The organism is Kaistella gelatinilytica (genome assembly GCF_015679325.1).
GTDB lineage: Bacteria > Bacteroidota > Bacteroidia > Flavobacteriales > Weeksellaceae > Kaistella > Kaistella gelatinilytica.
The window spans coordinates 1-230,686 of the sequence record NZ_JADPVI010000001.1; the positions used below are offsets into that span (position 1 = coordinate 1).

Below are 230,686 nucleotides of genomic sequence, written 5' to 3' on the forward strand. Positions count from 1 at the left end.
AAAAATGATATTTTTAAACTTAATTAAAAATATATACTTAATTTTAGTACATCAAATTTGTCTTTTAAACCTTTAAACCTTTAAACTTTAGAAGTTTGATAATCGTAAAGTACGAACTGAAAAAAAATAAGGATCAACTTTCAAATTAAAATTAATAATTGTCAATCTTCATTCATCAAACACCCATCATCGAACATCCATCACCTAACACCCATCACCTAACAAACTCTACATATTATGGCAAAAACAAACGGAACTTCAACGCCTACTTTCAAGCCGGATAACAGTTCGAAATCAATTTCCGCCAGTCAGATTTTTGGGATCAATCGATTGGTAAAACTTTTGGTGGTGATCGAAGGGAAAGTGATTTCCCATTACAAACATTTTAGTTTGAGCCAACACGCGGGGAAACACCATCGTTTTGAGATGGTTTTGGCCTATGATTCCTTAGGAAACAGAGAGAACCATAATTTAGAATCCTCCAATGAGTTTTTAGGAAAAAGACTTACGGTCGTTCAAAAATATAAAGATATTCCAGACAGTCCGGAGAGAACCTTTGTGGGAGTGATCACCGAAGTCGGTTATTTACAGGATCAAAGTGGACTGGGAAATATAGTATTGTCAGGATACAGTCCAACGATACTGCTGGATGCTGCGCCACATACCCAAAGTTTTGGTGGAGCACAATCGGTAAATATGAGCATCATCGCGAATCAACTCATCAAAGAAGGAATAAATACCGGAAGTTATGATGTAAGAGTAGATGCGAATGATTATTCAGAAATTATCTACAGTTCCCAGTATAATGAAACGCATTACAACTATCTCGCAAGAATGGCAGAAGCTTATGGAGAACAGTTTTATTATGATGGCGAAGTCTTGCATTTTGGAAAACTTCCACCACAGAATCAGCCTTTAAAATTAGTCTATGGCAGTAATGTCAACGATATTAAAATAGAGATTAAAGCCGTTCATACAAAACCTGAGTTTTATGGATATAACAGCAGTCAGAACGCTAAACTAACTTCGGGTTCTACGCCGGCAAATCATAAGAGTGATCTCGCCAATATTGCGTATAAAAAGAATGATGCAGACAGTGGTATCTTTAAAACACCAGCTTTACAGATTGCTCCGATCAGAGCAGTAACCGACAAAGATGTGGTGAATTCACAAACGAGCGCAGCGGGAAGTAAAGCCGTGGAAGTTTTGCATGTAAGTGGAAGTACAACGATCCCATTTTTATATCCAGGTTGTGTAGCAGATCTGGAAATGCGGAAAGAAGACAGCAACCAAACTTCCTATTTTACAAGATTAATGATCATTGAAACGAGCCACGACGTCGATACACTCGGACATTACAAAGGAACTTTCAAAGCCATTGCAAGTGATACTGGCTTTTTACCAAAACCGGAGTTTACGATCCCAATCGCACAACCACAATTAGCCACCGTAATCAGTAACACCGATCCAAGCGGACAGGGAAGAGTTACTGTAAAATTCGACTGGCAGTTGCACGATACGACAGATTTCATCAGAATGATGAGTCCGGATGCAGGTGGAACGGATCAGGTTTCTCAGAATCGTGGTTATGTCGCAATCCCCGAAGTTGGTGATCAGGTAATGGTTGGTTTTGTACACAATCATCCGGATCGTCCTTTTGTGATGGGTGGAATGTTTCATGGGGGAACTGCTTTGGGTGGAGGAGCAAACAATCACATGCGATCTATTCAAACGAAGAGTGGTATTAAAGTTTTGATGAATGATAACGAGAAAAGTGTGACGATTCTGGATCCGAGTGGAAATACTTATTTTATGGATGGAGCGGGAAATATTGAAGTAACGGCTCCAAACAATATGACTTTCACTGCAGGAAAAAACATGACTATTAATGTCGGAGAAAATATGACGACTTCTGTTGGCGCCAATCAAAGTGACACAGTCGGGATGAATAAATCCATGAATGTGACGATGAATTCTACCCAAAGCATAGGTGCCATGAAGATGACTACGGTGGTTGGAGATGCGAGTATGTTTATTACCGGAAAATTAACGGAAATGATTGAGGGTGATGTTCACAGTGAGACGAAAATGGAGAGAAATGAAGTAAGTGAAAAAGATATGAATATTCAGTCTAATGAATTTATTCACAAACATGCACAAAAAGAGGTTCAGAATAATAGTGGTGAAAAATCTAAAGCACATTAAACATGAGCAGAACTAGAATTGTAAAAGGGACTTACACGAAAATTTCCGGTGGTGGACATAGTATGTACTGTAAAGAAAATATAAATAGTTCTGCAGGAAAACAAGTAACTGAAAATGGCTGTGAAAACGGAGTTTTTTATAAAAATCCAGAGACCCCGAAAAAGACAGATAAGGTATATGATGTGGTGATGTTTGTGGCGGGAACAACAGATCCTCTTAACAAATCTGGCTTAAAACACGAGGCAAACACAGGTTACTGGCGAGATAAAGATGCAAAAAATAATCAAAGTAAAGAAAGTTTTTGGGCAAAAGTAAAAGAATTGGGACCACAATTTCAAAACTTATATATCGAAGGGAATTTCTACAGTTGGTCAGGCGATAATGATACTAATGAACGAAATCTTGCTGCAGAAAGATTATTAGATTTACTTTCACGTGTTTATCATTTTAACAACAATCAAGAAGTAAGTTTACATTTAATTGGGCATTCACATGGAGGAAATGTGATTAATCAATTTACAGAACTCATTACTAATAAGGCTATGATCGCTAAATCAGAATTTTTAAAAAAACGTAATGTGACTGGATTTCCAGAACATTGGAAAATTAAAAGCATTACATATTTATCCACTCCATTTTTTCAAAAAAAACACCAGTTAAATCATGGTAAATTGCATAAGGAATGCAAAATAATAAATGTGCATAATGGGTATGATCTAACGCAACAGCTTGTAGCAGATTTTAGTTTAGTGAATCTTGAAGGATTAATAAAATCTTTCGCAGTAGATAATTTTGCTTTGGGTATTAAAATGCTGAAAGAATTTAACATAGATGTAATATTGACCTATGCTAAAAGTTTTATTTGGCAAGATTTTGATAACAGAGCAATTGCGGCAAGAAAGGAAATGGCGAAAGCTGCAAAAGGGATTAATTTAGTAACTCAGGAATTAATTAAATATATAGATTCAATCAAGATAAATAATTCTAATTTGCAAAAGGAAAAAGCTTCATTTATTGGTTTTTTAAGAAGTTTTTTGCAGTGGTCTTATGATGTCTATACAAATTATTCAAACGGAAGCAAAAATTACGGAAAAGCAAAATTTGTTGCAGATTTAAATTTAACTAAGGGAGTAAAAGTTTTAAATATTCTGTTTGCTATTAAAAGTAATCCTAAAGACAGTTATTTGTTGAGTTTATTAGGAGGTGTTTTTGGTGAAAATAAAGGTATAACTGACAGTATCGATGAGACATCATGGAATCCTAAAAAACAAACCAAGAAATTATCAATATTAGATGTTCCTATCTTTGACAAAGATCCCTACAACACCAGAAGTAAAAAAAGCCAGTTTGATAATTTTTTAAAAGGCGCACAAAATGCTGTACATACTAATAATCTTGAAGAGATGCTGATGAGATTATTTAGTCAGTTCATCAATCCTGATAGTTTTGCTAGTGTAGTAAAAATTATTGATTATCTTGTAGAACCTTTTGTTTTTGGTAAACTCGATACTGAAGTGACCATTTTAAGAAAAAATATGGCAATATATTCAGAACTAGTAACCAAATATAATGCACACTTAGTTGCAGAAAAAGATAAAAATATAAAAGCGTTGGATCAAAAGCCTGGTTCGGTGGTTTATTTAGCAACAACATCTCATAGCTTAAGCCATACCCAATTTTGGAAAGAAGTGGAAAATGGGTTGAAAGCTGCTTTTAGTTCTCCAAAAAGTTCACATTATAAAAAAACATGAATATGAAAAGTGCGCAGTCTTATTTAATTAAATTTTTAATAATTTTTATCATTTCAACATTAGTTGTCACCCTTTTTTTTATATTTATTTTTAATAGTTCGTCTGCATCAGTCAATATTTCGTCAATATTTAAAATAGTAAAACAATTCAGTTTAGTAATTAGCATTCCAACTTCAATAATTTTTTTTTTGATAGACTTTATAATACAAAAAATTAAAATAAAGTGGGTTTTATACCTTGTTAGAGGTGTTGTCCTTTTTTCTTTACTTTATTTAGTGAGTTTATTTTTCTCTTTGTATTTAATATCAAGCGCATTACTAAATAATCCAGCAACATAGTAGATTGAATGCTGTTTACTTTAATAGAACCAATTTTTACTTTTTAAAAATTAATGTTTTTAAAAGAATAATGAGCAATTTAATAACTAATCTTGACTATTTAATATATGAGAAAACTAATTCCTTTAATTTTTATAATTTTAATTGTAGGCAAATCACAGTTTTTTGCCCAAAGCACAAAAAGTAAAGATGCTTTTAATGAGATAGTTAACGATGTCGAGGGAGATTTAAATAAAGACAACCTCCCGGATAAAATTATTGCTGCAACTAACAACACAGATGAAATCAGACCCTTTAGATTCCAAATATTTATTTCTCGGCCAAATACCAAGAAACTTAAATTAGTAGTTTCCACAACCAAACTTTTTGAAAGTCAGTATCCTTACGAAAAAGGTAGGGAAGAAAGAAATTTTCGCATACCTGATTTTTTTATTGAAAATGGGAAACTAACGATACTGACAGATGTCAAAGAACTTCACAGCCGTTATATTTTCAGATTTAAGGATGGTAATTTTGAATTGACTAACATTTCGAGAGTTATTCGTGTTGGAAATGAAACTACAACTCAAACTGAAATTAATTTACTGAGCGGAAGCAAAGAAGTTTATGATGAAGATTTTAGCCCAGGAAGAAAATATAAAATCAAACAAAAAACTAAGCCTAAAACTTTGCCCAAAATACAGGATTTGACGTTTTCTGATTTGGAAAGATATTAATTAGTAGTATAAAAAAAATTGAGATTATAAAAATATTTTAATTCAAAGTTCTAAATTGAAATCAATGACAAAGGAAGAACCAAAATATATAAAATTAAGAACAGAAGGAATTTTCAATCTTCAAAACACAGCTAAAGAATTTAATCTAACTTCTGCAGAATTAGTGGCGTTTCACAATCAATATTGCGGCATTCACGAGTTACTTCCCTTGTCTCTTCCAAAATACGTAGAATATATTTATTTACCACCAAAGAATTTTCTGGAAAGAGACATCAAACTTTTAAAAAGCGCAAATCTTCAAATCCCAAAAATAAAAAGTGAAAAAACATATGGCGTAGTTCTCAATTTTCTACCAAAAGAACTCTCGATCCACTATAAAATTAAAGTTATAAGAACTGGAGAAATTATCGAAATAATAAAAGAAAAAACTTACGTAAATAACTTGGAAATTGATCAAACGATTGAGCAGTTATTTGAAAAAGCAGAACAGGTTTTATATCCTCTAAAAATTTCAACAGATATTAATGGAGGTTTAAGTAAAATTTTAAACAGCAGCGAGATCAATGATCGTTGGAAAAGAGAAGCTGAATCTCAGCTAAGAAAATATTATCAGTCAGAAACCGGGGAAGAGATCATCAATAAACTGGATCAGGCATTTTCAGATATAAATAAAAAGCGGGATATGTTTGATAGAAATCTGTTTTACAAACTTTTTTTTCTACCCATTTATCAAAGTTATCAAAATTTTAAAAAAGATGATTATTTAAGCATTTATTTTGCAGGAATTTCTCAGGAAATAAGCTACAGGATTGAATATGACTTACAAAAAGAATTTACAAGAGGTGATAAAATAGCTTTAAATGTGACCGGAAAGGAAGAAGAAAATATTTTTAATAGAAACAGAGAAAAAGGGGAAATCGATTTGCTGTATAAATTGCATAAGGAAACCCATGAGATTTTTTCTATTACCGGAAGTATTTCCGCATTTGAAGACGGTTTAGAATGTAAAATAGATTTTGAATTGTACGAATTAAAAAATTCTCAGTAAATTTAGTAAATAATTAAAGACGCAAAAATGAGTGAAAAACATTTAGTTTGCCAAGGCGCCATTTGCCTCTGCAATTTTGGAACAACTCCGGATAAACTTAAGGTGCTGACGCAGAAAAAACGCTTTATCAACGATAAAGAAGGAAGTACAAAACTCATGGCTACAAATATGGATATTGGTGCTGCAACTTTCGAAAAAAACACTTTTGGTCCCTGCAAGATGCAACCTACGCCCGGCGGATTTAAACCTTGTCAAATTATCGTTACTGCTTGGACCGGTTTTTATGAAAAAATTACTTTAGAAGATAACAGCGGAAAAGCTTTATTAGAAGACAGTAAAGCAACGTGCCCAATTGGAGGTCCAGATTGTATAAAGATTATTGATCATGGACAAACGGCTGAGGTTACTGCAAAAAATGTGGAAAACGCGGATAAGGAAGTTTTGGCGGAGTTGATACCATTTGTGAATGTAAATAAAAAGGTGAAAAAGTATATACCAATCAATAAATAACATTTTTTATGAGTAATAAAACGCCTTTAAAAATACATTTAGAACTTGGGTCAGGACAAATTCTTAATAAAGAAATTGGTTGGCTATCAATCCCTTCAGCAGGAAAAATAAAAGTTTCTATTTTAGAATATTATGAAGAAAAGAAAAAAAATAAGGATCAGATTTTAGATTTACAACAAAAGAAAATTAGTTTACATGATGATTTAATAAAAGATGAAAAAAAATGGTCAGATCTTGCTAATAAACGTTTTAATGAAGGTGGTGATTGGCAGTCTTTTGTAGATGAAAATGGAAAAAAAATTTCTAAAGCTCAAGGAAATCTAAATGCAAATATAAAGCAGGGAAGAGCAGATTATAAAAAAAATGAAGCTGCTCTACAAGCAAAAATAGATGCACTAAAATCAGATATAAAAAAAACGGCAAAAAACTATGAATCTGTCCGATGGGTTTGGCAACTTATCGGAAGCGATAGACCAAACTTAACAAAAGAGAGTTTTAATGAAGCAATTGTGAGTGGTATTCCAGAAATGGAGCTTTCCTTTGACGATTTTTTGGAAGGTGGTGGCGCAGCCTATCTCGAACCTTTTTGGGACGGTGAAATTCCGACAGGTAAATATCCAAATGGTATAATTATCAATTGTTTGGGTAAAAAACCTCAAATCTTAATGGCTGATTGGCGCGATGCCGAAGACAATGAAATTACAAAACCTGTCAAATTTGGATCGACCGTTTATCTAAATGTTTATAGTGAAGCGTTATATGGGAATAATATATATGTACAACTGTTAGATAGAGATAAAGTCGTTCGGGTTCTTAGTTTGGGTTTTACCAACGCAGATGATAAACTATTTGCTTCAGACTATCTCAATAATGAGATAAAAGTTGAAGATCGAGAAGAAAAAGATATAAAGGAAACAAAGAGCCAATTTGAACGCGCTATTACAGTTCATTCAACAAAAAAATATCCTAAAGGTGCTAAAATTGGTAAATTAGTTGAGGATGATGGAAATAATAAGGATAAGAAAATAACCTTAATACCAAATGTTCAAAAATGTAAGTTTCCTGTTTTCATTGATCCTTTCTGGAAAATTTCGGGTGGAGATGAATTGGAAATATATCCGGAGATAGAAAACGGACGAATCCCAAGTGGTAAAAAAACACTTTCAACAGCAATTTTGCAGGTAAAAGATAGCGGTATTTTGGTTGGCGAGAATATTAGTAAATCTAATCAGGTTGTAGTTTTAAGTAATGTGGAAACTGATATGAATTTTTTTCACCATTGTAAATACACTTATATCGATGCGAAATTTAGAAAAGATGACGGTCATATTTTCGACATTAATAATCCTAATAAACGCTTTTTAAAAAAAATTGATTATTATGTTGTCGCTGGTGATAAAAAAGAAGAAAATTATACCATTACTTTTGAAATACCCGACCTAAAAACTGAGGATTGTGTTTTTGAACATGATCCGAAAAAAGACCACGCGTTTAACGCCATACTTGTAGCGGATAAATCAAAATTTATTAATCTAAATGCTACCAATACCAAAATTAGTTTTGATGTAAAATATCCAAAGCCATCAAGACTAGAAGGGGAAAGCATGATTCAAGAGAAAAATGTGAAACCTTTACATTATGCGCTAAGTATGAACTCTTGCGCTGTTTCACTTCCTATTGATCTCTATGTTTATCCCGACGTTTACTATGAATTGGGTTTTAAATTTATGACAAGTAATCCATTTTATGTAGGACAGACTAAATCTTACAATGAAAGAAAATATATGGGAAATTGGGGTTTTTTCGATAAAAGAACCAATAAAAATATACGGAAAGAGCAAACAAGCCAGCGGAAGAAAAACTACAAAAATGAAAAGCAGGAAGTAGGTGAGGGAAAACTGAAATATGATAACTTTGAGGCATTTTTAGAATATGGCTACAATGATGTAAAAGAAAGCAATCTCACCATTGACGGAGAGAATCCTGTTCTTAGTATCATTGATTCTACAATGTGGATTATCAACACCTTGGGAAAGTTAAGTTTTGATAAAGAGGCAGATGAAGCTAAAGCAGAAAATGATAAAAAGAGACCGGGACAGGTAAAAGATAGAAATAAAAAGCGAAATAAATACTTAGCAAGTAAAGGCAAAACTTTAAGTAAAATCCCTTTTAAAGTAGAAATAGGACAGCCCACATTTGCCGGTTCTGTAAAATGGCATTATGACCAGAGTGAAAAAAATGCGGGAGAAATTGGTACCCTCTATGAAGTAAATTTTAAAGCTGATCCTTTAATAAGCATAAAGGGTAGTTTGGATTTGCTTTTCGTTGCTACCAAAATACCTTATGTGGGACAGGCATTAAAAGCGATAACATTTGCCGCAGATACAGTAGGATCTTCAGATGATTTTTGGAATGAAATTGTAGATTTTTTTGGCGGTGGAGATGATTATAAAATACAAATTGATATTGATTATTATCTTGATCTTTTTATTGAAGGTGAGTTTAAAATAGAAGCAACAGCATTAGGCTTTCACACCATCGACCGTTTTCGAAAAGGAAAAATAGAACCCGTTGCGGAAATAAAAGTTGGCATTGAGTGTGGTGGGAGTTTAACTGCTAAATTTGGAAATATTTATTCACTTGAGGCACAGTTCGAAGGGAAAGCAGAAGCAGTGTGGCAGATCAAAAACGATGAAGAGACAAAAAAGTTATCATGCAAATATCAAGGTATTTATGCAACAATAAAATCTAGAGTTGAAATTGATGGAAAAAGAACTGGAAACGATAGTAGAACCTCAAATAAAAATAAATCTAATCCAGAAGAAAAAAAATTTCTATTACATGATGGCTTTTCTTATGAATTTAAATTAGATTAAAATGAAATATATAATTTTTCTTTCAGCCTTTTTTTTGATATTGAATTGTAGTAAAACTAAAACGGATAAAAATATGGATACAAAAATAGCAGCAGTTCCTCAAAGCAAACAAATTACCTATGCAATTGAGGCGCACTCAAATATCCCCATTATATTATATATAAATGATATAAAGGTGTCAGAACTTAATACACCTTTAAATTCCACAATTGATATAAATCCCTACATATTACAAAATGGAACGTATAAAATAAAATTAGTGTTAAATCCTGTGTTCCGAACAGCGGATCTAACATTAAGCCCAAATGATATAAATTCTGTAAAACTTTCATTTGGAAGTTACTTTAGAAATAAAAAAACAGATGACATCTCTGATTATAAAATGGATAAAGTTCTGTCAATTAATGCCCCAGAAGGTGATGTGCCATATTTTGAGCAGGAATGGGAATTACAAGTAAATGATTTACCATACCAAGTTGAAGGCTGGAGTAAAGGACAGGATTTGTCTAAAATCGATAAAAAAGTATTAGAAAGTAAAGTAGTATCTTTTTATGAAAAATTACGAACTATTTTGAATAATGGAGATGGAAAATCTTATGACAAATTATGGACTCAGGCAGACAAAGAACTACCCCTATATAATTATAGCGGTATAGATCAGATTGCTAAATTAAAATCAGTAACGATAGATGATGTAGAAAATAATTGTAAAGATACAATGGTACCTTTAGAAGACTATGAATTAAAATTGTATGGTGGTGGAAAATTAGTTGCTCTCGAAAGAAAGAATCACACGATGTCATTTAATAATAAATCACCACTAGATATCAAAGGTTGGAGTCCGTTAATTAGTAAAGGAGAATTATCTGGTGCTGCAGATTATCCAATTCTTTTATATCTTCCACAAGCAAGTAGAGATTTTGTAATCATCCGTAAGTAAATGAAGAATTTGGTTTTACTTAATTCTCTGTTTTTACTTATTTCTTGTAGTGGTCCAGATAAAAAGGAAATTCCTCAGGAAAAACAAATTACATACTCTATTGATGCTGCCGCAACTATACCAGTAATAATTTATTTTAATGATATTAAAATATCAGACGAAAACACACCCCTTAACGAAAGTGTAGATCTAAATGCATATGCTTTAAAAAACGGTAAATATAAAGTCAAAATTCAAATTCTTCCTGTATTTAGAAGAGGTGATACTAAAGTTAGTCCGGAAGATATTAAATCTTGCAAGTTTAGTCTTGTGAGTTTTGTAAGAAATAAAGAAAATCAAGACAGATTATAATATCATCACGCAACTACCAATAAAAATCCCAGATATACCGGTTCCTTATTTTGAACAAAAATGGGAAGTTGATCTCATAAAATTACCGAATGTTTAAAAAAAATGGCTTACTTGAGATTCTTTCCGCCTTTGTATTTTTGTTATTTCTATTGTTCAGTTTAAACTATTATCGAAGTGATAATTTTAAAATCCCTACATGTGGCAAAAGCCATCGTGGAATGATCACTTCAATTGAAAGTAGCCAGGTGAATTATCAGAACGTTACTATTACGTAATTAAATCATTAGAAGGCAAATATGATTTTACCTTTTCAGTTGAATCCTTTTTATTTATGGTTGTGTTTGGATTGATCTTGATCCTATCTGGATTTTTTTTAATAAGATTTATCAAGAATTAAAAAATTATCTGCATTAGATAATTTTGAGGTGAATCCTTATTCAAATGGTAAAATGGTCTCGCTTACAAGAACAGATTCCGACAGTTAATATGAATCTGTATTGCAAGCCAAATTAAATGTTAATAGCACACAAATATAGGCTCCGGTTTTGTAAAGTAGCAAAAGGGAAAGCCTGAAGTATTTGTAAATACTAAATGGAAAAAAGAAGCTGGCATTATTCTTAAAATTTATCCAACCGTTAAGTGGAGAATAACAGCTAACTTTTTTCAAAAATTCTCCGGGAAATGATTAGATTTTACTGACGATGGTACTTTCACAATACCGCAAAAAAAGAATTTCAGGTTATATAAAAAACAATATATTTTTTTTAAATTATGATTTTTATTTTTTGAAATATGATTCTAAAAATATTAATTAAATACTGTAGTATTTTTTAGTTTTAAATTTAAGAGATATATTTAAACATTGGAATCAAAAACAAATAAAACGCAAAAAATAGTCCTGGCAATTCTGGGGCTGTTTTTTTTGTTTTTTATCTACATCATCCTGTGGTTTATTTTTAAAGATAATATGCCATTTCACACGTATTTGCAATATTTGTCTGACAATTTTGATTACTTTGCTAAAAAGATAGTTTTTGCATTACCGTTATTTATAATCTCAGTTTTATCATTCTTCTTACTTCGCTCAACACCAACAAAACGATTTCTTCGTTTACAGGCATCACTGTCGACCTCCAGGATAAAATCTGTTGCCATGGGCTTGGTAGAAGTGGAAGGAGTCACGATGATGGAAGATTTTTTTATCTCGCCGGTTGGTAAGGAAAAATGCATTGGTTATGAATATCGGGTAGAAACCGTTTACAGAGATTCTGATGGCAAAGATTCGTACAGGCTGTTTAAAAAAGAAAATTTGTGCAAAGATTTTTTTATAAAAGATGATACAGGAAGTATTTTAGTCAAACCAAATGGTTTAGAATTTATTTTTTTCGAGAGTACAAATGTGAAAAGAATAAATAACGAAAGGCATACGGAAACACTTTTAAAAGAAAATCGCGAAGTATTTTTGGTCGGTAAAGCAAATTCTGACGAAGGAAAATTTTTTATTGAGAAAGATCCATACTATAAAATATTAGGTATAACTTTTTCGGACGGAATTTCAATTTGGAATAAATATAATCCACTTTTCAAATCTTTTGTAGCAACCTGTTTTCTTATTTTGGTCGCTATTGCCATTATACTATTGTACTGATGAATAATATAACCTCCACTTTAATAATAATAATTTTATCTGCATCATTTCTTTTTTATGTAATAGGGATTTATAATAAATTGGTAATGCTAAAAAATAATGTTGAAAAAGCTTTTTCCAATATAGATGTTATTCTGAAACAGCGGGCAGACGAAATCCCTAATCTCGTAAGTGTAGTAAAAGGGTATAAAATATACGAACAAGAATTATTAACAAAATTGGTTGAGTTGCGCAGCTCCTATGCTACATCCCAAACCAGCAATGAAAAGACAATGATCTCTAATAATACTTCAAAAGCATTGTCCCAAATATTTGCTGTTTCTGAAAATTATCCTGAATTATTGGCAAATAAAAATTTCTTAGAATTACAATTTAGAATTTCTAACCTGGAAGATATTGTTGCAGACAGAAGGGAGTTTTTTAATGAAAATATTTCAATCTATAACATCGCAGTGAAGGAATTTCCCACCATTATTTTTGCGAAGCTTTTTAATTATAGAGAAAAAAATTTTTTAAAAATTTAAAGGTTAAAAATGGATGCTTATTTTAACAACATAATATATTATTTAAACCAAGGTTCGGAAATAGTCATTTTTTGGGCAATGATTGCACCGCTTGTTTTTCTTTTATTTTTAGTAATTGCAGACAAATTATTGAAAAAGTTTACTAAAAAGTCATATCTGCTTCATGCACTTGTATATACCACTTTATTCACTTTCTTTTTTGGCACTTTTGGGATCTTAATTCTCTTCTTCATCACAGATGAAAACGGTGAAAAATTGGCTTTGTGTTGGCTTGCAATTTTTATGGGGATGTTAGTCTTCTCCCTTTTAAAAACCAATTCAATAACTAAAATGTTTGTGGATTGGTCTAAAATCATTCAGAAACAGAAAAAGAAATAAAAATGAAAAAAATATTAATAGCATCGATTCTCATAATTTCAATTGGTAGTTGCTCCCAGAAAAAAAATAATAAAATTGCTGGTGAGTCATCTGACAGCAAAAAGACCCAAATCAAAGGCGAAAATCAAAAAGATGGTTTGTATAAAACTTTTGAAAATGATGATCACAAATATGGCATTATTGATGAGAAAGGAAATATAGTTATTGAACCCAACTATGATGGTCTCGAAAAAAGAAGTGATTTTTATTATTTAACACATGCTGATAATAAAAAAGATAATTTTGTTTGGCTTGATGTTCAAAATAAGAAACTGATCATCCTGCCAAAATTTGCAGAATATCATTTAAATATTAAAAATAATATTGATGTTGTGTATGATAACGATCAAAAAATGGGTGTTGTTCAAAATGGAAGTAAGATTATCATTCCTTTTATCTATCAAAGTATAGAAAAGTTTGGAAAGCATATTTTTGCAAAAAATGTAGAAACGAGTTCAGTAGATCTCTTTGATGATGCTCTAAAAAAAATTGATGATCATGTAGCCCTTAAAGATGCAATTCTATTATCTGATCAAAGCAAATTAGTTGTTGTAACGGATCTGAAGGATAAAATGGGCATTATGAATTTTGACCTTAAATTGGTTGTGCCCTTTGAATACAGCAGTATCGTTCCCTACACCTTCGACGATAAATATTTCATTATTTCTAAAAAAAATATTGAAGGTAAACCGCTCTTTGGTATAATGGATGATAAATTTAACATCATTATTCCTTTAACCTACGATTTTATTGATGAGAGCGACAGTGCAGAAAAAGAATTAGATGTGACAGAGGGAAAATCTACAATTTCTGTTTTATTTACAGATTTTATTAAGAAAAAATAAAAGTGTTTTTAATCATGGCACCAAGCTAAATAAAGCTTTTAATAAAGCCTTAAGAAATACCGTTGTTGAAATTTGCAAATTCTTTTGCAAGTGAACAACACTCTATTTCATTTCATTAACTTCCTTTGATCAAAAAAGGAAGACGATGAGTAATATCACTTTTTAGAGAGTCCAGTCTATAAATGGGTATATTTATTAGTCCGATACAAAAAAAAACTAAAAATGGATGAGAAAATTTCCGAATCTAAAAAATATCCTTCTGATCATATACAACATTGTCATCTTTTCTTGCCAACAACACAGTAGCATGAAGAGATTTAAATACAACACAGGGAGTTCATGTCCGTCATATTACGGTATTACGACTTATGAACAGATAATGTATTCAGATAGTGACGAGATGATTATGATAGATGGAGTAGGTTCTTTGCGCTCGCCGTGGGGCGATGGTGGAGTAACTTTTATAAAAAATTCGCCGTCGGAAAATCCAGTACCCAAGATACTAAAGTTAGGCTACTATTCCGATACTGAAGATCAATTTTATGAAGGTGAGTTTCAACTTCCAAGTCAGGATATAGAAAAGTTTCTGGAAGAAAAGTCTACAAATTCTGGCGGTAAATCGCAGAATATGATTGAGCATAAATATGATAGAATTGAGATTGGTGTGGCACTTGGAGGAATGATCGTGGTTTGGATGAAGGGTGAAGGTGAACAGAGAGAATTGGGAAAATATAAGGCGAAAATAGTGAAACATCATTGGCAAGATATTTTTGATAACGGAACAAGAGAAGAGGAGGTTAAGTATAATCTTGAAAAAGTTTTTACCAATAAGGTTAAAGAAGAAGTTTTAAACAAAACGTTACCAATTGATCTATGGGAGAAATACCGCGAGAAATTTTCCTGGAATTACAGGGTGAATGTTCCAGAAAATGCAATTGTGAATTCAGTATATTTTAATATGATCAATGCAGAAGCCGAAACAAATAATCAAACCACCAACGCTGATAAGCCTTCAAAAAGAGCGGTGCCTTATCAAGCGGAAATCATTTGGACTTTAAACGGGAAAAGATATGAATCAAGAATTATTTTCGCAGAAGGTGAAAATTATTATAACACCATCTACAAAGGAACGATTGCCAGTAGCGACAATCCTTATCCTGCGGACCTAACAAAAGAAGAGACTTTTCAAAACTTCAAGAAAATGAAACCAGATCACCCTGCAGAATTAATTTTTAATCTTACCTCCAATAGAGAAATTGGTGTTAATTTAAAACAAGAAAGTATTAATGTTAACATTAGAAAAATAACAGGAAAAACCTTTCAACAGTAAAATGAAGTATTTCAATTATAGTATTATCTTATTTCTAATAATTTTAAATTTCCCATTGAGTTGCCAAACAAAAATGGAAAAATATGAATGGTTGCCAACCGCTAATGCTCCAGAGCTTTACCCAACTTATATTCACGATGGCCATTTTTACTTAGAAGATGGCGGTAGTGTTTATATACCTACTGCCGGTATTAATCAGGGTGGCTGGGGTAATTCTGGCTCTACCCACACACAAGGTGAAGACTTAAAATCTCTGCCAATTAAAATGGATATTACTTGGGCCTCCTATATTGAGAAGAAATTCTATACAGGCAGTTGGGATATGCCCATTGATCTTTTAAAAAATCTTTTTGAAAAAGGCACTATCGATTGGCGAACTGGCAAGGCCTCAAATTATAACGAAATCATAGTTAACTGTGCGCCAGGAGGTATGGTGGTAGTTTGGGTTTATGGTAATGACCAACAAAAAGAAGTGGCTCGCTTTCAAGCAAAGGAAACTAAAGTAGAAATGAAAGATTTAGTTCCTGCAAATCCCAATCTTTCTTATGAACAATATTTTGATGTAGAGGATGCGGTTCCTGAGGCTTATCAGAATATTAAAAAGAAAGGCGTCCGATTCGATATTTTTGACCTTTACAGGAAAAAATACAAATGGCGCGCAATAACTGAAATTCAGGGTCATAAATTAATGAATATAGGGTTTAATTTGTTTAATGGAGAAGAAGAAACTATTTTCAACAAAAATATTGATGAGCCTATAATAGAAAATCCTATCAAAGAAAGAGCTATACCCAAAAAGCTTAATTTTATTTTTGAAGATAATAAAAAGAATCAAACAGTTTTTGAAGTAAAACGCTTTGACGAAGAAGAAATTTTTGGCTTATTCAACCAAGCAGATTCCAGCGAGCCTATAGAAATAATTTTACGAATGAACGAGGATTTTTCTAATCGAAAACTAATTTTTAAACAAGGAGCAAAAGAAATTCCTATTAAGAATATAGATTTTCAGAATATCTGGAAATATGAAAATTAGAAAAATATGCAGATAATTTGGTTAATAGTCTCAAACATTATACACTAGAAAGCATTGCGCAAAATTCTGAAACCAGAGATTTATTTAAAGAAGAAGACCGTCAGTATTTAATCAAAAAATTATATTTTTAAAATATTTAAAACAGTTGTTTAATGTTTGTTCATACACTAAAACGATTTATTTTTATAATTCTACCAATTTCGTTTTTGGGAGTCAAACAATTTGGAATTCATCAGAGTGGGGATAGTGGTATCGGCTTCGACGCACCATTTTTTATATCATTATTCTTAATTGTAATATTCTACATCTTTATGATTTATGAAACGTTAAATTTTATTATTCTTAAAAAAAATATCTTTGCAGCTACAAATGCTATCTTAATGGTAATGACTGGGGGTATACTAGTCTTTCTCGCATCTGTAAAAAAAATAGAAGAAATTATGAAGTATTTTGAAAACCTAACGAAATGAAAAAAATAGTATCAATAATTATTTTGTTATTAATAAGTTTAATACAATGCCAGAACATGAAAAAAGAAAATATAGACGTATCGGAAGCCATTATAAAAGTAGATTTATGCGGAATAACCTACAAAGGCGAAAAATTAGAAATGGGTACACCAATAGAAGATTGGATAAAAGTATTAGGAAAACCCAGCCGAGATACAGATTTGGCTTTTGTTTGGGATGATTTAGGAATCGCTATTGATGATTGGCAAAATAACGATAAAAAAGTTACCGGATTGTATATTTTCTTTCTCAATTTAGACAGTCCCGACGCTAATGAGCAAATGCTTAATCATGCTAGAGATTGGGAGTCGGGAGAACATATTATTGCTAGGATTATGAAAGAAGATAACATTCCGATGTCAAATGAATTGAAAGAAAAATTAAAAAAATTCAATCGTGAAAATGCATTAAAGAAAAAGAATTACATCTACCCCTTCAAAGTTTACCAAGGCGTAGTTGATCTTCACGGTTTTCCTGTAAAAGAAGGAATGAAGATCAAAGAAATCAATTCTTATCGTGGAAAAAATCCTTCCATAGAAAAATTTGGTTATGTGGACGATGATATCGATGGAGTGAATGATTCTGGTAACACCACCGAAACTTTTGGTGGAGATTACCGCGCCCCAGGAAATGAATGTAAAGATGGCAGACTGCAATATTACGAAGTAACCTATACCGCGACTCAAAACCTGGAATATTTAAGAATCGGATACGAATCCAAAGAAGATTATGAGGGCAGAAAACAAATGCAAGCAGATTATGAACAAAGGATAAAAGAAGAAAAGAAAGCTAAATAAATTATCAAAATTGAGAAAACCAATATTCTTATTGTTTTTATTTTTTATGTTTTGTGTTCAATGCCAAAACATGAAAAAAGAAAATATAGACGTAACGCAAGCCATTATAAAAGTAGATTTGTGTGGAATAACCTACAAAGGCGAAAAATTAGAAATGGGCGATTCTAAAGAAAAATGGATTAAGGTTTTAGGAAAACCTAGTAGAAAATTACCTGCCTTTGGAGAAAAAAATCAAGGAATATCTGTTTGGGATGATTTAGGTGTTGCAATCGACAATTTTCAAAATGAAAATGGGACGGTAGCTTTTCTTTATATTTTCTTTCTCAATTTGGACAGTCCGGATGCTAATGAACAAATGCTTAATCATGCTAGAGATTGGGAGTCGGGAGAACATATTGCTGCGAGAAATATGAAGGGAGGAAAATCATTAATTACTGAAGAACAAGTTAAAAAATTCAATCGTGAAAATGCATTAAAGAAAAAAGAATACATCTACCCCTTCAAAGTTTACCAAGGCGTAGTAGATCTTCACGGTTTTCCCGTAAAAAAAGGAATGAAGATAAAAGAAATCAACTCTTATCGTGGGAACAATCCTTCCATAGAAAAATTCGGTTATGTGGATGATGATATCGATGGAGTGAATGATTCTGGAAACACCACCAAAACTTTTGGCGGGGATTACCGCGCCCCGGGAAATGAATGTAAAGAGGGCAGACTGCAATATTACGAAGTTACCTATACCGCAACTCAAAACCTGGAATATTTAAAAATTGGCTACGAATCGAAAGAAGAATTTGAAGGCAGAAAACAAATGCAAGCAGATTATGAACAAAGAATAAAAAAAGAAAAGTCAGCAAAATGAATTATAAAAATTGACAAATTAAATACTCTTAGCATAACTATTTTTTATGTTTTGTGTTCAATACCAAAACATTAACAAAGAAAATATTGATATATCGGAAGCCATTATAATATTAGATTTATGCGGTTTAAGTTATTGAGGCCAGAAGTAAGAACTGGATGTTCCTATATCTGAATGGGAAGAAGTAATGGAAAAAGTAAATAGAATTAAAAATTTAGCTTTTGTTTGTTACTATTTGGAAATTGCAATGGATGCTGAAATATTTTGAAATTTCTTAACGGGCAAAATACTCTTTAAAATATTTAAATAGGTTATAATTCTAACGAACAACACAAAGATCGAAAAGAGAGCGATAAATTTCAAATGATGGAATATGGAATCCGCAAATACTTTACGTCTATCATATTATTAAATAAATGTCTAAGATAATTAAATAGATTTCCTAATTTACAGCATGGAAAACTTTAACAAACATACGATTCAAAAAGACGAAACTCTTCAAAGTATCGCAGCTCTGTATGATTTTTCTGAAGAAGATTTGCAAATGTTTCACAACAATAATTGCACTGCCCAAGATATTATTTTTATAAATCTTAAGCAACAAAAAGAATTATTTATTCCCAGAACCGCTGTTTTAGATAAAAGGAAATTAGTTCGTTTTGAAAGAGGCAACCGACTTTCATTTCAGCCAGCAAATTCGTCATACAACTATGGAGTCATGATCACAATAGAAAATGGAGAAAAGAAAAACGAAATTAAATATGAGGCTTCCGTAAAGTGGTTGAAAACTGAAAATGATCTTCACTATTTTGAAATAGACCGAACTTCAAAACTCTTTATTAACGAAGAAGAAATTGATGATATTGCTGATCTATTAGCTTTTAAGACATCAAAAGTTCTTTATCCACTGCAAATTAGTGTGGATCAAACAGCAAAATTTAATGCAGTTGAAAACTTATCAATATTTAAAAATAGATGGGAAAATATTAAGGAAGAAGTTTACAAAGAATTTGAAGGTGAAATTGTCGAGGATTATCTATTTAAGATCGAAGAAAAGATCTACGAGCCGGAAATTATTTCCCTTTTAATTAAAAATGATTATTTCATTCGGACTTTATTTTTTGGGGTTTATCAAAAATTTAGTAAAGAATTTAATATAAATGAATTAGAAAGTTTTCCCATATTGGATAATGCGATAGAACCACTTTACAAAATTAATTTAGAAATTGATCCCTTGAAAGATGGTTACGATCTGGTAAATATTTCAGGCACGGGTAAATTGTATGAAGAAAGATCTGTTCATGATTTTATCAACGGTGCGCCCTTCTCTTTTGTGATTGAGGAGAATCCTGTTATTAATGAGGATGGAAATTTCAGATTACAGTTTTTTATGAACGGAAAAACTAATCTGCCTGAATCGCTATATCTGGAATGCGATATTATGTTGGAAGAAAGGAAGAAAATTTCGGTAGTAATTTCAAATTTAGAAGAAAATTGAAATTTTAATATAATTTATAAAAGTAGTTAGATGGCAGAAAAACATATTGTAGTTCAGGGCGCACTTTGCAAATGCCAGTTTGGACAGGTTCCAGATAAATTAAAGGTGCTTTCCCACAAGAAGGAGTACGCCAATGATAAAGAGGCGTCTAAAAAACTAATTGCCACCACCATGGAAATTGGTCCCGCAACTTTTGAGAAAAATACTTTTGGTACCTGCTCTAAAATGGGAAGTCCACCGCCACCTTGTGTTCCTGTGGTTACAGAATGGAAGGGATTTTACAAAGATGTAACTTTGAGCAATAGCGGAAATATTTTAGTGGAAGATAGTAAAGCTGTCTGTGCCGTCGCAGGAACACCCTGTATAGAAATTCTGGATCACGGACAAAGGACGGAAGCTAGCGCGCAGAATTTTAAAAATGCTGATAAAGATGTGCAACAACAGATAAATCCTTTGGTGAATTCTGATGAAATGTATGGGGCACAACCTATTTTTAGTGGAGGACAGGATAGTCCAAGTTAAATATTAAAAAAATGGCAAAAGGAATAAAAAAAATAAAATTTGTAAAGGGTGAATATTTTCCGAAAATGACTGTTGCTAACCAACGGATCACCATACCGGCTGATAAGACGGTAAATTTTGATGTTGCAGAATGGCTTCCTGATACTACAGCTGAAGATAAAAAAAAACCAATTATATGGATGCGGCAAAGTAGTGATAGAAAAATTATTATTAAGCAAATCCCTTCTACAACAGGTTATTCTTTGGTTATTGATAAAAAATATTGCGGAAGTTATCAATTTTACATTGAAGCAAGTCTTTCAGGGAAAAGAGATTTTAAAAACAATGTCGGGCTTTATGTAAAAGGTCATTGCGACCCCAAAATTATTACCAGTAAATGGACAACTCAGAGAGGAAGTAAGAGTAGCATAAAAAATAAAAATAAGACTAAGTACATTTCTTATGGGCACATTGTATATCTGAATTTATCGACAGAAGGTTTAAATGGTAGAACGGTCATTGTAGAACTTTACAATCAACAGTATGCTAAAAAAGACAAGCCAATTCATGTTTATATGGACGTTGCCGTTATGGATGGTGAAGTTAATATGAAAATTCAAAATACTTATTCCTGGATGGCGTATGTTGATAATATTCAAAATGTTGAAGAATTTTATGTTAAAGTAAAAGATCCAGTCTCGAATAAATATCTTGTAGATAATTTAGGCGATGACCTTCATGCTATTTATTTAAATGTAAAAAATAAAGTAGTCACAACAAACACCAATGTAAGCCAAAATCAGACTCCCACCAAAGTTTACGTACCAGATGTGAATGCCGCAAGAATTGAACCTTGTAAATTTGAGGTAATTAAAATTACTGAAAGCGACATAAAAGATGGAAAAGCAATTAATACGACTGTTAAAGTATTCAATAACGGAATTGGTGTTTCTAAGTTAAAAGGAGGTCAGGAGAAAATAGAAAGGACTATTTTTTTTAAATTTGATGGAACCATAATTGACAAGGATGGTGAAGCTATATTAAATAATATTCTTAAATTTCTTTTGGAACATAAAGATTCTACGATGAATTTAAGCGGTCACGCCTGTGTTATTGGAAAACAAAATTATAACAAAGGACTATCTCAAAGAAGAGCAGATGTAATAAAGAAATTTTTTGCGGATGGTGGTTTAGAAGCTGGAAGAATAAATTCTGTAGGAAAAGGAGAGGTAGATCCCACCGATGATAAAATGGGGAAAGATAACATTCGTTTCAAAAATGAAAGAGACTACGAAAATAACAGAAGAGTAGATATTTCATTTTTATTCAATGCTCATGATGCCCAAACAATTATCTACGATGTAGTAGCACCAAGTATCTCTACAAAAAAAGATTTATTAGTTGATGTCAGCGGCTTTGATATTAAATCCTGCTTTAGGGCAAATAACAAGCATAAAAAAGAAATTTATGTAGTAGATGTAGGACAGGCAATCGATAAAGGTGATACAAAGCAATCATTTAGCACACCATCTTTTACTTATAAAGTTTATTCGGATTTATCTAAGTTTAATTTATTTCCGATACAATACATTTGGCCAATGGCAACAACGCCAAATCAGTTTCATTTCCATGCGCACACCTGCAGATATTTTAGTAATGAAAAGCGGACAACTGTACTTTTAAAAGCTTACCCTGATGTTAAGTGGGATTTTAATTTTTTTCTTAATCTGACAAATGATCTAAGTGTAAAAGGGCAAAATATTGGAGGAAGTAAATTGGTCGATTTTCATAAAAGATCGGGAAAAATAGGAGCAGAGCGACGTTGGAAACAAAAAGACGCCTCGTTCGGGATTAGTTTAAAAGGCGAGTGGGATCAGGATAAAAAAGGATTGTATAGCAGAAATAATGAATTCAAGACTGAATATGAGACAAAGTTTAAAATGCTTTACGACACCTTTTCTTCAATAGGTGCAATTGCTGATGGCATTACAAGTAAAACAAAAGGTGGAGTAAGAGGTGTTGGCTTAAAAGGATTACCTGTAACTTTTGCTGTCAAACCGCCCAATCTTAAGTTCGGAGCCGTATGGAATCTCGAGAGAGCTAAAATTAAAAACAAAGAAATTCAACAAATAGGAACCCATGTTAAAATAGACTTCGGTGCACATCCATTAATAGGCATAGAAATGACAATTGATTTGTTGGGATCTCTAGTAGTTGGAGCAGGTGCGTTTTTTAGTGGGGGTGCTGCTACACAAGCAACACAAACACTTTATGACAGTATTATGTCTGCAATTAAAAAAGGAGGTAAAGTCGGAAATGATAATATTGGAGCAAACATCGAAGGAGATGTTTACATTGATTTAGTCGTTTCTTCAACAATTGAAACAGGTATCGGTTTTGAATTTAATACTGTAAGTGATAAAAGTGACACTAAAGTAAAAGTTGAAGGTACTAATAAACTTAAGGTAGAAATAAAAGCAGGAGCATATTTAAAAGCAGAGATTGTAATCGTTGTGATAACAGCTTCAGGATACTTTGAAGCGAAGGCAAGTGGAAGTGCGTCAATTACATTTGGTCATTCGGTAAATTATGATACTGAAGGTTTGTATTATAAACCCATGTTGGGCTTCGACGGTCTAATTGTTGAATACTCAGTTTCTGGTAAAGCAGGTTTAGCTTACAAGAAAAAAGTTCCGCGAATGAACGATACAAAATCTAAAACAAAAAAGGATAATATTTCCATCGGTGATGAATCGGGCGGCACTGTTTTTTTGAATGATACAATTTTACTTGTTCCTAAATTTGATGTCATAGAGGAGATGGAAAAACTATTTAAAATAAAAGTTCAAATACCAATTATAAAAAACAACTAATTATGAAAAGACTTATTATCGCATTTATTTCAATCTTTATGCTACAAAATTGTAATTCACAGGGAAAAATAGATCTACAAAAGATCATAAACAGCACAGAATTTAACGATTTATCACAAAAAGGCGTAGAATCTATAAAAGAGAATCAGGAGATAGTTACTAAGTTACCAGCATATTCATTTTCTGATCAACAAATTGAAAATTTTAAGTTCGGAGATATTTCTTTTCAAAAAGCCGAAAACAGTTATGTAAAAATATTAGTAAATTCATTCTCAAAACCTCAGGTTTTAGGTTTCATGGTTAATGAAAAAAACAATCCTGTTTTAGCTGAAAAATTAAATGAATATCTGATTAAAAATTATGGTGCACCAAAAATCATAGAGCCAGAACCAACTCTTAAAAAAGACAATATTATTTTGGGAAATTTTACAAGTAAATGGATCGATTCAAAAAATAACACTTCAATATATTTCTACAAGAATTACTTAAAATCTGATGGGAAGCAAATAATAGGGTTTTCATTACATGTAATTTCGAACAATGCAGAATATCCAACCGATTTAAGCAATTCATTACAAACTAAAAAAGTAATCGATTGGTATAATACAAGGTTTTAGAAATAATTCTGGAAGATATTACATGTAAAACTAATGTGAGGTAAGGCGCTATTAATGAAAGAAAAAAATAATACAATTCGTATTTTTGCAAATATTATAATAGGTTTGTTTCTATTTTGTTTAATGTATTTTATGCTTTGGGTTATTTTTAAAGAAAAAATGCCGCTTTATAATCGATTAAAAATGATTAGTGATAATTATGACTTCTACGCCTCAAAAATAGTTTCTTTCCTTCCTTTAGCAATTTTGATTGTTACGGGCGTCATTTTATTATTGCCTAATTCTAGGAAAAGATTCCTACGGTTACAGGCATCATTGCCAACTTCGAAAATAAGGTCTGTATCGAAAGGAATAGTAGAAATACAGGGGAAGTTGATAATGAACGAAGCCTTATTATCACCTGTTGGACATGAAAAATGCATCGGATACCATTATCTAATTGAAAATGTCAATAAGGATAAGGATGGAAATTATTCTTACACGACTTCTCACAAAGAGACAAAATGTAATGTTTTTAATCTTCAGGACGAAACAGGCAAGATAAAGGTTGAACCTGAAGGAATTGAATTTGTTTTGTTGCAAACGACAAATGTCTCATCAAACAGCAGTAAACGCTATAGCGAGATTTTGCTCAAAGAAAATCAGGAAGTTTTACTGGTAGGTTATGCAGATACGAATAAGGGTGTTGCTTTTATCAGGAAAGATGATCATTATAAAGTATTGGGAATCACTTCTTCCGAAGGGATTTCTGTCTGGAATTAATACCAACCGCTTTTAAAAACTTTTCTCTTAACGTGTATTTTAATCGCGTCATTAATTGCTGTAATACTTTCTCAATAATGAATAATATTGTAGCAGTTGTGATAGCAATTTTTTTAGTGATTTCTATCCTGGCTTTCTTAGTCAATTTATCTAATAAAATGGTGATGCTGAAATTCAATGTAGAAAAAGCATATTCCAATATTGACGTGATTTTAAAACAAAGAGCAGACGAGTTACCGAATCTTGTTATTGTTGCAAAACAATTTATGAATTATGAGAAAGATTTATTAATTCATCTTACAGAACTAAGAACTTCGTACTTTGAGGCAGATAAAGCTGATCTTAAAACGAAGGTGGCCAATGAAACTTCAAGAACGCTTAGATCGTTTTTCGCGGTTTCGGAAAATTATCCAAATTTAATTTCCAATAATAATTTTTTAGAATTACAAAGAAGAATTTCCGAACTGGAAAATAAAATCGCAGACAGAAGAGAATTTTTTAACGACAGCGTAAATCTTTACAATATAGAAATACACGAATTTCCTAATCTTTTAGTCGCAAAAACATTGGGATACAAAGATAAAACGATGTTAGAAATAAGCAATTCAGATAAGAAGTATGAAAGCATTAAATTTTAATACATTTTTCGGCTACGAAAATCTCTTGATTGAAAAACCTGAAATCGTGATGTTTGGTGCCTTTTTGGTACCGATAATTTTACTTTTAATGATCTCAATTATAGGATTTGTTCTTAGGAAAATTGGCGCAAATATGTATTTGATCCATTCCTTTCTTTACACTCTGCTTTTCACATTTTTTTTCGGAGTATTCACCATTTTAATACTTGTTTTTATTACGGATAGAAACGGTATAAAACTCGCTTACTGTTGGTTATCCATTTTTACCGGAATGTTTTTCTTTTGCCTCTTCAATACCAATTCTATTTCTAAAATGTTTATGGACTGGTCTAAAATCTTAAAAAAATAACGATGATAAAGAAGCCTTATTACATGATCGATTTTAGTGCATCTGCGTGCTTATTTGAAATCAGAATAAATGATTATCCAGTTGCTCACATGGATATAGCAGGTCAGGTTGCAAGCACGATCCCGATTAATTTTGCTATTTTATAAAGTGGTAAACAATCTTTATCGCTTACAGTTTTACCAAATTTTGGGGAATTAAAACTCAATCCAAAAGCAGATTTAAAGTTTAATATAAAACTTTTTGATGTTTCTAATGATTTTGTTTTTGAAAAACAATTTGGAGAATATCAATCAAAACCCATTGTCGACAATAATATTCCTCTTCTCAAATACGCAGATGTTTTTGAAGCAGAAGGTCCTTACAAACTAGAAGCTTGGCAAAATGGTGAAGACTTGAAAAATATTGAGGACTGCAGAAAGAAGTTAGAAATGGCTTACAATAAAGTTGGCAAAATGATTAGCGACAATAAATTTGAAGAGTACAAAGCGGTAATTTCTAGGAGGGAAAATAATATGGCTGCATCGATGTATTTATCAAAAAGCAAATCAGAAGAAAGAGTAAATGATTTGCTTAATGACTTTAATTCTGGTTTTAAAGTTAAGCCGATTGCTGAAGATTCGATCATGTTTTTGTACGGACAAAATAAAGTCGCAATGCTCAAAAAACCAAACGGGGAATCAGCCTTATATTTAGAAAATGCAGAAACTGAGGAAGAATTGATGTTAGATATCTCGTTTTTTATTCCAGAAGGTAAGACAGAATTCGAGATTATTTAGTTTAATGTTTTATGTTCGATAGAAATATTTAGCGGGATTTTAAAATTTTTGATTTGATCGCCCAGAAGTTGAGGTTTGATATTGAAAGAAATTTTAGCGCTTTAAATTTTTTACCAAGTTATATTTTACGCATCATATTCACCCAAATATATTTACTTTAAACCTTTGTAATTTATCGCATCAAAAAATTTTTTAAATTTTCACCCATTTTCATTTAAGGCCACTTTTATAGCAGTGCGATCTGTTAAATTTTTATATTTTCAATTCGACTTTAAAAAATGGAATAGAATCAAGATCAGTCGAGTCTGATGTAATTAATTTTGAAAAAAATTGTTTAGATTTTAATAAAATTTAAACAATCAAATGAAAATGAAAAAATCATTAATTATTTTATGTGGATTGTTTGGTAAGTTGTAATTCTCAGAAGAAAGATGATTCGCGACTTATTGATAAATGGGAAGTAATACTTAAAAATTCTTAAAATCAAAAGGTATTGAAAAAGCAGTTTTAGAATTTACAAAAGATGGAAGCTTTAATATGTTAGACGCTTTCTCTCTTTCCCGTAGTTATTTTTCACAATCAAATTCCAAGATTTGGTTTAACAGAAGAATTTTTATCTTCCTCACATTTCAGTACATTTGTCAAATCAGAAGGTATCTTGAAGACACAACCTAAGGTTGCCATGGCAATTGGCAGTATTTTTTATTCCTTGTTAATTACCTCACAACTGATCAAATTTTATTTAGAAAAACTTCAAAGATGAAAATAAAGCGACAGTAGAGGGAAGGGTGAAAAATGATAATCTTGAATTGGGTGTAATTAATGCCTTTAAATTCTATGCAAACCACTGCTTCAACTGATACTTAAATTATTGAACTTACTTTCTAAATAGAGACCCTTTCTTTATCTAATACAATGACCGCTGAAAAATTATAAAGACCTAACAATGAAACAGATCGTTAAAGTAGACTTTTACTTTCAGCATTTAGACCATATCCCAATTATCGACGTTCGGTCACCGGGTGAGTTTGCGAAAGGACATTTTCCCAGTGCTCATAACATTGATTTATTTACTGATGAAGAACGCGCAATTGTCGGCACTGCCTATAAACAAGAGTCCAAAGAAAGGGCTATTGAACTTGGTTATGAATTTGTAACTCCGAAACTCAATAATTTCATCACGCAATCTCTTGCAGTTGCTCCCGAAAAGGAAGTTGTTGTGCATTGTTGGCGCGGCGGAATGAGAAGTAATGCTTTTGCTGACCACCTTCTAGAGAATGGGTTTAAAAAAGTTTATGTTATTGAAAAGGGCTACAAAGCATTTAGAAATTATGTCCTGGAATTTTTTGAACAAGATTTTGATCTCAAAGTTTTAGGCGGATATACGGGCAGCGGAAAAACTGAAATTTTGCATTTTTTAGAGAAGAAAGGACAACAGGTGATCGACTTAGAAGGATTAGCCAATCATCGAGGATCAGCTTTTGGAGGCATCGATCTTCCGCCTCAACCAACCACTGAGCAATTTGAAACGAATCTTTTTTCCCTATTACGAACTTTTAATAGCAATCAACCCATTTGGTTGGAGGATGAAAGTAAAATGATTGGTAATATATCGATTCCTAATGCATTTTATTTTGGAATGATTGAGATGCCTGTCTATTTTTTGAATATTCCTTTAGAAAAAAGAATAGAACACCTCGTGAAGACGTACGCACATCTCGATCCCGATAAATTGGCGGATGCAATCAGACGAATTATTAAAAAGCTCGGAAATGATAATGCTAAAGTTGCTCTTGAAGCGCTGGAAAATAAAAATTACAATAAAGTAGTAGAGATCGTGCTTTTCTATTATGATAAATATTATCTGAAAGGATTACAAAAACGTCAGGAATCATTAATCAAAGAACTTGAAATCACCTCCGCGAATCATGAAGAAATTGCGGATTTTCTAATAAGCTTATTAGCTCAGAACAATGAATGAACCAATAAAAATGACAAGCTACAGCCACGGTGCGGGTTGTGGCTGCAAAATATCACCAAAGGTATTAACGACCATATTAAAATCCAATTCAATTAAAATAGACGATCCTCGGCTCTTAGTCGGTAACGATACCAGAGATGATGCTGCGGTTTATGATATGGGAAATGGAACTGGAATTATAAGTACGACCGATTTTTTCTTACCCATCGTCGATGACCCTTTCACATTTGGAAGAATTGCCGCTACGAATGCTTTGAGCGACGTGTATGCCATGGGAGGAAAACCCTTGATGGCGATCGCGATCTTAGGTTGGCCCATCGATAAATTATCTCCTGAAGTTGCTGCCGAAGTAATGGAAGGTGGTAGAAAAGCCTGCGCTGACGCCGGAATAATAATCGCCGGCGGTCATAGTATTGATAATCCGGAACCTGTTTTTGGACTCGCAGTTACAGGATCAGTGGTCATTTCGAATTTGAAACGCAATGATAAAGCAGAACCCGGAAGTATTCTTTATCTGACCAAACCTTTAGGTGTTGGCATTTTAACGACTGCACAAAAGAAGGGCGTCTTAGAAGACAAACATAAAGATATCGCTGCAAATTCCATGATCATTTTGAATGATGTCGGGTTAGAACTTTCCGAAATGGAAGAGGTAACCGCTTTAACTGATGTCACCGGCTTTGGACTCATCGGACATTTACTGGAAGTGTGTGAAGGAAGCAATGTCTCTGCAAATATCAATTTTAGTAAAGTACCAATTTTTAAAGAAGTTGAAGGTTATCTTGATCAAAAATGTATCCCCGGTGGAACGCTGAGAAACTGGGACAGCTACAGCCATCAGGTTAATATCGAGGATGAAAGAAAACGCCATATTTTATGTGATCCACAAACCAGTGGCGGATTACTCATTGCTGTAAAAAAAGAAGCTGCTCACAAAGTCGAAACTATTTTAAAAAACAGAGGTCTTTTTGCTGAACCGATAGGAGAACTTACAGAAAGGACAGAATTTCCCATATATATTAATGAGTAAAAAATAGAGATAAAAACATTCTTTAATAATATTGAGATTGTTATTATTTATTCATTACGATTTTTATTTGTGCAATTCAGAAAAGTGATGCCAGACTTAGATAGAAATGATAAATTTTGATGAGAATCAAAAATTAAAAGAATTCTTCACAGTATTTGAAAAAAAGAAATCGAAAGCAGTTATTCTATTACTTCGAATAACCATTGAGGTAATCTAATTCCAAAACGTAAGAAAATAAAAAAATCAGGAATAAATTCCTGATTTTAATTTTGTAGAGAGGATGGGATTCGAACCCACGGTACAGTTGCCCGTACACTAGCTTTCCAGGCTAGCTCCTTCAACCACTCGGACACCTCTCTGAATTGAAGACTGCAAAAATAGCGTAATTTATTGAGTTCTAAAAATCGAAACCAACTATTTTTCAAAATAAAAATGTCACGTCGAAAAATTCTGATTTCCACCTTTTTTGCACTTTACTTTCAACCGCTTTTCACTTTAAAAAACTTTTGTGACTAAAATTTTCATTCAGAAACTTCACCACACAAATTCTTCACAAAATTTTCCGCAAAAGTTCCCTTATAATTCGGATTGTCTAAAAGATGCATCGCTTTCGTGATCGCGCTTTCCGCCGTAATATCATTTCCACTGATCGCGCCGATTTTCGTAAAGATATTCGAGTTTGAATATTTACCAAAACTAATTCCACCCGAAACACACTGTGAGATCACCACGATCTCAGTTCCCTGATCGCGCAGCTTTTGTAAAGTTTCCAAAGTTTTTTGCGTGTTGAAAATTGTACCCGAACCAAAAACCTGCAGCACCAAAACTTTCACTTTCGGAATATCAGAAAAATGATTCAAATGCATTCCCGGGAAAATCCGCCAGAAAAGAACATCCTGCGAAATATGATTGTCAACGCAAAAAGCATCCGAAGTTTTGTTGCGCCATAAATAATCCTTCTTCACATTCAAATGTACTCCAGACTGCCCTAAAACCGGATAATTCGGCGTTTGGTAAGCATCAAAAAATTCCGCCGAATACTTCAAAGTACGGTTTCCACGCAACAATTTATATTCAAAATACACGGCAACTTCCTGAATGACCGCTTCATCGTCTTCGTACAAACTTGCGTAATACAAACTCGTCAAAAGATTTTCTTTGGCATCCGTTCTTAGATCACCAATCGGCAATTGTGAACCGGTCAAAATCACCGGCTTTGTCAAATTGTTCAACATAAAACTCAATGCTGAAGCCGTGTAAGACATCGTGTCTGTTCCGTGCAGGATCAAGAAACCGTCGTAATTGTCGTAATTTTTACCGATGTAATTGGCGATAATTTTCCACTCTTCCGGACCCATATCCGAAGAATCAAGCGGTTTTTTAAAAGGATGAACCGACACTTCGCACTCGATCATTTTCATTTCCGGGATTTTTTTAAAAATATTCCCAAAATCGAAGGCCCGCAAACTCCCCGTTTCGTAATCTTTTTCCATGCCGATCGTTCCGCCGGTATAAATCAGGAGCACTTTTCTTTTCATAAATCCAAAAATACGTTATTTGGCAGAATGTAAGATTATTTTGGGCGCCTTTTTCCGCCTTCCACTCCCAATCTTTTTGTTCCGCTTTGCTCCACAAAAAGGATTTCCGTTCAAGTCGGGGCGCAAATTTCGCTTCGAAATAAATTATTTTTCAAAAAGTACTTTTTATTCCCAAATCTTAGCGAAGCAAAAATCTTTTGTGCACTTTTATTTCACCAACAATTTCCCGAAAAACTGATGTGACTTATGGTTAAAAAACCTACATCAACATTTTTTAAAATTTCCCTATTTTTGACCTCATGAAAGACCAGAAAACCTTCGAATATCTTCAGCAGTTCCTCACCGAAGAAAGACTCCAGAAAATAAATCATTTCGCCCCCGAAAGTTCAGATTTTGTTTTGCCCGTCATCGAAGATGTCTTTCAATTTCGAAACGCTGCTGCAATCGTTCGATCTGTAGAAGCGTGCGGTTTTCATAAGATCATCGCCATGGAAAGTGCGCACGAATTTAATCCCAATCTTCGCGTAACAAAAGGAGCCGAAACCTGGGTAGAATTGGAAAGACTTCCACACAATTTGGAATCCATTAATGAAATTAAAAATAGAGGTTATAAAATCATTGCTGTTTCTCCCGAAAAAAATGCGACACTTTTACCCGACTTTCAACTCACGGAACCTGTTGCTTTGGTTTTCGGCACAGAAGCAGCCGGAGTCACTGAAGAGATCTTAGATTTCGCTGATGAAACTTTAGCCATTCCCATGTATGGATTTACGAGAAGTTTTAATGTGTCTGTCGCCGCCGCAATTTGTGTTTACGAATTAAAACAGAAATTGTTGAAATCAACTATCGATTATAAATTGTCCGAAGAAAAATTATGGGAAATGAAAGTTCGGTGGGCAGTAAACTCTTTACAAAGTGGCGACCAGATCTTAGCGAAATATTTAAATGATAATCGGTAACGAATAATGAGAAATAACCAATATTTGAAACTAAGATAAAAAGTTTTTACGGTTGCTTTTACATTTATCATGTGGAATAATGAGTGCTTATACATCCAAAGGCTTCATAGAAGCCAACTCTTTGTAGCAAATATTTTACGATCAAATAAAAAAGCTCCGTAGGAGCGACCACTACATCAGATTTTCATAATAATTCCAGGCTGCAACAAAAATTCCCGCTGTTTCTGTGCGTAATCTCTGACTTCCAAGAGAAACCGCTTTCACTCCATTATCTGCCAAAATCTGAATTTCTCTATCAGAAAAATCACCTTCCGGACCAATCAAAAAAGTAATTTTCCCCGAATTATTCGCAGCAGTGTCATGCTGAGCTTGTCGAAGCCTCTTCAAATCAATTCTTTCCAATTTTTCATTGCAGTGCGCAACAAAAGTATTTTCGGGACTGATATTTTTAATAAAATCAGAAAATTTTGTAAGTTCATTAACGATCGGAAAATGAAAACGCAGACTTTGCTTTGAAGCAGAAACGCATTGCTTTCTCAACTTTTCAATATTCAGATTTTTACGCTCTGTTTTTTCAGTTTGTAATAAAGTAATTTCAGAAATACCCATTTCTGTGGCTTTTTCTGCAAAGAATTCAATGCGGTCAATATTTTTTGTCGGAGCAATTGCAATATGAAGTTGCACGCGAAAATTCGGAAGGTCATTTTGAATTTGTTTCACCTCAAGAGAAACTTTCTTGCCTTCAAAAACCAGATTTCCTTTCGCCAGATTTCCTTTTCCGTCGGTGATAAAAATTTCTTCGCCAGATCGCATCCGCAATACTTTTACAATATGCGTTTGTTCTTCGCTGTCGATAATTACTTGATCCCCGATGATTTCACCGTAAAATAATTTCATTTAAAGCTTCTTATATTTTAACTTGAATGCGATTCTGTATTAAGGTTTTAGATAATTATTCTCACTTAAAAATGCCACACCTGTTTTGATGGTCGTATAAATATCGGTATCACATTCTCGGTAACTGCAGGGATAAATTTCTTCGATCCATTTTTCATTAATGAAAATCAGATTTAAATATTCAGTTTTTCTCAAATTATTTTTAAGAGATAAATAATCGCCTTCTTTCGGGGTGAAAGGAAAACTAAAGACGTTTTCAGTGTTTATTTTTTCTAGAAACTCCTCTTTAATATCCTGAAGATAGCTGGTTTCAGAACTTTCATTCAAGAATTCAGCTTCTTCCGTTGATGCTGCCGTTTTTCCAGTAACCGTTTCCAGGATCCAGTAATATCTCGAGCTCTTTTTGGAGTGACTTACCAGTACTTTTTCTTCTAATAATATTTTCATCTGAGTTTTGTAATCGATTAATCTGTTATTTGAACGTCTTTCTTAAAACTCTCCTCAATATCATATCGTGAAGTAGCAGAAACAGATAAGTCTGCAAATTCGCCGCGGTCAAATTTCAACTTTGCAACCATGGCGATCATCGCTGCATTATCGGTCGTATATTCAAATTTAGGAATGTAAATATTCCAGCCGAACTTTTCTGCATTGATCAGCATTGCTTCTCTCAAACCGGAGTTTGCTGAAACGCCGCCTGCAATTGCAACTTCATTAATATTTAATTCTTTTGCCGCTTTTTCCAGTTTATTCATCAAAATTTCAACGAGTGTTTTTTGAACCGAAGCACACAGATCATTCAAGTTTTCTTTAATAAAATCTGGATTTTTCTTTACTTCTTTTTGAATGAAATAGAGCACAGAAGTCTTTATGCCGCTGAAAGAGTAGTTGTAGTTATCGATGCGTGGTTTATTGAATTGAAAAGCATCTTTATTCCCCAGTTTTGACAATCGGTCTATAATTGGACCCGCCGGATAATCTAAACCGAAGATTTTTCCAATTTTATCAAATGCTTCTCCCGCTGCGTCGTCAATCGTTTTTCCGATAATTTCCATGTCGAAATAGTCTTTCACCACAGCGATCATCGTATGTCCACCGGAAACCGTTAAACATAAAAAAGGAAAATTGGGCGGTGTCGGATTTGCATCGTCAATGAAGTGTGCTAAAATATGTGCCTGAAGGTGATTAACTTCGATCAAAGGAACATTTAAACTCATTGCAAGCGATTTTGCAAACGAAGTTCCCACCAGTAAGGAACCCAAAAGTCCCGGACCACGTGTAAAGCCGATGGCAGAAATATCTTTTTGTTGTATATTTGCTTTGCTCACGGATTTTTGCACCACTGGAATAATGTTTTGCTGATGTGCGCGAGAAGCCAGTTCGGGAACAACACCGCCATATTCGTTGTGTATTTCCTGATTGGCTGCAATGTTTGAAAGGATTTTGTTTCCTTGAATGATTGCTGCTGAAGTATCGTCGCAGGACGATTCTATCCCTAAAATTATTGAGTCGCTCATAACAATGGCAAATTTAGAGAATAATAACGATAACGAAAATAAAAAATCTGTCCCAGAAAATATTGGCGATAAGATTCAGCATACTGCGGAAAATGTGAGCGAAAAAGTGCAGGAAACTGTAAAAGAAGCTTCACAACTCGCCTCAGATACCATTCATCATCCTTTAGAAACAGCAAAAGAATTTGGTGAACAGGCAGCAAAAGATGTTACCAATTACAAGTGGTGGGCAAAATTGTTACTTGTTATTTTCTGGCTGGTTCTTTTTCTCGTCGGGTCTTTTTTTCTCCTTGTAAGTTTACCGTCTACCAAAAACTGGGCAGCTCATAAGGTGATTGAAAAACTCAATAAAGATCTAAAGTCCCAAATGTCTTTCGAAAGTGTGGAGGTGAGTTATTTTGGAGATATTCATATTCATAATGTTGCCGTAAAAGATTACAAGAATTTTCAGTTTTTAAAAGCAAAGGAATTATACGCAGATTCTAATTGGTTTTCTATCATCAGCAACTCAAGAAATTTGCAGTTCCAGTCTTTATCTTTAAAGAATCTTGACTTAAAAGTGATCACTTATAAAGGGGACAGTATTTCTAATTTTATTCGTTTCGTCGATCTTTTCAATACGCCTTCTCCAACGGTCAAAAAAGAACCTTTTCAGTTAAAATCCCGTGTTTATATTACCGATTCAAAAGTAAGCATCATCAACCAAAATACCGATGGTGAGGCTGGAAAATGGATGACCGCAACACATGTCAATTTAATTGTACCCGAATTAAAAGTCGTCGGATCTGACGTAACAGCGAAAATAAATAACATGCGCTTTATCACGGAAAGATGGGGCAAAAAGCACATTGTTGATACTTTTTCTGCAGATCTTGCACTCACTCATCAATATTTGTCTTTACAGGATTTAACGTTGAATACCGATCATTCTTTATTGCAGGGAAATATCAAATTTAATTTGAATAATGGTTCCTGGGCTAATTTTGCAGACCGTGTTCGCTGGGATATGATGATGAAGCCGGGAAGTCAGATCAGCGGGTACGACATCAGTTATTTTGCGACGAACTGGGACAATTACAAACCGATCAATATTTCGGGCACGATGACAGGTCCTTTGAACCGTTTTTATCTGGATAATTTTCTCGTGAGAAATTCAAAAGTAAATATTCGCACAGAAACGATGAAGGTTTCTAATATTTTAAAAGGCAACTTCCAGATTGAAACCAATTCTCTTTCCACGGATCTCACTTATGTAGATTTAAAGGATATGATGCCGACTTTCATTTCCTCGAAGATGAAAAATTTCGCTGATGAATTTGGAAGATTAAAATATAAGGGTGCAGTAAGAGTAACTCCGAAAGAGGTTTTCGTTCCGAAAGCAAATTTAATTACCGGGATTGGACAGGCAAAAATCACGAATTTTTATCTGACCGACTACAGTTCTCCTTTACCGAAATATCGAGGTTATGCAGAAGTTAATGATTTGAACACTTCAGTCATTACGAAAAATAAGCAGGTTGGTTTGATCTCCGGAAAATTCAATTTGCAGGGCGAAAGTTTCGATGTGAACACGATGAGGTTGAAAACACGGTCTCAAATTTCAAAAATTGAAATTCTTAATAAAGAAATTAATAATATTTATTTAGATGGATTTCTCGATCACAAAACGTACAAAGGAATTGTAAACGTAAACGATGAGCAGGCTAAAGCAAACATCAATGGATTTATCGATTTCCGTACGAAAAAACTGGCTGCAGATATTGTAGCAGATGTTCAGTATTTAAATCTCAATTATTTTACGGGTGGGAAAGGAACTCAGATTGTAAGCGGTTTGGTCAACGGAAAAATTGCGATGACGAATCTGAATGATCTAAACTTAGATGCTGATCTGCAAAATGTGACTTTTACCAATGCTGCGCAGAAATTTTTGATCCCAAATGCTAAAGTAAAAGCTTTTTTCGAAAATGGAAACCGAATAGTTTCTGTTGATGCTCCGGAAGCGGTAAATGGGCAGATTTCAGGACGTTTTAATCTGGAAGATCTAGCTGGAATGATCCAGAACGGAATTGGAAAAGTTCTTGTTGGTCCGCCTCCGAGAAAATTATACCGCGGACAGAATTTCACGATGAATTTTGACGTTAAACAAGGATTGGTAAGCTATTTTGAACCAAACCTGCAAATTCCAAAAGGTGCTTCAATTAACGGTTCCTACGACGGAAATTCGAATAATTTGATCCTGAATGTTGATGCGCAGACTTTGAAATATGTCATGACCAAAAAAGAGGAGATCACAGATGCTGATCAAGCCTTAGCAAAAGCAAATCCTGCTTATAAAATTACAGAACGCAACAAAGTTACGCGAGACAGCGCCATGATCGACAGTTTGATGGTCAGAATTAATACCGCAGATCTCGATAAACAAATTTTCGCAAAAGTCAATAGAATAGAGTACAATAAAAATATTTTAAAGGATATTACTCTAAGCGGAAGGAACGAAAATAACAAGATTCTGCATATTGCAACCGCTTTCAAATTAGGTTCTCCAGAAGATGAAATAAAACAAACGCTGAAGGATTACGCTGTAAACCTTAATCAATCGACGAATGCTGCAGGTGATTACGTTTTCCGTTTTGAGCCGACAACAGTTACTTTTAGAAATGTCGCGTGGAGTGTCGATACCAATCCGGAGTTGAACCATTCGATCACTTACAGGAAAAATACAGGCGATTTTTTGATCCAGAATCTGCGAATTTACTCCGATGAAAGTGAATTGTTTCTGAAAGAATCCATTTTTAAATCGGCAAAAGATTTCTCCGCAAAAGGCGAACTAAAAAATGTTCAAATCGCAAAAGTACTGGCTTTAACAGGAAGCGATAATGGAATGGATATCAAAGGAGTTGCGAATGGAACTTTTGACATAAAGAAGGACCAAAATAATCTGGAACCGCTCATCGATTTAGATATTACCAATATTTTGATGAATGGAAAAGACATGGGAAATGTCATGATCTCGGCGAAGAAAAGCGCTGTTCCGAACGTTTTCGATTTAGAAGCGAAAGTGGTTTCCGCCGGAATCATCGGAAACAATGACCTTGTCTTGAAGGGAACCATTAATAATAATACGGCATCACCAACATTAAATCTGGTTGCAGATATGAACGATTTCGATCTACAGTTTGCGCAGGAATTTGTGAAAGGCGTTTTCGGAAATCTTCGTGGAAAAGCTTCCGGAGCCTTAAAAATTTCAGGTAAATTAAATGATATTGATTATAGTGGTGACATCGCGATGAAAGGTTTGGGCTTAAAATTAAATTTCACAGGCGTTGATTATTCTTTTGATGACACCGTGGTTTCATTGTCGAAAGGTTTGGCTATTCTCAATGATATTGGTGTAAAAGACGGCAGATCAAATTCAAAAGGTTCAATTTCCGGAGCGATTCAGTTTGAAACTTTGTCTTCAATGGGGGTCAATTTAGTCATGCGGGCCGATAATTTAATGTTGCTGAATACCACTCAAAAAGATCTCGATCTCTTTTGGGGAAGAGTTTACGGGACAGGAACGCTTTACGTCGATGGACCTGTTTCTGCGCTGAATATTTCTACGCCCGAAATGCGGGCATTGAACAATAGTGTATTTACTTTCAACTCTAATTCAACTTCGAATGTGGAAGAATTTAAAATGCTGAGATTTTTGAAACGGGATGAAGCAGGAGTTGTGAGTGTGGAAGATAAGAAACGGTCGAACGCTAATTTAAATGTAGATTTTACGCTCTCTGTCGATAAAGGGACCACGGTAAACGTTTTGGTTGGAGATGATATCGGTGATATTTCAGTTCGTGGGAATTCTGATAAACTTCGCTTTTTAATGAGCAGATCCGGATCGATCACCATGTCGGGCGACTATTTTGTGGATAACGGAACTTTTGTATCGAAAGCGATTTTGAACAGAACTTTCCAGATCTCCAAAGGAAGCAGTATTCGTTGGGATGGAGATCCGATCTCTCCTGATCTGAATATTGATGCCACTTATTTGAGAACCGTTACGAATGCAGGTCAATATTTAAACATGGGAAGTCTGCAACCGATTAATGTATTGCTCACGACAAAAATTACGCAAACCCTCAATAATCCGAAGATTGAACTGGGCGTTTCTGCGCAAGATGTCTCTTCTAATTTAAAGGAGACGCTGGCTGAAAAAATGAGCAACGAAGACGAAAAAATCATTCAGTTTGGTTCGGTACTCGTGATGAACAGTTTCAATGTGGGCAATTCTGCTTTTGATATTAATCTTGGAAATTTTGCAGAGAGTTCCGGTTACAATATGCTTTTCAAACAGTTGGGTTCTGTATTAAATAACATCAGCAATGAATTTCAGGTCGATCTTAATTATTTGAACGGAGACACTGGTTCCAATACTGGTAACCGTGCAAATGCAAGTGTGAGTTTTCTATTGTCACCGAGAGTAAAAGTAAAAACAGGTTTAGGAATACCAATTTCCAAATCGGACAATACCAACGCGGATTATCTTTCAGGAGAAGGAATTGTAGAATACGACTGGTCCAAAAAAAATGATGGAACCCGTTTATTACGAGCATATTCCAAACCTACAAACATCGGTTTAAACGGAACTGCTGCCGGTAATGCAAGTTCTAATCAAAGTTATGGAGTTGGTGTTGTGTATAGTAAAAGTTTCAATACTATCTTTAAAAGAAAGCAAAAGGATAAAAAAAATGTTGCTGAAAAACCTTTAATTAAAAGAGATTCTGTTAAAAATGATACAATAAAATAAGGATTTTATCAGAAAAGTATTTGTTTAAGTTAAAAATTGTTAATATTAACCTAAAATTTTTAGTTTTAATATTTTTTCGTAAATTTGCAAAAATATAGACGTAGTATTATCAATTATATAAAATTTAAAATGAATTATCAATTAGACGAAATAGATAAAAAAATCCTTGATTTTTTAGTAGAAAACACAAGAATGCCTTTCACAGAAATCGCTAAACAAATGGACGTTTCTGCGGGAACTATTCACGTGAGAGTGAAAAAGATGGAAGATGCAGGAATCATTTTAGGTTCTTCTTTAACCATTGATTATGGAAAATTAGATTACCATTTCACAGCTTTCATCGGTATCCTCTTAACCAAATCGAATCGTACGCAGGAAGTTTTGAAAGAATTGACCACAATTCCAAATGTGATCGAAGCAAGTGTAATTTCTGGAAAATACAATATCTTCTGTAAGATCAGAGCGAAAAATACCGAAGACGCAAAAAGAATCATTTATCAGATCGATGATATTCAGGATGTGATGAGAACAGAAAGTATGATCTCTATGGAAGAATATATTTCTGACAAAAACAGATTGATCGACGCAGTTTCTATCTAAAAGACTGATTTATATCAACTTTATAAAAAACTTTCGGATTCTTTCGAAAGTTTTTTTAATTTTACCAATATGGACGAAAATTTTAAGAACGAAGATCCCAAAAAAGACATGGGTTTCATTTTGTCATTAGGTGCTTTACTGTTATTTTCTTTAATGGGAATGGGTATTGATACTGATGAATTTTTACAGCGCGCCGAGCTGCACATTCCAATGAACTACTTTTTCGTTATCTTCGGCGTCGATCTTTTGATGATCGTCGGGATTATCCTCATTTTCTTTTACAGAAAAGTGGGTATTTTCCTTTTTCCCGTAGCTGTTTTAGCACATTACATGTTGCATAATTACTATTTAAATACCTTTCTTTACACCGATGTTACGAATTTATTTCTTTTCATATCGGTAGGTTTATTAGCCTTTATTCCGAAATGGCAATTTTTTAAATAATTCTAAAAATGTTTTCAAAAGCCTGCGAGTACGCCATCAAAGCAACTATTTATATTGCCCAACAAAGCCATCAGCAGAAGCGTGTGAACGTGAAAGAAGTTTCTAGATCCGTAAATGCTCCCGAAGCTTTTACCGCAAAGATCTTGCAGCAATTGTGTCGGGAAAATATTTTAGATTCGATCCGTGGGAAACAGGGTGGTTTTACCTTCGATATTACAAAGCAGAAAAGCACCAAGATCTTTGATCTCGTCCATATTATAGATGGTGATGGGATTTTTACCAATTGTGGTTTAGGTTTACACAAATGTTCTGCAGATAATCCCTGTCCTGTGCATGATGATTTCAAGATCGTGAGAGAAAATTTAGTTGCAATGACGCAAAAATATTCGTTCTACGATCTGGCCATTAAGACTGAAAATGGCTTGGCCTGGCTGAAATAGTTTTCTGTTTCTACAAAGTAATTTTCCAAATAAATCTTTTTTAAAAATAAAATTCAACGATAAAATTTTTACAATTTTAAATAGGATAAATTTGTCCGAATTAAAAATATGTCTTACATTTGTAGTATAATTTAAAATCACATACGACATGTTAACGAAAGAAAGAACAATAGGTGAAATGGTTGCCGAAGATTTCAAAGCAGCTGAAGTATTTAGAAAATATAAAATAGATTTTTGCTGCAAAGGAAACAGAACCATCGAAGAAGCTTGCGAAAACAAGAAATTTAAGGTGGAAGACGTTTACAAAGATCTGGAAAATCTCTCCAATCAGAAATCAAATGAGATCGATTTCAATTCCTGGCCTTTAGATCTTTTAGCGGATTATGTAGAAAAAACGCACCATAAATATGTTGAAGAGAAAACTGCGGTTTTGCTAGTCTATCTCAATAAATTATGCAAAGTTCACGGTGACAGACATCCGGAATTGTTTGAGATCAATAACCTTTTCTCAGAAAGTGCGAAAGATTTAGGCGCTCACATGAAGAAAGAAGAATTGATCCTGTTCCCTTTCATTAAAAGAATGGTCGCTGCAAAAGCAAAAGGGGAAAATGTAGATAAACCTCATTTTGGAAGTGTCGAAAATCCAGTAGCGATGATGAAACACGAACATACCGTTGAAGGTGACCGTTTCGTAAAAATTGCAGAGTTGACCAACAACTACCAGTTCCCGGAAGACGCTTGTGGAACGTATCAGGTAACCTATAAAATGTTAGAAGATTTCGAAAACGATCTTCATAAACACATCCACTTAGAGAATAATATTCTATTTCCAAAAGCTATCGAATTAGAAAAAACTTTTTAAACTAAATTTTCTGTTTTTTTACGGAGATCCATTTCAAATTTATTTTGAAGTGGATTTCTATTTTATAATCACAAAAGTCACAAAAGGATTATGGGAAAATGGGTAGAAAAAAGTTCACAAATTCATACGACAGTTTTTGTGTACTATTATCCGGCATCAATTTAAACTTTTTGCAAAGTGAGCTTTTGTGACTTTTGTGATTTAAAAATTTTTTAGTCTAATTTTTTAGTTGGAGGTTTTTGAGTTCAGATAGAAATCGTACGTGTAAACATTGTAAGGCAAGATCAGTTTTGAGATTGCAAAGGAAATCAAACAGCAGATCAAAATTGGGATAAATAAAACGTAACCATCGGGCAGAAGATTGCAAATTAAAACTACGGAAGTAAATGGCGCATAAAGAGAGGCGGACAAGGTTGCAGCCGCGCCGATCAAAGCAAAATTGATTGGAATTAAATGCATTCCAAAATAATTATTACCGAAGAAAGCTACCATTAAACCTAAGAAAGCTCCGGCAACAATACTTGGTGCGAAAACACCACCATCGCCTCCTGCTCCTAAAGTTAAAGAAGATGCTAAAGGTTTTAAAACCGCAACTGTCAAAAGAAAAAAGATGGGAATAGTCGCTGAGGTTGAAGTTTCATGCAAAATTTCTCGTAAACCGTGGTAACTGTCGCCATATAAACTTGGGAAGAAGAAGATCATAATTCCAACTGCGATCGCGCCCAGATTTACACGGATAAAATTATTAGAAATATTGGCAAAAAGTCTTTTCATTCGTGTCACCAAAAGCGTGAAGTAAACCGATAGTACGCCGCCCAAAATACTCAAAACAATAAAGAAAGGAATTGCAGAATACGTCCATTCTGTGACAGAATGTGTTAGTATCGTTTCAGAATCGAAAAGTTCGATGAAAACCCAGCTTACCAGAGCAGAAGCCGTACAAGCGATGACCAATGATTTTCGCATTTTTCTGGCGATGACTTCTAAGGCAAATAAAAATCCTGCGAGCGGACTTGTAAATAAAATGGCAACTCCGGCAACAACTCCGGCACAAATTAATTCGCGTTTATACATTCGTGCTGAAAATTCTTTTTCATAGGCATAATTCCCTAGAGTAGCGGTTGCGACTACGGTAGAAACTTCTACGCCCGTTGATCCACCAAAAATAACGGTAAGAAAACCATTGATAAAATGCGAAGGAATTTTGAAGAAAGGTAAATGATCTTTTCGCTGATCCAGGGTTTTGTAGATCTCTGTAATTCCTTTATTTTTTCTGTTTTGAAAAAGATATTTCCTTGAAAAGTAAATAGCCGTAATTCCGATGGAAGGTAAAATAATGAAGAGCGCCGTGTAACCGGAATTAACAGCATTGAAGAAACGGTGTTCAAAATATTCGGTGAGATGTTTCAGCGTGAAAGCCAGCAACGCACTTCCCAAACCAACCATTGCAGCAGCAACGATGAGCCGAAAATAATGTTGGGTAACGATTTTTGTTCTTTCCAAGGGGTACCTTTAAGATAATGTTGAGCAGAATTTAAACCTTTAAATCTGCAGTTTTCAATATGAAGTGTAAAACTTAGCAGGTTAAAATTTCAATGTTGCAAATTTAATAAAACTTAGATTATTTGAGTTAAATCAATTTCATTAAAAAAAAGGAATCAAAAATCAGTCCTATCTTAAAATCATTAGTAAACTTCCGATACTGATGGTGATCCAGAGAACGAGAGCGAAAAATAAAGGTTTCCAGCTGATGGTTTTCAAAGTCGCGATCGAAATGGTAGAGCCGATAAAAAATAAAGTTACGTTTAATCCAGATTTTGCGACCGTTGTTGCGATGGTGCTGAAACCTTTAAAGATAGGGAAGTAGGTATGCAATAAAATCGCGATAACGAAATACAGGATAAACCAGGGGATTTTTACTTTCGCTCCTTTTGTTTTGAAGAATACCATTGTTAAGACAGATACCGGAATGATCCATAAAGCTCGGGACAATTTCACAGTCGTCGCCACTTTCAAAGCGATATCACCATATTTGTTTGCCGCACCAACGACCGAACTCGTATCATGAATTCCGATGGCACACCACAAGCCGAACTGTTCCTGCGTCATGTGGAGTAAATGTCCTATTGGCGGATAAATAAAAAGTGCGACAGAATTCAACGTGAAGACAATGGCTAAAGCCAGGGAGATCTGTTTCGTATCAGGTTTGATAATTGGCGTTACAGCCGCAATGGCACTTCCACCGCAGATTGCCGTTCCGACAGATATTAAGTAAGATAAAGGTCGTTCCAGTTTTAATAATTTTCCTAAAAAATAACCCATCGTCATAACCGTCGTAATGCTGATAACCGTTAAAGTAATCCCTTCTCTTCCTGCCTTTAAAGCTTCATCCAGCTGCAAGCCAAATCCCAGTCCGACGATTGAAATTTGTAAAAGAAGGTGAATGTATTTGTGAACTTTTTGTTCGTAAGGATTTCCAATAATGATGGTGAAACCTATTCCCAAAGCCAAAGCGACGGGTGAACTTGCGAAAGGAGAAATACAAAAAATTACTAGAAGGAAAAATAGAATTTTTTGTAAAAGGTCTTTGCCTAAAGTAGTTTGCATTGTTTTACTTGATTTTGATAGGACAAATTTCGGTCATTTGTCATCCAAATTTTCATCATATTTTGTTCTTACCTATAACTTTTAATTATAACTAATGAATTTCATGAAGAGATGAATTAATTCGGATTGTTCGCCTTTCAAAGTGATGAAATTAAAATCCCTTTCAATGCTAAAGTTTTTAATATCAATCACGCTCAACTGATTGTTTTTTAATTCCTGCAAAATGGTGTTGATCGACAAAAAAGCCAGGGCTTCAGAATGCAGTAAATAATTTTTGATGCTTTCGCTGCTTCCTAATTGCATGATAATTTTCAGCAATTTCAGGTCGACGCCATTTTTCTTTAACTGATTTTGAATAAATTCCTGTGTTCCGGAACCTTGCTCTCTTACGATCAAATCAACGTTTTCCAAATCTTTCAGTTTGAAATTTTTGTTCACCAAAGGATGAGTCGCTTTACAAACCAATACGATTTCGTCGGGTTTAAAAATTTGATAATCAAAATAAGAAGACTTCGATTCGCCCTCTACAATTCCAAGATCGATCTGTCCGTTTTTAAGTAGCGTAGAAATATCTTCTGAATTGTGAGTGACCAATTCGATGCTGATGTCTTTATAATAAGAATTAAATTTTGCCAGAATTTCCGGTAAAATATATTGGGCGATCGTGGTACTGGCGCCGATCTTCAACTTTCCCTTTTCCAGTTTGTTGAGCTGGGAAAGTCCGAATTCAAGATCTCGGTAAAGGTTTCGAATTTTCTCGGCGTAATCCAGTAATATTTTTCCGCTTTCGGTGAGTTGAATGGTCGTGCCGTTTCGGTTGAATAATTTAGTGTTCAGCTGGTTTTCAATTTCCTTGATGTGTTTGGTGACTGCGGGTTGCGAAATATTGAGTTCGTTTGCCGCTTTCGTAAAACTCAAACGGTTGGCAACGGTGGAAAAAACTTTGAGGCGGTAATCGAACATCAATTAAAATTTTAAGGTCGTTGTTAAAATAAAATTTATAAATAAAATTATTTTCTGCAGTTTTTGATCAGATAATCTTGATAAACTTCAGTATTTCGACCTAACAAACTAACAGAATCTATCTTTTTTTGCTGCAGATATTTTGTTAAAAAACAGAAGTCTTTCCAATTCTCATTATTTAAGAAATACATAAAGTGATTTATCTTTTTAGCATTTGGTATGTTAATATTTCCCTTAAGATTTGGGGTGTCCGTAAAACCCAAATAGCTGCCCACGGATTCTAGTTTCGGCAGATCAACGTAAACCAATTTCGGGGAGAATTCAAACGTGATTGTTTCAGCAACTTGTTTAAGTTCAGGTAAAAATTTGACTGAGTCAACCGAAGATTGCGTAAAATATATTTTGTTGACCGATTTTAGATTCGAGAAGATATTTATTTTTTTTGAATTCAATCCAGTTATATACAAACCTTTAAGTTTCTCTATCGAATTAAATCCACTAAAAATTTCACTATCATCAGCAAAATAAAAGTCGCCATTTACTTTTTTTAAATTTTTGAAAAATAAATTACTATCTTTAACTTTTCCAGTCAAGGCAAAATCACCATTAACTGTTTGCAATTGGTCGAAACCATTTAAAGTTTCGAGATTTGGTAAACGTCGTAATTCAAGATTTCCGTTTATTTCTCTAATATTTTTGAAGGAATTAAAATTTATAATGGAAGTGTTATATCCATCTTCAGCATTTGCAATGCGAACATTTCCATTAATAAAAGTATATTTGGAATCAAAACTATCTACATCTTGCTGTGTTAAAAAAATAAGATCTCCTTCGTAGACTACGTCATTTTTAAGGGGAGAAAGAGCAGTGATTTTTTCCTCATTATACTCTTTTTCTAATTTTTTATGCTCGCCTGCACAAGATAAAATTGTTAGAATGAAAATGATAAAAAGATATTTTATTATTGGTTTCATTGCGTTGTTTTAAATAGGCTGCAATATACATCTTCAGTTTTACTAGTATTTACTAATAATTAAATTCAGATTCACGTTGCTTTTTTTAATATTATTTTCCAAAAGGACTGGTAAGTTTGACTTTTGTAATAAACATTTTTATTGTAAAAATTTGATTAATCTTTCGGAAACATTAAAGGCTTGGAAATTCTTAATTGCTATCTCGCTAACTTTTTATCTCTTTTCTATTATTAATTTTTTTTTTGACCAGTAAATTATCAACTGATAAAGATTTTTTTAATAAGTAAAATAATAACCTTTCTTGGTTTCTGTATTCACAAATACATAATTGCTGCCCGTATCTTTCGGCTTAAATTCAATAATTTTAGGAGAATCAAATTTTTGGACAGCATATTTTGCCGGGTAAATTTCATGGATATTGAGCCTTTCTATCGTCGTTGTTGGCGAAGGCGAACCAGATAATTTATAATCTGCAGTGCATAAATAACCATTATCGGTTTGCGCTTTTAGAAGAAAGCTATAACTGTCAGGTTCGAAAATAAAGAAACGCAATATAGAATCGTTTTCAATTTTAAATTCCTTCGTATTTTCTGGATAATAAAAATCAGTAATGTTGTAGGAAAAAGTACCGCCCCACAAAATACTTCCCGTTTTCTCCTCAGATTTTAGGGTCAGTTTTGTTTGAGGTAAAGAAATATACTTTCCTGCTTTTAAAAGAAAAATTCCTTTTTTCGGAGTGTTTTCCACCATTGTAAAATTTTGCGCGGCTTTCTCGAAGACAGGTAAATCGATTGTTATATTCTGAAATCCATTTTTTTCAATCGCGATATGATTTCCCAGGACTCTGAAAGAAAAATCGCCTTCATAAATGGGGTCGTAGCTTTTTTGAACTGTATCATTGATGTTGATCTGCACATTTTTAAGAGGTTGTTGAAAGACATCTGTGACTTTTCCAAATAGCTTAAAATTTTTATTTTTTGCAGGATCTGAATTTATAACATCATTTAAAAGCGATGGTTTTGAATTTCCTTTTTTTAAAATTATTTTACCATAATCATAGGAAGCGTCGTCAGAAAAATTTTCGATTTTCGTGGTTATAGTTTGATAACCTTCTTTTTTAAATTCTATAAATAGCGTTCTTGCTCGATCAATGCTATAATTTCCGACCGAATCGGTTTGAGTACTTACTGAAGATTTGCTGTAAAAAATAGAAACATCATCGAGCGAATTTCCTTGCTCATCCTGAAAATGACCGCTAATTCCAATTTCTGTTGAAGTATTATCCGAACAGCTGTTTAAGGAAACGATGATGAATGTAAGTAGGATTATTATAATTTTTTGTTTGATCATTTACTTGCTTTTTTTCTTTAATTTTTAAATGCGGTCAATAGTACTATTGATGCGCAATTAATCGGTAGTCAGTTTTGTAACAGCTGTAATTTCTCTCGCTGCATTTAAATTGAATTCGTAATATTTGATTTTTCCAGAATTAATTTCTGCAAAAAAATGGTTTTGAGCACCTTCTTTTGTTAGTTTCATATTTTGAATATCTTCAGAAAAATAACTAAAATCTTTGCGCAGTGGAAGTTCTTGGTTCTTATTTGAAGTACATTTAATATCATACAAATTTTTGCACCGTTCATTTCCTCCGTCCAAATCGCTCACAGAAGCGATGGCTGTTTCGATTTCCGCACATTTAAAAACAATTGAATGAGCTTTGATTTCTTTCTTCAAAACGAGGTTTGTTGCATAAAATATAGAATCGGTTTTAATCGTTTTTTCGCATTCACATTCCTTAAAAAGAGCAGTAATGGGATTTTGTTTTTGTTCTCCACAAGAAAATAAAAAGAGCATCAAAATTATAATAAGGATATTTCTCATCTTTCGTCTTTAAAAATTATAGCTCCTAATTATTTAAACAATGAACGAATCGGATAAGAGCAATCACAGAAATAAAATGCACTGCATTCATTTGAAACTTTTCGAATCGTTTGCCGCTTTGGTAAAACTCAAACTGGTGGCAACGGTGGAAAAAATTTTTAGGCGGTAATCGAACATCATACAAATGTAGAATAATTTTTATTCCTTCGTTAAAGCCGAACCTTTGTGTGCCGCGATGTGATCTGTTTTACTGCTTTTAATTTCGTATTGCGGATCATCATCTTTCGCGTGATGCGTGTACCCTTTGTAATCGAAATCTTTCGTGTGAACTTTGATGATCGTCCCGGAAACTTTCCCAGCTTCTGAATTCCAGCTTACTTTATCACCGACCTTAAATTTTTTTTCCATCGCTACTTTTTTAATGTTTTTACTACAGTTTGTCAAATCGAAGATTCGGCGGAGCCAAATTAAAATCTTTGACAAAGATTAATAGAACGTTTTTTTAAGAACCTTGTCAAGGTTTCCAAACTTTGACAAGATTAAATAAGGTTTTCCTCTGAATAAAAAACCTGATCACCCACAACTCTCGCCGGAGCGGTGTAAGGATGTTCGGTAACTTTTCCCAAAGCCATGATGTGCAAAACTTCCCAACCTTTTGCTTTCAGATAATCGGAAACCATTGAACGGTGACACCGCCACCAAACTGCTTCCGAACACATCATCGCTGTATTTTTTTCTAAAGCAAATTTTTCGAGTTCTTTAACGCCATGTTCAAAGGATTCCGTTTCCATGTAATCAGCGTACCCTTGAAAAGATTTATTTCTCCACGTTGTATTTTTAGAATCTTTTTTTGCGGGCCTTCTTCCACCAAGATCTTCAATGTAAACATATTGGATTCCGTTTTCTTCTAATGATTTTCTAAGTTCATCCTGATCAAACTGCGGATATTTTCTGGAACCCGGAAGTCGGCGAATGTCTGCTAAGATTTTAATATTAAATGAAAAGAGCAACTCCAGAAATTGTTCGATCGTTCTGGTGGAATGACCGATAGTGTAAATGGTGTGTTTTTCGGAAGGTGACATTTGAAAGATTTAAAGAAAGATGGGAGTTATAAATTTAATAATTTTAAAATAAAAAGAACTTTAAATTCAGTTAATATTTCAAATCTACTTCGTCAAATATTCCATCCAAAGATTGAAGTTCTCCATGCTTTTCTGCGTTCTTTTACTTTTTTGTTTACAATCCCTGAATAAAATTTTTCTCAAAGTCGTTTTCTTTTTATAGGAATAAATGGAATCTTAAGTATCATTAATAAAGTTTAATAAAATTCAAAACTTCACTTAATGAAACAAAACTTAACTCTGAGCCAAAGTAATGGATTGTCTTTTATTGATAAGGATAATAGGAATATCTCTTATAATCTCCGTTTTCAGCATTAATTGTTATAATGTCGGTTGCTCTGTTTTTGTCTTCTCTTTCTTCCTCAAAGACGTAGTAATTTCCTGTTTTCTCGATGTGAATGCCGCAAAAAATTTGAGAAAGCAAATGCTTGTTTTTTCTGTTATTATAGAAAATTTCTTCTGCCATCTTCAGCGATATTTTTGATATTTTAGAAATGACTTCTATTTCTTTATCGGTTGCGTTAATTATTTTGATCCGCTTGTTTTTTTCAGATTCAATTAATGCAATATTTTTTGAGATCGAATTTCCATGACTACCATTGATATTGAAATCTTCATCTAAAGAGCAGTCTGAAACACCGACCGGACCGAACATTCCATAATGTAAACCGGCAGTGTGATGAAAGTTTGAGATATAAAATTTAAGATTATTGCGGGTTGTCACAATAATGGTATCTGTTTTCAAAAATTCAGGAAAAGGAATCCGAATCTTTTTGAAAGATCTGTCCTCTGAGACGTAACTGAATTTATTACGAATAACGGTGTCTGAAAAGATCTCTTTTTCTCTCTTAATTTCAAATTTTAAGCTATTAATTTCATTTTCTTTAAATCCTGAAAAAGAAATTTCGGGTTGCTCGGTTATTATTTGGATAGAATCACATTTTTTAATGGTTGCAGATAGTTCTTTCTCGATTTGTCTCTTGCTGAAATAAGAAGAAATGGTGATGAAGAGTACAATCGCCAAGATGATGAGGCAAATTGCTGCGATCCCACGGAGTAAAAGTTTATAATTTTTTTTCATATTAATACCGGATAGAAAAGCATTGCTCTGCGTTTTAGCATTTTCCTGTTATATAAAAATACGAAAGAAATCCTTCGCTAAGCAAAAATCAATTTTTTTTGCTGAATCTTTCAGTCATAATTTCGTTCAAATCTTACACCAGGAAGCTGACCAATGTTAAGTTTTCAAAGCAAACACCATCCCAAGAACAGACAAAATATAAAAACCCAGAACGATCCAGGAATCGATGCCCATTCCTTTTTTGCGACCCGGCATTTTAAGAACCATTCCGATCAAATAAATGGTTGTGATAATGATTGCGATCACGGTTAAATAGACATCTACATTTTTTGCTCTGGGCAGGATGGGTTTATTGGTGATAAGTGTTGCGGCTAAAAACAAAACGGGAAGAAACGCATTGCCACCAAATATATCACTGATTATTGGCTGATAGGTTTTCTGTTTCACAAAAGCCAGTCCACTTGAAATTTCAGGTAATGAAGTGACGAACGCCAACACTGTTGCGCCGAAGATTAAACCGTTGATCTTAAAATGTGCCGCAATCGTATTGCTTGTATCTTCCAGCAAAACTCCGAAAATCAGGATGATCACCGAAATGCCAATTAACCAGATCATGGCAGATTTAGGCGTCATTTTAGTTTTCTCGCCTTTGGTAGAATCACTGAGAGAAGGTTCTCTTTTCGTCTGGACTTTTTTCAGGATAATAATACTCGTGATCCAGGAAAAAGCGATCAGCAGTTCGGGTGGAGTAGTTCGGAACATCAAACTTGAAGGCGTGAGTTCTTTTCCCAGAATAACCATGACCAAAATCAGGATCAAAAATAAACCCTGAATTAGGCTGGCTTTATTACTCACCAGAGTGCTCAACGGTTGTTTTTCTTTCCGCGAAGCAAAATCAAACAGGACCAGAAGCATAGACTGAATCACGATGCCGCCCAGAATATTTCCGACGGCAATATCAATATTTCCTTTTATAGCGCCGCTAATGGTAATTGCAATTTCCGGAAGATTGGTGACGACCGATAAAATGATTGTGCCGCCAAAGGAACTTCCCAGCTTAAATTCATCATCAATAAAGTTGACGACTTTAGACAATTTGTTGCTGAAGAGCCAAAGCAGAACAACGGAAGCGACAAAGATCCAGATGCTGTAATTAAAAGGAATGCCAAGATCCATAAAGGTTTTTTTTAAAAGAAAAAGATCGGGTGTAATTTAGCACATTTTGATGTTGAAATTTGGGTTTTATTTTTGAAACGCTCGCCGTGATGTCCGTTTGCGATCAAATAGTTTGATCATCACCTTTTTTGTTTTCTTATTTCTTCTGAAATAAGCTCAGTTTTCTTTTTTCGGGAATAAAAATAAAACGCTAAAATTAAGATTCCAAGGATTATAAAACTACAGTCATTTTTTTTAAAATAATTTCTTAATTTCCCTTTACGATTGGGATTTCTTATTCGGTTAAATCGTACAAGTAATTAAGAAGGTATTTTATTTAAAAATCTTTAAAAAATCTTTACGATATATAAATTTCAGTAGTACGATATATTCGTATAGCTGGCTTCCTTCTTTGGTTAATTTTTTTTAAATCAGACCAATAACGTTTAGGAATGCTGCTTTCCGTTAATATTTAAATCACATCGATTACATAGAAATACCACGTTTCATTTTCGTCGTTCCAGTGAAAAGGGACTTTTTTTTTTCAGATAATTTTATCTTATCAATGGTGATTTGTGTTTTTGTGAGATATTAAAGATAAAGATTTTCGGTGGATTTTGGAAAATAGTGAGCCGATTAAGATTTTAATCGGCTCAATATATTTAATGATTTTCTGGGTTAAAAAATAAAAGTACAAGTAAGCGCCCAAAATGTTTTGAAACAAAGCCAGTGAAGCCAAAATATCCTTCGGAGTAAGTAGTAAATTACATCGAAATTGTTGGGCCTTCAAATTCTCCTGTGCTATAGATTTGTTTTGTTTTTAGATTTTCAAGTTTAGTAACTTTTGTCTGTGCTTTATTAAGGAAGATCTTATATTTTACCACATTGCCAGTTTTCTTATCAGTCGTGATGATAATATTTTTATCGAACTTAATGTCTAAAAAAATCAATTTATAGGTTTGTTTTAAAGGATCATAAGCATAATCTTTTCTAATCTGGAAATCGTTGCTCGCTTCGTATTTATTTAATCTTCCTGAGTCGGAGCCTATCTCCAAATGTTTTCTATAGATTCCACCTTTCGCTAATAAAGTATCTGCATCCAAACGCCACTCAAATGCTAAAGGTGGGTGTTCACTACTATCAAAAAGTTTTTCGTAAATCGTTTGTTTGATCTCTCTGATTGGCGGCGGAATATCTTCTACTTTAGATATTTTTGGCGGTGGAGTTTTCTGTTTTAATTTTGATTTTTGGCCAAATGCAGTTTGCTGAAGTGAAACTAACAATACAAGAACTAATAATTTTTTCATGTTTAAAAATTAGATTTTAAATAAGATCTGAAATGTAAATATACTTCATCCAATGCAATACCTTATTTTCTATTTAAATTTTCTGATTTTCTAACTTCAAATCTTATGCTTGAATGATGCGATTGTTTTTTCGTCGTCTAGTGCCAGATCAATTTCTTTATTAAAATCTTCTATACATTTTGATTTCAGATTTTCTGCGAAAAATTCAATTCTTGTTTCGTGAAGTAAATTATCTAAAGACGTGATCAACTTTTCATTATCGATTCTCAAAAACTCCTGAACCAGTGATATTTTACGTGCTTCTAAATTCATTTTGGTAGAATCTTTAATTCAAATTTCAGTAATTTTTATTTTGAATTGTTTTGAAAAGCCTTTCAAAAATTAATTGACCGCAATCGATTGAACGAATATTTCAAAGTTTTCTTCTTTTTTATTGCCGATCAGTAACTGCATTTCAACCACATTCTCTCCATTGTAGTTCGGAACGTTTACAACTTCGCCTCTGTAAGTTGCCTGCATCGATTTAAATGGAATAGTGATGGTTTCCCAAACGCCATTATTGTTGGTTGAAAATGTAGAAGCATAAGAATGTCTGCCTTTCGGAGTTCTGATTCTAAAATTGTAATCTTTGCCGTCTCCCTTTAGATTTAATATAAAAGCGTCAGATTCTTCCTTAATTATAAAAGGTTCTATCTCGGAAGTTTGATGGATCGAGCAGAAACCACCATTGTTTTCCAGGGAAACCCGACCGCTGAAAAGTGCGTAATTTTCCTCAGTCATTTTTAGTTGACTTTCAGATCTGCCACCCATGACCACATCATTTTGGATTCGCCATTTGCCTTTGCCCTGTTTTGTGAAATCATAAAGCATCTGGCTTTTTTGTTCGGCTTTTGCTGCAATTTTATCCTTCATTTCGTCAGCTGGATTTTTATTTGAATTTGACATACAGGAAATTGTTAAAAGTGATAGAATGATGAGGAGTCGCATTTTGCTTTTGTTGGATATAAAAATACGAAATATAAAAGAATTTTTTACGCTGAGTTTTTATTAGTAGTCTAAAGGTAATGGATGAAGCCAATCTGAGTTTCTTACTAAAATGATATACTGATTTCCAAAGTCACTGTTTTTAAAATCGCCCACCAATTTTCCCTGTGGAGAAGTTCCATTTAATAATCTGCCGGATTTTAGAAAAGGCGAAGCAGGACTGTTCAGTTTAAAAAGCGTTTTAGAATTCGGTCGTGTTAACTCTTTCACGTCTTCAATTCCCTCTACTTTCAGCAAAGAATCATTATCGTAGGAAAAAGGTTTTTTGTCCCAACTTTTAGTTTCGTCATTCCAGACATTGTATTTTGAGTCTATGGGCAGAGCTATGATTGAAATAATTTTTTTTGCGATCGGATGGTCAGAATCTACCAGTTTTGAGATAAAATCACCTCCAATATATTGAAAGGGCACAAGATGCGCGTGAAAAAATCCCCACATGCCGTATAATTTTTTATTTTCAAGATGCTGCATGATGTAGAGTTCTTTGAAATTCCGGTAAATTCCTTCGGGTCTGTTGACACCCACTGATTTATTGTCGTAAATCAAATTTTTTATTAAATACTTGAAAAGAGGATAATCACTTCCCAACAAATTCTGAAAAGCAGCTGCATTTTTTTCTATTTTTTGATCTAATTTTCCCGCAAACATTGATACAGAAGCCATATTCGCATCATCATAAGGTTGGTCAATTTTCATTTTTAAAGAATCCAGTAAAGTGCCGTGATTCCCCTTTATTATTTTTTGGAGGAGTTTCAAATATTCTTCGTGATCCTGAACAACGTCAATTCCTGTAAAAGTGATTTTTTTGTCTTTTGATAAAGTTTTATTCAAATTTCTGATGTTGACGATCTTCTCATAAAAATCCTGATTTCCCCATTGTGCATGGATTTTTACCAGATAGTGAAACACTGTTTTTAAAAATTTTTCGTTGCCGGTTTTCAAATAATTATTGATGTTTTCCGCTTGTGCATAATCAAGTTCTGCAATATAATTTTTTGTTCCGACTGTTTTATTCAAAAATTTCAGAAGGTTAAAATCGATGAATTGTGTGTTTTGTGCGCCATGAGATTCACCAAAAATTATTAGTTGGTTTTTTTCTGCATCTTCTTTTAAAATTTTCCAGTTAGCGTCACTTTTAAGATTTATATTTTCGGCATTTTTTGAAAGGTAATTCTTATAAATATTTTCCTGCGCGAATGCATTGAAAAAAATTAAGAAAGTAAAAAAGACAGTTGCTAATCTTTTTATTAAAATTGTTCTTTCGGCAATTCTTACAATGATTTCAGATGAGGTTTTCATAATTTTTTAGGTTTTAAATTTTTATCTGATGCAAAGAAAATAAACCTAATTATGCGACAGAAAAATAAGTGACAAAAGTGAAACTTATGCCATGAAATTGAAGATTTTGGTTTGACTTTGAATCTTAGGGACGGTTTTGAAGATACTCTTTTACCCCTAAAAAGTATTTTGGAGAGATAGGAATCTCCTCCTTTAGGTGACGGATTGCGATCGCGCCTTTTCTGGTATTGCCCGATATTTTTTCAATTTGAGAAGGATTCACAATGTACGATCGGTGTACTTGCTCCGCAGAAGGGATTTCTTTGATAATATTAGCTAATGTTGAACGGATCATTTCCTTTTGCAAAACATCATTTTTCAGATAATAAATATCTACATAATTGGATTGCGCATTTGCCATTAAAAAGTTTCTTTCACTAAATTTTACTTCTTCGTTTTGGTTATTTCCATTGATCACAATTTCAATTTTGTTTTCAACAGAAACTGGTTGAATAACAATTTTACTAAAAGCAAATCGCAGATAAGCCCAGAATGGAATAAAAATAGGTGCGAACGGCAAACCAAAAATAATGCTCCACTTCAGAATATTTTTCGGCTCAATTTCCAGATGATTGATGACTATTGTATTGTAAAAATAGGAGACGCTTGAGATGAGTAGAAGTCCGGAAAAGAGAACGATGATCTCTTGATACAAATACCATTTTTGATGATTGAGTTTAAACCAGGATTGTTCAAAAACATGAATAAACAGAAGCGGAATTATGATGCAGATCCCATAACCCAAAACCTTTATATTTTTATGCGGGATTTCAATTGCATAAGTATTAAATGGTTGCAGAAATATCAAAATAAATACCACTAAAACTGCCAGTATAGAAGTCAGCAAGAGCGTATGAAACCAATTTGAAGTATAGGCGATCGATCTTTTAAAAAGCATATTTTTTACGTGTTTTTTTCTGCAGAAAGTGCAGAACCTTATCGAATCTATTAAAACTGCTAAAATTGCATATTTAAAACTTTGTTTGCTTCTTAATGAATTTCAAAATTTCTGCTTCATCCTTGACTTCAAAATCTGCGACATATTCTTTTTTGAAAGTTTCGTATTTTATTACGGAGAGTGGCACTAAATATAAATGATCCGGTTTACTCGGCTCTCCGCCAAATCCAAGAGCAATATATACTTTCTCTTTTTTATTTTTTTGATAATCGTTATAATTTCTGATTTGTCTTTCTTTCGCCCAAAAAATGTAGTCGTTTCCGAAAGATTGTCGCCATTTACATTCCACCGCAAATGCAACATTTTTATATTTGAATTTTAGATCTGGTTCCATATTTTCTAAGGCAGAGATTCCATTTTTATGATAATCAGAAACCTTTCCAACAAACTTGATATCATTCTGTTTTCCTAAAAGTTGAATAATATATTCTTCAAAATCATTGCCTTTTTTCTTATTGATTTCGTCAATAGTAAATTCAATTTTCTCTTTTTTGGAATAAAAATAAAAGGAAACCGCTAAACTTGCGATTCCGAGAATTAAAAAAAGTAATGCCATTTTTTTCATTTAAATAATTTAGGTGCGATTATTTTGCTTCAACGATGGCGATGTCGTCTTCGGTCAAATCGTACAATCGATAAAATTTTACTTACTCAACGCTTTATTTACTCGTTCTTCGTTAATTAATATATCTCGAAATAAAACATGAGGGAAAATATTGTATTTAGATTCTTTGAAAGTTTTATGGATTACCGACAATGTTGTAGATGTAATTAGAGATAAATTCATCTCAGTATCCATTTCACAATCGTACACAAAATCATCGCTAAATTCTGGAGCAACAAGTAGAATCTTTACGATACGAAGATTATTTTTAAGGGCTAGATTTTGATATGATTTTAATTGTCTTGAAACGGAACTGAACTTATTGTACCCCTTCTCTTTTATTGTTTTACATTCTATGATTATAATTTCACTATTGCCTAAATTCAATAATACATCAATCATATCTTTTTGTGTATTCAATTCATTTTTTAATTTCTCATCTACATTGAACCCTAAACCTTTAAAAATTATTCTTGTTAATTCCTCGAACTTCAGTCCTAGCTCACTTTCTTTAATTTGAATACCATTTTCTTTTAAAAGGTTTAAATTGCGATATCCAACATTTGCATAGTTTTCCATATAAAGATTTTCAACATCTTTATAATGCTCTAAAATGTTCAAGATATCATCACCACGCTGTTTCACACCATTCTCTTTTATGAATTGAGTCAGATCTGTTTTCGAAATCAAATCTAATATATCTCTAGGCTTAATGTTGTAGTCAAGCAAAAATGCTGCATTCAAAACGTACTCATCTTGAAATTCAAATTGCTCCTTGATCTCTTTATTTAATGTTGGTAATGATTGATTTAATTCAGTTAACATTTTATCATAGCCATCGTGTGATATTCCAACCTTATCATCTTTTTCGATATTGCTAAAATATTCTATTAAACTGTCTATTTTATCTTCTAAAGTATTTCCTTTTAAATTATCTATACCAAGTCCCTTTTCAACAATTTCAGCTAAAAATTTCTTTTTTTCAGTAAGCGAAATTCCTTCTTTATAAATCTCGTTTTTTAGTATTGAACTGAGAGAAACTCCATCATTAATAATCTTTTCAATTTTTTCAGATATTGACATTTTGCGATCAATATTATGGTTTTTGGCAATTTGATTAATTGTAGGTTCTCTAAAAAGTTTAAGAGTTCGTCTATAGAATTTCTCTGCAACTTCTTTTTCTCTAATTTTTCGCAGCAATCGAACTACTTCATCTGCAACATAGATGCAATTATCTTTCTTTGAAAAAAATAAAATTCCCATATTTTTCAAATGATTCACCACTTCCTGAATTTCAATTTTCTTTATTGGTAGAACCGAGTAATTGATAAATTTAATTTCCTCTTGAGAAAGATCAAGCTGTTTTGCAAGCGTTAAAATGATGGAGAGTTCATCAGAATTAACTTTAGTTTCTCTATTATTTGAAACGTCATTATGAAAAGCCGTATGAAGACAGTTTTTGTAAATTCTGTAGTCTCTTTTTCTATGCTCGGAAATTTCCGATTTTTCACTTTCTAAGTCTGTATTGAGTTCTTTTATCTTAATTTTTAAATTCTTAATTTCATTTTCATAAAGTCGAGAAAACCAATCTTGTTTCATAATGCAATTTCCATCACGAATAATGATATCAATTAGAATGTCTAACTGAGAATTCGCTTCATTAAATTCGCAAATAATATGCTCTTTGAATTCGTCTGATATTAGATTGAAAATGTTTACAACATTGATATTATCTGCGTTCTTAAGACCTTTATCAGAATTACTTAACAGTTTTTCAATGTCTTTAGCATTTTTTGGATTTTTTGAAATTTTATTATCTATTATTTTTATAAAAGAGTTTTTCTCCAAAGATCCCAATTTATCTAAAATTTTTTCAAGCTTCATCTTATGTTTTATTTATGTTGATTATTTCTAATCTTATTGCCAAATGATTTGTAAATATTGTAAAAGCTAAAATAGGTAATATTTCTCAAAGTGCATTTATGGATTTTTTAGGTTTTTACAATTTAATTCGTGTGATAAGCCATAAAAAAACACGCCCTTCGACGTGTTCCAATAATATATCTCCAAAAAAATTATCTCTCCATAATTCTCTTCACTGCTGCTTGTACAGCGTCAGAATCAATTCCGTATTTTTTCATTAATTCTGCTGGGGTTGCAGATTCTCCGAAAGTGTCATTTACGGCTACGAATTCCTGAATGGTTGGTCTTTTTCTAGATAACATTCCGGCTACGGATTCTCCTAAACCACCGATGTAGTTGTGTTCTTCGGCTGTTACGATTCTTCCGGTTTTTTCTACAGACTTTAAGATGATCTCTTCGTCTAAAGGTTTGATCGTGTGAATGTTGATGACTTCACAGGAAATTCCTTCTTTCTCTAATGCATCCGCAGCCAATAAAGATTCCCAAACTAAATGTCCGGTTGCTACGATGGTGACGTCGGTACCTTCCTGAAGCATAATTCCTTTTCCGATTTCGAAAGGCATATCTTCCGGAATAAATACCGGCACAACCGGTCGTCCGAATCTTAAATAAACGGGTCCTTCGAAATCCGCGATGGCCAATGTTGCTGCTTTGGTTTGATTGTAATCACAAGTGTTGATCACGGTCATTCCCGGAAGCATTTTCATCATTCCGATGTCTTCTAAAACCTGGTGCGTTGCGCCATCTTCACCCAAAGTAAGTCCTGCGTGGGAAGCACAAATTTTCACATTTTTATTTGAATAAGCGATTGACTGACGAATCTGGTCATAAACTCTGGACGTAGAGAAATTGGCGAAAGTTCCGGTGAAAGGAATTTTTCCGTTGATGGTTAAACCGGCTGCGATTCCCATCATGTTGGCTTCTGCGATTCCGATCTGGAAAAAACGTTCCGGTGCTTTTTCAATGAATTTCTCCATTTTCAAAGATCCGATAAGGTCGGCGCAAAGTGCTACGACATTTGGGTTTTTATCTGCCAATTCTGCTAATCCAGCGCCGAACCCGCTTCTTGTATCTTTTTGTTCTGTGTATGTATATTTCATGTTTTTACTTTTGATTGATCAAATTACTTTGAATTTTAATAACGAGTTTTCTAATTATAAATAATCTGCAGCCCGGCTTGAACGGAGCTCTTTTTTCTTGGTGGCTGAGCTTGTCGAAGCCAGCAATAAAAAAAGCGGGAGTGGAAGGCGGAAATGTCTGCCCCGATTGCCAAGTCCCTCGCAATGACAATTTTAATAATCAGCCGGAGCTTCTAAATATAATTGTTTAAATGCCGTATCCAGTTGCTCGTTGCTTGGCGCTTTTCCGTGCCATGCGTGAGTTCCCATCATAAAATCTACACCATGTCCCATTTCGGTATGCAAAAGAATACATACTGGTTTTCCTTTACCGGTCTCGGTTTTTGCTCTTTCAAGAATTGCAATTACGGCTTCCAGATCGTTTCCGTTTTTCTCGTTCAAAACGGTCCAGCCAAATGCTTCCATTTTTGCGTGTAAATCTCCAAGATCCAAAACATCATCGGTATCGCCATCAATCTGACGTCCGTTATAATCGATGGTTGCAATAATGTTGTCTACTTTTTTAGCAGCGGCATACATGAATGCTTCCCAGTTTTGACCTTCCTGCAATTCGCCATCGCCTTGTAAAGTGTAAATTAAACTGGTATCACCGTCTAATTTTTTACCTAAAGCGGCACCGATCGCAACCGACAAACCTTGACCCAAAGAACCTGAAGCGATTCTGATCCCCGGAAGATGGTCATGCGTGGTTGGATGTCCCTGCAATCTGGTTCCCAATTTTCTGAACGTTGCCAATTCTGCAACGGGAAAAAAATCGAATCTCGCTAAAGTGGAGTAGAACACGGGCGAAATGTGTCCGTTGGAAAGGAAGAAAAGATCTTCGTTTTTTCCTTCCATGGTGAAAGGAAGTTTGTAATTCATCACTGTCCCATAAAGGGCGGTGAAGTATTCGGTACAGCCCAAACTTCCGCCGGGATGACCGGAATTCACGGCGTGAACCATTCTCAAAATGTCTCTTCTAATTTGTGTGGTCAGAGATTTCAGCTCTTCAATCGATTTACTCATTATATAGATTTATTTGGACGCGAATTTAGTGATTTTTAATGGGTTTCAAAAATGGGCGAAACGAAAAAATTTGTTCAGAAATCTCGCCTGAATTTGTAGAAAATTGATCTTAAGGATAAAAAGTATATTCTAAAATTACTTTTTTAATTCTTCTGTTGTTGAGAAAATCAATGGAAGTTAGCAGGTTTTTATCATTCAAATGGTAAGTGGCGTCCAGTTTGAGTTTTTCATTTTCTCCATTCTCGTTATTTGCAAAATATTCTTCATAAAGCTGATCGCTTTTTTTGAGGATTTTGTACTCTTTTTTCTGCAAAATTTTACCATCCTGAAAAGAAGTGTAGGTGTAAGAAAAAGGAAAAACCCGCGGATCACTGCTGCAGTTATTTGTCCAGATTTTGCCATCGATATAATATTTCACGCAATCTTTTTCTAATTTGTCCTCAGTGAAAGAATTTTCCTCGGCATTTTGATCTCCCGACATCATCATGAAAGATTTGCGCAGAAGATGATCGCCACTCAAAGTGTAAATTTCAGTTTCATCGGCATCACCCACATTTTTTTGCATGATCATTTGGTCATTGCTGTAATTGATTTTGGTCGTGTGCAACGCACCTTTGATTTCAGACAGTCTGTTGTTTTTATAAATAAATGTGGCGTTACCGGAGATTTTACCAGATTTATCATATTGAATGTTTGAAGTTGGCTGACCGGCTGGATTGAGTTCTTTTTTCTCAAAAAGCATTTTTTTTCCATTCTCCAGAATAAAGGTGGTCGTTATTGATTTTACTTTTTCCTGCGATCTGTTGAAGATCACGGATTCCTTTTCAATGAGCGCCATTTCGGGAACAGAACCAATCTGTAAAAAGGCATTCATGACCAACTTAGACTTGTCGGTGAAATTATCTTTGCTTAAAAGTTCGGCAATTTCTTTTTTGTAATTCGTAGTATTGGTCACATAAGAGGATTGTTTTTTAAGGCCCAATTGCGCCGCAACAAATTCGGTTGAATTTTTCTTACCTTCTTGTACGACTGCAGATTTCTTCAGGTCGCCGCTCCAGAAAGCGGTCGCCTGGAAAGTATTTCCTTTTCCCGACAGATCCAAATGTTCCCCGTTTTCGAAAAGCAGATACGTGTAGCGCACGATTTTTTTCAGCTGAAAATCGGTTTTTTTAAAATTTTTACGGAGTTCATTTTCTTCCTGATCTTCCTGAGACATTAAACCTTCACCTTGACTTTGATCAATGTCGATGAGGAATACGTAAGGTTTTCCACTTTTTATTTTAAGAGTATCAACGACGTAATCATTTTCAAACTCATCGCCGCCCGTCGCAACTGTAACCGCAGCTTCGATGGGTGTTTTTGGTTTTGAATTTTTCTTCTGCGGTAATTTTTTCTGCGCTTGAAGGCTTAGGGAGAAAAAAATGATAATGGAAGTGGAGATAATTTTGAGCATTGTTTTAAATTATTTTAAGAATTGGTATTGAAGGAATGCATTTTTAAATAGAAAAATTAAAGTCTACACATTTCAGATTTGTAATTTTTTAACAGCCTTCATTCAGGTAAACACTGATTTCTGTGACCACGTTATTGATCAATGTGAACGACAGGAGCGTTCCGGCGTCATTATCAGTGAGGATAAAGTTGCTTCTGGTCGTGGAAAATTTTTCGGTTTTGTCATCCCACATCTGGTTCACGGAGAAATTGGGATAATTTTTATAGGCTTCAAATAACTGGTCTTTCGTGCTTCCAACGCCCATTCCGCTTTTGGTGCGGAATTTTTTGCTTTTCGTCATCAGAGAATAAATTTGATAACCGCCATCATATTGTCCTTTGTCATCGGAAGTTTGAGAAATAATGATCTCGATGGTTTCTCTTGCATAATTGACTTTGTTGGTTTTGTAGTATTCATCTTGCCCTGTGAACGCTACCAACTTTGATCTGTACACTTTTTCTACTTCTTTCGCTTTCATATTAATGGTGAAAGGTCCGATCCGAAGTGTCGATACGTCAAAATTTTCCTGCGCAAAAGCAGTGGTATTTCCGAATGTTAGAAAAAATAGGAATAATACTTTTTTCATGGTCATTGGTTTTTTTTTGATCAGTTTTTCATTGCTAAAATAAGAAATTAATATGGGTAAGAAAAAGTCTCAAATTGTGGATTTCGCCGCAAGATGTTTTGATGAATTTTTCATTTATTTCGTTTTGCTTCTTACTCATAATAATTAATAGAACAGTATTTGAAAACCAACAATAAATCTGTTTAATCATTACTTAAAAGGTATTTACAAATTTAACAATTTACCATTTTCACGATAATGATAAAATGTTTGAAACATTAAAACCACTTCAAAGTTCAGACAAATATTATGTTAACTTCTTGAGAACCATAAAATTATATATTTAAGTTATTTTAAGTTTGTGATATGACCATAAATGCGCAGTGATGTGCTTCATAATCACTATATATCAGGAAGTTTTTCCCGATAATAATCTCTACTTTTACCATTCTTAATAGGGATTTTACAATGTTCAATTAGAAAATAGTGAGTATTTTTTATAAGAATAATTAAAATATTGTTTGAGAAGCGCGGCCTTAAATTTATATTTTCAGTCACGCATATAATTTTAAATAAATGATTGCTGCTTATTGAGCATTCAAAAAGTCTTTTATGAAAAAAATTGTTTTCCTTTTTTCTGTCCTGTTTTACACCGTTTCATTTTCACAGGATATGCAGGCTTTCAATAAAATTTACTATAAAACTTACGTAGAAACTGCTCAAACTGATTTTAAAGGTGCGGTAAAAGTAGCAGACTCTCTATTTACAATCTCCGAAACTCCTGTGCTGCAAGCTCGAAGCCTTATGTTATCTGCATCGCTGTACAAACAATCTGGCGAAGTTAAAAAATCGGTCGATTATGCGTTGCGCGCGGGCGAAATTATTCAGCAGACCGACAATTACAATTGGCAGGCAAAAGTTTATGGATTTTTAGCAACAGAGTACAGACGACTTAAATTGTATGACAACTCCAGACTTTATATGGAAAAAGCTTTTGATGTCAGCAAAAATATAGAAGATCCAAAATCTGCAAACAACGTAAAAGGCTTAATGCAGCAGGAAAAAGCCTACTATGAAATTGAGAAGAAGAATTATAAAAAGGCTGTTGTAGAAATTAATAAAGCACAGCAATTCTTTGAACTGTCGGGCGCTAATCTCGATTTTTTCACCGCTAATAATGAGCAGTTACTGGGATTGAGTTATTATCATCTGAACGAGCCTAAAAAAGCACTGCAACATTATAATTCTGCTTTGAGTTTTTCTAAAAATGATCCGGGAGGGTTTCTGGTAGGACTTAGTTACAATGGTCTTGCAAACATCTATCTCGATCAAAAGGATTTAAAAAATGGAAAGAAATATTTAGATCTGGCAGAAAAAATTTCAAAAAAATCTCCTTATTTAGAGCTTAAAAATGAGATTTACACGACTTCTCAAAAATATTACGCGGCGACGAATGACCTCAAAAATCTGGTAAGTGTTAAAAAACAGCAGGATTCTGTCGTCGAAAAACTATCAACTGAATCTACAGCCTTTATCGATCAGTCTTTTACTTCTATGCAGAAAGATAATAAAAGGGTAGAAGAGAAGAGCTCGAATAAAAATGTAATGTTGATTTTAGGAGGTTTATTTATCATTTTAGGAGGCATCTACTTTTTACTTTACAGAATAAAACATAAGCGAAATCTGGAACATTTCCGGGAGATCTTAAAAAATATCGAGGAAAAATCGGCACTTGCGAAACAACGTAATTTTGAGCTCCGTGAAACAGAAGAAATAAACGCAGAAGAGCAAAATCTGCAGTCGTATAAAGCAGAACCATCAGTAAGCATGAGTGCTGAGACGGAGCAGAAAATTTTGTTGAAGCTGAAAGAATTTGAAGAATCTGAATTGTTTACAGACAATAATGTTTCCTTATCAACGCTTGCAACCTATTGTGAGTCTAATTCGAAGTATCTTTCTCACATCATCAATTCTTACAAAAAACAAGATTTTAATAACTATATTAACGAGTTGCGCATTACTTACATTGTGAAAAAACTGCAGAATTTCCCTTTGTATAGAAAGTATAAAATCGCGGTCCTTTCTGAGGAAGCAGGATTCTCCTCCCAAAATAAGTTTGCCACCATTTTTAAGAAGGTCACTACGATTTCACCTTCCGTTTTTATTAAATATTTGCAGGAAAACGAAGAAGCTTAATTCTTAAAGCTTTAATAATCAATTTTTTATCGATCCAAGGTTTACCGTTGTAATGAAAACGGTAAGTCATAACCTTTCGTACCCGGCATTCGCCCTCTACTTTTGCAGCGTTAATTAAACACAGCGCGACTTCACCATTTTAAAAAATAGGAATTAAAAAATTGTCCTTTCGAGGCCATTTGATGAAAAAACAGATTGAGAAGGCGGAGTATTTTGTACTCCGCATCTTAACTGGAAATTCTCCTCTTTTCTAAATAATTGAATAATCCATCTGAGTCGGATCATCATTAATAAAAAGCACAAATTCAATGGCAATTAAATTAATTTTTGAGAAAGCCTTTCAATATAGGGAAAACGATAATTCATCTGCTTTTCTGGCCCGTCGGTAAACTTCATCTTTATTTTCGAAAAAAAAATTACCATCATCACTTTTAAAAAATCGAAACAAAAATCACCAAGAGACTTTTCAATTGTATTGAAGAGTATTTTGTTATTCGTTTTTTTATTGAGTTTTTCAGAATTTTCCGCAAAATTGATTGTGCAGAGAGAGAATACTTTATCCTTCGAAAGCGAGGCGATTTTCAGCGTGGGAGCTTTGATCTGCAGCAATACTGAAAAAAGTTCTCCTGTACCAAAATCGAATAGTTCTAAAATTTTTGTTTTAAAGGGAACCATTGTTTCAAATCTTGATCATCTAACCAATGCAAAAGTGGTTTATATCGATCGGTCGAAACTAAGCCAACCACTGAAAGTAAAGAATAAAAAGAAGGTTACATCAAGATCAAAAATGAAGAGTAAGGTTGAAAGGAAATTTCAGGTTGAGAAAGAAATTTTTAAAACTTTTAATGATCCATACAGCGACAGTCGATTTTCTTATGTTTCATCATCTACGGTTTTCGCAATGCTCTCAAATTTCAATTCGTCTGTTAAAAAATCAGGTATTGCAGCATTTTCCTGCCCGAAAGCCAAATTTTTTTTGTCACGTTCTATAAAATTGAATTTAGAATTTTATTTACAAAATAATTCAATTTCTAGATTTACGTGCTCTTTCAGTGTGCGACCACCACCATTTCCTGCTTTTTCGTAAAATTTTCTTCTTGAAATCATGCCCTTGAAACTTTGGAAAACAGCTATCCAATCAAATCTTTTACATCAACTAACAGTACCGGATGAAGATGTTTCAAATGTATTTTAAAATACTAATACCAAAAATAAATAATTCTTAAAATATGAATTACCTCTACAAAAATATACTTCAGAAAAGTATTTTCTTATTTGCTTTTTTAAGTATGCTCAGTGCAAATGCTCAATTTTACTCTCTGGATGCAAATGGCATCGACTTTTCTTTTACGAATGCGAACACGACGCGCCTTTCCGGAACACAAAGTGCAGCAGGTTCTGTTTACAAAATAGCTAATCTAGGTACGGTTGAAGGCCGTTTACTGTATGGTAAACTTACCATTGTTGCCTTGGTTAATGCTTCTCTCTCCACTTTTGATGACGACACTACAGTGCCAATAAGATTTCAGCCGGTTATAACAACAACCGCTTCCGGTCATGTACAGTATAAATTAGAGTTTTTCGATACGACTACTAATTTCCCCGTTTATCTCCGGAATTATTTTCTAAATGGGATCGACATCGATGGAAGTAGCGCTGCTTTAACGGAAAAATATCTTTTACCTTTAAATGAATACAGCAATTACACCGTAAGCAATTCATCGCAATTAGTCGTTACAAATATTGGAGCAGAAACACAATTTCGTGGAATTCCGGGTAGTTTAACTGGAATCGTCTTTGAAAATACTGCCAGTTTTTATGCGCGGTATCTTAGTCCTAAAACATCGATCACTTTTAAAATTGGCGCAACAGGTGCGATTGCCAACAGACAGGGAGCTTTTGCTTTGGGAACCAATGGAACTTTTACCGGCCCCACCACGCCAACAAATAATCCACCTGCAAATATTCCTACAAGCGACCTGGCTATTACGAAAACGGTAGACAAGTCGAGTGTTGCAGTAGGATCGAACGTTGTTTTTACAATTACAGCAACCAACAATGGACCTATTGCTGCAACAAATGTTAACGTTAATGATAAGTTGCCATCCGGTTTTACTTATGTAAGTAGTGCTGCAACGCCGGTTGGGACTACCTATGATTCTGCAACGGGAGTTTGGGCTATAGGAAATATGGCAGATGGTGCTTCCTTAGTTTTAAAAATTACCGCCACTGTAAATGCAACAGCAACAAATAGTGCCGGGATTACCGGCGACGAAACCGAATCTAATACTGCAAATAACAGTGCGTCAGCTTCCGTCACTGCGTTTACTGAGTCTGATCTGCAGGTCATCAAATCAGTTGATAAGTCGAGCGCACCAGTAGGAGATAATGTAGCATTTACGATCATCGCTAAAAATAATGGTCCTGCAAACAATACGGGTGTTCAGGTTAAAGATCTTTTGCCTACAGGTTTTGCGTATGATTCACACGTGGCTCCTGCAGGTACAACTTACATTCCCGGAACAGGAATTTGGACCATCGGTAATTTAAATAATGGCGCAACACGTACTTTAAAAGTGTATGCAAAATTAAATGCGACCGGAAATTATACCAATACCGCCGTAATCAGCACAACAAGTGGAATCTCAGATCCGAATATTCCGAACAATACCTCCAGTGCTTCTGTGGCAGTCATCTGTCTCGAACAAATTTTGGGTGAAACTTTTACTGCGGAAGGTGGTGCGACCAAAACATTTACACAACCGCCAACTAATTATGGTTTTGACTTCGATATTTTTAAGTTGGATAATTCGTTTAATTTAACCGTTAACGGAACTCCTTTAGCTACTGCAGAATTACAGTTTCAGTCGGCGGGAACGCCTGCGCCGGGAATTAATGTGCGTTTTGTAGACGGGACGTTATATGAAGTGGGAACGCCAAATATTTATTCATTTACCGGAACTGCAGCTGCTCCGATGATACGAGTGGTGATCAGTCCAACTGGTACTGTAAATCTCTTTGGAAGCAAAATGACCAACGGTCCGTTATTTCCCTTAGAACTGTTTAATGGAGCTAGTTTGAACACAATAATCTGGAATACGGTAACAAATAATGTTATTACGATCACTCAAAATGTAGTAGGTGTTACAAATATTACCGGTCGTGGTTACGGATTAAATATAATACCATGTGTGTGTTATGATTTACCAGCTGGAGGAACGGGTGTTGCAACCAATCACGGAATCACTTTGTTGCGAAGAGCTGGTGGTACAAATACCGACTGGCCAATGGCTCGATTATCAGCTCATACTGTTTTAGAATCCAATACCAAAGGTTTTGTCATCACGAGAATGACAACTACCGAAATTAACAATATAATTTCTCCACAGGAAGGAATGATGGTTTTTGATACCGTAGAAAAATGTTTGAAAATCAATTCCGATGGTACAACTGGTGGTTGGAGCTGTTTCAACAACCCGGCTTGTCCGTAAAAAATAAAGCAGAGAAAGCTCTCAACGGTAGATCTTGTTGCGGGCTTCTTTCTTTAAAAATAATTTAAAAAAATAAAAGACAATGAAAAGTATATTCACAATTATATTATTAAGTGCAGTTTCAGCATTCAATGCACAAGTAATCATCGGTGATGCGGTGGGAACAGCAACCACAAAAACATCTGTATTATTAGAATTTGCAAAGGGTAATAAAGGTCTCATCCTGCCTTACGTTCGAACACTTTTTTCTCCACTTCCGGCTACCGCAGGAACTATTTTATTAGATGCAAGTATACCAGCGGAGGCAAGAATCAAATTTTCTAACGGAATAAGCTGGGTTGATCTCAGTGGTCGGGATGGAAATGTTACCAGTGCTTTAACCATACAACCAATGGGCATTGTAGAAACTGACGCAAAATCAATTATTGGTGCCAGAAGTTCCGGCTCAGACGGCGTTTTAGTTTTAGAATCTACGACAAAAGCAATGGTTTTACCGACTGTTGCAGATGTTCAGGATATTCCGAGTCCTTCTCCCGGAATGATGGTTTACATCAATAAAACCGGTGCAAAAAGATTAGCGGTATTCAACGGAACAACCTGGGCTTACTGGAAACCATAGTTGAAAATATTCGAAGATCAAAAGTGAAAAAGATCTAATGGTAAATTTTTGTTATAAATGATTTCAGTTTCAGCAAACTCCATCCAAAACTAAATTTTTCACTTCCAATTGATTATTAAAGGTTTAATGAATTGATAATGAAAGGTTGTTGTATTTTTTGCAGCAACTTTTTTTGTGAAAAGATATCCTTTAAATGAGGAAATTAAGAGTACAGATTTATTTCTAAAGCTGTTATCATTTAAATAAAAAATAGATCAGTGCAAATGCGGCGGCACTCATGATAATCAAAGTAATAACACCCAAAATATTTGAAAATTTTGAGTTCGTATTTTTGCCCATGATTTTCTTGTTATTCCCAATGTGAAGGATGATCGCAATCAAAATGGGTGCAGTAAGTCCATAGGTTATGGCGGTAAAAAGTAAAGCTTTTATAGGGCTAATTCCTAAAAAATCAAGTGATAAACCTACGAGTAGCGAGATAATGATCGAAATATAAAAAGCTTTTGCCTGTGGAAATTTTTTGTCAAGCCCAGCTTCCCATCCAAAAGTCTCTGCAAGCATGTAAGATTGTGAACCTGCTAAAACGGGTATTGCTAAAAGTCCTGTACCCAAAACTCCAATTGCAAAAATTAAATAAGTGAGTTTCCCGGTGAGTGGTTCCAGGGCTTTTGCAGCTTGATCTACCGTATCAATTTGTCTGATCCCGGAGTTGTAGAGCACACTTCCTGTGGTGAGAATAATGAAAAACATGACCAGGTTTGATAATACCATTCCTGTATTTACATCGGTTCTCATATCGCCAAGAACGCGTTTGTTCACGATGATCTTTCTTTTACTTTGAGCCATGTTTTCAACTTCCATCGTTGCTTGCCAGAAGAAAAGGTACGGAGAAATCGTCGTTCCCAGGATCGCAACAACGATTGAAAAAAATTCTTTGTTGAAATGAACGGTAGGAATGAAAGTATTTTTCAAAACCAAAAGCCAGTCCTGTTTGATCATAAATGGAACGATCATGTAAAGCAATAAGGATAAACAAAGCCATTTTAATATTTTCGCAATTTTTTGGTAAGGATATTTAATAATGATAAACATTAAAACAGCCGTAAATCCGACACAAAACACTGAAACAGGAACTGCAGGAATGATCATGTGTGCAACCGCGCCCATTCCCTGAATGTCTGCACCAATGTTGAGCGTGATCGCGGGGAAACTGAAAAGCAGCATGATATAAAGCAGAGGTTTCGAGTAATGATTCTTTAAAGTAACCGTTAAACCCTGAGAAGTGACCAAACCAATTCTCGCACACATTCCCTGAATCGCCGCCATTAAAGGAAAAGTAAGCAACGCTAACCAAAGTGTTGCAAGACCAAATTGCGCGCCTGCTTGCGAGTATGTTGCAATCCCGGAAGGATCATCATCGCTTGCTCCGGTTACGAGTCCGGGACCTAATAAGCCTAAAAACTTTTTTAACTTTGAGGGGCGTTTCTTGAATTTGGTCATTTTGATTCTTAATAAAAATTAGATCTCGTTTAAAATCCTAAGTAAATATACGAACGTTATCCTTTTATTATATTTAAAATTTTACAGAGAAGTAAGTTATTTTACACTATTGGACATTAATAAAATTTCTGCTTCCGCATTCAATAATTTTCAAATCAGAAAGGCATTAGAAAGAAATAAAAAAGCTGCTTCCGAATGGGAAACAGCTTTGCTTTAATAAAGAATTCTATTTTTAAATCTCGTTATTATTTTGAAAACAGATTATAACTGAGGATGAGAGAAACGTTCTGGAATTTAGTACTCCAGTACGTATAGTTCTCCAGAATATTTCTTTCGGTAAAGTATTTAACTTCAACTCCGTATTTGTTTTTGAACTGATAACCAATTCCAAACGCAAAATTTTGATTCGATTTACCGTCGAGCGAGTTACCCAGAGTTCCCGTACTGTCTCTAAATTCAAAATTATTTTTGATCTTAAGGTCAAAAATGTACTGACCATTTATAACTAATTTCGAGTCATCATTAAGGAAAAAATAATGTCTGATCCCAAGCGGCAATTCGATAGAAGAGTAGTCAACAGATGCTTTGTACGGAAAAGATGGATCATCGTTATTGGTTTGCTGTGCTTTGTAATACTGGTAAGTCGGTTCGAAAATAACAGACCATTTGTTTCTGTTGAAAGGAAAAACATATTCCATTTCTACACCAATACCAAAACCTGTTTTAGATTCCATGTTAAATTGTTTCCCTAAAGCAAAATTAGAGAAGGTCATAGAAGCAAAGTTAACGCGCGGACGAACAGAAAGATTTAAAAATCCTTTTTTCTGCTGCACGATCTTATTTTCGTAGTTCGGATTTTGACACTGATTATTTGCCGAAACCAGCTTTACCAGATCTTTTTCTCTGTATTCTGCATTTTTCAGATCATTTGCTGGGATTTTCGGGCACGTCAATACTTTTTGCAGTTGTTTCTGGTAATCTCTGTTGTAAGCCATTTTGCTTACTTCGATGAGGTATGGTTTATAAATCAATTGTTCAGGCTGTTTATCGCCCTCTTTCAGGAAATATTTTGCAAAACCTCCGTCATCATATTTGTATAGTTTAACGTCACCTTCTACGAGTTCTTTTAAAAATACTTTCTTTTCTAAAAATTCTGGTTCGTATCTCGAACTTAGTTTATTCAAATTATCACTGGATTGATCGATATTTAAAGTAGCCCGTAAATATTTTGCTTCGTTATAGATTTCAAAAAACTTCACATTTTTGATGTCGCCAATTTTTACTGCCGAACCTTCCTCTATTTTGTATTCGAAAGAAGTAGGATTATTGCGCCAGTCCACATTTTTGATGAGACATTCCATTCTTAAGTCGTCGTTATTGATGAAATACGCTTTTTCAAAATGGATCTGCGAAAACGCAAATATTGAAAAAAGTAAAGAGAAAAATAAGGAAATTTTTTTCATAAAATTTTGTTAAATTATTATTTTTTACGGACGTTAAATCTAAGTGTTTTTTCCTTATCACGCTGTAAAAAAAAACGAAAAAAGTACCCAAATTTTCATTTAGAAATTCAGGCAATTTTCATCTCAGTTCTAAAGAGGAAAATTTGATGTCAGGCATTTTTTTTTAGCTGCGGCTTTTCCAGTATTTCTTTTCGAACATCTGAATATAATTAATCGACCGGTCGCTGAATAATGGAGGATTTTTAGAATCTTTCTTTGCGGCTTTGTTGTAAATCTGGATAAACTGAAAAGGATTTTGAATATTTTTAAGCAGTTGATTTCGGTAACCATTTCTCACGATGATATCTGCCATAAAATATCCCGGATTGTGTCCGCTCGTCCATTTCACCAAATTGCGGTAGTCTTTTTCTGTCTTAAAGGTTTTTCCTCCAGAAGCCTGCATTTCCTCAATATTTCGGTTGGCGACCTGGACAATACTGTCGGCTTGCGGCAAAAGAAAATCTCTGATTTGCAAACCATAAGGAATTTCATCGTTGTGTGCGATGTTCGTTGGTTTTTCGATCAGATCCGCAGAACCTTCGTTGAGCACAACATTTAAAAAATATAATAAACCTTCATCTTCTTTTGCCACATTTTGATAACCAAAAGATTTTCTTAAATAATGATGCATTTCATGACCCAATAATCCGCCGGGTTGAATTTTATCGGCGTTATATAGATTCCATAAAGTTAAAACCAAACCACTGTTTCCGGCGATCGCGTCGTTTTCAATACCTAACAAATAGATATTAATTTTTGGTTCCTTAATCTGAAGTCTTTTTGGAAGCCACCCAAAAGTATTTTTATAGCTTGTTGCAAGATATTGTGGAGTTCCGACGGTGGCTTGAAATTCCTTCAACTCTTTTTCGTATTTTTTGTAGACATACACTTTATAAGTCAGCCAGTATGTTGATGGATCTTTCTCAATGGCCTCGACTCTTTTCTTTAAAATTTCGGCATTTTGTGGCATGTAAACTACTTCCACACTTTTTCTTAAACGCTCCAGATAATTTTTGTCAAAGCCTTGATTTTTCACATAGATCTTATTGGCCTCAAGATCCAGAAATTTGTTCCAGGTTTCCTTAGAAAGGGAATCGCCTTTTTTCAAACGTTCGATCATTTTCCAGTACGCATCTAAAGCTTCGGTATGAAAAGTTTGCGCTCTTGCGAAGGTCGAAAAGGTGAGTAGTAACGTAGTTATAGAAAAGAAGAGAAGAAGTTTTTTCATAAAAAGAGTGGTGTTAAATCGGAGATTTTAGTATACTGTTTGTGTTTTTAAGACAACTTAAAAGGAGGAAATGTCACAGTGAAAATTAAGTCAAAGATTCACAATCAGTTCTATTGACAACTCGATCCCTGAATTTCTTTTTATCATTAAAATTTCTGGAGATATTTTGAACAATATCGGTGTAATTATCAGTTCCATCTTTTCTTTTGTGATAAAATGGTTTTACAGATGTACAATTATCGTGTTCAAAGATGGTATTAAGCATTGTTCTATCTGAAATACCGCAAGAATGTCCGAAAATAAAAACTTGGAAATCTTCACCATTGATAAATTCTAAAAGTTTCTTATAATTACTAGTTTGAAGATATGCAATTGATTTAAAAAAATCTAAATATCTATTTTCGTTTAAATTTTCAAATTTTTTATAATGTTCATCAATATCGTCTCCGAAGCCAAAAATTATTGGATTCTTTTCATTGTTTAATTCTCCATGTATATGGTTAATTGAAATGTTTGAATTACATTCATATCCTGCAGTTCTACCCACATAATTATCAGTAATATTAGTATAATTGAAATTCAATATTAAAATTGATTCGGGATTTAAATTTAAAATTTTACACAAAGATTTTTGACCTGATAATAAAAGATCTTTGATGACTTCTTTCTCTGTCTTTTTAGAAATTAAATCTCTAATTCTTAGTATCAATTCTCTTTCTTCATCGTTTTCTATATTATTTGCAGTTATGTTGTCATTTAATATCTCAACTAAATTTGTATTTATTTTTTTTAAAATTTCCTCAATTAGATTGTCATTATAAATAGCGCTTAAATCATTATACTTTATTTGAGAACAAATATGGTTCTCAATTATATTAATGTTACTGGCTTCTTTTGGAATTTTATTCAGATACTCTGTAAATAACATTTTTACCTCATTGAAGTTTTTATTTAAATTATCAATTTGTCCTTGGTCGCAATTTTTTAATATAGTATAATACTCATTTTCGATATCAACCCAATTGTCATAACTTTTTTTAGTAATTAACTTCAAGAAATCATTTTCAAAAATTATATTTATACTATTAAGTTTAGTTTCAAAAATTAAGTCAGAATAATTTTTAGAAAATTCTAGTATAAAAGAGCTGCTATAGTTTACCGTTAATTCTATATGATTGAGTTTTTGATTAGTCATGTAAACACCTAATTGTAGTTGTTTTAATTCATTCTCCCAGAAATCATCAATAAAATCCTTATAACTAGTTTTCAAACCGTGTGCTAAATCAAAACCGTTTCCTACTAAAATTAATCTATTCATTAAATTGCGTTTGTATAAAAATAGAAAAATCGATTGAGCTTTCAACCGATTTTAAATATTTAGTTTTCAACAATGCTTATTTCTTCCGAATCAACCACAACCCAAAGAAAGTGATCAATCCATTAATGATCAACAACTCCAAACCGATTTTGAAATCACCGAAAAAGTTTTCCTGGTATTTATCGATCAAAAAAGAAATAATTGGTGCGGCGATACAAACGTAAGGAACCCATTTGTCTTTCACCTGAAACTTAGTGAAGATTCCAAAAGCGAATAATCCGAGAAGCGGTCCATAAGTAAATCCGGCCATTTTCAGAATCAAACCGATCATCGAATTATCATTGATAAGTTTGAAAATAATGACCATTACTAAAAATGCAAATGCGACAACGAGGTGAACTCTTTTCCGGAATTTTTCCTGCTCTTTTTGGGAGATCGGTTTTTCTCTCAACCCAAAAATATCAATACATAAAGATGAAGTTAAAGCCGTCATTGCGCCATCTGCACTTGGGAAAAGCGCCGAGATCAAAGCCACAATAAAAATGATCGAAATGAAAGGCGGCATGTGATTCAAAGCAATATCCGGGAAGAGTTGATCTCCAGAAGTGGCAACATGTTCGGTGTTTCCGTAAAGATGTAAAAGTCCGCCCATAAAGAGAAACAAGGAAATCACACCGACTAAGATCACACCCAGAACAACCATGTTTTTCTGCGAGTCTTTCAGTTTGGTCACCGATAAAGATTTCTGCATCATTTCCTGATCAATTCCCGTCATTGTGATCGTGATAAAAGCTCCGGCCAGGATCTGTTTAAAAAAGAAAGCTTTGCTGTTCGCATCCGTATTAAAAACTTCTGTGTAACCGAGTTTATTCATTTGCGAAATACTTTCTGTAAAATTTAAACCCAGATGATTCATCATATAAACCGAACAAATGATCAGTCCCAAAAGCATACACGTCGTCTGCAAAGTATCAGTCCACACAATGGTTTTCACGCCACCTTCATAAGTGTAAAGAATGATCATGATCAAAATAATCAAAGTTGTCACGATAAACGGAACGCCTAAACTGTCCAGGATCGTCATCTGCAAAATATTCACTACCAAATACAACCTTGCAGTTGCACCAACCAAACGCGAAACGATGAAAATCCAGGCCCCGGATTTATAGGAAAGTTGCCCCATTCTCTGTTGCAGATAACCGTAGATGGAGGTCAGTTTTAGGCGGTAATAAAGGGGTAGAAGAACGTAAGCGATGACAATATATCCAATTAAATACCCAATCGTAATTTGTAAATAATGAAATTTATCCGCGCCAACTGCACCCGGAACCGACACGAAAGTCACGCCCGAAAGCGAGGTCCCGATCATTCCAAAAGCCACGAGCATCCAGTTGCTTTTTCGGTTTCCGATAAAAAAACTTTCGTTGTTACTGCCTTTTCCGGTTTTATAAGCGACCCATAGTAAAAGTGCGAAATACGCAATGATGATCAACAGCAACACAATCGGATTCATAGAATTTCGTTTTAAATTTTCACAAATATAGTTTTTTTGTTATGATTTGGGCGCCTATTTCCGCCCTCCGTTCCCGCTTTTTTAATTGCCGGCTTCAGCAAGTTCAGCCACCAATTAAAAAGAGCTTCACTCAGGTCGGGGCGCAGATTTTCGCTTCTGCGAAATAAGCGATAAAAAAAAAGCCCTTCAATAAAATTGAAAGGCCATAAATGAAGTTTGTAAATTTTACATCGAATCACCATTAAATAATGGGATCGCCTGTTTTAAGGTTCTCAGAACGTAACCTTTCCACTGGATGAGTTCATTTTTCCCGTCCGTCCAGGTATAATTTCCTTCTGTTCCTTTTCGGTCATACAAAATTCCTTTCTTTTCTCCGGGCAAGAAAACTTCTACTTTAGACTGATCATCATTGAAGATCAAATAGGCTTTTTCCGGGCTGCCTTCTTTTACAGAAGTTAAAGTCACAGCATCTTTATCCAACGAAACTTTTTTATTTTTCAGGGCAGAAAACATTTCTATTCCGGCTGCACTGTCCATTGATTTTATTTCAGGTTTTACGGTTGTCAAACTATCGGTGACCATTGCGTCAGTTTTCATGCTGTCATTATTTGAAATTGAAGTCGTTGCAACTTCTTTTTTACACGATTGCAAGGCAAAAATAGACAGAACTGCGATGATTGCGGTGTTTCTAAAATTCATGTTATTATTTTTTAAAGGTATTTGTGTAAAATTTAATTCACGAAAACATCATGGGTAGAATCGTCTTTTTCTAAAACTGATTTCGCAAAAGGACAATCGGCATTGATCTTTACATTTTTTTCCCTTGCAAAATTAACCGCCTCAGAAATCAAACTTTTGCCAATTCCTTTTCCGCCAAAATGCTCATCAACCTCGGTGTGTACAATGTCGAAGGTATTGTCATCGATCCATTCGTACTGCAAAACTCCTGCTCTTTCGCCATCATGCGTTGCAGAAAACTCCCCGAATTTTTCCCCGTTGTTCTGAATAATGTCTGTCATATATTTTAATTTTAACTGATTAATTTTTCCATGCGTTTGTCTGGGATCAACCAGATCATCGCGACTACAAAGTATAAAAATAATGAAATTAATGGATAAAAGAAGGAAAGTGCGATCGCAACAAAGTAACTTACAGTTGATATTGTTTCTTTCGTTGTGTTCTGCATTACTTTTGCCAAAGCGGAATCTGGTCCTTCACTTTTCGAAGCAACTTTCTGAACAACATTAAAAGAAATTGCGCACATCGCTAAAATAAATCCATAAACTCCGACTGTATTTTGTGCAAAATGATTCTCACCCATCCAACCTGTTGCGAACGGAAGTAAAGAAAGCCAAAAGAGCAAAATTAAATTTGCCCACAATATTTTGCCATTCACTTTTTCGATGATCTGAAAAAGGTGGTGATGGTTATTCCAGTAGATCCCAACGTACATAAAACTGATAATGTAAGAAATAATTTTTGGGATCAAAGGTTTTAAGGCTTCCAAAGTCCCGTTTTCCGGTGTTTTAAATTCCAGTACCATGATCGTGATAATGATGGCAAGAACACCGTCGCTGAATGCTTCTAATCTACCTTTCTTCATTTTGTTTTTAAAAACTAAAGGTAATTAAATTCTGTAAATTTAAAGATGAGCCTTTCTCAATTTTGTCATGCTTAAAATAAAAAACGCCAGAATTCCCATAATTAAATATCCTTCTGCAACTCCCAGCTGCATGGTGGGTCGAAGGATGGCAACAATGCTGTAACTTACTGCAGAAGTGATAATGTAGGAAACTCCACCCGTTAAACCTCCTGCGACTCCTGCAGAATTCGGAAATCTTCCGAGGCAATAGGCGAAATAATTATTGAAAATAAAACCTGCAGTCACGTGTATGACAAATGCAAAGGCGACAAGGCTGTAAATAGAATTCAGATAAAAAGAGGAAAAGAGCATGACCAGAATAAAAAATAACTGGGCATAATTCGCAAATCTATTTTTGGGAAGAAAATCTTTGTCTATTAAAAATTTACCTAAAAATCCTCCTGACATCCAGGCGAAACCAAGAATTAAAGAAACGTAACCGGCCACAACTTCTGAGTAACCCATTTTGTGTTCGATAATAAATGCGCCACAAAGATTGAAGAAAATGACCATCGCATAACTTATTCCACACATAAGCATGCCGTAGAAAAAATCTTTGCTTCGGAACATCATATCATATTCCCTGAAAACGAAATTGATGATAAAGGGCTTTTTAACTTTTAATGTTTCCCCAGAAAATAGATATTCAAAAATCAGTAAAAGAAAACTGTAAACCGCTAAAACATAAAAATTCGATTGCCAACCGAAAAGTTTCTGTAAATACCCACCAATAAAAGGGGCGATAATAGGACCGACTGACCAGACGATCGTCATGACACTCAAATAGTGTTTTCGTTTTTCACCTTCGTAAACATCCACAAAAAATGCGCGCTTCGAGACGATTGCAAAACCTGCTAAAACACCTTGTAAAATACGCATCGCATAGATGACCATAATGTCTTTGGTTAAGGCAGTGACTAAAAAACTCACCATAAATAATCCCAGAGAAACCAGCGTTACCCGATATCTTCCGTAAGAATCTACGACACTTCCTGCAAAAAACTGAGTGACACCATAACTGATCAAAAATAAAGTGAGCGTCAATTGAATTCTGGTTTCCGTTTGATGAAGTTCGAGCGCCATATTCGGCATGGAAGGCAAATAAATATCCGTCGCCAATCCCGACATTGGAATTAGTGCAAATGCGAGCAAGGTTGCAATAAATTTATTTTTCTCTTTTAGCATCTTTCCTTTAAAACTTCTTCATTAATAATTGAAGGCGCAAAAATCGGGAATTTCTGCGGAAAATAATGTGGCGAAACTTCAAATTGAAATATCGAAAAAAACAATGGTGGAAATGTTTTACAATGAGGAACAAAAAAAGGTGGAAATGTTTTTTTTAAAACTTCCCACCTTTTATCAGCCTAAAAAAATATTTTAAAGGACTAAGACTTTCTCGGCGCAAACTGGTCGTAGCGCGTCATATCAAAACTGTTCACTTCATCCATTGTCATTTCTAAAGCATTTGCAACGCCTTCTCCATATTCAGGATCGGCTTTAAAACAATTTCTGATGTGTCGAACTTGCACGAACTTTTCTGCTCCGCCAACATTTGCGGCGGTATTTTTAAACAGCACGTCGGCTTTTCCGTCAGCTTTTATAATTCGGAATAGATCTCCGGGTTGGGTGAAATAATCTTCATCGTCATCGCGGAAATTGTGTGCATAAGCATCTCCCGATAATTCTAAAGACGGCTCTTTTGCAGAAGGTTGTTCCTGCCATTCCCCATAACTGTTTGGTTCATAATGAATGGTGCCACCATAATTCCCATCAACACGCATTTGTCCGTCACGGTGATAAGCATTATACGGACATCTCGGTTTGTTTACCGGGATCTGATAATGATTCACGCCTAATCGGTAACGTTGCGCATCGCCGTAAGAAAACAATCTTCCCTGTAACATTTTGTCTGGAGAGAAACCGATTCCGGGAACAATATTTGTTGGATTAAAGGCGGCCTGTTCTACATCTGCAAAATAATTTTCTGCGTTTTTATTCAATTCAAACTGTCCAACTTCAATTAATGGAAAATCTTTTTTAGACCAAACTTTTGTCAAATCAAATGGATGGAAACGATAAGTTTTCGCTTCTTCTTCGGTCATGATCTGAATAAACATTTTCCATTTTGGAAAATTGCCTGCTTTAATATTGTCAAATAAATCGCGTTGGGAGGATTCGCGGTCCATTCCAACTAATTTTCCAGCTTCCTCATCCGTTAAATTATCGATTCCCTGTTGTGTTCTAAAATGGAATTTAACCCAATGACGAACATTATCTTTGTTGATGAAACTGTAAGTATGACTTCCAAAACCATGCATGTGTCGGTAACCGTTTGGCAGTCCGCGATCACTCATCACGATCGTTACCTGATGCAAAGCTTCGGGTAGTAAAGTCCAGAAATCCCAGTTATTTTGGGCACTTCTCATATTGGTTTTTGGATCGCGTTTTACGGCGTGATTCAAATCTGGAAATTTCATTGGATCACGGAAAAAGAAAACGGGTGTATTATTTCCGACCATATCCCAAATTCCTTCATCGGTATAAAATTTTAAGGCAAAACCGCGAATATCTCTTTCTGCATCGGCAGCGCCTCGTTCTCCTGCAACAGTAGAAAAACGTGCAAACATTTCGGTCTGCTTACCGATTTCATTAAATATATGGGCTTTCGTGTATTGTGAAATATCGTGGGTTACGGTAAATGTTCCGAAAGCGCCAGAACCTTTTGCGTGCATTCTTCTTTCGGGGATGACTTCTCTGTCGAAGTTCGCCATTTTTTCTAAGAACCAGTAATCCTGCATCAACATGGGTCCTCTTGGTCCTGCGGTTTGCGTATTTTGATTATCAGGAACGGGTGCTCCTGTTTGTCGCGTCAATTTTTTCTTATCTTCCATTTTTATATATTTTGATGTAATAAAATTAGGAATTAAAATTGAGGAGTATTATTTATTTTGTCTAAAAGCGTTATATGATTTAAATCAAGGTTCTGTTCTTTACGAATCTGATAAGGAATTGGGGAGATTTCTACAAAATAAAAAACAGCCAAAAATTGAAAATGCGTCCAAAATATTTTGGAGGAAGTTAATCCGCAGATTTCATATTATTCCCGTCTGAAATGTGAAGTCTTCTAAAGACAAATCCAGAAATTACAGTGAGTAAACCTACCGTATAAAAGGTATATCGAAAAGCGAGATGGGTATTTCCGTCTGTAATTCCCGTATTATTTTCAAATAATTTTAGGGCAATTAATCCTAAAGCAATTCCGAATCCTACCGCAAGTTGTTGATTCACGGCAAGCAAAGAATTTCCGCTGCTGGTGTGAGAATCGCGCAAATCTGCAATTGCGATCGTATTCATCGAGGTAAATTGAATGGAATTAAAAAATCCAAGAATCGCAATTATAGGAACGAACCAGTAAATGGAAGATTTTATGCCCGGAATTCCCAAACACGCAATTAAAATCCCGATGATAAAAGTATTCGTCATCAAAGTTTTTCGGTAGCCAAAAAAATCTAAAATTTTAATCACCAAAGATTTCCCAAACATTGCGGTTAAAGCCATTGGAGCGACAATCCAACCCGAAACTACGGCAGATTGTCCATACGCAATTTGAATCATCAAAGGCAATAAAAGTGGAATAGAACTGATTCCTAATCTTGTGGCTAAATTTCCTAAAATTCCCACACGAAAAGTTCTCACCTGAAATAAATTCAAAGGAAAAATGGGCTTTTTTGTTTTTTTCGCATGGATGTAATAATAGTAAATCATTAAAAATCCTAAGGTGAAAATAAATAGAACTAAAGTCGTGTGTTGCGTGTTTCCGAACATTTCCAATGCGATGGAAAGCAAGAGTGAAGCGGAGGCAAAAATTAGAAATCCCTTTAAATCAAAGGTGATTTCCTTCGATTTATAATCGGGCATAAATTTTATACTTAGAAAAATTCCAAGCAAACCGATGGGAACATTAATGAGGAAAATCCAGTGCCACGATAAATAATCCACCATGTAACCTCCGACTAAAGGTCCTAAAATTGGTCCGATCAAAGCTGGAATAATGGCGAAATTCATGGCTTTCATCAACTCGTTTTTCTCGTAGGTTTTTATTAAAGCCAATCTTCCAACAGGAGTCATTAAACTTCCGCCTAAACCTTGAATAATTCTGGAAATCACTAATTGCGTTAAATCCTGAGAAAGTGCACAGAATATAGAGCCCAAAACAAAGATGATCAAAGAGCTGATAAAGATTTTCCGCGTTCCGAATTTATCGGCTAAAAATCCGCTTACCGGCATAAACAAAGCCAATGTCAACACATAAGAAATGATCGCATTCTGCATATTCAAAGGCGATTCCTGCAAATCTTTCGCAATAGATGGAAGCGAAGTATTCAGAATCGTGGAATCCAACATCTGCATGAAAATGGACGTGGCGAGAATTAAGGGAAGGAATTTTTTAACTGAATTATCTTGGCTAAAAGGCATCTAACAAATTTAAGAATTTCTAAAGCAAAGTGATTGCCACAAATCCACAAATTTTTAGAAAATGGTGATTGATGAAATCTGTGAGTTGCGAGTTGCGAGATTCGAGAACAAAGATTAGAGATTCTTGCTTTTTTTTAAATAATATAATTACAGTCTGTGTTTAGGTAGATTTTGGCTAAAGCCGATTTCTAATGACAAAAAAAACGGGCTAAAGCCCGTTCCAATTGAATATTTAATAAAAAAAATAGTTTATGAAATTTAAATTTCTTTTTCAATTGAACCAAATTTAATAAGCGTAAACTTGGCTCTTTTTCCTTTTTACTTTGCTCTTCTAGTAAGAATCTTCATGCACCGATAAAACAGCTCTTCCGCTTGGATCGTTTGCATTTTTAAAAGCTTCGTCCCATTCCAAAGCAATCGGCGTAGAACATGCTACAGACGGAACAGAAGGCACGGTTGCTGCTGCAGTTTCACTTGGGAAATGTTCTTCGAAGATCGTCCGGTAACGGTATTCTTCTTTGTTTTGAGGCGTATTTAAGGCAAATCTGAATTTGGAAATTTTCATCATTTCATCGGTCACTTCTTTTTCTGCAACTTCTTTTAAGGAATCGATCCAGGAATAACCAACGCCGTCAGAAAACTGTTCTTTTTGTCGCCACGTAATACTTTCCGGCAATAAATCTTCGAAAGCTTTTCTCAAGAGCCATTTTTCAATTTTCGGTTCGTGTGCTGTAACCATTTTATCTTTCGGATTAAGTCTCATCGCAACATCCATAAACTCTTTATCCAGGAACGGAACGCGGCCTTCAATTCCCCAACTCATCAAAGCTTTGTTGGCTCGTAAACAATCGTAAAGATGAAGTTTGTTTAGTTTTCTTACGTTTTCTTCGTGAAATTCTTTTGCATTTGGCGCTTTGTGAAAATAGAGATAACCGCCAAAAATCTCATCTGCTCCTTCGCCGGAAAGCACCATTTTTATTCCCATTGATTTAATGACTCTCGCCAGTAAATACATCGGCGTTGAAGCACGAACGGTCGTAACATCGTAAGTTTCCAAATGGTAAATCACATCGCGAACTGCGTCTAAACCTTCCTGCACGGTGAAATGGACTTCATGATGAATAGAGCCAATATGGTCCGCCGCTTTTTGGGCAGCAATTAAATCCGGACTTCCTTCCAGACCAACTGCGAAACTGTGTAAACGCGGATACCACGCTTCCTGAGTGTCGCCACTTTCAATTCTGTTCCGGGCATATTTTGCGGTAACTGCAGAAATAATAGAAGAATCTAAGCCGCCGGAAAGTAAAACTCCATAAGGAACATCGCTCATCAATTGTCGGTGAACTGCATCTTCCAGAGCTTTTCTAAGTTCCGCAATATTGGTGGTATTTTCTTTTACATTTTCAAAATCTTCCCAGTCTCTCTTGTACCATTGCTGCATTTCGTAACCATCAGGACTGAATAAAAAATGTCCGGGTAAAAAAACTTCGATGGATTTGCAGACTCCTTCCAAAGCTTTTAATTCAGAAGCAACATAATAACTTCCGTTTTTGTCACAACCTTGATAGAGTGGGCAAATTCCCATGTGATCACGAGCAACGAAGTAGATATCATTTTCGATATCGTAAATGACAAAAGCGAAAATTCCGTTCAGTTTATCGACGAAATTTTTTCCATATTTTTGAAATAATGGAATAATGACTTCGCAATCAGATTCTGTTTGGAACTCATATTCAGGGAATTCTTTTCTTAATTCTTTATGGTTATAAATTTCCCCATTAACAGCCAAAACAATCTTTTTATCTTTTGAAAACAAAGGTTGTTTCCCCGAAGTTGGATCAACGATCGCCAATCTTTCATGAGAAAAAATCACCTTTTCATTTTGAAAAACGCCGCTCCAGTCCGGACCACGATGACGGATTTTTTTAGACATCTCTAAAACCTGAGGTCTTAAAATTTCTGTCTTTTGTTTAACGTCAAATAAGCATACAATTCCACACATTTTTTATAGTTTGATAAGTAATTATTAATAAATGATTAAAATTCTAATGCAAAAGTATTGTAAATGTTTATGAATCGGAAGTAAAAATTGACAAAAGCGAATTAAATACTATTATTACTTTAAAAAGAGGAAAAATTTAAGAAAAAAAGGAAATTTTAGGGTCTGTAGTTTAAAATATTTATTATGCGAAATCCTTCTCAATAATTTCTTCCATGCAATACTCCGCAATCGCAGTGATCGTAACAAAAGGATTCACGCCGATCGTTCCCGGAATTAAAGAACCGTCGATAACGTATAAATTTTTATGGCCATTTAATCTTCCAAAGTTGTCGGTTGCTTTACCTAAGACAATTCCACCCAAAGGATGGTAACAAACATCGGCGCCAAAACCGTTGTGAAAGAGGAGATGAGCACGTGTTCCGCCATTTGCTTTATTCATGGTTCGAAGAAAATTTTTTGCGTTGTCTTTCATGTGAGCAGTATGCGACTGATCCCAGTTCAACTGTAATTTCTGAGTTGCTAAATCGTAATTTACTTCGCCATATTTCTTTAGTTTATTGACCATTAAATATAAAGAAGTCGCTACATTCAATCCCATTGGTAAAGGCGCGATCTCCACAAAAAATGGACGGTCTTTATCTTCCCAATGATCAATTCCACCAACCGGAATCGTAGATTGCTGAAATCCTGTTCCGCCCGAAAAAGCTTTGACCCAGTTTCTCCCTGTCATGAAATTGCCGTTATTTCCCCAGTCTTTACCTATTTTATCATCCATCGGTAATTGCTTCATCGCTTTCGATTTTAAGAGTAATTCCAGAGAACCCATTGTTCCGGCGGAGAGAATTAATTTTTTCGTGTTAATGATCTTGTGTTGAATTTCTTCCCCTTTTGTATTGATAACAGAAATATCGATTGAATAAGATTTATCAGGATTTTGCGTAATGTGATTTACCTGGTGCAATTCCAGGATTTCCAGTTTCCCTGTTGCAGAAGCTTTTTTGAGATAGGTTTTGTCTAAAGAATTTTTACCATGATTATTTCCATAAATCACTTCTCCTGCCAAAGCCGAACGTGGCACTTCTTCTTTATATTCTTTTTCCATGTATTTGAAATCGTATACATTAGGAACACGAACAGTTTTGAAACCTGCTTTTTTAGCCTCTTCTTCACCAACTCTGTTGAATTTATAGAAAGAACAATCTTTTAGGAATTCCTCGGACGCGACATTCGATTTCAATTCATTATTGGCTAAAGGAAAATATTTGGAGTAAAATTGCTCCGCATCCAAATTCGGAAATATCTCTTTAAAATATTCTTTCTTTGGCGTTACAGCCATTCCGCCATTCACGAGAGAACCACCGCCAACTCCGCGACCGAGCCAGATTTTAATATGTTCAAAATCTAAACGATCAAGTGCGCCCGTATATTTTTCCAAACTAAAAAGATTGAAGAAAGGTGCGATGGTTTTTGTTTTCAACCATGCCGCAGAATGTCCGGGATTAATCATTGAAGAAAATTTCTGCCCCGATTTTTCCCAGTCTAAACCCATTTCCAAGAGCGTCACCGGAATATTTTTTTCACAAAGTCGCAAAGCTGCAACCGAACCGCCATAACCGGAACCGATGATAACAACATTTTTATCGATCATTTCAAAAGGTTTTCGTGATTCTTTTTCCAAAGGATTTGGAGACTTTCCAAAAAAACTACCCATTCCTAAAAAGAAAAAGGCAGCGGTTCCTAAACTTGTAGCTTGTATAAATTCTTTCCGATTCATTTTTCATTCTAAACAAGAACCGTACTAAAGGCATAAATCAAGTGATGATTAGATATGTGATACGTTGTAAATAGTGATTTAAACAGATTGCAAATGAACTTTAAAAAATAAACCTTCCGCGAAATATAGAATTAAAACCAAAACGTTTAAGATTAAGTTTATCTTTTCAAAAATTTCTGTAAAACAAAACTTTTTATTCCAGCCACGATCGCAACGGCATCCTTTTTTGAGGAGGAACGATGAAAAAAAGACCTGCCTGTCGGCAGACAGGTATAGTGGAGAGCGGGTAATAATCTTCGGACAAAGCAAATATCTTTTTGCTCCCAAAAAAAGCCACTTCAAATAATGAAATGGCTTTTGTAGGTATAAAATAAATCTTAAGCTTTTCTCTCGATCAAAGCCATATAGAATCCGTCGAAACCTTCGCTCGGCATTATTTTTTCTTCTTTTATCAAAGAATAATTTTCGTTATTTTTAAGGAAAATTGCGACTTGTTCGTTGTTTTCACTTGGTAGAATTGAACAGGTTGCGTAGATCATTTTCCCGCCTTTTTTCAAGATCTTAGAATAATCCTGCAGGATTTTTTCTTGCTCTTTTTTGATACGGTCGATGAATTCCTGGTCAATTTTCCATTTAGAATCTGGGTTTCTTTTCAAAACTCCCAAACCTGAACACGGGGAATCAATCAACAAACGGTCTGCAGTTTCGTGCAGTCTTTTGATGACTTTATTGTCGTCGATCATGCGCGTTTCGATGTTGTGCGCTCCGGCTCTTTTCGCGCGGCGTTTCAATTCTGCAAGTTTCCATTCGTAAATATCAAGCGCGATAATTTGCCCTTTGTTTTTCATCAAAGCGGCCAAATGCAAGGTTTTTCCACCTGCTCCGGCGCAAACATCTACGACTCTCATTCCTTCTTTCACGTCGAGAAGCTGACCGATCTTTTGGGAAGAAGCATCCTGAACTTCGAACAAGCCATCTTTGAAAGCGGTCGTTAAAAACACATTTTTCTTTACATCCAATTGTATAGCGTCCGGATAACTTTTGATCTGAAAACTGTCAACACCTTCCACTTTCAGGTCAGAGATCAACTCTTTCGCCGTTGTTTTCAAAGTATTGACACGAAGAATTGTAGGCGCCTGTTCATTCAGCGCGTACATTTCTTTTTCCCAGCTTGGTCCTAATTCTTTTTCTAAAGTTTCAGCCAACCAATCAGGGATTGAATATTCAACCGCTTTTGTAGGAACGGTATTTTTCTTAAGTTTATTAATGATATCTGCAGTTTTTACACCGTCGAATTCTTCAAATTTTTTGTAGTGCGTTTTTGTCCAGATGCAATAAGCCAAAATTAATTTATAAATATTGCTTGGTTTTACGCCTTCGCCCATGTAATATTCGAGGCGTTTTTTCCAGCGGATAATGTCGTAAAAAATTTGTGCAACAACGCGTCGGTCTTCGCTGCCCCATTGTTTGTGACCTTTCAAAAGCCTTTCTATAACCTTGTCTGCGTACTTTCTTTCTTCGAAAAATGTTTCCTGTAAAGCGTCGTGAATACCTATCAACAGGTTTCTGTGTATCAATTCCATTTAGGATGTTTTATAAAGTTCAATTTACCCTCGAATCTTCGGGATATAATTTTTGCAAAAATAAGGTTTTTATACCGAATAATTTGGTTGTCGATTTGGGCGCACATTTCCGTCTTCCGTTCCCGCTTTTTTGCTCCACTTCGTTGCACAAAAAGAGCTCCACTCAAGCCGGGGCGCAGATTCTGTATTTTTGAACAATTTCGTAAAATCAAGAGAGGTGTTGGCGTTGTTCGAAAATTTAAACTCGCTTTATTTAACTTTTTCATAACTCCACATGATGAAATCGCAACTTGTACTCTCTTTATTTTAATAATACCTTTGCAAAAATTATAATTATGAGCGATACAATAGTTTGTCCGAAATGTCAGTCAGAATTTACTTACGAACAGGACGATAAGATGGTGTGTTCCCAATGTTTTCATGAATGGACGCCGGGAGAAACATCTGATGAAGATAAAATTTTAGATGCACACGGACACGAATTGCAAAATGGTGATACCGTAGTTTTAATAAAAGATTTGCCTGTGAAAGGAGCGCCAAAGCCTTTGAAATCAGGAACGAAAGTAAAAAACATCAGATTACGTCCGGGTTCAGATCACAATATCGACTGTAAGATTGATGGATTCGGCGCGATGGCCTTGAAGTCGGAATTTGTGAAAAAGGCATAAAAAAAAGGAAAAATTTGGACAGGGTTCCGTTTCGAAGACTAGTTGTACAAGTAAATTGCACTAATTTCGTCTCAGGGGCAGAAAGAGAATTAACCAAAAATTTCCTTACGTTTTGTATCTCAAAGCTAAGAAATATTTGTGCAATAAAAAAGGAATATGAGAAAAGTCAATTGTACATTCACAACTGCTGAATTGCCTTGACTTTTTCTTTTTTAAAGACTAATTTTGACAGAACCTGTGATTTTTTCTGGTGTATAAATAATTAGATTTTTATCATTTAGAGAAACTTTATTCCAGTAATGACTTCCGGCAAATCGGCTTTCCAAAACCTGGGCGTCATTTCCCTCTTCAGAAATTTTGATTTCATGCGGATACCAAAATTTTTTGGTCACATTGAAGTTTTCTTTTTCCTCCTCAGAAAAAATATTTACTTCCCCAAAAAGCGCTGCGACATATTGATTATAAGGATTATTGTAGGTTTCTTCAGCGGTATCACTTTGAATTAAACGTCCTTCCTGCAAAACAATAATCTGATCCAACCAAGGCATCACTTCCTGAATTTCGTGCGTAGAAATGAGCAGCGAAATATTTTTTTCTTTTACGTATCTAAAAAGTCTCTCCCGAAGTTCAATTTTTCTTGAAAAATCGATATTGCTAAAGGGTTCGTCGAGCAAAAGAAGTTTTGGCATTACCGAAAGTGCTCTTGCGATTGAAACACGCTGCTGTTGACCGCCACTTAAATATTTTGGTAAAATTGAGGAGTAATCTTCCAGTCCAACTACGGTAAGAAGTTCCTGAACTTTCTCTTTTTTTTCTTCTAAATTAATGTTAGAAATAAATTTCCCTACATTCTCCGCAACGGTCGAATAGGGCATCAGATCGTAATTTTGAGCGACCAGTTTCATGTCGTCTTCGCCGGGAACAAGATTTTTTTTCGGACCTAAGATCGGTTTGTTATCAAAAATAATTTCTCCACTTTCACCGTCGAGTAAGCCGTAGATCAAATTTAATAAGGTAGATTTTCCGCATCCACTTTCTCCAGCCAACGCAATAATTTTCCCTTCCTCAACTTTCAGATTAAAATTGCGGAAAAGATTCTTTTCGGGGGAGTGAGAGAAAAATAAATTATTGATTTCTAGTAGCATCCTGCAAAAATAACATATTTGTCTTAAATAGGATTATTTTTATTATTTTAGCCAGACAATAAAAAATTAAGATTTTTGATGAAAAAAGCAGTTAAAATATCAATTTTATGTGCATTCGGTGCCGGAATTTTACTGGTTTCCTGCGGGAAAGATAAACCATTGACCGCGCAATCCAACGATTCTACCATCACTAAACAAGGAAGCGTTTACGAGTTAGACACTTTGAACAGCAGAATAGAGTGGAAAGGATTTTTGGTATTGAAAAGTGATAACTCAAGTCATTTTGGGACCATCAAATTTGAAAGTGGTGACGTCACGGTAAAAGACGGAAAACTTGAAAGTGGAAAATTCGTAGCAGATATGAATACGCTGACTTCTGTTGATTTGAAAGATGATAAAGAAAACTTGAATAAACTCAACGGACATTTGAAAAGCGGCGATTTTTTCGAAACTGAAAAATTTCCAACAGCTTCTTATGAAATAACCAAAGTAACTCCAAATGCACAAGGTGATTACAATACTTTATTAGATGGGAATCTCACGATGAAAGGAATTACGAAACCTGTTCAGTTCAATGCGAATGTTGCGGTAAGAAATGGCGAAGTAAGTATTGCAACCGAACCAAAAGACATTATGCGGGAAGATTTTAGCGTTAAATTTCAGATGCCTCTAAAAAATGGAGTGATCAAAGATGAGGTGAATCTTCAGATTTCGATTAAAGCTTTAGAGAAAAAATAAAAATTTACTTCTTATAAAGAAAATCCGTCTCATTGTTTGGGACGGATTTTTTTTTAGATAATTCTAAAATGTTTTCAATGCTCAACATCAAAAAATTTATATAAAAAAAGATTGCCTTTCGACAACCTCTAATTTTATGATTTCACTTTTGGAAGTGGATTTGCATTTTTTGCTTCTTCAAAAACCGAGAGTGGAATGTGACAATATCCACCAGGATTTTTAACTAAATAGTCCTGATGATAATCTTCAGCTTTGTAGAAATTTTTCAAAGGAATTGTTTCTACAACAACTGGTTTATCGTAATTTTTAGCCAGTTTAGCAACCTCTGTTTTTACAATAGCTTCAGCAGCCGGATCGGTCGTATAAATTCCGCTTCTGTAGTTATCTCCTCTGTCATTTCCCTGTCTGTCAATGGTTGTAGGGTCAATTGATTTGAAAAACATGTTGATCAAAAGTGGTAAATTAACTTCATCTGCATCATATTTTACTTTTACAGCTTCTGTAAAACCAGTGGTGTGACTGACAACCTGTTCGTAAGTAGGATTTTTGATTTTCCCGTTTGCATATCCCACTTCAGTTCCAACAACACCTCTTATGAGTTGAAATAAATGTTCTGTTCCCCAGAAACATCCACCTGCGAAATAAATTTCTTTAATGTTTTTACCTTCCATATTTGTTTCAATTTGTTTGTTTTCGTCAGCGACTTTTACTTTGGGTTTTGTGCAGGAAAAGCTGGTTGCAGCAAAAATCCCCACTCCAAAAATAAAGGCCATGAGTGTTAAAATATTTTTCATTTTTTTCTTCTTATTTTTATTCATTTCTTTTTGAATTAATTTTGTTGTTGATGCAAATATGAGGCTGAAATTTCAACAACCTAAAAGGAATTTTCTATCGCAATCATTTCATAAACTGGTTTCCTTGTCCAGCAATATGATATACGAGAAATAAGTACAGAAGGTTTGTTTTTCGAACATATTTAAGGACGTAATAAAGTCGTAAAAGAATATTTACGAATTGGAGAAATCAATATTTCACAATCATTTCAAAATCATTAAATTTGCCAACTTATCAATAAGCCAGGCCAATCGCTAAAAAGCCAATTCAATCATGACTTCACAACAAATAAGACAGCAGTTTTTAGATTTTTTTAAAGAAAAAGGACATCTCATCGTTCCTTCCGCACCAATTGTGTTGAAAGATGATCCGACTTTGATGTTCTCCAACTCCGGAATGACGCAGTTTAAAGACTATTTTTTAGGATATAAAGAACCAAAATCTCCTCGAATTGCAGATACGCAAAAATGTTTGAGAGTTTCCGGTAAACATAATGATCTGGATGATGTTGGTCGCGATACTTATCACCACACGATGTTTGAAATGTTGGGAAACTGGTCGTTCGGTGATTATTTTAAAAAAGAAGCCATCGATTATGCGTGGGAATTATTGACGGAAGTTTATAAAATTCCAAAAGAAAATTTGTACGTTACGATTTTTGAAGGTGACTCTTCTGAAAATTTAGATCGCGATAATGATGCGTACAATTTCTGGAAAGCTCACATTTCTGAAGACCGAATTATCAATGGAAATAAAAAAGATAATTTCTGGGAAATGGGCGAGAGCGGACCTTGTGGACCCTGCTCGGAAATTCATATTGATATTCGAACAGCGGAAGAAAAAGCAAAGGTTTCTGGTTTAGATTTGGTCAACAACGATCATCCGCAAGTTGTGGAAGTCTGGAATTTGGTTTTCATGGAATTCAATAGAAAAGCTGACGGAAGTTTAGAAAAATTGCCTTCCAAACATGTTGATACCGGAATGGGTTTCGAGCGTTTGTGTATGGCTTTACAAGGCAAAACCTCCAATTATGATACTGATGTTTTCACGCCTTTAATTGCAAAAGTAGAAGAACTTTCAGGAAAAAAATATACGGGGATTTTAGAAGATGAGAAAGATATTGCGATCCGTGTTTTAGTGGATCATATTCGTGCGGTTTCGTTTGCAATTGCCGATGGACAGTTGCCTTCGAATGGTGGAGCAGGTTATGTGATCCGTAGAATTTTGAGAAGAGCGATTTCTTACTCTTACCGTTTTTTAGGAATTAAAGAACCTTTCCTTTTTGAATTGGTAGCAGTTTTAAGAAATGAAATGGGCGACTTTTTCCCGGAGTTGGTGAAGCAGCAAAAATTGGTTACTGAAGTTATTAAAGAAGAAGAAACTTCTTTCTTGAAAACAATCGAACACGGTTTGAAAAGAATCGATCTCATCATTAACGAAACCATTTCCAAAAACGAAAAAACACTTCCCGGAGCAGCCGTTTTTGAATTGTACGATACCTATGGATTTCCTGCAGATCTTTCAAGAATCATCGCAGAAGAAAAGCAGTTGACTGTTGATGAAAAAGGCTTTGATGAAGAAATGGAAAAGCAAAAACAGCGTTCCAAAAAATCATCAGCACAAAAAGTTTACGACTGGGTTGTTTTGGAAGAAAAAGCAGAAACCTTTGTTGGTTACGACCAGATTGAAACTGAAACTTATATTACAAGATATCGAAAAGTTGAAAATAAAGACGGCGAATTTTACCAGATCGTTCTTTCAAAATCGCCTTTTTATCCGGAAGGTGGTGGACAAATCGGTGATAAAGGAATTTTAATTCCAAGTTATGCGGGAGGTTTTGATATTTCAAATCCAAGCATTTCTGCTATTAAAGATTGTACGGAAATCATCGAAGTTTTAGAAACCAGAAAAGAAAATAACCTGATCGTTTCTTTGATTAAAGAGTTGCCGAAAGATGCAGGCGCTTTATTTTACGCAAAAGTAAACGAGTCGGAAAGAAGAAATTCTCAGGCGAATCACTCCGTAACGCATTTATTGCACGAAGCTTTGCGCGAAGTTTTAGGAACTCACGTTGAGCAAAAAGGTTCTTTTGTAAGTCCGGAATATTTGCGTTTCGATTTCTCCCATTTTTCAAAAATTAATGAAGAGGATCTGAAACTGGTAGAAGATAAAGTCAATAGAAAAATTAAAGAAAATATTGCGCTTCAGGAATTTAGAGATATTCCAATGACAGAAGCGATTGAGAAAGGAGCAATGGCGCTTTTCGGGGAAAAATATGGGGATAAAGTGCGAATGATCCAGTTTGGTTCTTCGAAAGAATTATGTGGAGGAACTCACGTGAAATCTACGGGCGAGATCGGTCACTTTAAAATTCAGAATGAAAGTTCTACCGCAGCCGGAATCCGTCGTATTGAAGCCATATCCGGCGATCAATCCTCTGCATATTTCAATAATTTAGAAAGTCAGATGAAAGAAATTTCAGCTTTATTAAAATCGAAAGATCTGGTAAAATCTGTTCAAAAATTAATGGAGGAAAATACGGCTTTAAAATCTGAACTCGAATCCTTTAAAAAAGAAAAAGCAAAAGGCGAAACCGCCAACTGGAAAAATGATTTTGTTGATCAAAATGGTAAAAAATTACTGGTCAAAAAAGTTTCAATGGATGCAGGAAGTGTAAAAGATATCGTATTTCAACTGAAAAAAGAAACCCGAAATTCTGTAATCGTTATTATTTCTGATGCTGACGAAAAACCAATGATCACCGTTGGAGTTTCTGCAGATCTTGAAACTCAATATCATGCTGGAAATATCGTAAAAGATCTAGCGAAAGAAATCCAGGGCGGTGGTGGCGGAAACCCAGGTTTTGCAACTGCGGGTGGAAAAAACTTAGCAGGAATCGAGAATGCTTATCAGAAAGCACTTGAGATTTAATATAAAAAATAATTGCTTTTTACTCAAAAAAAAATACCGGAAATTATCTTTCCGGTATTTTAATATACATGAAAAAATTTTTATTTATTTCCGCCACCTCTCGCAACTAAAGCGATAATAACGATTAAAACCAAAGCTCCAATTACCCAAACTAATGGATTACTCATCCAGTCGCCACCCATTGCGCTTCCGCCTTTGTTAACGTCAACATCGACTTTTAAATCTGGTGCTTTTTCCTGAGCTTTTACGAGAACTACAGCTAAATTTGCCATTACTGCTAATGCAAAAAATTGAATTTTCGAAAGTAAATTAGTACGTGTCATAATTTTTAAATTTTTAAGTTATACGTTCAAACAACCTAAAATCATACCAAAAAAATATACTATGTATTTTACATCTTTCTATTTACAAATCAAAAGTAAATTCCATTAAATAATCATCCATCACAAATCCATTTCCAATATCGAAGACCGCCTCTTCATAGACTTGAAAACCCTGTGATTCGTAAAAACTTTTTGCGGAGTTGTCTTTGTTTACGTTCAAAATAATTCGATTGTCTTCATTTGAAGTAACTTCTCTTTTTAAAAATTTCATAGCTTCTTTACCGAGACTTTTTCCTTTGGCTTCCGGTACCAGATAGATTCTGTGCAGTTTGGTGGTTTTTTCTTCGTAATGAAATTCAAAACCTATAAAACCAACCGCTTTGCCTTCCTTAATTATTAAATAATAAAGATAATTGCTGTTTTTTATTTGTGTTAAAATTGTTTCTGAAGAATACATTTCAGACAACATGTAATCAATTTGCGCGGTCGAAAGAATGTTTTCATACGCTGCACTCCAGGAAATTGTTGCCAACTCGCGAATGAGAGGAATGTCTTTTTCTGTTGCTTTTTTAAAATTGGTCACGATCTGTAAATTGATATTTCTAACTTAATTCGATCAAGGTGATTTCCGGGTCAATTCCGACTCTTCCAGGATAAGCAATGACGCCAAAACCGCGGTTTACGTAGAGATTTTTTCCTTCACTTTCATACAAATCAGCCCATTTTTTATACCGAAACTGAACAGGTGACCAGCGAACATTTTTCAGATCCAAACCAAACTGCATTCCGTGCGTGTGACCGGAAAGCGTCAGTTGAACATTGGATGGATGTTTCTTTACGATCGCATCAAAGTGTGTTGGATCGTGACTCATTAATATTTTTGCAGCATCGGCAGGAACTCCCGCCGAAGCCTTATTTAAATCGCCATATTGTGGAAAAGGTTTTTCGCCCCAGTTTTCCACGCCGAGAATATAGAGTTTTTCCCCATTTTTTTCAATGATTCGATGCTCGTTTCGCAGCATTTCAAAACCAGCTTCTTTTTGTAGCGCTATTAAATTAGGAATATTCTGGGCTTTTTCTTCGGCAGATTTCCATTCGCCATAATCTCCATAATCATGATTACCGAGGATAGAAAGTTTCCCGTCTTTTGATTTGATGGTGGAAAATAAGGGTACGAATGGTTTAAATTCTTCCGCATAGTTATTCACCATGTCGCCTGTAAATAAGATCAGATCTGCTTTTTGCTCATTGATCAGATTAATGGCTTTCTGTAATTTTTCGGGATGAAAAAAACTTCCGCTGTGAACATCAGAAATCTGGATGATTTTATACCCTTTGAAACTTGCGGGCAATCCTGCAATTTTAAGTTTTACTCTTCTGACCGTATGCCGGTATTTTCCGAAGATGATTCCATCAATAAAAAGTCCAGCAAGGATTGCTGCACTTCCTAAACCGATAAGACTCAAAAATTTTCTTCTGTCCGGAAAGTGATTCGGTTCCGGCGTAAAAGTAGATAAACCAAAACGTAGAACTCTTATGAAATCTTCTGCCAGTAAAAAAAATAGAACGAAAAATTTCGGCAGGATAAAAATCAAAAATACTGAAGTGATAATTTGAATTCGGTGGTGGTCCCGATCTGATTTTTTAAAGGTTAAAAGCTCGTAAATGAAAAAACCATAGACCAGAATGGTAATTACCCAATATCCCAATCGTACTGCTGAATTGGAGGTGATGGTTTTGAAGGCTTGATAAATATAAAATTCCAGGAGGAAAATAAGTCCTGTAAAAATGAGAAAATTTCTTTGTAAGTTCATAGGTCGGTTTGAGAAAATAATTTTTAGTTATTTTTATGGAGGTCAAAAATAGAGTTAAATTAAAAAAGCACAAAATTATCTTTTGTGCTTTTGTCTATTTTATTGATGGGTTTTTATGGAAACCTGTAAACTATGGCGTTAACATTCATTCCGGCACCGACAGAAGTAAAGACGATATTTCCTTTTTCTTTGAAAGATTGTCCTTCCATCTTACCTTTAATGATCAAATCAAACATTGTAGGGATCGTTGCTACGGAAGAATTACCCAGTTCCTGAATCGTCATTGGTGAAATGGCATGATCGTAATCTGATTTCCCATACAACTTATGAAGTCTGGAGATCATGGCATAATCCATTTTTGCATTGGCTTGATGAATGAGGATCTTATCGATATCATCTAATGTTAATCCTGCTTTTTCAATGGTTTCTTTGATCGCATCGGGAACATTTTTCAAGGCATATTCGTATATTTTTCGTCCATGCATTCTGATGTAAAGCGGTCGTCGGTCTTCATCTAGTTTTAAGGAAGGTGCGTGCTCCAGGTAATTCAGTTCGGAATCGTTATCACAAATCGTGCAGTCCGCAATAATTCCTACGTTTTCATCGTCTGTCGCTTTCACCACCACAGCTCCGGCTCCATCTGCGAAGATCATTCTGTTTCGGTCGAACGGATCGGTAACCCGGCTCAATGTTTCGGAACCAACTACCAGTATTAATTTTGCTTTTTTTGCTTTTATTAAAGTATCTGCCAAGATCATGGCTTCAACCCAACCCGGACAACCAAAGATCATGTCGTAATTTACACATCGTCTGTTCTTAATTCCAAGTTTATTTTTCACTCTTGCAGACATCGACGGCATAAAATTCGTCATTCCATCCTTATTTACTTCGCCAAAATTACTGGCGTAAATAATATATTCTAAATCTTCCTGATCGATTTTTGCATCTTCGATCGCTTCTTTTGCGGCGCGAAAACCTAGATCTGAATTGAATTCGTCATCTTCAAGATAGCGTCTGTTCTCAATTTCTGTAATTTCTACAAATTTTTGAATGACTTCTTCATTAGGCTTATTTATTTTTTCACCTTCATCGGTGTAGAAAACAGAGTCTTTGAAATATTCTCTGCCGATGATTTTGGTCGGAAGATAACTCCCGGAACCTATAATGATTGTATTAGGCATATTTTAACTTGAAAAATTTAAGGCAAAGTTAAGAATTAATATTGTATCGTCTTAAAACAAAATTATTATTAAATTTGCAAAAGTTTTTTTAGAACAACTTTATGAAAATCAGTGCTTCCACGAAAGGTTTAATCATTTCCCTGCTTACCGTAATTTCCGCTTTCGGAATTTACTTTCTGTTTTTGGCGAAAAAGAATAGTTATTTGGTAGATAATCCTACAGAAAATACTTTTTACTTTAAAATTAATGATGGCAAAGAAGCAATTATTGCCGCTGGACAAAACGTAACCGTTGATCTTAACAAAGGCAAAAACCAGATCAAAGTCTTCGACGCAAACAAAAAATTGCTTTACGATTCTGCATTTGTCGTTAATAAAGTTCGCGGCTTACTCAATATTGCTCATCAGGATTACTATGTCAACGAACAGTTCTATGGTTATAATTTAAATAAAGATTCTCTTATTGCTGCCAGAAAAGCTACGGAGATCGATGGTAAAAATTACGTGAATACGCCGAAGCGATTTAATAAACTGTACACCGATGATTTTTATTACAATGTGGACGAAGATTACGATAAAGTGGTAAAAAACGTACAGAAAGTTGAATCCAGAAGTAAAATCTTCCGCAAACAGGATTTTTTGAACTACTACAAAGAATATTATAAATTTTAAATAAAGTATTTTGAATCAAGTTACCCCATATAATACAGAAGCAGGAAAAAAGAAAGAAGTCGAGGAAATGTTCGACAATATCGCTCCGAAATATGATCTGTTGAACCACGTTCTTTCCATGAAAATTGATGTTCTCTGGAGAAATACTTTGGTAAAATGGATGAACAAAGATGAACCGAAAGAAGTCCTTGATGTTGCTACAGGAACCGCCGATTTGGCGATTGCGGTACAGAAAGAAACCGGTGCTAAAGTCGTGGGACTTGATTTGTCGCAGTTGATGTTAAACGTTGGTATCGATAAAATTAAAAAACTTAAATTAGACGACCAGATCAGCATGGAAAAAGGCGACGCTGAAAACTTGCGCTTCGAAAGCAATAAATTCGATTCGGTTTGCGTTGCATTTGGAGTTCGTAATTTCGAGAATCTGGAGAAAGGATTAGCAGAATTAAGAAGAGTAGTAAAGGAAAATAAAAGCGTTTATATTCTTGAATTTTCAAAAGTAGAAGGATTTTTAGGTCCATTCTATCAATTTTATTTTAAAAATATTTTGCCGCAGATCGGCAAATTAGTTTCCAAAGACAACAGAGCTTATACCTATCTTCCGGATTCGGTGAACGCTTTTCCTTTTGGAGAAAAAATGAAAAATATTCTTTTGAACACAGGTTTTAAAAACGTAGAGTATAAAAAATTAAGTTTCGGCATCGCGACGATTTATAAGGCAACCAAATAATATGTGGAAAACAGTATTGAAGACAAATATCATTATAGCAATTTGTTTTGCGACAATAGCGAATGCTCAGCTTTTTCGTACCAAAGACCGAATGGATAATCTGGAAGGATTTGATAATCAGAAATTCAGCTACGGTTTTTTTCTTGCCGCGAATAATTTTGATTACAAATTGGTTCTTGATCCGAGATTTGGAATGGATGGGCAGAAAAGCTTAGTGCAAACCAAATCTTCTTACAGTTTTGGTGCAGGACTGATCGGGAAATTTCGTTTGAATGATAATTTCGATTTAAGGTTTGAACCGGGATTGCAGTTTGTAGAACGTGAAGTATTTTTCGACACCCAATCCAATGATCAGTTTCAAGCCGGAACGCCTGCAAACGCACCTTTTACACCAAGAGCATTAACCGACGCGGATAAATTAAGAACGGTAAAATCAACTTACGTAGATCTTCCTATATTGATCGAGGTTCACGGCGATCGTTGGTATAATTCCCGTCCTTACGCCGCAGCAGGAGTAAACTGGATGATGAATCTTCAGTCAAACAGTTCTTCGCCGGATGATAATGCACAGGGATTGTTCCGTACCACGACGAGTAATTTTGCGTGGTCTGCAGAAATTGGTATTCAGTTCTATTTCAGCAGATTTAAACTAACGCCAGGTTTTCGTGGAACTTTCATGATGAATGACGAAATGGTTGCCGATAATCCGGGAACGCCACCTTATTGGTCGGCTGCGATCTCGAGTGCGAAAACCAGAGCTTTGATGTTTGTTCTTAAATTTGAATAAAAAAAACCAAAATATTTACGAAAGAGGTGGCGAACATCGCTTTCTCTTTTTTTATTTCAACAAATTCGCAAATTAGTCCTGAATAATCCATCAATTCAAATTAAAATTTTATATTTTTGCTACTTAGTTAGAATTAATTAAGCCTGAAAATGCTCAAAGATTTAGATAACAATTTTTCGGTTTTAGAAAAGAGGATTTTGAATGTAACAAAGAACTATCAAAACCTTACCGAAGAGTATTTAGAATTGTCCCGAGAGCATGATGAACTGAAAAAGAAATACGAAGAGGAAAGAAAAAACAATCAGGTTTTAGCAGAAGAACAAAAGAAAATAAAGCTTTATTCAGCAATATCAGGAAATCCAGACCATAACCGATTGATGAAAAACCATATCAACAGGTTAATAAAAGAAGTGGATCATTGTATTGCAGAACTTCAAAACAGCGGATTGTAATGGAAGTAAGAAGAATTACCATCAACATTGCCGGAAGAAACTACCCGCTGAATGTTCCTGCCGCAGAAGAAGAAACTCTTCGTAAAGTGGGCAAAAGTATTGAAGCGATGATTAAAGATTTTGAACAGAATTTTGACGTGAGAGATAAACAGGATGCTTTAGCAATGTGTGCCTTAAAATTGGGAACCAACGCCGAAGTTTCACAGATCACGAACGAAAAAAATATATTAGCTTCCAACGAAAGATTAATGCAGATTAATCAAATGCTGGAGGAGCTGGAAAAGTAGATTTTTCTTTTCCGGAAAACAACTGCCTACAATAGTTCTAACACATTACAGGTAAACTCAACGCTATACAATTGCCGAACGAATGTTTATTTAATGGCGCGCCGACTTGCTCGGATTACAGAAAATAAAAAAAAGTTCAAATCGTGTTGATAAGGAGTTTACTCTATATCTTGAATTATTGTGGGCTTTTTTTGTGTAAAAAATTGAACTTAAAAGTGGAATTACTTTTAAAAAAATAAAAATAAAATGACATTTTGTAGTCAAACCTCAAAACGTCATCCGTTTAACTTTAAATATAATATTATGAACTATAAAACTAAACATATATGACACCAACAGCAATTATAATAGGCGTTGTTTGCCTCATTTTAGGAGCAGTGATCGGAATGCTATTTTCCAAAAGCTCTTTGAATGCGAAAGCAAAATTCATTGTAGAAGATGCAAAGAAAAATGCCGACAACCTTTTAGAAAAAGCAACTGTACAGGCAGAATCCATCAAGAAGGAAAAGCATTTGCAAGCCAAAGAAAAATTCATGGAACTGAAATCTCAACATGATGCAGATATTCAGACCAGAGAAAGAAAAATGCAGGATTCAGAAAAAAGAGTCAAAGACAAAGAGCAAAAACTCAATGATGATCTTAGTAAAACCGGTAAATTAGAAAAAGATCTGGACCGCCAGATCGGAGATTATGCGAAGAAACATGAGATCTTAGAGAAAAAACAACAGGAATTAGATGCAGTGACCGCGCAGAAAGTAGAAATGCTGGAAAGAATTTCTGGCTACTCTGCAGAAGATGCAAAAAGTGAATTGGTTGAAGCTTTAAAAGCCGAAGCCAAAACAAGAGCTCAGTCTCATGTACAGAATATCATGGCTGAAGCGCAGTTGAATGCGAAACAGGAAGCCAAGAAAATTGTTATTCAAACCATTCAGAGAATTGGTACGGAACAGGCGATCGAAAATTCAGTTTCGGTATTTAATATTGAATCTGACGAGGTTAAAGGTAGAATTATTGGTAGAGAAGGTAGAAATATCCGTGCTTTGGAAGCTGCAACTGGCGTAGAAATCATTGTTGATGATACCCCGGAAGCAATTTTGCTTTCATGTTTCGATCCGGTAAGAAGAGAGATCGCAAGACTTTCGCTTCACCGATTGGTTACCGATGGTAGAATTCACCCGGCAAGAATTGAAGAAGTTGTAGAGAAAACCAAAAAACAGATCGAAGAAGAAATTACCGAAGTCGGTAAGAGAACAGTGATCGATCTAGGCGTTCACGGTCTTCACCCGGAATTGGTAAAAATCGTAGGACGAATGAAATTCCGTTCTTCTTATGGACAGAATTTGTTACAACACTCCAGAGAAGTTGCAAACATCGCAGCAACAATGGCGGCAGAACTAGGTTTAAACGTAAAATTGGCTAAAAGAGCCGGTTTATTACACGATATCGGAAAAGTTCCGGAGCAGGAATCTGAACTTCCACACGCTCTTTTAGGAATGCAGTGGGCGGAAAAATATGGTGAAAGTGCGGAAGTAATAAACGCAATTGGAGCTCACCACGACGAAATAGAAATGACAGGTTTGCTTTCTCCAATTATTCAGGTTGCAGATGCTATTTCAGGAGCAAGACCGGGAGCAAGAAGACAAGTTCTGGAATCTTATATCCAACGATTAAAAGATCTTGAAGCAGCTGCTTTAAGTTTCGACGGAGTTTCCAGCGCTTACGCAATTCAGGCAGGAAGAGAGCTTCGTGTGATGGTTGAAAGCGGAAAAGTAAGTGACGACAAATCAGCGCAACTTTCTTATGATATTTCAGAAAAAATTCAAAATGAATTAACGTATCCAGGACAAGTTCGGGTTACGGTAATTCGCGAGACAAGATCTGTGAATATTGCGAGATAAACAATTGCAAATCATTAATAAAGAAAACTCCTTTCAGTCATGAAAGGAGTTTTTTTGTGCGAAAAAGAATCTGTTTGAATTCTTATTTTCCCGGATTTCGTATTTTAATTAAAGAGGTTTTTTTAGCAATTTTTGTTTTTGTGAGTTCTTTTCAGGAAATGTTATTTATTCAAATTGAGTTTCATCATAATGTCTGTTTGCTCATCATCTCCAACTTTAAAAATATGCTGGTCGAACTCAACAAAACCATTTTTAGTGTAAAACCTGATTGCTCGCGGATTTTCTTCCCAAACGCCTAACCAAATATAATCGGCCTTTTTATCTTTCGCAATTTCGATGGCTTTGTTATAAAGTAGTTGCCCGACTTTCTTTCCCAGAAACTCCTGAATCACATAAATCCTTTCTATTTCTATGGCTTTGTCGTCTTGCAATTCAGTCTGCGATGAGCCAAAATTCAATTTTAAATAGCCGATCACCATTTGATCTATGGTCGCAAAATAAAATTCGCTGTTCGTATCATGAAGTTCTGAAGTTAGTTTTTCTTGAGAAAAAGCTTCGTCCAAAAATATCTTCATATTCTCTTCTGTGTTTCCGCTTGAAAATGTTTCATAGAAAGTCTTTCTGCTGATTTTTCGCAGTTGCTCAAGATCGACAAGCGTGACTTTTTTAAGATCTACTTTTTCCATTTTCGCTTTATTTGAATTTCCTCAGTTTTATTTTTAATTTCGATTTTTGATCACTACATATCCTGATAAAATTCTGCCGTCGGAAACCACGATATGGTACCAGTAATTTCCTGTAGGTAGTTTTCTGCTGAGATATTCGCCATTCCAGGAGAAAGGTCCGTTCACACTTTTATCTAACACGATGGTTCCAAAACGGTCGATCACTCTTATTTTCGTGCCGGGATATTTTTCAATGCCTTCAATCTTCCATTCATCATTAATACCGTCACTGTTCGGTGTGAAAATATTGATGATCTTAAAAAGAATAAAATCTTTTTCTGCAATTGCGCAGGGTTGCGAACCACTTCTGACAAAAGCAGTATGGTTTCCGTTCTCTACATTGTAGAAAGTCGGTGAAGACTGCCACTGCGATCCATCAATCGAATATTCAAGTGTTCCAATTCCCGTTGCAATAATTCGCACCGTGCTGTTTTCTATTTGAATTTCGGTGATTACTGGTAGATCTACTTTCTTTACTACGACTGATTTAACGGTATTACAGCCTGAAATATTGGTAACGGTGATCTGATACGTTCCGCTTTGATTTACACTGATGATCTGCTGGTTGCTGAAAGGATTTCCGTTAAACGTCCAGGAATAAGATTTAATTCCGGCATGAGTTCCCGCATCTAACTGTACAGAATCATTAGGACAAAACTCTGCTGTTGAAGGCATACTAACAACAGGTGAAGCATTCAGTTGAAGCGTCAGTTTTACTTTTGCCTTACAACCTGACGTTGAACTTATCTCTACATAAAATGTATTTGGTCCCGTTTGTAAAGTATGATTGGTTGCATCTGAAACTAGTTGGTTATTCTGGTCAAAATAGACGTAAGAATAATTGGTGGAGTTCGCAACCAGATTAGTTTCGTACTGCGTTAAATTTAATTTTTTAGTTCCATTTTCATCTGAACATAAAGAAGGTGCGGCGAAATCATTCGCGGGAATATTTGTTGTTACTAAGATTACTGCAACGGGCAATCGCTGAACACTTTCGCAACCTTGAACAGTTTGAGTTGCATAGTAAGTGATTCCATTCTGAAGCACAGTACTGTTTGGAAGCGCAATAGAACCGGAATTACTGCTGTACCATTTAATCTGATTTCCTACAACCACAAGGTTTGAAACTGTAGCATTTTGACTGATACAGAAAGTTTGCGGAGAATTCCCGGTCGGTGGAGGAGTAGTGATGATGTTAACTGTTACCGGAGTTCGCTCACTCTCGCAACCGTTCAAAGTTTGAGTCACGAAATAAGTAGTCCCATTGACCAAAGAAGTTGTTGCCGGAATTGCAGTTCCACCAACTGCTGAAGCGTACCACAAAATATTAGTTCCTGTTGCCAAAATATTAGTAATGGTCGCATTTTGCTGTACACAGAAATCCTGAGTATTATTGACTAAAGGTTTCGGTGTTGGATTGATAAAAGTATTTACAACTACTGAAGCTGCGATTGACTCACAACCCAGTGTATTTTTAATTTTAGCAAGATAAGTTTTGGGTAATAAACCTGTGAAAGTATTTGAGTTTTGCCAGGTCAATCCATTATCAATACTGTACTGTGATGCACTTTCATTAATGGCGATTTTTGCAGACTGATGCGAACAGTCAATTTGCTGCACAGTCGCAGTAGGAATTTGAGGCGTATTTGTCGGAACATTGATCGTCACTGATACCGAACCAGATTCGCAACCCGCGCTGTTCTTTACTTTCAATTGATAAATTCCCGGAGCAAGTTGTCCGGAAGTTGAATTAAATGAATAGGTAAGTCCATTGTCAAAACTGTATTGATATTCCGTGGAAGTTATGGTAATACTTCCAAATGGATTTACACATGAGGCAGGTTGAATTACAGCAACAACAGGCAGTAGCGGCGCATTTGGCGGTACATCAACCGTTGCAATTGTTGCTGGTGATGAACAACCATTTACCGATAGTTTAATTCGGATATTATACGTTCCGGGAGATAAATTGGAAGACGCCGAAGTGATCCAGGTTGCTCCATCATCAAAACTATAAAAAGCTGCAGCGGAAATTACAGCTACATTTCCTGAAGAAGCAGTACATCCGGAAGGTTGCGTTACAGAAATCTGTGGAGCACCTGGTGTGATCGGTTGCACATCAACGGTCGCAATTCCTGCAAGTGAAGTACATCCTGCAATATCTTTGATCATTAAGTTATAGGTTCCAGGTCCCAGATTCGATTTTATGCTTGTAAGAACATAGCTAATTCCGTTATCGAAACTATATTCCGCAGCTGAAGTTGTGATCTGGATGGAACCCAACGAATTAGTACAATTCGGCTGCACAATAGAAAATGCAGGAGCAGGCAATGGAGCCGGAGTAGTTACGGTTGCAACAATTGCATCTGAAATACAACCCGCTGCATTTTTAATTTTGATTTTGTAGGTTCCGGGAATCAAGCCGCTTTTGGTGTCTGCATAAACGAAGGTTAGTCCGTCATCGAAACTGTAGGTCGCTGCATTTGTTGTTACCGTAATTGAACCTGTAGAAACACTGCAGGTTGGTTGTACGATCGAAACTGCGGGAGCTGCAATATTAATTCCTGAGTTTAAAGTGACCGCAACCGACGTAGATTCGCAACTTGCGCTACTGGTTTTAATTCTTACAATATAAGTTCCTGCTCCAATATTTTTCTTTACTGGATTAGTGGTCCAGGTCGCGCCGTCGTTAAAGGTGTAACTCGCTGCAGAAGTAGTGATGGTGATGCTTCCGTCGGTCGCATCGCAAGCAGTTGGTTGTTTTATAGTGACCACAGGTGTCGCAGGAATTGCTGGTGCTGCGTAAATAAAAACGTAAGAACTTTGCGAGATACAGCCGAAAGAATTCTTAATCAAAATGTTGTAATTGCCGGAATTCACGTTATTTTTCACTGGATTTGTGGTCCAGGTGACGCCGTTATCAAAACTGTACAGATCTGCAATCGTATTGATGAAAATACTTCCTTTCGGACTTGTACAGGTTGGTTGAATAGTAGTTACACTCGGTTGATTCAGATAAAATTTGCTGATGGAAGCCGAAGTTCCCTGCGAAATACAGCCCGCAGCATTTTTGATTAAGATCGTAAAATATCCGGGTGTCGGATTCAGCAGAACCGGATTTGTGCTCCAGGTTACGCCGTTGTCAAATGAATATTGGGCGGCTTGTGAAACAACAGTAATGCTTCCAAAATTTCCACAGGTTGGCTGAATTACTTTTATTAAAGGACGCGGTAAATAAAAGGTGTTGATATAAACACTCATATCATAAGGATTCGAAGTACATCCCTGTGCATTTTTAACGACGATCCTGAATGAACCTGATGTTAGGTTGGTCAATTCATTAACGGCACTCCATGTTTGCCCACCATCAAAACTATAAGAAGTAGCCGGTGTTGTAATTTTAATGCTTCCTTTATTAGCACAGGTCGGCTGAATGATCAGAACATCGGGTTGTGGTAGATAGAATTTAGTTAAACCCACAGAAACGCTATAGGAGTTAGATTTACATCCCTGCGCATTTTGAACCATGAGATTGTAGTATCCATCCGCAAGATTGGTAAAATTCGGGGACGAACTCCAGGTTTGTCCGCCATTTATACTATACTGAGTCGCAGATGTTGTGATTGAAATCGTTCCACCAACTCCGCAAATTGGCTGTGTAAAGGTATAAGTAGGATTTGGAAGTAAAAATGCTACAATATTTACAGAAGTTGTATTAGAAGTACAGGTACCAGATTTCACCATAACACTGTAATATCCCGGCGAAACATTATTCAAAATTGGTGAAGTTGTCCAGGTATAACCACCATCAAAACTATAGGAAGTTGCCACGCTTGTCACCGTTATGGTTCCTTTTGTACCGCAGACTGGTTGCACGATATTCACTGTGGGACTGGCGAGATTCGTCGTATTCATGTAAACAGAAATGCTGTTCGATTTACAGTTCGCATTATTTTTTACGACGAGGTAATAACTTCCCGCCGGTAGATTATCAAAGACTGGATTTGTGGACCACGTGTATCCTCCATCAATACTGTATCCGTCTGCAGCAGAAGTGAAAGTAATATTCCCAATATTCCCACAACTTGGATTGACCGCAGTGTACGTAGGATCATCAAGGTAGATCTGATTGAAATAGACGTAATTGGCTTCAGATAAGCAATTCTGACTGTTTTTGATCATCACATTGTAACTAGAACTTGCCAGATTGGTGAAAACATTTGTGGTATACCAGTTTACACCGCCATTAATACTGTAAAAACTAGCAGCTGTATTAATGGTGATCGTGCCTTTTGTACTACAGGTAGGTTGAGTGATAGTTACTGATGGAACGGGAAGTTTTGTTTCAGACAGATAAATACTTTGCGCATTCGAGGTGCAGCCTAGAGCGTTTTTGATCATGATCTGATAATTGCCGGCAGGTAAACTTTTGGTATTCGTGGTTACCCAAGTGGCGCCATTATCAAAACTGTAAAAATCTGAGACCGTGTTGATGGTGATGCTTCCATTATTTCCGCAGGTCGGCTGAACGATCGAAGTGAAAGGATAATCAAGCTTCGGTGGATATAAATAAACCGCTGCAGACAACGATTGACAACCCGCTGCATTTTTCAATTTGATACCGTAAGTCCCGGCAGGCAAATCTTTCGTATTGCTTGTTGACCAGGTAGCGCCATTATCGAAACTGTAGAAATCAGCTTCTGTTTTAATATAGATCGTACCCGTTTCGCCGCAGGTCGGCTGTATAACTTCATAATCTGGAGAAGTGTTCTGAAAAGGTTGTATATAAATACTCTGAAAGTAAGACGTACATCCTAAGTTGCTTTTAATACCGACCGAAAAATTACCGGATAAAACATTCGATAAGACATTTGTAGTCACCCACGTTTGGCCGCCATCGAAAGTGTAAAAATCTGAGGGCGTATTGATCGTAATGCTTCCCGGAACCGTACAAGCAGGACTTTTCACCGTAAAATCAGGATTCCCTAATGTTGTACTCGATATTAAAATTACTGCTGGATTTGAAATGCAGCCTGCAATATCTTTGGTTCTTATCGTATAGGTTCCTGGCTGTAAAAGATCCAAAGTAGAATTCGTGATCCAGGTTATTCCATTGTCAAAACTGTAAAAAGCCGAACTGGTGGTAATGGTAATACTTCCTGTATCTCCACAAAATTTCGGTTGTGTCGCATTATAATTGGGATAAGCAGTCAGAGCCGGAACAATGGTAACCGACTGAGCGTAAGAAGTACATCCTTTCGCAGTTTTGATCAACACCTCATAGTTTCCGGGATAAAGTCCGGTTTTTATAGGATTGGTGACCCAAGTTACGCCATTATTAAAACTATATTCAGATGCAGGAGAAATTACTTTTATGGTACCGCTGGAAACAAAACAGGAAGGCTGCGTGATTTCTAAAGTTGGCGTCACTGCAGTCTGGCTTGGTTCAATGGAGACCGTTGCGAGGCTGGAACATCCGAAACTATCGGTCACTGTAACCGTATAAATTCCAATATTTGTTACCGTGATTATTTGCGTAGTTTCTCCCGTGCTCCACAAATAAGTTGCGCCAGAAGAAGCTTTCAGATCGGTACTTCCGGAACAGACATTCAATATTCCCGAAATGTTCGCCGTCGGATTTTTTACTTCTACATTAACCGGAATGATCTTATAACAGCCTGCATCTCTCCAGACTCGGATATAAATTACGGCAGAACCGGAATTATAACTGGTGAAATTAGAGATCGGATTGGTATTATTAAAGGCGCTGTTATAATCTTTGAAATAAGTAAAAGTAAGGCCGGAAACCGAACTCACAATTTGCGCATCAAAACTGGTCAGATTAAAATCTTCGAAACCATCATGGTTCGTATCACATTTTGAAATTTTTGCAGTATTCACATTCAAAGTACAGCCTGAATAACAGTTCAGAAAACTGATATCCCAACCATCGTTCGCATCAGGATCGTTGGCTGAAGCAAATATCGAAGTATTGCCGCTGCTTCCACAACCTCCGCCGGTTCCGGCTGCGACATCAAAATCTGCGGTAACACCCACATTATAATTTCCGCTCAAAATATCCGGGAAATTCTGCGCTAAAAGGGAAAAACAAAATTTATTATTCACGGTATCCAAAGAGGAAGGAGTCGTCGTGGTATAAACAACATTTCCCGTTGCGCCGTATACTTTTAAGGTCAATTTTTTTAAAGAAGCTGTAATCCCTCCAGAATTTGGCAGGGTATAATTTCCGCAAACACTAATTGGAAGAGTAGGACAAACCGCATACAAAGGGTCCAAAGTAACTGATCCTACAAAACTCTCATTAGAGTGCAGAACACAGATGTCATCGACATAGGCGTAACCAAAATGTCCGCCCAAACCGCATCGGGACGCCATGAACTCTACCGTGAATTCTTCATTATTTGGGATAGAAGAAATATCCAAAATCCCTGATTGCCAGTTCGCGGTGTACAGAGTTACATAACCATAACCACCTTGCGGAACTTTCGTGAAAATACAGTTTTTCTCATCGCCCACTAAACAGAATTCACTTACAACCTGATTATTTTTATTAAGGATCCTTGCCTTGAAAAAGGGTTGATTATCAGTGTGACTGGAATCGTAAACCGACTGTAGTACAGCTTTGTAGTTGAATTTTAAAAAGTTTTCGTTATTGGTTTTAAATCTTTTTCCCTGCGCAATAGATCCGTACGTGCTTGAGTTTTCAAAATTTAATTTTAAAGCATATTGATCAAAGGCTTTGATGTCGCCCATGAATTTATCGATCAAATTCGCCGGAACCGAAGTCGCCATCACCGATGTATTCGTGGGACTGTATTGTGGAATTGAAGTGTCGCCCGTATTCGAAATCGATTTACACTGCGTTGGTCCAGGGGGATCACCGATATTATAAAGGAAATTTTTAATATAATTGGAGCCATTTATGCTTTCAACCTGTTCAAAACCACCATTCGTACACATTTCTACTGCGGTTTGCGTGGCTTTGTGCATGCCTTTTTTTTCAAGTTCAACCTTGCGGTTTCTTTCCTGTGTGAATTTTATTTTCTCGCTGTTGCTGGTAATTATTTTACCTGCAGCATTTTCAAACATGCCATTTCGAAGGTAGTTTGTAGTATCAGAAGGCTTGGTTTGAGAGTAAATATTTTGAAAAAAGGAGAGTACAAGTAAAAGGTAAAATTTCTGCATCAATTGTATTTTGGGTAAAAGCGGATACGTTAAAGGTATCTTAAAATTTTCTTAAAAAAAACTTAACAAATATAAATAAAAAACCGGAATTATAAGATTAAAACAAGTGCTGTCATCGCATTTTCACTATCTTTATTTCACTAAATATTAATTTATGGATTTCAATATTCCCGAACATTTAAAAGGCCTCACTGAAGCTGAACTTCAACGTTCGCGCGAAAAATTTGGTTTTAACCAGTTGAAGGAAGCGGAGAAAGGAAGTTGGCTCAAACTGTTGATTGATATTTTCAAAGAGCCGATGCTCCTTCTTTTGATTATTATCGCCATTATTTATTTGATAGTCGGCAATTACGGCGAAGCACTTTTCATGTTACTCGCCATTGTTCTGGTTTCGGGGATTTCCTTTTATCAGGATAACCGAAGTAAAAAAGCGCTGGAAGCTTTAGAAAAACTCAATGAACCTTTAAGTAAAGTGATTAGAAATAATAAGATTTTAGAAATTCCGACGCATGAAATTGCAGTTGGTGATCTATGCGTTACAGAGGAAGGTAAAATGATCAATGCCGATGGAGTGATCCTTCACAGCAATGATTTTTCAGTCAATGAATCGTCTTTGACCGGCGAAAGTTTTTCTGTTTTTAAAGATCATAAATCGGAAGATAAACAGGTTTATAGCGGAACTTCAACCGTTTCTGGTTTAGCTGTTTTTGAAGTGCAAAAAATCGGAAAGGAAACGAAACTGGGAAAAATCGGAGAATCGATTCTCAACATTAAGGAGGAGAAATCGCCGCTGCAAATTCAGATCGAACGCTTCCTAAAATATATGGCGATCATCGGGATTTCAGTTTTCCTTTTGGTTTGTGCCGTAAATTACTATCACACCAGAAATATTGTAGACTCTTTACTTAATGGATTGACCTTAGCAATGTCGATTCTACCTGAAGAAATCCCGGTTGCTTTTACGACTTTCATGGCACTTGGAGCCTGGAAACTCATGCGGGAAGGAATTATCATTAAAAAAAGCAGCATCGTAGAAACTCTTGGAAGCACGACCGTCATCTGTACCGACAAAACCGGAACGATTACAGAAAATTCAATGCATTTGAAAGCGGTTTATGATTTTAAATCTGAACGTGTTTTCAATGATAAAGAATTTAATGATCAATCGGTTTCAGAAGTCATCCAATATGCGATGTGGAGTAGTGAACCCGTTCCTTTTGATCCGATGGAAAAAACACTCCATCAAGTTTATACGGAAACTCAAAAAGAGGATTTGCGACCTCATTATAAAATGTTTCATGAATATCCATTAGACGGTAAACCACCCATGATGACGCATCTTTTTAAAAATAATGAAGGCGAAAGAATCGTCGCTGCAAAAGGTGCACCTGAAGCAATTATCACTGTTTGCAACCTTTCAGAAATTCAAAAATCTGCGATCCGACAAGAGATGGAAATTTTTGGCAAAGAAGGTTATCGACTTTTAGGCGTGGCAAAATCTAATTTTAAAGGAGATGATTTTCCTTTAAGACAACAGGAAATTTCTTTTGAATTTCTAGGATTGGTCGTGTTTTATGATCCACCGAAAAAAGATATTCAGAATGTTTTCAAACAAATAGAGTTGGCCGGAATAAAAATTAAAGTCATCACGGGTGATAATGCCCAAACGACAGAAAGTATCGCCATTCAGGCTGGAATTCCGAACGCTTCAAATCCTGTTAATGGTGATGAAATTGCAAATCTTCCGGAAGCAGAATTGATGAAAATTGCGAACGAAAAAGTTCTGTTTACGAGAATGTTTCCGGAAGCAAAATTGCGCGTCGTTGAAGCTCTGAAACAAAACGGAGAAATTGTCGCCATGATCGGAGACGGCGTAAATGATGGACCTGCATTAAAAGCAGCACACATTGGAGTCGCGATGGGAGAAAAAGGTACTGAGATCGCAAAAGCTGCAGCATCGGTTGTTTTGACGAACGACGATTTGGGTAAACTTGTCATCGCCATTGCAGCCGGACGAAGAATTTATACCAACATTAAAAAAGCCGTTCAATATATCATTTCCATTCACATTCCAATAATTCTGACGGTTTCTTTACCCTTGTTTTTAGGGTGGGCTTTTCCACAAATTTTTACGCCGGTTCACGTCATCTTTTTAGAATTGGTAATGGGTCCAACATGTTCGATCGTCTACGAAAACGAACCGATGGAAAAAAACACCATGTTACAGAAACCACGGCCGATCACAGAAACCTTTCTCACCTGGCGCGAATTGATTTTAAGTATAATTCAGGGATTGATGATTACTGCAGGTGTTTTATTTATTTACCAGCTGACTTACAGAAGTGGCGGCAATGAAGAACTAACGAGAACAATGGTTTTTACCACTTTAATTTTCGCCAATATTTTACTGAGTTTAGCCAATCGCTCTTTCTATTATTCGATGTTTGAAAGTTTCAGGAATAAAAATATTCTTCTGGTCATCATCACTTTTTTGACAATATTTATTTTGGGTGTAATGCTTTATATCGCGCCAGTTTCAAATTTTTTCAAACTGACCTCTCTAAATGTTGAACAAATCTTAACTGCCGCTTCTGCCGCGATCTTGTCTGTGCTGTGGTTCGAAATTTATAAACTGATCAAGAGATATCGTTGAATTTAAGGAACAAAATTTCATTGACAAACTTTTGTATTTTTTAAATATAAAATCCGTTTCAAAAAAGATTGAAACGGATTTTTAAAATTAAAAAGAATAAATTATTTAATAATTTTCTGAGTCTGAACTCCAGATTTCGTGTAAATTTTTACAAGATAAATACCTTTCTGAATTTTTGAAAAATTAAGCATTTTTGTATTTAATTCTGTAGAAATTAGTTTTCCATCAATGCTGTAAACTTCTGCTTTCTTAATATTTTCTGATGATTGCAGATGTAAAATATCTTTTACCGGATTAGGATAAACTTTAATTTGATTTTTAGCAACATTAGAAACACCAAGGTTGATCGCGTTAAAACGGATATTATCAATTCTCAAGGAGGAATTGTTCGCAACAGGAGCAGTCACATTTCCAAATCCAAAATAATATACACCTTCCGCAGGCGCTGTAAAAGATGAGGTATATTCGGTGTAAGTATTTCCGCTGATCGAATTGGAACTTAGTTCCTGAGTAATCGATTCTTTATTTGGTGAAGAAGCAACACTCACTTTTAAAGTTGCAGGAGAAGCAGTTGCGCTTCCCATCTCTGCAAAATACTTGACTTCTACTTTTTCACCGTTTTGCATTTTGATCGGATATGAAAAAATCCAGTCGTTTTTTGCGGAAGTTTTACTGGTATTATTAAAGACATATCCATCTCCGGTTTGTGCCGATCCGCTTCCATTGATCCAAGTTCCGGAAGTCCAACCGTCGGAATCATACTCACCATAATTTTCATCGGTATATTCAAAATCATAAGAATAGGGAAGAAGCGCTGCAGTAAAGACAGATTTCGGTCCTGCCCAACCTGAACCACAATCTGCATTTTTAAGGAAAAATTGATAACGTGTTCCTGATTGCAAATTATCGTAATTTTTGGTGGTTGCAGTTTGAATTCCTGTGGATGAAACGGGAGTTACGAAATTGGTGAGTCCGGTGTCAACAGAACTAATTCCAGAAGTTGCTCCCCAATTAGCAGTGAAACTTTTTTCGGTTAAGTTCGAGGAAGTGAAAGCTGATAAATCGGGCATCATACAGTTTTCAGAATTGCTGATATACAAATCATCTAATGCTAAAAAATAGCCATCTGTTGTATCATTTATAAAAGCCAAATGAATTGTTTTGCCTTTATAAGCAGACAAATCAAGGCTTCGTGCATTGAAATCGTATGCTTGTTCACCAGTAACATGTAGTAAAGTTGTGGTGAAACTCGCCATTTGATTGTCGGTTTCAGAAACCTTAATACTGTAAGAATCGGTAAAATCAAAATCATAAGATTTTGCTTTCCAGTAAAGCGTAGGATTACCAACCGCTGGAATAGTGATGGAAGGCGTAATCAACCAGTCATTCGAAGTTCCTGGGGGATCATAAGAAGAAGTACTAAAGGCAATTTTATTATCGAAACCGTCATAAAACTGAATCCAAGCTTCGGTATTAAATTCCTGAACCGGGGCATAAGATGCAACCATATTTCCGTCAGCATTAATTTTTGTATAGGAAGAAATTGGAGGTCCGTTATTGTTCTCGAATCCACTGTTAAAGATTTGCGCATTTATCTGACAAAGGATCGCCAAAGTGGTCACTGATAGAATTTTTCTTTTCATTGAGAGTTTATTTAGATTTAAAATTTATTATGCTATTTTTTACATGAACGGTTTCATTTCATCCTCTATTTTTTTCCGAAGATCCATGAGTTTGATCGCATAGTGTTCCATTTGTTTTTCCTGTTCTGTGACCGGATTAAATTTCGGAACTTCTACAGAATTACCTTCGTCATCAACCGCTACAAATACAATGATACAATGCGTTTTCTTTTCGAAATCTTTTCGTTTGATATTGCGTGAAAAAACATTAATGGCGATATGCATACTCGTTTTCCCCGTGTAGATGACCTCCGCTTCAACCTTTACAATGTGACCGATTTTGATGGGCGAATAAAACCGAATTCCACCTACATAAACCGTAACGCAATAGCTGGAACTCCAGGAACTTCCACACGCATAACCCGCCTGATCGATCCATTTCATTACACTTCCACCATGAACATTCCCCCCATAATTGACGTCGCTTGGTTCAGAAATGAACTGAAAAACTGTTTTGTTTTGCATTATTTAAAGTTTGAGTAGGACAAATATCTGTTTTTATTCTTTTTACTAAAAATTTCTCTCCTTTTATTTTGAACTAAACCTAATTTGAAATACCGCCATTAATAATCAGTAGATGAATTAAGGGATATAAGATTTGCGCCGGCAAAAAAATACAGACACCGCTTTTTTTGTTTTCTGAACTACTTCAGAAAATTCAACTTATGTGATTTTTGTGCTCTAATAAATGATATAATTTATCTTCAATATAAATGAAGATGATTTTATCTCTAAAATAAATTGGTAAATTTGAATTATGAAAAAAGTCTTCTATCTAAAAACCTGCGGAACCTGCACGAAAATTCTCAACCAATTTGATCTGACAGACTGGGAATTTCGGGAAATTAAAAGCAAAGCGATAACGGAAGAAGAACTGGTTGCAATGTATGCGAAGACCAATTCCTACGAAGCGCTTTTCAGCCGGAGATCAACTCAAATAAAAGCGCAAAATATCGACATGAAATCTTTGAAAGAAGATGATTTTAAAAGATTACTGCTCGAGCATTATTCTTTTCTAAAACGTCCGGTTTTCCTGACTGATAAAGAAATTTTCGTCGGAAATGAAAAGAAGAATATCGAGAATTTGCAACACTTTTTTGGAAAGGAATGATAAAATTTATTTTTATATTATTTCTTTCTCTAAACCTGTCTGCACAAACGGTTTACAGAACTTCATCCGGACAGAAATATCATCTCTCGAATTGTAGAATGGTAAAAAATGTCTCCTCAAAATCAACTGTTGAGAATGCGATGAAAGATGGACTTTCTCCCTGTAAAATTTGCAGGCCACCCTTTACATCGACTTATGGCATTGCAGCATCACCAAAAAAAACATCTGGAGAAAGCACGAAAAATCGCTGTCATGGAATAACTAAAAGTGGAACGCGTTGAAAGCACTTTACGAGCATCGGCAACAATTTCTGTTTCCAACATTTACCCTAAAAATAAATCCCGCCAATATTGACGGGATTTACTTTTTATTTTTTAGTTCGGCGTTCTAATAAATTATAAACGCTGATGCTGACAATGGCTCCGAGAAGATAATAACCTGTGGTCATCCATTTTTTCTGGTCCGTGTCGGTGGCTTTATTATTTCCTAAAATTTGATCTGCCAAACCAATTGTTCCTGCAGCGCCCAATAATCCTGTTCCTAATGTTTTCGTAATAATTTGGGTCGTATTGGTGGTTGTTGCTAAAGTTGAAAATAAAAGTGCGTTAGATATTATATTTCCGCCCATTGCTGCAGCGTAAACTTCTTCTTCATCCGACAATTTCACATCAACTTCTCCCAATGATTTTTCGAGTGCAACTTCTCCAACCTGATCAAGATTGGGCGAACCTTTCATGCATTTTTTAAATAATTGGTGAACTCCGGTCAATGCCAAAGAACCTGCTAAACCTGCGATACTTCTGTTAATAAAAGACATAATTGTAAAATTTTAAGTGTAATACAAAGACTGCGAAAATGGTGCCACACAAAAAAGCAGATGAAATCTTCATCTGCTTTCTAACCTTTTTAAGTTTTGCTTTATACAAAGGGAGTTTTCACCACTTTCGCCGGAATATTTTTATTTCTGATCTGAATAAAAATCTCAGAACCTACAGTGAAGTGTGGTCTCGCAACGTATGCCAAACCAATTCCGATTTTTCGCATCGGACTCATTGTTCCCGATGTTACTTTTCCAATTTCATTTCCTTCCGCATCAACCACCAAATAATCGTGTCTTGGAATCGCTTTTTCCTGCATTTCAAAACCCACTAATTTTCTCGTGATTCCCTCTTCTTTTTCTTTCGCGAAACGTTCTTTATCTACAAAATTTTTATCAAATTTCGTGATCCAACCCAATCCTGCTTCAAGCGGAGAAGTCGTGTCATCGATATCATTTCCGTACAAACAGAATCCTTTTTCCAAACGCAAAGTGTCTCTGGAAGCCAATCCACAAGGAATTAAGCCGAATTCTTGACCTGCTTCAGTAATCGCTTCCCAGATTTTTACAGCGTTTTCGTTCTTAAAATAAATTTCAAAACCACCACTTCCCGTATAACCTGTGTTGGAAATGATCACGTCTTCACAACCTGCAATTTTTCCTTCTGTAAAATGATAATAAGGAATCTCAGAAAGATCAATATCGGTCAGTTTTTGCAAAGTTTCCGTCGCTTTCGGACCTTGAATTGCGATGAGCGACATATCATCTGAAGCATTCGTTAATTTGGCTCGGAATTTTTCATTGTGTTTTGATATGTGATTCCAGTCTTTCTCAATGTTAGAAGCATTTACAACCACAAAATATTTTTCGTCGGTCATTTTATATACGATCAGGTCATCTACAATTCCACCATTTCCATTCGGCAAACACGTGTACTGCGCTTTTCCATTTTCCAGAGCATCTACATTATTTGTTCCGACAAATTGAAGCAAATCCTTTGCAGAAGGACCTTCTACAAAAAACTGACCCATGTGGGAAACATCAAAAATCCCTACTTTTTCCCGAACTGCGAAATGCTCTTCAGTAACGCCGGAATATTGCACAGGCATATCGAAACCTGCAAAAGGCACCATTTTAGCACCCAAAGAAACGTGTTTATCGTACAAAGCCGTCTTATTCATCTTTTATTTTTATTAATTTATTTTTTTTATTAGGAGCTATCAGATTCCGCTTTTTTCGAAGACTTCACCCGCTTTCCGCTCTATCTTTTTTTGCCTCCGCTTTTGCCCTTCCAAAAAAAAGGATGCCGCTGCAATCGGGGCTAGAATTATATTTGTTTTTCCTTCAAGAATTTTATGTGATTCAGTATTTGAGTATATGAATGTTTGAGTTTTTCAATTACTCATTATTCATTACCAATTACTCATCTACAAATGTTCCTTATATTCCTTCAAAATGATCTTAAACCATTCCGTGAAATTTTCCGGATCAGCGATCATTTCTTGCTCTAAATTTTCCATGGAGATGTAGCGAACTTCCGAAACTTCTTCTGGATTCATATGAACTTCACCATTAAAATCTCCTGTAAATACGTGATCCAACTCATGTTCCCACAAGTTTTGACCAACATCTGCTTTATAAACAAAATGAAATTTTGGACTTAGCTCTGCTTCAATGCCGAGTTCTTCTTTCATACGACGTTGTGCGCCTTCCAGATACGTTTCATTATTTCGGGGATGCGAGCAAACAGCGTTCGTCCATTGATTTGGAGAATGGTATTTATGGGCAGCTCTTTTTTGTAAAAGCATTTCGCCTTTTTCATTAAACAAAAAAACCGAGAAAGCGCGGTGCAGAATCCCATTTTCGTGAGCCTGCATCTTTTCCATCAAGCCTAGAATTTCATCATTTTCGTTCACTAAAACTACTTGTTCTTCCATATCACACAAAAATAAGTTTTATAAGTTACGCAGTAAAATTTTTAAGAGAAATTTATGCTTTTAAGATCCTTTTTACAAAAAATTTATTTGCTTGTTTTTTCAAATATTTTTTGATATCAAATTCCTGCAATAGGGATCGAAGTGGAAATCCCGGAGTCTTGTCTGAAAAGACAAGACGAGGAATTGCAGCGTAGAGCCCGACCCGAGGTGTGGGAAATCAGCGATGGAGAGGGGATTGCCCAAAAATTTCTAAAAATAAAAGATAATCAGCTGTGAATCAACGAAAAGTTGTAATTTTGCAACTTAAATTTTTAAGTGATGGAATTAGAATATAAAGACCACCTGAGTCCAATGTTGAAGGGTGATATCAAGAATTATTTGATTGACATTGATGGTACGATTACCGACGATGTTCCGAATGAGGAACCGGAAAGAATGGTGGATTGTATTCCTTATCCCGATGCTCTGGAAACTATTAACAGATGGTACGATCAAGGTCATATTATTTGCTATTTTACTTCCCGAACTGAAAACTTGAAGCAGATCACGATCGACTGGCTCGATAAACATGGTTTTAAATACCACAGTGTTCTTTGTGGAAAACCGAGAGGTGGAAATTATCACTGGATTGATAATCACCTGGTAAAAGCAACACGATACAAAGGTAAATTTACCGATATGGTAGAAAAAAAGGTAACAATTGAAGTTTTTGAAGATTAATAGATGAAGGTATTAGCAAACGACGGTTTAGATCAATCAGGAATTGATGCCTTAACTGAAAAAGGTTTTGAAGTAATTACGAAAAAAGTTCCACAGGATTTTTTGATCGATTACATCAATGAAAACAAAATTAAAACGATTCTGGTAAGAAGCGCAACTCAGGTTCGTACAGAAATGATCGATGCTTGTCCGAGTATTGAGATCATCGGCAGAGGTGGAGTAGGAATGGATAATATTGACGTGGATTATGCACGTTTGAAAAATATTCATGTAATCAACACGCCTTCAGCTTCTTCGGAATCAGTGGCAGAATTGGTTTTCGCTCACTTATTTACGGGTGCTAGATTTTTACAGGATTCTAACAGGAAAATGCCGGTAGTTGGCGATTCTGAATTTGCGAAACTGAAAAAATCGTATGAAAAAGGAATTGAACTTCGCGGTAAAACCATCGGTATTATCGGGATGGGAAGAATCGGACAGGAGGTTGCAAGAATGGCGCTTGGTTTAGGAATGCGCGTGATCGCAGCCGACAGCAATGTTGGAAGAGCAAGTATAAAAGTAAAATTTTATAATAATCAGTTCATCAATGTCGATATCGAAACTGAATCGATTGAAGGAGTTTTGAAACACGCAGATTTTATTACGCTTCACGTTCCCGCGCAGAAAGAGGGATATATGATCGGGGAAAAAGAATTCGCGATGATGAAAGATGGTGTTGCCGTAGTGAACTGTTCCAGAGGTGGAGTAATTGATGAAGAAGCTTTGGTTTCTGCTCTAAATTCTGGGAAAGTTGCTTTCGCAGGATTAGATGTATTTTTGAATGAACCAACTCCTTCGAAAGAAATATTGAATCATCCAAAAATTTCTATGACCCCGCATACAGGAGCCTCAACGATGGAAGCGCAGGACAGAATCGGACTTTCATTAGCAGATCAAATTTGTAGTATTCTGCAGGTTCACTAGAAATTGAAATTTTTGAAAAATACAAAAGACGCATTTTAAAATGCGTCTTTATTTTTTAATACTGGAAATTATTATCTACTTGTTTTTCAACAGATCTCTAATTTCAGCAAGAAGTTGTTCTTGAGTTGGTCCTGCTGCAGCTGCTACTTCAGGTGGTTTCTGCATCTTAGCTGCTGCTTTGATGATCATAAACAGTACGATCGCAATACAAAGAAAACTAATTATCGCAGAAAGGAAATTGCCATACATGACTCCATTCCAGGAAAGTTTTGCAATATTTTCTGCACCCGCCGCTTTTAGTGCCGGATTGAGTAATAGAGGTGTGATCACATCTTCGACCAGTGATGAAACGATCTTACCAAATGCAGCTCCGATTATTACTGCTACTGCCAAATCAATCACATTACCTTTGAAGGCGAATGCTTTAAAATCCTGTACAATTCCCATAGCTTTATATTTTTATTGTTAATAAACAAAAGTAAGAAAATTTTTGAAAAATATTTGGTTTCTATTATTCAGTGCTTACAAAAAAGCTTAAAAAAATATTTCACTAAATTTAAACATCAAAAAATGATAAAAATGAAAATTTTTCTTATCCAAACAACTGTAAGAAATAGATACTGCAAAATTTTTATAATGTAAATTAGAATCCTTTGCGAGTGATTTAGCTTTGATAATAATGTGATCTGTATTCATTAATTTTTCGGCTTTCTTAATGTTATTTTAACAGGTAATTTAAATTAATTACGTATTTTTATCCAAAATTCATAGTTCTTTATTATTTAATTGATTGTCAATTAAATGCTTAGTTATTGACGAAAAAGAAATAAGTTTTTTTCTCTAATTATCACATTTTAATAACACAAATAGGAATTTCAAGTGAAAATATTTTCAGCACAACAAATTAAAAATTGTGATACGTTCACAATTAAGCACGAACCTGTATATTCTTTAAATTTGATGCAGAGAGTCGCTGATTCGTGCGTAAACTGGATTTCAAATAACTTTAAGGATAAAGAAATTTTTTATATTTTTTGTGGAAATGGTAATAATGGTGGAGGTGGACTCGCTTTGGCCAGAATAATGTATCACAAAGGTTTTGATATTACGGTTTTTATCAATGAAAATGAAAATTTTTCAAAAGATGCAATGAGCAATCTCACGAAAATTAAACAAATTGCTCGGATTGATATTGTTGATTTCAATGAAACTCAGAATTTCCATTTTAAAGAAAATGCAGTTATCATTGACGCCCTTTTTGGGACAGGTCTAAATCGGAAGGCTAACAAGAAAGAAGTCGATCTGATCAATTTTCTGAATGGAGTGCAACTCACAAAAGTTGCTATAGATATGCCATCTGGATTATCGGCTGATCAGATGATAAATGACAATACAGTTATTTTTAAAGCTGATGAAACATTAAGTTTTCAGTTTTGGAAAAAAACATTTCTTCATCCTGAAACCGGAATTTATTGTGGTAAAGTTCATCTTTTAGATATTTCTTTGAGTGAAGAATTTATTGCTAAAGAACCAACTACTGAATTTGTGATTGGGGAAAAATTGATTCATAGTATTTACAAAATAAGAAATGAGTTTTCAAATAAAGGGACTTTTGGCAAGACTACTATAATTGCAGGGAGTTTCGGTGAAATGGGAGCTGCGGTTCTCGCAACCAAATCTGCACTAAAATCTGGCAGTGGTTTAACTTTTATCATTGCGCCAAAATGTGGATATGGAATTTTGCAAGCTACTTGTCCTGAGGCGAAATTTAAAGATGGTGGTGAAAATATTAATTATCATTTTGATATTGAAAATGATTCTGTAGTAGGTATCGGACCAAGTTTAGGAACAGCTCCTGAAACGGAATCCGCCTTTATGGATTTTTTGAAAAGTTATGAGATGCCACTTGTTTTAGATGCAGATGCACTAAACATTATTGCTAAAAATTCTCAATTTTTAAAAAAAATTCCAATAAATTCAATCATTACCCCACATCCAAAAGAGTTTGAAAGACTATTTGGCAAAACAGAAAATTCTTTCTTACGATTAGACCTGGCGCGGAAAAAAGCGGCAGAACTTGGAATTTACATTGTTTTAAAAGATCATCACACGCAGATCATTACGCCGGAAAATCACGTTTATTACAATATTACCGGGAATTCGGGAATGGCAAAAGGAGGAAGTGGCGATGCTCTTTTGGGAATCATCACTTCACTGTTAGCGCAGAATTATTCACCAAAAGACGCTGCGATATTCGGAGTTTGGCTTCATGGAAAAGCGGGTGATCTCGCAGCAGAAAAATTTTCTAAAGAGGCAATGCTTCCTACTGATTTGATTGATGAATTGGGAAATGTCTTCAAATCTTTAGCATAAAAAAATCCTTTCAAAATTATTGAAAGGATTAAGTGAATTTTTTATTAAGATTAATCGGGTTTTTCGTTTTCCTCTTCTGTGATCATGCGGTTTATCGACGTAAACATGATTACAAATCCAGCTAACATAAAAGGAATTGAAAGTATTTGTCCCGTATTTAGACCTGCAAAATGAATGAATTCATCACCTTGTGGTTCCTTTAAATATTCTACGAAAAATCGTACTGCCCATAAAATGATGAAAAACAGTCCAAACAGCCAACCTTGCTGGTATTTTTTCTTCGTGTACCTGTATAAAATCCATAATAAAACAAAGAGTAAAACATATCCGGCCGCCTCAAAAAGTTGAGTGGGATATCTTGGAACAATCGCACCGTATTCCGAACTTTGTTGTGGGAATAAAACTGCAAACGGAGAATTTTCTGGAGCTGCTTTCCCAATAATTTCTGAGTTAAAAAAGTTCCCAATTCTTACAAATGCGCCTCCCAAAGCAACCGGTATCCCAATTCTATCGTAAACCCAGAAAGGATTTTTACGGATTATTTTGAAGGAATAATAGAGTGTCGTGAAAATTAAAGCAATCGTCGCTCCGTGACTTGCCAATCCGGAAAATCCTGTGAATTCTAAATGTGGTTTGGTTCGGATGGGCAAAAACACCGACCAAAAATCTTCTCTGAAAAGTTCTGGCTGATAAAAAACAACATGGCCTAAACGTGCTCCCAATATAGTTCCGATCAAAGTCCAGGTGAAAAGTGGTTCTACATATTTAACGTTGACGTTATCAATTTTGTAAATTTTGGTCATGATCATATATCCTAAACCAAAGGCGAAAATAAACATCAAACTGTAATAATGTAGCGTAACAGGACCTAAATGTATTCCGGTTGAAGGATCCCAAGTTGAGTATAAAAAAGTCAGCATATAATTTAATTCAAAAATTTAATATTCAAAGTCGCACGTTCAGTATTTAAAAAATTATCCTTTAAATTAAAATTGATCATTTAAAGGTAAAATTTTTTGTTAATCTTTTTTCGGCGGAACCGGATCATAACCTTCGCCTCCCCACGGATGACATCTGGAAATCCTCTTTGATCCTAACCATAAACCTTTGAATGGCCCATGAATACGGAGTGCTTCTACCATATAACTGGAGCAGGTTGGTTCATAACGGCAATGATCTGGGAGTAATGGTGAGATAAACCACTGATAAATTTTTATCAGGACAACCAAAGGAAAAGTGATGATTTTATTGAACATGCAGTTGCAAAAATAACGAAATAGTTTAAATTTGTTCTAAGTTTCTCGTTAAACTTATTTTGACAGCATTTCTCATCATCAAACCCTCAATAATTTATCTTGAATTCTAATAGTCCCCTTGCCGAAAAAATGCGCCCCCAAACTTTAGATGAAGTTTTGGGACAGGAACATTTAACCGGGAAAACCGGCACCATTCGCAAAATGCTGGAGAATGATGTTTTGAATTCCTTAATTCTTTGGGGACCACCAGGAACGGGAAAAACAACTCTGGCCGAGATTATTTCTGAAAAATCGGGTCGGAAATTTTTCAAACTTTCTGCAGTTTCATCAGGAGTGAAAGATGTTCGCGAAGTCATCGATGAAGCCAAAAAACAAAACCTTTTTTCCGGGAAATCACCCATTTTATTTATTGATGAAATTCACCGTTTTAATAAATCACAGCAAGACTCTCTGCTTCATGCCGTAGAAAAAGGCTGGATCGTTTTAATCGGTGCAACTACAGAAAATCCCAGTTTCGAAGTTGTTTCTGCACTTTTATCGAGAAGTCAGGTTTATGTTTTGAAATCTTTGACTTTCAAAAAGTTAGAAGAATTGGCGGAAATTACCTTAAAAAAATACAACGAATTAGAAAATACTTCCTTCAAAATAAAAGACAAAGAAGCATTTATTCAGTATTCCGGTGGTGACGCGAGAAAACTGATCAATTCGGTTGAAAATGTATTAAATCAATTTAAAAATTCTGATAAAAAAGAAATCGCTAACCAAGATGTGCTCGATGTTTTGCAGGAAACGATGGCGCTTTACGATAAAAATGGCGAACAGCATTATGATATTATTTCAGCGTTCATCAAATCGATGCGTGGTTCAGATCCGAATGGCACCGTTTATTGGTTAGCTCGAATGTTGGTTGGTGGAGAAGATATTAAATTTATTGCGAGAAGAATGTTGATTTTAGCTTCCGAAGATATTGGTTTAGCGAATCCGAATGCGTTGATCATGGCGAATAATTGTTTTCAGGCTATCAATATTATCGGAAATCCTGAGGCGAGAATTATTTTAAGCGAAACTGCCGTTTATTTGGCGGTTTCCCCGAAAAGTAATTCTACGTATATGGCGATAAATGAAGCAATGTCTTTTGTGAAAAAGACGGGAAATCTGCCGGTTCCGTTACATTTACGAAACGCTCCGACTAAATTAATGAAAGATTTAGATTATGGAAAAAATTACGGTTACGCTCATTCACACGAAGGAAATTTTGTTGATTTAGAATTTCTGCCGGATGAAATTAAAGGAACTAAATTTTACGAACCTGGAAAAAACACCACTGAAAATAAAATTGCTGAAGAACTTAAAAAGAAGTGGAAAGACAAATATTAAAGTTCTGATTTTTAAAATTTAAGAAACATCTGATTGATTGTCAGGTGTTTTTTTTATCTTTAATTTAAATTTTAGATCATGAAAAAATTATATCTCCTTATATTAACTGCTCTTTTTTCGGTAACTCTTTTTTCTCAATCTTATTCTGAAAACAAAACTTTAGTTGATAATGAACTGAAGAATTACGAAAAAATGATCAATTTTAATGTGAATCCAAACACTTTAAATTATGATCTGAAATACCAAAGAATGGAGGTGAATTTAGATCCGGCAATTTTGCAGATTTCGGGTTCGGTAACTTCTCATTTTTTACCAAATTCAGCAATGTCGAGTATTTATTTTGACTTCACCGATCAAATTCCGGTATCTGAAATTCTGTATCACGGAACCAATTTAAATTTCCAGCAATTGTCCACGAAAGAATTAAAAATTGATTTCCCAACAACATTGCCCGCAAATACGTTGGATTCTTTGACTGTAAAATATTCAGGCGTACCCGATAATTCCGGCAGAACTTCTTTTTATGTGGGAAACCATTCAGGAAGTCCCGTGATGTCGACATTATCTGAACCTTACGGCGCACAAAACTGGTTCCCTACGAAACAAAGTATGAACGATAAAATTGATCGGTTCGATATGAAAATTACAACGCCAGAACTTTACAGCGTAGCCTCAAACGGAAAATTAATGTCTGAAAATTTAGTTCCAGGCAACAAAAAAGTTACATATTGGCGAACCCAATATCCGACCGCTGCTTACTTGATTGCATTCTCCATAGGAGAATTTGTGAAGACCACAGATGTTATGGGAAATACATCATTTCCGTATGTGAATTATTTATATCCTGACACGAGTACAAATCCTGCAATTCAAAATAATTTGGAATGGACGAAGCAGTGCATGACGATTTTTGAAAATTATTTCGGTCCATATCCTTTTTCAAATGAAAAATACGGTCACATGGAATTTGCTGTAAATGGAGCTTGCATGGAGCATCAAACAATGTCCTCCATGAGTTCTTTCGGGAAAACAGAGATTGCGCATGAACTTTCCCATCAATGGTTTGGTGATAAAATTACGTGTGGTTCCTGGAATGAAGCCTGGTTGAATGAAGGTTTTGCCACTTATGCAGAACATGTAATATTTGAGAAAAATATCAAGACGCACGCAGAATTTATGGCTCATTTAGCGAATCAGATTAATGTGATTACAAGCCTTCCGAACGGAAAGATTTATGTAAATGATAGTGATTTGGGAAATATTGCTACGGTTTTCAGCGGACGGTTGACCTATGTAAAAGGCGGTTTTACGTTGCGCATGATCAAATGGATTTTGGGTGATGATATCTTTTACCAAATGTTGAAAGATTATACTTCAAATCCGGCATTTATCTATAAATATGCAAAAACAGAGGATTTCAAAAATCAGATTCTGACTTCAACAGGAAAAGATTTTACAGAATTTTTTAATGACTGGATTTATGGGGAAGGTTACCCAACTTATACCATTAAATGGAATCAGCCGGTAGCAAATCAGGATCTTAAATTTTTGGTTTCTCAAACGCAAAGTGATCCTTCAGTAAGTTTTTTCAAATTGCCTTTGCCAATTACAATTACCGGAACGAATGGGGAAATTGCTGATCTGGTTTTAGATAATAATTTGAATGGTCAATCTTTTTCAAAACCCTTGAATTTTCAGGTTGCGACCGTAGAATTTAATAAGGAATATGAAATTATTGAAAAGAATTCGACTGTAGTTTTTGATGCTGCTTTAGCGACCGATTCTAAAGTAAAAGAAGAGATTGTTTTGTTTCCAAATCCTGTAAAAGATCAGTTGAACTTTAAAGGAATTTCAAAAATTACACCTTTCGAAATCTATGCGTTGGATGGAAAATTAATTAAAAAAGGAAATTATAAACCGTCCAATTCTATTAATATTTCCAGTTTGAATTCTGGCGTTTACATCATTAAAATAGAAGGAAAAAATTTAAAATTTTCGAAAAAATAAACTTTAAAATTCAGGTTATTGTAAATTAACCTTCCAGCAGATATTCCTTATAATGTCCGAGAAATTTTACATTCGCGCCAAAAGATCTTAATTCCTCCAAAGCGTTTTCTGATAAAATTGAATGCCATTCATTAGCAACATTAATAAAGAAAAAATAATTTCCTAATCCTGTTTTCAAAGTTCTGCTTTCAATTTTTGACAAGTTCATTTTTCGCCACGCAAAAACCGATAAAACCTGATGTAATCCTCCTGCGTGATCTTCGGGAAGCGTTATTATTAAAGAAGTTTTCTCTGATGTTTTAGGCAAATCTAACTGTAGATTATTTTTCTTCTTTGAGATGACGATAAATTTGGTGTGATTCTGTTCAAAATCCTGAATATTAGAATTGATGATTTTTAAACCGTACAATTTCGCCGCGTAAGAATTTGCGATCGCGGCCCATTTTTCCTGAGGATTTTCTGCGACTAATTTTGCCGAAGCTGAAGTAGAACTAAAATCCTGCGTTTCCATATTTTTAAAATGATCATTTCGGAAATGAAAAGTTTGCGCCAAAGCTTGCGGATGAGAAATGATCTTCTCAAAATCTTCATTAGTCGGATGAATCATTAAATGATGCGCGATCGGCATCACCGCTTCAGTTTCGATAAAAATATCTTCGAAATCGTAGAGATAATCCAAAGTCATAGAAACGGTTCCTTCAATAGAGTTTTCGAGCGGAACGACTGCTTTTTCGGCCTCGCCATTTTTTACCGCATTAAAGCAATCTAAAATGCTCGACTGCGGAACAAGATCGTTATCAGGAAAAATTTGAGAACACGCCAACTGCGTGAAACTTGCGTGTGGACCGAGGAAAGCAATTTTCATCCAGCAAAAATAAAAAAGCCATTCGAGATAAAGGCTTTTTATCATAGATAATTTTTTTATTTATTTTGATTGGAAAAGTTTTCAATTTTGGATGGTTATCACTAAAATTTATAAGTAAGGATTAACAGATCTACAAAAAAAAATCTGTACAAAAAGTACAGATTTTAGTATCCAGAAAATATTTTTCTTTTACGCTCTGACTTCGGTGCTGATTCCTTCACTGATTGCTCCACGGGAAATAGACATTTGAGGCATTGAATAGATTTGAGATTTTGCTCTCAATTCAACAATTTTTTTTACGTAATCTAAATTTTTTGCTTCTTCGATCGTCATGTCTTGAAATTCATAGATTTTCACAACATCATTTTTTTCGAATGATTTTTTAATAGTGTTCAATTCTTCTTCATTTCGAACTGCAACACTTGTGATCAGACTTTCAACTTCAGTTTTGGCCGGAGTTTTATCAATACCTAAAAGTTTTTTCCAGAAGTTTCTTTTATCTTCTTTGGAGCTGTTTTTATTGGTGGTATAAATAATATAGTCTTCATTTTTAATGCCTGACTGTTCGATTCCTTCTGAGATTTCTTTTGCGAATTTTTGGTTTGGAAACAAACCTACTACTGTATAATTCATCTTGATATTTTTTTGTTTTTAATTTCTATGCAAATATACTTCTGTTTTAGTTCAAAAAAGTTAATATTTAAGAAATTAATGCGTAATTGATAAAAATCATGTATTTTTTTACGAATATAATAATTGATATTGTCTATTTTAAGAAGTGATGATCTTTAATGTTGAAAAGTGAGTTGACCAGGCTTTGATGAGGAAAAATATTAAATATCTTTGTCTGATATAAAAATTCTACAAATGAATATTATTTTAGCATCAACTTCAACGCTTTTCGGCGGAAATTATTTTGAATATCTGCAACACGAAATAGCGGAACTTTTCACAGGAATTGACGAGATCATTTTTATTCCTTTCGCAAGACCGGGAGGAATTTCGCACGAAGATTATACAAACACAGCGAGAACATTTTTTGCGAAACTAAATATTAAAGTGAAAGGTCTTCATGAATTTGAGGATAAAATAGGCGCAATAAATTCAGCACAAGGTTTTTTCACCGGTGGCGGAAATACTTTTCTTTTGGTCAAAACTTTACACGAAGAAAATTTAATGACTCTTTTGAAGGAAAATGTAGAAAAAGGAAAACCTTATTTAGGTTCCAGCGCAGGATCGAATATTGGTGGTCTCAATATGAAAACGACGAATGATATGCCGATCGTTTATCCATCAAGTTTTGATACGATGGGTTTGGTACCGTTCAATATTAATCCGCATTATTTAGATGCAAATCCGGATTTGAAACATAATGGCGAAACCCGCGAAACTCGGATCAAAGAATTTTTGACGCAAAATGACACCAAGGTGATCGGACTTCGGGAAGGAAACTGGATTCGAAAAGTGGGGTCAAAAATTACGGTCGAAGGAAATCAACTCACCCGAATTTTTGAAAAAAACAAAGAACCTTATGAAATTGAAGCGGGAAATGAGTTATAATTTATTCCTGCCAGTTTTTTTCGATGAACTCCATTAAAAATGACGGGCATTTTACTACTTTATTTGTTCTGGAATCTAAAAAGAAAAGTGTTGTTTTGGCTTCCGTAATTTTCTCTTTAGAACTGTTATAAATTTCATATTCAAACTCGACCCGAACTCCCGGAATTTTTTTGATGAAGGTATGAATTTCGAGAATTTCATCATACAAAGCAGGCTTCATATACTTAATGCTGTACTCTGAAACAGGCAGCCAAATTCCCTGATTTTCAATCTCATCGTATGATATTCCTAAGGTGCGAAAAAGCTCAACTCTCGCAACTTCGAAGTATTGTGCATAGATGCCGTAGTATACATATTTCATGGGATCTGTTTCTGCGTAACGTACTCTAATTGAGTGGGTTGTGTGTATCATTGAAGTTTAAAATTGATCATACAAATATATTTTTAAATAACCAATAGCACAAAAATTTTTTTAAGAAAATTAAAAATTCGATATTTGTTGTCCTGCCAAAATTAAATAATTCAGGAAAAATTGCACAAGGAAAATGAATGAAAATTTAACTCTCATTTGGGAAAATTGTCTACAGTTCATGAGAGATAATCTCAATGCCGCTGAAGACAATACAGATCTTAAAAAACTAGAAAATTCTTTTGATTTACTGTTCGATAATGTGCAGCCAGTTTCTTTGGTAAGCAATAATCTTACGCTTCTGGTCCCAAGTGATTTTTACAAAGAATACATTGAAGATAATTATTTGTCTTTGCTTTCTGCAGCGCTGAAAAAAAATATTGGAAAGGGCGTAAAACTTTGGTATTCCGTGATGGAAAACAGACCAAGTGGTCAGGAAAAACCCATTACCGTCAACTTTAAAGGGAAAAGTATCCCTACGCCAAAAATTCAGGAAACTTTGCCACCTTCATTTTCTGCAAACCTGATCAATCCTTTTGTTGTTCCTGGAATGAAAAAAGTGAACATCGATTCTAATTTGAAAGCTGATTTTTCTTTTGATAATTATGTTGAAGGTGAAAGTAATAAATTTGCGGCGACTGTAGCGAAATCAATTGCGAAAAGACCGGGCGCCACTGCATTTAATCCACTGTTTTTACATGGTGGTTATGGAGTTGGTAAAACGCATTTGGGACACGCAGTTGGTTTAGAAGTTAAAAATTCTTATCCTGATAAAGTAGTTCTTTATCTTTCCTCCGAGAAATTTATTCAGCAATTCGTTTCTGCTGCAAAAGCTCATAAACAAACAGAATTCGCGAATTTCTATCAGATGGTTGATGTTTTGATCATCGATGATATTCAGTTTCTATCCGGAAAAAAATCGACACAGGACAGTTTCTTCCACATTTTCGATTATCTGCACCAAAACGGAAAACAGATTATTTTAACTTCTGATAAAGCACCTGTTGATATTTTAGATATTCAGGAAAGAATTGTTTCCCGATTCAAATGGGGACTTTCCGCAGAAATAAAATCTCCGGATTTTGATACGAGAAGAAGAATTATTATCGATAAACTAAGCCGCGACGGAATTGTTTTAACGGAAGATATGCTGGATTACCTTGCATCGGAAGTAAAAACTAATGTTCGTGAATTGATCGGGGTAATCAATTCAGTCATCGCTTATTCGACAATATATAAGTCAGACCTATCGTTGGAATTGTTGAAAGAAACAATAAGTAAGATCGCGGCGAACCAGAAAAAAGTAATCAATATTCCTTATATTCAGGATGTTGTTTGTGAATATTTTGGGATTGAAAGAGAGCAGCTTTTATCCAAAACACGCAAAAGAGAAATTGCTTTACCAAGACAATTAGCGATGTATTTTGCAAAAGAGTTAACCAACGCAACCTTTACGAAAATCGGTGAGGAAATGGGCGGAAAAGATCACTCAACCGTTATGTACGCTTGTGATACGATCAAAGATGTTTCGAAAATTGATAAGGAACTGAAAAAATACGTAAAAGAATTAGGCGAAAAAATTAGACAATAATTTGCTCGTGAAATATCAAAATAATAAGAAGGGATTTTTTTAAATTCCTTTTTTTTATTTTTAATTTTCGACCTTTGTAAAAATAGTTATTTATGAAAATTTTAATGGTTTGTCTCGGTAATATTTGTCGCAGTCCGCTTGCGGAAGGGATTTTGAAATCAAAGTTACCCGATGATTTTACAGTAGATTCAGCAGGCACACTTGAGAATAATGCAGGGAAAAGTCCGGATCACCGCTCCGTTTCGACTGCCCAAAAATATAATATCGATATCTCTGATCAACGATCCAGACTTTTTGTTCCACAGGATTTTCAAATCTATGATCGCATTTATGTAATGGATAAAAGCAATTTGAAAAATGTACTGGCTTTGTCTAAGGATGAAAATGGACGCCAAAAAGTTTCCTTAATTTTAGGAGATCAAGAAGTTCCGGATCCATTCTGGAGTGAAATGGAAGATTTTGATAAGGTCTATCAAATGCTCGATAAAGCTTCTGATAAGATTGCTGAAGAACTAAAAGAGTCCGTTTTAAAAGAGTCAGGTAAAAAGTAAAAAGAGCCAAGTTTTAATATTAATTTTTAAATAAGAAATTTTAATTCTAAACTCAAAAACTCAAAAACTCAAACATTCAAGTACTTCAAATCTCAAATACTAAAAAATCATGTTATTCCTTATTCCAGCTTATTTATCTGAAAACTCGCCCCTCGATTATTTTGCACCATCGATTAAAGAATATATTTTAAAGACCGATTATTTCTTTGTGGAAAATGAAAAGACGGCTCGAAAGGTCATCAAATATTTTGCGCCCGAGAAAAAACAAGCTGATCTGAAACTTTTCCTTTTAGATAAATATTCTGAAAGAAAAGATCTACAGGAAGCGCAGATGTTGATGATCAAAGGACAGGATTTCGGCTTGTTATCAGAAGCTGGACTCCCGTGTATCGCTGATCCGGGAAATGTCATGGTGAAATGGTGTCACGAAAATTCCGTAAAAGTAATTCCTGTTAATGGACCTTCTTCGATTATTTTAGCGCTCATTTCCAGTGGTTTGAATGGTCAGGAATTTACCTTTCATGGGTATTTGCCAATTGACCGTTCGGAAAGAAGATCTAAAATTACAGCACTTGAAAATCAAGTGAATGCTACAGGATATTCTCAAATTTTTATGGAAACTCCGTATCGCAATAATCCATTATTTGAAGATCTTTGTAAGTTTCTTTCGCCACATATAAAGCTTTGTATTGCGGGGAATATCAATGATCCTGAGAATGAATTCATCAAGACTTTGACCATTAAAGAATGGCAGAAAAACAAACCGGAACTGCATAAAATTCCGGCCGTATTTGTTTTGGGAAAATAAAGTTTAACAACCATTAACAGCTCTTTTGCATCATAGTTGATTATACTGCTGAAATAAATTATTATGTCAGAAAAAAAATTAGCAGGAATCTGGATGGATTCGGAAAGTGCAATCGTGGTAAAAAATCATGATATCGAAAGCTCATTCATGTTTTTCCTTTGCGATCCTGTAAAACGTGAAGTTCAACACGGAAATTCAAGCGAAAAAAACGCAAACAACGTTGAACAGACCAACACAGCAAAGTATTTTAAAGATTTGGAACACTTGATTACCAATACGGTAGAACTTTATTTAACAGGTACCGGAACGATTCAAGAACAGTTTAAAAATCATCTTGCAGAAACGCCTCAGTTTAAAAATGTAAAAGTGACACTTGGTACTGATCAGAAAATGAGTGGCGAGCAATTTTTAGAAGAAGTAAAAAATCACTTCAACGCTTAGCAAATTAGTTTTAAAAATATCAAACCGTTTCTTCATTTTTGAGGAAACGGTTTTTTTGTGATCTCTTTTAAAGTTTTTAATATTTAATTCCAGCTTTCTTGAGTAGGAAATGCAATAACCAAATCGGTCCAATCAAGAGAAACTGTAGATCTTTTAGAAAACTCGGTTTTTTGCCTTCAATATTGTGACCGTAAAATTGTCCGATCCAGGATAAAACGAAAACTGCGAGAAAGAAAATCCAGGATTGATGCTGCAGTTTGACATTAACGAAATAGACCAGATGTTCCATCAGCAGCATTATCAAAATCATGATCAAACCAATTCGCCAGGATAATCTAATGTAAAAAATAGTGACTAAAATCAAAGCAATTATGGAAACAATACTGATCGCTCCGAAATATTTAAGAAAAAAATGCGGCGCTGGAATAAGCGAAATAAATCCTAAAATAGACCAGAATATAAGAGGAACACAAATCCAGTGAATGGTTTTGTTGGTGTGGTTTTGGTGACTTTCGGCATATTCTGCGAAGAGTTGATCAATTTTTCTCATGGTTGTAATAATTGGTCTAAATTATTAAATTTTTGCCTCAATTCAATACGCTATTTTAAATTCATTTTAAATCGCTTCAATTTCTGATTTGGTGCACAATGATTTCACAACGATAACATTGTTTTGAATTTTCTTATTTTTGAAAAAATTTATTAAGAATGAAAGATTTGATGGGGAAAGCGATCTGGGACTTTTATCACGACAAAAATGCTGAAGATCTGCTGACGGAAACTTCCATCTCAGAAATTGATGAACTGCCCGTAGAATATTTTTTTCGCGGTTTTGAAGATATGAATTTAGTCGAGCAAAAAGCTTTGGAACTGTCGAAAGGAAAGGTTTTAGATATTGGTGCAGGAGCCGGTTCTCACAGTTTATATCTGCAAAAAAAGAATTTGGAAGTTCTCGCTTTAGATAATTCTCCCAAATCTATAGAAGTCTGCCAATTGAGAGGCGTTCAACATGTTTTGTGTTCAAATATCCTGGATTTTTCGGGGCAAACTTACGATACGATCTTGCTTTTGATGAACGGAACGGGGATTTTCGAAAGCTTAGATAAAATTGATATATATCTGGAGAAATTATCTTCTTTATTAAACGATGACGGACAGATCTTAATTGACGGGACCGATATTTTGTACATGTATGATCGTGATGAAGATGTTGGAGTAATGGTTCCGGCTGATCATTATTACGGAGAAGTCGATTATTTTATCCACTATAAGTTGGATACCGAAAAACCGATCAAATGGCTTTATCTGGATTTTGAAACTTTTAAACGAGCTGCGGAAAATAACGGATTTAGGATTGAGAAAATTTTGCAGGAAGAAGATTCTTATCTGGCTAGATTAACGAAAAAAGACCTGAATTAATTTTCAGGTCTTTTTTTTATGAAGGGTTTGAATTAAATATTATCCAATCTCCACACCGTTTTCTACTGTTTCGGTTGGCGTTACAAAAACTAATTTTCCTTCTGCATTGTTGGTCAAAAGCAACATTCCCTGAGATTCGATCCCTCTGATTTTTCTCGGTGCAAGATTTAATAAAATCATGACTTGTTTTCCAACGCATTCTTCCGGCGTGAAACTTTCAGCAACTCCAGAAACAACTGTTCTTACGTCAACTCCGGTATCTACTGAGAATTTTAATAGTTTGTCTGCTTTTTCTACTTTTTCTGCGGTCAAAATAGTAGCAGTTCTTAAGTCAATTTTAGTAAAATCATCAAATTGAATTTCTTCTTTCATCGGGTTGGCTTTAGGATTGGTTTTTTTATTGGATTCTTTCGTGTTCTCTAATTTTTGAATTTGAAATTCAATGGTTTCATCTTCAATTTTAGAGAATAATAATTCTGCCGGATTAATTAAATGGCCGGTTTTAATCAATATTTTTTCGTTTTTAATCTCTTCCCAAGTTAATTGAGAGACATTAAACATTTTCTGTAATTTCTCTGCACTGAAAGGAAGGAATGGTTCGCAAATCTGCGCCAATCCAACTGCAATCTGTGCAGCAACAAATAAGGATCCCGCAGCTTTTTCCGGATTGTCTTTAATGGTTTTCCAGGGTTCTTCAATTTGAAGATATTGATTTCCGAAACGTGCTAAATTCATCATTGCAGTCAAAGCATTTCTGAATTCGTAATGTTCTAAGAAATTTTCAACTTCTGTAGCCGCCTTTGTAATTTCGTTTAATTCATCGGCATTTTCATTTCCGGCTGGAACAACTCCGTCGTAATATTTGTGGATCAGAACGGCAACTCTATTGATAAAGTTCCCGAAAATTCCTACCAACTCTGAATTGTTTTTGGTCTGGAAATCTTTCCAAGTAAAGTTATTGTCTTTGGTTTCCGGCGCGGAAGAAAGAAGTGAGTAACGCAAAACATCTTGCTGTCCCGGGAATTCCTGAACATATTCGTGAGCCCAAACCGCCCAGTTCCGGGACGTTGAGATCTTGTCGTTTTCTAAATTTAAAAATTCAAAAGCCGGAACATTAGTCGGCATAATATAATCGCCGTGTGCTTTCATCATCGCCGGGAAAATAATACAGTGGAAAACGATATTGTCTTTTCCAATGAAATGCACCAAATCAGAATTTTCGTTTTGCCAGTAATCTTTCCAGTCTTTTCCGTTTTTTTCTGCCCATTCCTGGGTGAAAGAAATATAGCCAATCGGCGCATCAAACCAAACGTAAAGTACTTTTCCTTCTGCATTTGGAAGAGGAACCGGAACGCCCCAATTTAAGTCGCGAGTCATTGCTCTTGGTTTCAAACCGTCGGTCAACCACGATTTAACCTGTCCGTAAACATTCGGTTTCCAGTCGTCTTTATGACCTTCAATGATCCATTCATTCAAGAAATCTTCGTATTCATTTAAAGGAAGGTACCAGTTTTTGGTTTCCTTTAAAATGGGAACATTTCCGCTTAACATTGATTTTGGATTGATTAATTCTGAAGGAGAAAGGGTAGAACCACATTTTTCGCACTGATCTCCGTACGCGTTTTCGTTACCACAATTCGGGCAAGTTCCTACGATATAACGATCGGCAAGAAATTCATTGGCCTGTTCATCAAAGTACTGTTCTGAAACTTCTTCGATAAACTTTCCTTTATTATATAGCGTCTTGAAAAAATCCTGACTAACATCGTGATGTCTTTTTGAAGTTGTTCTGGAATATTCATCAAAAGAAATCCCTAAATCTTCGAAAGATTTTTTGATGATCCCGTGGTATTTATCAACGATATCTTGTGGAGTTACGCCTTCTTTTTTGGCACGAATCGTGATCGGAATTCCGTGTTCATCGGAGCCGCAGATAAAAGCCACGTCTTTTCCTAATCTTCTGTTGAATCTGGCGTAAACATCTGCCGGAATATAAACTCCCGCTAAATGACCAATATGAACCGGACCGTTTGCATAAGGCAAAGCTGCGGTAATTAATTTTCTGTCTGACATTTCTTCGTTCTAATTTTTGCAAAGATAAGGGTTTGAGGACTTAATTAAAAATCGTTGTTCTTTGATCTTATTTTTTTTATATCATAGTCGTGGCGAGTCTTTTTTAATGCGCTCATCTATTTATTTTGGAATTAGTGCGTTAATATTTTTATAAGGAATGGTCGTTTAGTTTATTTTTATTGTAATTTTATATTGTATTAAGGTGGAATAATCGTATAAAAGCACTTAAATATTAATAATCTTCTGAAATCCATTTTAGTAGTTTTATGTAATGTTAGCAACAACATTGATGATGAAAAAATATTTATTTCTATTCTCGCTATTTGCGCTGGGTGCAATAATGTCTGCACAAAGCTTACAGATTGACCTGCTCAAAAAAGAATTGAATGACCATGCGAAAGAGGATATCTTTCGGGTGAATAAACTTAACGAGTTGGCTTTTGATCTGTCAGTAATGCCCGAAGATCGGTCCAAATTCGCCACAGAAGCAGTAAGTATTTCGAATAAAATTAATTATCCTGAAGGAAAAGGAAAAGCTTTAGTTTCCCTGGCTTTGGTCAAAGGAAGAGAAGGGAATGCTGCAGAATTTTCAAGATTATTAAAGGAAGCGACGGTCATCTCAGAAAAAACCAGAAATACTGAACTCAAAGCCAGTATTTTTATCGTTGAAGGGATGGTCAATGATAATTTACAAAAAAAATTAATGTTCCTGCTAAAGGCTGATTCTGTTGCAGCCAGATCATCAAATCTTATTTTGCAATCCCGCGCAAAATATCTTTTGGCGAATACTTACGTAACTGCTTTCAGTGATTATGAGAAAGCGATCGATTATAATTTCAAAGCACTTCATCTTGCCGAATTGGCGAATGATCCGAAAAGTCTTATTATATGTTGGACCGGTTTAGGAAATATTTACGCGCAAATTGGTGATCAAAAAAATGCGCTTCTTTATTTAAACAAAGCAGAAAATGCAAATCAAACCTTTAAAGATTTAGGCAATGAATATCTTCTTCAAAATGCCTTAGGAGAGCGATACCGACTTTCAGGAAATTATCCTGAAGCAATTAAAGCTTATAATAAAGGATTAGAGGTCGGAAAAATTTTGGGTACCAACAGCTCTCTTAATGAAAGCAATCTCGCAGATGTTTATACCAGAATGAATAATTTACCACTTGCTTTCCAATATGCGAACAGTGCTTTAAAGGGAGCAACTCAAATAAATGATGTAGGCGGTGAAGAATGGATCTATGGAATTCTGTCCCGTGCTTATTTAAAAGATGGTGATCCGGATCGGGCTGTTTATTATGCCAATTTAGGTTTTTCTTCGGCCAAAAAATCTGGCGGCACAGAAAATCTACGGGACAATGCGCTTGCACTTTCAGAAGCCTACGCAAAGAAAAATGATTATAAAAATGCCTACGAAAATCGTTTACTGTACATCAAATATCGGGATTCTATTATGAATGACGAAGTGCGCAACCGCACAGCCGTTGAGCAGTATACTTATAATATAAATAAAAAAGAGGCACAGATCAATGTTTTGAACGAGCAAAAAAAAGGACAAAGAAATTTATTGATCGGAGCACTAAGTTTATTGCTTTTAATCTTCACTGTTGCCGATTTACTTTTTAAGAATAATCGCCAGAAGCAGAAAGCAAATAAACTGTTGGAAGTGCAAAAGCAGGAAATAGATGAAAAAGCCAAAGCACTTTCTGACCAAAAAGATAATGTGGAACTGCTTAATAATATTGGTCGCAAAATCACTTCTTCCTTATCCATCGAAAAAGTAATTGGAACGGTTTATAAAAATGTAAATAAGTTGATGGATGCGAATGTTTTTGGTATTGGTATTTACAATGATCAGTTAAAAACCCTCGAGTTTCCGTGTACGTATGAAAATGGCAAACCGCTTCCATTTTATTCGAATTCTGTAGATGATGAAAATCGTTTTGGGTCTAAATGTTTCAAGGAAGGTAAAGAAATTATCCAGCATAATCTGGCGAAAAATTATAAAAATCATTTACAGGAAATCGAAATGCCGGACAAAGGATTGCAGGCGGTTTCTGTTATTTTTCTGCCATTGATTGTGAAAGGTAAAAAGTTGGGCGTGATCACGGTTCAAAGTTTCAAAGAAAATGCCTACTCCGAATACCAGTTATTTATGCTGAGAAATATCGCCATTTATACTGCGATTGCAATCGATAATGCTGAATCGTATGAAGAACTAAATCACACTTTATCAACTTTAAAGGAAACCCAAAAACAACTAATTCAAGCAGAAAAAATGGCCAGTTTGGGTGAATTAACTGCTGGAATTGCACATGAAATTCAAAATCCTTTAAATTTTGTAAATAATTTTTCTGAAGTCAGCGCAGAGCTGGTAGACGAAATGAATGCTGAATTAGGGAAAGGTGATATTGAAGAAGCGAAAGCCATCGCCATGAATGTCAAACAAAATCTTGAAAAAATAAATCACCACGGCAAACGTGCAGATGCCATTGTAAAAGGTATGCTTCAACACTCAAGAAGTTCAAAAGGTGTGAAAGAATTTACAGATCTGAACGCACTCTGTCATGAATATTTAAGATTGTCATACCACGGGTTGCGCGCCAAAGAGAAAAGTTTCAACGCTATGATCAAAACTGATTATGATGAGACCATCGGAAGAGTAGAAATCATTCCGCAGGATTTTGGTCGGGTAATTTTAAATTTATTGACGAATGCGTTTTATGCCATCGATGAAAAAGCGAAATCAGGAATTAAAGATTACGAACCGACTGTTTCTGTTTTGACCAGGAAAGAAAATAAAAAAATTGTCATCAAGGTTTCAGACAACGGAAATGGGATCCCAAAAGAAATAGCGGAGAAAATTTTTCAGCCGTTTTTTACCACAAAACCCACAGGAAAAGGCACAGGTTTGGGTTTATCGATGAGCTATGATATTATCACCAAAGCTCACAATGGAGAATTGCTGGTAGAATGTGAAGAAAATAAAGGGACTACGTTTAGCATAATAATACCAGTGTAAGAACTGATTTTTTTCTGCTGTTTTAAAATTAAAAGTGTCTGCTTAAATCCCAGATTTGTTTGGGAATTTTAGCAGACACTTTTTTAAGGTTTATCTATTTGATTCGTTTGTCTCACTTCGAGGTGTCGACCTTTTTCACACTTTTGTCCGTCATGGTTCCATTCTGATTAATCATTGTTCCTTCCTGCATCTTTGTTTTTGAACCATCTTTATGAATTACATCACCATTCATCATCACTTTATCTCCGTTTTCCAGCGTCATATCATTGCTCATTGGCACTGATTCCCCATTTTGCACGGTCATTACTGTTCCATTTTTCATCAGAACTCCGCGATCTGCGCTCGCAGCAAAATTATCAACAACAACAGGCGTTACGACTGCTGGAGAAGGTTGCGGCGGAGGTGGCGGTGGAGTCGCGTCTACAGGCATCGGTTTGCATGACATCACTATAAAAAATGCAAAGACCAAAAAAACTGAATTTTTCATCGATTTTATTTTTTTAATTAGTTATGCTAAATTAATGAAAGTAATTAAATTAAATAAAGGTTTTGTAACATTATTTTCAGTTAAACTTTATAATAGTTCAGAATTCAAGAAAAAGATCAACTTGATTTATGAGAATCTGATTCAAAATTCGGAGTTTAGTTTAACGACTTTTGCAAAAGTTTTTAACGCTATTTTTAATAGGTAATACTTCTAAATCACGATGAACAGGTGAAATTTAAATGGGGTTCCAATTATGAAAAATCAAGATAATGACTTAAACCTTCAATTCTTCAATTCTATTGTGAACTTCTGTTCATATAGAGGAGTAAGAAAGCAATCCTAAATTTTAGATTATTGTCAAATTTTGCTTCTACTTTAATTTAATTCAAGTGTACGATTGCAAATTTGCTAAACAATCGTTTAACTAAATGTTAAATTCATAAAGTCTCAAAATGAGAAATTGAACTTTTAAAACATTGTATATCAATTAATTAAACATTTATGACCTTTTAAATATATGATTTTAATCAGAAAAAATTAACAATTTTAATATTAATTTAATAATAATTGATTTTTTGTTTAAATTGCAATGCTTTATTGATTGAAGTAATTATTAATGAATATTAATCCTTAAATTTTATTTTTGTGAGAAACTATACTACAGTTTTAAAAATTGCGCCGGCTTTCTTATTATTTGCCGGAACGATGTTACACGCACAGGCCAAAGACTCCCTGAAAACAGCGGATATCGAGCAGGTTGTTTTGATTGGTTACGGAAAACAGAAGAAATCTGATCTTACTGGATCGATCACCTCTGTTACGGAGAAAGATTTTAACCAAGGTGCAATTGTTTCTGCAGATCAATTGATTAAAGGAAAAGCACCGGGTGTAAGAATTACGAGTGATGGTGGTTCACCTGATTCCCCGATTAATATTAGAATTAGAGGTGGATCTTCTTTGAACGCTTCTAACAATCCATTAATTGTTATTGATGGTGTTGCTTTGGATTCAAATAATTCTGCCGGTTCTGGAAATTTCTTGAATTTACTAAACCCGAATGATATTGAGTCTTTTGCTATTTTAAAAGATGCAACTGCAACCGCAATTTACGGAAACAGAGCTTCGAACGGGGTTATTATTATTAAAACCAAAAGAGGTGGTGGAAAATTGAAAATTACTTTCAATACAAATGTTCAGGTTGGAACCGTTACAAAGTATATCGATGTAATGAACGCCGAACAGTTCACCAATTTTATTACTACTTATTATCCTCAGTACCGATATAGACTGGGAGTAGGTGGAAATATTTTGAAGCCAAATGTTACCGGTACGATTTACGATACGAACTGGCAAAAACAAATTTACAGAACTTCGGTATCAACCGATAATAACTTAAGCATCTCGGGTAGATTGTTTAAAACGGTACCTGTTAGACTATCAGTTGGTTACAACAGAACAGAAGGAGCCATTAAAACATCAGACTACGAAAGATATTCTGAGGCTTTAAATATATCGCCAACTTTCTTCGATAAACATTTAAAAGTAGACATTAGTTTAAAAGGAATTTATTCTAAATTTAATGCTGTTGATGAAGGTGGATCGATTGGTGGAGCTTTAAATATGGATCCTACGAAACCTGTTTACTTAAATCAAACTAATTTAACAGGAGATCCTTACAACCGTTTTGGTGGTTATTACCAGGATTTAGTTTTGAATGGCGCACAGTATAAAATTAATGGAGCCAGCAATCCTTTAGCGATTCTTCAGCAAAGAAATGCACCTAGTGAAATCTACAAATATTTGGGTAACATAGAGTTCGATTATAAATTGCATTTTTTACCTGATGTTAGAGCAGTCGTTAATTTAGGTTTAGAAGCTTCAAAATCGGATATCAAAACTGTTTATGGCAATAATGCCTTAGCAACGTATAAAAATCCGCAAAATAAGGTTGCTCCAAACGATTTTGTATTTAATCCGGGAGAAGATTATTCTGAACATCAAACCATTAATAATCAGACTTTAGATGCCTATTTAGTTTACGAGAAAAAATATACTGGATTAATATCCCATTTCTTAATTCAGGGAGGTTATTCTTATCAGAATTTTAGAAATGACGGTTACAAAAATAATTATACTTATAATGATGATGGTATCAGAACTTCGGTACCTGGAAATAAGTTAAATTTGAACAACCGATATTTCAATGAATTAAATCTACAGTCATTCATCGGAAGATCTAATGTTGATATTGCGAACAAATATTTATTCACGTTTACTTTAAGAGCTGATGCTACTTCACTTTATTTAAAGAGTAACAGATGGGGTTATTTCCCGGCAGTAGGATTTGCCTGGAAAATAAATGAAGATATTTTGAAAGAATCGGCTAAAGTAAAAGAATTAAAACTTCGTTTAGGGTGGGGTAGGACTGGTCAGGCAAATATTACAGGTATTGCAGGATTTTATCCTTCACGACCACTGTTTCAGGTTGGTAGTAGTACGTCACAATATTTTCCTGGAATCGGAACTTACAGTGCATTGCCATTTAATCCTAATTTAGTTTGGGAAACTACTGAAACGTATAATGCTGGTTTAGATTTCTCGTTCTTCCCGCAAGATCGAATTACCGGTAGTATTGATGTTTATAAAAGAAATACAACAGATTTACTGTCATTTGTACCCATTCCTCCAGGGCAGGCTTTAACAAATCAGTTCGTAGATAACGTAGGAACTTTAGAAAATAAAGGAGTTGAATTTAACCTGAACGTGATTCCTGTAAAAACAGAAGATTTTACCTGGAATATTGCTGGGAATATTGCTTATAATGAAGGAAAAATTACAGATTTGAAAAACGTTCCCAGTATCGTTGATGTTAATGGTGGTTTACCAATTGGAACAGGTGTGAAGTTAACTTATAATACGGTAGGACAGGCTCCTTATTCAGCGTGGGTTTTCCAGCAGGTTTACGATTCTACAGGAAGACTTTTACCAGATGTTTATGTAGACAGAAACGGTGATGGTAAGATTACAAATGACGACAGATACTACAGACAACTAAGACCAAACTGGAATTATGGATTCAGTACTACAGCCAATTATAAAAATTGGGATTTGAATGCGTCTTTCAGAGGACAAATTGGAGGTTTAGTTTACAACAGTAGAAATTTAGTTCAAGGCTTTATCAGTTATACTGCACCACAAAATGGTCAGAATTTGAATAATGTCTTAAACTCTACTGCAACTTCACCTTTTAATAACTATACAGATAATTCGTATTATTCAGATTATTTCTTAGAAGACGCAACTTTCTTGAAACTTGACAACGTATCCTTAGGGTATTTAGTTAAAAATTTCATAAAAAATGCGAATGTACGAATCTATGCGTCGGTAAATAACGTATATACTTGGACGAAGTATAGTGGACAAGATCCAGAAAACTATTCTGGTATCGACAACAATTTTTACCCAAGACCACGGGTTTACACTCTTGGCTTTAATTTTAACTTTTAATAATTACAAAAAAAATGAAAAATCTAACACTTAAAAGTTTAGCATTTTTATTCCTCTTTGCAATGGTGAGCAACTCTTGTATGAGAGACTTAGATACCACGCCAAAAGTGGATTTTACCTTAGAAGGTCTGTTAGCAAATGATCCAAATGCGGTTGAAGGTTTACTATCTAGATTATATGCATCTTTTGCACTATCCAGTGTTAACGGACCTGGGAAATCAGATATAGACGGTGCAGATGCAGGAGAATCTCCTTTCATCAGAGGGCTTGTAAATCTACAGGATTTCACTGCAGATGATATGAAAAACAGATGGGGAGATAATGGTCTTGACCAATTAACTACCGCTTCAAACTGGACAGACAATAATAAGTTTTTCAAATACGCATACGATAGATTGTATTACACAATCCCGCAGGCGACCAATTTGATCAGAATTATGAAACGTGATGATGTGGTATATGCAAACAAAGAAGAGGTTATCAATGAGTTAAGATTTTTGCGTGCAATGTCTTACTACTATATTATCGATCTTTTCGGAAAAGGAGTTTTGGTTACTGACGCAAATTTTAACAGCAGTGTTCCACTTCCTGAAGCAAGTAGAAAAGAATTATTTACTTACGTAGAATCAGAATTATTAGATGTTGAAGGTAAAATAGCTGCAAAAAATTCTTACGGTAGAGCAAACAAAGCGGTAGTAAGAATGTTGCTTGCTAAGTTGTATCTAAACTCAGAAGTTTATACAGGAACACCGAAATATACAGAAGCAGCAACGTATGCTGGGAAAGTAATTGCAGAAGGTGGTTATATTTTGGAACCTAACGTGAGAAAGAACTTTTCTGCAGATAATAATACCTCCAAAGAAATTATTTTCCCTTTAATTGCAGACGCTTTAACAAGCCAAAGTTACGGTAACACAACTTACTTAGTGAACGGAAGTTTATCTACAGACACCATGATTCCAGCAGATTTTGGATCTACAGATGGTTGGGCAGGACACAGAGCTACAAAAGCTTGGTACGGTCTTTTCGGAAATTCTGCTGCTGCACTGGCTGCAAGTCCTGATAAAAGAGCTCAGTTATTTTGGACAGGAGGTCAAACTTATGAAATGACAAATTACAAAACCTGGACAGACGGTTATCCTTCAACAAAATTCTGGAATAAGAATTCTGATGGTACCGGTTCAGTTTCTACTTTCTCATCGACAGATTTTCCTTTGTTTAGATTAAGTGATACTTATCTTATTTATGCAGAATGTGCATTAAGAGGAGCAAGTTCTGCGACAGTTGGTCAAGGCTTAACTTACCTGAATGCTGTACGGTCAAGAGCTGGCGCTGCACCTATTGCAAGTTTAACACTTCAGAGTGTTTTAGACGAAAGAGCAAGAGAATTAAATTTCGAAGGTGTGAGAAGACAGGATCTTATCCGCTTTGGTAAATTTACAGGAAGCTCTTACATATGGCCTTGGAAAGGTGGCGTAGAAGACGGAACTTCAATTCCTTCTTACTACAATGTTTTCCCGGTTCCAAGTACCGCTCTTCAGGCAAACCCTAATTTAACCCAGAACGCGGGTTATTAATTTCAATCATCAAACAACTTTAATACAATGAAAAATACTCATATTTTTAAAGCAGTTTTCGCACTGGCAATATTAATCGGTCTGTCGTCATGTCAGGACCGGGAAAATATTCTGGTAGAAAACAGTTCAGCTCCAATTGTGATGGATCTTTCTTCAGAACATTTGTTCTTAGACAAGAATTTTCCAGATAATCCAGCCTTGAATGTGAACTGGAGTCAGGCAACATACAGTGTTCCTGTAGAAGTTGGATATAAGATAGAAGCTTCTGGAACGAAAGACTTTGCTAAAAAAGTAGTTTTAGGAACAGTAGCGCAATCGATCAGAACCTCCACTTTTACCGTTAAGCAGATCAATGCCGCTACCAAAACGCTGGGCTTATCTCCAGATGTTGAAGGTACGATGTATGTTAGAGTTATCTCTTCGCTCGGTGTTGGTCAAATGACATCAATGTCTAATGCAACTTCTGTTAAAGTAACGCCTTATAAAACAAGTCCGATCTATTTGTATCAGGATTTATTTTTGATCGGTGCTGCAACTGCGGGAGGTTGGGATAACCTTGCAACTAATAATAACCTTTTACCACTTTTGAAAACAAGTGATCCAACAAAATATACTTTTACCGGTTATTTCAAAGCAGATGGTTTCAAGATTATTAAGGTTAAAGGTTCTTGGACCGATCAGTTCGGTTTAGGTGCCGGTGCCGGAACTTTGAGTACAGACGGAGGTTCAGGTAATTTAAGTGCGCCTACAGCTGGTTATTATAAATTAACTGTGGATATTTTAGCACTTACTTACACCTTTGTACCAGTTACAGTTCCCGCAACAACTTATACCAGTATTTCTATTATAGGTACTGTGAATGGTAATTTTAACAATGATACTGAATTAGTGCAATCTACTTTCGATCCCCACATGTGGCAGATCATGGGAGTTGATTTAAACGATGGTGAATTTAAATTTAGAGCAAACAATGCTTGGGATACCAACTGGGGAGGAAGCACTGAATTTTTCGGTACTGCAACTCAAGGTGGTGCAAATATCCCATTATCTTCAGCCTGGAAGTATGATGTTTATTTTAATGATGCTACCGGAAGTTACACCATAATTCCTGTGAAGTAATCACCTTAATTAATAATTAAAATTATATGAAAAATATATTTAAAATTTTGCTGTTAATGGTTTTACCATTGCTCATGATTACCTCTTGTAGAAATGAGGTCGATAAAAACTGGACCACTCCGGAAGCGTCAATTAAATTGTACAATTCATCATTGAGCAGCAATACGCTTTATCCATCAATGGCAGATAATACATTCCGATTGACTTGGGATGCCAATCAAAGTGCGGCAGAATATACCGTGCAAATGTCTAAAACAGTTGATTTTGCAACTGCAGTAACTCTTGGGAAAAGCACCAAAAATGATTTCACTACCAAAATTAGTGCATTAAATATGGCATTGTTGCAGGCAGGATTTTCTCCTTATGCACAAACGCCCGTATTTATGAGAATTATGGCTGGAACAAGTGTTTCAAATGTAATTTCTATCGGCGTAACTCCTTATCCTGTTTCGGTACCTGTGATTACAAGTCCAACTTCTGGACAATCTATCATTTTAGATGTAGCAAATCCAAATGTAATTGCTGCAACTGTAAAATGGAGCGACTATTCTTATGGAGTTGAGGCCAACTATAATGTAGAAATTGCAAAAAAAGGATCTACAGATTTTAAAGCTGCAGGTTCTACAGTTGATACTAAACAATTAAGCTGGACAAATTTTGTCTTAAATGACGCGGCACTTAAATTAGGTTTACCAGTTGGTGTTTCTTCAGAAATGCAGGTTCGTGTTACTGCGACTACTGTATCAACAGGAGGAACGATCATGAAAACTTCAGATGTTGTCATATTCAAAGTAACTCCGTATCAGCCGGCATATGTAAACTTCTATTTAGTTGGAGCTGGTACCGCAGTTGGTTGGAATGCGACAAGCTCACAACTGTTGTACAACAACAATAATATTTCAGAAATATATACATATTTGCTTGCAGACGGTGAATTTAGATTTTTGGGTCAGCAAGACTGGAATCCAATCAATTACAGTTTAAATGCTACGGGAATTAATGACGGTTACAAATATTTTAATACGTGGTCAACTAATTTAGCAGCTTCCGGAGCAGAAAACATCAAATTTTCTGGCGATTCTGGAATGTATAAAATGACGATCGATCAAAATTCAAGAAATATCACCGTAACTCCATCAGCGATCCCAACTTTACCAACCGATGTTTATTTGGTAGGTTCATTAACGGGATGGGATCCTACAACTTCCATTAAAATGGATCAGATAAATGATGGTATTTATGAATATACAATTGCAATTCCCGATAATTCTGAATTCAAATTTATTGGTCAGCAATCTTGGGGAGATTTAGATTGGGGAAATATTCACAATGCTAATGGAAACTCTGGATTCTTAGGACCAAAAGGAGATAATTCAAATATCAAGTTTAATGGTGGTGGTATGATGTACAAGATTACTGCAAACATTAAAATGGGAACTTATAAAGTTACACCAATGTAAATTGAAGTGTAATAATTCAAAGAAAACTGTTGCTATTTTGCAGCAGTTTTTTTTTGCCTTTTAGGGATAATGGCGCTCTAAATAATTGGTCATGACCCCCTTTTTCTCTAAATTTATTGATTGGAAATAATTATTATGAAAAATCTAAAAACATCGGTACTTTTTCTTTTACTGGGAAATTTTTTGCTCAATGCGCAATCATTAAAATCCCCGGATGGAAAATTTGAAATGAATTTCCAGTTGAAAACAGGAGTTCCTTACTACAATCTAAAATACGACGGTAAAACGATTGTCGAAGATTCTAAATTAGGACTTAGATTGCTAAAAGATGGCAACATCAAATTCGCCTCGGAAATTGAAGCAGTAGATGGGAAAGGTAAAGATCTTGATAATGGTTTCACCAAAACCGCCGAAAAATACGATACCAAAAATGAATCTTGGGATCCAATTATGGGAGAGAAAAAATCCTATATCAATCACTATAATGAATTAGCAGTAACATTAGATCAAGCTGCAAACGACAGACATATTATCGTGAAATTCCGTTTGTTCAATGATGGTTTAGGTTTCCGATATGAATTTCCGGAGCAAAAAAATCTCAATTATTTCGTCATCAAAGAAGAAGATTCTGAGATCGATCTGCCAACTGATATGAAAGCTTGGTGGCTCGCCGGAGATTATGATACCGAAGAATATCAAACTCAAACTTCTAATCTTTCAGAAGTTCCTGCAAAATGGCCAACTTCCTATGACGGCAACGCTTCCCAAACTCCAATTAAAAATGCAGTGCAAACTCCTTTAATGTTGAAAAAAGAAGGAAAAGATCAGTTGTATATGAATATTGCCGAAGCTGCCGTCATCAACTATCCGGCTTCAAATTTAGAACTTGATGCTGTAAATTTCAGATTTAAAACACACTTAACTCCCGATGCTCAAGGTGCGAAAGGTTATATTCAAACGCCTGCAGTTTCACCATGGCGAACTATTATCGTTTCCCCAAAAGCGGAAGAAGTCTTAGCTTCAAAAATGCTTTTCAACCTTAATGAACCGACGAAATACAAAGACACTTCCTACATTCATCCCACAAAATACATGGGGGTTTGGTGGGAAATGATCATCGGAAAATCGCAGTGGGCGTATTCAACCGCAAATAACGTCCACATCGGAGTTACAGATTTTTCTAAATTAACGCCAAACGGAAAACACGCCGCCAACAATACCAAAGTAAAAGAATACATCGATTTCGCTTCAGCAAACGGTTTCGACGCCTTACTCATTGAAGGCTGGAACACCGGTTGGGAAGACTGGTTCGGCCACAGCAAAGAATTCGTTTTCGATTTCATCACGCCATATCCCGATTTCGATATTAAAATGTTAAACGATTATGCCCATTCAAAAAATCTGAAATTAATGATGCACCACGAAACTTCCGGTTCTGCAACGAACTACGAAAGATGGTCCGATGACGCTTTCAAACTCATGAACAAATACGGTTACGAATCAGCCAAAACCGGTTACGTCGGAAATATTATTCCACGCGGCGAGCATCATTATTCACAATGGATGATCAATCATTATTTAAGAATTGCCGAAAAAGCCAACGATTACAAGATCATGATCAACTCGCACGAATCCGTTCGTCCAAGTGGTTTAAGCAGAACTTATCCAAACTGGATCGCCGCAGAAGCCGCTCGTGGGACCGAGTTTGAAGCATTCGGTGGAAATAATCCTGATCACCAAACTATTTTACCTTTCACGAGATTTATGGGTGGACCAATGGATTACACGCCCGGAATCTTCCAGACAAAATTCGATTATTATTTTCCTGGCGACACCAGATTTGTGAAAACAACTTTGGCGAAACAGTTGGCTCTTTACGTTGTCATGTATTCTCCACTTCAAATGGCGGCCGATTTACCCGAAAATTACGCCAAACATATGGATGCTTTTCAGTTCATCAAAGACGTTGCTTTAGATTGGGATGACACCAAGATTTTAGCCGCAGAACCTGGAGATTACATTCATACCGCACGCAAAACCAAAGGAAAAGACGAATGGTTCGTGGGTGGAGTCACCGATGAAAATGCCAGAACATACACGGTGGACTTCTCTTTCCTTCCAAAAGCTAAAAAGTACGAAGCAACCATTTATGCCGATGGCGACGATGCCGATTATATCAAAAATCCGCAATCCTATAAAATCTACAAGAAAACCGTCACCAGCAAATCAAAACTTCCTATGAAGTTAGCAAGAAGCGGTGGTTATGCAATTTCTGTCGAGCCGGTGAAGTAGAAATTCGAAAAATAGTTTTAGGAGCTGATCCCGCTCTTCGCTATATCTTTTGTTTCGCTTTGCGCAACAAAAGGATGCCGCTTCGATCGGGGCTAAGAATTTTTGCGAATAACGAAGACTTTGTCGAATCGCAGGTTTGGCGCATCCAAAATTTAAAAAATCACAGATTAGTGATTCTCAAACTTGTCAAAGTTCCAAACCTTGACAAAGTCATTTTAAAAGTAATCAATGAAAAAATATTTTGCACTTCTTTTTCTTCTTTTTGTGGCGATTTCGTTCGCGCAGATCCAAAAAGTAGAACCCGCATTCTGGTGGCACGGAATGAAAAATCCTGACCTCCAGATTTTAGTCTACGGTAAAGCCATTTCAAAATATCAGGTTGAACTTTCCGATAATATTAAAATAAAAGACCTGACCAAAACCGAGAATCCAAACTACGTTTTTATCACCATTAACACAAATGAGGTAAAAAAATCTTCTTTCAAAATTAATTTTAAAAACGGAAGCAAAACGATTGATTCTTACACTTACGAACTCAAAAATAGAAATCCAGGTTCTGCAAATAGAAATTCATTTTCCTCAAAAGATGTCATGTATTTAATAATGCCTGATCGATTTTCAAACGGCGATACTTCCAACGATTCTGAACCCAACCTTACCGAAAAAGCCAACCGTAATTTACCAAACGGACGACACGGTGGCGATTTGCGCGGGATCATCGATCATTTAGATTATCTACAAAATTTAGGAGTTACGGCACTTTGGCTCACTCCCGTAAATGAAGACAACGAAAAAAGAACTTCCTATCATGGTTACGCACAAACTGATTTATACAAAATCGACGGTCGCTTCGGAACCAACGAAGAATATGTAGAACTTTCCCGCGATCTTCAAAAACGTGGCATGATGCTCATTCAGGATTACGTCACCAATCACTGGGGAATTTCACATTGGATGGTTCAGGATTTACCAACCAAAGACTGGATCCATCAATTCAAAGATGGGGAAGGAAAATACGGTTTCAAAAGATCCAATTACAGAATATCTTCCCAATTCGACACCAATGTTTCTGAAATTGATAAAGAAGAAGCATTAAACGGTTGGTTCGATACGACGATGCCCGATCTCAATCAAAGTAATCCTTTACTTTTAAAATACCTGACTCAAAATGCAATCTGGTGGATCGAATATGCCGAACTTGGCGGTTTGCGCGTCGATACTTATCCTTACAACGATAAAAATGCCATGGCAAAATGGGCAAAAGCAATTACCGATGAATATCCAAATTTCAATATTGTCGGCGAAGCCTGGATGTCGAGTCCGGCGCACATTTCCTATTGGCAAAAGGATTCTAAAATTGCAGCCATAGAAAATTATAATTCGAATCTTCCGTCGGTCATGGATTTTAGTTTATATACCGATTTACCAGAGGCTTTGAAAGAAGAAAAAAGTTGGGATAAAGGAATGACAAAAATCTACGATTCTTTTAGCAATGACTTTTTGTATCCGAATATCAATAATATTCTGGTCTTTTTCGAAAATCATGATAGCCAAAGATTCAATGAGATCTTCAAAGGTGATGTACGGTATTACAAAATGGCGATGACTTTAATTGCAACCGTTCGTGGAGTTCCGCAATTATATTACGGCTCCGAAATCAGGATGCAGGGCGATAAGAATAAAGGCGGCGATGCTGATATTCGCAGAGATTTTCCCGGCGGCTGGAAAGGCGACGTTCAAAATGCTTTTAATTCGGAAACTCAAACTTTAGAACAGAAAGAGTTTCATGATTACACCCAGAAACTATTAAACTGGCGAAAAGGAAAAAACGTTATCCACGCTGGAAAAACCAAACATTATATTCCAAAAGAACAGGTTTATGTTTACTTCCGGTATAATGAAAACGTCGGCGAAAGTCGCGACTTCTCCAGTCAAAATAACCATCTAACGAACGAAAATGTAATGGTTGTCATCAATAACAATGAAAAAGACCAAACTTTTGATTTAAACCGATTCGCTGAATCCTTGAAGGGAATTTCGAAAGGAAAAGATGTTATTTCGGGTAAAGAAATTCCTATTTCTATTGAAAATAAATTAACAATTTCAGGAAAATCTTCACTAATTTTAGAACTTGAATAATAGAAATAAACTGGTCAAAATTCACAGCGTCATGCTGAGTTTTTCTACACCTCTTTAAAATTAAATAAGAATGAAAAAAAATATAACATTTACATTAATTACCTTTCTACTGCTTTTCTCCAATTCACTTTTCTCCCAAAAGAAAGGCTTCTACGAAAATGTACAGAAAAAAAATGTAAGCAAAGTTTTAGACGATCTCAATTTGTATGCATCAACCGCAGATTTCAAAAATTACTTTAATCTTTACGCCGAAGAATCAACCTTCATCGGAACTGATGCAAACGAAGTCTGGAACAAAAAAGAATTTATGGCGTATTCCAAACCGCATTTCGAGAAAGGAAAAGCCTGGAGTTTTACTTCTTTAAAAAGAAATATCACATTCAGCGCTGACGGAAAATACGCCTGGTTCGATGAATTGCTCGATACTCAAATGAAGCTTTGCCGTGGAAGTGGCGTTCTGGAAAAAATCGGGAATCAGTGGAAAATTAAACAGTATGTTCTCTCCATGACGATTCCAAATGATGTCAGTAAAGAAATTATCAAAATTAAAACACCGATTGAAGACGCAATAATTTCTGATTTAAAAAAGAAATAATATTGGCATCCATTATTCAACATCTAACATCCAACATTAAAAAAATGATAAAAAAAATAAAACCAAATCTTTCTATTCCGCAGATCATCAATATGAGTATGGGTTTTTTAGGAATTCAAATGGCTTTCGGTCTTCAAAATGGAAATGCGAGTAGAATTCTTGCTAACTTCGGTGCAGACGTTGGTCAATTATCTTGGTTTTGGCTCGTTGCGCCAATTACAGGTTTAATTGTACAACCAATTATTGGTCATATGGGCGACAACACCTGGAGTCCGCTCGGACGTAGAAAACCTTACTTTTTAATCGGTGCTACTTTATGTGCAATTGGTTTAGTTGCCTTACCAAATGCAGCTTCTGCAACAACGATGTTGGGCGCTAGTGTTTTACTTTTAGCCGTAATTTTCTTAGCAATGATGGATTTTTCCATCAATATTGCAATGGAACCGTTCCGTGCTTTAGTAGGAGATATGTTGCCAAAACATCAGGGAACGATTGGATTTGGCGTTCAAACAATTTTAATAGGTATTGGTGCAGTTATCGGCTCTGAAATGCCAAACTGGCTTACAAAATTAGGCGTTTCGAATGTTGCTGCCGAAGGTTTTGTCGCTGATAATGTGATCTATGCTTTTTATATTGGAGCCGCAGTTTTAATTATTTCCATCCTTTATACGATCGTAACAACTAGAGAATATTCGCCGAAAGAATTTGCCGAATTTGCCGGAGATGAAAGTGTCGCAGAACCTTCTAAATTTTCTGAAATGTTCAGAGATTTTTCGAAGATTCCTGCCAAAATGAAAAAGCTTGGGGTAGTACAGTTTTTCTCCTGGTTCGCTTTATTTACCATGTGGGTTTTTACCACAAGTGCTTTGGCAACGCATACTTTTGGACTTTCACCTGAAGACACAAAATCGTTACAATACAACAAAGCCGGAGATTTAACAGGTCATTTATTCGGACTCTATAATTTATTCGCCATTCCGTTTGCATTTCTTTTAACTCCTATTGCAAAAGCTATTGGTAAAAAACAAACGCACGCATTAGCTTTATTTTGTGGAGGTTTGGGTTTAATTTCTATGTTTTTTATTAAAGATTCAAATATGCTTTGGATCTCAATGGTCGGACTTGGCTTTGCGTGGGCAAGTATTTTGGCGATGCCTTATGCAATGTTGATCGATGCTATCCCACAACATAAAATGGGAGTTTATATGGGAATTTTCAATTTCTTTATTGTCATTCCACAGATCATCAATGGTATTTTTGGTGGACCAATTGTTCAAAATCTTTTCGGAAATATGGCGATGGATTATGTCGTTGTGGGCGGAGTTTGCATGTTGATCGCTGCAGCAGTAACCATGTTCCTAATCGAAAATGATAAAGACGAAACGCCGCAGGAACTTGAAAAAGAAATTAAGACCGTTCACTTTTAAAGATAATTATTTATCATAAATTCAAAACCCCAAATCTGATTTGGGGTTTTATTTTTTTAGCGCTTCACGAATCGATTTCAACGCTTTTGTCATATGAATTTCAATAGTTTTTGTTGAGATATTCATTTCCTCGGCGATTTCTTTGTATTTCATTCCTTTCACTTTGCTGAGGATGAAAACTTCCCGACATTTCGGTGGTAGTTTATCAATTTCCAGACGGATTTTTTCTAATAAGATCTGATTATCCTGTTCGTCTTCGATCTCATCAATCGCTTCAATTACGGTACTTTCGATATTCGGAAACTTGCTTTTTTTCCGGAGGTACATTAAGTATTCATTGTAGGACACTTTATACAAGTAGGCTTTCAGAGAAGTCGTTAAAACAATTTTATCCCGCTGTTCCCAAACTTTCACCATGGTACGCTGCACAACTTCTTCCGCAAGATCTTTATCATGCGACATTTTAGAAATGAACTGAGTGAGCTTGATAAAATATTCCTCGTAAACCACTTTGAAGGCAGTTTCAGAATTATTCTTAATCGAGTCAAATAGCTTTTTGTCGTCTACTATGCCAAACAAAATAGGAAAATTTTAAAAAAAAATTAAAAAAAATGCAAAATGACTAGGGGATTGATAAATGTTATGCATCATACCAATAAGCAAATGTACTTCTTATGAGCGAAAATCCTGAAATTTTTAAAATTATTACCGATTATTTCTCCGGTGAAATTTCCGAGGGTGACAAACAGATCCTCGATGAGTGGCTGAAAGATGCTTCAAATAAAAAAGAGTTTAAAGCCTATGCTAAAGCGAATTTCCTATATATCGCAGAACCTGATTACAAGGTGGAAACGAAAGGAAAAGTGATCAGTTTATTTAATCGCAACTTCCTAAAGATCGCTGCGATCTTTGTGCTTTTATTAGCAGTTGGCGTGATCTGGAAATTGAATATCCCTAAAACTTCCGCACCAAGTACTGAATTTATAAGCATTGCAGTGAATGGTGATTATAAAGTTTTTGAAAATTCAAGTCAGCAAAAATTCTTGACGGATACTGATGATGTGAAACTTGCAAGTTTAGAAAACGGCACGCTTCGTCTATTAAAAAATACGACTACTAATAATTTAACCATTAATGTTCCGAACGGTAAAAATTTAAAAGTTCTCTTAACCGATGGAACTGAAATTTTACTGAATGCAGGAACTGAAATTGGGTTCAATTCAAATTTTGTAAAAGATCATTCCCGAAAAATTAATTTAAAAGGACAGGCTTTCTTTGAAGTGGCTAAAGACAAATCGAATCCCTTTTATGTAATTACCGATCAGTTTACAACGAAAGTCTTGGGAACTAAATTTAATATTTCCTCTTATAAAAATGAAAACGAAGCTTTCGTAAATCTTGTTGAAGGAAAAATCGAAGTGAGCGGAACTAAAATTCCGACCCAGAAAATTCTTGCACCGGGACAGAAGATCAGTTTCAGCCCGGAAATTAAAACTCCGGTTGTAGAAGCGGCGAAACCCAATCAGGATATGGACTGGTTAAACAAAGAGATCGCTTTCGAAAATAATACGACCGACGAAGTTTTAAGCAAGATCGAGCGTGTTTACGGACTTCAAATCGTTCGAAATCGTGTAGAGGTAGAAAACTTTCATTTTTCCGGGACTTTCAAAATAGAAAATCTTGATCAGATCACCAATACACTTCAAATCTTGCTGAACTGCAAAATTCAAAAAGATGGAAGTAAACTCATTCTTATTTCAAAAAATTAATAAAAATAGATTCGTTTAAATCATGAAGAAAACAAACCACAGCAGGTTACGACTTCCAAACGTTCGTTTGGGTATTGCAGCCAGTTTTTTGCTATTTGGTCTTACGCAGGCACAAATTTCAACCTCAGAAGATTCTGTTACCATTGAAAATGCTTTTAAAACCATTGAAAAGAAAACAGGTTACAGTATTTTTTATAAAAAGGAACTTTTCAATGCAGACGCAAAAATTAATCTTGAGAATCAGGATGATAACATACAGGCTTACCTTTCTGAACTGACCAGAAAAACTGGATTAAAATTCACGGTAGTTGGAAAGCAGATCATCGTAAGTGAGATTACAGAAATGCAGGTTTCAGGGAAGATCTCAGAAACCGGTAATGTTGCTTCTGCGAATGCTCAGGTTTCAAATTTATCTACTTCAAGATCTACTGTTGCAGATGAGAACGGAAACTTTACAATTCCAGCAAAACTTGGCGACATTCTTTTAATTACGAGAGGTTCGCTTTCTGAAAGAGTAAAAGTGAATGGTAATGTTTTAGATTTTGTTTTGGAACCGCTTCTCTCAGAATCTGCGAATGAAACAGCGATAGAAGGAGTTCTGATCACGGGTTATCAAAGAGTTGATCCCAATAAAGCTGCAGCTTCTTACACCACGGTGAACATGCAAAATTTTCAGCGTCGTGGGAATCCAGATATTGTAAGTTCTTTGGAAGGTTTAACTCCCGCGCTTTTGGTTTATGCAGATCCTTCAAATCCTGGTTCTAAATTATTTAATTTAAGAGGAGTTGCTACACTTTCCGGAAATACAAAACCTTTGATCGTGGTCGATGGTTTTCAGTATGATGGCGATATCAACAGTATCAATCCTTACGAAGTTGAAAGCATTACTTTATTGAAAGATGCTGCTTCTGCGTCGATTTACGGTGCGAAATCAAGCAACGGGGTTATTGTCATCACCACAAAAAAAGGAAAAAAAGGTGAGACGGTTTTCCGTTATACGACGAATTATTCTATCAGTGACAAAGTAGATCTGAATTATGCGATGAATCGTGTAAATTCTTCTAAACTTCTAGATATACAAAGCATTTCTCCTAAATCGGTTATTGCGTCGGGCGGTTTACTTTACGACTATGAAAGCGAATTTAATGATCCTTTTAATTATCTGGGAAACACTTTTTCAAATTCTACCAACGAAGTTTATCTTCTTTATGCAGATCTTCAACAGGGAAGAATTACGCAGGATCAGTTAAATTTGAGACTGAGCATGATTCGAGGCAGAGATAACACGGAGGATATCCGAAGATTATATCTGCAGACACCGATGATTTCTCAGCACAACATTTCAGCTTCCGGTGGCGGTGATTCATTTAAGTACAGAACTTCATTGAATTATACCAAAGAGTACGGCAATATTCAGGGATCTGAAAATAACAAAGGTATTTTTGATTTCGTGATGGATGCTAAATTATCACCGAAATTATCATTAGACCTGCAAACTAATTTTACGCTGAGAAATGATAAATTAACACCGGTTGATTTTTACAGCGATAATCCGAATGATCTCAGTAATGTTTTCAGAATAAGTTCTTATCAGAAATTTTATGGACCAAATGGAGAAGCACTTCCAGTTTACAAACCATTAAACTACGATACGACCAACAGTTATGGTGGTAAAACTCCTTATGAAATCCTAAGATTAAAAGAACTGGGTCTTTATGACGAAACGTATTATCCTGTTAATGATTTCAATAAATATACGAACACGACAGACAGTTATATTTCGCGGGTTCAGGGAATGTTTACTTACAAATTGACTTCTGATTTAAATTTGAAATTTGGCGGTCAGTTCTCTAAGAGCAGCAGTACGAATGAAAGAATTGCAGATGGTAATTCTAACGAAATGTTTTCCCTGCTCAATAATACGACTCAGCTTTTGGAAACCACAGGAAACATCAAGAAAACCTTATTACCACTTGGTGGAAGAAAGATTGAGAGCAAAACTGATGTGACCAATTATTTATTAAGACTTCAGGCAGATTATGATAAAAAATTCGGCGATCATTACATCAATGCAATTATTGGTGGTGAAGTTCAAAGAAATCATACCGTAGGAACAGTGAGCGACTTTTTCGGATACAACAGAAACAGTAATACTTTTGTACAGACCGACAAACTCTTTGCAAATTCACTGTTGTTCGATGTTTATAATCCAGGCGGATTCTTAGAAAGAGTTAACTTTTTTGATCAGTTGGTTGATCTTGATGACCGTTTCGTTTCGATGTACACAAACGCCAATTATTCCTTCAAAAATAAATATGTTTTAACAGGAAGTGCGCGGATCGATCAGTCTAACTTTTTCGGAACAGATCCTCAGTACCGTTTCAAACCATTCTGGTCTGTTGCGGGAAAATGGAGAGCAGGAGCCGAAGAATTTTTGGGTGCCAATAAAAACACCATCGATTTGAGAGCTTCTTATGGAGTTAATGGAAATATTGCCAATAAATACGGTCCTTATGATGTGGGCAAAATTGTTCAGGGTTATGTAACCGATTATAATGCAGGACTTTCTATCGACAACTATAAAGTGTCAGATTTAAGATGGGAACGTACGAATATTTTGAATTTAGGTACCGATCTTTCCTTCCTTAAAAAACGCGTGACTTTAGCGCTTGATTATTATAAAAAAGATTCTCATGATTTGCTTTCTATTATAACAGCCGATCCTACTTTGGGAGCGCCGACTTTAATTAAAAACAGTGCTTCGATCATTAATAATGGTTATGAAGCTTCATTAACTTCCCAGAATATTCAAAATGAAAAATTCAACTGGAGCACGCAAGCGAATTTCCGTTACAATAAAGGGAAAGTGACCGAATCTTATTCTGACCAAAGTTCAGTAAGACAGATTTTAGGACAGGTTCAGAATATTGAAGGATTTGAACCAAACTCGATTTTAGTTTTAGATTACGCCGGAGTTGACAATCAAGGTTACGGTTTGATCAGAAAAAAAGATGGCTCTTTAGTTCAGTTGACTGATGATTCTTTCGGTGTTAAATTCTCTCAGGATGATCTTGTTTCCGGTGGAACTACTTTACCAAAATATACAGCATCCTTGAATAACACCATTAATTATGAAGGTTTTGGTTTATCATTCATGTTTGTTTATCAAGGAGGATTTTCTTTATTGAAAGACAGTTATAATGGAGAATCATTGTATGATGAGATCTCATTGGTGAACGCAGATGCTGCACATGCATGGCAAAATCCAGGTGATGAATTAACTACCAACATCCCAAGAATCAACAGTACGCAACCGTATTCTTTCGCAAAATATTCTACGAAAAACATTATCGACGGTGATTTTATCAGATTGCGTGATGTGATCTTAAGTTATACCATTCCTGCAGGTTTAAGTAAAAGCTTTGGCTTCAGCGAATTCACTTTGAATCTTAGAGCGAACAATCTTTTCCTTTGGACGAAAAATAAAGAAGGAATCGATCCGGAATCTCACGGTTTGGGTTACAGATATTACAAAACACCAAAAACCTTCTGTTTAGGACTTAATGTTAGCTTTTAATAAAATTTAATTTAAAGAAAATGAAAAAATATATGTTACTGTTGGTAGGAAGTTTACTCCTCTTTTCCTGCCGCGATTATTTAGATGTGGTGCCAAAAGGCTACGTAATCCCAACAACAGTTGCCGATTATGGCTTGTTGCTTATCGGTGGAGATTCCGGTCCCAATGTTACGGGAAACGAACAGGTTCTCCACTACTCGAACGACAATTTTTATCTTTCTTCTACAGAAGTTGGAAATGTGAACAATCCTTTGAATATCAACTTTGCATTGTATTCCTGGAGCGATTACCGTTACGCTGATCCTACCGTTGCCAATTCTGCATGGAATGATGCCTACCGAAATATTTACACCTTCAATAAAATCATCGAAGAAGTTGACGGCGCCACTTTAGGAGCTGGAGATACTGAAGAATTGAGAAGAAAAATAAAAGCACAGGCTTATTATGGTAGAGCGTATGAATATTTATTTCTGGTGAATACTTTTTCAAAGCAATATTCTGCAAGTTCTGCAAAAACCGATTTAGGAGTTCCATTGGTTTTAAAAGCTGATGTTACCCAAAAATTACCTTCCCGTGGAACCGTAGATTTAGTTTATACGCAGATCATTAACGATTTAAATATCGCAATTAAGAATTTACCGGATAATTCGGATATTAAATTATTACCAACGGTTGCAGCCGGTTATGCCCTTTTGGCGAGAACAAATATTTACAAAAGTGATTATGAAAATGCAAAGAAGTATGCAGAAATGGCTCTTGCAAAAAATTCTACACTCGTAGATTATACGCAGCCAAGTTTTTCAAATGATAATCTTTCTATCAAACTTAATGAGCAGTACGCAACTCACAGCATGAACCAACCTGGAAATGGTTATCTGAGTGAGGATGCTGTATCTATATTTCCACAAGATGGTAGTGACATCCGATTAACCGAGCAGTTTATCGAAAATCCTGTCATCATCAATGGTCAAACGGTCATTAAATATATCATGGGAAGTTATGATTATAACTTTAAAGGAACGACCTCTGTTTCTGTTCCGGAAATGTACATTACGCTTGCAGAATCCGAAGCACGTTTAGGAAACACTGATGCCGCTATAAATTTATTGAATTCTTTGCGCGACAAAAGAGTTTTAGATAATGTGCAACTTTCAGCAGATGACTTTCCGACACCAAATTCCTTAACTAAATTTTGTTTAGAAGAACGCCGTCGTGAAATGATCTATACCAACACGCGACTTTTCGATCTGAAACGCGAAAATCTGGAATCTGCATATGCGAAAACAACCATTCATAAAGTTCAGGGCACCAATAATATCACGATCACGGCAGAAGCCAATTCCAGAAAACTGATCATGCCAATTCCGGCGCAAGTTTTAAAGTTTAATCCTGATATGCCTCAAAACTAAAATTAAAAAACATTTAAATTAAAAATAGGAGATCACCATTAACAAAAATCAAAAGCGAAAAATATTGATTGGTGATTTCGTATGAAATAAAAAACAAGAAGTTACATATGAAAAAATTAGTAAGAAGTTTTCTTCTCTCATTAGTCTTAGCTGCAACTGCAGTTTCGTGTTCCAAAGAAAAATCGGAGTATCAGGTGACGGTTAAATTACCTGCCGAATTTAAAGCAGATTCACTTTATCTTTTAGATTATAAAAATGAAAAAATTGCAGGTGTTACACCAGACAAAGACGGCAATTTCGTTTTCAAAGGAAAGGCTGCAGAAGCTGCACCAGCAGGTGTTAGTAATGATAAATTGCACCTTTATATTCCTTTTATTCTGGAAAATGATAATATCAACATTGATATTAAAGACCGTGATATGAATACAGATATCACAGGTGGAAAAATTCAGAGTATTGTTTACGGCTATGAAAAAGACGCGAATTATGCCAAATTAAATATAGAAAGAAGAAAGGTTTCGAAAGAGCAGTTCACCAATCTGGATATGAATGATGAAGCTAAAGTAGAAGAAGCGCGTAAAATCGTCAACAAAGTAGGTGATCAGGTTTATAAAATTAAAAACAATTATTTGAAAGAAGTAGTTGCTAATGATAATCCACCAATGGCAAAAGCGATCGCTTCTACGATGATCAGCGACAAAGATTACACCGCCGAAAAAATCTTAGCAAGACTGGATAAGTACAAAAAAGAAGTTGGAAAAAGCGATTATATTACCTACTACGAAAAGATGATGAATGAATTCAAAACCATGGGCGACAATGCGAAAACGGTCACAGTTGGCAGCATGTACAAAAATGTATCCGGGAAAGACAGAAATGGAAACGAAATTAAATTAGCAGATATGGTTGCTAAAAATAAATATACCATTTTGGAATTCTGGGCAAGTTGGTGTGGACCGTGTAGAGGCGAAATTCCTAATTTAAAAAAGGCGTATATTAAATACCACGGAAAAGGATTAGACATCTTATCGGTTTCTTTAGATTCTAAAAACGACGCCTGGATCAAAGCTTTGGATATTGAGAAAACAGTTTGGCCTAATATAATTCTTGAAGGAGAATTTAGAAATCCACAAGTTGCAGGTTATGGTATTTCCGGTATTCCTGCAAGTTATTTAATAGATCAGAACGGCAAAATTGTAGCTTCAAACTACGAACTTCGTGAATTCGATTTAGACAGAACACTTTCTAAATTCATCAAATAAAAATACTAAAACTGCTGGCTGTTCAAAGAACTGGTTTCTTCATATTAGAATTTTTTCCCCATTTCTAAACCAGCAGTTTTTTCTAAAATTAAGTTCCTCCACATTATGAAAAAGTTTATTTTGCTCTTTCTAGGACTTTTCAGTTTGTTATTTACGGCGCAAGTCAAAGATCCAGTCAAAGTTGATTTTAAGATCAATGCTTTGGGAGACAATGTCTACGAAGCTGTTTTTCACACGACCATCGATCAGAACTGGCATATTTATTCGAAAGATCTGCCGCCAAACTCCGGAATTCCCACTGAAATTAAAATTGCGGGAAGAGATGTTGATCTCATTGGTGGCGTAGAAGAGATCGGCGAAAAGCATGATGAATATTCAAAAGCTTTCAAAGCGCGAATTATTTATTACTCTGAAAAAGCTGACTTTAAACAAAAATTTAAGGTTAAAGATCCTTCGAAATTAGCCAAAGTAGAAGCTGAAATTTACTATCAAACTTGTGATGATAAAATCTGTTTAGCACCCAATACATTAAGTTTTGAAAAATCGATCGAAAATGGAAAAGTTTTAGAGGATGCAAAAACCGATTTGAAAGATTCCTCTGGCGATGAGGGTGATAATTTGAAAGTGGCAAGCATCGATTTACAAAACCCTTTGACAGATTGCGGTATTGCCGCAGAAAAACCTTCCGAAAATTACTGGTCTTATCTTTTACTCGGATTTATTGGTGGATTGATCGCTCTGTTGACACCGTGCGTTTTTCCAATGATACCTTTAACTGTTTCGTTTTTCACTAAAGGAAATAAAGACAAATCCAAAGGAAAAAGAGACGCGTTCATCTACGGATTTTTTATTCTCCTGATCTTCGTTCTGCTAAGTGTTCCTTTCCATATTATCGACGGGATTGCGGGAAATATATTTAATGAGATCTCGACTTCAGTTTGGCTGAATGTTGCCTTCTTTATCATTTTCATATTTTTTGCAGGAAGTTTCTTCGGTTATTACGAGATCACTTTACCAAGTTCAATTGCGAACAGATCTTCCAAGGCAGAAGAAGCAGGCGGAATGATCGGTATCTTTTTTATGGCTTTAACTTTAGTGATTGTTTCCTTTTCATGTACAGGTCCGATTTTAGGAAGTTTACTGGGAAGCGCTGTAACAGGTTCTGCAAATGTTCCCATGTTATTGACTTCCGCTTTAGCCGGATTTGGTTTTGCTTGGGCAATCGTTTTCGGACTTCTCGCATTATTTCCACAAGCTTTACAAAGTTTACCAAAATCTGGTGGCTGGATGAATACCGTGAAAGTAGTTTTAGGTTTCATCGAATTAGGATTGGCTTTAAAGTTCCTTTCCAAAGCAGATCTGGTAACAAAAACATTCTTGTTGAAAAGAGAATTATTCATCGCTTTGTGGATCATCATTACGATTGGTTTAGTTCTGTATCTATTCGGAATTATCAAATTTCCGCACGATGATAAAAAAGCCAAGATCTCCTGGACAAGAAAAGGTTTCGGAGTATTAGGAATTGCTTTTATCGTCTATTTAATTCAGGGATTAATTCCTTCCGAAAGACCGCGACTTCAATTATTATCTGGGATTTTACCTCCAGTAAACGTGAGTTATTTCCATAAAGAATCCGACGGAATTTACGGAATGCATCCCGAACATGATTTCTTCACCGCTTTAGAATTAGCCAAGAAGGAAAACAAACCAATTCTAATCGACTTCACCGGTTATGGTTGTGAAAACTGCCGTAAGATGGAAGAGTTTGTCTGGAACGAACCCGATATTTTACCAACCCTTCAAAATGAATTTATTCTTGCTTCATTGTACGTTGATGATAAAGAAGCTTTGCCCGCAGATCAGCAAAAAACAATTGATATGGGCGCTGGCAAAATGAAAAAAATAAAAACCATCGGTGACAAGTGGAGCATGTTTCAGCAAGTCAACTTTAATAACAATTCCCAGCCGCATTATGTTTTAGTAACGCCAGACGGACAAATTATTAACAATCCGGTCTCTGGCTACATGCCAAAACAACATTTCAAAGACTTCCTCGAATGTGGTTTAGATTATTTTAAAAAGAATAAGAAATAGAAATTTTCCGTGGTTGACTTTAAGAAATTTACTCTAAAGCCTTGGCTAAGTGAAACGCCTTTGCGCCCTTAAATAGCCACAACGTTTACAGCAAAAGTAAAAGACTTTGCGTCTTTGCGTTAAGAATTTCCATTTTAGTTAACACAGAAATTCAATAAAGAAATTAAAAATAAAAATAAATAAAAAGTTAAATGAAAAGAAGTAAGAGTTTATTTATTCTACTGTGTGCACTGGGAACTTCGGTTCTCAGTAACGCGCAGGAACATGTTTGGAAAACGGAAACCGCAAACGGTTACACCTACAAATATGTCACAAATGATCCGATGCAGGCACGTTTTTACACTTTAAAAAACGGTTTGACGGTGATTTTAAGTCCAACCCCAAAAGAGCCAAGAGTTCAGGCTTTCATCGCAGTAAAAGCCGGAAGTAAAACCGATCCTTCTACGAACACCGGTTTAGCGCATTATCTGGAACACATGATGTTCAAAGGAACCGACAAATTCGGATCGCTGGATTATGCGAAAGAAAAACCGGAGCTCGATAAGATCGATGCGCTGTATGAAGTCTTCAATAAAACAAAAGATGAGGCGAAAAGAAAAGCCGTTTATCATCAAATTGATTCCATTTCCGGCGTAGCGTCAAAATATTCCATCGCCAATGAATATGATAAAATGATGAGTTCAATGGGAGCACAAGGAACAAATGCCTTCACCAGTTTTGAAGAAACGGTTTATACGGATGATATTCCGACGAATTCCTTAGACAAATACCTAGCGGTTCAGGCAGAACGTTTCCGAAATCCTGTTTTACGAATTTTCCATACGGAACTGGAAGCAGTTTACGAAGAGAAGAACAGAAACTTAGACAATGACGGCGCGCAGGCTTTCGAAACTTTATTGGCGAAACTTTTTGTGAATCACAATTACGGAAAACAAACTACGATCGGAACGGTTGAAGATTTGAAAAATCCCTCTTTAGTGGAGATCCGAAAATATTATAACAATTATTATGTTCCCAATAATATGGGATTGATTCTTTCCGGAGATTTTAATCCGGATGAAGTCATTAAAAAAATTGATCAGGATTTTTCTTATTTAAAAAATAAAGAAATTACGCCTTATCAATTTGTACAGGAAACGCCGATCACAAAGCCAATTATCAAAGAAGTAGTTGGTCCAAATGCGGAAAAAGTAATGATCGGTTACCGTTTGCCAAACAATAAGAACAAAGATATTTTGATCGCAGAATTGGTTGGCGATATTTTAAGCAACGGAAAAGCAGGTTTATTGGATCTGAATCTTGTTAAAAAGCAGAAATTGCTGTGGGCTTCAGTAAGTGTTTTACCGCTGATCGATTATGGTGTTTTCACGGTTTCTGGCGCACCAACTTCTGGACAAACTTTAGAGGAAGTAAAAACTTTAATATTCCAGCAAATGGAACTTTTAAAGTCAGGAAATTTCGATCAGGAATTATTGACTTCAATCATCAATAACAGAAAGAAGGCTGAAATTATGCAGAGTGAGCGCTATGGCGAACGTGCAGATATCTTGATGGAAGCTTTTACCAATGAATTAGATTGGCGCACTCAGGTTGCTGCAACGGATGATTTATCTAAAATTACGAAGCAACAAGTTGTAGATTTTGCAAATAAATATTTTGCAGATAATTACGTGGCAGTTTACAAGCGAAAAGGAGAATCTCCGGAAACTGCAAAAATTGTAAAGCCAGTGATCACGCCGGTAGAAACGAATACCGATAAGCAAAGTGCTTTCGTAAAATTGATCGACGAAATGCCTTCCAAAGAAGTGAAACCTGTCTTTTTGAATTATGATAAAGATATTCAGCGCGCTAAAATTGGCGGTGCAGAAGTATTGTATGTTCAAAATAAAGACAATCAATTATACAGACTTCGTTACCGTTACAAGATCGGAAAGAACAACGATCTGAAACAGGATCTTGCCGCGAAATATTTGCAGTTTTTAGGAACCAATAAAAAATCTTCCGAAGATATTTCTAAAGAATTTTACGAGATCGCAAGCAGCTTCAATATTATGACCGCCGAAGATTTTACCATGGTGACCATCGAAGGTTTGCAGGAAAATTTCGATAAAGCCGTGAAATTATATGAAGATCTTGTGGTAAATGCAGTTCCGAATGAAGAAGCGCTTATTGCATTGAAAGCCAGGTTAACGAAATCCAGAACAGATATGAAGAATAACAAAGGCGCGATTCTTCAGGGATTAATAAGTTATTCGTCTTATGGAAAAGACAATAAATTTAATTATAATTTTTCTGATGAAGCTTTAAATAAAGTGACGGCGAAAGAATTGTTAGAGACCATCAAAAAGTTAAACAGCTACGACCAAACGATCATTTATTATGGACCGGAAAGTTTGACTCCCTTAACTTCAAAGTTGAAAAAGCTTCATGCAATTCCAAAGAAGTTCGCAACACCACCAACTCCGAAAGTTTTCACGCAGATCATGACGGAAAAACCACAGGTTTTGTTTGCTGATTACGATATGGTTCAGGCAGAAACGCAATGGACAAGAAATTCTGGTATTTACGACGCGAAAAACCAACCATTAATTACAGTTTTCAATAATTATTTTGGTGGAGGAATGGGAACGATCGTTAACCAAACAATCCGTGAGAGTAAAGCTTTGGCTTACAGTACGTACGCATTATATGTGAGTCCAAGAAAAAAAGACGACCATTATTTTGTGACGGCTTATGTTGGTTCGCAGTCTGATAAATTCGCAGATGCAACAAAAGCGATGAATGAATTGTTGACCGACTTGCCAAAATTCCCGGAGAATCTTTCCTTAGCGAAAGTTCAGGTTAAAAAGGATATTGAGAACGAAAGAATTATGCAGGATGATATCATCTTCGATTACTTGGCAGCGCGTGATCTGGGAACAAATAAAGATATTCGTGAGGACATCTATAATCAGGCAGGAAGTCTGGAATTTAGCCAGCTGAATGATTTCTACAAAAAGAATATTTCCGGTAAACCTTATACGTATTCGGTAGTCGCTTCAGAAAAAAATCTGACCGAAGCTGATCTGAAAAAGCTCGGAGATCATAAGAAATTAAATCTGAAAGAAATTTTCGGTTATTAATAATTAAAGTGTTTTAAAAAAAAATTAGTTCATAGTTTTTTTAGTTTAATAGTTTGTGTTAGAAGAAGTTCGGTATTTTACCGGACTTTTTCGTTTGTTTTAATGGTTTTATTGTATCGTGATGAATTCATTTCTTATCTTAAGTCAATGAATTTCAATCGATAACGCAGTATTTTTGTATAATAATTAATGGTAACAAAAATTAATTAAAAACAAAACAATATGAAAACAGTTTATCACAAATCAGATTCCAGAGGTTTTGCAGATCACGGTTGGTTGAAATCTCACCACACTTTTAGTTTCGCAAATTATCACAATCCTGAAAGGATGCACTTTGGGGTTTTGCGTGTTTTAAATGATGATCAGGTCGCATCAGGAATGGGTTTCGGAACACATCCGCATCGGGATATGGAAATTATTTCTATTCCACTCGAAGGTGATTTAGAGCACAAAGATTCTATGGGGACAACTGCGGTCATCAAAAAGGGAGAAATTCAGGTAATGAGTGCCGGAACTGGCGTGAAGCATAGCGAATACAATAAAAACAAAGATGAGGTTGTTAAGTTTTTGCAGATCTGGATCATTCCCAACAAATTAAATGTTGAGCCGCGTTACGATCAAATCAGTATTAAAGAAGGTGAGAAATTAAATGATTTTCAACAGATCCTGTCTCCAGATCCCGATGATGAAGGAGTTTGGATTCACCAAAATGCCTGGTTTAATCTAGCGAAATTTGAAAAAGGAAATTCAGAAGAATATCATTTACACGACCCGAAAAATGGTGTTTATTTATTTGTTTTGAAAGGTTCCGCAAAAATTGGCGATCAAAATTTAGAAACTAGAGACGGCTTAGGAATATGGGAAACAGAATCTTTCACTTTAGAAGCTACAGAAGATTCCGAAATATTAGTAATGGAAGTTCCCATGGATCTCCCTAAAATGTAATACAAATCTTTTGTAAAATTGCTGGCAGAAAAACGGGAGCCTTTGCTAAGTGAAACGCCTTTGCGTCCGCAATTGTAAGAAATAATAACAATAATAACTTTGCGTTCCCAGCGTTTAAATTCTTCAACCGTTTCAAAGTTATCCTTACGATTTTCAAAAAAAAAACGGGTTGCAGTTCATGCGACCCGTTTTATTTATCATTCTAAAATTTTATTTCTTTACAAAACTCCAAAACTTCTTTCCACCCAAAACAATTACCACCATGATCAATCCCGCGATAATTCCGTAAATAAAATGTTTCGGCATATCAGGAAAAGTGGGAAGAAAATGATGAATGATTTCAATATTATGATCGAAAATTCCTCCTGAAACAAGCAATAAAGCCAAAGTTCCAATAACGGATAATGCTTTAATAATGATCGGTAAAGATTTTACTAGAACAGTTCCCAATACTTTCAAAAATCCTTTGTCATTTGATTTCTTGATGAGTTTATAACCCGCATCATCCATTCTTACGATCAATGCGACAATTCCGTAAACGCCGACAGTTGCTAAGATCGCAACGACAGAAACCGTAATAATCTGGATGGCTAAACTTTTTTCAAGAACCGAACCTAAAGCAATAATGACAATTTCTAAAGACAATATAAAATCGGTCGTGATGGCAGATTTTACTTTAATTTTTTCAGCTTCTGCATCATCTCTAACTTCTTCGATAACTTCTGCGTGTTCTTCTTTTTTATGAAAGAAATATTCAATGATCTTTTCCACCCCTTCGTACGCCAGATAAAGTCCGCCCAGAATCAAAATAATTTTAATCGCAGGTGCATAAATAAACTGCAGCAAAAAAGCGATCGGAATAATGATCAACTTATTAATAAAAGAACCTTTTGTTATCGACCACAATACCGGAATTTCTCTTGATGATAGAAAACCTGTAGCTTTCTCCGCATTCACTGCTAGATCATCGCCCAGAATTCCTGCCGTTTGTTTGGTGGCTACTTTCGACGCAACTGCGACATCGTCCATCAATGCTGCAATATCATCTAAAATAACGAAAATTCCCGAGGCCATATTTTTTTATTTGCCGCAAAAATAAAGAATTCCTTTAGATGTTTTCAGAATAATTTAAACAGTGAATAAATTTGTATTTCTAAAATTGTGGAAAAATTATGGTTTATAATTTTAGTGTCACCTTAAAAATCATTATTTTCGCAGAACAAAATTTTCAAAGTGAAACTGCATCAATTACATTCACCAAAAAAGGAAATCCAAGAATTTGGAAATGTAAACGACGCTGAAAAATAAAGAAAAAGCCGACGGTCAGAATGACTGCCGGCTTTTTTATTGGAGTCAAAATAAACCTTCAAGTTTTAAATAAAAAAATTAGAATTATACCCTCAAAGAAAAGAAAATGAGCAATACCTATAAATCAGCAGGAGTCGATAAGGAAGAAGGTTACAAAACCGTAGATAAAATAAAAACTGCCGTTGCAGAAACACATAATGCAAATGTGTTGAATAATCTCGGAAGTTTCGGCGCATTCTATGAAATCGCAGGTTACAAAAACCCTGTCTTAGTGAGCGGAACCGATGGAGTAGGAACCAAATTGAAAGTTGCTTTGGATTCCAAAAAATACGATTCGATAGGCGTTGACTGTTTTGCAATGTGCGCAAATGATATTATTTGTCACGGCGCAAAACCTTTATTTTTCCTCGATTATTTAGCGTGTGGAAAATTAGATTCCGAGATCGCTGCTGAAATTGTGATGGGAATGGTAAAAGCGTGCAAAGACAATAACTGCGCTTTGATCGGTGGAGAAACTGCAGAAATGCCCGGAATGTATAAACCCGGCGATTATGATGTTGCAGGTTTTTGTGTCGGAATTGTAGAAAAAGATCAGATCATCGATGGTTCAAATATTAAGAAAGGTTGTAAAATTATTGCACTTCCAAGCTCTGGTTTTCACTCTAATGGTTTTTCCCTTGTAAGAAAAATTTTCCCGGATTTTAATGAAGAATTTGAAGGAAAACCTTTATATGAAACACTTCTCGTTCCTACTAGATTGTATTACCAGCCGATTCATAAAATTTTGGAAGAAATTGCCGTTTGTGGGATCGCCCATATTACCGGTGGTGGAATTATTGAAAATATTCCGCGTATTATACCGGAGAATTTGTGTGCAACGATCGATGCCTCAAAAATTAAAATTCCTTCCGTTATGCTGGAATTAGAAAAGCGCGGAAATATTGATCGAATGGAAATGTATGGAACTTTTAATATGGGAGTTGGAATGGTCGTAGTAATTGATGAACAACATGCCGAAAAAGTACTCGATCTTGTTGATGACGCTTACGAAATCGGGGAAATTACTGAAGGTTCAGATAAAATAAAAATAATCTAAAATCGTCGCAAACGGATAAGTGATCGTAAAGTGAGATTACTTTAAATATATTACTTGTTCCTGATTGTTGAATTTAATGAAAAATATTGTCGTTTTAGTTTCCGGTAGCGGAACAAACCTTCAAAGAATTATCGACTGCATCGAATGTGGAGAAATTCCAAATGCTCAGATCTCTTTAGTGATTGCTGATCGCGAATGTTTCGGTTTGGAACGTGCCAAAAAATATGGTATCGCTGTTCACATAATTCCAAGAGGAAAAAATTTCTCTTTCGAATTAAAAGAGACCATTCCAGAAAATACAGATTTAATTGTTCTCGCCGGATTTTTATCAATTTTAAATAAAGAATTCTGTGAATCTTTTAATGGCAAGATCATCAATATTCATCCTTCATTATTACCAAAATTTGGTGGAAAAGGAATGTGGGGACATCATGTTCACGAAGCAGTTTTAGAAGCAAAAGAAAAAGAAAGTGGTGCGACGGTTCATTACGTAACCTCCGGGATTGATGAAGGTGAAATTATCCTCCAAAATTCTTTTCCACTTGCCGAAAATGAAACGGTAGAAACTTTAGCCCAAAAAATCCATCAGACAGAATTTGAAATTTTTCCCAAGGCAATTAAAATTGTTTTAAATAAAATGTAGGCATAAAGCCATGAAATGGCGTAATCAAAAGCATAGGGTAAAGCCCTATGAAAATAGAAATAAATATCAAAAAACGAATTCCGAAGGAATTCAACTATAATAACCGTTGGTGAAAGAACGGTATCTAATAAAAAGTAAAAAAGAAAGAAAATGTCAAAGAAAAGAGCGCTCATCTCCGTTTCCGATAAGTCCGGACTCATAGATTTTGCAAAGTTTTTAGAAGCAAACGATTACGAATTGGTTTCCACAGGCGGAACATTCAAGCATTTAAAAGAAGCGGGTTTAAATCCGATTCAAATTGATGAAGTCACCGATTTTCCTGAAATGTTGGATGGTCGCGTGAAAACTTTACATCCGAAAGTTCACGGCGGTTTACTGGCGGTTCGTACGAATGAAGAACACATGAAAACCGTTCAGCAACACGGTATTGGCTTGATAGAAATGGTGATCGTCAATCTTTATCCATTTTTCGAAAATGCAAATTCTAATATTTCTCTGGATGAAAAAGTAGAGTTCATCGATATTGGCGGACCTTCAATGTTGCGTTCCGGTGCAAAAAATTATAATTCAGTAACAGTTTTGACCGATGTTGAAGATTATGCAAAAGTGCAGCAGGAAATTGCAGAAACTGGCGACACGACTTTAGAAACACGAAAAAAACTAGCCGGAAAAGTATTCAATTTAACTTCTGCGTACGACAGCGCGATCTCTAAAATGCTTTTGGAAGAAGAATATCCACAATATTTAAATGCTTCTTACAAGAAAGTTTCTGACCTGAGATATGGCGAAAATCCTCATCAAACTGCTGCTTATTATGTTTCAACAACGGATAACGGCGCGATGAAAGATTTCGAGATTTTGGGCGGAAAAGAATTGTCATTCAACAATCTCCGCGATATGGATCTATGTTGGAAAGTTGTTAACGAATTCAAAGACGAAATGGCTTGTTGTGCCGTAAAACATTCCACACCTTGTGGAGTTGCAGTCGGAACTTCAGCTTTAGAAACGTACAAGAAAACTTTTGAATGTGATCCAGTTTCCATTTTTGGCGGAATTATTGGTATGAACTTCAAAGTAGATGCAGCAACTGCAGAAGAATTGAATAAAACCTTTCTCGAAATTGTGATGGCACCAGATTTCGATGAAGAGGCTTTAGAAATTTTAAGAAAAAAGAAAAATTTAAGAATTATCAAAATTAAAAATCCCATTTCCGATGCTCAAACCTGGGTAAAAGTAGATGGCGGAATTTTAGTTCAGGATAATGACAGTCAATTTTCAGAAAAAATAGAAACAGTAACCGTTTTTCAACCAACTGCAGAACAGGAGAAAGCACTTTTATTTGCGCAGCGTGTTGTAAAATATGTGAAATCAAATGCAATCGTTGTTTCCAACGGTTATCAGGCTTTAGGAATTGGCGGCGGACAGGTGAACAGGATTTGGGCAACCGAACATGCCGTAGAAAGAGCGAAACAGAAATTCTCCGGAGATCTGGTTTTAGCTTCAGACGCATTTTTCCCTTTCCGGGATGTTGTAGATTTCTGTGCAAAAGAAGGAATTAAAGCAATTATTCAACCTGGTGGAAGTATGCGCGACGAGGAAAGTATTGAAGCTGCAAACGAACACGGAATTCCGATGATGTTCACAGGAATGCGTCATTTTTTCCATTGATTAAATGCTGATTATCAATGTTATCCGCAGTGGTAACTAAAAATTAAGAAACTTTTCTTCAAACTAAATTTGAAATCCATTTACAAATCAGTAATTTTGTAAAACTCTAAATAAGCAAACTAAATATGAAAATATTAATCGTAGGAAACGGCGGAAGAGAATCTGCACTCGCTATGAAATTACACAGCGACAGCAGAATTTCTAAAATGTATTTTGCAAAAGGCAATGCAACCACCGCTAAACTTGGTCAAAACGTATATGAAGAAAGTGTAGTCGCTTTGCGGGATTTTGCCATTAATGAAAGAATCGATCTTACCATCGTTGGTCCGGAAGCTCCTTTGGTAGAAGGAATCGTGGATGAATTTAAAGAACACGGACTGAAAATTTTTGGTCCAAGAAAAAGAACTGCCGAATTAGAAGGCAGCAAAGCTTTTTCCAAAAAATTCATGCAGACCAATAACATTAAAACTGCAAAAGCCGTAGTTTTTGAGGCGTATCAAGATGCCATGGATTATGTGAAGATTCAGAAATTCCCGATCGTTATCAAAGCAAGCGGACTTGCCGGCGGAAAAGGAGTCGTGATCGCCAATGATCTGGCAGAAGCTGAATTAACGATTCACCGTTTTATGATCGAAAGAATTTATGGTGATGCCGGAATTCAGTTGGTCATCGAAGAATATTTGAGAGGTTTTGAAGCTTCAATTATTGCATTTGCGAACGGTAAAAAATTGTTCCCATGTGTTTCTGTAAAAGATTATAAAAAAGCATGGACAGGCGATAAAGGTCCAAACACTGGTGGAATGGGCAGCGTTGCACCAAGTCCGGAGTTTACAGATGCGCATTACGCAGATTTCGAAAAAAATATTTTAGCGCCAACTTTGGCTGGACTTCAAGGTGCAGGTATTCATTTCAAAGGATTTATTTTCTTTGGTTTAATGGTCACCAATGACGGAACTTACCTTTTAGAATACAATTTGAGACTGGGCGATCCGGAAACTCAGGTTATTTTGCCATTGCTGGAAAATAATCTTCTCGACGTCATCACCGATTGTCTGGATGGAAAAGATATTGAACTTAAATTCAAAGACGAAAAAGCAGTTTGTTTGGTGATGTGTTCCGGCGGTTACCCCAATAAAATTGATACCGGATTTGAGATTAAAAATTTAAATAAAGTTACAAATAGCCAGATCATGTTTGCAGGCGCGAGATATGCCGGTGACAAAATTGTAACCACTGGTGGTCGCGTTTTAAGCGTGGTCGCAACAGGCGACAGCTACGATGAAGCCCGGAAAAAAGTCTATGAAGATGCGTTGAAAATTCAATTTGATTACGCGTTTTACAGAGAAGACATCGGGAAATTTTAAAATATAAAGGGCGTGATTTTTCACGTCTTTTTTTTTCAGTTTTTTCAGGAGCTATTTCCCGCTTTCCACTACAATCTTTTTTTTTAAAAAAGAATTTTCGTTACAATCGGGGCTAGTTAAGACTCCATTTCAAAATAAAATAAATGATCAGACAAAACGTTTTATCATTACAGACCATAAACCAAAGAAATAAATTCTATTCATGAACAACGGTATCATCATTTTAGATTTCGGTTCTCAATATAATCAGTTGATCGCCAGAAGAATTCGGGAGCACGGCGTATATTCAGAAGTCATTCCTTTTAATACTCCGATCGACGACATCTTGGCAAGAAATCCTTCCGGCATCATCCTTTCGGGCGGACCAAGTTCTGTGAATGCAGAAAATGCACATTTAATAGAAAAATCACTTCTTGAGAAAAATATTCCCATTTTAGGAATTTGCTACGGAATGCAGCTCATCACCCATTTATTGGGCGGCACTGTAAAGAAAGGTGTAAAAGGAGAATATGGAAAAGCAAAACTGGAGATCCAAAAATCCAACAGTTTACTTTCCGGCGTGAGTCGTTTTTCTACCGTCTGGATGAGCCATTTCGACGAAGTAGAAACGGTTCCCGAAGGATTTTATGTCAATGGAATGACCGATGTTATTTCTGCGATATCCAATGAATCCAAAAAAATATATTGCGTTCAGTTTCACCCCGAAGTTTCTCACACGGAAGAAGGAGCAAGAATGCTCGAAAATTTCATCTTCAATGTTTGTAAAGCACCAAAAAGCTGGAAACTCACCAATTATATCGATGAAACCATTGCAGATATTAAAGAAAAAGTTGGTGATCAAAAAGTGATCTTAGGACTTTCTGGCGGTGTAGATTCTTCCGTTGCTGCTGTTTTAATTCATCGTGCGATCGGCGATCAGTTGCAGTGTATCTTCGTTGATACCGGACTTTTGAGAAAAGATGAAGGAAAAAAAGTGATGGAAAATTACGGCGAACATTTTAATTTAAAAATTAAGATGATCGATGCTTCCGAAAGATTTCTTTCCAAGTTAAAAGGAATTTCAGATCCGGAGCAAAAACGGAAAATTATCGGTAATGAATTCGTTGCTGTTTTCGACGAAGAATCTCATAAAATTGAAGGCGCGAAATTTTTAGCACAGGGAACAATTTACCCGGATGTTATCGAAAGTCAGTCTGTAAAAGGACCTTCTTCTGTCATTAAATCTCACCATAATGTCGGTGGATTGCCAGAAGAAATGGGTTTTGAATTATTAGAACCTTTGCGCGAACTTTTCAAAGATGAGGTTCGTAAAGTAGGAGAGGAACTGGGAATTCCCCATCATTTGGTTCACCGTCATCCTTTTCCCGGACCAGGTTTGGGAATAAGAATTTTAGGAGAAGTAGATGAAGAAAAAGTAAAGATCCTGCAGGAAGCCGACGATATTTTTATTGAAGAACTGTACAAAAATGAACTGTACGATAAAGTTTCGCAGGCATTCGTCGTTTTACTTCCTGTGAAATCTGTTGGAGTAATGGGCGACGAAAGAACATATGAATATACTGCAGTCGTTCGTTCCGCAAATACGACCGATTTTATGACTGCAACCTGGAGCAGACTTCCTTACGAATTTTTAGATACGATTTCTAACCGAATTATCAATGAAGTGAAAGGGATCAACCGTGTCGCTTATGATATTTCGAGCAAACCACCTGCAACAATTGAGTGGGAATAATTTAGATTTCTCAATATAAAAGACATGACAAATATTCCCCTTTTTTAAAGAATTGGGGAATACTTTTTGCCAAATCCCTGTAAAACAACTTTATGTTTAATAAACAACAACGGAAATTAAAACGGTCAGCAAAATTGATCTCCATTTTTAGCAAATATGGTTTCAAAGATATTTTAGCGCGAATGAATCTGGCGAAGAACGAACCTTCCGTTGATGAGAATGAAGTTGTTTTTACGAATTCTGTTTACGAAAGAATCAGGATGGCTTTAGAGGAATTGGGACCTACGTTTGTAAAACTGGGTCAAACCTTTTCCAGTCGTGAAGATTTATTACCACCAGAATTAATTACGGAATTACAGAAACTTCAGGACAAAGTAGAAGAAGTTGATCTGAATGTGGAAGAAATTTTAGAGCAGGAATTCAATATTTCTCCGAAGGATTATTTTAGGGACATTCAGAAAAAACCAATGGCAACGGCGTCAATAGCGCAGGTTTACAAAGCAGTTTTACATGACGGTACAGAAGTAATTCTGAAAATCAAAAAACCGAACGTTCAGGAAAATATTCAGGATGATTTGCTGTTGCTGCATGATTTGGTGAAAGTCATTACGACCTATTCAGAAATTGGGGAGAAACTCGATTTGAAACAGGCGATCTCTACGTTCGAAAAATCTTTACTGGAAGAAATTTCCTTGATCAACGAAAAAAATAATATTCAGCAATTCGCTTTAAACTTTAAAAATAATAAGGAAACCTACGTTCCGAAAGTATATGAAGAATTTTGCAGCAACAATATTCTTTGCATGGAATTTATTGATGGACTGAAAATCACCAGTAAAGAAGGATTTTTGGAAAATGAAATCGATCCCGTGAAAATCTCCGAAATTGGTTTGCGTTTATTTGTTTCTCAGATTTTAGATTACGGCTTTTTCCACGCTGATCCGCACGCCGGAAATATTTTGGTGAAGAAAGATGGCAAAGTCGTTTTCATTGATTTTGGCGCGGTCGGAAAAATTCAACCCAATGATAAAGAAATTCTGGAGCAGCTCATCGTGGCATTTGTCTCGAAAAACGCGCCCAAGATCGTTAAAAATCTAAAGAAGATGGCGGTGAGTTATGAGATTCCGGATGAAAAAGCTTTTCAAAATGATGTTGAAGACGTGCTCAATTTCGTTCACAGCGGTTCGATCCAAAATATTGATGTTCCGAAACTAGTCGCCAAAATGGCCAATACTTTAAAGAACAACAGAATCAATATGCCCGATTATTTGTATCTGCTTTTGAAAGGTATCAGTCTGATAGAGGGCGTTGGAAGAAGTATTAATCCGGATTTAGATATTGTAAAAAGTCTGCAGCCTTTCACTAAAAAAATCATTTTCAATAAAATATCTCCCAAAAAATTAGTAAAATCCGGTTCGCAAAAACTCCTCGAACTTGCGGATAATATTGAAGAGATCCCGAAAGAATTGCGTTCGCTTCTTCAGAAATTAGATGAAAATAAATTTACAGTCACGAGCGAGATTAAGAATATTGATAAGACACATCAACTGATTAAATCGAGCATTGTGAATCTAATTTTAACCATGGTTTTGTGTGCGAATATTATTTCCACCGCTATTCTCTGGAATTCAGAAAGTGCTTACAATATTGGTGGAATTCCGCTTTTAATTATCCTCAGTTTTACACTTTCGATTTTTCTGATACTGATACTTTTTCTTAGATTGATGAAAAGATAATTTCAAAAAATGCTGAGAAAGGTTTATTAAAATGTTCAAACTATTTTGATCCACCGCTATCTTTTTCCACATTCGTTTTCGTGTTTTCTTTTACTTTTTGATTTCCAAATCTTTTGACCAAAGAAAAAGAAACGCCGTACCAGTCAAAAACCGATGCCGTTCTAAAAGTTCCAATTGGCGCATAAGTCGTACTATCGAAAGAAGGTTTAGAGAAAATATTATTTAATCTTAAAGTTGCTTCCATTTCCAGTTTGGGAAATATTTTAGTCGCCGAGATGGTGTGGAAAATATTTGTTTTATTGCCAAGCGAATTTCCATTATTTTGAGTGAAAACTCCAACCCAACCGTTTAAATTAATATCTTTTCCAAATAAATTGGTGTAAGACATATTTGTTGAACCTGTGAAATTGGTGATGTAATTTTTAGCATTTAAATTATTTCTCGTATTGAAATCACTGTTGTCCGCGTAATTTGCATTGATGTTCACGTTAATATTCAGCTTGTTTTTCAGAAAAGTTTGATTCGTATTAAAACTCAAAGAATACCGTTCTGCTTTACCATCAAAATTCGTAGGTGTACTGATGGTTTTTCCATCTTCAACAACATAAGAAGTCCAGTAATCATGGTTGGTAAAGAAGTAAGATAGGGAGACAAAATATTTTTTCTTCAACCCTAATTTCAGGGAAAAGCGATCGCTCGGATTGGCTTGAAGATCCATATTTCCGCGGTAATACGTTCCGTCGTCTCCAGGCAATAAAAACGGATTAAACTCTGAATAATAAGGTCTCCAAATATTATGGTTATAAGTGGCGCTCAAATTATAATTTTCCGATAGGGAATACTTTACCAGCAAGTCGGGAAGTAGCGTACTGTAGGAATTGCTTTTTTCGATAGAACCAACATCTTGCTTTATGGTGTAAGAAATATGTTCAAACCGTAATCCAATTCTCGTTTCCAGTTTTTTAAAAAATGTCTTGCTGAAATTGGCGTAAAGTGAATTTAAATTATCCGTATAGTGAAAATTATTACTTCTCGAATTGTCAAAAACCCATTGGTTATCCGCAAGATTTAAATAGTCGTACGGAATAACATTGTTTTTGAAATCAATTTTCCCACCGAATTCCAGCTGACTTCCGCCAGAACCGATCGGTTGAGAATAATCTGCTTTCAAATAATATTCCCGCTCCTGATTATTGGCAATAATTCTCGTTCCGAGCGGAATAATTGCAGTATTGAAATTGGTTATATGATCATTAATGTCACTCACACCGCTGTAATTAATTCCCATGTTAAGATCTAAGATCTTATTTTTTACCTTATCATAATATTTATAAAATAAGTTGCTACCAAGATTCTGCGAGCTCCCTGTCAAATATTGATTTTTGGTGTAGGAATTTTGAAACTGATCATTCAGAAAGTTACTTCCGTAAGAATCTGTATTTTGATTTCTTTTTGATTTAGAATATTCGAAGATAAAACCGATATTATTTTTATCATTCAATTCTAACTCCGATGTTGTGGAGATCGATGGAGTAAGGTTTTTATCAATATTTTCAGAGTGATTAAGACTTAATGAATTATTTGCATATAAAAAATTTTCGTTATCGGTTTTGCTTACACTTGTATTATCACTATAACTTCCGGTCAAATTTTGGGTGAAGTTTTTCCGGTGGTAATTAAGATTTAAATTAGAATATTGTGAATTCTTCGTGCTTTGACTGTTCGTGAACGTTGCGCTTCCTTTCAAACCTTCATTTTCAAGCTTTTTCAAAACAATGTTGATGACTTCACCTGTAGTTTCATATTTCGCAGACGGACTTGTGATCACCTCAATTTTCATGAGATTATCTGCAGGAATCGTTCTTAGATATTCCTTCAGTTCTTTTCCCGTGAACACTGATTTCCGGTCGTTGATGTAAACCGTCACACTTTCACCTTCTGCTTTTATAACGTCATTGTTATCGATACTTATCAGCGGCGTCATCCGAAGAACATCCCACGTTGTATTCCCGGAAAGAATCGAGCTGTTTGCAACATTAAAGACTGTTCGGTCGACTTTGTTTTCAACAGTCGGTTTTTTGGCGATCACAACAACTTCCTGAATGTTTTTTTGTTTGATGCTGTCTTGTTTGGTTTGTGCGGTAAAAATTGTAGCGCAGAACACGGCGGAAGTGATAAGGATAAATTTCATTCGATAGTTTATATTCTTTATAGACAACGCAAAGTAGCGTTTCGTTACACCAATTTATTTTTATCCTGAATTAGTGTTCATTAAAATCTAAAAGTTACTTGAATGAGGTTTTGTTAATGATTATTTAAAATTACTCCACTTTAATTCCTTTACTTCTCAATCTTATTTTTGAATAAGGCGTTTCAAATTTCAAGGTATCTGGATAAATGTATTTTTTTGCTTTATTTGTTTTAAAGTTAAACTCCATTTTAAATGCGATTTTCTCGTAGGAATTTCCCAGTAGTACTGCCACAGAATCACTTTTCCAGTACGCATCTTCCACCCAGAACGACGGTCCAAAGAAAGCGATCTGTTTTGCAGATTTTTTTTTAAGATCTACGACAACAACTTGTTGATCGGCTTCATAACCAGCATTTCCATTGGGATCGATGAACCAGTTGTAACTGTCGAAATCTAAATAGTGATCTCTGCTTTTATTAAAAACTAAAAATGGTTTGTAGATTTCGTTAAAACCCTTTTGATGTAGAATATCAACAGAAGATTCTTTGTAGGAAATTGGAGAAGTTTCCTTCAACTGGAAAAGTTCGGGTTTAAAATTTGGATTTTCTTTTTGATAATACTGAGACCAAGCGGTTAATATGGAGTCTTGCTCTTTCGGAATTTTAAGTGGAATTGTTGAATTTGAGTTCGCAGAATTTACATTTGAGCCTGTCTTAACCTTCTGTTCACAGGAAAAAAATAGGATAAGAATGAGAAAAGTATAATTTTTCATTCATCCAAAATACATAATATTTAAATCTTATCAAAAAAACTATCTTTGCAAAATGGAAAAAACCACTTTTGCCGATTTTGATTTACCGGAAAAAATTCTCGATGTTTTAGCAGATTCAAATTTGTTTGAACCAACTCCCATTCAGGAAAAAAGTTTAGGACCTATTCTTTCAGGTCGCGATGTCATGGGAATTGCTCAAACCGGAACCGGAAAAACTTTGGCGTATTTGTTACCCGTTTTAAAAAACTGGAAATACAACAAGTCGGGAAATCCTACCGTTTTAATTCTAGTTCCTACGAGAGAACTTGTTGTTCAGGTTGCAGGAATTGTAGAGAATTTAACACAAAATATTACCGCAAGAGTGATCGGAATTTACGGTGGTAAAAATATTAAAACGCAAAAATTACTTTTCAATGATGGTTGCGATATTTTAGTAGGAACACCCGGAAGAGTAATGGATCTCGCGATAGACAATGCAATTTCTCTGAAAGAAGTCAGCAAATTGATCATCGATGAGTTTGATGAAATGCTGAATTTGGGTTTCAAAGCTCAGTTGACGCATATTTTCCAGATGATGAAAGAGAAAAGACAGAACATTCTTTTTTCAGCCACCATGACTGAAGCGGTTGATGCATTATTGTATGAATATTTTTCAGGTCCGATGGAAATTTCTCTCGCAAAATCGGGAACGCCATTAGAAAAAATCGAACAGATTGGCTACAAAGTTGAAAACTTTAATACCAAAATTAATTTGCTTGAATATTTATTGAAAACAGATTCTGATTTTTCTAAAGTATTGATTTTCTGTAATAATAAAAAACACGCCGATCTACTCTATACTAAGATTGAGGAACTTTTCCCGGATCAGTTTGATGTTATTCACTCTAATAAATCGCAGAATTATCGTTTGAATGCGATGCGAAGCTTCGAGAAACAGGAAGTTCGTGGTTTGATAACAACCGATATTATGGCGAGAGGTCTTGATATTTCTGATATTACGCACGTTATCAATTTCGAGATCCCGGAAGTGCCGGAACAGTACATCCACAGAATTGGTAGAACAGGAAGAGCTGACAAAAATGGGATCGCTGTTTCTTTTGTGACGCGAACGGAAGAAGCTCAATTATTAGATATTGAAGTTTTGATGGATAAGTCTTTAATTATTAAAGAATTTCCGGCAGAAGTTAAAATTAACAGAGTTAAAATCGCTTCTGAAAAAGATGAAGTGGTGATGAAAAACGCCAATGTCATTAAGTTGGAAGAAGGCGGCGGCGCATTTCACGAGAAGAAAGATAAAAATAAGAAGGAAAACTGGGGTGGTCCTCACGCTAGAAAACTTCCGAAAAAAATTGGAGCCAATCGGGCACAGGAAAAAGCGAAATCGAAAGCAAAGAGAAAAAAATAAAAATAATCCGGAATTTACTTCCGGATTATTTTTTTAAGGTTTTCGGAAATATTACTTCCAGAATATATCGTCGTACTCAGGTTCTTTCAATTCCGGATGGTCTAGTTTTAAAATGATTTCTAACTGTTCATCGGTTGCTTGTTTCTCAATTTCAGGAAAAATTTCTCTTTCTTCTGTTCGAATATGAAGTTCTAACAAAGCACGGAAAGTTTCTACTTCTTCCGGACTTTTAAATCCATCCTCTATCATTTTTCGAAAGGTTCTGTGTTGCGAGATCGCCTCTTTGATCAAGGGATGTTTTTCGCCTAAAACTTTAAAGATCGTTTCCTCTTCTTCATCAAAATGAGGCTTTAGATTTTGAACATAAAAAAGGCTAATATATTTCTCCATCCTTTCTACAGAAACTTCTCTTTTTAATCCTTCTTTTAATTTCCAGCAAAGCAATAAACCAAAGTGATGATCGCGGCTAAGTTGTATTAAAGCTTCGTGTCTTTTCATAATTTTATTTTTAAATGCATTATTGTTTTTGAATGATGCAGAATTCCTTTTGCAAGTTCGGTAATTTCATCTTCAAAGAAAACTATTTTCGGCGGATTTGAGAAATACAATAATTTTCATGGATATTAAAAAAAACTCCTTTAACTTTTTTAGTTAAAGGAGTATACCATTTGTGTTTTTAGAACTCGTCGAAACTTTAAGTAGTAATAAAGGTTCGATAATTATTTTTTTTCACTGTAAATGTAAAATTTACCCTCAAATAAATCTAATTTACGTGGTGGACAATGGGTGGACAAATTCTGAATTCGTCTGTAATAAAGTTTTTTCCAGTGTTATTGACTACATTATCAATTAATTAGCAGTATGTTCTAAAAATTATCAATTTTGCTCGGTTTTTCTGATACCATTGAAAATATCATTTTTATTTATCTTTTCTATCCTTTAATTATATGCAAAACCGACTTTGAGTATGCTATAAACATAATAAAATATGCCGTTATTATATACATTTATCAGAATTTGTTATATCTTCATGTATAATTTTGTTTTAAAAGTTTAATGCGAATAAAATATTTTTTTAGTTTATTTCTTATACTTTCCACTTTATTCTTCCGGGCACAAACAATACAGCTGAATTCTGCTGAAAATAATATTGCTGAATGGGAGAGAATTTTATCGCCAAAAAATAATTTGGTGCGTGATACCACTGCGTTTAAAAATTTTTTGGAACCGCTTCGAAAAAGGAATTCGCAATCTGATAAGGTGTTATATAACCTCTTGCTTGCAAACGTTCATGCAAAAGCATATGACCGAATTAACAGCGTAAGCAATCGATATTATTCAAGATCTATTGCCAATGCGAAAAAACTGGATAACAAAGCGCTTGAAATTTGGGCCACGCTTTGCTACGCAGAATATTTTTACAATTACAGGCAGGTAACAGAGGCGCTCCCATATTTTGTTGCTGCCATCGAAAAAATAAATCAAAGTGATCCTGCACAAATTCTATTTCCCAGCGAATCTTTTACGAAAATTGGTTTTTATTTGGGAACCATTGGTGATAACAGGGAAGCCATCAACTATTTGAAAAAAGCCCTTAAATATACCAATAAGAATACCGCCGAATTTGCGAAGATCAGCGATAATTTAGGAGCCTACTATCTGGAATTGGGTGATGTTGTAAACGCCCGAAAAAATATAGAGATAGCTTCTGAAGTGGCGAAATCTGTAGGAGACAGCGTGCGATACGCCAAAACGCTCGGTAATTTTGGAATTATTTATGAAAGAAATCACGATTACGCTAACGCGATCAAACTGCTTCTGCAAGATATTCAAATTTCTGAACGTTTTAAAGCGCAACAAAACACCATGTTTGCTTACACTGTTTTAGCAAGATTATATATCGCAAATAATCAGATTTCGGAAGCAGATTCAGCTTTAAAAAAAGCAGATCTTATCGCTAAATCAAAATCTTATTTTAAAATTAATGAGCTGGAAATTTTAAAGTTGAAATTAGAGATCATTTATAACCAAAAAACCGGTGGTGAACTTGCGGTCAGAAGGCGAATTGGTGTTCTGGAGGATTCATTGAATAAAACCGATGGGATCATGCCACTGAATCAGGCGAACTGGATGATGCAAAAAAGAAATTATCAGCAAAATATTGCGTCAACGGAAAGTGAACTCTCGAAACAGTCTTTCATTAAAAATCTCATTTTTGTCGCATCAGGTTTATTGATCTTACTCATACTTTTTATTATTTTCAATGCGAAAAGCCGGGAGAAATTGAGGCAAATTCAAAATGATAATAAAATAAAAGAATACGAAAAAACAAAAGCAAGTAATGAAAGAAAACTGGCTTTTGCCAGCAAGACTTTGGATTCACAAATCGATTTTTTGAAGGAAAAAAATATTCAGATCCAAAAACTGCATCTCGAAATTGATAAAATTAAAAAATCAGAAGTATTTTCGGATGATCAGGACCAGCGCAAGCTCGATAATCTGCTGCAGTCTCATTTAATGACGGAAGAGAACTGGCGTAATTTTAAAAATGAATTCCAGCGTGAACATTCTGGTTTTTACGATCATTTAATTCAGAATTTTCCAGAGATCACTGACTCTAATTTGCGGATAATTCTGCTTCAAAAATTAGGATTTACGAATACTGAAATTTCCGGATTGTTGGGAATTACTGTTGATGCGGTAAAAAAATCAAAGCAACGATTGAAAAGAAAGCTGGGCGATAAATATGATCTTCTGTTTCAAATGATCGCTGTAGAAAACTAAAAAAACGCTCTGAAATTTTCAAAGCGTTTTATTTTTGCTAATTGCTAATTGCTAATTGCTAATTGACTAGTATCTGTAGTATTCTGGTTTGTAAGGACCCTGAACTTCAACTCCAATATATTTAGCCTGTTCTTCTGACAAAGTTTCTAATTCTACGCCTAATTTTGCAAGGTGTAAATAAGCTACTTTTTCATCCAGATGTTTTGGTAACATATACACTTCGTTTCCGTAAGCTGCTGCGTTTGTCCATAGTTCGATTTGAGCCAAAGTCTGGTTTGCAAATGAATTACTCATTACAAAACTTGGGTGTCCAGTGGCACAACCTAAGTTGACCAAACGACCTTCTGCCAAAATAATGATTTCTTTTCCGTCGATGTTATAAACGTCAACCTGTGGTTTTACTTCATATTTGGTATCACCATAATTTTCATTCAACCAGGCCATATCCAATTCATTATCGAAGTGACCGATGTTACAAACAACAGTCTTGTCTTTCATTCTTTTGAAATCTTCGCCTTTAACGATATTGTAATTTCCAGTTGTCGTAATTACGATGTCTGCGTTTTCAACAACAGTGCTTAATTTCTTAACTTCGAAACCATCCATTGCAGCTTGTAATGCACAGATCGGGTCGATTTCTGTAACGGTAACGATCGATCCAGCACCTTTAAAAGAGGCTGCAGTTCCTTTACCGACATCTCCGTAACCACAAACTACGACTCTTTTTCCAGCCAACATTAAATCTGTTGCTCTTCTCACTGCATCTACTGCAGATTCTCTACAACCGTATTTGTTATCGAATTTTGATTTTGTAACTGAATCATTTACGTTGATTGCAGGCATTACCAAAGTTCCGTTTGCCATTCTTTCGTATAATCTGTGAACTCCAGTTGTAGTTTCTTCAGAAAGTCCTTTAATTCCGGCAGTTAATTCCGGATATTTATCGAAAACAAGGTTCGTTAAATCACCACCATCATCTAAGATCAAATTTAATGGTTGTCTGTCTTTTCCGAAAAATACGGTTTGTTCTATACACCACTCAAATTCTTCCTCAGTCATTCCTTTCCAGGCGTAAACAGGAATTCCTGCTGCTGCGATCGCTGCTGCTGCGTGATCCTGAGTAGAGAAAATATTACATGATGACCAGGTAACATCGGCTCCAAGAGCAACCAAAGTTTCAATTAAAACTGCAGTTTGAATCGTCATGTGAAGACAACCTGCGATTCTTGCTCCTTTCAAAGGTTGAGAAGGACCGTATTCTTCGCGGATCGCCATTAAACCTGGCATTTCTGCTTCGGCTAAATTAATTTCTTTTCTGCCAAATTCTGCTAATGACATGTCCTTCACTTTGTAAGGAACGTATTGTGTTGTAGTTTCCATCTATTAAATAAACTTTTTGCAAATATACGAAAACCCTTTCTTTATCTAAAATGAGATTATGAAATACTTATTATTACTTAAATCTATGAGTTGATATTTACTAATTGTCAAATTGCTTACTTTTACGATATAATATTTTTTGATGCCACTTTATAGAGATTTTTCAGATGATAACGCGATGATTCTCCTTTGGAAATATGATGAAAAGGAAGAATTAAATTCTCAATTTTTAGTTGAGGAAGAGAATTATGACAAGATAAAAGATTATCACCCGACTAAAATGAAAGAACTTCTTTTGGTGCGGAAAATTCTGAAATCTGTCTTGCCTGATCACAAAATTCTCTACCAGGAAAGAACTCCTTATTTATTTCCGAATGATTTTGAAATTTCGGTAACGCATTCTTTTCCTTACGCGGCTTTGGCGATCTCAAAAAATAAAATTGGGATCGATATTGAGCCTTTTAATGAAAAGATCAAAAGAATTCAACACAAATTTTTGCATGAAGATGAAGCTGGTTTTATCGAAGAAGAAAAAGAAATTGCTTATCTAACGGTGATCTGGTCTTTGAAAGAAAGCCTGTACAAAATTCATCACTCTAATTACTGGTCGCTCAAAAAGCATTATGAAGTAAAACCTTTCAGTCTGGATTTTCCTTTCAATATTCAGTGCAGAGTCCATGACGAGAAGGTTTCAGATCTTTATAGTGCAAGAGTAGAATTTTTTGAAAATTATTGTTTTACTATTGTTGACTGATGTTCCGGTTCTATTTTTTCCGCCCCTTTTCTTTGTTCTTTGGCAACGTCGTAGATCAGTTCCAAGATTTCCTGTAAATTTTTCAATTCTGTGAGATGCGTGATTCGGTTGGGATCGCGCAGATTAGAAATTTCATTTTCGGTAATTTCTTTTTTTCGAATTTCCATTAATTTTTCTACAGAATCTTCTGGCTTCAGAGCGCTTTCTTCTCTAATGTTTTCATGAAATTTCTCCTGTTCCAGAAGTAAACTCGTTCGCAATAATTCAGCAGAAATTTTACGCTTCCAACTTTCAAAATCGATCTCTGGATAATCTTTCGCAGATTTTGGATATTGAGAGAATGATGCGATATAAGCCGTTATCAAATGCGCCGTATTCACAAACTGATGAATATTTTCGAGTTTTTTCTGCTGATTTTTGGGATCAGAAATCATTCGCTGGAAATTGTCAGAAAGATTGGCCAAGTCGATCACAGCATCTTTCCTTCGCAATTTGTATTCTTGAATTGCAGTGTTTTTATCATTAAAGAAATTCATGACCGCCGTGAAATATTTTAAATTGCTTTTCGCGGCTTTCTTCATTAAATCTAAATTCTGGGTATGTTCCCAAACCGGCAAGATGAAATAAGAAACTCCGAAAGCTACAATTCCGCCTATCGCTGTATCGAGAATTCTGTCTTTAAAAATCAGATTTACGTTTCCGGGTTTCAGAAAATTGAAACTTAAGAACACATAAATTGTCATAAAGAAAACTGCCCAAAAATAATTGGCTTTCAAAAAACTAAAGCACAAGATCATATTTAACATCAATAATGCAAAAAGAAAAGCGGTGTTCGAAATTCCAAATAAAATAAGATAGGCTACGACTGCACCTGCGACGGTACCGTATAAACGCAAAAGATTTCGATGTTTGGTGGTGGAATAAGCCGGTCGCATGATGGCAACGATCGTAATTAAGATCCAGTAAGAATGACCAATGCCGAGGAATTCTAACTTAGAAAATAAATAACCGATCAATAATGCCAGAACGATTCGGATCGAATGCCGGAACTGCGATGATTTCAAGGAAAAATTATTCCATAAAACCTTTAAATTTAATTTTTGAGTGCTCGGCAAGAATTTCTCCAGATCTAAACCTGTTGACAGACTTTTTGCCAACTTTTGATCCTGGCTGAACACTTTGTAAATGGTTTTTACTTCGTCTGTAAGGTCTGTGATACGGACTAAAATTAACCGCATTACCATAAAGTTTTCCAAATTACCGGAGTTCAATTTCTGATTGCGCAAGTCAAAATATTCTTCAAAAAGTTTATTGAGTTCGTCTTCAATTTGTAGAATAGGTTTTGCTTTGGAGCCACTTTGCAGTGCAATTCCGATATTGCTTAGTTCCTCCGAAAGTTTTTCCAGGTATAAACTGATTGATTTTAAAAAACCGGTGTCACCGAAACTCTCCTGAACTTTATTATAATCACTGTCTGAAGTCATTAACTTCTCATGAAGATCGATGGAGTTGAGAAACATCAACATCAATAATCTGCTGGTCGTCGTTGATTCATTGACGATTTTTCGTGTTTTGAAAACAGTTTCCCGCGTTTCTTCCTGTAGATTTTTAATTTTGATCTGTTCTGCAATTACTTCCGAATATAAACTGGCAAAATCAGGTTTGTCGAGGTAGAATTTAGATTTTATTTTCAGATAATCCGCAAGGAGAAGATAATTTTCGCCGATCATTTGTCCTGCTAATTTGTAGGGCTGAATTCGGGAAACTACAAGGAAAATAAGGAGATAACAGATAGAACCGGCTAAAAAGATGAGGGAACTTTTAATAATATTTGTACCTGTCAAATGACCATCAATAAAAATCGCCAAAACGACCAGAGATAAAGAACCGACTGCAGCAAGTCTTTGTCCGTAAACACCAATGATGGAAAAAAATAATCCAAAAACAACTATTTCTATATAAATAAGTGGCGGATAATCTTTAATAATACTCGCAATAAGCGCCACAAAAAAGAAGCACACAATGGCAAGAATCAGAGAGTTCCTTCTTCTCACAAAAGGGCCCGGTTGATCTGTTAATCCTACAAAACTCGTTGCAAGAGGGAAGAGAAAGAACTCTTTGAGCAAGCCGAAATAAGCGAAAATAATGCTTGGAACTACGATTGCCAAAGTAATTCGCACTGCCGAAAAGATATACTGGCTCGTTGCAAATTTTTTAAATTCTGTGGCGTAATTCATTATGTAAATTTAGGAGTTTAAGGTATAAAAAAAGTCTCAATTTCTTGAGACTTTATTATTTTAAAATTGAGAAGAATTAATAGTCTTGTGAATTTGAAGAATCTTCTCCAATATTCCATGTTAATCCGAATCTCAAAGTATTATCTAAAGCTGAATTAACTTTGGATGTATTGATTAAATAAGACATATCTAAACCGAAAGACTGGTATTTAAGACCAACCCCAACTGTTGCGTATTGTCTAGCTCCCTGTTCTTCACTTTCATGAAAATAACCACCTCTTATGGCGAAAGCATTGTCGTACTCATATTCTACAGCTCCACTAAACATTAAACTTTTTTGGTTGCTGAATGATTTTCCGATGCCATCAAGTACACCAACATTGGGAACGTTCCCCGTATTATCAGGTCCCGGAACCAAAATTTTTGAAGCTTCGAAATTTAATCCTACACGGTTTAGATCATCAACAAACAAATCGTAACCTGCACCTAACCTTGCCATGGTTGGAAGGTATGATCTAGATTCGTCGTTACCAGTATAATCTAACCTTGGTCCTAAATTCTGTATAGCAAAACCACCTCTCGCACGACCTTCAAAGTCATTAATACTTGCATGTTTCGGAGACATATAATATCCTGAAACATCTACTGCGAAAGAGTTTGCAGGCTTCAAAGTATTATCGGAGTTGAAACCACCCGACAAATCTGAACGGATAAATCTACCTGTAACTGCCATTGAATAATTATCGGTAAGCTTTAAACCATAAGCAACATCAATTGAAAATTCATTTGGTTTTGCTGTACCTAACTGAACTACTTCATTTCCAACATAATCTGTAAGATCTACAGAACCCATGTTGAAATAATAGATACTCGCAGAGATCGTTGATCTCTCTTCATCGCCCAAAAATTGGTGATAAGCACCATAAAGTAGAAATACATCATTGGTCAATTTACCCATGTAAGGAGTATAATTAATTCCGATCGCAGAAGTTGTTTTGCTGAATGGATATTTTGCGGCATTCCAAAACTGAGAGAAGGCATCAGTCGTCGTTGCAACTCCCTGATCTCCCATTCCTCCTGCTCTTGCATCTGGAGAAATCCGTAGAAAAGGTGCACCGGTAAGAACTGGCTGAATCTGCGAATACGCCACAACACTCAATCCTAATCCTAATCCTAAAAATAGTTTTTTAGTCAATGTCATAAAGTAAATTTTTTATCGTTATTTTTTTATTTTAATAGAACCATTTTCTCTACTGCCGTTGCAGTACCCTTACATTTATCTTGATTCTGGCTTTTTGCAAATATTTTAAAAATATAAGTTCCTTTTCCAACTGCGTCACCAAAATCATCATTACCATCCCATTCAATCGCAGTTCGCGGTGTTCTAAACCCCTGGAAAAAAGGTTCTGCCGTCACGGAGGTGCTTATTGTTTTTACTAATTTCCCTGTGATGGTATAGATCTGTACATTTACATCTAATATATCATCGCAGTTATGTTCAAACTGAACATAGGTTTTGTTCGTAAAAGGATTTGGCCAATTTAATAATTTATTAACTACTAAATTTTGGTTGGTTTCATCCTTAACTACAAAGTTTAACGTTTCAGTTGTAGAATTATTGTTGATGTCCCAAACTTTAAAACTTAATTGATGAGCTCCCGGTGCTAAGTTACGGAAAGGATAGCTGACATTTCCCTTTTGGTAATCTTTAAGCGAAGCATCAGTACAGCCATTTCCGTCCCCGGAAAAATAGAAGTCATTGAGTACAACGGTATCTACAATTTTACCATCTAAAATCGTGGTGATGTCGTGACCAATACCAGAACCTGTTGAGTTAATTCCCTTATCATCATTGACGCAAGCGAGAAGCAAAGGGTTTTGATCCGTAATTCCGCCATCTGCAAAATTGGTATTGTTCATGTACAATTTTACTTTCGGTGGAGTAGTATCGTTAATACCATCTGGATTAATTCCCCCAACCTTTTGAATCTGATTATTAAAAACATCAAATACTTTATTGTCAGCGTAGGCTAAAATTCTTCCGTCTCCAATTTCGTAATTAATATCTTTAGGCACATAAAATTCAACCGCGAAAACACCATTTACAGCAAGACCTGAAGATTTTACGATAGGACCATTTTCCTCTGAAAAATTAAGAACGGGTGTCATCTTCGGCTCATTGTCGTTATTTAATGTTTTCTTATTTAATCTCTTATCAAAGATATTAATTGCAACTCTGCCATTAAATGAGGTATCTATTGTACCATCTGCTTTATTAATATGCCCTTTAACGGTTACAAAATCAAGCGCGCGTAATTGTCCCGAAACTGGTGATTCAATCTGGTCAATATTGAGCAATCTTTTTGGGCGACTCAATTTCATTGCAGGATCTCCGAGATAATTTACTTTCAAATGGTTCGCATTTGTCTTCTTTTCTATTTTTGCTTTTAAAAATGCATCGCCAAGATTAGTGAAATCATCATTGACCAATTCAAAGATATGCTTGGTGAAAATTTGGGTAAATTCTTCGCCATAACCTACACCAATTGCACGGCTCGATGTAATCATTATTGCAGCGCCGCCTTGTTTTGATTTGATAACCTGTTCTCCTGCCGAAAATGTAGCAGGATCATCCCATAAAGTGAATTCACAAGTGATTGTAGAAACTAAAGGAAAACGCGTGTAAACGTTGTTGTAATTATTAAAATTCTGAATTTGATCAATTGTTAGTACTCGTTCCTGCGCCCAACCATTAATTCCTCCATGTCCGAAATAAAAGAGATAAAGACTGTTCCCAACATCATTAGAGATCGCTTGGTTAACCTGCGGATATCTTTGTCCACCCGCAGAAGTTTGAGCAGTGAAAGCGTCCAGATATAATTTCCGAACATTATATTCTTTTCTTAAAGTACCTGCTTCAAAATTATTGACCAGCGAAATGTTCATCGTATTGTGGAACGGAACTAAATTATCTGCATCATCATCTACGACAAAATCAAGTTTCATCCGCCATTCCCCAAAAGGGGTTGATTGTCCGGGAAGTGCATTGGTATATGCAAGCGTTTTATCAATCAACAATTTGGCTTCGGAAATATTTGCTGCAGGTAATCTACCGACTGGTAGATCGGGTAGGGTATCAGACAAAGCATACGTAGAAGGGCTTTGCAATGAAGTCATTCCGTAATAATCATCTGTCACAAAAGAATCGGCATAATTTCCACTCTCTTCACTTTCGTAAGACGGAATAATGTCTGACCCGGGGTTATTTTTCCCCTTGTAATCGTAAGAAGTATCACCAAGAATAAATAAATATTTTAATTTTCCACCTGGCGTATTGAGTTTCGTCGCGAAATCCCGAACTGCGGTAATATCTTTGCTGCCACTGCTGAATTCATTGTAAATTTTATTGATGTCGACTACAGCAACATTATATTTATTTTGATAGAAATTTGCAAGTCGTTGTGCCTGACCCATCATTTGCGGAACCGTGATCATCAAATAATCAATATTTTGTAATCCTGCGAGATCCTGATTTTCGATTTTTCCAACAAAAGAAGGTGCGAACGCATCACTGCTTTTAAATGCTACAAATTCGTTGACGAAAATATTATTGTTGGCGTTATAACCAAAAGCAAAATTCGATGTACTTCCGGATTTATTTACTTTTTTAGTGACATTGGTGATGTCGGAAACTTGCCATATTTGCTCTACAGAAGAGGCATCTGCAAGATTGAATGTGTAAGTGGTTCCACTTCCTTCATTAATATCATATCTCCGGAAATTCATCTGGGAGTTATTAAATTTTAAGTCCTCTTTATATTGAACCTCGGCGTAATCAAAATAAAATTTCCCATTCGGATTGCTGGACGTATTTGGCAGATAATTGAAAGTTAAAGTGTTTCCCTGTAAATTTGTAATGGTACCGGCAAACACTTTAGGGATGACAAATTCCTTTATTTCGTCTGAAGGAATCGCAGATATCTCTGAGTTTAAACCATTAATATTTCGTGTGATACTGTTTCCACTGGATTGGTAACCAATAACTCTGGTTCTGTATTTAATGACATCTGTAGATTGGATCGGGGATTTTGTAGTAAATGAAACCGCTTTACTTCCAGAAAATGAATCGCCTGTCCAGATTCTTCCGATTTTCATCAGATTAAATTTCTCCTCATTAATATACTGATAATCGTCATAACGACTAATGATATTCCCATTCACCGCTTCGTCCATTTCCTGGATTCTTTTTCCGGGGCCTAAATCAAAATTGATAAAGTAGTAGGCGAAATCATCATATATATTGATGAAATTATTTGATTTTTCAGTTCTGGTATCTATTCGGCGGTTTCCGTTTCCATTTGAATTTCCATCAGATTTATAAATATTGTAACCGTTTGGACCTTGAGCGTAAAAAAGTGCATAATCGTCATCGTTCCAAACACCATCATTTTCACCAATTACTTGAATCGCATCTTCCTGTAAAGCAGAAAATCGTGTATCCAGATTATGTTCAGGCAACATTAATCCCCCATTTCCATAAATTCTGAAATTTTTCGGATTGATATTGGAAGGATTAATGCCATTGTCACGCAAAAATTTCGACGTGATCTTGAAAACCCCGGATTTATCGACTTTAATTTTATAGAAATTTCCTGATTTTAAAGGATTATCGTTAGATCCAATTTTACCAGTTATTGATAATGCCGGATTCGCGTTTCCACCGCTTACAATACTAAAAGAAACCAATCGGAAAAGATTGTCTTTTTCTAATTTTAAGGTAGAGACTCTAATATTTGTCGTTTTTTCCTGAGTGTAAGGATCGGTATAATAGGAAACTGATGATTTTTCCTGCATCGGAATGCTGGACGTACTTACTTCAAAAATTTCTTTTGAGGTTATTTTTTCCCAAACAAAATTCCCTATTTTTTGATTACCACCCGAAAATTTTTCACTGGAACGAAAAAAGATAGAACCTTCTTCGTAAGCAAAACCTTCATTGGTAAAATATGGGACGGTTGTTTTATAACTTCCAAAATCAATGACTTTGCTTCCATTCCATTGAATATTAATGGTTTGTGCAGCAGCAAAAGAGAAAAACAAACTGGTTAAGACAAGAGTTAAGATGCGTTTCATGTGGTGTATAGTTTCACGGATACAAATTAAACGAAAAATAATAAATAATAATATGGTACAATAAAATTAAATTGTTAACGTTTTCCAAAAAAATCAATATTATAATTTGATTTATAAGATTATTTCTTTTTTCTTTGTACTTTGATAAATTCGATATAAACTATGAGCAAACTAAAGTTGTTTTCATTAATAATGCTAAGTTCTACCATTTTACTTATGAGTTGCGGCGGAAGCGGTGGCGGTAAAAAAGGTGGTGGTACAAAACGTTTTACCAGTAAGACCGGTTGGAAACCAAATGATCAAAAAGGTTGGTTTTTTACAGGAAAACAACAGAAACAGAAAGGGTGGCCGGGAATGGTTTATGTAGAAGGCGGAACCTTCACCATGGGACAGGTAAAAGATGACGTAATGCATGATTGGAATAATACTCCAAAAAGAATGCAGGTAAGTGCATTTTTTATCGGCGAAACTGAAATCACCAACTACGAATACAGAGAATATGTGACCTGGTTGAAATTTGTATTTCCACCATCTGATCCAAGTTTTAAAGAAATATACAAAGGCGCGCTTCCAGATACTTTGGTTTGGAATAATAAATTGTCAAGAAACGATTTTGCAGAAACCTATTTCAGACGACCAGAATATGATTATTATCCTGTTGTAGGAGTTTCCTGGTTGCAGGCTTCAAGATATTGCGACTGGTTGACTGATCGTGCAAACGAAAAAGCATTGATGGAACAAGGAGTTATTTCGAAAGATTTCTATACTAATGACGCGAATAATCAAGGAGCCAATTCCTTTAATTTAGATAAATTTAAAGCGAATGATCCTGAAATGGAAGCGTACATTAATACGCAAAGATTACAGCAAAAATCCGGGATCAAAACTTCGAATCAAAGAATTCTTGCTGCTAACCGTAATGCAACTGCAGGTGTTGTAGAAAAATTCAGACTTCCAACGGAAGTTGAATGGGAATTTGCGGCACTTGGAATGCAAAAAGAAAGAGAATACAATCTCTACACCAGCAAAAAACCTGAGATCCAAATGCTGAAAGGTAAAAAAGGAAAAAACCGGGGAATGTATCTTGAAAACTTTAAGCAAGGTAGAGGAGATTATTCTGGAGTTGCAGGATGGAAAAATGATGGTTCGCCAACAACTTCCGATGTTAAACAATATCCTTCGAATAATTTGGGAATTTTTGGAATGTTCGGTAACGTTTCTGAATGGACTGCCGATGTTTACAGACCAATTATAGATGAAGATGCAAGTGATTTTAATTATTACAGAGGAAATGTTTCCAAAGAAGTGGTAAAAAATGCTGATGGAACATTCAAGAAAATTGAAGCAGCGAAATACGATACGCTTTCTGACGGAAGATTAGTGTATAAAGGCTTACCAGGACAATATGAGAGAGAAACAGTTGCTGATAACAGAAACTTTAGAGACGGAGATTTCCAGTCATCTCTTGATGCAGGTTATGGTAAAGAAGAAGACAGTACAACAGCAGGTTACAATATGTACAATTCTAAGCAGAAACGATTTATTGTTGATGATAGAGGTAGAGTAGTTATGCAAAAAGATAAAGTATCCAGGACCACCAGAATTTCTAATGAGGTACGTGTAATCAAAGGAGGTTCCTGGTTAGATGGATCTTACTGGTTAGATCCGGGTCAAAGAAGATTCCGTGAAGAAGGAAAATCTTACGGATGGGTTGGTTTCCGAGTATCGCAAGATGCTAAATCAACTGGAAAAGGTAGAACAAAAAGATAATTTTATTTAAAATATTTTAATAATCCTTCTGTAATTGCAGAAGGATTTTTTATTTTTGGAGAATGAATGCAGCCACTTTTTATCCCATTTTTCTACAAGCCGGGAAAGTAACCATCGACAACAGAAAAATTGAAAGAAATGATATTTTCTTTGCTTTTTCCGGAGAGAATTTTAACGCTGCAACTTTGGCAGAAAAAGCCATCGACCAGGGAGCTTTAGCAGTTATTGTAGAACAAAAAGCCTTTGAAAATACTGAGCGTAATATATTTTACGTTTCTTCTACTGTACAATTTTTGCAGGAATTAGCTCTTTTGCACAGAAGCCGTCTCAAAATTCCGATCATTGCTCTAACCGGAAGCAACGGAAAAACGACGACCAAAGAAATTATTCACGAGGTCCTGTCGCAAAAGTATAGCGTTCAATACACTTTTGGAAATCTCAATAATCATATTGGTGTCCCTCTAACTTTACTTTCTATCAAACCGGAACATGAAATTGCCGTTGTAGAAATGGGAGCGAATCACCAGAAGGAAATAGAAATGCTTTGTAAAATTGCACAACCGAATTTAGGATACATCACCAACTTCGGTAAAGCACATCTTGAAGGTTTTGGAGGAGTTGAAGGCGTTATTAAAGGGAAATCTGAAATGTATGACTATCTGATAGAAAACAAGCAAACCCTTTTAGTGAATGAAAATGATCCCATTCAAGTAAAGAAAACAGAAGATTATTCTCCTAAAATTACTTTTGGTAAAGAAAATTCTGACTATCAATTCGAAGAATTTTCGACGCAGAATTTTGTAGGATTATCTTTTAAAGGAAATCAAGCACAGTCCCATTTAACAGGTAATTACAATTTTACCAATCTTTGTGCGGCGGCGAGTTTAGGATTTCATTTTAACGTCGGTTTTGAAGACATTAAAAAAGCCATTGAAAATTATATCCCGACCAATATGCGGTCGCAGATTTTAGAAAAGGACGGAAAGGTTTTTGTGCTCGATACATACAATGCCAATCCGAGTTCTATGGCTGAATCGCTTAAAAATTTCAGCACGTTCGACGGCACAAAAACAATTATTATCGGTGATATGTTAGAATTAGGCGCAGATTCAGAAACTGAACATCAGGCGATTCTGGACTTAGCGCAAAAGCTGCATTTTGATGAAATGATCACCGTTGGAAATCATTTTACAAACGTCAATCAAAATTCGGGGTCTTTTCTGAATTCTGCAGAGCTTTCAGCTTATTTAAAGGAGCATTCAATTTCTTCAAAAAATATTTTATTAAAAGGATCGCGCGGAATTGCTTTAGAGCAAATTCTGGAATTTATTCATTAACTTAAATTCCAGTAATCATTCAGGACAAGTTTAATATTCTGAAAAGTCATTGGCAAAACTTCTCTGTTGATCATCTCTTCATTTTTCCAGGTAACTTCCGAAATTCCTTCTTCGATTTGAGGAACAGGCGTTTCGTTTCCGACGTAGGTCATTTTGAACCAATAGGTAGTTTTTAAAATCTTTTCTCCATTTCGTTCGGTGTAAATGTGAAACGTATTGTTGAGGAATTCTTCTAAAATTAATTCTTTTAAACCCGTTTCTTCTTCAACTTCCCGAAGCGCCGCCTGTTCCAAAGATTCATCTTTTTCTATTTTCCCTTTCGGCAGATCCCATTTGCCCATTCGCCGGATAAACAGCAGTTCGTCTTTTTTGTTTTTTACAAGACCACCTGCAGCTTCAATAACTTTGAACATGTGCGTGAAATCTTCCCAAATTTCCTCAATATTTTCCCCGTAAACATTCATTTCTGAGCATGAGGTGTTTTCTAAAAGATCAACTGCAATTTCTAAAGTTGCAAAACCTTCGAAGCGCAAATTTTTTTGAATGTCTTCAGGATACTTACTTAAAGTTAATTTTTTTTCATTCACAAAAACTTTATACATTTGCAACGTTTTAATTAATACAAAAATATAAAAATGAATTTAGAAGGACGCAAGATTATTGTAAATAAATCAGTGAATGAATTGGTAGAATTGTTGAAAAATCCTGAAGATTATAAAACATTAATGCCGGATTCATTACAAAGTTTTGAAGTTCGCGATAATGGTTTTAAATTTAGCTTGAAAGGAATGCCCGAAATTGCCCTGAAAATTGAAGAAGTTACAGAAAATCAGGTGGTTTTGAAATCTGCAAGTTCAAGCTTAGAATTTTCTTTGAAAGGAATGTTTAATGCGATCAGCGAAAATCAAACTGAAGTTCAATTGCTTTTTGAAGGCAATTTTAATCCGTTCATTAAAATGATGGTTGAAAAGCCCCTTCAGAATTTTATTAATTCGCTAACCGACAATATCGAAAAGATTTAAATACAACTTTATAAAAATTAAAATCCCCAAAATAATTCATTTTGGGGATTTTTATTATTGGGTGTAACTGGCAAATGCTTCTTCCAAACTACCGTATCTCCCCTTAAATTCCTCAATATTCGAATCCTGGATAATGTTTCCCTCATGAATCAAAATTACGCGGGAACAGAGCGCTTCTACTTCCTGCATGATGTGGGTGGAAAGGATGATCGTTTTTTCTTTTCCGATCTGTTTAATTACGTTTCTAATCTCTATGATCTGATTGGGATCTAAGCCATTTGTCGGTTCATCTAAGATCAGTAGATCAGGGGAATGTAAGATCGCTTGAGCCAGACCAACTCGCTGCTGATAACCTTTTGACAATTGGGAGATTTTCTTAGATTTTTCAGGTGTGATCCCAACCAAGTCAATAACTTCCTCAATTCGTTCTTTTGAAATTTGATGTAGATCAGCGACGAAATTTAAATATTCTTTTACATACATTTCGCTATACAAAGGATTATTTTCCGGGAGAAAACCCATTTTCTTCTTTACGCTAATTTCATCTACCCGAATATCTTTTCCATCAAATAAGATCTCACCATCATCAATTTTCAATGCACCTACGATAGATTTCATCAACGTGGATTTTCCGGCACCGTTTGGACCTAATAAACCTATTATCTCGTTGTTGTTGATTTCGATATTAATATTATTCAGAGCGATCTGTTCGCCGAATTTCTTGCTAAGATTGATGATTCGTAGTGACATAAACTTAATTTGAAGACTGCAAATTTAGGAAAATGAAGTAGAAGTTTTTGTGATAAATAAAAATAGTCATTAATAATGTTTAATAAAAAAGACCCAATAATTATTCCCAGTCTATAAAGAAAAAAGGAAGAGTCATAAATTTTCTGTGAACGTCCGGATTAAAATCCCGAAGCCTTAACAATTTGATCTCCATTTGAAACAAAAAAAACCTCCACAAATAAATGTGAAGTTTTTAAGTGAGCGCGACAGGATTCGAATGCCGACAGATCGGCACTGGCTCTGTGACCGTCCCGATTAAAAATCGGGATGCTCTATCTAGTTTTACATTTTATTTTAAACAAAAAAAACTCCACAAATAAATGTGAAGTTTTTAAGTGAGCGCGACAGGATTCGAACCTGTGACCGTCTGCTTAGAAGGCAGATGCTCTATCCAGCTGAGCTACGCACCCAAAATATTGGGGTTTTTGAACTTATCTCTGGGAAGATGAAGTCTCTAAAAAAAGAAAACTCTCGAAAGAGTTTTCTATAAAGTCGGGGCGGCAGGATTCGAACCTGCGACCTCCTGGTCCCAAACCAGGCGCGATGACCGGACTACGCTACGCCCCGAATAATTTTTTTGTGAAAGTTGCGGAGAGTAAGGGATTCGAACCCTTGGTACAGTTTCCCATACGCTTGTTTAGCAAACAAGTCCTTTCGGCCACTCAGGCAACTCTCCATTGCAATATTTATAAGAGCTTCTGTTCTGTAATTGCGAGTGCAAATATAGAAAAGTTTTGCCTACTAACCAAAATAATTTCCTAAAAAATATTTGTATTTTTGACATTATTTTTAACAAAATTTTTACAACTATGCGTAAGCCATTATATATCATTTCTTTAAGTTTTCTTATTGTTTCCTGTGGAAGTCAAAAAAATATTCAAAAAGTGGTTACAAAACCAACTTTACCCAAAACGATGCCTGCAAACCCACCAGTTTCTGTTGCAAAACCTAAAATTGTGCATGAAGGGGGAGTGGATTTTTACAAGGAAAATATTGCAGATGCCACCAAAAATGATAATACGATCAGTTACGGTTCTATCGTTTCTGCAAATCCGAACGGTTACAATGTTGTAAAAACTTATTTTCCTGCAGTCGGGCAAAATTTTAGACAGAAATATATTATTTTACATTACACTGCTTTGGATGATGATAAGTCTGTCGCGGTTCTTACCCAGCAATCGGTGAGCGCGCATTATCTTGTCAATAACTTGGGTGACAGAGAAATTTATCAGCTGGTTGATGAGAATAAACGAGCTTACCACGCAGGAATTAGCGCCTGGAGAACGGATAAGATGCTCAACGATACTTCTATAGGGATCGAAATTGTCAACAGTGGTTACAAAACAGATTCCACAGGAACGCGCGTTTTCCCGGAATTTGACGATGCACAGGTTCTCAAAATCGCAGCTTTAGTGAAAGATATCGCGAACAGATATATGATTCCGGCGACGAATATTTTAGGACATTCTGATATTGCGCCGACAAGAAAGCAAGATCCAGGTCCAAAATTCCCCTGGAAAAAATTATACAAAGACTATCAACTCGGAATGTGGTACGACGAAGCTACAAAACAGAATTTCATTAGTCAGATCATTCCGGAAACTTTTGGGGCAGAGATGAGTACCGCACAATCTATTTTCAAATACCAAACTGCTTTGAAGACTTTAGGATATGGTCTAGAACCATCGGGAACGATCGATGATGCCACCAAAAAAACGATCGAAGCTTTTCAATATCATTTCAGACCGGAAAAATATGACGGTTTGATGGATGCGGAAACCTGGTCAATTTTGCAAGCTTTGAATCAAAAATATCCTAATAAATAAATCTTCTTTAATTTCAATTGAATTATTCAAATTGAATTAAAGAAATTTCAACGAAAACCATAAACGGACGACCATATTTCGTCCGTTTTTTACAAGAGGAAATTGAAAACTCATTTTAAAATCCGACAAAAAAATCTTAACTTTTCAACAAATTATTTTTATGGAAAATTTCAGAAATGAAAGTGATCTTTTAGGAACTTTACAGGTTCCTGCAAACGCATATTACGGTGTTCAAACACAGAGAGCGATTGAGAATTTTAAAATATCCGGTCAGTATCTTTCTTCCTATCCACACTTTATCAGAGGTTTGGCAATGGTGAAAAAAGCAGCTGCTAAAACAAATTACGAATTAGGTTTGCTGGAAGAAGGTCTTTATCAGAAAATTGCGCAAAGTTGCGATGAGTTGATGGAAGGTAAATTTCACAATGAATTCCCTATTGATATGATTCAGGGTGGAGCGGGAACTTCTGTGAATATGAATGCCAATGAAGTAATTGCTAATATTGTCTTAGAAAAATTAGGAAAAGAAAAAGGCGATTACCAATTTTGTTCGCCAAACGATCATATCAATCTTTCGCAATCAACAAACGATGCATATCCAACCGCGATAAAAATGGCTTTGTTGCAGATGAACAAAGAATTGGTTGAGAAACTAAAGAAAACAATTGCAGCTTTTCGCCAAAAAGGCGTTGAATTCAACGATGTGATCAAAATGGGAAGAACGCAGCTTCAAGACGCCGTTCCGATGACAATGGGTCAGGAATTCGAAGCGTATGCCGCGACTCTGGAAGAAGATATTTCAAAATTGAACAACAACGCTCACCTTTTTGTTGAAATAAATATGGGTGCAACTGCGATCGGAACAGGAATTAATGCTCCGGTTGGTTATGCCAAATTGTGCGCGAAAAACTTAGCTCAGATTTCTGGTTATCCTGTTGTTTCTGCACCAAATTTGGTCGAAGCAACTCCTGACACTGGTTCTTATGTCATCTACTCTTCGGCAATGAAAAGACTTGCGGTGAAACTTTCTAAAATTTGTAATGATTTGAGATTGCTTTCTTCCGGTCCAAGAGCAGGTTTTTTTGAAATCAATCTTCCGCCAATGCAACCTGGATCTTCAATTATGCCCGGAAAAGTGAATCCAGTAATTCCGGAGGTTGTTAATCAGGTTTGTTATAAAGTTTTTGGAAACGATTTAACGGTGACTTTCGCCGCCGAAGCCGGGCAATTACAACTCAATGTAATGGAGCCCGTTTTGTCGCATGCTATTATGGAAAGTATGAATTTCCTTGGGAATGCGTTAGATACTTTAAGAGAAAAATGTATTGTTGGAATTACTGCCAATAAAGAAATTTGCCTCAATATGGTTAAACACAGCATCGGAATTGTGACAGCGTTGAATCCTTACATCGGATATAAAAATTCTACAGAAATAGCGAAAGAAGCTTTAGCAACAGGAAACAGTGTATATAATTTAGTTTTAGAGAAAGGAATTCTTTCTCAGGAAAAATTAGATGAAATTTTGGATCCTAAAAATATGTTGAAACCGCATCAGTTTTAATTGATATCAAAATTTTCAATTATAAAATTTTTTAAGTAAACCAATGACAGGATCGATTAAAATGACAGGTGCAGCCATATTTCAGACAAATAAGTTCACAGATAAAGCAGGATTTTCTTACGAATCGGTAATCGATGACAAAAATGGAGTTCGAATTTACGCCCTAAAAAATGGGTTGAAAGTTTACCTTGCTCAAAATTTCGATGCTCCAAAAATTCAAACTTATATTCCCGTAAAAACTGGAAGCAATAATGATCCGTCCGACAATACAGGTTTGGCGCATTATCTGGAGCATATGATGTTCAAAGGAACGTCTAAATTAGCTTCGGCGAACTGGGAGAAGGAAAAACCACTTTTGGAGGAAATTTCCAACCTTTATGAGCAACATAAAGCGGAACAGGATCCAGAGAAAAAGAAAGAACTTTATAAAAAGATTGACGAAGTTTCGCAGGAAGCCAGCAAGTTTGCCATCGCGAACGAATATGATAAAGCGATTTCGTCGCTCGGAGCTTCGGGAACAAATGCGCATACCTGGCTCGATGAAACGGTTTACAAAAATAATATTCCGAATAATGAGTTAGAAAAATGGCTGAAAGTTGAGAAAGAAAGATTTTCTGAACTCACTTTAAGATTATTCCATACTGAACTGGAAGCGGTTTACGAAGAATTTAACCGTGCCCAAGATAACGACGCTCGTTTGGTGAATTATGAATTGATGGACGCACTTTTTCCCAAACATCCAAATGGTCAACAAACGACTTTGGGGAAATCGGAACATCTGAAAAATCCATCCATGGTCGCGATTCACAAATATTTTGATGAATATTATGTTCCCAACAATTACGCAATGGTTTTGGTGGGAGATTTAGATTTTGAGAAAACGATCGAATTAGTCGATCAATATTTCGGAACTTTTCAATACCGTAAACTTCCAGAAAAGACGAAGATTTCTGAAGAGCCAATGACCGAAATTGTAGAAAGAACGGTAAAAAGTCCGTCTGCACCGAGATTACAAATGGCGTGGAGAACTGATTCTTATGGAACACATGAAGCCAGACTTGCTGAAATGGTTGCCAATATTTTATCAAATTCAGGCGAATCTGGATTGATCGATCTAAATATCAATCAAGGTCAAAAAGCTTTGCGCGCCATGGCTTATTCGTCGCCTTTCAAAAATTATGGAACTTTTTCGATGGTTATTGTACCGAAAAATGAGCAAACTTTAGAAGAAGCAAAACAATTATTGCTCGATCAGATCGAATTGGTGAAAAAAGGCGATTTCCCCGAGTGGCTTATTCAGGCGGTAATCAACGATATGAAGATCCAGAGAATGAAAGCCTTTGAAACCGCAGATGGTTTGGCGACAACACTTTATGGCGTTTTTATCAATGACCAAACCTGGGAAGAAGAGTTGAATGAAATTAATGAATACGAGACGATTACAAAAGCAGATATTGTACAATTTGCGAATGATTTTTTCAAAGAAAATTATGTCGTTGTAAAAAAAGAAAAAGGGATCAATGATAAATTGGTTCGTGTAGAAAACCCCGGAATTACGCCTATTAAGATAAATAAAGATGCACAGTCTTCATTTTTAAAAGAAGTTTTAAAGGAAAGATCCACTGATATTAAACCTGAATTTATTGATTATTCAACAGCCATTAAAACCGCTCAAATTAAAGGTAAGGAAGTAAGTTTTGTTGAAAATAAATACAATGATGTTGCACAGGCTTATTTTATTTTCCCTTTCGGAAGCGATCATGACAAAGAGCTCGGTTTGGCAACTCAGGTTTTGCAATACTTAGGGACTGATAAATTAAATGCAGAAGAACTCAACGAGGAATTTTTTAAACTGGGGATTTCCAATGATTTCCGAACGATTTCAGATCAGCTCATTATTTCAATCAGCGGTTTGGAAGAAAATTTGCCGCAAGGAATTGAATTGTTGAAAGACTGGATGCAAAATGCAAAACCTGATGAAGAAGTTTATCGTCAGAACATCAATACTATTTTAGAAAGTAGGGAAGTCGCTAAAAAAGACAAGGGTAGAATTATGGCGGCGCTTTCCAGTTACGCGAAATTCGGCAGGGAATCCCGTTTTACAGATATCATTTCTGAAAAGAGACTGAAGGAAATTAATTCGGAGGAGATGACGGAAAAAGTTAAAGACTTGCTTCAAATGCCTTATCAAATTTTCTTTTACGGAACTGACTTTGATCATTTTCAAAAATATGTAAAGCCTTTTATTGAGGAAGAAATTATAGCAATTCCACCAAAAAAAATATATGAAGAACCTGCGACTGAAGGAAAAATTTATTTTACCAATTACGATATGGTTCAAACTGAAATGACCAAAGTCGCAAAAGGAAGCAATGTGAACCTGAAAAACTTCGGAAAAATAAAATTATTTAATGAATATTTTGGGCGTGGATTATCTTCAATTGTCTTCCAGGAAATTCGGGAGAGTAAGAGTTTGGCGTATTCTGCGTACGTTTCTTACGCCACTAACAGTGAACTCGATCATCCGGATTATATCACCACTTATGTGGGAACTCAGGCCAATAAATTATCACAAGCAGTCATTGCGATGGATGAATTAATGGCTGATCTACCGCAAGTTCCGGCTCAGTTTAATAATGCTAGAAATTCGGCTTTAAAACAAATTGCTGCGGCAAGGGTGAACCGAACCAATATTTTCTTTAATCATTTAAATTTAAAGAAATTAGGAATTGATTACGATATCAGAAAAGATATCTATTCCGAAATTGAAGAACTGACCTTAGCAGATTTAACCGATTTTTATACTAAAGAAATGAAACCGTTGAAATATAATACTGCAATCATCGGTAAAAAAGAGAATCTCGATTTTGAAGCTCTAAATAAAATGGGTGATTTTAGAGAATTAAGTCTGGAAGAAATTTTCGGATATTAAAAACAAAATCAATAACGATAATAATAAAAAGATGAAATTTTACTTTCATCTTTTTTTATTTTGTGCCGTTTAAGAAATAAATATGGATTAATTTTGTTTATTAAATAAATAATTCCTTGTTTTCAAAATATCTTATAATAATTTTTGCAATTTCTCTTCCTGTAATTTTATTCGGTCAGGAAAATTTACCTTTTACAAATGATCAATATAGTGGAATAAACGCTGCATTAGTTTCGCCAACACAAACTTTTCTTAATCCAAATCCCTGGGATATTAATTTATTTGCAGAAGATGTTTTTTTGCAAAATGATTACGTTTATATTTCGCAGCAAAGCTTTTTGGGGCTTCGAAATACGCCAACAAGATCACGCAATAAAATAAAAAATATTAATGGAGAAAATACCGCAAGTGTCGTAGATTTTTTCAATAAAGATTTCGGTAATTACCATTTCAGTTCCGATATTTTAGGACCTTCTTTCAGTAAAAAAATCCAAATTAAAGATAAATATTTCACAGTCGGTTTGTTCTCAAGATTACGAACACAAACTTCTGCAATTAACGTTGATAATTACTTAAAATTTGGCAATCAAGGAATTGTAGAACCGGAGTTTTATTCTTTAAAACCCTTGCAAATTAATTTTATGAACTGGGGCGAAATTGGTCTTAATGTCGCTACAGAAATATTTCCTTATTCCGATTACCAATGGATTGTAGGCGCAAATGTTAAATATGAGATCGGTTTTGATGCTTTGCAGGTGAACAGTAATTCACCGATCGAGCTGCACAGGACTTCGGAGATCACAAACGGAGTCGATACGAAAACCATCTATGCGTCGAATTATGACATTGAAGTTAACCTCGCAACCAATTATAATTTTGACAAAAAACGTTATGAATACAAGCAAAAAGGGAAAGGATTTGGTTTAGATTTCGGAATTGCAGTTGTTGATCCTATTGAAAATTCTGATGATTATAATTTTAAAGCCAGCTTAAATATTCTGGACCTTGGAAAAGTCAATTATGACGGTGAAAAACATTTGTTTGCAGGAAATAGCATCAAAGTAGTTAATAATACGAATCTTGATAACACCAAATTTAAAAGTCCTGATCAATATTTTCAGCTTTTAAGCAAAGAAGTTTATGGCAATGAAAATGCCTCTTTTCGTGGCAACGATTTTCAGATGGGATTACCGACGAGCATTCATTTAAACGCTAGTAAAAACGTTGGCGAGCATCAGTATGTCAATGCAGACTGGATTCAGCGGATCCCAGTTTTCGAAAATTCTTTAAAGAGAAGCAATGTTTTTTCAGCTTCCTATTCTGTTCATAAGCCAGTTTTAGGTTACGGTGCCTCAATGTATTTGTATGAATATAGAAGTCTTCAATTCGGTGGATATTTGAGATTTGGACCTTTAATTTTAGGCAGTTCTAATGTTTTACCTTTACTTTTTAATCAGAAAAAACTGCATTCCGGTGATTTCTATATTGCGTTAAAAATCTATCCTTTTTGGGATAATGAAATGAAAAGACACCGTCGGGCAAACTGTAATTGTGATTAAAAATCGATTAATTTAACTGGGAAAATTGATGATTTTCAAATAAAGGGTGATTACACTCTTGTTTAGACTCGCTGGATTGCAGATATTTGCAATGTAAAACATAATAACTTTACATTTTTTCATTAGAATTTAAACTAGAAACCATGAAAACTAAAACTCCGGAGGTAAGTCCGGAGTTTTTTTGTGAGAAAAATTATTGATTTCCACTTGACAATTTTGAGATCAACATTTTTTCATATAACCAAAAAAAAATCCCGTGAAAATTATCCCGTGAATTATTATTACTAATTTTGGCGGATTATTTCACCACTTTCATCTCATTGATCAACCATTTTGCATCTGCATATTTGTCGATGATGAAAAGGATATATTTCGTATCGACCATAATATTTCGGCTGAAACGGGGATCGAAATTGATGTCGCTCATCGTTCCTTCCCATTGTCTGTCGAAGTTAAGACCAATTAAATTTCCATAAGCATCCAAAGTTGGACTACCCGAATTTCCGCCGGTCGTATGATTTGTCGCGGTAAAATTTACAGGAACATCGCCGCTTTTGTCTTTATAAATTCCATAATCTTTCGTATTATAAAGTTGGATCAGTTTTTTTGGAACATCAAATTCATAATCTCCAGGAACATATTTTTCCATAATTCCCGCAATATGCGTTTGGTAACCGTACGTTACAGCATCTCTTGGACTGGAACCTTTGATCTTTCCATAAGTTACACGAAGTGTAGAATTCGCGTCTGGAAAGAAAGTTCGGTTTTTATCCGTTTCCATCTGCTGTGCCATATATTTTTTCTGCAAAACATCGATTTGATTTTGATAATCACTGAACTGAGAATCTGTCCCTTTCATGTACGTTTCTCTAAAATTCATGAAGAGTTTCATCAACGGATCATTTTTTAGATTTTTAATTAAAGCATTCTGATCTGCGAAAACTTTATTAATATCAGTATAAGTTGTTGCGCCATTGATAGAACCGCGTCCTGTAATTACGGAGTTTTTTGAGAGCTTTTCAATATCGGCAAGATTTTTTGCTTCATTTTTATATTGATCGAAACCTGAAGGTAAAAATTTAGATTGTGTTTTATTTGCATAAAGCGCCAATAATTTTGCGGTTACTTTCGCATCCAATTCACCATCGTAATCCTCATAGATCCCGGATAATCTGGATTTAAAACCTTCTAAAGCTTTAGCATCCATTTTACCGGATTCTGCCGCCTGCATATAATTGTAGAAGTTATTGGCGAGAGAAAGCGTTTCTGCATTTCGAACCGTCTCAGAATAAAAAGATTTATTCAAAGAGTATGGAGATTGCTCTGTGTAAAGTCGGTTCAACTCGTCGATCGTTGATTTGATCTGTGGATTTTTCGCAATTAAAGTCTGCTCGTACGCTTTCTTTTTTCCGACCGCATCCGATTTTTTCAAACCTTCGACTTCGCCGATCCATTTTTTCCAGTAATTAGCTACAGAGGCGTATTTCGAAGCATATTTAATTCTCGTTGCATTGTCCGAACGCATTTTTTCATCTAAAGTTTTCAGGGCAACTTCACGAACCGCGATCATGGTTGGATCAGTTTCCGTCATTATTTTTTCTACCGCAATTGCCGGTAAATATTCAGTCGTTTTTCCTGGAAATCCGAATACGAAGGTGAAATCATTTTCCTGCTTGTCTTTAATGGAAACGGGTAAGAAATATTTTGGTTTGTACGGAACATTGTCTTTCGAATATTCTGCCGGTTTATTGTCTTTATCCGCATAAATTCTAAACATAGAGAAATCTCCCGTATGTCTTGGCCAAACCCAGTTATCGGTATCTGAACCAAATTTCCCAATACTTTGCGGCGGTGCTCCAACCAAACGAATATCCTTGTAAGTTTCGATGAGATAAGCGTAATATTTATTGCCATAATACATCGGACGAATCATTAATTTTTGCCAAGGCTCTAATTTGAAACCAGATTTTACGGATTCCATATTTTTTTTAATGAGTTCTTCAGAAGCTTTTGCATCTAAATTCTGAGTTCCTGCTAAGACTTGTGCGGTAACTTCTTTAATGTCTGAGATAAAATCAACCGTAACTCCCGGATTTGGCAGTTCACCATTCATATCTTTCGCCCAGAAACCATCGCTTAAATAATCATGTTCAACACTCGAATGTTTCTGAATTTGCCCGTAACCACAATGGTGATTCGTTAGAAGCAAACCTTGCGGAGAAATAATTTCTGCGGTACAACCACCATTAAACTGAACAACAGCATCTTTTATGCTTGGTTTAGAAGTATCGAAGATCTGTTTTGCAGAAATTTTCATTCCTAAATCTTTCATTTCTTTTTCATTGAGTTCCGTGGGAATCCACATTCCGCCGTACTGTTGCGCGAATGCCATCACCGCCGGAAATAATACTGCTGAGAGTAAAATATGCTTTCTTTTCATTTTAAAAATTTGCCCTAAAAATAAGGAAATTTTAGGAAACAAATTTGGCGTAACTTTAGGGAAGATTTTATGGTTTTATCTTTTAATATTGAATGATTTTAACTTTTAAAAATAAATTGAATTGAGATCTTTAATTGAGGTTGATAGTAATTCCATAAATATTAATTTTGAGAAAAATGAAGTCTTCAATTTAATGAGGTATAATTTTTGAGTCGAAACAGATAAATTAAAACATGGAGCTTTCTCAACAAATTACCTGGCTTTTTATCCTTGCCATTCCTATTGCTTGTGTCGCGTGGACGGTGACGCACGAAGAAATTTTTAAAGAACCTCGGTCATATTGTGTAGAAAAATCGCAGGAATGTAAAAAACTCGTTCAAAGAAAATTTTTCTATCTTTTCACCTGTGAATATTGTTTCAGTCATTATGTTACCGCGATATTTCTGATCATTACAGAATATAAATTGCTTTATGACGATTGGCGGGGTTATATTGTTTCCCTTTTTGCTTTGGTATTTGTAGCCAATGTTTATATGAGCCTTTTTGCTTTTTTGAGACAAAGTTTGAAAGCTGAAAAAATCGAAGCGAAGTTGAAAGATAATGAGTGGCACGAGGTAAAAGAAGAAATAGAAAATAAGAACAAATAAATTAATAATATGAAAAATACAGAGAGACTACAAAAGTATCAGTTTGAAAATTACACTTATGTCACCAATTTCGAAAGATTTGAAGACGCAGAAGAATATGCAGCGGAAAATGCAGGAGAAATTGTTGAAGTTGGTTTTACCGATGGTGCCGATAATCCTGAAATGAATTCTGACGGTCATTTAATGGCGACAAGAAATACGTTTAGAGTAGGTTTAGATCCTGAATATGAAGTGCTGTATTCTGATGATCCAAGATTTCAGGAAATGGCAGAAGATATTTTAGAAAATATGAAGGAAAAAGAAAATGATGTCTTGCCAGAAGACTGGATTTCTGACCAGAACATCGCATCAGGTGATCGCATCATCATCATTAAAAACGGAGAAGTGAATACCGTGACGACGAGAGAAAGAATTAAATTCCTCATGCGCGGAAATGTTTATGAGATCGCGGTGAAAATTGCTAATTCTCAGACAGAGAAACTTTAAAGTTTTGATTTCAAAATATTTCGGCGACAGTTTATCTGTCGCCGAATTTTTTTTTAAAAGCATAATCAAATTCTCCTTGTCGAAGCTGATGTTTTAAATTTCGCTTGTTTCGTTTCTCACGATCTCCGCTTTTGCCGCCAATTCTTTCGGGTCTTCTTCCGTATCGTAAAATAACCATTCGACCGCTCTTGGAAATTCCTGCGACCAGAAAAATTCCTGATGTCTACCTTCGTTATTAATGCTGATCTTAAATTCAAACTGCAGCGAATGCGAATCTTCCCAACCTTCCATGGTTTTTTCGAAAAGATCCATTCTTTCGGTCATTTCAGAACCTTCCAGTTCGCCACCATACAAATAAACTTTAATATCATAAGGATTTTTGAAATTCATTTGCGGATAATTATTCTCCGGATTGATCCAAAGCGAAGGGGAGAAGATCATCAGTTTCGAATAAACTTCCGGATACAAAAATCCACTGTAGATACTGATCAAAGCACCCAAAGAACTTCCACCAATTCCAGTAAATTCCCGCTCCGGTTTTGTACGATAAACAGAATCAACATAAGGTTTTAAAGTATCTGCAAGAAAACGAATGTATTTTTTGCCTTCTGCATTTTCCGTGATCGAATTATTATCTAAAACGTATTCTTTAATTCGGTCTTCACTACCATTTTCGATGGCAATGATGATGACGTCGCCTCGTCCGTATTCCGCGAGGATTGACATTTTCTGATCTATTTCCCAGTTTCCAAAAGCCGAACCTTCATTAAAAAGATTTTGAGCATCATGAAGATAAAGAACGGGATAATCTTTTTTAGTTTTATGATAATTGTAGGGTAGAAGTGCCCAGATCTTTCTTGTTCGGTTCAACTGTGGAATAAAAAATTTCTCAGAAATTATTTCAACAATTGGGAAGAATTCTTTTTTGAACGGTCCCCAGTTTACACGCCATCTTTCGACATGATCTTCTTTTTCGCTGTCCGATTTATTCGCTTTTCTGTTGGGCGTAATATTTCCGAAACGGTCGATCTCTACATTTCCCCAACCTCCGCGCGTATATTTATATTCAATCGCCTCCGGAAGTTTCTCATCGTCAATATCGATGGTATAAGAATTTGTATCGATAAGTTTAAGTTGAAAAGCTAAATCTTTCGGATCCCATTTGTTAAAATTACCGGTAATAAATACGGGTCTGTCGTCATCTTCATTAGATATTATCGTAAAATTCATTTCTTGTTCTGCTGTTTTTTGAAGGTCTAAAAATAAGAATTTTAATTTGTAAATGTTTCTGTCCTGGAAAATGCAATTCGTTTTCTTTTTTACGTAATGATTTTAAGTTATGATTTGAGAATCGGTAATTTAATCATAAATCATTTTCCGACTGTTTTTTACTTTTATTTTAAATATATTTGATGTGTAAAAGGCGGATTTCTGGATAACCTAAAATTTTCACCTTTTTTAATTCTTAAAACTATGGAAAAAGTCCTGCCTCATTCCTTATTTACCGATCATGACATCTATCTTTTCCGCGAAGGAAAGCACTACAAATTATACGATAAATTTGGTTCTCACAATGCGGAAATCGATGGTGTAAAAGGCGTTTATTTTGCAGTTTGGGCACCTTTTGCAAAGAAGGTTTCCGTCATCGGTGATTTTAATGAATGGCATTCTGAAAAGCATAATTTGTTGCCTAGATGGGACAGTTCGGGTATTTGGGAAGGCTTTATTCCCAATTTAAAATGGGGCGATATTTATAAATACGGAATTCGAACCAATAAAGATATTCTCCTCGAAAAAGGCGATCCTTTTGCGCTGAGTTGGGAACAAAATGTTCAGGCGAGTTCTGTAATTTCAACAACCTGGTACGAGTGGAATGATGAAAACTGGATGGCCGAACGCTGGAAAAGTAATTCTCTAAATGCTCCGATTTCCGTTTACGAAATGCACCTCGCTTCATGGATGCGTGGACTAGATGATCCGACAAGATTTTTCAATTATCGCGAAATTGCAGAACGGCTCGTTCCTTATTTGATGGAGATGAATTTTACACACGTAGAGTTTATGCCGGTCATGGAATATCCTTATGATCCAAGTTGGGGTTATCAGGTGACTGGATTTTTCGCGGCAACTTCCCGTTTTGGGTCTCCTCAGGATTTAATGTTTTTAATTAATGAGCTCCACAGGAATAATATAGGGGTCATTCTTGATTGGGTTCCTTCTCATTTTCCCGGCGATGCGAACGGTTTGCATTATTTTGACGGAACTTTTCTCTACGAACACGAAGATCCGCGAAAAGGTTTTCATCCCGACTGGAAATCCTATATTTTTAATTATGGAAGACCGGAAGTAAAATCTTTTTTAATTTCAAATGCCATGTTTTGGCTCGACCGTTATCATGCCGATGGATTGCGTGTTGATGCCGTAACGTCAATGCTGCATTTAGACTATTCGAGGAATGAAGGCGAATGGGAACCCAATATTGAAGGTGGAAATGTGAATTTGGAAGCAAAATTATTTTTGCAGGAATTCAACACCGCAGTTTACAAAGAGTTTCCCGATATTATGACGATTGCTGAAGAAAGTTCTGACTTTCCGATGCTTACAAAACCCGTTTACGACGGCGGAATCGGTTTCGGTATGAAATGGATGATGGGCTGGATGCACGACACCTTAAAATATTTTAAAGAAGATCCAACCGGTCGAAAATATTTGCATAATAAGATCACTTTTGCTTCGATGTACGTCTATAATGAAAATTATATGATGCCTCTTTCTCATGATGAAGTCGTACACGGAAAATCAAGTTTAATTTATAAAATGCCGGGAGACGAATGGCAGAAATTCGCCAATCTTCGCGCTTTATACACGTACATGTTTACGCATCCGGGAGCAAAACTTCTTTTTATGGGCGACGAATTCGGCCAAACAAATGAATGGAATTTTAAGATTTCCCTCGATTGGCATTTGCTGAAATATCCTGTTCATAAAGGTTTGCAGGATTTTGTTAGAGATTTAAATATTCTCTACAGAACTGAAACCTCTCTTTACGAAAACCAGTTTAAACCGGAAGGATTTGAGTGGGTTGAAGCGAATGACTGTGATAATTCGATTTTTATTTATTTGAGGAAAGGCAAAATTGAAGAGGATGTTTTGATGATCGTTTTAAATTTAGCGCCACGAGTTTTCGATTATAAAATTGGCGTTGACGAAGGCACAAACTGGGAAGTTATTTTAAATTCAGATGACGAAAAATATGGCGGAAGCGGCGTAAAAGCAGTTATCGTAGATGAAGAAGATGACGAATGGATGTTCCGTCCCAATGCAATTATTTTAAATTTGCCACCACTTTCGGGAGTCGTTTTAAAACAGAAAAAACCTGTTAAGAGAAAGAAAAGTACCGTTTCGAACACAGCTAAGAAAATGGACTCTTCAGCGAAAAAATCGGTGGTTCCCAAAACAAAATCTCCTGGTCTTGTCAAAAGTAAAGTGTTAGATAAAAAAGGCGAAACTGAAGTGAAAACTGAAAGTAGTACTGCAAATAAATCTAAGCCTGCGGCTAAAGTTTCCCGGATTAAAAAAGTGATCACTGAAGCTGCACCCGAATTAAAAAAGATTACTAAGAAAAAATAAAACGCTCGAATTGCTTTAAATTCACTTATTCTCATAGTGAATTTTGAAATTTAGAAAATTGAAATATGAAGATTTTTAACCTTTCCATGGAATGTTATCCTGTTGCAAAAGTCGGTGGACTCGCCGATGTAGTAGGAGCTTTGCCAAAATATCTGAATAAAATTGAAGGCGTTGAAGCCAGCGTAATTATGCCGTGGTACAATAAACCTTTTGTTCACGACCACAACTTCGAAATTGTTTTTGATGGATGGATTCACCAAAGTGTACACACTTTTCAGGTTCAGGTGATGAAAGAAAGAAGTCAGTCTTTAGGTTTCGATTTATATTTGGTCAAGATCCCCGGACTTTTAGACCGCGATAATCCTTACGGTTATTGGGATGAAAGTCAACAGTTTTTAGCTTTTCAGCACGGTGTTTTGCACTGGCTTTCTGCGATGCAGATTCGTCCGGATATTTTACACTGCCACGATTATCACACCGGATTAGTTCCGTTCATGATTGAAAATTGTCCCGAATTTAATTTTTTGAAAGGCGTAAAAACTATCGGTACCATTCACAACGGAGAATATCAAGGACAAATGCGATGGGACATGGCGAATTATATGCCGTGGTTTTATGGGGAACAATGGGGACTTCTCGATTGGAATGGCTATATCAATCCGTTGGTGTCAATGATCAAATGTTGTCATGCCTTTAATGCCGTTTCTAATGGTTACATGCAGGAACTTTTTCAGAGTTTCCGCGGTTTGGAAAGTTTGGTTCAGCAAGAAGGTAGCAAAGCTTACGGAATTATCAATGGTATTGATACCGAAGTTTGGGATCCTGAAACCGATGCTTTTCTAGATTTTAATTTTAATAAAAAAGATGCACTCGAAGGAAAATGGAAAAATAAAAAAGCCCTGTGTGAAGAATATGGTTTGAATCCAGATCTGCCTTTATTCAGTTTTATCGGAAGATTCGCCGGAGAAAAAGGCGCAGATTTTCTACCGGAAATTGTATGGAAAAGCATTCAGCAGACAGAAGGAAGACTGAATATTATGATTTTAGGTTCAGGTGAAAAACAGATAGAAAATCAATTGCTTGAGTTAAATGAAACCTATTCCAATTTTGCGCTCGATTTGGGTTACAAAGAATATCTCTCTCACAAAATTTATGCTTCTTCAGATTTTCTTTTAATGCCTTCCCGCGTAGAACCATGCGGATTGAATCAAATGTATGCAATGCGTTACGGGACAATTCCTATTGTGCGGTATATCGGCGGTTTGCGCGATACTGTGGAAGACATTTCTACAGGAGGAAGTGGCATTAATTTTGGAAGCGCCAGTGCAGAAGATACGGTAAATGCGATGCACAGAGCGATGCATATTTATCACGACCACGATCTGATGAAAAATTTGGTGAGATCGAATATGAATTATGATTTTTCCTGGGATCATTCGGCGCAGTTGTATCTAGAGCTTTATCGAAAATAAGTTAGTCATTTAAAATTCTTCTTGATAAATTTCATTTAACCCATTTAATGATCAGATTCACATGTTAATACCTACGCTCGGTACTTTTTGGAGGGAAAAAAGATATCGCCAATTGACAGTCAGTACGATCGGTGTTCTGGTTTTAGGAATAATCGGATACCGTTTTTTGGAAGGCTGGAGTTGGCTCGACTGTATTAATTATGCAGTTTCAATAATGGTAACCACGGGAAATGCCGAAGTTTATCCGAAATCTGACTGGGGAAAAATATTCAATGTTTTCTACATGGTTTTAAGTGTATTTTTAATTTTATTTTTTATTAATACCCTTCAGCAACACTTCCATGAAAGCCGACAGTCAGGAAAAATAAAACGCAAAAGACACCAGAAAATAATTGAAAAGAAGATCACGACGCAGTTAAGTGACGACGAATAATTTGAATCTTTTTCTCCTAAAATTTAAAAATAACTTTCAAAATAAATTTTCTCTCATCTGATAACCTCAGAAACTTATAAAACCGTAAGTTTGCAGGCTGAAAAAAAGAATGGAGAAGAAAAGTATTTTTAAAGGAGTTTTATACGTTGCGATGGGCGCAAGTATTTTTGGAATGTTGGCGACTTTCGTGAAATTATCTTACCGGGATGGCTACACCACTTCAGAAGTTACGACCGCACAATTTGTTTTGGGTTTGTTGGGATTATTAATTTTAAATGTAATTCAGACCAAAACTTCAAAAAAAAATCTGGCAAAACCCACTGCGAAGGAGATCAAAATTTTGATGCTCGCAGGAACTTCTTTAGGTTGCACGAGTTTATTCTACTATCTGTGTGTACAATATATTAATGTTTCTATCGCGATCGTTTTGCTGATGCAGTCCGTTTGGTTTAGTGTTGTTGTTGAAAGTTTTATTTCTAAAAAATTCCCCAATGCGAAGAAAGTGATTGCTACGATCATTGTTTTGGCAGGAACCTTTCTCGCTACAAATCTTATCAATTTAGATGTGAAATTAGATTGGCACGGCGTATTTTGGGGATTAATGGCGGCTGCTTCTTTTACGGCGACAATGTTTACTTCAAATACATTGGCGACGCATATTCCGGTGTTGAGAAAAAGTTTGATCATGCTTTCCGGCGGTGGTGTGATCGTTTTTATATTTCTCTTTTTTGCACAGATCGGTCCTTTGCATTTTGATGTTTTGAAATCATTTTATTTGAATTTTACCGATAATACGCAACATATTAAGCCGTTCGAATTTTCGATTTTTTATACGTACGGATTTATTCTCGCCTTGTTCGGAACCATCATTCCACCAACTTTGTTTAATCTTGGATTCCCAAAAACAGGTTTAGGATTAGGGAGTATTATTTCTTCCTTAGAATTGCCCGTTTCAGTGACGATGGCTTTTATATTATTGGGTGAGAAAGTAATTTTAATTCAATGGGTCGGAATTGTTTTAATCCTGTTCGCCATTGTGTTAATGAATTTACCTTCCAGAAAAAAGGATTTGCTCCCTGAATTTGTTAAAGTTAAGAAGTAAGAAAAATTAGATTTTTTAATCGTCCGTCACCACGGCATCTCTTTCACCTTCTTCATTTTTTCCTTCCTCGATCATTTCGTCAGCTTCGGATTTTTCATCAGAATCTGCTTTTTCTATTTTTTCTTTTTGCCGGTCGTTCTGATGATCGATAAAAAATTCGCAGAAAACAGGTAAGTGATCGGACCCAAATTTTTCTAAAGTTTTTAATTCTTTAATGAAGATATGTTCGCTGTGAAACATCAGATCAATAGGAAATCTCAGCAAACGGTACTTTGCGTGAAAAGTAGAAATAAAAGCTTTTCCCACGCGAGGATCGATTAAATGACTGATTTTCCGGAATAGGACCGAAGATTTTGACCACGCAACATTATTAAAATCGCCCACAACAATTACCGGTTTTTTGATCTCCTTGATCCGTTTTGCAACGCTCAGTAAGTCGCCATCTCTCTCTTTCGAGGTTTTTTCTTCCGTGGGACTCGGCGGTGGTGGATGAATTCCAAAAAAAACAAATTCAAAACCATCTTCCGTCCGAAGATGCGCTTCAATACTCGGAATATCGTCAGCAACAAAAAAATGAGTTTTAGCGTTTTCTAATCTGATCTTCGAATAGAAATGCATTCCGTACGTATTTTCCAGGGCAACTTTATGATGATGCGGATATTCATTTTCTAAAACAACAAGTGCTTTTTCCCAGTCTTTATTACTTTCCATGGTGAGAAAAACATCAGGATCATTTTTTTTAATGAGGTCAACAAAACGGTGAAATTCGGTGTTGAATTGATAAATATTCGCTGAGATGATCTTTAAAGTATTCGATGCACTTTGAGTAGAAGTTTCTATTTTTTTGACCGGATAATATCGCGTGTATTTAATAAGTGTAATGCTGTGATAGACGATGATCAAGAGTAAAAGCGTTTGCGAATACCAGCAGAAATTATTTTTGTAGAAAAGAAATCCTACTATAAAAGTAATGAGCGCGAAATGATTGATCTGAATTTTACCAAAATCTGCCACCCGGAAAATCCAGTAAGAACTTGGCACTTTGGGCAATAAGGTTAAAATCAAAAGAAGTACAACGAAGACAAGGTAAATTTCCCACATATTATATTAATGTCGGATAAATTTATACTTTTTAGTAATACCGACAAAGTGTAAAATAGAACTTAAAAGTGCTGTGAAAAATAAAATGTAGGTGATAAATATCAAATTTTAATTTTTTAAAGATTTATTGAAACAAGCTGATTATCTTTGCTCATGGTACTATTCTTGCAAACGCTACACGAAATAATTTAAACATGTTCTCCACTAAGAAAAAATTTCCTTTTTTAAATCTCTTTTTTGCTTTAGTCACGGTTTCGGTTTTTATCCATTGTAAAAAAGATGATGTGGTAATAGAAAAAACTTTGCCTCAAAATAATTCAGCACGATCTGAAAAAGATTCCTTAAAGAAAGTGGAAGCTGAAAAACCTGCAATTAAATACACCGCTTTTATTTTTCCGAAAAAGAAGAAAGATTCTGCGATGGCAGCTTTTAATAAACAATTTTCGAAAGATGAACAGTATACGATTCTGGCTTTGAACCGTTTAGATCTGAAGAATAAATGGCGTGCCGATACGCTTGCTGTTCCCGATAAAATAGATTCTACGTTGATGGCTTATTCACCCTTTCCCAATAATTTAGAGATCTTAAAGGATGTTCATAAAATTGTTCTATTTTCTTATCCAATTCAGGCGTATGCACTTTATGCGAATGGAAATTTGGTAAAATGGGGTCCCACAAGTATGGGTGCTAAAAAAGCACAAACCGAACGTGGATTAACATTTGCGAACTGGAAAAAAGAACTGTCAATTTCGTCTGTATCAAGCGAGTGGAAACTGCCGTACAATTTTAATATTCATAATAGACTGGGAATTGGTTGGCATCAATATGATCTGCCCGGTTATCCTGCGTCGCATTCTTGCTTGAGATTATTGATGAACGACGCAAAATTTCTTTACAACTGGACCGACCAATGGACGTTGAATAAAGGCGGCGCAACAGTTAAAGCCAACGGAACACCAGTTATCGTTTTTGGCGATTACAAATGGGGTGGAAAAAAGCCCTGGAAAAATTTAATTCAAGATGCAAAATCTAACGATATTTCCGTCAAAGAATTGAATGACCTGATCCAACCAGATCTTGCTAAAATTCTTCAGGAACAGAAGAAAACTGATGAAGTTCATTCTCAACTGACGGCAAATAATACTGAACAAAAACCTGCAGCTTAAACATTTTCAAAACTTCGGATCGATTCTTCGGCAAACTCCCGCAATTTTTGCATTTCTTTTCGCGCTTTTATTTGTCCGAATCTTGCGGCAATATAAGTTGCGATCAATAAAAAAAGCATTACAAAAAAAGCCGAAGGTGCCCAGGGAAAATCGTTGCTTTTAATTTGTTTTTCTACGTACCAAAGCGTGATAAAAACCATCCACACAATTGAAAGAATAAAATACAGGAACATAAAAAACGTCCATACGGCGCTGGTTGGGCCAAAAACTCCACGAATTACGGTTTTATTTTCTTCTTCGTCAGTTTCTGTTCTTAATGCTAAACATGGTTTCCAGAATTGGTCATGATCGCTTTTCACACTGATGATCGCAGCTTCATTATTCACATTTCCGGTATATTCAGCGGAATGCTCGCTCAAAAATTTCTGCAGTAAAACCGTATAATTTTCCCGGCTTATGTCGGTAAATATTTTAAATCTCGGTCGGGAACGTATGCTGTCTAAAACGGTTTCTTCAATTTGCATCTTGGTAAGGAATTGGGTCGATTAATTTTATTTCAAAAGTCATTTTTTGATTTTTTCGCTCTATTTCAAAGGTGATTCTTGTACCATCTTCATCTTTCAGCAGATTATTGATTTTCTGCAAAGTGTAATCGCCCACTTTCTTTTTATTAATACTGATGATTTTATCATCTTTCCTGATTCCGGCAGTGTAACAAGGAGAATTGATGCGACAACCGGCGACTGAATACAGTGGTTTTAAAACAAAATTGTACTTAAAAGTATCTTTGGATTCATAAGCAAGTACACTGTTATCGTTTTTGCTGCGTTTTGCAGTTTCTATGGTGACCAGATCTTTTTCCCACGTCATTCCGTCATGTTGAATATCCAAACCGCTCTTGTTGAATAAAAAAGGATCATCGAAATTTTTATTTTTACGCAAATAAATTTTCTGGTTCGGATAGTCGAAGATCACTGAAAATCTACGCAAAATATCGCTGCCGATGGAACCTTTTCTGCCGAGAACGATTCTTACATTTTGTATCGAATATTCATCAGGCATTGCAGTTAAAGGTTTTTCAAAAACAAAATCACCAATATAAAAGCGATGAATTCGGCTTCTTTTACCAAAGATATCACCATTAAATCCCTGTCCTAAATAATCTTCAATATTCGGGCGGTTATAAACAAAATCATCGATCAGCTTCGGGAAAAGCCAGATTGCATCGCTATTACCAAGATCGAGGAGCATTTTTGAATCGATATTAGAATGAGTCATTTCTACACCCGCCATTAAATAAGGTTTATTTCCTTCAATAGAAATCGGAAATTCGGTATATCTCTTTTTGCTTTTCTGAAGAAGTTGATCATCGTTGAATACGGTTATTTTTTTGGAGACAAAATCAATTTGTACAGGGTGATCTTTAAAAAACTGATATCCGATAATGCCATTTACGGGAATCCCAACATGGGAAGAAAAGTTAATGCTTTCGTCTAAAATAATAAAAACGGTGTGTTTTAAATCCTGGAAATCCTTTCCAATTTTGACCACATTATTATCAGATCGCAAACCTTCGATATTTTTACTTTCACCCAGACCCGAAAATTTAATTTTTTCGATATCATTAAAGTTGATTTGTTTATCTTCTAAGCTAAAGAGAATCGTCTCATTGACGCCGGAATCAAGTAAAAAAGTAAGGTCAACTCCATTTATATTCAGTGGTACAAAAATAAGATTGTTGATCAATTGAAAAGGGATCACCGTTTTCTTGTGATGCGTGATTTTGAATTCATTTTGACCCCAGGAAAAACTAAAAAAAAGAAGAAATATTATTTTTACAAATTTCATGTATTGAAGATACAAACTTTTGATACATCGCAACGCTAAAAAGTGATTGACATTTTGTATTAATCTTTTCGATTATAAATGCTTTGAAATTTAAAATTACCTAAATTTGTTAGATGCGATACGAAGAAAAAATTGAAAAATTCCGCCAACTGGTGGAGAATAAATTCCAGATCTATAATTCTCTTTTCATGAGTTTGCCTTATGATAAAATGAGTAATATCGGTATGTTGCTGCCTTTTTTGTATGAAGAAAGTAGAGTAGGTTATGAGAAAGGTAAAAATCCGGAAGAAATTATGGATGAGTTTTTCACCAAACATACGGAGCTTGAAACTGAGGAACAAAAAACGGAACTGCTCTTTAAAATCATACAGTATATTGAGCGACAAGTTGTGTTGTTTGACAGTATTGAAGATGCGGCTTTCGCAGAATTGCATTCAGAAAGTGATGCCGGAACTTTAATGCAGCTTCACGAACGGGCTTCTCAGGAACATCAGCTGGAAGCGACGCGCCAAAAGATGAAAGATTTTGGGATTAAAGTAGTTTTCACGGCGCATCCGACACAATTTTATCCCAATTCTGTACAAAGAATTCTTCATGATCTGCGTACGGCAATAATGAAAGATTCTGTCACAGAAATCGATATGCTGTTGCAGCAGTTGGGCAAAACTCCTTTCGTCAACAAAGAAAAACCGACGCCTTTAGATGAAGCGATGAGCATTATTTTTTATCTGCGTTACGTGTATTACGATACGATCGGTGAACTGTACAAAAAAGTGAAAAATTCTTTTGGGACCGATTCTTTTGTGCCGAATCAGGATATGATCCAGCTCGGTTTCTGGCCTGGAGGAGATCGCGACGGAAACCCCTTTGTCACCGCAGAAATTACCTTAAAAGTGGCGGAAGAACTTCGTCTTTCCATTCTGAAATCTTATTACGAACATTTGAAAAATTTAAGAAGACGATTAAGTTTTAGAGGAGTTTCGGAGATTTTAGAAACGCTTGGTCATGAATTATATGACGCCATTTTTAAAGATGATCAAAGCATTACTTCCGACCAAATTTTAAAATATATCAACGCGGCAGAAAAAGTAATTATCGAACAGCATAACGGACTTTTCCTGAATCTTCTACAGGATTTCAAAGATCGGGTCAAAATTTTTGGGACCCATTTCGCTACTTTAGATATTCGACAGGACAGTCGCGTTCATCAGGAAGTCATCGATGATATTATGACTAAAAAATCGGGTTTAAACAGTGAAAGTATTTCCATTGAAGAAAAATTAAAATGGGTGCTCGAAACTGATATTATTCTCGATCCTGACGATTTTGATGGCATTACCAAAGACACTTTAGAGAACATTTATAACATAAAATACATTCAGAAAAGGAATGGTGAACAGGGATTGAGCCGCTATATTATTTCTAACTCTGATCATATTAAAGATGTTTTGAATGTTTTTGCGCTCTTCAAATTATGTGGTTATCAAGAAGAAGATATTAATATGGATATTGTTCCGCTTTTTGAAACCATGGAAGGTTTGGATGCCGGTGAAAAGGTGATGCGACAGTTGTATGAACTTCCAGTTTATAGAAAACATCTGGAAAGACGCGGAAATGCGCAAACCATTATGCTCGGTTTTTCTGATGGCACCAAAGATGGCGGTTATTTAAAAGCCAACTGGGAAATTTATGAAACCAAAGAACAGCTTACGAAAGTTTCAGAGGATCACGATATTAAGGTGATTTTGTTTGACGGAAGAGGCGGCCCTCCTGCACGAGGTGGCGGAAAAACCCACGATTTCTATGCTTCACAGGGAAAAACGATTGCAAATAATAAAATTGAAATCACGATTCAAGGTCAAACAATAACAAGTGTTTTTGGCAATAAAGATCAGGCGAAATATAATTTTGAACAATTATTAACTGCCGGAATTGAAAATGATGTTTTCAAAAATGCAAAAAAGGATTTAAGCAAAAAAGAGCGGCAACTCATTGAAGAACTGGCTGAAATAAGTTTTAAAAAATATTCAGATCTCAAAGCGCATCCGATGTTTGTGCCGTATCTTCAGGAAATGAGTACGCTCGAATATTACGGGAAAACCAATATCGGAAGTCGGCCTACAAAAAGAGGTGCTGGAAATGCTATTAAATTTGAAGATCTGCGCGCAATTCCTTTCGTAGGTTCCTGGAGTCAGCTGAAACAAAATGTTCCCGGCTTTTTCGGATTTGGATTTGCTTTGAATGCTTTAAAGAAAGAAGGTCGTTTTGATGAAGTGATCGATTTGTACAAAGGTTCAGATTTCTTTAAAACATTGGTGTTGAATTCGATGATGAGCATGAATAAATCCTATTTTCCACTCACGTATTACATGAAAAACAATGCAAAATTCGGCGAATTCTGGACAGTTATTTTTGAGGAATACAAACTTTCAAAAACGATGACTTTAGAATTGACCAGTTTTAAAATGTTGATGGAAGAAGAACCACTCTCAAGAAAATCGGTACAGATTCGGGAAAAAATTGTTTTGCCCTTATTGAGTATTCAGCAATATGCTTTAATTAAAATTCAGAAAAAAGAAGGTAATAAAGAGGCGTATGAAAAACTGGTCATGCGTTCCCTTTTTGGAAATATTAATGCGAGTCGGAATTCAGCTTAAAAATTTTATTGGAAATTTAAATTCTGTAATTGAAAAAAACGCTTCGAAAAAGAAGCGTTTTTTGATTTTTAAAGGATTGAATTATTTCGTTTAAACCATTAAGTTAATGAAGATATGAAGAAGGATTAATAAAAATCTGAAGATTTTATAAGCGTGCTTCTTAAATTTTATTTCAAATTCTTATTAATATTAAAGGTTTATTGTTTAATAATTTTCTCGATGTATTCGTTTTTCTCGGTTTTTACTTTCACGAAATAAACGCCTTTTCCAAGACTTTCAATATTATTTGTTTTCTCTTTTGTCAATGTTTTTATTTTTCTTCCTAAAACATCATACAATTCCACAGAGTTGATCTTTTCTGAAGTTGTAATGGTAAAAGTCGATTTTACTGGATTCGGGTAAATTGAAATTGAGGATTTTGTTGCGTTTTCATTCGTTGCTAATGTCACATTTAGAGCTTTTCCAAAATTTAAAATTCCGTAACCCATTGGATCAGTATAGTTGGGGAAAAGAGAGGCGTTCTGACGAAGCAAATTTCTTACTTCCGGTAATGATTTGGTTGGAATTGCCTGAAGCAAACAAGCGACTCCGCCTGCAGCAAGTGGTGTTGCAAAAGAAGTTCCACTGCCTGAAGTTACGCCATTATTATAACCCATATAAGTAGAAGTTCCTCTTGCGCTTGCATCGGGTTTTATTACGCCTACATAATTGGGTCCGAATGAGGAAAAAGAAGAGCTCGCACCCGTTGAAGTTACTGCTCCTACCGTAAAAACTTTTTCGTTATCAGACGGAGTTATAATGTAATGCCATGGTTTTTGGGCTTCATTTCCGGCAGCTGCCAAAACAAAAATTCCTTTTTCCGTCGCGATTTGAGCAGTTCTTGCAATGAACGAGGTTGTTCCCGTCATGTCCGAATAAAGCAAGCTGTATCTTGGATCATCGAAATCATAGTATCCCAATGAAGTTGAGATCACATCAACGCCCTTTCTGTCGGCTTCTTCCGCAGCTTCTGTCCAGTAAATTTGCTCTTCGGGAATTTCATTTACGGCATCTTCACTTGCGTATAAATAAAAATCTGCATCCGGAGCGGTACCAACGAAACTGTTTGCAACATATCCTGCAATCGTTCCTAAACAGTAAGAACCGTGATTATTAAGCGTGGTATTATAGATGTCTGTACTTTTGTTCACGAAATTGTAACCGCCCTTGATCTGTCCATTATTTCTGATTCTTGCATAAGCTGAACCTGTATTTACAGTTGGGAAACCAGTGTCGATCACGGCAATCGTCATTCCTGTTCCGGTAAAACCCGCAATATGAAGTGGACGTAAATTCACCTGGTTAATTTGTGCTAAACCTTGACCATAATTAAAATCGGTTTTTCCCTCGTTGTTGTTGAAGTCTTCGAATTTGTTTACTTTTTTAATGTTATTTGGTCCGCGATTTCTGTGCTTAATGAAGCTTTCTACAGAATCAACATACGTTTGCGCTTTGATCTGAATAATTTGTTCAGCAGTTGCATTTACCGCAACACCATTCATCCATTTCGAATAATCGGTTACTGTGAAACCAAGATTTCTGATATTCTGAATATAAGTAGGTTCGATGGGAGCATCCTGATCATTAAGCGCAATTCCCAGTCGGGTTCGCCGATCCAGAGATTTCTGGGTAAGTTCTGTTGTAGGATTTGCGTAAAAAGCAGCTTTGTTCGGTTTATCTTTGAAAATCACAAAGACAAGTTCTGTTTGGGCACTTACAAAACTAAAAAGTACAAGGATGAAAACGGATAAAATTTTCTTCATTTTTAAATTATTAGATTGAAACAAAAGTAAAAAAAATGCTGAATATTTTCAGCATTTTTAAGACGATTATTTTAAAAAGCTTATTTAATATACGTTTTGTTTCCGTTTTTATTAATATAGTATTTTCCGCCTTTTGGACCTACAAGAACCTGATGTCCATTATAATCTCCGCCATTGGTAGGATTATAAGCTTGCTTTACGGTGTTGTGCGCAAGAGTTGTTTTTGCGGACGTCGCAGTTTGTGTGTATTTCGTTGCTGGTTGTGCGGAAGCTGCAGGTTGAACTGTACTGGTTGTTGGAGTTGCAGAATTTAACACCGTTTTTCTGGTATACGTTCTTTTTGGTTTTACCATACTGTTATCAGTCGTGGTTGCAGAAACTGCGGGAGTCACCGCAACAGCTGTTTTTTTCGTATATTTTCTTTTTGGTTTCGCATCAGTATTAACGGCAGTTACCGGACCATTTGCAGTAACCATTGTCAAAGTGGAAGCATCACTTTTTTTGGTGTACTTTCTTTTTGTTTTGGTGGTCGGTGTGCTCGTATCAACCGTTTGAGCAAAGAATTCTGTTGTTCCAAAAGCTGTTATTAAGAATAACATCAAGAACAATTTTGTCGTTTTCATAATTTTATTTATTAAGTTAATTGCTGAATATTTATCTAAAATTATTCCATAACTTATTGGAAATCAAAAAATAAAAGATTTTATGATAGATTAAAAAAACATTAAAGAAAATTAATTTTTTAAAAAACTTAATTTTAGTAAATTTGAACAAATATTTTTTTTATGAAATCGCCATTAAAATTTTCTGTAAAGAAACACTAGTGAAGATAGGCGATTGCATATGACCAATAAAATCCAATAAAATTTTCATATGAAAAAAATTCAGATGGTTGACCTTCAAAGTCAATACTACAAGATAAAAGCCGACGTCGATAATGCAGTTTTAAACGTGATCGATTCGGCTGCCTTTATTAATGGACCTGAAGTGAAATCTTTTCAGGCAGAATTGGAGCAGTACTTAGACGTAAAACACGTAATTCCCTGCGCAAATGGAACTGATGCTTTGCAAATTGCGTTAATGGCGCTTGATCTACAAGAAGGTGATGAGGTGATCACGGCAGATTTTACTTTTGTCGCCACCGTAGAAGTTGTTCATTTATTAAAATTAAAATCAGTTTTGGTCGATGTAGATTACGATACATTTACCATTGATATCGATAAATTGAAAGCTGCCATAACGCCGAAGACAAAAGTGATCATTCCGGTTCATATTTTTGGTCAGTGTGCAAATATGGAGGAAATCTTAAAAGTAGCGAAAGAACACAATTTGTACGTGATAGAAGACAGTGCACAAGCAATTGGGTCTGATATTATTTTCGCAGATGGGACAACGAAAAAATCGGGAACAATGGGAATTTTGGGTACGACTTCTTTTTTTCCTTCTAAAAATTTAGGTTGCTACGGTGATGGTGGTGCAATTTTTACGAATGATGACGAGCTTGCGCATAAGATTCGCGGTATCGTAAATCACGGAATGTACGAAAGATATTACCACGATGAAGTTGGCGTTAACTCCCGTTTAGACAGTCTTCAGGCTACGATTTTAAGAAAAAAGCTTCCACTTTTAGATGGTTATAATGACGCAAGAAGAAAAGCTGCAGATTATTACGACGAAGCATTTGCCGGAAATCCAAATATCTTAACACCGAAAAGAGCTAAGTATTCTACGCACGTTTTTCATCAATATACGTTGAGAATTTTGAATGGAAAAAGAAATGAACTTCAGAAGTTTTTGACGGAAAAAGAAGTACCTGCAATGATTTATTATCCTGTGGCATTAAGAAAACAGAAGGCCTATTTCCAGGAAAGCAATGATGCCGATTTTGTAAATACCGACAAATTGTTGGAGCAAGTTATTTCTTTGCCGATGCATACAGAATTGGATGAGGAGCAGCTGAAATATATTACCGATTCGGTTTTGGAGTTTATGAATAAATAGTTTACAGCCACTTTGTCAAAGTTAAAATCTTTGAGAAGTTATTAAGTATAATAAAAAAAGAAATGCAATTGTTTAAATTTAAATTCGTTTATTATTTGGCGATTGTCTTCTCTTTTTTGACGTCTTGCCTTTTTGGATACATTGTGGTTTTAAAAATTAATACCGTTACTGAAATTGGTCTTCTTAAAGATGATTTGATTTATTTTCCTTTAAATTTTATTTCATTTCTGTCTTTTACAGTTTCATTTTTTCTGCTGATTAAATTCAGATCATCTGCGATAAAAGCTTTAAATTTTGGAATAATTGCATTTTGTATTTTAATAATTTCAATAATATATAAATCATTTATATTCAATGAAATTCAGTTTAAGTTTTTAGTTGGCTGGTTTATAATTTTTTTAATTAATGTATTTATTTTAGTAGTAATTAATAAATATAGAATCGAAAATATGCATAAAATTTATTCAGACGAAATTAATGAAATTGGACAGAAGAAAAGTTGAAAGATAGATGATTAGTAAGTTTTAAAAGTTATCATTAAATTTACATTATGAATACCGAAACCTTAAAAATAAATTTAGCACAAAGGATTTTATCTTTGAACGATTTACCACTTTTAGAGAAAATAAAAAATTTACTTAAAGAAGATGATGATGTCATCTACTATACTGTTGAAGGTAAATCTATTACAAAAGATCAATTTATTTCTGAAATGGATGAGCAGCAAAAGGATATAAAAAATGGAACTGCTAAATTTCATACTACTGACAATGTTAGGAAAATTGTTAAGAATGAAAGTAGTTTGGGAAGATAGGGCTTTATCAGATCTGAAAAATGCTGTTTCATTTATTAAATTGCAAAGTCCAAAAAATGCTGAAATGGTTTTAGAAAAGTTGGTAAAACTCTCCGAATCACTGTCGAATATGCCTTACAAATTTCCCAAAGAACCTTTGTATGATAGGGAAAATATTCGTTTTGTTACAAAATGGAGTTTCAAAATGATTTACCAAGTTGAAAAAGAAATGATTATTATTCTAAGGATTTTCAGTACACACCAAAATCCTGATAAAATTTTAGAATAAATACAAAATCTAATTAAATCACCAATTAAAAATACATGACAATACTCGTTACCGGCGGACTCGGTTATATCGGTTCTCACACGGTTGTAGAACTTTTACAAAATAATTTTCAAGTCATCATTGTTGATGATACGTCTAATTCTGAAAAATTTATTCGCAATAATATTGAAAAAATCGCTGGTAAAAGACCCGTTTTCTTTCCATTTGATTTAAAAAGAAAAGAACTGCTTTCCCAGGTTTTCGATGCTTATGAAATCGATGGCTGTATTCATTTTGCCGCTTACAAAGCAGTAGGAGAGAGCCAGGAAAAACCTTTGGATTACTATGAAAACAATCTCTTTTCTCTGATCAATGTGTTGCAGGAATTTAAAGCAAGAAATATTTCGAACTTTATTTTCAGTTCTTCCTGCACAGTTTACGGACAAGCAGATAAACAGCCCATCGACGAAAATACACCTCTGAAAATGCCGGAATCTTCTTACGGAAAGACCAAGCAAATGGGCGAGGAAATTCTGAAAGATTTTGCAACAGCTTATCAAAAGAAAGTCTCTTTGCTGCGTTATTTTAATCCTATTGGTTCGCATCCCACTGCTTTATTGGGGGAATTGCCAATTGGTGTTCCAAATAATTTAGTTCCTTATGTGACTCAAACCGCTTCCGGAATTAGAGAGAAATTATCGATCTGGGGAAATGATTATCCGACGGAAGATGGAACTGCAGTTCGCGATTATATTTATGTTGTTGATCTTGCAAAAGCACATGTGAAAGCATTGCAAAAATTGATGAAGGAAACTTCCGAAACTTTGATTGATGTTTACAATCTTGGGACAGGAAAAGGTTCCTCCGTTTTAGAAGTGGTTGAAGCGTTCGAAATTGCTAACGATGTAAAAGTTCCCTATCAGATCTGTGAAAGAAGAGCCGGCGATATTACGGTTGCCTATGCAAATGCAGATAAAGCCGAAAGAGAACTGGGTTGGAAAGCCGATACTTCTCTGAAAGAAGCTTTAAGAACAACCTGGGAATGGCAGAAATATCTGGAAAGCAGAAAATAGAATCCGATAATCTTAAGTTTAAAAAATAAAAAAATCCTGAAAAATTAATTTTCAGGATTTTTTGTATTTGCAACAATCATCAATCTACATTGGTGGACCTTGTTCGTCATCACCGCTGGAATTGCTGTTGATATCTTTTTTACGTTTTTGCTGCTCTACTTTATCACCTTGCTTAAATCGGTAACTC

The 230,686-nt window shown here is 35.4% G+C and carries 182 protein-coding genes and 4 tRNA genes (1 of these 186 cut by a window edge); 102 read left to right on the forward strand and 84 right to left on the reverse strand.

Translation table 11 applies throughout. The features are described from left to right. Positions 1-237 precede the first annotated feature (237 nt). From IV494_RS00005 to selD, 26 genes are all read left to right on the forward strand, one after another. On the forward strand, positions 238-2,205 hold the full coding sequence (locus tag IV494_RS00005) for a type VI secretion system Vgr family protein (RefSeq protein ID WP_196078125.1): 1,968 nt from the start codon (positions 238-240) through the stop codon (positions 2,203-2,205). Between the two features lie 2 nt (positions 2,206-2,207). Further along, on the forward strand, positions 2,208-3,956 hold the full coding sequence (locus IV494_RS00010; RefSeq protein WP_196078126.1) for a lipase family protein: 1,749 nt from the start codon (positions 2,208-2,210) through the stop codon (positions 3,954-3,956). A gap of 445 nt (positions 3,957-4,401) precedes the next feature. Beyond that, positions 4,402-5,010, forward strand: coding sequence for a hypothetical protein (locus tag IV494_RS00015; protein WP_196078127.1), 609 nt, complete (start codon positions 4,402-4,404; stop codon positions 5,008-5,010). Between the two features lie 64 nt (positions 5,011-5,074). Then, positions 5,075-6,058 carry a hypothetical protein gene (locus tag IV494_RS00020; protein ID WP_196078128.1) on the forward strand — a complete coding sequence of 328 codons (984 nt, stop codon included), beginning with the start codon at positions 5,075-5,077 and terminating at the stop codon, positions 6,056-6,058. 27 nt (positions 6,059-6,085) lie between these two features. Next, the gene (locus tag IV494_RS00025) at positions 6,086-6,568 is read left to right on the forward strand and encodes a DUF4280 domain-containing protein (RefSeq protein WP_196078129.1); all 483 of its coding nucleotides are present in this window, start codon (positions 6,086-6,088) and stop codon (positions 6,566-6,568) included. Positions 6,569-6,576: 8 nt separating this feature from the next. Continuing rightward, on the forward strand, positions 6,577-9,444 hold the full coding sequence (locus IV494_RS00030; protein WP_196078130.1) for a hypothetical protein: 2,868 nt from the start codon (positions 6,577-6,579) through the stop codon (positions 9,442-9,444). Positions 9,445-9,517: 73 nt separating this feature from the next. Further along, the gene (locus IV494_RS00035) at positions 9,518-10,384 is read left to right on the forward strand and encodes a hypothetical protein (protein WP_196078131.1); all 867 of its coding nucleotides are present in this window, start codon (positions 9,518-9,520) and stop codon (positions 10,382-10,384) included. Continuing rightward, on the forward strand, positions 10,385-10,735 hold the full coding sequence (locus tag IV494_RS00040; RefSeq protein WP_196078132.1) for a hypothetical protein: 351 nt from the start codon (positions 10,385-10,387) through the stop codon (positions 10,733-10,735). A gap of 1,153 nt (positions 10,736-11,888) precedes the next feature. Further along, positions 11,889-12,383 (forward strand): hypothetical protein, encoded by a 495-nt coding sequence (locus tag IV494_RS00045; RefSeq protein ID WP_196078133.1) that lies wholly within the window; start codon positions 11,889-11,891, stop codon positions 12,381-12,383. Positions 12,384-12,469: 86 nt separating this feature from the next. After that, positions 12,470-12,907 (forward strand): LemA family protein, encoded by a 438-nt coding sequence (locus IV494_RS00050; RefSeq protein ID WP_230379799.1) that lies wholly within the window; start codon positions 12,470-12,472, stop codon positions 12,905-12,907. 9 nt (positions 12,908-12,916) lie between these two features. After that, positions 12,917-13,285 (forward strand): hypothetical protein, encoded by a 369-nt coding sequence (locus IV494_RS00055; RefSeq protein ID WP_196078135.1) that lies wholly within the window; start codon positions 12,917-12,919, stop codon positions 13,283-13,285. A 2-nt stretch (positions 13,286-13,287) separates the two neighbouring features. Next, positions 13,288-14,169 carry a WG repeat-containing protein gene (locus IV494_RS00060; RefSeq protein ID WP_196078136.1) on the forward strand — a complete coding sequence of 294 codons (882 nt, stop codon included), beginning with the start codon at positions 13,288-13,290 and terminating at the stop codon, positions 14,167-14,169. A gap of 226 nt (positions 14,170-14,395) precedes the next feature. Further along, positions 14,396-15,499, forward strand: coding sequence for a DUF2931 family protein (locus tag IV494_RS00065; protein WP_196078137.1), 1,104 nt, complete (start codon positions 14,396-14,398; stop codon positions 15,497-15,499). A 73-nt stretch (positions 15,500-15,572) separates the two neighbouring features. Next, positions 15,573-16,532 carry a DUF2931 family protein gene (locus tag IV494_RS00070; protein ID WP_230379801.1) on the forward strand — a complete coding sequence of 320 codons (960 nt, stop codon included), beginning with the start codon at positions 15,573-15,575 and terminating at the stop codon, positions 16,530-16,532. A gap of 526 nt (positions 16,533-17,058) precedes the next feature. Further along, positions 17,059-17,838: a DUF7738 domain-containing protein gene (locus tag IV494_RS00075; RefSeq protein WP_196078139.1), complete on the forward strand. Its 780-nt coding sequence runs from the start codon at positions 17,059-17,061 to the stop codon at positions 17,836-17,838. A gap of 70 nt (positions 17,839-17,908) precedes the next feature. Further along, positions 17,909-18,700, forward strand: coding sequence for a DUF7738 domain-containing protein (locus tag IV494_RS00080; RefSeq protein ID WP_196078140.1), 792 nt, complete (start codon positions 17,909-17,911; stop codon positions 18,698-18,700). A gap of 454 nt (positions 18,701-19,154) precedes the next feature. Beyond that, on the forward strand, positions 19,155-20,198 hold the full coding sequence (locus IV494_RS00085) for a hypothetical protein (protein WP_196078141.1): 1,044 nt from the start codon (positions 19,155-19,157) through the stop codon (positions 20,196-20,198). A gap of 30 nt (positions 20,199-20,228) precedes the next feature. Next, the gene (locus tag IV494_RS00090) at positions 20,229-20,720 is read left to right on the forward strand and encodes a DUF4280 domain-containing protein (protein WP_196078142.1); all 492 of its coding nucleotides are present in this window, start codon (positions 20,229-20,231) and stop codon (positions 20,718-20,720) included. 11 nt (positions 20,721-20,731) lie between these two features. Continuing rightward, positions 20,732-23,572, forward strand: a complete 2,841-nt coding sequence (locus tag IV494_RS00095) for an OmpA family protein (RefSeq protein WP_196078143.1) — start codon at positions 20,732-20,734, stop codon at positions 23,570-23,572. Positions 23,573-23,574: 2 nt separating this feature from the next. After that, on the forward strand, positions 23,575-24,189 hold the full coding sequence (locus IV494_RS00100) for a hypothetical protein (protein WP_196078144.1): 615 nt from the start codon (positions 23,575-23,577) through the stop codon (positions 24,187-24,189). 183 nt (positions 24,190-24,372) lie between these two features. After that, positions 24,373-24,951, forward strand: a complete 579-nt coding sequence (locus IV494_RS00105; protein WP_196078145.1) for a hypothetical protein — start codon at positions 24,373-24,375, stop codon at positions 24,949-24,951. 77 nt (positions 24,952-25,028) lie between these two features. Beyond that, positions 25,029-25,589: a LemA family protein gene (locus IV494_RS00110; RefSeq protein ID WP_196078146.1), complete on the forward strand. Its 561-nt coding sequence runs from the start codon at positions 25,029-25,031 to the stop codon at positions 25,587-25,589. Positions 25,590-25,940: 351 nt separating this feature from the next. Beyond that, complete coding sequence (locus IV494_RS00115) at positions 25,941-26,084, forward strand: hypothetical protein (RefSeq protein WP_196078147.1); 144 nt, start codon at positions 25,941-25,943, stop codon at positions 26,082-26,084. 246 nt (positions 26,085-26,330) lie between these two features. After that, positions 26,331-26,714, forward strand: coding sequence for a hypothetical protein (locus IV494_RS00120; protein ID WP_196078148.1), 384 nt, complete (start codon positions 26,331-26,333; stop codon positions 26,712-26,714). A 946-nt stretch (positions 26,715-27,660) separates the two neighbouring features. Beyond that, complete coding sequence (gene mnmH / locus IV494_RS00125) at positions 27,661-28,695, forward strand: tRNA 2-selenouridine(34) synthase MnmH (protein WP_196078149.1); 1,035 nt, start codon at positions 27,661-27,663, stop codon at positions 28,693-28,695. Next, complete coding sequence (selD, locus tag IV494_RS00130) at positions 28,688-29,725, forward strand: selenide, water dikinase SelD (protein ID WP_196078150.1); 1,038 nt, start codon at positions 28,688-28,690, stop codon at positions 29,723-29,725. The genes mnmH and selD overlap by 8 nt, the downstream gene beginning before the upstream one ends. A gap of 272 nt (positions 29,726-29,997) precedes the next feature. Here selD and IV494_RS00135 read toward each other — a convergent pair. Continuing rightward, positions 29,998-30,084 (reverse strand) — tRNA-Ser (locus IV494_RS00135). 162 nt (positions 30,085-30,246) lie between these two features. Further along, positions 30,247-31,263 (reverse strand): asparaginase, encoded by a 1,017-nt coding sequence (locus IV494_RS00140; RefSeq protein WP_196078151.1) that lies wholly within the window; start codon positions 31,261-31,263, stop codon positions 30,247-30,249. 299 nt (positions 31,264-31,562) lie between these two features. On the opposite strand from IV494_RS00140, the gene IV494_RS00145 reads away from it, so the two are divergent. Then, a complete protein-coding gene (locus tag IV494_RS00145) occupies positions 31,563-32,222 on the forward strand; it encodes a TrmH family RNA methyltransferase (protein ID WP_196078152.1) in 660 nt (219 codons plus the stop codon). Between the two features lie 171 nt (positions 32,223-32,393). On the opposite strand, the gene IV494_RS00150 is transcribed toward IV494_RS00145, so the two are convergent. Genes IV494_RS00150 through tsaD form a run of 3 tightly spaced genes read right to left on the reverse strand, consistent with a single transcriptional unit; the run spans position 32,394 to position 34,636 of the window. Continuing rightward, positions 32,394-33,119 (reverse strand): RsmE family RNA methyltransferase, encoded by a 726-nt coding sequence (locus tag IV494_RS00150; protein ID WP_196078153.1) that lies wholly within the window; start codon positions 33,117-33,119, stop codon positions 32,394-32,396. A 39-nt stretch (positions 33,120-33,158) separates the two neighbouring features. After that, on the reverse strand, positions 33,159-33,566 hold the full coding sequence (locus tag IV494_RS00155; protein ID WP_196078154.1) for a hypothetical protein: 408 nt from the start codon (positions 33,564-33,566) through the stop codon (positions 33,159-33,161). Between the two features lie 17 nt (positions 33,567-33,583). After that, positions 33,584-34,636 (reverse strand): tRNA (adenosine(37)-N6)-threonylcarbamoyltransferase complex transferase subunit TsaD, encoded by a 1,053-nt coding sequence (tsaD, locus tag IV494_RS00160; RefSeq protein WP_196078155.1) that lies wholly within the window; start codon positions 34,634-34,636, stop codon positions 33,584-33,586. Positions 34,637-34,640: 4 nt separating this feature from the next. Here tsaD and IV494_RS00165 point away from each other — a divergent pair, with 4 nt between their 5' ends. From IV494_RS00165 to ric, 5 genes are all read left to right on the forward strand, one after another. Further along, positions 34,641-39,422, forward strand: a complete 4,782-nt coding sequence (locus IV494_RS00165; RefSeq protein ID WP_196078156.1) for a translocation/assembly module TamB domain-containing protein — start codon at positions 34,641-34,643, stop codon at positions 39,420-39,422. A 129-nt stretch (positions 39,423-39,551) separates the two neighbouring features. Then, on the forward strand, positions 39,552-40,022 hold the full coding sequence (locus IV494_RS00170; RefSeq protein ID WP_039351854.1) for an Lrp/AsnC family transcriptional regulator: 471 nt from the start codon (positions 39,552-39,554) through the stop codon (positions 40,020-40,022). A gap of 69 nt (positions 40,023-40,091) precedes the next feature. Beyond that, positions 40,092-40,466: a hypothetical protein gene (locus IV494_RS00175; protein ID WP_196078157.1), complete on the forward strand. Its 375-nt coding sequence runs from the start codon at positions 40,092-40,094 to the stop codon at positions 40,464-40,466. Positions 40,467-40,474: 8 nt separating this feature from the next. Further along, positions 40,475-40,906 (forward strand): RrF2 family transcriptional regulator, encoded by a 432-nt coding sequence (locus tag IV494_RS00180; protein ID WP_196078158.1) that lies wholly within the window; start codon positions 40,475-40,477, stop codon positions 40,904-40,906. 148 nt (positions 40,907-41,054) lie between these two features. Further along, the gene (gene ric, locus IV494_RS00185) at positions 41,055-41,768 is read left to right on the forward strand and encodes an iron-sulfur cluster repair di-iron protein (RefSeq protein ID WP_196078159.1); all 714 of its coding nucleotides are present in this window, start codon (positions 41,055-41,057) and stop codon (positions 41,766-41,768) included. Positions 41,769-41,993: 225 nt separating this feature from the next. Here the strand turns inward: ric and IV494_RS00190 are convergent, their stop codons facing one another. The 21 genes from IV494_RS00190 to IV494_RS00290 all read right to left on the reverse strand — a co-directional run bounded on the left by IV494_RS00190 (position 41,994) and on the right by IV494_RS00290 (position 62,946). After that, on the reverse strand, positions 41,994-43,271 hold the full coding sequence (locus IV494_RS00190; RefSeq protein ID WP_196078160.1) for a chloride channel protein: 1,278 nt from the start codon (positions 43,269-43,271) through the stop codon (positions 41,994-41,996). A 168-nt stretch (positions 43,272-43,439) separates the two neighbouring features. Continuing rightward, positions 43,440-44,375, reverse strand: coding sequence for a YeiH family protein (locus IV494_RS00195; RefSeq protein ID WP_196078161.1), 936 nt, complete (start codon positions 44,373-44,375; stop codon positions 43,440-43,442). Positions 44,376-44,456: 81 nt separating this feature from the next. Continuing rightward, entirely contained in the window at positions 44,457-45,338 is an 882-nt protein-coding gene (locus IV494_RS00200; protein ID WP_196078162.1) for a LysR family transcriptional regulator, read from the reverse strand. 47 nt (positions 45,339-45,385) lie between these two features. After that, positions 45,386-46,312 (reverse strand): hypothetical protein, encoded by a 927-nt coding sequence (locus IV494_RS00205; protein WP_196078163.1) that lies wholly within the window; start codon positions 46,310-46,312, stop codon positions 45,386-45,388. Between the two features lie 276 nt (positions 46,313-46,588). After that, a complete protein-coding gene (locus tag IV494_RS00210; RefSeq protein ID WP_196078164.1) occupies positions 46,589-47,662 on the reverse strand; it encodes a hypothetical protein in 1,074 nt (357 codons plus the stop codon). Between the two features lie 57 nt (positions 47,663-47,719). After that, positions 47,720-48,193 carry a hypothetical protein gene (locus tag IV494_RS00215; RefSeq protein ID WP_196078165.1) on the reverse strand — a complete coding sequence of 158 codons (474 nt, stop codon included), beginning with the start codon at positions 48,191-48,193 and terminating at the stop codon, positions 47,720-47,722. A 198-nt stretch (positions 48,194-48,391) separates the two neighbouring features. Then, positions 48,392-48,601, reverse strand: coding sequence for a hypervirulence associated TUDOR domain-containing protein (locus IV494_RS00220; RefSeq protein ID WP_196078166.1), 210 nt, complete (start codon positions 48,599-48,601; stop codon positions 48,392-48,394). 131 nt (positions 48,602-48,732) lie between these two features. Next, positions 48,733-49,275 carry a DUF488 domain-containing protein gene (locus IV494_RS00225; RefSeq protein WP_196078167.1) on the reverse strand — a complete coding sequence of 181 codons (543 nt, stop codon included), beginning with the start codon at positions 49,273-49,275 and terminating at the stop codon, positions 48,733-48,735. 304 nt (positions 49,276-49,579) lie between these two features. Continuing rightward, entirely contained in the window at positions 49,580-50,395 is an 816-nt protein-coding gene (locus IV494_RS00230; RefSeq protein ID WP_196078168.1) for a hypothetical protein, read from the reverse strand. A 156-nt stretch (positions 50,396-50,551) separates the two neighbouring features. Beyond that, the gene (locus IV494_RS00235; protein ID WP_196078169.1) at positions 50,552-51,571 is read right to left on the reverse strand and encodes a sodium:calcium antiporter; all 1,020 of its coding nucleotides are present in this window, start codon (positions 51,569-51,571) and stop codon (positions 50,552-50,554) included. A gap of 743 nt (positions 51,572-52,314) precedes the next feature. Beyond that, positions 52,315-52,857, reverse strand: coding sequence for a hypothetical protein (locus IV494_RS00240; protein ID WP_196078170.1), 543 nt, complete (start codon positions 52,855-52,857; stop codon positions 52,315-52,317). A 96-nt stretch (positions 52,858-52,953) separates the two neighbouring features. After that, a complete protein-coding gene (locus tag IV494_RS00245; protein WP_196078171.1) occupies positions 52,954-53,169 on the reverse strand; it encodes a hypothetical protein in 216 nt (71 codons plus the stop codon). Positions 53,170-53,238: 69 nt separating this feature from the next. Beyond that, entirely contained in the window at positions 53,239-53,802 is a 564-nt protein-coding gene (locus IV494_RS00250) for a CIA30 family protein (RefSeq protein WP_196078172.1), read from the reverse strand. Between the two features lie 102 nt (positions 53,803-53,904). Continuing rightward, a complete protein-coding gene (locus tag IV494_RS00255; RefSeq protein ID WP_196078173.1) occupies positions 53,905-55,200 on the reverse strand; it encodes a TraB/GumN family protein in 1,296 nt (431 codons plus the stop codon). 124 nt (positions 55,201-55,324) lie between these two features. Then, positions 55,325-56,137, reverse strand: coding sequence for a LytTR family DNA-binding domain-containing protein (locus IV494_RS00260; RefSeq protein ID WP_196078174.1), 813 nt, complete (start codon positions 56,135-56,137; stop codon positions 55,325-55,327). A gap of 73 nt (positions 56,138-56,210) precedes the next feature. After that, positions 56,211-56,753, reverse strand: a complete 543-nt coding sequence (locus IV494_RS00265) for a hypothetical protein (protein ID WP_196078175.1) — start codon at positions 56,751-56,753, stop codon at positions 56,211-56,213. A gap of 87 nt (positions 56,754-56,840) precedes the next feature. After that, the gene (locus tag IV494_RS00270) at positions 56,841-58,685 is read right to left on the reverse strand and encodes a hypothetical protein (protein WP_196078176.1); all 1,845 of its coding nucleotides are present in this window, start codon (positions 58,683-58,685) and stop codon (positions 56,841-56,843) included. Positions 58,686-58,876: 191 nt separating this feature from the next. Continuing rightward, positions 58,877-59,824, reverse strand: a complete 948-nt coding sequence (locus IV494_RS00275; RefSeq protein ID WP_196078177.1) for a transketolase family protein — start codon at positions 59,822-59,824, stop codon at positions 58,877-58,879. 192 nt (positions 59,825-60,016) lie between these two features. After that, positions 60,017-60,868, reverse strand: coding sequence for a transketolase (locus IV494_RS00280; RefSeq protein WP_196078178.1), 852 nt, complete (start codon positions 60,866-60,868; stop codon positions 60,017-60,019). A gap of 109 nt (positions 60,869-60,977) precedes the next feature. Continuing rightward, positions 60,978-62,321: a hypothetical protein gene (locus IV494_RS00285; protein WP_196078179.1), complete on the reverse strand. Its 1,344-nt coding sequence runs from the start codon at positions 62,319-62,321 to the stop codon at positions 60,978-60,980. Between the two features lie 88 nt (positions 62,322-62,409). Next, the gene (locus IV494_RS00290; protein ID WP_196078180.1) at positions 62,410-62,946 is read right to left on the reverse strand and encodes a hypothetical protein; all 537 of its coding nucleotides are present in this window, start codon (positions 62,944-62,946) and stop codon (positions 62,410-62,412) included. Between the two features lie 591 nt (positions 62,947-63,537). Between IV494_RS00290 and IV494_RS00295 the strand changes: the two genes are divergently transcribed. The 4 genes from IV494_RS00295 to IV494_RS00310 all read left to right on the forward strand — a co-directional run bounded on the left by IV494_RS00295 (position 63,538) and on the right by IV494_RS00310 (position 69,231). Then, positions 63,538-65,121 (forward strand): helix-turn-helix domain-containing protein, encoded by a 1,584-nt coding sequence (locus tag IV494_RS00295; RefSeq protein ID WP_196078181.1) that lies wholly within the window; start codon positions 63,538-63,540, stop codon positions 65,119-65,121. 538 nt (positions 65,122-65,659) lie between these two features. Next, complete coding sequence (locus IV494_RS00300; RefSeq protein ID WP_196078182.1) at positions 65,660-66,208, forward strand: hypothetical protein; 549 nt, start codon at positions 65,660-65,662, stop codon at positions 66,206-66,208. A 142-nt stretch (positions 66,209-66,350) separates the two neighbouring features. Beyond that, positions 66,351-68,612, forward strand: a complete 2,262-nt coding sequence (locus IV494_RS00305; protein ID WP_196078183.1) for a DUF11 domain-containing protein — start codon at positions 66,351-66,353, stop codon at positions 68,610-68,612. Between the two features lie 82 nt (positions 68,613-68,694). Further along, complete coding sequence (locus IV494_RS00310) at positions 68,695-69,231, forward strand: hypothetical protein (RefSeq protein WP_196078184.1); 537 nt, start codon at positions 68,695-68,697, stop codon at positions 69,229-69,231. Between the two features lie 234 nt (positions 69,232-69,465). Here IV494_RS00310 and IV494_RS00315 read toward each other — a convergent pair whose 3' ends face one another. The 14 genes from IV494_RS00315 to IV494_RS00380 all read right to left on the reverse strand — a co-directional run bounded on the left by IV494_RS00315 (position 69,466) and on the right by IV494_RS00380 (position 87,769). Then, a complete protein-coding gene (locus tag IV494_RS00315; protein ID WP_196078185.1) occupies positions 69,466-70,731 on the reverse strand; it encodes an NRAMP family divalent metal transporter in 1,266 nt (421 codons plus the stop codon). A 245-nt stretch (positions 70,732-70,976) separates the two neighbouring features. Next, the gene (locus IV494_RS00320; protein WP_196078186.1) at positions 70,977-72,194 is read right to left on the reverse strand and encodes a porin family protein; all 1,218 of its coding nucleotides are present in this window, start codon (positions 72,192-72,194) and stop codon (positions 70,977-70,979) included. 163 nt (positions 72,195-72,357) lie between these two features. After that, the gene (locus IV494_RS00325) at positions 72,358-73,461 is read right to left on the reverse strand and encodes a DUF5700 domain-containing putative Zn-dependent protease (protein WP_196078187.1); all 1,104 of its coding nucleotides are present in this window, start codon (positions 73,459-73,461) and stop codon (positions 72,358-72,360) included. 85 nt (positions 73,462-73,546) lie between these two features. Beyond that, complete coding sequence (locus IV494_RS00330) at positions 73,547-74,779, reverse strand: AbiH family protein (RefSeq protein WP_196078188.1); 1,233 nt, start codon at positions 74,777-74,779, stop codon at positions 73,547-73,549. Positions 74,780-74,855: 76 nt separating this feature from the next. Continuing rightward, positions 74,856-76,292: a sodium:solute symporter gene (locus IV494_RS00335; protein WP_196078189.1), complete on the reverse strand. Its 1,437-nt coding sequence runs from the start codon at positions 76,290-76,292 to the stop codon at positions 74,856-74,858. 225 nt (positions 76,293-76,517) lie between these two features. After that, positions 76,518-76,991, reverse strand: a complete 474-nt coding sequence (locus IV494_RS00340; RefSeq protein ID WP_196078190.1) for a hypothetical protein — start codon at positions 76,989-76,991, stop codon at positions 76,518-76,520. Between the two features lie 32 nt (positions 76,992-77,023). Continuing rightward, complete coding sequence (locus IV494_RS00345; RefSeq protein WP_196078191.1) at positions 77,024-77,311, reverse strand: GNAT family N-acetyltransferase; 288 nt, start codon at positions 77,309-77,311, stop codon at positions 77,024-77,026. Positions 77,312-77,322: 11 nt separating this feature from the next. Then, on the reverse strand, positions 77,323-77,895 hold the full coding sequence (locus IV494_RS00350) for a TMEM175 family protein (RefSeq protein ID WP_196078192.1): 573 nt from the start codon (positions 77,893-77,895) through the stop codon (positions 77,323-77,325). Positions 77,896-77,934: 39 nt separating this feature from the next. Beyond that, positions 77,935-79,119 carry an MFS transporter gene (locus IV494_RS00355; protein ID WP_196078193.1) on the reverse strand — a complete coding sequence of 395 codons (1,185 nt, stop codon included), beginning with the start codon at positions 79,117-79,119 and terminating at the stop codon, positions 77,935-77,937. A gap of 200 nt (positions 79,120-79,319) precedes the next feature. Beyond that, a complete protein-coding gene (locus tag IV494_RS00360; protein ID WP_196078194.1) occupies positions 79,320-80,825 on the reverse strand; it encodes a catalase in 1,506 nt (501 codons plus the stop codon). A 187-nt stretch (positions 80,826-81,012) separates the two neighbouring features. Continuing rightward, a complete protein-coding gene (locus IV494_RS00365) occupies positions 81,013-82,410 on the reverse strand; it encodes an MFS transporter (RefSeq protein WP_196078195.1) in 1,398 nt (465 codons plus the stop codon). A 331-nt stretch (positions 82,411-82,741) separates the two neighbouring features. After that, a complete protein-coding gene (gene asnB, locus IV494_RS00370; RefSeq protein WP_196078196.1) occupies positions 82,742-84,412 on the reverse strand; it encodes an asparagine synthase B in 1,671 nt (556 codons plus the stop codon). 181 nt (positions 84,413-84,593) lie between these two features. Beyond that, complete coding sequence (locus IV494_RS00375; protein WP_196078197.1) at positions 84,594-86,186, reverse strand: GMC family oxidoreductase N-terminal domain-containing protein; 1,593 nt, start codon at positions 86,184-86,186, stop codon at positions 84,594-84,596. Between the two features lie 377 nt (positions 86,187-86,563). Further along, positions 86,564-87,769 (reverse strand): RsmB/NOP family class I SAM-dependent RNA methyltransferase, encoded by a 1,206-nt coding sequence (locus IV494_RS00380; RefSeq protein ID WP_196078198.1) that lies wholly within the window; start codon positions 87,767-87,769, stop codon positions 86,564-86,566. A 335-nt stretch (positions 87,770-88,104) separates the two neighbouring features. On the opposite strand from IV494_RS00380, the gene IV494_RS00385 reads away from it, so the two are divergent. Then, positions 88,105-88,437, forward strand: coding sequence for a zinc ribbon domain-containing protein YjdM (locus tag IV494_RS00385; protein WP_196078199.1), 333 nt, complete (start codon positions 88,105-88,107; stop codon positions 88,435-88,437). A 212-nt stretch (positions 88,438-88,649) separates the two neighbouring features. Here IV494_RS00385 and IV494_RS00390 read toward each other — a convergent pair whose 3' ends face one another. Then, positions 88,650-89,582: an ABC transporter ATP-binding protein gene (locus tag IV494_RS00390; RefSeq protein ID WP_196078200.1), complete on the reverse strand. Its 933-nt coding sequence runs from the start codon at positions 89,580-89,582 to the stop codon at positions 88,650-88,652. 78 nt (positions 89,583-89,660) lie between these two features. Between IV494_RS00390 and IV494_RS00395 the strand changes: the two genes are divergently transcribed. Beyond that, the gene (locus IV494_RS00395) at positions 89,661-90,320 is read left to right on the forward strand and encodes a YceI family protein (protein ID WP_196078201.1); all 660 of its coding nucleotides are present in this window, start codon (positions 89,661-89,663) and stop codon (positions 90,318-90,320) included. A gap of 134 nt (positions 90,321-90,454) precedes the next feature. Here IV494_RS00395 and msrA read toward each other — a convergent pair whose 3' ends face one another. Further along, the gene (msrA, locus tag IV494_RS00400) at positions 90,455-91,114 is read right to left on the reverse strand and encodes a peptide-methionine (S)-S-oxide reductase MsrA (protein ID WP_196078202.1); all 660 of its coding nucleotides are present in this window, start codon (positions 91,112-91,114) and stop codon (positions 90,455-90,457) included. A gap of 313 nt (positions 91,115-91,427) precedes the next feature. On the opposite strand from msrA, the gene alaS reads away from it, so the two are divergent. Continuing rightward, on the forward strand, positions 91,428-94,085 hold the full coding sequence (alaS, locus tag IV494_RS00405; RefSeq protein WP_196078203.1) for an alanine--tRNA ligase: 2,658 nt from the start codon (positions 91,428-91,430) through the stop codon (positions 94,083-94,085). Positions 94,086-94,165: 80 nt separating this feature from the next. Here alaS and IV494_RS00410 read toward each other — a convergent pair whose 3' ends face one another. From IV494_RS00410 to IV494_RS00425, 4 genes are all read right to left on the reverse strand, one after another. Next, complete coding sequence (locus tag IV494_RS00410) at positions 94,166-94,408, reverse strand: hypothetical protein (RefSeq protein WP_196078204.1); 243 nt, start codon at positions 94,406-94,408, stop codon at positions 94,166-94,168. A gap of 82 nt (positions 94,409-94,490) precedes the next feature. Continuing rightward, entirely contained in the window at positions 94,491-94,991 is a 501-nt protein-coding gene (locus tag IV494_RS00415) for a GNAT family N-acetyltransferase (RefSeq protein WP_317192985.1), read from the reverse strand. Positions 94,992-95,010: 19 nt separating this feature from the next. Then, on the reverse strand, positions 95,011-96,222 hold the full coding sequence (locus tag IV494_RS00420) for a metallophosphoesterase (RefSeq protein ID WP_196078205.1): 1,212 nt from the start codon (positions 96,220-96,222) through the stop codon (positions 95,011-95,013). 113 nt (positions 96,223-96,335) lie between these two features. Further along, positions 96,336-97,403 (reverse strand): 3-oxoacyl-ACP synthase III family protein, encoded by a 1,068-nt coding sequence (locus tag IV494_RS00425; RefSeq protein WP_196078206.1) that lies wholly within the window; start codon positions 97,401-97,403, stop codon positions 96,336-96,338. A 101-nt stretch (positions 97,404-97,504) separates the two neighbouring features. Between IV494_RS00425 and IV494_RS00430 the strand changes: the two genes are divergently transcribed. From IV494_RS00430 to rny, 6 genes are all read left to right on the forward strand, one after another. Then, entirely contained in the window at positions 97,505-98,074 is a 570-nt protein-coding gene (locus IV494_RS00430; RefSeq protein WP_196078207.1) for a hypothetical protein, read from the forward strand. Between the two features lie 10 nt (positions 98,075-98,084). Then, a complete protein-coding gene (gene ubiE / locus IV494_RS00435; RefSeq protein WP_052257465.1) occupies positions 98,085-98,804 on the forward strand; it encodes a bifunctional demethylmenaquinone methyltransferase/2-methoxy-6-polyprenyl-1,4-benzoquinol methylase UbiE in 720 nt (239 codons plus the stop codon). A 1-nt stretch (position 98,805) separates the two neighbouring features. Beyond that, positions 98,806-99,591, forward strand: a complete 786-nt coding sequence (gene porT / locus IV494_RS00440; RefSeq protein ID WP_196078208.1) for a type IX secretion/gliding motility protein PorT/SprT — start codon at positions 98,806-98,808, stop codon at positions 99,589-99,591. A gap of 149 nt (positions 99,592-99,740) precedes the next feature. After that, positions 99,741-100,043, forward strand: coding sequence for a hypothetical protein (locus tag IV494_RS00445; protein ID WP_196078209.1), 303 nt, complete (start codon positions 99,741-99,743; stop codon positions 100,041-100,043). Next, entirely contained in the window at positions 100,043-100,330 is a 288-nt protein-coding gene (locus tag IV494_RS00450) for a cell division protein ZapA (RefSeq protein WP_196078210.1), read from the forward strand. Before IV494_RS00445 ends, IV494_RS00450 begins: the two co-directional genes overlap by 1 nt. Positions 100,331-100,656: 326 nt before the next feature. After that, positions 100,657-102,228, forward strand: coding sequence for a ribonuclease Y (gene rny / locus IV494_RS00455; RefSeq protein ID WP_196078211.1), 1,572 nt, complete (start codon positions 100,657-100,659; stop codon positions 102,226-102,228). 161 nt (positions 102,229-102,389) lie between these two features. Here the strand turns inward: rny and IV494_RS00460 are convergent, their stop codons facing one another. After that, positions 102,390-102,914, reverse strand: a complete 525-nt coding sequence (locus IV494_RS00460; RefSeq protein WP_196078212.1) for a GNAT family N-acetyltransferase — start codon at positions 102,912-102,914, stop codon at positions 102,390-102,392. Positions 102,915-102,947: 33 nt separating this feature from the next. Continuing rightward, positions 102,948-110,159: a T9SS type B sorting domain-containing protein gene (locus IV494_RS00465; protein WP_196078213.1), complete on the reverse strand. Its 7,212-nt coding sequence runs from the start codon at positions 110,157-110,159 to the stop codon at positions 102,948-102,950. 154 nt (positions 110,160-110,313) lie between these two features. On the opposite strand from IV494_RS00465, the gene IV494_RS00470 reads away from it, so the two are divergent. Continuing rightward, positions 110,314-112,812: a cation-translocating P-type ATPase gene (locus IV494_RS00470; RefSeq protein ID WP_196078214.1), complete on the forward strand. Its 2,499-nt coding sequence runs from the start codon at positions 110,314-110,316 to the stop codon at positions 112,810-112,812. 101 nt (positions 112,813-112,913) lie between these two features. Here the strand turns inward: IV494_RS00470 and IV494_RS00475 are convergent, their stop codons facing one another. Beyond that, entirely contained in the window at positions 112,914-114,455 is a 1,542-nt protein-coding gene (locus tag IV494_RS00475; RefSeq protein WP_196078215.1) for a T9SS-dependent choice-of-anchor J family protein, read from the reverse strand. A 39-nt stretch (positions 114,456-114,494) separates the two neighbouring features. Beyond that, the gene (locus IV494_RS00480) at positions 114,495-114,959 is read right to left on the reverse strand and encodes an acyl-CoA thioesterase (protein ID WP_196078216.1); all 465 of its coding nucleotides are present in this window, start codon (positions 114,957-114,959) and stop codon (positions 114,495-114,497) included. A 292-nt stretch (positions 114,960-115,251) separates the two neighbouring features. Between IV494_RS00480 and IV494_RS00485 the strand changes: the two genes are divergently transcribed. Beyond that, positions 115,252-115,605 carry an arsenate reductase family protein gene (locus tag IV494_RS00485; RefSeq protein ID WP_196078217.1) on the forward strand — a complete coding sequence of 118 codons (354 nt, stop codon included), beginning with the start codon at positions 115,252-115,254 and terminating at the stop codon, positions 115,603-115,605. A gap of 367 nt (positions 115,606-115,972) precedes the next feature. Here the strand turns inward: IV494_RS00485 and IV494_RS00490 are convergent, their stop codons facing one another. From IV494_RS00490 to idi, 3 genes are all read right to left on the reverse strand, one after another. After that, a complete protein-coding gene (locus IV494_RS00490; protein WP_196078218.1) occupies positions 115,973-116,422 on the reverse strand; it encodes a hypothetical protein in 450 nt (149 codons plus the stop codon). A 101-nt stretch (positions 116,423-116,523) separates the two neighbouring features. After that, the gene (gcvT, locus tag IV494_RS00495; RefSeq protein ID WP_196078219.1) at positions 116,524-117,603 is read right to left on the reverse strand and encodes a glycine cleavage system aminomethyltransferase GcvT; all 1,080 of its coding nucleotides are present in this window, start codon (positions 117,601-117,603) and stop codon (positions 116,524-116,526) included. A gap of 246 nt (positions 117,604-117,849) precedes the next feature. Then, complete coding sequence (idi, locus tag IV494_RS00500) at positions 117,850-118,359, reverse strand: isopentenyl-diphosphate Delta-isomerase (RefSeq protein ID WP_196078220.1); 510 nt, start codon at positions 118,357-118,359, stop codon at positions 117,850-117,852. A gap of 318 nt (positions 118,360-118,677) precedes the next feature. Between idi and IV494_RS00505 the strand changes: the two genes are divergently transcribed. Further along, the gene (locus IV494_RS00505; RefSeq protein ID WP_196078221.1) at positions 118,678-119,079 is read left to right on the forward strand and encodes an LNS2 domain-containing protein; all 402 of its coding nucleotides are present in this window, start codon (positions 118,678-118,680) and stop codon (positions 119,077-119,079) included. A gap of 3 nt (positions 119,080-119,082) precedes the next feature. Next, entirely contained in the window at positions 119,083-120,042 is a 960-nt protein-coding gene (locus IV494_RS00510) for a D-2-hydroxyacid dehydrogenase (protein WP_196078222.1), read from the forward strand. A gap of 75 nt (positions 120,043-120,117) precedes the next feature. Here the strand turns inward: IV494_RS00510 and mscL are convergent, their stop codons facing one another. Continuing rightward, positions 120,118-120,489 (reverse strand): large conductance mechanosensitive channel protein MscL, encoded by a 372-nt coding sequence (mscL, locus tag IV494_RS00515; protein ID WP_196078223.1) that lies wholly within the window; start codon positions 120,487-120,489, stop codon positions 120,118-120,120. A 432-nt stretch (positions 120,490-120,921) separates the two neighbouring features. On the opposite strand from mscL, the gene IV494_RS14880 reads away from it, so the two are divergent. Further along, entirely contained in the window at positions 120,922-122,415 is a 1,494-nt protein-coding gene (locus IV494_RS14880) for an NAD(P)H-hydrate dehydratase (RefSeq protein ID WP_196078224.1), read from the forward strand. A gap of 50 nt (positions 122,416-122,465) precedes the next feature. Here IV494_RS14880 and lgt read toward each other — a convergent pair whose 3' ends face one another. Beyond that, positions 122,466-123,335: a prolipoprotein diacylglyceryl transferase gene (lgt, locus tag IV494_RS00525; RefSeq protein ID WP_196078225.1), complete on the reverse strand. Its 870-nt coding sequence runs from the start codon at positions 123,333-123,335 to the stop codon at positions 122,466-122,468. Between the two features lie 99 nt (positions 123,336-123,434). Then, on the reverse strand, positions 123,435-123,671 hold the full coding sequence (gene yidD, locus IV494_RS00530) for a membrane protein insertion efficiency factor YidD (RefSeq protein WP_196078226.1): 237 nt from the start codon (positions 123,669-123,671) through the stop codon (positions 123,435-123,437). Positions 123,672-123,770: 99 nt separating this feature from the next. On the opposite strand from yidD, the gene IV494_RS00535 reads away from it, so the two are divergent. Further along, entirely contained in the window at positions 123,771-125,048 is a 1,278-nt protein-coding gene (locus IV494_RS00535) for a replication-associated recombination protein A (RefSeq protein WP_196078227.1), read from the forward strand. A 78-nt stretch (positions 125,049-125,126) separates the two neighbouring features. After that, the gene (locus tag IV494_RS00540; RefSeq protein ID WP_196078228.1) at positions 125,127-127,055 is read left to right on the forward strand and encodes a M1 family aminopeptidase; all 1,929 of its coding nucleotides are present in this window, start codon (positions 125,127-125,129) and stop codon (positions 127,053-127,055) included. Between the two features lie 25 nt (positions 127,056-127,080). Here the strand turns inward: IV494_RS00540 and pheA are convergent, their stop codons facing one another. Both pheA and IV494_RS00550 read right to left on the reverse strand, forming a co-directional pair. After that, positions 127,081-127,920, reverse strand: a complete 840-nt coding sequence (gene pheA, locus IV494_RS00545; protein ID WP_196079465.1) for a prephenate dehydratase — start codon at positions 127,918-127,920, stop codon at positions 127,081-127,083. A gap of 189 nt (positions 127,921-128,109) precedes the next feature. After that, on the reverse strand, positions 128,110-128,553 hold the full coding sequence (locus IV494_RS00550) for a hypothetical protein (RefSeq protein ID WP_196078229.1): 444 nt from the start codon (positions 128,551-128,553) through the stop codon (positions 128,110-128,112). Between the two features lie 234 nt (positions 128,554-128,787). Here IV494_RS00550 and pepE point away from each other — a divergent pair, with 234 nt between their 5' ends. Then, positions 128,788-129,480, forward strand: coding sequence for a dipeptidase PepE (pepE, locus tag IV494_RS00555; RefSeq protein WP_196078230.1), 693 nt, complete (start codon positions 128,788-128,790; stop codon positions 129,478-129,480). A gap of 1 nt (position 129,481) precedes the next feature. On the opposite strand, the gene IV494_RS00560 is transcribed toward pepE, so the two are convergent. Beyond that, positions 129,482-129,892 (reverse strand): acyl-CoA thioesterase, encoded by a 411-nt coding sequence (locus tag IV494_RS00560; RefSeq protein ID WP_196078231.1) that lies wholly within the window; start codon positions 129,890-129,892, stop codon positions 129,482-129,484. Between the two features lie 133 nt (positions 129,893-130,025). On the opposite strand from IV494_RS00560, the gene dnaA reads away from it, so the two are divergent. The 4 genes from dnaA to IV494_RS00580 all read left to right on the forward strand — a co-directional run bounded on the left by dnaA (position 130,026) and on the right by IV494_RS00580 (position 133,280). Continuing rightward, positions 130,026-131,480: a chromosomal replication initiator protein DnaA gene (gene dnaA / locus IV494_RS00565; RefSeq protein ID WP_039352015.1), complete on the forward strand. Its 1,455-nt coding sequence runs from the start codon at positions 130,026-130,028 to the stop codon at positions 131,478-131,480. 92 nt (positions 131,481-131,572) lie between these two features. Next, positions 131,573-132,031 carry a low molecular weight protein-tyrosine-phosphatase gene (locus tag IV494_RS00570; RefSeq protein ID WP_196078232.1) on the forward strand — a complete coding sequence of 153 codons (459 nt, stop codon included), beginning with the start codon at positions 131,573-131,575 and terminating at the stop codon, positions 132,029-132,031. 109 nt (positions 132,032-132,140) lie between these two features. Next, a complete protein-coding gene (locus tag IV494_RS00575) occupies positions 132,141-132,839 on the forward strand; it encodes an SAM-dependent methyltransferase (protein ID WP_196078233.1) in 699 nt (232 codons plus the stop codon). Between the two features lie 63 nt (positions 132,840-132,902). Next, on the forward strand, positions 132,903-133,280 hold the full coding sequence (locus IV494_RS00580) for a hypothetical protein (RefSeq protein ID WP_196078234.1): 378 nt from the start codon (positions 132,903-132,905) through the stop codon (positions 133,278-133,280). A 76-nt stretch (positions 133,281-133,356) separates the two neighbouring features. On the opposite strand, the gene IV494_RS00585 is transcribed toward IV494_RS00580, so the two are convergent. Next, a complete protein-coding gene (locus IV494_RS00585; protein WP_196078235.1) occupies positions 133,357-133,830 on the reverse strand; it encodes an Mpo1 family 2-hydroxy fatty acid dioxygenase in 474 nt (157 codons plus the stop codon). 158 nt (positions 133,831-133,988) lie between these two features. On the opposite strand from IV494_RS00585, the gene IV494_RS00590 reads away from it, so the two are divergent. Further along, the gene (locus IV494_RS00590; protein WP_196078236.1) at positions 133,989-134,699 is read left to right on the forward strand and encodes a class I SAM-dependent methyltransferase; all 711 of its coding nucleotides are present in this window, start codon (positions 133,989-133,991) and stop codon (positions 134,697-134,699) included. 39 nt (positions 134,700-134,738) lie between these two features. On the opposite strand, the gene metG is transcribed toward IV494_RS00590, so the two are convergent. Further along, complete coding sequence (gene metG, locus IV494_RS00595; protein WP_196078237.1) at positions 134,739-136,772, reverse strand: methionine--tRNA ligase; 2,034 nt, start codon at positions 136,770-136,772, stop codon at positions 134,739-134,741. Between the two features lie 292 nt (positions 136,773-137,064). On the opposite strand from metG, the gene IV494_RS14685 reads away from it, so the two are divergent. Further along, entirely contained in the window at positions 137,065-139,800 is a 2,736-nt protein-coding gene (locus tag IV494_RS14685; RefSeq protein WP_230379803.1) for an ATP-binding protein, read from the forward strand. A 112-nt stretch (positions 139,801-139,912) separates the two neighbouring features. Here the strand turns inward: IV494_RS14685 and IV494_RS00605 are convergent, their stop codons facing one another. After that, positions 139,913-140,287 (reverse strand): DUF6799 domain-containing protein, encoded by a 375-nt coding sequence (locus IV494_RS00605; protein ID WP_196078238.1) that lies wholly within the window; start codon positions 140,285-140,287, stop codon positions 139,913-139,915. A gap of 645 nt (positions 140,288-140,932) precedes the next feature. On the opposite strand from IV494_RS00605, the gene IV494_RS00610 reads away from it, so the two are divergent. From IV494_RS00610 to IV494_RS00645, 8 genes are all read left to right on the forward strand, one after another. Further along, positions 140,933-143,794: a SusC/RagA family TonB-linked outer membrane protein gene (locus IV494_RS00610; protein WP_196078239.1), complete on the forward strand. Its 2,862-nt coding sequence runs from the start codon at positions 140,933-140,935 to the stop codon at positions 143,792-143,794. 14 nt (positions 143,795-143,808) lie between these two features. After that, positions 143,809-145,371 (forward strand): RagB/SusD family nutrient uptake outer membrane protein, encoded by a 1,563-nt coding sequence (locus tag IV494_RS00615; RefSeq protein WP_196078240.1) that lies wholly within the window; start codon positions 143,809-143,811, stop codon positions 145,369-145,371. Between the two features lie 27 nt (positions 145,372-145,398). After that, a complete protein-coding gene (locus IV494_RS00620; protein WP_196078241.1) occupies positions 145,399-146,490 on the forward strand; it encodes a SusF/SusE family outer membrane protein in 1,092 nt (363 codons plus the stop codon). Positions 146,491-146,516: 26 nt separating this feature from the next. Continuing rightward, the gene (locus tag IV494_RS00625) at positions 146,517-147,950 is read left to right on the forward strand and encodes a SusE domain-containing protein (RefSeq protein ID WP_196078242.1); all 1,434 of its coding nucleotides are present in this window, start codon (positions 146,517-146,519) and stop codon (positions 147,948-147,950) included. Positions 147,951-148,085: 135 nt separating this feature from the next. Then, positions 148,086-150,242 carry a glycoside hydrolase family 97 protein gene (locus IV494_RS00630; protein WP_196078243.1) on the forward strand — a complete coding sequence of 719 codons (2,157 nt, stop codon included), beginning with the start codon at positions 148,086-148,088 and terminating at the stop codon, positions 150,240-150,242. A 228-nt stretch (positions 150,243-150,470) separates the two neighbouring features. Beyond that, positions 150,471-152,381, forward strand: coding sequence for a glycoside hydrolase family 13 protein (locus IV494_RS00635; protein ID WP_196078244.1), 1,911 nt, complete (start codon positions 150,471-150,473; stop codon positions 152,379-152,381). A 70-nt stretch (positions 152,382-152,451) separates the two neighbouring features. Then, positions 152,452-152,976 carry a nuclear transport factor 2 family protein gene (locus IV494_RS00640; RefSeq protein ID WP_196078245.1) on the forward strand — a complete coding sequence of 175 codons (525 nt, stop codon included), beginning with the start codon at positions 152,452-152,454 and terminating at the stop codon, positions 152,974-152,976. A gap of 44 nt (positions 152,977-153,020) precedes the next feature. Continuing rightward, positions 153,021-154,403: an MFS transporter gene (locus IV494_RS00645; RefSeq protein WP_196078246.1), complete on the forward strand. Its 1,383-nt coding sequence runs from the start codon at positions 153,021-153,023 to the stop codon at positions 154,401-154,403. Positions 154,404-154,451: 48 nt separating this feature from the next. Here the strand turns inward: IV494_RS00645 and IV494_RS00650 are convergent, their stop codons facing one another. Next, the gene (locus IV494_RS00650) at positions 154,452-154,982 is read right to left on the reverse strand and encodes an RNA polymerase sigma factor (RefSeq protein ID WP_196078247.1); all 531 of its coding nucleotides are present in this window, start codon (positions 154,980-154,982) and stop codon (positions 154,452-154,454) included. Between the two features lie 95 nt (positions 154,983-155,077). On the opposite strand from IV494_RS00650, the gene IV494_RS00655 reads away from it, so the two are divergent. The 7 genes from IV494_RS00655 (at position 155,078) to IV494_RS00685 (ending at position 168,581) form a co-directional block, all read left to right on the forward strand. Further along, a complete protein-coding gene (locus IV494_RS00655; RefSeq protein ID WP_196078248.1) occupies positions 155,078-156,172 on the forward strand; it encodes a FecR family protein in 1,095 nt (364 codons plus the stop codon). 22 nt (positions 156,173-156,194) lie between these two features. Beyond that, complete coding sequence (locus IV494_RS00660) at positions 156,195-159,749, forward strand: SusC/RagA family TonB-linked outer membrane protein (protein ID WP_196078249.1); 3,555 nt, start codon at positions 156,195-156,197, stop codon at positions 159,747-159,749. A gap of 20 nt (positions 159,750-159,769) precedes the next feature. Beyond that, the gene (locus IV494_RS00665; protein WP_196078250.1) at positions 159,770-161,158 is read left to right on the forward strand and encodes a RagB/SusD family nutrient uptake outer membrane protein; all 1,389 of its coding nucleotides are present in this window, start codon (positions 159,770-159,772) and stop codon (positions 161,156-161,158) included. A 107-nt stretch (positions 161,159-161,265) separates the two neighbouring features. Beyond that, positions 161,266-162,420: a TlpA disulfide reductase family protein gene (locus tag IV494_RS00670; RefSeq protein WP_196078251.1), complete on the forward strand. Its 1,155-nt coding sequence runs from the start codon at positions 161,266-161,268 to the stop codon at positions 162,418-162,420. Positions 162,421-162,525: 105 nt separating this feature from the next. After that, positions 162,526-164,514 (forward strand): protein-disulfide reductase DsbD family protein, encoded by a 1,989-nt coding sequence (locus tag IV494_RS00675; protein ID WP_196078252.1) that lies wholly within the window; start codon positions 162,526-162,528, stop codon positions 164,512-164,514. 191 nt (positions 164,515-164,705) lie between these two features. Beyond that, complete coding sequence (locus IV494_RS00680) at positions 164,706-167,636, forward strand: M16 family metallopeptidase (protein WP_196078253.1); 2,931 nt, start codon at positions 164,706-164,708, stop codon at positions 167,634-167,636. A gap of 222 nt (positions 167,637-167,858) precedes the next feature. Beyond that, a complete protein-coding gene (locus IV494_RS00685; protein ID WP_196078254.1) occupies positions 167,859-168,581 on the forward strand; it encodes a pirin family protein in 723 nt (240 codons plus the stop codon). Positions 168,582-168,791: 210 nt separating this feature from the next. On the opposite strand, the gene IV494_RS00690 is transcribed toward IV494_RS00685, so the two are convergent. Next, on the reverse strand, positions 168,792-169,655 hold the full coding sequence (locus IV494_RS00690) for a DUF808 domain-containing protein (protein ID WP_196078255.1): 864 nt from the start codon (positions 169,653-169,655) through the stop codon (positions 168,792-168,794). A 340-nt stretch (positions 169,656-169,995) separates the two neighbouring features. Between IV494_RS00690 and purM the strand changes: the two genes are divergently transcribed. From purM to IV494_RS00720, 6 genes are all read left to right on the forward strand, one after another. Further along, positions 169,996-170,985: a phosphoribosylformylglycinamidine cyclo-ligase gene (gene purM, locus IV494_RS00695; protein WP_196078256.1), complete on the forward strand. Its 990-nt coding sequence runs from the start codon at positions 169,996-169,998 to the stop codon at positions 170,983-170,985. A 76-nt stretch (positions 170,986-171,061) separates the two neighbouring features. Then, entirely contained in the window at positions 171,062-171,628 is a 567-nt protein-coding gene (purN, locus tag IV494_RS00700; RefSeq protein WP_196078257.1) for a phosphoribosylglycinamide formyltransferase, read from the forward strand. 150 nt (positions 171,629-171,778) lie between these two features. Then, complete coding sequence (gene purH, locus IV494_RS00705; RefSeq protein WP_196078258.1) at positions 171,779-173,296, forward strand: bifunctional phosphoribosylaminoimidazolecarboxamide formyltransferase/IMP cyclohydrolase; 1,518 nt, start codon at positions 171,779-171,781, stop codon at positions 173,294-173,296. Between the two features lie 125 nt (positions 173,297-173,421). Continuing rightward, entirely contained in the window at positions 173,422-174,660 is a 1,239-nt protein-coding gene (gene purD, locus IV494_RS00710; RefSeq protein ID WP_196078259.1) for a phosphoribosylamine--glycine ligase, read from the forward strand. 202 nt (positions 174,661-174,862) lie between these two features. Next, positions 174,863-176,392 carry a glutamine-hydrolyzing GMP synthase gene (gene guaA / locus IV494_RS00715; protein ID WP_196078260.1) on the forward strand — a complete coding sequence of 510 codons (1,530 nt, stop codon included), beginning with the start codon at positions 174,863-174,865 and terminating at the stop codon, positions 176,390-176,392. 92 nt (positions 176,393-176,484) lie between these two features. Further along, positions 176,485-178,128, forward strand: coding sequence for an ABC1 kinase family protein (locus IV494_RS00720; protein WP_196078261.1), 1,644 nt, complete (start codon positions 176,485-176,487; stop codon positions 178,126-178,128). 40 nt (positions 178,129-178,168) lie between these two features. Here IV494_RS00720 and IV494_RS00725 read toward each other — a convergent pair whose 3' ends face one another. Further along, positions 178,169-180,319 carry an outer membrane beta-barrel family protein gene (locus IV494_RS00725; protein WP_196078262.1) on the reverse strand — a complete coding sequence of 717 codons (2,151 nt, stop codon included), beginning with the start codon at positions 180,317-180,319 and terminating at the stop codon, positions 178,169-178,171. Between the two features lie 130 nt (positions 180,320-180,449). Further along, positions 180,450-181,091 (reverse strand): hypothetical protein, encoded by a 642-nt coding sequence (locus IV494_RS00730; RefSeq protein WP_196078263.1) that lies wholly within the window; start codon positions 181,089-181,091, stop codon positions 180,450-180,452. Between the two features lie 52 nt (positions 181,092-181,143). Here IV494_RS00730 and IV494_RS00735 point away from each other — a divergent pair, with 52 nt between their 5' ends. Then, a complete protein-coding gene (locus IV494_RS00735) occupies positions 181,144-182,496 on the forward strand; it encodes a DEAD/DEAH box helicase (protein WP_196078264.1) in 1,353 nt (450 codons plus the stop codon). 51 nt (positions 182,497-182,547) lie between these two features. On the opposite strand, the gene IV494_RS00740 is transcribed toward IV494_RS00735, so the two are convergent. Further along, the gene (locus IV494_RS00740) at positions 182,548-182,994 is read right to left on the reverse strand and encodes a hemerythrin domain-containing protein (protein ID WP_196078265.1); all 447 of its coding nucleotides are present in this window, start codon (positions 182,992-182,994) and stop codon (positions 182,548-182,550) included. Positions 182,995-183,552: 558 nt separating this feature from the next. Between IV494_RS00740 and IV494_RS00745 the strand changes: the two genes are divergently transcribed. After that, positions 183,553-185,280, forward strand: a complete 1,728-nt coding sequence (locus IV494_RS00745) for a tetratricopeptide repeat protein (RefSeq protein WP_196078266.1) — start codon at positions 183,553-183,555, stop codon at positions 185,278-185,280. A gap of 66 nt (positions 185,281-185,346) precedes the next feature. On the opposite strand, the gene ahcY is transcribed toward IV494_RS00745, so the two are convergent. Then, the gene (ahcY, locus tag IV494_RS00750) at positions 185,347-186,660 is read right to left on the reverse strand and encodes an adenosylhomocysteinase (protein ID WP_196078267.1); all 1,314 of its coding nucleotides are present in this window, start codon (positions 186,658-186,660) and stop codon (positions 185,347-185,349) included. Positions 186,661-186,802: 142 nt separating this feature from the next. On the opposite strand from ahcY, the gene IV494_RS00755 reads away from it, so the two are divergent. Next, positions 186,803-187,414, forward strand: a complete 612-nt coding sequence (locus tag IV494_RS00755) for a 4'-phosphopantetheinyl transferase family protein (protein ID WP_196078268.1) — start codon at positions 186,803-186,805, stop codon at positions 187,412-187,414. Here IV494_RS00755 and IV494_RS00760 read toward each other — a convergent pair. From IV494_RS00760 to porU, 3 genes are all read right to left on the reverse strand, one after another. After that, positions 187,390-189,651, reverse strand: coding sequence for an FUSC family protein (locus IV494_RS00760; protein WP_196078269.1), 2,262 nt, complete (start codon positions 189,649-189,651; stop codon positions 187,390-187,392). The two genes, IV494_RS00755 and IV494_RS00760, sit on opposite strands and share 25 nt — an antisense overlap. A gap of 76 nt (positions 189,652-189,727) precedes the next feature. Next, on the reverse strand, positions 189,728-190,852 hold the full coding sequence (gene porV, locus IV494_RS00765; RefSeq protein WP_196078270.1) for a type IX secretion system outer membrane channel protein PorV: 1,125 nt from the start codon (positions 190,850-190,852) through the stop codon (positions 189,728-189,730). 26 nt (positions 190,853-190,878) lie between these two features. Next, complete coding sequence (gene porU, locus IV494_RS00770) at positions 190,879-194,784, reverse strand: type IX secretion system sortase PorU (RefSeq protein WP_196078271.1); 3,906 nt, start codon at positions 194,782-194,784, stop codon at positions 190,879-190,881. 162 nt (positions 194,785-194,946) lie between these two features. Between porU and gldJ the strand changes: the two genes are divergently transcribed. Both gldJ and IV494_RS00780 read left to right on the forward strand, forming a co-directional pair. After that, entirely contained in the window at positions 194,947-196,554 is a 1,608-nt protein-coding gene (gene gldJ, locus IV494_RS00775; protein ID WP_196078272.1) for a gliding motility lipoprotein GldJ, read from the forward strand. A gap of 62 nt (positions 196,555-196,616) precedes the next feature. Further along, complete coding sequence (locus tag IV494_RS00780; protein WP_196078273.1) at positions 196,617-197,891, forward strand: UDP-N-acetylmuramoyl-tripeptide--D-alanyl-D-alanine ligase; 1,275 nt, start codon at positions 196,617-196,619, stop codon at positions 197,889-197,891. Here the strand turns inward: IV494_RS00780 and IV494_RS00785 are convergent. Then, positions 197,888-198,493 (reverse strand): NUDIX hydrolase, encoded by a 606-nt coding sequence (locus IV494_RS00785; RefSeq protein WP_196078274.1) that lies wholly within the window; start codon positions 198,491-198,493, stop codon positions 197,888-197,890. The genes IV494_RS00780 and IV494_RS00785 overlap by 4 nt on opposite strands. 33 nt (positions 198,494-198,526) lie before the next feature. Here IV494_RS00785 and IV494_RS00790 point away from each other — a divergent pair, with 33 nt between their 5' ends. After that, positions 198,527-198,913: an SRPBCC domain-containing protein gene (locus IV494_RS00790; RefSeq protein ID WP_039352108.1), complete on the forward strand. Its 387-nt coding sequence runs from the start codon at positions 198,527-198,529 to the stop codon at positions 198,911-198,913. Positions 198,914-198,967: 54 nt separating this feature from the next. Here the strand turns inward: IV494_RS00790 and IV494_RS00795 are convergent, their stop codons facing one another. The 4 genes from IV494_RS00795 to IV494_RS00810 form a co-directional block, all read right to left on the reverse strand. Next, complete coding sequence (locus IV494_RS00795; RefSeq protein ID WP_196078275.1) at positions 198,968-199,663, reverse strand: ATP-binding cassette domain-containing protein; 696 nt, start codon at positions 199,661-199,663, stop codon at positions 198,968-198,970. Positions 199,664-200,038: 375 nt separating this feature from the next. After that, a tRNA-Arg gene (locus IV494_RS00800) sits at positions 200,039-200,112 on the reverse strand. A gap of 82 nt (positions 200,113-200,194) precedes the next feature. Continuing rightward, positions 200,195-200,269 (reverse strand) — tRNA-Pro (locus IV494_RS00805). Between the two features lie 22 nt (positions 200,270-200,291). Next, a tRNA-Ser gene (locus IV494_RS00810) sits at positions 200,292-200,378 on the reverse strand. A gap of 133 nt (positions 200,379-200,511) precedes the next feature. Here IV494_RS00810 and IV494_RS00815 point away from each other — a divergent pair. The 4 genes from IV494_RS00815 (at position 200,512) to IV494_RS00830 (ending at position 207,580) form a co-directional block, all read left to right on the forward strand. Beyond that, positions 200,512-201,528 carry an N-acetylmuramoyl-L-alanine amidase gene (locus tag IV494_RS00815; protein WP_196078276.1) on the forward strand — a complete coding sequence of 339 codons (1,017 nt, stop codon included), beginning with the start codon at positions 200,512-200,514 and terminating at the stop codon, positions 201,526-201,528. 160 nt (positions 201,529-201,688) lie between these two features. After that, positions 201,689-203,089: an aspartate ammonia-lyase gene (aspA, locus tag IV494_RS00820; RefSeq protein ID WP_196078277.1), complete on the forward strand. Its 1,401-nt coding sequence runs from the start codon at positions 201,689-201,691 to the stop codon at positions 203,087-203,089. Between the two features lie 43 nt (positions 203,090-203,132). After that, a complete protein-coding gene (locus tag IV494_RS00825; RefSeq protein ID WP_394368389.1) occupies positions 203,133-206,021 on the forward strand; it encodes a M16 family metallopeptidase in 2,889 nt (962 codons plus the stop codon). Positions 206,022-206,137: 116 nt separating this feature from the next. After that, entirely contained in the window at positions 206,138-207,580 is a 1,443-nt protein-coding gene (locus IV494_RS00830; RefSeq protein ID WP_196078278.1) for a hypothetical protein, read from the forward strand. Positions 207,581-207,878: 298 nt separating this feature from the next. On the opposite strand, the gene IV494_RS00835 is transcribed toward IV494_RS00830, so the two are convergent. Further along, positions 207,879-210,020, reverse strand: a complete 2,142-nt coding sequence (locus tag IV494_RS00835) for a S46 family peptidase (RefSeq protein ID WP_196078279.1) — start codon at positions 210,018-210,020, stop codon at positions 207,879-207,881. Positions 210,021-210,253: 233 nt separating this feature from the next. Here IV494_RS00835 and IV494_RS00840 point away from each other — a divergent pair, with 233 nt between their 5' ends. Both IV494_RS00840 and IV494_RS00845 read left to right on the forward strand, forming a co-directional pair. Then, positions 210,254-210,667 carry a hypothetical protein gene (locus tag IV494_RS00840; RefSeq protein ID WP_196078280.1) on the forward strand — a complete coding sequence of 138 codons (414 nt, stop codon included), beginning with the start codon at positions 210,254-210,256 and terminating at the stop codon, positions 210,665-210,667. Between the two features lie 9 nt (positions 210,668-210,676). Next, positions 210,677-211,153, forward strand: a complete 477-nt coding sequence (locus IV494_RS00845; protein ID WP_196078281.1) for a hypothetical protein — start codon at positions 210,677-210,679, stop codon at positions 211,151-211,153. A 93-nt stretch (positions 211,154-211,246) separates the two neighbouring features. Here the strand turns inward: IV494_RS00845 and IV494_RS00850 are convergent, their stop codons facing one another. After that, positions 211,247-212,383 carry an alpha/beta hydrolase gene (locus IV494_RS00850; RefSeq protein WP_196078282.1) on the reverse strand — a complete coding sequence of 379 codons (1,137 nt, stop codon included), beginning with the start codon at positions 212,381-212,383 and terminating at the stop codon, positions 211,247-211,249. Positions 212,384-212,626: 243 nt separating this feature from the next. On the opposite strand from IV494_RS00850, the gene glgB reads away from it, so the two are divergent. The 4 genes from glgB (at position 212,627) to IV494_RS00870 (ending at position 217,790) form a co-directional block, all read left to right on the forward strand. Beyond that, complete coding sequence (glgB, locus tag IV494_RS00855) at positions 212,627-214,783, forward strand: 1,4-alpha-glucan branching protein GlgB (RefSeq protein ID WP_230379804.1); 2,157 nt, start codon at positions 212,627-212,629, stop codon at positions 214,781-214,783. Between the two features lie 65 nt (positions 214,784-214,848). Further along, positions 214,849-216,255 (forward strand): glycogen synthase, encoded by a 1,407-nt coding sequence (locus tag IV494_RS00860; protein WP_196078283.1) that lies wholly within the window; start codon positions 214,849-214,851, stop codon positions 216,253-216,255. A gap of 112 nt (positions 216,256-216,367) precedes the next feature. Further along, a complete protein-coding gene (locus IV494_RS00865; RefSeq protein WP_196078284.1) occupies positions 216,368-216,688 on the forward strand; it encodes a potassium channel family protein in 321 nt (106 codons plus the stop codon). A 109-nt stretch (positions 216,689-216,797) separates the two neighbouring features. Beyond that, complete coding sequence (locus IV494_RS00870) at positions 216,798-217,790, forward strand: EamA family transporter (protein WP_196078285.1); 993 nt, start codon at positions 216,798-216,800, stop codon at positions 217,788-217,790. Positions 217,791-217,805: 15 nt separating this feature from the next. On the opposite strand, the gene IV494_RS00875 is transcribed toward IV494_RS00870, so the two are convergent. Further along, a complete protein-coding gene (locus IV494_RS00875) occupies positions 217,806-218,891 on the reverse strand; it encodes an endonuclease/exonuclease/phosphatase family protein (protein WP_196078286.1) in 1,086 nt (361 codons plus the stop codon). A gap of 284 nt (positions 218,892-219,175) precedes the next feature. Here IV494_RS00875 and IV494_RS00880 point away from each other — a divergent pair, with 284 nt between their 5' ends. Beyond that, positions 219,176-220,057 carry a L,D-transpeptidase gene (locus IV494_RS00880; protein ID WP_317192986.1) on the forward strand — a complete coding sequence of 294 codons (882 nt, stop codon included), beginning with the start codon at positions 219,176-219,178 and terminating at the stop codon, positions 220,055-220,057. On the opposite strand, the gene IV494_RS00885 is transcribed toward IV494_RS00880, so the two are convergent. Next, positions 220,054-220,581 (reverse strand): hypothetical protein, encoded by a 528-nt coding sequence (locus tag IV494_RS00885; RefSeq protein WP_196078288.1) that lies wholly within the window; start codon positions 220,579-220,581, stop codon positions 220,054-220,056. The two genes, IV494_RS00880 and IV494_RS00885, sit on opposite strands and share 4 nt — an antisense overlap. Then, on the reverse strand, positions 220,571-221,905 hold the full coding sequence (locus IV494_RS00890) for an aspartyl protease family protein (protein ID WP_196078289.1): 1,335 nt from the start codon (positions 221,903-221,905) through the stop codon (positions 220,571-220,573). Before IV494_RS00890 ends, IV494_RS00885 begins: the two co-directional genes overlap by 11 nt. A gap of 113 nt (positions 221,906-222,018) precedes the next feature. Between IV494_RS00890 and IV494_RS00895 the strand changes: the two genes are divergently transcribed. Further along, on the forward strand, positions 222,019-224,562 hold the full coding sequence (locus tag IV494_RS00895; protein ID WP_196078290.1) for a phosphoenolpyruvate carboxylase: 2,544 nt from the start codon (positions 222,019-222,021) through the stop codon (positions 224,560-224,562). A 197-nt stretch (positions 224,563-224,759) separates the two neighbouring features. Here IV494_RS00895 and IV494_RS00900 read toward each other — a convergent pair whose 3' ends face one another. Continuing rightward, positions 224,760-226,364, reverse strand: coding sequence for a S8/S53 family peptidase (locus tag IV494_RS00900; RefSeq protein WP_196078291.1), 1,605 nt, complete (start codon positions 226,362-226,364; stop codon positions 224,760-224,762). A gap of 80 nt (positions 226,365-226,444) precedes the next feature. Further along, positions 226,445-226,987, reverse strand: a complete 543-nt coding sequence (locus IV494_RS00905; RefSeq protein WP_196078292.1) for a hypothetical protein — start codon at positions 226,985-226,987, stop codon at positions 226,445-226,447. A gap of 250 nt (positions 226,988-227,237) precedes the next feature. Between IV494_RS00905 and IV494_RS00910 the strand changes: the two genes are divergently transcribed. The 4 genes from IV494_RS00910 (at position 227,238) to galE (ending at position 230,499) form a co-directional block, all read left to right on the forward strand. Further along, a complete protein-coding gene (locus IV494_RS00910; RefSeq protein ID WP_196078293.1) occupies positions 227,238-228,365 on the forward strand; it encodes a DegT/DnrJ/EryC1/StrS family aminotransferase in 1,128 nt (375 codons plus the stop codon). Between the two features lie 550 nt (positions 228,366-228,915). Beyond that, complete coding sequence (locus IV494_RS00915) at positions 228,916-229,179, forward strand: hypothetical protein (RefSeq protein ID WP_196078294.1); 264 nt, start codon at positions 228,916-228,918, stop codon at positions 229,177-229,179. Next, positions 229,157-229,447, forward strand: a complete 291-nt coding sequence (locus IV494_RS00920; protein WP_196078295.1) for a type II toxin-antitoxin system RelE/ParE family toxin — start codon at positions 229,157-229,159, stop codon at positions 229,445-229,447. Before IV494_RS00915 ends, IV494_RS00920 begins: the two co-directional genes overlap by 23 nt. Positions 229,448-229,482: 35 nt before the next feature. Then, entirely contained in the window at positions 229,483-230,499 is a 1,017-nt protein-coding gene (gene galE, locus IV494_RS00925) for a UDP-glucose 4-epimerase GalE (protein ID WP_196078296.1), read from the forward strand. 84 nt (positions 230,500-230,583) lie between these two features. Here the strand turns inward: galE and IV494_RS00930 are convergent, their stop codons facing one another. Beyond that, a protein-coding gene (locus IV494_RS00930) for a TonB-dependent receptor (RefSeq protein ID WP_196078297.1) crosses the window boundary here: on the reverse strand, positions 230,584-230,686 show its 3' end. Its footprint extends 2,489 nt past the window's final position; 103 of the gene's 2,592 nt are visible here — the last part of the coding sequence; its start codon lies off the right edge, out of view — the gene reads right to left on this strand; it ends in the stop codon at positions 230,584-230,586.

What these genes read in the sequence shown, in the direction of transcription:
- IV494_RS00205 (WP_196078163.1), bottom strand. Translation starts at nt 46,312, where the DNA reads ATGAAACCAATAATAAAATATCTTTTTATCATTTTCATTCTAACAATT.
- IV494_RS00580 (WP_196078234.1), top strand. Translation starts at nt 132,903, where the DNA reads ATGTCAGAAAAAAAATTAGCAGGAATCTGGATGGATTCGGAAAGTGCA.
- IV494_RS00720 (WP_196078261.1), top strand. Translation starts at nt 176,485, where the DNA reads ATGTTTAATAAACAACAACGGAAATTAAAACGGTCAGCAAAATTGATC.
- IV494_RS00180 (WP_196078158.1), top strand. Translation starts at nt 40,475, where the DNA reads ATGTTTTCAAAAGCCTGCGAGTACGCCATCAAAGCAACTATTTATATT.
- IV494_RS00355 (WP_196078193.1), bottom strand. Translation starts at nt 79,119, where the DNA reads ATGCTAAAAGAGAAAAATAAATTTATTGCAACCTTGCTCGCATTTGCA.
- IV494_RS00315 (WP_196078185.1), bottom strand. Translation starts at nt 70,731, where the DNA reads ATGACCAAATTCAAGAAACGCCCCTCAAAGTTAAAAAAGTTTTTAGGC.
- IV494_RS00105 (WP_196078145.1), top strand. Translation starts at nt 24,373, where the DNA reads ATGATTAGTGATAATTATGACTTCTACGCCTCAAAAATAGTTTCTTTC.
- IV494_RS00065 (WP_196078137.1), top strand. Translation starts at nt 14,396, where the DNA reads ATGAGAAAATTTCCGAATCTAAAAAATATCCTTCTGATCATATACAAC.
- IV494_RS00240 (WP_196078170.1), bottom strand. Translation starts at nt 52,857, where the DNA reads ATGAAAAAATTATTAGTTCTTGTATTGTTAGTTTCACTTCAGCAAACT.
- IV494_RS00250 (WP_196078172.1), bottom strand. Translation starts at nt 53,802, where the DNA reads ATGTCAAATTCAAATAAAAATCCAGCTGACGAAATGAAGGATAAAATT.
- IV494_RS00795 (WP_196078275.1), bottom strand. Translation starts at nt 199,663, where the DNA reads ATGTCACTACGAATCATCAATCTTAGCAAGAAATTCGGCGAACAGATC.
- IV494_RS00110 (WP_196078146.1), top strand. Translation starts at nt 25,029, where the DNA reads ATGAATAATATTGTAGCAGTTGTGATAGCAATTTTTTTAGTGATTTCT.
- gcvT (WP_196078219.1), bottom strand. Translation starts at nt 117,603, where the DNA reads ATGAATAAGACGGCTTTGTACGATAAACACGTTTCTTTGGGTGCTAAA.
- porT (WP_196078208.1), top strand. Translation starts at nt 98,806, where the DNA reads ATGTGGAAAACAGTATTGAAGACAAATATCATTATAGCAATTTGTTTT.
- IV494_RS00835 (WP_196078279.1), bottom strand. Translation starts at nt 210,020, where the DNA reads ATGAAAAGAAAGCATATTTTACTCTCAGCAGTATTATTTCCGGCGGTG.
- IV494_RS00645 (WP_196078246.1), top strand. Translation starts at nt 153,021, where the DNA reads ATGATAAAAAAAATAAAACCAAATCTTTCTATTCCGCAGATCATCAAT.
- IV494_RS00265 (WP_196078175.1), bottom strand. Translation starts at nt 56,753, where the DNA reads ATGGCATTACTTTTTTTAATTCTCGGAATCGCAAGTTTAGCGGTTTCC.
- IV494_RS00475 (WP_196078215.1), bottom strand. Translation starts at nt 114,455, where the DNA reads ATGAAAAGAAAAATTCTATCAGTGACCACTTTGGCGATCCTTTGTCAG.
- purH (WP_196078258.1), top strand. Translation starts at nt 171,779, where the DNA reads ATGTCAAAGAAAAGAGCGCTCATCTCCGTTTCCGATAAGTCCGGACTC.
- IV494_RS00260 (WP_196078174.1), bottom strand. Translation starts at nt 56,137, where the DNA reads ATGCTTTTTAAAAGATCGATCGCCTATACTTCAAATTGGTTTCATACG.
- IV494_RS00420 (WP_196078205.1), bottom strand. Translation starts at nt 96,222, where the DNA reads ATGAACTTACAAAGAAATTTTCTCATTTTTACAGGACTTATTTTCCTC.
- IV494_RS00210 (WP_196078164.1), bottom strand. Translation starts at nt 47,662, where the DNA reads ATGATCAAACAAAAAATTATAATAATCCTACTTACATTCATCATCGTT.
- pepE (WP_196078230.1), top strand. Translation starts at nt 128,788, where the DNA reads ATGAATATTATTTTAGCATCAACTTCAACGCTTTTCGGCGGAAATTAT.
- IV494_RS00340 (WP_196078190.1), bottom strand. Translation starts at nt 76,991, where the DNA reads ATGAATTTTAGAAACACCGCAATCATCGCAGTTCTGTCTATTTTTGCC.
- msrA (WP_196078202.1), bottom strand. Translation starts at nt 91,114, where the DNA reads ATGAAAAATATTTTAACACTCATGGCCTTTATTTTTGGAGTGGGGATT.
- IV494_RS00050 (WP_230379799.1), top strand. Translation starts at nt 12,470, where the DNA reads ATGCTAAAAAATAATGTTGAAAAAGCTTTTTCCAATATAGATGTTATT.
- mscL (WP_196078223.1), bottom strand. Translation starts at nt 120,489, where the DNA reads ATGGGAATTGTACAGGATTTTAAAGCATTCGCCTTCAAAGGTAATGTG.
- IV494_RS00615 (WP_196078240.1), top strand. Translation starts at nt 143,809, where the DNA reads ATGAAAAATCTAACACTTAAAAGTTTAGCATTTTTATTCCTCTTTGCA.
- IV494_RS00780 (WP_196078273.1), top strand. Translation starts at nt 196,617, where the DNA reads ATGAATGCAGCCACTTTTTATCCCATTTTTCTACAAGCCGGGAAAGTA.
- IV494_RS00540 (WP_196078228.1), top strand. Translation starts at nt 125,127, where the DNA reads ATGAAAAAATTATATCTCCTTATATTAACTGCTCTTTTTTCGGTAACT.
- IV494_RS00445 (WP_196078209.1), top strand. Translation starts at nt 99,741, where the DNA reads ATGCTCAAAGATTTAGATAACAATTTTTCGGTTTTAGAAAAGAGGATT.
- porU (WP_196078271.1), bottom strand. Translation starts at nt 194,784, where the DNA reads ATGAAACGCATCTTAACTCTTGTCTTAACCAGTTTGTTTTTCTCTTTT.
- IV494_RS00630 (WP_196078243.1), top strand. Translation starts at nt 148,086, where the DNA reads ATGAAAAATCTAAAAACATCGGTACTTTTTCTTTTACTGGGAAATTTT.
- IV494_RS00045 (WP_196078133.1), top strand. Translation starts at nt 11,889, where the DNA reads ATGGGCTTGGTAGAAGTGGAAGGAGTCACGATGATGGAAGATTTTTTT.
- IV494_RS00140 (WP_196078151.1), bottom strand. Translation starts at nt 31,263, where the DNA reads ATGAAAAGAAAAGTGCTCCTGATTTATACCGGCGGAACGATCGGCATG.
- IV494_RS00840 (WP_196078280.1), top strand. Translation starts at nt 210,254, where the DNA reads ATGGAGCTTTCTCAACAAATTACCTGGCTTTTTATCCTTGCCATTCCT.
- IV494_RS00015 (WP_196078127.1), top strand. Translation starts at nt 4,402, where the DNA reads ATGAGAAAACTAATTCCTTTAATTTTTATAATTTTAATTGTAGGCAAA.
- IV494_RS00230 (WP_196078168.1), bottom strand. Translation starts at nt 50,395, where the DNA reads ATGAAAAAAAATTATAAACTTTTACTCCGTGGGATCGCAGCAATTTGC.
- IV494_RS00785 (WP_196078274.1), bottom strand. Translation starts at nt 198,493, where the DNA reads ATGTATAAAGTTTTTGTGAATGAAAAAAAATTAACTTTAAGTAAGTAT.
- IV494_RS00620 (WP_196078241.1), top strand. Translation starts at nt 145,399, where the DNA reads ATGAAAAATACTCATATTTTTAAAGCAGTTTTCGCACTGGCAATATTA.
- IV494_RS00360 (WP_196078194.1), bottom strand. Translation starts at nt 80,825, where the DNA reads ATGGAAGATAAGAAAAAATTGACGCGACAAACAGGAGCACCCGTTCCT.
- dnaA (WP_039352015.1), top strand. Translation starts at nt 130,026, where the DNA reads ATGAATGAAAATTTAACTCTCATTTGGGAAAATTGTCTACAGTTCATG.
- IV494_RS00350 (WP_196078192.1), bottom strand. Translation starts at nt 77,895, where the DNA reads ATGAAGAAAGGTAGATTAGAAGCATTCAGCGACGGTGTTCTTGCCATC.
- IV494_RS00430 (WP_196078207.1), top strand. Translation starts at nt 97,505, where the DNA reads ATGAAAATCAGTGCTTCCACGAAAGGTTTAATCATTTCCCTGCTTACC.
- IV494_RS00075 (WP_196078139.1), top strand. Translation starts at nt 17,059, where the DNA reads ATGAAAAAAGAAAATATAGACGTATCGGAAGCCATTATAAAAGTAGAT.
- IV494_RS00560 (WP_196078231.1), bottom strand. Translation starts at nt 129,892, where the DNA reads ATGATACACACAACCCACTCAATTAGAGTACGTTACGCAGAAACAGAT.
- IV494_RS00640 (WP_196078245.1), top strand. Translation starts at nt 152,452, where the DNA reads ATGAAAAAAAATATAACATTTACATTAATTACCTTTCTACTGCTTTTC.
- glgB (WP_230379804.1), top strand. Translation starts at nt 212,627, where the DNA reads ATGGAAAAAGTCCTGCCTCATTCCTTATTTACCGATCATGACATCTAT.
- IV494_RS00295 (WP_196078181.1), top strand. Translation starts at nt 63,538, where the DNA reads ATGAAAAAAATTGTTTTCCTTTTTTCTGTCCTGTTTTACACCGTTTCA.
- IV494_RS00385 (WP_196078199.1), top strand. Translation starts at nt 88,105, where the DNA reads ATGAGCGATACAATAGTTTGTCCGAAATGTCAGTCAGAATTTACTTAC.
- IV494_RS00100 (WP_196078144.1), top strand. Translation starts at nt 23,575, where the DNA reads ATGAAAAGACTTATTATCGCATTTATTTCAATCTTTATGCTACAAAAT.
- IV494_RS00505 (WP_196078221.1), top strand. Translation starts at nt 118,678, where the DNA reads ATGGAATTAGAATATAAAGACCACCTGAGTCCAATGTTGAAGGGTGAT.
- IV494_RS00815 (WP_196078276.1), top strand. Translation starts at nt 200,512, where the DNA reads ATGCGTAAGCCATTATATATCATTTCTTTAAGTTTTCTTATTGTTTCC.
- IV494_RS00380 (WP_196078198.1), bottom strand. Translation starts at nt 87,769, where the DNA reads ATGGAATTGATACACAGAAACCTGTTGATAGGTATTCACGACGCTTTA.
- purD (WP_196078259.1), top strand. Translation starts at nt 173,422, where the DNA reads ATGAAAATATTAATCGTAGGAAACGGCGGAAGAGAATCTGCACTCGCT.
- IV494_RS00485 (WP_196078217.1), top strand. Translation starts at nt 115,252, where the DNA reads ATGAAAAAAGTCTTCTATCTAAAAACCTGCGGAACCTGCACGAAAATT.
- gldJ (WP_196078272.1), top strand. Translation starts at nt 194,947, where the DNA reads ATGAGCAAACTAAAGTTGTTTTCATTAATAATGCTAAGTTCTACCATT.
- IV494_RS00910 (WP_196078293.1), top strand. Translation starts at nt 227,238, where the DNA reads ATGAAAAAAATTCAGATGGTTGACCTTCAAAGTCAATACTACAAGATA.
- yidD (WP_196078226.1), bottom strand. Translation starts at nt 123,671, where the DNA reads ATGTTCAATAAAATCATCACTTTTCCTTTGGTTGTCCTGATAAAAATT.
- IV494_RS00165 (WP_196078156.1), top strand. Translation starts at nt 34,641, where the DNA reads ATGGCAAATTTAGAGAATAATAACGATAACGAAAATAAAAAATCTGTC.
- IV494_RS00215 (WP_196078165.1), bottom strand. Translation starts at nt 48,193, where the DNA reads ATGAGAAATATCCTTATTATAATTTTGATGCTCTTTTTATTTTCTTGT.
- IV494_RS00285 (WP_196078179.1), bottom strand. Translation starts at nt 62,321, where the DNA reads ATGCTCAAAATTATCTCCACTTCCATTATCATTTTTTTCTCCCTAAGC.
- IV494_RS00145 (WP_196078152.1), top strand. Translation starts at nt 31,563, where the DNA reads ATGAAAGACCAGAAAACCTTCGAATATCTTCAGCAGTTCCTCACCGAA.
- IV494_RS00465 (WP_196078213.1), bottom strand. Translation starts at nt 110,159, where the DNA reads ATGCAGAAATTTTACCTTTTACTTGTACTCTCCTTTTTTCAAAATATT.
- IV494_RS00860 (WP_196078283.1), top strand. Translation starts at nt 214,849, where the DNA reads ATGAAGATTTTTAACCTTTCCATGGAATGTTATCCTGTTGCAAAAGTC.
- IV494_RS00570 (WP_196078232.1), top strand. Translation starts at nt 131,573, where the DNA reads ATGAAAATTTTAATGGTTTGTCTCGGTAATATTTGTCGCAGTCCGCTT.
- IV494_RS00375 (WP_196078197.1), bottom strand. Translation starts at nt 86,186, where the DNA reads ATGAATCGGAAAGAATTTATACAAGCTACAAGTTTAGGAACCGCTGCC.
- IV494_RS00225 (WP_196078167.1), bottom strand. Translation starts at nt 49,275, where the DNA reads ATGTCACCTTCCGAAAAACACACCATTTACACTATCGGTCATTCCACC.
- IV494_RS00850 (WP_196078282.1), bottom strand. Translation starts at nt 212,383, where the DNA reads ATGAATTTTACGATAATATCTAATGAAGATGACGACAGACCCGTATTT.
- IV494_RS00280 (WP_196078178.1), bottom strand. Translation starts at nt 60,868, where the DNA reads ATGAGTAAATCGATTGAAGAGCTGAAATCTCTGACCACACAAATTAGA.
- purM (WP_196078256.1), top strand. Translation starts at nt 169,996, where the DNA reads ATGAGCAATACCTATAAATCAGCAGGAGTCGATAAGGAAGAAGGTTAC.
- IV494_RS00745 (WP_196078266.1), top strand. Translation starts at nt 183,553, where the DNA reads ATGCGAATAAAATATTTTTTTAGTTTATTTCTTATACTTTCCACTTTA.
- IV494_RS14685 (WP_230379803.1), top strand. Translation starts at nt 137,065, where the DNA reads ATGAAAAAATATTTATTTCTATTCTCGCTATTTGCGCTGGGTGCAATA.
- IV494_RS00735 (WP_196078264.1), top strand. Translation starts at nt 181,144, where the DNA reads ATGGAAAAAACCACTTTTGCCGATTTTGATTTACCGGAAAAAATTCTC.
- IV494_RS00320 (WP_196078186.1), bottom strand. Translation starts at nt 72,194, where the DNA reads ATGAAAAAAATTTCCTTATTTTTCTCTTTACTTTTTTCAATATTTGCG.
- IV494_RS00885 (WP_196078288.1), bottom strand. Translation starts at nt 220,581, where the DNA reads ATGCAAATTGAAGAAACCGTTTTAGACAGCATACGTTCCCGACCGAGA.
- IV494_RS00660 (WP_196078249.1), top strand. Translation starts at nt 156,195, where the DNA reads ATGAAGAAAACAAACCACAGCAGGTTACGACTTCCAAACGTTCGTTTG.
- IV494_RS00270 (WP_196078176.1), bottom strand. Translation starts at nt 58,685, where the DNA reads ATGAAGCTTGAAAAAATTTTAGATAAATTGGGATCTTTGGAGAAAAAC.
- selD (WP_196078150.1), top strand. Translation starts at nt 28,688, where the DNA reads ATGAATGAACCAATAAAAATGACAAGCTACAGCCACGGTGCGGGTTGT.
- IV494_RS00760 (WP_196078269.1), bottom strand. Translation starts at nt 189,651, where the DNA reads ATGAATTACGCCACAGAATTTAAAAAATTTGCAACGAGCCAGTATATC.
- IV494_RS00900 (WP_196078291.1), bottom strand. Translation starts at nt 226,364, where the DNA reads ATGAAGAAAATTTTATCCGTTTTCATCCTTGTACTTTTTAGTTTTGTA.
- IV494_RS00195 (WP_196078161.1), bottom strand. Translation starts at nt 44,375, where the DNA reads ATGCAAACTACTTTAGGCAAAGACCTTTTACAAAAAATTCTATTTTTC.
- IV494_RS00725 (WP_196078262.1), bottom strand. Translation starts at nt 180,319, where the DNA reads ATGAAATTTATCCTTATCACTTCCGCCGTGTTCTGCGCTACAATTTTT.
- mnmH (WP_196078149.1), top strand. Translation starts at nt 27,661, where the DNA reads ATGAAACAGATCGTTAAAGTAGACTTTTACTTTCAGCATTTAGACCAT.
- IV494_RS00310 (WP_196078184.1), top strand. Translation starts at nt 68,695, where the DNA reads ATGAAAAGTATATTCACAATTATATTATTAAGTGCAGTTTCAGCATTC.
- IV494_RS00030 (WP_196078130.1), top strand. Translation starts at nt 6,577, where the DNA reads ATGAGTAATAAAACGCCTTTAAAAATACATTTAGAACTTGGGTCAGGA.
- IV494_RS00085 (WP_196078141.1), top strand. Translation starts at nt 19,155, where the DNA reads ATGGAAAACTTTAACAAACATACGATTCAAAAAGACGAAACTCTTCAA.
- IV494_RS00170 (WP_039351854.1), top strand. Translation starts at nt 39,552, where the DNA reads ATGAATTATCAATTAGACGAAATAGATAAAAAAATCCTTGATTTTTTA.
- alaS (WP_196078203.1), top strand. Translation starts at nt 91,428, where the DNA reads ATGACTTCACAACAAATAAGACAGCAGTTTTTAGATTTTTTTAAAGAA.
- IV494_RS00755 (WP_196078268.1), top strand. Translation starts at nt 186,803, where the DNA reads ATGCCACTTTATAGAGATTTTTCAGATGATAACGCGATGATTCTCCTT.
- asnB (WP_196078196.1), bottom strand. Translation starts at nt 84,412, where the DNA reads ATGTGTGGAATTGTATGCTTATTTGACGTTAAACAAAAGACAGAAATT.
- galE (WP_196078296.1), top strand. Translation starts at nt 229,483, where the DNA reads ATGACAATACTCGTTACCGGCGGACTCGGTTATATCGGTTCTCACACG.
- IV494_RS00345 (WP_196078191.1), bottom strand. Translation starts at nt 77,311, where the DNA reads ATGACAGACATTATTCAGAACAACGGGGAAAAATTCGGGGAGTTTTCT.
- IV494_RS00825 (WP_394368389.1), top strand. Translation starts at nt 203,133, where the DNA reads ATGACAGGATCGATTAAAATGACAGGTGCAGCCATATTTCAGACAAAT.
- IV494_RS00740 (WP_196078265.1), bottom strand. Translation starts at nt 182,994, where the DNA reads ATGAAAAGACACGAAGCTTTAATACAACTTAGCCGCGATCATCACTTT.
- IV494_RS00070 (WP_230379801.1), top strand. Translation starts at nt 15,573, where the DNA reads ATGGAAAAATATGAATGGTTGCCAACCGCTAATGCTCCAGAGCTTTAC.
- IV494_RS00275 (WP_196078177.1), bottom strand. Translation starts at nt 59,824, where the DNA reads ATGAAATATACATACACAGAACAAAAAGATACAAGAAGCGGGTTCGGC.
- IV494_RS00845 (WP_196078281.1), top strand. Translation starts at nt 210,677, where the DNA reads ATGAAAAATACAGAGAGACTACAAAAGTATCAGTTTGAAAATTACACT.
- IV494_RS00095 (WP_196078143.1), top strand. Translation starts at nt 20,732, where the DNA reads ATGGCAAAAGGAATAAAAAAAATAAAATTTGTAAAGGGTGAATATTTT.
- IV494_RS00005 (WP_196078125.1), top strand. Translation starts at nt 238, where the DNA reads ATGGCAAAAACAAACGGAACTTCAACGCCTACTTTCAAGCCGGATAAC.
- lgt (WP_196078225.1), bottom strand. Translation starts at nt 123,335, where the DNA reads ATGCTGACTTTTTTATACTCAACTTGGGATCCTTCAACCGGAATACAT.
- IV494_RS00395 (WP_196078201.1), top strand. Translation starts at nt 89,661, where the DNA reads ATGAAAAAAGCAGTTAAAATATCAATTTTATGTGCATTCGGTGCCGGA.
- IV494_RS00665 (WP_196078250.1), top strand. Translation starts at nt 159,770, where the DNA reads ATGAAAAAATATATGTTACTGTTGGTAGGAAGTTTACTCCTCTTTTCC.
- IV494_RS00585 (WP_196078235.1), bottom strand. Translation starts at nt 133,830, where the DNA reads ATGAGAAAAATTGATCAACTCTTCGCAGAATATGCCGAAAGTCACCAA.
- IV494_RS00635 (WP_196078244.1), top strand. Translation starts at nt 150,471, where the DNA reads ATGAAAAAATATTTTGCACTTCTTTTTCTTCTTTTTGTGGCGATTTCG.
- IV494_RS00220 (WP_196078166.1), bottom strand. Translation starts at nt 48,601, where the DNA reads ATGGAAAAAAAATTTAAGGTCGGTGATAAAGTAAGCTGGAATTCAGAA.
- IV494_RS00450 (WP_196078210.1), top strand. Translation starts at nt 100,043, where the DNA reads ATGGAAGTAAGAAGAATTACCATCAACATTGCCGGAAGAAACTACCCG.
- IV494_RS00025 (WP_196078129.1), top strand. Translation starts at nt 6,086, where the DNA reads ATGAGTGAAAAACATTTAGTTTGCCAAGGCGCCATTTGCCTCTGCAAT.
- IV494_RS00905 (WP_196078292.1), bottom strand. Translation starts at nt 226,987, where the DNA reads ATGAAAACGACAAAATTGTTCTTGATGTTATTCTTAATAACAGCTTTT.
- IV494_RS00480 (WP_196078216.1), bottom strand. Translation starts at nt 114,959, where the DNA reads ATGCAAAACAAAACAGTTTTTCAGTTCATTTCTGAACCAAGCGACGTC.
- IV494_RS00470 (WP_196078214.1), top strand. Translation starts at nt 110,314, where the DNA reads ATGGATTTCAATATTCCCGAACATTTAAAAGGCCTCACTGAAGCTGAA.
- ahcY (WP_196078267.1), bottom strand. Translation starts at nt 186,660, where the DNA reads ATGGAAACTACAACACAATACGTTCCTTACAAAGTGAAGGACATGTCA.
- aspA (WP_196078277.1), top strand. Translation starts at nt 201,689, where the DNA reads ATGGAAAATTTCAGAAATGAAAGTGATCTTTTAGGAACTTTACAGGTT.
- IV494_RS00150 (WP_196078153.1), bottom strand. Translation starts at nt 33,119, where the DNA reads ATGAAATTATTTTACGGTGAAATCATCGGGGATCAAGTAATTATCGAC.
- IV494_RS00895 (WP_196078290.1), top strand. Translation starts at nt 222,019, where the DNA reads ATGCGATACGAAGAAAAAATTGAAAAATTCCGCCAACTGGTGGAGAAT.
- IV494_RS00290 (WP_196078180.1), bottom strand. Translation starts at nt 62,946, where the DNA reads ATGAAAAAAGTATTATTCCTATTTTTTCTAACATTCGGAAATACCACT.
- IV494_RS00255 (WP_196078173.1), bottom strand. Translation starts at nt 55,200, where the DNA reads ATGAAAACCTCATCTGAAATCATTGTAAGAATTGCCGAAAGAACAATT.
- porV (WP_196078270.1), bottom strand. Translation starts at nt 190,852, where the DNA reads ATGACATTGACTAAAAAACTATTTTTAGGATTAGGATTAGGATTGAGT.
- IV494_RS00690 (WP_196078255.1), bottom strand. Translation starts at nt 169,655, where the DNA reads ATGGCCTCGGGAATTTTCGTTATTTTAGATGATATTGCAGCATTGATG.
- IV494_RS00575 (WP_196078233.1), top strand. Translation starts at nt 132,141, where the DNA reads ATGTTATTCCTTATTCCAGCTTATTTATCTGAAAACTCGCCCCTCGAT.
- IV494_RS00460 (WP_196078212.1), bottom strand. Translation starts at nt 102,914, where the DNA reads ATGGAAAAAGTAGATCTTAAAAAAGTCACGCTTGTCGATCTTGAGCAA.
- IV494_RS00090 (WP_196078142.1), top strand. Translation starts at nt 20,229, where the DNA reads ATGGCAGAAAAACATATTGTAGTTCAGGGCGCACTTTGCAAATGCCAG.
- IV494_RS00080 (WP_196078140.1), top strand. Translation starts at nt 17,909, where the DNA reads ATGAAAAAAGAAAATATAGACGTAACGCAAGCCATTATAAAAGTAGAT.
- IV494_RS00730 (WP_196078263.1), bottom strand. Translation starts at nt 181,091, where the DNA reads ATGAAAAATTATACTTTTCTCATTCTTATCCTATTTTTTTCCTGTGAA.
- IV494_RS00670 (WP_196078251.1), top strand. Translation starts at nt 161,266, where the DNA reads ATGAAAAAATTAGTAAGAAGTTTTCTTCTCTCATTAGTCTTAGCTGCA.
- IV494_RS00245 (WP_196078171.1), bottom strand. Translation starts at nt 53,169, where the DNA reads ATGAATTTAGAAGCACGTAAAATATCACTGGTTCAGGAGTTTTTGAGA.
- IV494_RS00790 (WP_039352108.1), top strand. Translation starts at nt 198,527, where the DNA reads ATGAATTTAGAAGGACGCAAGATTATTGTAAATAAATCAGTGAATGAA.
- IV494_RS00390 (WP_196078200.1), bottom strand. Translation starts at nt 89,582, where the DNA reads ATGCTACTAGAAATCAATAATTTATTTTTCTCTCACTCCCCCGAAAAG.
- IV494_RS00655 (WP_196078248.1), top strand. Translation starts at nt 155,078, where the DNA reads ATGAGCGAAAATCCTGAAATTTTTAAAATTATTACCGATTATTTCTCC.
- IV494_RS00590 (WP_196078236.1), top strand. Translation starts at nt 133,989, where the DNA reads ATGAAAGATTTGATGGGGAAAGCGATCTGGGACTTTTATCACGACAAA.
- rny (WP_196078211.1), top strand. Translation starts at nt 100,657, where the DNA reads ATGACACCAACAGCAATTATAATAGGCGTTGTTTGCCTCATTTTAGGA.
- IV494_RS00675 (WP_196078252.1), top strand. Translation starts at nt 162,526, where the DNA reads ATGAAAAAGTTTATTTTGCTCTTTCTAGGACTTTTCAGTTTGTTATTT.
- IV494_RS00685 (WP_196078254.1), top strand. Translation starts at nt 167,859, where the DNA reads ATGAAAACAGTTTATCACAAATCAGATTCCAGAGGTTTTGCAGATCAC.
- guaA (WP_196078260.1), top strand. Translation starts at nt 174,863, where the DNA reads ATGAACAACGGTATCATCATTTTAGATTTCGGTTCTCAATATAATCAG.
- IV494_RS00510 (WP_196078222.1), top strand. Translation starts at nt 119,083, where the DNA reads ATGAAGGTATTAGCAAACGACGGTTTAGATCAATCAGGAATTGATGCC.
- IV494_RS00155 (WP_196078154.1), bottom strand. Translation starts at nt 33,566, where the DNA reads ATGAAAATATTATTAGAAGAAAAAGTACTGGTAAGTCACTCCAAAAAG.
- pheA (WP_196079465.1), bottom strand. Translation starts at nt 127,920, where the DNA reads ATGAAAATTGCTTTCCTCGGTCCACACGCAAGTTTCACGCAGTTGGCG.
- IV494_RS00365 (WP_196078195.1), bottom strand. Translation starts at nt 82,410, where the DNA reads ATGCCTTTTAGCCAAGATAATTCAGTTAAAAAATTCCTTCCCTTAATT.
- IV494_RS00550 (WP_196078229.1), bottom strand. Translation starts at nt 128,553, where the DNA reads ATGAATTATACAGTAGTAGGTTTGTTTCCAAACCAAAAATTCGCAAAA.
- IV494_RS00605 (WP_196078238.1), bottom strand. Translation starts at nt 140,287, where the DNA reads ATGAAAAATTCAGTTTTTTTGGTCTTTGCATTTTTTATAGTGATGTCA.
- IV494_RS00425 (WP_196078206.1), bottom strand. Translation starts at nt 97,403, where the DNA reads ATGCCTAATACAATCATTATAGGTTCCGGGAGTTATCTTCCGACCAAA.
- IV494_RS00060 (WP_196078136.1), top strand. Translation starts at nt 13,288, where the DNA reads ATGAAAAAAATATTAATAGCATCGATTCTCATAATTTCAATTGGTAGT.
- IV494_RS00305 (WP_196078183.1), top strand. Translation starts at nt 66,351, where the DNA reads ATGAATTACCTCTACAAAAATATACTTCAGAAAAGTATTTTCTTATTT.
- IV494_RS00055 (WP_196078135.1), top strand. Translation starts at nt 12,917, where the DNA reads ATGGATGCTTATTTTAACAACATAATATATTATTTAAACCAAGGTTCG.
- IV494_RS00625 (WP_196078242.1), top strand. Translation starts at nt 146,517, where the DNA reads ATGAAAAATATATTTAAAATTTTGCTGTTAATGGTTTTACCATTGCTC.
- IV494_RS00410 (WP_196078204.1), bottom strand. Translation starts at nt 94,408, where the DNA reads ATGACACGTACTAATTTACTTTCGAAAATTCAATTTTTTGCATTAGCA.
- idi (WP_196078220.1), bottom strand. Translation starts at nt 118,359, where the DNA reads ATGGAAGAACAAGTAGTTTTAGTGAACGAAAATGATGAAATTCTAGGC.
- IV494_RS00870 (WP_196078285.1), top strand. Translation starts at nt 216,798, where the DNA reads ATGGAGAAGAAAAGTATTTTTAAAGGAGTTTTATACGTTGCGATGGGC.
- IV494_RS00890 (WP_196078289.1), bottom strand. Translation starts at nt 221,905, where the DNA reads ATGAAATTTGTAAAAATAATATTTCTTCTTTTTTTTAGTTTTTCCTGG.
- IV494_RS00200 (WP_196078162.1), bottom strand. Translation starts at nt 45,338, where the DNA reads ATGTTCGATTACCGCCTCAAAGTTTTTTCCACCGTTGCCAACCGTTTG.
- IV494_RS00175 (WP_196078157.1), top strand. Translation starts at nt 40,092, where the DNA reads ATGGACGAAAATTTTAAGAACGAAGATCCCAAAAAAGACATGGGTTTC.
- IV494_RS00920 (WP_196078295.1), top strand. Translation starts at nt 229,157, where the DNA reads ATGAAAGTAGTTTGGGAAGATAGGGCTTTATCAGATCTGAAAAATGCT.
- purN (WP_196078257.1), top strand. Translation starts at nt 171,062, where the DNA reads ATGAAAAATATTGTCGTTTTAGTTTCCGGTAGCGGAACAAACCTTCAA.
- ric (WP_196078159.1), top strand. Translation starts at nt 41,055, where the DNA reads ATGTTAACGAAAGAAAGAACAATAGGTGAAATGGTTGCCGAAGATTTC.
- metG (WP_196078237.1), bottom strand. Translation starts at nt 136,772, where the DNA reads ATGTCAGACAGAAAATTAATTACCGCAGCTTTGCCTTATGCAAACGGT.
- IV494_RS00330 (WP_196078188.1), bottom strand. Translation starts at nt 74,779, where the DNA reads ATGAATAGATTAATTTTAGTAGGAAACGGTTTTGATTTAGCACACGGT.
- IV494_RS00040 (WP_196078132.1), top strand. Translation starts at nt 10,385, where the DNA reads ATGAAGAATTTGGTTTTACTTAATTCTCTGTTTTTACTTATTTCTTGT.
- IV494_RS00680 (WP_196078253.1), top strand. Translation starts at nt 164,706, where the DNA reads ATGAAAAGAAGTAAGAGTTTATTTATTCTACTGTGTGCACTGGGAACT.
- IV494_RS00875 (WP_196078286.1), bottom strand. Translation starts at nt 218,891, where the DNA reads ATGTGGGAAATTTACCTTGTCTTCGTTGTACTTCTTTTGATTTTAACC.
- IV494_RS00020 (WP_196078128.1), top strand. Translation starts at nt 5,075, where the DNA reads ATGACAAAGGAAGAACCAAAATATATAAAATTAAGAACAGAAGGAATT.
- IV494_RS00325 (WP_196078187.1), bottom strand. Translation starts at nt 73,461, where the DNA reads ATGAAAAAACTTCTTCTCTTCTTTTCTATAACTACGTTACTACTCACC.
- IV494_RS00490 (WP_196078218.1), bottom strand. Translation starts at nt 116,422, where the DNA reads ATGTCTTTTATTAACAGAAGTATCGCAGGTTTAGCAGGTTCTTTGGCA.
- tsaD (WP_196078155.1), bottom strand. Translation starts at nt 34,636, where the DNA reads ATGAGCGACTCAATAATTTTAGGGATAGAATCGTCCTGCGACGATACT.
- IV494_RS00335 (WP_196078189.1), bottom strand. Translation starts at nt 76,292, where the DNA reads ATGAATCCGATTGTGTTGCTGTTGATCATCATTGCGTATTTCGCACTT.
- IV494_RS00235 (WP_196078169.1), bottom strand. Translation starts at nt 51,571, where the DNA reads ATGGATCTTGGCATTCCTTTTAATTACAGCATCTGGATCTTTGTCGCT.
- IV494_RS00010 (WP_196078126.1), top strand. Translation starts at nt 2,208, where the DNA reads ATGAGCAGAACTAGAATTGTAAAAGGGACTTACACGAAAATTTCCGGT.
- IV494_RS00035 (WP_196078131.1), top strand. Translation starts at nt 9,518, where the DNA reads ATGGATACAAAAATAGCAGCAGTTCCTCAAAGCAAACAAATTACCTAT.
- IV494_RS00915 (WP_196078294.1), top strand. Translation starts at nt 228,916, where the DNA reads ATGAATACCGAAACCTTAAAAATAAATTTAGCACAAAGGATTTTATCT.
- IV494_RS00115 (WP_196078147.1), top strand. Translation starts at nt 25,941, where the DNA reads ATGATAAAGAAGCCTTATTACATGATCGATTTTAGTGCATCTGCGTGC.